We start from the raw sequence: 230,686 nt of genomic DNA, 5'->3' as shown, positions 1-230,686 counted from the left end.
GAAATGTAGGGGATAATCTGCATTCGAAATGCCTGCAGACTGAAGTATCCAAAAAATGCTGCAGCCCATACCATCGCAACAAATCGAAGTGGACTGGTACTGATGCTGCGACTGAGAATCTTCGAATTCATATAGAGCAGAATCATTGAATATAAAAACATCACGCCTCCGTTCATGGCGGCTGAAGTTTCTATCAGAAACAGAGGCTGTTTGAAATGTGGATTGACAGAACCGTAAAGCAGGATTGCAGAACCCAACAGAATCTCACCCCAGAGAAAGCAATAATACAACTTACTCAGTGACCAGCGTGCATTGTCTCTGAGATAATTGACTTTCAGGATATCAGCCGAAATACGGGCAGTCGCATCAAGTACACCCAGTTCGGTTGTCAGCAGAATGGCCGCTCCCATCAGCAGGAACATCAGCTTGAAGGTACCCCCGAGACGGCCTTCCAGCAAAATGGCCTGACCCCAGATGAAATTGAGACCAGTACCAAACTGCGATACGCCTTCTTTTAATTGTCCATCGGCTTGATAGAACAAAGAATAGGAGATCAAAGACAGTAAAACCAGGCATGCCAGACAGGTCAGAAAGAAACTGAAAAAGTGCTCAATATTAGCAGCGCGCCACCACTGTTGCCAGCGTTTCTGATTTTCAGCAGTATGCTTGAAATGATAGCCAACCTCACTGACTGCTTCTTCCTGGCCTGTTATTGGACTGGTAATGCGCCCGATATACTTGCCCATTCCATAGCCTTTGTCTTTGATGAAATTACTCTGTCCAAGATTCATCGTGCCGCCGGCTCCTGCAAAGGCCAGCGCACCAAGCAAGGCCATCGTTTTCAGACCGCTCGATTCATCGGGCATCTGACCGAAATTGACAGCACCTTTCATCATGGAAGAGATGGCATAGGGTTCGATCAGATATATCCCCAGTACCACAGCAATCACAAAGATCATGCCTACCAGGAAGATTTGAATTTTTTCTACGGTGTTGTAAACAACAGGTCCAGTGGTTAAGACAATGCCAACCAGTAACAGGCCTGCAATTCCGAGGAAGGTGCTGTATTTTGCTTCGTACTGCAAATCTTGCCTCTGATTGATCTTTTCAAATAAAACGGGTGCGTGGTTTTGAATCTGATTTTGAACAAAGACATTACTGAGTATATCGCGTTCTTCCATACTCATATCGCCGCGCCATTTAAGCAATCCCGTTTCCGTTGAGTACTCAATCTTTTCAGATGGTAGATTGTCTAGAGAGAGCGGAGAAGGAACTGGATCGATTTGAGCAGTGGCAATCGTCTCAGGTCCGAAAAAAGTCCAGCTGAGCATCGTACCTGCACCGGTGGCCCACCCCGGCCACGCCCAGGGAATGATATTTAAGAACAACATGATCCAGGCCCAGTGCTTATTCAGCCGACAGAAACCGGTGATGGCGCTTTCGCCTGTTGCCAGGGTCCAACGCTCAATTTCCATATTCATAAAAAACTGCGTGAGCACACCCAGCAGGCAGGCCCAGAAGAAGATGAAACCAGTTTTGTACGTGATATAAGGCCAGAGTACGAATTCGCCCGAACCCAGTGAGAGCCCTGCCAACATGATGCTGGGGCCAATCATTTTTCTCCAGGAAATAGCCGGGGGGAGGTCCCGATATTTCAGAGGTGGTAGTTTCTGATGTGGTATGACCTCATCGGGTACCAGTTCTTCATCGGGATCAGGTTGGATTTGGTCAGACATGAGGCGACTTTCTTGAATGGCGAGCAGACTTCAAAAGGGTTTTCATTCTAAGCAGATTGGAACAGGTTCGCCACTCAACTTCTATATCACTACAGAAATGAAGAGAAACGTTCAAAGGCGGAATCTGGTTGGAAATTCCATCTGGCCAGCCAATTTTGAAGAGGGAGATCAAGACTGTTTTCGAGGCATGCGTTTTGCGATGTCACCTAAACCAACCAGTTCAGCCCGGCCTCCTGACTGATTGACCAGTTTGCATATTAATTTGATTGTTTCGAATTGAGGATCTTCGATATACATGATGGAAGGATGGCATAAGAAATCGAAAACGCCTCCCTGCTCGATCGCCTGTTGAATACAGAGTTCGACGGACTTCAGAAAATATTTCAACTTCCATTGACTCGTGCGAAATGCTCCAACGTCGCTGATAGGGCTCATGGGAATTTCAACCAGACCAGAAGGATAGATATAAGGTTGAGCTTCTTTCTGTGCAGAGAGGATTGACTGATAGATTTCGGTGTCCGGTTCTGATTTGGGAAGGCTGTATTTATGACTGGGATATTTGGAACTGACCCAGGAGAAGCCTTCTGCCAATAGCATTTTTTGTAAGTCTTCGCGGTCATTCAGTGCTGTACTGGATCCCCCCGGGGTTCGGAATCCATCAGGCGAAATATTCAGACGCTGTTTCATTGCATCTGTTGTCAGGCGAATATTTTGACGAATAACCTGATCAGCTGACTTCCCTCCCAATAGCCAGGGAGAACGCTGGAAGCGAAATTGAGTTTTCTCAGGCGCGGTTGCCCAGATATTGACATGATCATAAGTATGATTGCCAATCGGGTGCCCCAGCCTGGAAATAGTTTTCAACCATTGGACATTTTCCTGTTCCAGAACTCGTCCCACACAAAAGTAATGAATAGTACCATTTAACCCGGATGCTATTTCAGCCGCCTTCAAAGAATAAGTTTTCGTTTCCGGGTTCAGATTGCCTTTTTGAAAGTCCCATTCCATCATTTCGCGTTTCGGATACTGGCGACTCATTTCCAGGTCGAAAGTAATTGCGATTTGTGCTTTCGGGATATGCTGGGATTCCGAGGCCGTTAAGTGAAATGTGGGAATTCCAAGAGTCGCGGCAATCGTTGAACTCAAGAAAGAGCGGCGTGAATGTGAGAAATTAGAATACGTTTTAAAACGATTTTGTGAGTCCATGGCGTGTCCTGGGCCGTTCAGAAATTTCGTGGTTGTCAGTATTACTTGCCGATTATATAAGAGGACTTCAATGTTTCATCCGGATTTTACAGGACGGATAGAATTGTAATTCCGAAAAGCAGGATAGAGCTATAAAACAAGCGTATTTTGATCAGAATTCATTTCTGTGGACTCAAGAAAAAAACAAGATGTATATTGCTTTGTTCAGGGGGCTCTGGTACAATCCTATTCGTTGTCTGGGAGTGGTTTAATCCACATTTCCATTTCTGCCTGGGGGCAGCCGCGGAGTGACCGCTGTAGGTGTCACTAAATATTTATCGCGTCATTCTTCCCAATCCAAGCGTCATTCCGGACTTGCCGGAAACCCTCTTTTACTCTTCTGAAATCGATCATTTACGTAAGAGGTACGCGCTGCTGAAGCTGGGAGAAGTCGAGATAAATCACTGGTAGGTTTTGATCTCATGATGGAATCAAGCACATACATTGAGTCTGATAGATTTGCATTCGAATTAGTTGCTAACCTTGCCAAGTCTCCAGGAGCATTTCCTCAAACAGGAAAATACAGTAGTAAAGTCTGGGCTCAACTTTTTGGAATGACAGAGAAGAACTTCAAGGAACTCTTAAAGGAAACTCGAATCCCCTACTTTAAATTTGGAAGCAACATCATTGTAGATGCACAAGACTTCTGGGCGGGCCAATCGCAGCGCGAAGTTTAAATCGAATTTGTTCACCGCAGGACCAATCTGTAGTTCTACATTGAGTCTGGACGCACTGGTCTTTCAGAGACTTCAAATTGTGCTGGAACAGTTCGTCAAAGAATTGTTTTGGTACATACGTGCATTGGCACTTGAGTATATTTCTGATTTATAAACAATCTGATTCAAAAAAAGTTTGAAAGACCGGACTTAATTGTCTGCTATTTTTCAGACACATTTGTGCGATTTAGTATCAATATAACGTTAATGAAGTTAGCGCTTTTCACTGATTACAGTGAGTGCAAAACGCAAATTGATAAACCCGGAAAAAGCAAAAATGAATAGCGACCAGTTTTATATTGAGGGATAAATCCTTAAATCGCATGCAGTTAAAAACCTTACAGTGCCGAACTTAAATACTGTTTATGTTTAAATAGAAATAAACAGAAGATGTTGAAAGCAGAATCTTGAGCAATACGCGAGCGCTATTGAGAGATGAAAGTGTACAGAGTTTTTCAGATCCATGGGTTTGTCTATGAAAGTATTAATCGTAGACGATATTGGATATTCATGTCATTATTATGCGCGACTCGTCGAAAAAATAGGCTTCATTGCAATTACAGCTTCTTCTGGATATGAAGCGATCAAGTTACTGCGTACCGATAATGAAATTAGTGTCGTACTGACCGACCTGATCATGAGTGGCATGGATGGTGTCGATTTATATCAACAGGCCCAACAGGTGGAACGATACTCGGACAGCGGTGCGGTTGCGGCACCCAAATTCATTTTGATGACAGCTGTCAGGCCCGACAAAAACCCCGAGGACAAAAATTTTCAAAGAATCAAACTGGCGAAAGAGTTGGGTTTTTCAAAAATCATGTTTAAGCCACTCGACCAGAGTGAATTAAAGCAGGAATTGAATGACATGTCCTTAAATGTGTTTCGCTCTACTCAGCGTGAAACACCTCTTGATCTCTATTCACCCACTCAAAAAGTCAGACAGTCAGTCAGAGAAATTGTCGAGGCTGATAACAAAGAGGCAGCTTCTGAATTTCTAAAAATCCTGCTGGAAGAAATTGCCAACTTGAAGAAATACCTGAAAACTTCCTGATCACACCTCACTAGTTCATTGCTCCCAGTTTAAAATAAACTGGTTGATAGACCGTTTCCATCAATGACAGATTAAAGATCTATATCCGGTAAATTGCTACCAGGGATTATTATGGCTAAATGTGATCAGGGCTATCTCTGTGTGATATGTGGTGAAGAAGTAGAACACATCGAAAACAGTGGACTGTATCTACGCTACATCATAGGTGAAGTCCATGCAGAGGAATTGCAGGGCCAGCCTGAGCACCATATTCGCTGCAATCCCGTTCTGGCTCAGTTCATTATCGACAATGAGTTCGAAGCAATTATTGTAGAAGGTCCTTTTGATAAACGGGAACTTGATCCCGAAGAAGTCAAAATAAGAGAATCTCTGGTCACCAGGGGCTGGAGAAGATTACAGGAAGTCAAAGAGAAACAACTTTCCATCAGTGAATTCCCACTGGCCCGATCAAATTAATTAACACCTGAGTATTAATTGAATTCGAATTGAGTTTCGGTGCATATTAAACACCTGCCGTTCTGAGCAACGGCAGGTGTTTTTTTTATGTTGATCCTGCTTGTGTCGCTCGCGCCCTTCAAGAGAATCATTCGTTCTGACAACAGTAACGGTATGTTTTCAAAGGATCATGATGACAGAGTCAAGACGAAAAGGAATTTTTATTCCCGCTTGGGTAATTGCTTGCATCTTTTCACCGATTGTCGCTGGTGGAGTAGGTTCGATCACCTGGACTGCAAAAACTTTGATCGAACACAGTCATCAACTTATTGAAATTGATGAAAAACTGGATGCGAATAAAGAACTGTTGATCGAAATGGTGAATTCACATGAGAGGCGGATCAGTCGCATCGAGGACCGCGTATTTGGAGAAAGGCCATGATCGAAATCAAAACAGCTGATCTGCCAGAAGCGCTTGTACTGCTGATGGAAGGTCCAGAGCCGCCTGATTACTTCATCTCCAACGGTTGCAGCTACTCACCAGACCAGTGGGGAGGCGTTGACATCCGGCCTGCCTGCCACTGGCACGATTATGCATACCAGCGGGGTGGATGTAAGAAGGACAGGGAACTGGCAGACGGGCAACTGTATCGGAATCTGAGACGCTGTGATCTGGGGAAGTTCATGGCAAACGTTTACTACCGTCGTGTGCGGTTATTTGGGGTGGCGGCTTTCAATTGGGCTGAGGGGAAGATTCCAACAAACCCCTGGCATTATTGGCTTTTGTTCTGGGATCGGTATATCAAGCTATGAAAGAGGACGATTCAGAGTTAAGCGAAAAAGAGAAGTACGCAGTCTATCTGGATGCTCACAGGAAAGCTCTTGAGTGTGAATACTCTGAGGCGGATAAAAGCGACCGGTACCAGTTTATTCTTTGTGTTTTCGCTATTAGTGTTTCGATAATCATTCTGTTTTGTGCTGGAGATAAAAGCGGATTTTGTAGCGGTTCGATCATCGCAGGCGCTCTATCACTAATGGTGAGTCAGTGGTCTTATAGCCTGTCTCAGCGAGGGCTTGAATTCTACCGGGACGACTTATTGCAAGTGGATTTAACTGTGGATCAGGATAAGCAGGTCAAGTACAGGAAGATGGCTGCACAAGTTGAATTGGCTAACACAGCTTCATTCGGATTATGTTCAGGTGCTTTATTTGGGCTTGTGATTCGCTGTCTGATTGAAGGGAATACTAATGCGAGCAATAACAATTCTATTTGTGCTGATGATAACTTCCGTTGTGCAGGCCGATGTCATGGCGGTGCTGACGAAAGAAAAGTCGTGCAACCAAAACAGTTGCACCCTGATCGATGGGCGGGCAACCTGCGTTTATGTCGGGACCCGTGAAGGGCGAGCCATCTACCTGACCGCGGCGCATGTGACCAGGAACACGTTATCGGTGTCAATCGCCTTCAATGGTAAATGGAACCGGGCCAGAGTGGTGTTGGAACACATCCCAGCGGGCAGCATGGAAGACGTTTCGGTGCTTGAGACCTCAGTGATTCCCAGCAGTAAACCATCGTGTATCGCAGAGTCTGTACCCAAAGTGGGAGAGCGGGCACGGGCCGTTGGTTATCCCCGCGGTTCAAGCCGGGCAGTTGTGCGAGACGGCAATATTATTGAGGTTGGTGGTGTTCGGCGTTTTAGCGCGACATCCATCGTAGGCGATTCAGGGGGGCCGGTATTTAACTCAGAAGGGCAACTGATCGGGATCGTCAAAGGCAACGACATGACACCCGGTATCGGTCAACCCAGCGTTTACACAGGTCTGCCAGTGATCGAAACATGCTTCAGGCGAGCTTACGGGTTCGTTCCTCGCTGTAGTATGCCTCGCAAGGTGGTTGTTAATCCGGTTCAGACGGAAACGGTTGTCGTTGAAAACAACACCGACCTGACAGCCTTGCAGGGGGAAGTATCCAAACTCAGGGCCGAGATAGACAAACTGAATAAGACACAGATTCCTGTCTGGATTGTAGGTTCAGACGGGGAACCAGTCGCAAAGCAAACGTACCCGCTTGGTGATCCTATCAAGCTTCGTTTTAAGGCCGTTAAACAAAGTGAGGCTGAGTAATGCCGGACGGCGATGATGTTTTAGATGTTGAAATTCCCATTGAGGGAGAAAGTGAGAAGGAGATGGCTGTGGATTTATCCGACAATGTTGCCAATCACATGCTGACGCAACTGATGCAGACCGGGACAGTCGCGCAAAACAACTTCGTGACCGTTCAGAAGGTGGTTGATTATGACTACCTGGAAAACAAACGCATGGTGACCCTGGACGAAGCCGTTGGTATTCGTGAAGTCGCTGCAAAAACTACTCCCGGTGGACCCGCTCAGGCAACCTAATGACTGACCCACTGGAAGAACTGATCAGGCAGAGTGTTGAATTCCACAATAAGCTGATCGAAGAAAACAACGAGCTTGACCGGGCGTTCCAATCTGGGACGTTCGGCGAGCTTGTTCAATCATGGAGCAAAGACGATGGCGGAGGATCTGAACTGGAAGGAGAAAATAGCCCAGACAGTCTGGAAGATCAAAACGGGGGAGAGGGCGGAGAACTTGAGACAGGCGGCAACGAGGTTCAATAACGTGAATTCCCTGACGATGGCAACCCGTGAAAAACTGATGGGTAAAGAGGTTACAGACAACAATCGTCCAGAGGGCGAAGACATGCACATTGGGGACGATAACAGTCAGATTCACCAGTATTTACCGGCACCGCAACAATCGAGCGGCGTGATCGGTTCACTGGCGAAACTGGCATTGGGAGCGGGATTGATCACAACAGGAATCGGAGTACCGGCGGGCGGTTATCTGATCTGGGATGCGTTGAAGAACCAGCCGGCACCAACAGCGCCAGCAGACCCAACGATTGATACAGACACACAATACGAGATTGGACTGGACCCATAGCTCATAGAGTGGTTTGTGGTGTGGTGTCGGTTCACGATGATCACTGCTACCTGAATGCACCCCAAGAAAAAATGAGATTACCTTTTAGAATATAAAAAGGATTATTTCGGGCTTTCCTTACTATCGAACTCTAAAAGGAGAAACAGATGACTCAATTTATAGTTTATCTTTCAAGAGGAAGAGGACAATGTTCTGTTAAACGGCTGGAACGAGAAGCACAGACACATGTTTTAGCAGCGAAAATGGTCGAGGCAGAATTTCCGGATCTGTTTGTGAGTTCTGTGTTAGAAAAACATGAGCCAATTTCAACTTGTGCCAGATGTGGCGGGCCTGTATTTAAAGGCGATTTCCATAAAGATCAGATTCGGCAGCGTAATGGAACCAATCGATGTCTGGACTGTTTGTAGAGCTCATCAATCAAAGGGGAAGAATTAATTGAAAGATCGAATCAGCAGTTTCAGACGAATCAAAGCATCTCTTCTGAAAAGAAATGCCGGGAACTGGCGCGAGCATACAGAATCACAAGAAACGGCGTTACGAGCCATTTTAAATGAAGTGGGTTTTGCTTCCGCATGTCTGGTACGTGACTGTAAGAACGGGACTTACGAACTCATTGATGGGCATTTAAGGGCTGATATCGCAGAAGATGAACGAGTCCCCTGCCTGATATTGAATGTCACAAAAAAAGAAGCTGATAAAATTCTGGCGACCTTTGATGTCGTCGGTACGATGGCGAAAACAGATCAGCTTGCACTGGATCGACTGATCGGAACTGTATCGACGGAATCTGAAGCTTTACGCAACTTACTGGATTCCATGAAGCGTGAAAAACTCGAAGTGCAGGAAATGTGTGAAGCTGACGATGAGGCACACTTGCTGGTTGATTCATACCGAATCCTGATTAATTGTGAAAATGAAGCTGAGCAGGTTGCATTACTCAAGCGATTCAAAAAAGAAGGGGTCACATGCCGCGCCTGGATCTCATAAAGAAAACACGGGTCATTCGCAGTCCGCGAGTGATTCAACTGGAAGGCATGTTTGATCTGCCAACTGAAAAGACCAGCAGGCAGCAGTGGGCAGTCGATATGCCAATCGAAGATGATGATTGGAATGTGGGGTTGATAGTCGGTCCTTCAGGTTGTGGAAAAACATCCATTGCCAGGGAATGTTTCAAGAATGAAATGGTCAGCGATTTTAACTGGTTCCAGCAGAAAAGCATTATCGACTCCTTTCCGGAAGAAATGGGGATCAAAGAGATCACTGCCCTGCTCTCTTCAGTCGGGTTTTCCTCGCCTCCCAACTGGTTAAGGCCCTTCCATGTGCTGTCAAACGGAGAGCAGTTTCGAGTCTCGATAGCGCGAGCGCTGGCTGAGCTGCCTGGGATAGTAGTCATTGACGAATTTACTTCCGTCGTTGATCGGACTGTCGCAAGAATTGGAAGTTTTGCTGTTGCCAGGACGGTTAGAAAACGGGAACAAAAATTCGTCGCCATCAGTTGTCATTTTGATATTATCGAATGGTTAGATCCAGACTGGATTTATTTTCCTGCGACCAATCAATTTCAATGGAGGTCTGAAAGGCAATCGCGACCTCCTGTTACACTCGAAATTATTAACGTGCATCGAAAAGCATGGGAATTGTTCCGCAAGCATCACTATTTAGATTCTACCATTCAGAAATCAGCAAATTGTTTTGTGGCATTAATGGATGGTCAGCCGGCAGCATTCACAGCGGTTATTCATTTTCCGCACCGTCAATCTCCTTCTTTTCGAGAACATCGTACTGTATGTCTTCCTGATTTTCAGGGAATAGGAATTGGCAACGCTCTTAGCGAATACATAGCCTCTCTCTATGCCTGCAGGAAAAAGTACACCAGTGTCACGGGGCATCCCGCCATGATTCAATATAGGGCAAAATCCAAAAATTGGAAAATGATTCGTAAACCTTCTGTTGTCTCTCGTCAGAAGGGGTTAGAAAAAAACGGAAAACGCTCTGTCGCATCCAGCCATGAGAGAATCACAGCAGGATTTCTATATTGTGGTCCCAGGCGTGAGCGGGAGGCACGGGAATTTGGGTTAATCTGACAGCCTCACCATGCTGCACAACGTTTCCATGCTGAATGTGTCTGAAAAGCTTCGGCCGCCTTCACTCCTGATTGCTGGCCGCGCGCATGGCATTGCTGAATCATCAGTTCTTGTAGTGGAGAGAAACTGGAATCCTTCCCACGTTGCAGCTGACTTTGATGACAGTTTAACATTGAAACTTTCGTTTCCACATAATCAGAAACATCGATATAAAAGTGGGGCTCAAATGAGGTCATGTTGATCGTATCCATCCACCAGAGTGCGGGTGGCTTTGCCAGGGCAGGTGAATTAGTTTTATTGCCGGCTGAGGCACTGAACCAGGTCGCAGCTTCCGTGATCACTGAGGAGGTCCGATGATCCACATGATAGTCCGACTGAGAGTGGCTTAAGACGAGTGTCGGCGAAAACTGCCGCATGATCTCAGTCAGTTTTCCACGCAAATCAAGATTGTCGAACAGACCACCATCGGGTTGCTCTCCTAAAAAGAGTTCTGCGTTAATTAATTTGGCTGCAGAATGCATTTCATGTTGTCTTACCTCCACCAGATTATCCCGCGGAGGATCGGGTTGCCCTTTGTCTCCCTGGCAGAGTACGCAGATTCCAATTTCAGCACCATCCTGTTGTGCTCGTGCCAGTGTCCCGGCACATAACAGTTCGGCATCATCTGGATGGGCCACCACGGCAAGTATTCGTTCCTGTTCGAAGTTCAGTTTCATCAGCATGGTACTCTTAGAGGTATGTTTCCAATTCGATTCAGCGAAGGCGGATATCGGGAGGATCCGCTACATATTCAGCGACGGTTAAAGAGGCGGCAGGGTGTGTTCGTAGAAGTGATGCGGGACAGACGCTGGTAACAGGGCCGTGCAGGACTCTGCGAACAACAGAGCTTTGCCAGATTCGATTGCAATAAAAATGTAGCTCTGCTGAGGACAATATTTCTTTCATGCCAATCGTCACAGCTCTCCAGGGAATGATTGAAATTTCGCCACCCACTGTTACCGAATTGATGGTACGGGTCTCACGGGTTAAATCTAGATTTCGCGTAGGCAGCTGAGCGAATTCTTCAACGCTGATTGCCAGATTGACTTCGGGAGGTTCATTGAATGCGATGTGACCATTAATTCCAATCCCGCCAAAGCAGGCATCTACTCCTCCTCGTTGATCGATTAAGTTTTGAATGGCTCCTGAATCGTTCGGATTCGGACATATCCGGTTTTCGGGTAAAGGAGCCAGTTCAGGGTTCAGCAAGTCGTAAAACTTTCGATTCATATAGCCTCGAAAACTAAGCGGATGTGTGAGCTCGACCCATTGATCATCATCCGTCAGATACTCGTCCATGTTAATGAGCATCACATCTTTAATTGAATAATGTTGCTGGTTAAGCATTTCTGCCAGAATGGGATATTGGTCGACGGGGCCTACTGGAACAATCAGTGTCGCCGGTTTTCCCTTCTCTTTTGCAGACTCAATAATTTTTAACATGGTCTTCGCCATATGCTGTGCGATATCCGGCATGTCTTTCAAAACGGAGAATTTGACGGAAGCTCCTCTAGCCAAATCATTGCGACTGATGTCCAGATAGTCCGGAAAATGGGGATTCATGATGATATCTACACTTTATTGAAGTAGAATGCTTTAATTTCAGTTCTTTTCAGTAATGGTGCCTGGATCGTTACCTGCCATATTTAAAAACGAAGCGATAGAATAACGGATACAGTAAAATATATAATAACCATTCGCGTTCCGGGAATCTCCCTTCGAACTGTTACTGTTACACTGCATTGATATTTAAAGCCATTTTATCCTGACAAGAGGAATACACAATGAAGTTGTTTCTGGATAGCGCTATTACAGATGAGATCAAACACAGCCTTGAATATTGGGATGTGGATGGCCTGACTACCAATCCCAAACATGTTAAAAATTCTGGTAAGCCATTTTTAAGAGTGATTGAAGAAATTGCAGAACTTTTTGCGGGAACAGATAAACCGGTTAGTGTGGAAATTGATCCTCATCTCACTGACTGGGAGCAGATGGTGGAACAGGGAGTGAAGCTTTCAAAAATATCTCCAAACTTTGTCGTAAAAGTCGGCGCCAGCGAGGGAGGATTTAAAGCGATTCGGGAACTGACTCAATTGGGCATCAGAACAAACGCCACATTAATATTTTCAGTTTCTCAAGCCTGGCATGCCGCGCGTGCAGGTGCGGCGTTCATCAGCCCGTTCATCGGCTGGAAGGAAGCCTATGGCGATTCGACCACGACTTTCATACTGGAAGTTGCTGAAATGCTGGAGCATCACGAGTATGATTCGCAGATTATCGCAGCCGCCATTCGCAACAGTCGCCAGATCGCTGATGTTGCATTGGCAGGAGCTCATTGTGTGACAGCTGGCATTGCCGTATACCAGGAGAGTATGCAGAACCCTTACACAGTTCATGGAGAAAAAATATTTCAGGATGCCTGGGATGCGACACCTTCTGAGGGGTAGACAATATCATGCTGCCAGAGTCGAAATCTACTAATGCCGTTATTACAAACTCAGGGTTAAGTATGAACAGGATCTTGGTAAATTATCGTTTTGCAGTTCTCCATCATTTCATTTTGCCTGGAATGTTCGTCTTCATCCACCTATTCATACCATTCTCCAATAGAGCATTGGGAGCAATCAGTTCTGAAAAGCCGAACGTGATAATAATTTTTACGGATGATCAGGGATCGGTCGACCTGAACTGCTATGGAGCAAAAGATCTGATAACTCCTCATATGGATTCGATTGCTCGCAGGGGAATTCGTTTCACCCAGTTTTATGCATCAGCTCCCGTGTGTTCTCCTTCCCGAGCAGGGATGCTCACAGGCAGGTTTCCAGCCAGAGCGGGAGTTCCAGGAAATGTGTCATCACATCACGGCAAGAGTGGCATGCCGACTGAGCAGATCACGATTGCAGAGATGATGCAACAGGCAGGGTATCAAACTGCGCACATCGGAAAATGGCATCTGGGTTATACGCCAGAAACTATGCCGCATGGACAAGGTTTTGAGACCTCATTCGGGCACATGGGTGGTTGCATCGACAATTACTCGCACTTCTTTTATTGGAATGGTCCCAATCGACATGACCTATGGGAAAATGGTAAGGAGGTCTGGCGTGATGGTGCCTTCTTTCCGGATCTCATGGTAGAGCAATGTCAGGATTATATCCGAAAGGCAGGCGATAAACCTTTTTTTCTGTATTGGGCCATCAATGTTCCACATTATCCATTACAGGGAAAAGAAAAATGGAGAAAAACCTACGCTCACTTGTCTTCACCTCGAGATAAATATGCGGCATTTGTTTCAACCATGGATGACTGTATTGGTGAAGTATTAGCAACTCTCGATGCTTGCCAGCTACGAGAAAAGACAATTATTATTTTCCAGTCCGACCATGGGCACTCACACGAAGAACGGACATTTGGAGGAGGTGGTAGTGCGGGCCCCTATCGGGGAGCTAAATTCAGCCTGTTTGAGGGAGGAATTCGCGTCCCAGCCATGATCTCATGGCCGGGTACTATTGCTGAAGGAGAGGTGCGAGATCAACTGGCAACCGGATGTGACTGGCTACCTACCATTTCTGCCTTAACAGGTGCCCCACTGCCAGCTCATCACTTGGATGGCAAAAACTTAAAAGCAGTGATTGAATCAAGTACTGCAAAGAGCCCACATGAAAATTTTTACTGGCAGATTGGTAAAAGCTGGGCGATTCGTGAAGGTGACTGGAAATTACTGGGAAACCCGCGTGACACAAGCCAGCAGACTCCATTGGGAAAAGAAAATCAGATATTCCTGGTCGATCTCTCTAAAGATATCGGGGAAAAGAAGAATCTTGCCACCCAATTTCCAGAAAAGGTGGATCACCTCAAGAAGATTTACATTCAGTACCAGAAATCATTGTCTGAATAAAGCTGACGTTAGCAGGAAATGGATACAACATGAGTCTATCGGAAGAGAAACAGAAAGTACTAAAGTCGCGGATGATACGTATTGGGTTGATCTTAGTCTTTGCTCTGGTGATCTACTCGACAAAGCAAAACCAGCAGACGCATCCTGAAAGAATCAGCAAGGAGACTGTAGAGGCACAAAAACAAAGTGCCGTCAGGGATTTCGAAAAAAAAACAGGAATAACATCTCCTTCCGTTTTTAAGCAGAGGTCTGCACAGGAAGAGAAAGCGGCTTCAGGCAAAACAGTAGACAACATGATCCTGAGAGAACAGGATCTGACTTCAAATTCCAAGAGCAAGACTACAGAACCAGAACCATCCGGACGGGGCTCAAAACAGACACCTGCTAAATCCAGCCGACCGCCACCCGGTGGGAAAGAACAGGATCCAAAATCTAAGTCAGAGTTAGGACAGCTTCGCGATTTAGGGGGTAAAGTCTGGGAGTCTGCTGCTGGACTCAAGTATGGTCCTGGCAGTCAGGAAAAACATCGTTTATTGCACGTGATGAAACATGCAAAAGATGAACCAGATCGTCCCGGAAAGCATGGCGTCTTTGCTGGTGAGGGTATCAGAAAAAATGTACTGGCTTTGATTGATGAGGCTTATCTCAAAGCCCTTGCAGGAGGTAGGAATGTCAACAGAAAGAACGAGGGTACACGCGTTGTTTACACAGTTGATATGGGGCGTCCGGTAGGTTACGTCGGAGGTCGTGTTGGAAATCAACAGGGAAAGCCTCAGGCATACAAGGTGCGGCTGGTTCTGGAAGGAACCAGTGTCATTACAGCATTTCCCTTATAAATAATATTCAGGATCTGGATCATGTACTACGCAGGGATTTGCTCGTTCTGCGAACAGGGCACACTGGGAATTCGAATTTGCAGCAGTGAAAAACACGCCCTGATTCTATGTGATGAGTGTGATGCAGTCTGGAAATCAACTGACCTCGAGCAGAAACCGACCTTCCCGAAACAACCCGACCTGCCCTGCCCTTTTTGTTCGGGAAATTTAATGCGCTCTCCCGCGCACTGGGCCAGTTTTAGAGAAATCTACCAAAGAGGCTGGGTCGCAATAGTAAAAGGTCAGACTAAAGATTGACTGCGAGGAATGACCGGATTTCAGAATACAATTTCCAGAGTCTGATTTTCTTTCAAAACTCTGGATCTGATTTTGATAGTATCACGAGTTGCGGGGATTTTAGATCCAGGAACTTTAACGATTAGTTGCGCGACTCGATTTTTAAGTGGTAGATAATCTCCTTTGTCAACCGGCCGGATATCCCCTAAAGCATTAGGTGTGAAAGTAGAATTCAGCCATCTTGAGTCCCAGGGAATGGCCTGGCGATGGTCATCAGTTCCCAGAACAAGCCCAGAGAGGTCTGAGGCACGATAACGGGTCGATTTATAACTGTCAGGAAGTTTAACCTGGATGATAATCAGGTAGTCTTCATTTAAATCCGGATCTTTAGGAACAGTCCAGGCGGTAAAGCTGCCTGCAGTGACTGCATTTCCCATCGGTTTTAATTTGAATTCTCCTCCTCCCTCACCAGATCCATCTCCTTCAGAATCGCCTGTTCCTTTGCCGATATGCGCAGAAAAATCCTCTTGAATTTCTTCGACGCTATTTTCATTCTCACCAGTCATAGTTTGGACTGGCTGCATGATATTAAATTCTGTGGTTTTACCACCTGCTTCTTTGATTCGGGTATCAAGAGGACCATTCAATGAAAAGCTTTGCTCATCTTCAAGACTGGCCAGCGTAGGGGTATTATCGTCTCCTTGCATCCCTCCCACAATCACGATGGCCATCAAAGTCAAGGCTGTCGAATGGAAGAGTAGGGAAACCAGATATCCCGTTGCAGAGAAACTGGCCAGCCAGATCACAGCTTTCTGTTTCAACGAGAGAGCCGTATCATCATCATCATTGTCAGGATGTAGTTCAGACTGGTTGGATTCCAGGCGTTCCTTCATCACAGGGACCCTGGTCGATGATGAGTCCGCACTAAAACGCGTAGCGGTCCTGGATTGGTTCGACATGGAAATCGTCGCTGACTGGGAACAACCGAGGTTGGTATCACCTGTATCATTGATACCAGTCGGCTCTCTTTGATTCAAATTCATAGGGCAATCCTTCAGCGCAAAATTACGTGAATCAGGATGGCCCAGCGGGTTATAACCCGTTACTTTCAATTACGTACAATTATATATCAGATCTACCAGAATTGAATGTTTTTTTCCTCAGAAGACCCGGTTCTCAGGTGAGGACTGGTTATCTCAACTCTGTAAGGTCTAGTGTACAGAGATGGTCTGCCACCAGTTCTCCGGACAGGAAAGGGTTTCAAATCATTGATTTGATGAAAGTGTCCGATCAAACAAGAACCCGGTGTAATTCCTGAACAGTCGTAATTCCATCAAGTACCTTGGCTTTCCCTGATTCTTCCATAGTAGTCATCCCAAGTTCAGAAGCCAGGGTTAGAATTTCTGATTGTGTCATTCCGCGGAGAATCGCTTCTCTCAACTCTCCCCGGATTCCCAATGTTTCAAAAATTCCCGTTCGGCCAAGATAGCCAGTTTGAAAGCAATGTTCACAACCAGTACCTCTGGCTATTTTTGAGTCAGTCAGTTGGTCGGCATTAATATTCAGGTATTCACAGGCACCGGCATCAGGTTGATAGGGAGTACGACATTTTTCACAGATGCATCTCACCAGACGTTGTGAGATGATGCCCTGCAGACTGTCAGTGATAAACATGGAAGGAATTCCAAATTCTCGGAAAACATCGATGGCAGCTACCGCATCATTAGAATGTAAAGTTGAAAGAACACGAATGCCGGTTAGCCCTGCCCTCACTGCAATGTGTGCCGTTTCAGAATCACGAATTTCTCCGACCATAATCACATTTGGGTCCTGACGGAGAACGCCTCGTAGTGCTTCCGCGAAACTGAAACCAATTTTAGGGTCGATCTGGATCTGGTTCACACCTTCAATTCGACGTTCCACAGGATCTTCGATGGTAGCCAGGCTCATCTCAGGCTGATTGAGATGATCCAGGCAACTGTAGATAGTCGTACTTTTACCTGAACCGACCGGGCCTACACTCAGAATCATCCCATAAGGAGCCTGGCAATATTTTGTGATCTCATTTGTCTGCCTTTCACTGAGTCCCAGTTCACTGAAATGAGTAAAGCGGTTATGGTCAGGCATCAGTCTCAGCACAAGTCGTTCACCATGAATTGTCGGGCCAGATCCCACACGAATATCACGGCGATTCTGTAATGTCTGGTTATTAATGTGACCATCTTGGGCCAGTCGTCGCTCGGTAATATCCATATTTGCAGCTAATTTGAGTCGGGAAATCACTGAAGCCGCTGCCTCTTTGGGTAACTGAATGATGTCATGAAGCATTCCATCAACGCGTAGCCTGAGACGTAAGCCATCTTGAAGTGGATCCATGTGGACATCGGTTGCCTGCAGCTGGAATGCTCTTTCCATCAATAAATCAACCAGGGGACCTGGACCTACAACATCAACCAGTTCTCTCAGTTCTGCCTGGAGTGCCTGCTGGCGTCCTTCGTTTTTATTTTCGGGTTTTGCTGACGAATCTGACATAGATCAACTCTTTCTGTACTGACATATTATGATCAATCGGATGCCTGGTGAGTCTCTATTATGACAATTCCGGGTTCAAATCAATTTGTATAAACCAAGTCCACCTACGATGAGACTGCAGATTAGAACGACTACACCTAATAGCCGTAAATATTTTCTGCGATCAGTTAGAGCCGTTGCTCCCAGAAGAACACCCGCGACTGAAAAAGATACGGTGGCTGCTAATGCCATCTTAGGATCAAGATTGAGTGAGTCACTCACATATAATGCAAAACAGGTAACAGCAGAAAGGACTGCTACTATGCCTAGGAGAATGGGCATTGAGAACGTCCGTCTACGGTCGATACGTTCCTGTTTCATGACTTGATTTAGGTGATTTATGGCTTCCGCTTCTGTGGGGACAATACACCAGACTTTTTTTAATCCAGAGATATTGAGCACTTCCTCAACCATTTCATTTTGATTGAGAATGGCGGTTTTCCCACCCTGTTCATCAACCAGTTTCCAGACTTGAATGACAACAGCGACCAGGGAACTGCTGATATAGCTCAACTTTGATAAGTCAATAATGACTGTTGGATTTTTCTCTTTCTTCAATATCGTCAGGAGGGAATCGCCCAGAGACTCCAGCTCGTTCCAGGCCGAATCATTTAAATCAGGCATTAACTGAACTTTGAGGTGCTCGTCAACTTTTGTGATATGATAGGGGACTTCTTGGGTAGCCATATTAACCAATCTCCAACGATTCTCGATACATGAAGTATCTGAGGGCCCAGCATCAGATTAATGTCTATTCAGTGAGTACGGGTTTGGTCGTACTCACTGAATTCGGCAATAATCATTACCTTTATTCGAAAATACCAATGCAGCTGGATTTTACCTATCTAAATTTGGACCAAAGTGCAGGATTTACTAAGTATTTTAATAGAAACGAGTTCGCTACATCACATATTAATAGAATCAAATAATCATCTTTATAGTTACTGGCCAGAAATGTGTACGCAGGTATATTTTATGTTTGCACCTGCCCAGCAATGAGGCCGCGAATTGAGACCATCCAGGTACTAAGGCTGAGTATTTCATAAGAAGTTGCTGTTGTGTCAAGTTTTCTGAACGTAGTGATTGTGTCTGCAGGCCATATTAGAAAGGTCAAACAGTTAAATACCAGACAGTTAGCTTAAATTCAGTTTGACTATGCTTTTTAGGCGTATTTATAATTAGGAAATAACCGATTTCACAAAATAGGTTGTTTTTGCGCACAACTTACCTGTAGTATTTTGATAATCATTTCGTCTCAGAAATTCTCTTTAGCTCGCATCTGTTTTCTGATTTATGACTCACATAAATCAGGCATGCTACACTGGATATTCCCTGAAATGACTCAATTGTTTCCAGCCTTATTCGGCAATAGTCATAAAGTGAATAGCTTAAGCTTAAAAGATAACACATAATAATTATAGAGAAATAAGTGAAGTTCAGCGTCTCTACCATGACACAGGAATGTATCAATGACCCTTATAAGTAAAATCCTGTTAGTACTGGTGCTTTTTGCCAGTATTGCATTTATGGGATTTGCGGCAGTCAGCGCTGTTGGAGGCCCCAACTGGTCCAAAGAAAAGGACGCCTTGACAGATTATGTATTTGAATATCAGTCGGGTGAGAACCCTACCTGGTCTGTGAAGACCAGGAGGGGACAAGAGCAACTTTCGTCTTCTCCCGTTTTGGCAAAAGTGATCGTTGTTGCACAAAAACACAAGCTGCAACAGCAGAATGAAAAGCTGGATCAGGTTTCCAAAACAATCGAACCCCTCAAAAAGACGATCCAAAACTGGGAGTTGATTAATAAAGTCGATAAAGCGGCTATGGATGATAGGGCAGCAGAGCTGGAGCAGAAAATAGTTCAATTGGATCAGCAGATTAACCAGCTTGCAAACGAGGGCATCAAAATCAGCCAGCAGATCCAGGAAGTCAATCAGGAAGCTTCCGAACGCAGAGCTGATGTATTTCGGCTACGCGATCAGATTGATGAAATTCGAAACGAAAGATTTCTGGCTGAACAACAACAGAAAACTCTTCGAGATTATATTGATCGCATTCAGGGAAAAGTACAACGACTGCAGAGACAGAAAGAGTCGTTGGAGAGAGTAGTGCTGGCCCCTGAAAATAATGCTGAACCGAAAAAAGAACTTTCTCAAAAATAAACTTACTCAGTTTCTGATCTCAGAAATTAAATACAAACTCGTCATTTCAAACAAATATCAGGAGCGATTAGATGTCGTTTGTCGGCAAAGTACTGGTCGTTGTTCAAGTTGTACTCAGTATCTGTTTCATGGGATTTGCAGGTGCTGTATTTACAGCTCAAAACAATTGGCGCAACGAGAGTCTAAAATATAAGGACAATGTGGCCAGTCTGCAGAAAAGCATGGATGAATTAGAGTCCGAGTTTAATAATAAACTGACTGAGAAGACTAAAGAGTTGAATAAAGCTCTGAGCGAAGCAGAGACTGCAAAAGCTGAAAACAAAGCATTACAGGCATCGCTAAAGAATGAAAAGGCAAAGCTTGCTACTGTTTCATCAGAACGCGACACTTCTGTTGCTCAAGCAGAAACAACAGGGGAAGAAGCAAAATTTCGACGACAGGAATCGGATCGCCAGCGCGTAGTGAATAAAACGCTTCACGATACCGTGAATGAATTGCGTGGAAAAATCAAAAGTCTTGAGGATACGATTTTCACACAATCGATTCGTGAGAAAAACCTGGTTGCTAAGCACACAAAAGTTGTGGATGAACTTAACTATTTGAATAAGATCGTAGCCAATCTGGGGATTGACCCGAAAGATCCTGCTATCGCCGGGATGCAGTCACCGCCTCCGGCTGTTGAAGGACTGATCATCAACACGAAAAAAGATAAACGAAATGGTACCCGGTTTGTCGAAGTTTCACTGGGTAGTGATGATGGACTCAGCAAAGGACATCAGCTGTTTGTGTATCGTTTCGGAAATGAAACTAATGGGAATCGGCCCAAGTATCTGGGTAAGATTGAACTGGTATATGTCGATCCTGATAAAGCTGTCGGGACAGTGATAGACGCCGCTAAAAATGGTGTGATTGAGAAAGGTGACCATGTCAACTCGAAACTCTAAAGCTAAAGGAAAAGCCGGTACAGGCGAAGCAGCCGGTCCTAATATTTATGTCGGATTGTTATTTGTCTCGCTGTCCGCATTGATTGCCGGAATTGTATTTCTCGTGCTTGAGCTTAAAGCTTACAACTGGGAACTGGGTGGTTAATCAATTGTAACCGGCCCACGAAATACACCTTGACGTGTATCGTATTCTGAATGTGTTTCAACCCCAGCATATTCAGGAGCGAATGCGATGCCCATATCCCAGCCAACACAACGTGCCGATCAGCGGCGGAACCCGGACCGCGAAGCGTTCTGGCGACAAACAATTTCAGACAGGCTGCAGTCCGGACTTTCGATCCGTGCCTTCTGTGAGCGTGAGGGATTGAGCGAACCAACTTACCACTACTGGCGGCGGGAGCTGAAAAAACGCGATGCCGAGAACACAGTTGCAACATCCTTCCTGCCCATCGAGGTCCCTCGCCAGCCGCTTCCCACACCGATTGAAATCGTGTTCTCACACGGCACCACCGTTCGCGTTGGAAACGGCTGTGATCAAACCACGCTCGAAACCGTGCTCGCCGCGCTGGAGCAGCGCGCATGCTGAATCTCCCGGCCCGAATTTATTTCTGCACGGTGCCCACTGATATGCGTAAAAGTTTTGACGGGCTGATGCGGATGACCGAAGCCTACCTACAGCAAAACGTACTCGACGGGGGACTGTTTGTATTTCTCAACAAAAAACAGGATCGAATCAAGCTGCTCTACTGGGACCACGATGGCCTGGCTATCTGGTACAAACGCCTGGAAGCGGGCACGTACCAGCGTCTCTCCGGCCCGGAAGGCACACACGGCCTATCTCTTAAATCTACCGATCTGGCGCTACTGCTGCAGGGCATCGACCTGACCAGCGTGCAGCGCAGAAAACGCTATCAGATTTCGCAAAAAGTATCGACTTAATAAAAAAACAGTTCCCGCCTGACAACGATTATGTTAAGACGTGGGACATGAACCAGAAACGATCTTCACTGCCGAGCGACGTCCAGTCCTGTCACGACATGATTCACCAGCTGGGTGAGACCGTGGGAGAGCAACAGCGGGAAGTCGAGCAGCTCAAACATTTCATTGAGCGGCTGCTGCGACAACGCTTTGGCGCTCGTTCCGAAAAGATCGCTCCCAATCAAATGAGCCTGTTTGACGAACCCGAGGCTGCCGAGGAAGCTACCGACCCCGAGGACGATGAACCTCCTCCCACGGCGGTTTCCGCACATCGCCGTCATGGTGGTGGCCGTAACAAGCTGCCCGATCATCTGCCCCGGGAACGGGTAGAACATGACCTGACCGAATCGGAAAAACTCTGTCCCTGCTGTAATCAGACGCGACAGCGGATCGGAGAAATCAGCCACGAACAGCTGGAATTCATACCTGCCAGCCTGAAAGTAATCGAGCACGTACGTTTCAAATACGCGTGCCGGGAGTGTGAAGAGCATGTGGCGCTGGCTCCAGTTCCTGCCCGGCCGATTGCCAAAAGCTTCGCCGGCCCCGGCTTGCTCTCGACGATCCTGGTGGGGAAATACTCAGATCATCTCCCCCTGTATCGTCATGAATCCATTCTCAGCCGGAATGGCGTACAGCTTTCGCGAAGCACGATGAGCCGCTGGGTACTGGAAACTGCGGAATTACTGCAACCGCTGACTGATCTGATGAAAAGTCGCGTTCTGCAATCCAGTGTCGTGCATACGGACGATACAACGATTCCCGTCCAGGACCAACGGCTTTCCCGCACGCGGACCGGCCGGTTCTGGGTTTACTGCGGCGATGCCGCGCACCCGTATTCGGTCTATGATTTCACCCCGAACCGGGAACGCGCCGGTCCCCAGGCGTTTTTAAAACACTTTCGCGGTTATCTGCAGGCTGACGCGTATGCCGGCTACGAAGAGCTGTACCGCTCGGGCAGAATTCATCAGGTTTTATGTTGGGCACATGCGCGACGCAAGTTTTACGATGCGCGGACCGTGCAGCCGGAAGCCGCACACCGGGCATTATTGTTTATCCAGCAGTTATACGCGATTGAACGGGAAGCCGGCGAATTGAAATTGGATCTGTCACAGCCGGCGGACTGTGAACGCTGGTGGCAACACCGCCGACAGTTGCGACAGGACAAGGCGTTACCGATTTTGGAAACGTTTTGCGACTGGTTGACGGAAACCGCGCGCAGTCTGTTACCGAAAAGTCCGGTGGCAGTCGCGATGCAATATCTGTTAAGCCGCTGGTCCGGGTTTACGCGGTATTGTGCAGAGGGCATTCTGTCGATTGACAACAATCTGGCCGAACGCACCTTGCGTCCCTGTGCTATCGGCCGGAAGAATTATCTGTTCGTCGGCAGTGACCGGGGCGGCCAAGCCGCCGCCGTGCACTACAGTCTGATGGCCAGTTGCAAAGCAAACGAGGTAGAACCGTTTGCCTATCTGCGCGATGTGTTGGCACGGATCACCGATCACGCCGCCGATCGTCTGGAAGAACTGCTGCCGGACCAATGGCTGAAGCATCACCCGGAAGCCCACCGTCCCCGACGACGCTGAACCGGCAGTGATTCAGTTCAGACCGTTGATAGACCGTGTATTTGCTGAAACGGTTACAATCAATTAGCCCTTTGCGAATTCGAAAAGAGCACTGTATGCCCACGGGTACAGTGCTCTTTTTCATTAATATCAGTAAATCGGAGTCATTCCGTTTCAATTTCATATTCAGCGGCTTTCCAGCCACTGAATCCACCATCCATTGAGATCACGTTATTGTATCCCATCGTTTGCAGATTGTCGGCTGCCAACGCTGAGCGAAAACCTCCACCGCAGTAGAGAATTAAAAGTGTGGATGTATCAGGAACCAGTTGTTCAATATCTCGTTCAATGATTCCCTTACCTAAATGAACCGCGCCAGGGATTCTACCTTTACTGAATTCATGGTCTTCCCGGACATCAATCAGAATAAAGTCTTCTCCTTTATCACTGCGTGATTTCACATCGTGGACCGTGCATTCCGGCACGCGTGACTTGGCAGAATTTACGATATCCAGAAAACGAGGTGAATGATTTTTAGCCATATCAGTTCCTTGTGAGGGTTAGAATGTATCCAGTTTTGCTGTAGCGTCTCCAAGACCATTTGGACCGAGTAAGATAGATTAAGAGACGCTATGATTAAATGTGACGCGCTCTAGTGTGCTGGGAGCAATCATAAAAACTTCATTCCAGATGAGTTCAGAAATTCGAGCTGGTAAGAAAGTGATCTATTTCCCGGTTCACTGCTTCTGGTGCTTCCATTGGAGCCATGTGGCCGACCTTCCCCACTTCGAAATATTTTGAACCAGGTACCTGCGAACTCATCCGAAGCATTATTTCAGGGGGAGTTAAACGATCGTCACTCCCTACGATGAATAGAGTCGGAATACGAATGTTTTCAATCTGGTTGGAATAATCGGAACGTGCTGCCATACCTTTCTGACTGGCAGCAATACCTTCACTGTCTGCAGCTTCTATCATCGCAATAAGGTTTTCAGAAATATGTGGCTGTTTTTGTTGACTGGATTCACTGATCAGGTTTGGAATCATGGCTGTGGAAATCGCCTCGGGACCGTGTCTGAGAACAAGGTCGGCCATCTTCAGCCGATTATTGACACCTTCTTCAGAGTCAGCATCCGCTCGAGTGTCACACAGAATTAATGCGTGTAATTGATCAGCAAAATGCTTCCAGAATTCCCAGGCAATATAGCCTCCCATAGAGAGTCCACAAAAAACAACAGGATCTTCAATATTTAATTCCTTCAATAGCGAGTTCAGGTCCCGGGCATGTTGTTCCATGGTTACAATCCCGGAAGAAATATCTGATTCGCCAAATCCACGTAAATCGGGAGCGATTACAGTGTGACGGGATTGAAAATACTCTATTTGAGGAAGCCACATCTTGTGGCTCAGAGGGAAGCCATGAACGAGAAGCAGGGGAGGTCCAGATCCTGCAATCAGTGCTCGCATTCGGATTCCATTTACATTTTGCTCCACCAGTTTCTGATGCATGTTTCTGTCTTTCGGTCCCATTATTCCAGAATCAATGGCAAGCATAATCGAATGAAGAAGCCACTTCTGATTATTTAATCTGATTCAAGGCCCGTTGTATACCATCCTCGAGAGACTCGGCTGATCTCGAATCTTCATTCCAGACAATTTTTCCATCCATGCCGATCACCCACACTTGGGGAATGAACTCTGCCTTGAATGCGTTCAGAGAATCATAGGCTCCATATCCATTAGGCCAGGTGATTCCTGTAGCAGATAACCATTCTTTAATCTCGGGAAGCTGCTCTTCGCTATCAGAAGTGAGGCCGATAAAAGCCACATTATCATCCTTGAATTTTTTATAGAGCTCAACCATATGTGGCGCAGCCCTACGGCATGGGCCACACCAGGTTGCCCATGCATCAACTACAATAACTTTTCCGTCAAGAAATTGATCCTGATGCGGATTGCCGTTAACCCAACCCTCTGCATTCAAAGGAGGAGCGGTTTCTCCTACGTTTAACAATGATAGATTTTGTGAGGGTCGCTGGTTTCCGATCAATCCGTAACCTAACCAGGCGGTGAATAGAATCATTCCAGCCAGGACCAGCACCAGTGCGATCGCAAAATCTTTTTTCATACTCTGATTGGTCATCAAGTTATTTTCCAGCACAATGGTATTGTCGATTACAGATTATAGAGTTCACTATATTTCTGTTTAAGTTGAGTCATTAGCGGCAAGTGAGAAAGCGTTTCTCCTGTGACAACTTCGACAAGTCGATTGGCACGATACCGCTTGCCGTGGCTATGGATATTTTGGTTCAGCCAGTTTTTGAGAGTCAAAAAATCGCCGGCTTCAATCAACTCGTTAAGGTCACCCAGTTCCTTATTTGCCGCCTGATAGAATTGAGCTGCATACATGTTTCCTAAAGCATAAGTAGGAAAATAGCCAATCAATCCAGCGCTCCAGTGAACATCCTGCAGGCATCCATGCGCGGGAGTATCCGGAGTGATATCAAAATATTCCTGGAACTTCTCATTCCAGGCTGACTCTAAATCAGCAGGCTTTAAATCACCCGAAATCAGAGATTTTTCTAATTCGAAACGTAACATAATATGCAGATTGTAAGTGACTTCATCCGCTTCGACGCGAATAAAGGAGGGGCGGACATCATTGATCGCGCGATAAAAATCGTCGATGGCTATATCTGATAATGCTCCAGGAAACATTTTCTGTGCCGGTTGATAGTACAGGTTCCAGAATGCTCGGCTCCGTCCGACCAGATTTTCCCACATCCGCGACTGTGATTCGTGAATTCCCAATGATGTTGAGTTTCCTGCGGGAGTGCCAAAAAATTCCTTTCGCAGGCCCTGCTCATAGATTCCATGCCCCGCTTCATGCAGGGTTCCGAAAAAGGCACCAGGAAAGTGATGTTCGTCATATCGAGTTGTCAGGCGACAGTCTCCAGGGCCGATTCCACTACAAAAGGGGTGTGCTGCAATATCCAGTCGTCCGGCTTTGAAATTAAATCCAATTTTTTCAGCAGCATCGAGACTGAACTCACGTTGTTTATCTATAGGATAGCTTCTGGTCAGAATTGAGATATCAGGTTTCACTCCGGAATTCTGAATCTCTGCAACCAGCTTGACAAGTTCGTTCTGTAGAGGCAGAAATGCCTGCTCAATCAATTCAGAAGACACACCTGGTTCGTATTCGTCAAGTAAGGCATCGTATGCCTGATTTCCTTCAAATCCGATTGCTGATGCCTGCTCACGCTTCAGGTAAATCATCTGTTCCAGCCAGGGTAAGAAGTCGTCGAATTTATTTTGTTTCCGTGCAGCAACCCACGCATGGTGAGAAAGTGTTCCAACCCTGGAAAGCTCTTCCACCAGGCGACGCGGTAGTTTTGTCATGCGGTCATACTCATGACGTGATTCTCTGATATTTGCCTGTTCGTACGAATCTTCATCCCAGGCTGAATTTGACTCCAGTTCTTCCAGGAGATCTCCTATTTCAGTATTCGTCGCCTGCTCATGAACCAGCCCAGCCATTAAAGCAAGTTGATTGGCACGGTGCTCAGCACCTTCGGGGGGCAGGCACGTCTGCTCATCCCACTCCAGTACTGCCGAACAGGACGCCAGTAAAGAAGCTTGTTTGAGTTTGAGAAGGAGTTGTTCATATGCTTTTGTAGAAGTAGTCATTGATGAATTCTGCTGATAAGATTTTCGTTTTGGTAATTACGTTTACTATGGTTAAGCGGATGCCAGTTCGTGAACACGGCTTAGAGAAAATGATCTGATTACTCAGTTAATATTTTACAACTCAGTCATGAGTGCCTTGATCATCATAACGCCCTCCCATCTGATAGAGTGGTAAAAATCGATAGTAGACTTCCAGGCAAAGTGTGCTTAATGTTGTTGAGTAGAGCCGTCCTCCATAGGGGCCCCAAGGGGGGCGGGGATCCCAGCTTCCCGCATTTTCGCCTTGTGTGATTTGTTCTGATATTAAGAGTTCTCTCAAGTCTTCATTCCATTCCCGCCATGGATTTCCACCATATTGATACATGGCCAGCGTACCATAGTACCAGTAGTAAAGATTGTGTTCCGAATGACGCGGTGGTCGATCAGAAATAAACTGCACGGCTTCACGACACGCAGGGTTATCGCGGCGGATTCCCAGCATTTGCTTGCAGAACAATGATTCTGCTGTCATTGCCGGAGTGGGCGGGGTAGCAGGTTCAACCTGGCGATAAGTGGCTAAGCCATCATTCTTACCCATGCTGCGATCTTTGAGAAATTTAACCATCAGTTGTTTAGTATCAGAGGGAATAGGAATACCGGCAATTTCAGCACTCTTCAAAGCCATCAGTTGCCAGCCAAACATACTCATATCACTTTTCTGGCCTTTAACATAACGCCAACCACCATCGTACTGGTTTTGATTTTCAACGATATAGGCAATTGCCCGTGCGACGCTTTCGCGCAACTGAGGATTTGATTTTGGATCGTTTAGTAAGCCATAGGCTTCTGCCAGCGCATAGGTCGCCATTGCATGCGAGTACATACGGGCATAATGAGTCGCTTCTCCACCCAGAAATCCATTGGAATTCTGCTGTTTGATCATCCACTGAATTGCTCGATTCAGATTGTCAGCATACAGACCTTCTTCCTGTGTATAGCCTGCACCCAGGAATGCTAATATTGAAAGAGCAGTCAGACCCGCATCTGCCTGTACTCCTGCATTACGTCGATCAATTCCCTGCTCATCAATTTTGACCTTGCCTGCGCCAAACCGGTCTGCATCCCAATAACCCGCCCGTTCCTGGTGATTGGCTAACCATTTCAAACTGGATTCAACCGCCCGCTCCGATTCTTCCGTGCCTCCAAACTTCTGGGCAATTTCTTTCCTCTTTGATAGATTTCTCAGCCTGTATGTTGCAGGTATATTCGCCTTTGTCCGATTGGAAACAGCATCAAAGTTAGGACGAAGCGCATTGGGCTGAGGTCCATTTTGACTCATGGTAAGAGGCAGCGTGCTTCTTTCTGCAAGTAAACGCTCAGAGTCAGGGTTGGCTTTTCCAGATGGTGTTTGAGGAGCAGAACGTTGAATCGTCCCATCAGAAACTGACCGCATTGTGCGAGATTTTCTTCTGGCAAAACGCGGTTCAGTCGGTGCAACGTTTGAACTTGTTTCACTGGATTCAGTTGTCTCCACACCAGTAGTATTCAATTTCAGATTAGATGGTGCAGGACCAGTCCTCTTTGAGAGCATAGAATCAGCTGCATTTCGTTCTAAAACTGACTGAGGATCGGTTTGGGCATTTAATGCCAGAGTTTTTTTCTGGGCACTGAACGAAGGCTGTATGCGATCTATGGCTCCTGGAGTCGACTGACGTTCCAGTTGCTGATCGAACTGTCCACTACGGATCATTTTGCTACGGGAATGAGATGTTGAAGGCACAGAGACTTCTGAGCGTGATTCAGCGGTTATATCTGTAATTTCCAGCGGTGCCTGAGACTGAATGCGTTTTTGACTGACATTTTCAATATTTACTTTCGATGGAGTGACCGGTAAGTCAGACTTCGAAACAACATCCGGCATAGGCATGTCTGAGATTTCCTGAGGTCGTTCTTTTTCTGGAGGGGCAGACAGGGGTGTGAACTCAGGTCGACTAAGATCAATACGAGACAATTCTGTTTTTTTGGGGGGAGGGAGTTTTTCCCAGACAGGTGAGTTGCCTGACTCCTTATTTTTGATCGTTTCCGTACTCTCTGTAAGATTGAGTGTGATATCATCTTTTTCCTGTACAGGCTCTGACTTGGCCAGTGATGTCGGTGCCTGTTCTGGCCAGAAGGTTACAACTCCGAGTGATAAAGACAAATGAACGATGATAGAGAACAATAACGCTTTCGATGATGCATTTCGATCACCCCAGCGCGTAACCAGCATCGAGAGTAGATGAATTGATGCAAAGACCGCAGCTAAAATTAAAAATCCCCATAAAATCTGATCGAAGGTAAGGTCTCGACCAGCCAGGATTTTTTCGATCAAATTATGAATGCGATTATTCATTTTATGAATCGTCTCTTAATCGATTTGCCAAAGAGACAGATCGAATTTTGACCCGATGGCAGATCTCCAGGATATTCATCACATTTTGATAAGGTCCAGTTGAGTCTCCCCGGATTACTACAGATTGTCCCGGGTAGTTTTGCGTCGCTGTTTTCAGGAGAGATTCCAGTTCCATCAGATCTTTTTTCTCACCATTTATCGAAATTTCACCATCCTGTTGCACATTTACAATGATGTCATCGGGCAGATTTGTTAAGGGCTTTGCATCAGTTACAGTCGGGAGTTTAATATCGTACTGGCGCTCCATCTCTGTAAACTGAGTACCAACCATAAAAAAAATGATCAGCAAGAAAACAATATCAATCATTGGGGTTAAATCGAGCTTTGGCTCTTCGACGGTTCCCGTTTTTAAGGGCATTCTTAATATCCTGAAACTGAATTCATATACCACAATTCCATAAATTAAATATTTCCGGAATTAGAGTGGGGGGATCGAGTCTCGAAGATACTTCGGACCGAATTTATATGTAATGGAAAGCGCGATGTTTTATAGAAAGCTATTGCTGCTTTTACGCTACACGAACAGATTATACTCTATTCGAAGATTTGTATCTGTTTCAAAATCAGATAATATTCCGGCTGCCGCTCGCGTTTGGTACATTTTATCACTATGGAGATCGCTCCCCGTTGGCTTTAATTGTATTATTACGAATCTTCTCCTGTGAGTAGTTGATAAATTATGAGGTGTACCTGAAGTCTCATATGGATCAAAATAATCAGAAGTTATTTTATTATCAGATGTTAAGTAAATTTATCCACAGATCTATCGAACATGTTTCGGCCGAGAGGTTTTCTTATTCGGGGGCAGTCTCTCACAGGTTTAGTCAAGTCTGCCAATTCTCAGGTAAAATTCTTTTACTCTTCAATTCACTAAGTCTGGACGCACCTTTCGTTGCTATTACCTGGCTATGGTGTTTCTCAGCATTGTACTCCACAAAAGTTGATTTCCAGCATTATTTTATCTTATTCAGTGTTACATGGTTAGCCTATTTAGGAGACCGGTTGCTGGATAGTTTCCGTATACCCGATGTTCCGGATAAAGCGCAGCGGCATCGATTTACTTCAGAATTCTTCCAGCCATTACTTGTCTGTTGGGTGGTGCTGGCATTCATCTCGACGGTCTGTTTATTTTGTTTCCTGACATCAACGGAACTGATTTGGGGTATTACCTTATTTATAGTTCTATCAATTTACTTCATGAGTTGTTTTTTTCTTCCCCGAATTGGCAGGGGTATTCTTCCCAGAGAACTCCTCGTAGGCATGTTTTTTTCGGTAGCCACTCATTTCTTCATATGGACACAGATCTATTCCTGGGATTATGGTTTTATCTGGACATTTTTGTGCTTTCTCGTTTTATGCACATTCAACTGTCTTTGTATTTCCCGTTGGGAATATCAGTCTGACAAAGAGGCTGGAGAAATATCGTTTTTTACAAGACATCCCGATCGAATAAATCAAGTCCCGTTTTTTCTGGCTGGCTTTCTTATTTTTCAGTTAATCATATGTAGTTGTTTGATTCCGATGAACCCTCTCCCAGTGTTTGAAGTATCGATGCTCTCCAGCAGTTTGATATTAATAATACTTGATCAGAGTTCGATAAATGATCGGCTTAAACCTGTACTAGCCGATTGCGCTTTGCTCACACCGTGCATCTTTATGAGCTTCGTGGTATGAATTTTAATCGCGTTGCTCCCTGGTTTGAGCGGTTGGAAAAAATGGTTTTCCGGGATCAGATGCAGATCTGTAGGACTGCGTTTCTTTCCGATCTACCGGCAATAAAAAAAGCCGCTCTAATTGGAGAGGGTAATGGGACTTTCCTGGTTCAATTTCTCGAGCATTGTAACTGTGAAGAAGTTCATTACATCGATTCCAGTAAAACAATGTTAGATCTTGCTCAAAAACGATTACAAAAGAGTGTAATTCCAGGATCGACGAGGATTGAATTTTATAGTCTTGATTTATCGCTCGATGCCATGCCGGATCAAAATTATGATTTAATAGTGACGAATTTCTTTCTGGACGTCTTTAGCGCTGCAATGTTGAAAAATGTTATAACGAAGATTACTTCCGCCTGTTCTCGAGATGCTCACTGGTTATATGCTGATTTTCAGATTACTGGAAATCGGTTTCAGCGGTGGCGGGCATTCGCATGGGTGAAAACGATGTATCTTTTCTTCAGATTCACTGCTGGCATTCAAACAACCAGCCTGGCTGATCCCTCAACACTGCTTGATCGCAATGGCTTCCAGGTAAAATGGTCAACCGAATTTGATAACGGATTGATGCGATCTGAATTAAGACAACGAAAATAATCACATACAGAGAGTAAGTTTATTCAGAGATATTTTTGAGAAATGAGAAATCGATACTACATATCAGTAGAAAAAGGATCTGAAACAACGAAGAGATGCCTTCTATGTGCACATCAGAAACCTCAACATGATAGTCTTCTAACTTTCGAATGATCCAGTAAATCAACAGTGCGGCTGTAAACAAAGCTGGTGCAAAACGTCCTGGAGAAAACCAGACTCCTGCCAGAAGAAGTGGAATCAAAATTAAGCTGGCATAACTGAGCTGTTTTATTGTTAGAGGATAGTTCGGATTTGCCCATCTCGCTGATTCATCATTTGCTTTCACAAAGCAGATAGAAAAGGGGATAAGCCAGATTCCCAATGTAATTGAGATGATAATCAAAATACAGGGAGTCAGGAGTGTAGCAGAACCTGCGAGCAGATGATAAAACAGGCCCATTCTCAGCAGCATCAGTGTAATAGTCAAAATAAAAATATTACTCGAGGAACCTGCCGAAGCCGAAGGTAGAATTAGCTCGCGACTTTGTGGAATTGCTTCAGGGGAAAATGTTCGCAAGCACAGTAACTCCAGAGAGCCGACGATGAGAATAGATATGTATAAAGGCCAAAAAAACTGGACGGAGATTAATAGAACGGTCAAAAGAATCGCTAAGGAGATACCGGCAACTGGAAGAAACACCGTACTTCGTTTTCTGATAACGTTTTGACGATCTGACTGGAAATTAACTATCGGTATGCGAATCAGACGCTGCAAGGCTTCGAAATAAGCGAAAAGATAATCGATCCAGTCAGTTTCATTCTGATTATTGGAATCTGAATGAGAGTCATTGAAGGGCGAATCTCCGGAAGAGTTGGTGGCGTTCATGCTTTAGACTGTATCCAGTAATACTGTAGCGTCCCCAGGGCCATTTAGACCGAGTCTATTAGATTGAGAGAGCTACGGTTAAATGTGATGCGTTCTATTGAGATTTCTCGAATGAGTATGTTCTGGCAGATGAGACGCTGATCCACTAAATTCAATACGATTTTAAAGAACAATCTCAAACTGTAAAGCACTGCGCATACACAAGGCCCTCCTGAAAAGGAAGGCCTTGTCAACTGATGCAGTTTAGTTGCTGTTATTTGGTTGCATAACGCAGGTCCATCAGCATCTGTGTAATACGAACCGCTGTTTCCTGAAGTTGGTATTTTTCACGAGTTTCGCAGCGGGAAATTTTTTCGTGTACCTGGAACCAGCTTTCAAACAATTCTGAACTTTTAGATCGAACTAGAGCAGTCGCTGCTGGCTGCATCAGGATGATCCGATGCAGTTCATGGGCGGTGTTAGAGAAATCTCGAATGGAATTCTGAGTTGATTGTCTGAAGGAAGGAGACTCTGTTGCCAGCCACTGCTCAGCAATGACAGAAAGCTGAGTACTTTGAGTTTCTAAAGAAACAACCAGCTTCGCCAGATCAATACTTTCTGAGGGCTGTTCAATCCTCAGGGAAACCCGCAATGCGTTGATGGAATTGTTAACCTTGTCCAGCAGTTGAAGAGCAGCCGGGCTTTCTACCGTGTGGAACATCGCTGAGAAATCTTTCCAGGATTGTTCAATATAAGAGAAAGAGGTAATCAGATTATTCGTGGATTCATTGTGATTGACCGTATCGATCAGGTTTTCAACGGTTCCATAGAATTCGTCGGAAGTCGCAATATAATTTGCTGGTGGCAGACTGATTAACAATCGCAGCGTAGCTCTACGATAAAATTCATCAACATCACGTTTCAGTGCTTCAGTCAGATGGGCGATTTCCTGCATATTCGCTCCGTCCTGAGGCAACCATAGTAATTCCTGAATGGAGCGATCCTGTTGTACGACTCGCTGAATTCCACGGCTTATAATTCGATTGTGATAGGGGCGTAGGCGAGTTGCAAACGAATTCCATGAGTCACGAAAAGCCAGGTACTCGCGTTTGATTGAATCATAGCTTTGGCGATCTATGATCAGGTTGGAAACCTGAACCATTCTTTGTTCGACCTCTTGTCCGGCTCTAACCAGCTCAAACCTCTGAGGCTCGCGCGAAAATTCGATCTCAATATCTTCTACCAGAATTCCCAATGCATTTGAAAGTGCAGACGTTTGAGTCAGTAATTCTGTTCGTTTCAGTTGAGGTCCTGTCTGAAGTAAATCACCCAGCTTACGTTCTGACTGATTCATTCTCGCAATCAGACTCTGAGTCTCACGGTCCAGACCACGTACGTTTTCCAGTTGCAGAGAGACGACTCTCCAAAGCTGATCAATTTCACCATATTCACTTGCAATTTGATTTAAATCACTGCTGCGATTCATTCGATCTGACAGGATTGAAGCACGTGCTCTAATTTTGAGAACATCGGCAATGTACTCTCTGACACCAGGAACCTGGTACATAATTCTATTCAAGCTGATAGCAAGAGCAGAGCTGTCTTTAGAGAATTCATTCAGAGTCTGGCGGACTTCGTTGATATTAATCCGAGATGCATTCAGTTGCGGAGTAGGGGGGAGGTCCAGACCAGAGGGTTTGTATTCCCGATCACGTGTCGCCAACTCAGATTTCTCTAACAGGCGAAGTAAATCATTGACTAATTTGCTGTTTCCATCATTGGGAAACTGTGCTTGCGCGTTCGTGTTTATGCAGGTTAGTGTGAGTCCAGATACCAGGAGTATAACCATAATCTGGGAGACAGAGGACTTGATGTCCTTCCGGAGCTTGTGATTACAAATAGTGTGGCGGAAGCGGGAATACATTCACACAATCCTTTCTCGTGAATTCTACGGCTTGACCAACAAGTGCCTTCCTTGACGATCGCTTAGTCGATGATGTGTAAAGACCGAGCATGAAATGACGCTCGAAACAATGGGCCCTATTAAAAATAGCACGCTTAAATTGATGTGTAACTTGATGCCGGGAAAAGACCATTTAGGAAAAAGAGAATCCAATCGCAATGTCCTGACATATCAGGCGGCGAAGTTTAATGGTTTTGGAAATTACGTCAAGACCATGCTCAGGTGTAATCTTCAGTGAGGCTGCGTGATTCTCAGTATCAAGTTCAAACGGAGAAAACCAGAGTCAGTAAGTATTATCTGGTGGTAGTTTCGGTGGGCAGCGCAAAGCTTGCGGCACACGCGGAGTTTTCGGATTATTCTGCGCAAAAAAGTACATTTAGTGTAATCATATAATGGACGGCAATTGGTTTGATCCATTGTAATTATGGGTGCGTTTAGTTCTATGTTGTCAATGTTACACTTTTGATATTGACTTCAGAAGACTGTCCGATAAATGGTATAAGGCCTAAGTGCATTAACCATAATGAGATGTAAGAATCTATGTTTGTGATTACATTATTTGGCACGATGAATGCTAATAGAACTAAACAGCCACTTTAACAATATCAAAATGACATCAATCTGATTCTGTCACAAGGTGACTTTTGATGCTCAGCAATAACAGGAGAAATTAAAATGTTAGTATTGACTCGAAAACGAGATGAAGTGATTCAAATTGGTGACAATATTGTTATCAAGATTTTGAAGACAGGAAAAGGAGCAATCAAAATAGGAGTAGATGCTCCTGGGGATATACGTGTTATTCGAGGGGAGCTACTTGAAACTGAAAAGCAAACAGAGGTTGTAGATTCTCCTGGCTCGGCTCAAAGCAAACAGGGATTGAATGCACAATGTGCATAGAACACTGAATTATTAGAACGGGACATATTATGTGAACCGTAAAATTTCTATCTAACAATTCCGTTAAGCCATCATAGAGGAAGTTGATAGGCCGGACTTAATAAACCGCATAGCGGTTGATATCGGAGGGGATCATGAACCGATCACAATTCAATAAAACACAGACTGAAACTGTCAATTCTGCACGACTTTTTGTCTGGAGTATGGTGATTTTACTGACTGCAGTTTTTCTGTCTGGATGCACAACACTTTCACATGCTGCTGAATATTACCCAAATCAGAATAGATTCAATCAGAATGATTCTGGGCAATCGTTCGAACGCGATCGGCTGAATTATAATCAAGATTCGCTGGTACCTTCTTCCTCAAACAGTCGGCGTCATCAACGGTTTCGTCCTGTTTCAGATGAAAATCGATTTGATGATTACGAATACAAACTGAAGCAGTTGTTGTCAGAAGAAGCTCAATCTTATGAACGTCCTCGCAATCGAAACAATTCGTTCTCCAGAGATCGAATTGATCCCAGCCAGAAACGCCAAAGTCGTGATTATTTCGATGATAATATCGATAGTCAGAAATTACGTGAACTGATTCGGGACCTGCAGCAGAGGAGTATGCCTCAATATGATCGAGATCGATATGAAACAGAATTTCCCACTCAGTATCCGGTTGACCCACATCAGGAACTTAGAAATAAAATATCACAAAGATACTCCAGTCCCTCTGTGATAGGAACTTTACAGAATCTGGATCCCCAAAGAGCGTACTCGTTTTACCTGGAAATAAATCGCATGATCGATTCGCGTCATGTGCAACCACCTTCTTACGATGTTAGAACGAGAAAATCACTTCAAAATCTGATACTCGCAGTGGAGAACCAGAATTTCATCAATGCCAATCGCGTTGCAGCATCACCCGAACAAATTCGGATGGCGCAGCAAAGTTGGCAGCAACTTATGAATCAGAATCCTGCTCAAAATGCACAGGACTCAGTGACAATAATGCGTCAGGCTGCTGACATTGCAGGAAGTCAGTTGAGAATGCAGGCAACAGGTGTGATTTGTGAATTTGCATATGGATCCCTGGAAGCTCTTGATAAACACTCCCGATTCGAATTTACACCCACTTCTTCAGGTCCACGTGTTGATGCGGGAGATAATAGTGTAGTAGGGGTGGGGGTTCAACTGAAGACGCATCGAGACGGAGCTGTGATTCTGAGAACATTAAATGGTGGAGCAGCACAACAGGCAGGACTCCAAAGAGGCGATGTTATCGTAGGAGTCAATCAGAGAAACTTAGCTGGTCTTTCTCTGGATGAGGTTGCAAATCTCATTACCGGTCCAGCTGGTTCCACAGTAGCCATTGATGTTCGTAGAGAAGATAAAAACGCCAGAGTAAATCTCAGTCGACAGGCAATACGTATTACAAATATCAGTGAAGTCAAAATGGTTGATACCCAACAGAAAATCGGACTCATCCGGCTTGAAAAATTTGGAGAGGGTGCCGTCCAGGAATTAGATCGAGCATTATGGAGCCTGCATCAACAGGGAATGAATTCTCTGGTATTTGATTTGAGAGGAAATCCAGGCGGATTGCTGACGGAAGCGATTTCGATTTCAAATCGATTTGTTCCCTCTGGGAAAATTGTTTCAACACGAGGACGGAATCAGAGTGATAATACGATTGAATCAGCGACGCATGATCAAACATGGAAAATGCCACTGGTCGTATTAGTCGATGGTGACAGTGCGAGTGCCAGTGAAATATTTGCCGCTGCTATTCAGGAAAACCGGCGTGGTCTGATTGTCGGTAGAAAAACTTATGGTAAGGGTACCGTACAGACTCATTTTCCACTGCAGTCCGTTTCCGGTACTTTCTGGTTAACAACAGCCAAGTTTTATTCTCCGACAGGTCGAGAAATGGCTGGCGTTGGAGTAAATCCGGATGTGACTGTTAATATGAGCGAACGTGAGCTGGAAGAAATTGGGCCCATCGACCGGGATCTGAAGGCTGGGGTCAGCGCTATTTTAAGTCATAAACCAGGTGAACTTGTAAATAATATGTCTGGGAGACAACAGGTCAGGCCAGCACAATTTCAGTTTTCGGGCTAATTTGAAGTCTTCGGTTTATCGAGTTTCAACTGGTTCCTGATAAAATAAAGACTCTCGTATTCTACTGGGTTCGATACAAAGCAATAATGCAATTCCGGTTGTTCCGGGTATCGAGACTTGTAAGGTGCGAGAGTTTTTTTATTAATACAGAGATTCCCAGAAGTCATTGTTCAAGTAACTACTTTGAGATATGTGATGAAGTGTGAAATTTCGCAGAATATCCAGGCAGCCGCTAACCTGATTCGGCTTGGAGAGCTGGTAGCTTTTGCTACAGAGACGGTATATGGACTTGGGGCCAATGCGCTTAACCCAGAAGCGGTTGCACAAATATTTGCTGTCAAACAACGGCCCCATTTTGACCCCTTGATAGTGCACATTGCGAGCACGGGTCAACTGGATGAACTCACTACGGAGTTTTCATCAACTGCTGAAAAGCTGGCGTCTACATTCTGGCCAGGACCATTGACATTGGTATTGCCGAAAAAAAAAGTCGTTCCTGACCTGGTAACGTCCGGACTGGATTCAGTTGCCATTCGTATCCCAGCTCACCCGGTGGCCAGAAAATTATTGGAAATAACTCAACTGCCAATTGCAGCTCCCAGCGCGAATAAATTTGGACGACTCAGCCCAACTCGGGCTGTCGATGTTGCTGAGCAACTCGGTGATGAAATCAAGCTGATTCTGGATGGTGGACCTTGTACTGTTGGAGTAGAATCAACAGTCATCCAGTGTTTGGGGGATCAACCTGTACTACTCAGGCCGGGGGGAATTTCTCTCGAAGAAATTCAAGCCTGTATTGGCGAAATTCGGTTGGCAGAATTAGAAGATTATGCTGAAGCAAATTCGCCTGTCAGTCCAGGAATGTTGCCCAAGCACTATGCTCCAAGTACTCGATTAATCATCGTGGATCATCCGGAACAACTTCCAGCAGCAGGTTCACTTGGTGTATTGAGTCTGTATCCTCTCAAGGATACAGAGTTCAGAGATTGCCAGTTCACAGTTCAACAGATATTATCTCCTACTGGAGACCTCAAAATGGCTGCTGCCAATTTTTTTGCAGCACTCAGGAAATTAGATGCAGCCGGAATAGATCAGATTGTAGCATTAAGATTACCAGAGACAGGACTGGGAAGAACAATCAATAATCGTCTTGAAAGAGCAGCTGCATCATAATTGGAAAGTTGTGGCGTCCTGTTTTCGATATCCCAGAATACACTGATTAAGTGTTGTAAATAATTGATCTCGTTGAATCGGTTTTGTTGCATAATTGTCACAGCCTGCTGCCAGACATTCTTCACGTGCGCCACTCATCGTGTGAGCTGTCAAGGCAATGATCGGATATGGATAACCCTGTGATCGGAGTTGTTTTGTCGCTGCATACCCATCCAGCTCCGGCATCTGCATGTCCATCAGTATTACGTCATATGGCGAACCTGCTTCCTCGGCCTCTTGGGCTTTTTTGATGGCAATCAAGCCATTTTCGGCTAAGGTGACGGTATTGCCTGATTTATTTAATAAGTAGCTGATCAGTTTCTGATTATCGATTCCATCTTCAGCCAGCAAGATATTGTAATTCATTTCAGCGAAGTTAGATTCAGGAGTATCGTTAATCGTATTTATGCATTCGGTATCAAACGTCCTTTGGTCGATAAATTCCAGTTCCTGACATCGTTTCGTTTTCACAGTTACTGAGAAAGTCGTCCCGTTACCATACTCGCTATTAACAGAGATTTCTCCGCCAAGAATATGAGTCAATCGCTTACAGATTGTCAAACCCAGACCTGTTCCGCCATATTGTCGTGTGGTTGACGAATCTGCCTGCATAAAAGGCTGGAACAAACGCGAAATTTGTTCGTCCGTCATTCCAATACCTGAATCTATCACATCAAATTGGATCACCGGTTCATTTGTGTCAATTGATGAGGCCGTAACGATCAGTTGCACGTGGCCTTGTCTGGTAAATTTTATTGCGTTGCTCAAAAGGTTAATCAGGATTTGGCGAAGTCTGACGGGGTCGCTCTGAATCCAACGGGGAATAGAACCATCAATTTTTACAGAAAGATCCAACCCCCGGTCGATTGCACGGATTTCCATTAATGTTTTTACGTCGTCCAGTAACTCAATTAAAGAGCAATGAATGGCTTCCACTTCAAGTTTGTCCGCTTCAATTTTAGAAACGTCAAGGATATCGTTAATCAATTCCAGCAGGTACTCACCGTTTTTCCTGATCGTGTCAATATGGCGACTCATTTCCGGGTCATCATTGCGCTGTTTCATAATTTCCGCAAATCCCAGGATCGCTGTCATTGGTGTTCGTATTTCGTGACTCATATTTGCCAGAAACGAACTCTTAATGTGGCTGGCTTTTTCGGCGTCCTGCTGCGCGATGACCAGGTCCTCGACCATGCGATTAAAGGTCTCAGCGAGTCTGCCAATTTCGTCTTGTGAATCAATAGAGATTCGGTGTTCCACGTTACCTGATGCGATAAGTTCTGCGCTCTGTGAGAGTTCCAAAATCGGAGAGACAATTCCCCGTGAGATCATCCAGGCGAGCAACAAGCCAGAAAATGTTCCCAAACATGCTAATATTCCGATTACTAACTTAGCAGATTGGATTGACGAATCCGCATGATGAGTCGTATCTACAGTTTTTAAATGTATCAGCGGATGAGCCTGATTCTGTAGTAAAGCATCGATCGAGTCCAAATTCTGTTCAAATGTGCTTAATAATTCATCAATTTCATCTGTGATATTGACGACTTGATTTCCGTAAGTCGTTGCTTTTTCAAACTTATCGTCGATGAGTTTGATCCTTTGAAACTCAATGTTATTCGAAATAACATCCAGATATTTGGCTTCAAACATCTTAAATTTTTCTTCCGCATCGAAGATACGTGATAGTAATGTTTGATTCCGTTTGGCTATGTATTCTTCTATCGAACCAAAAGCGATATTCAGGTACTTTTCCATGTTATAACTCGCTTCCGCTTTTTTGATTCCATCATCAGACTGGTCGTTATTTGATCTCAGCTGTTCTCGGTCAATCAACTGATTAATCAAGCTGACCTGATTTATAAAAACATTTAAAGCGGCATCTCGTCTATCAGCCAAGTCAATTATTTGTGAGGCCAGCAGATTATATTTTTCGTATAACGTCGAAATCCTTTCTTTCAAAAGCAGCTCAGTGTCCGATTTTGCAAGTGCCTGATAGCGGCGATAATTATCTTTGAAACCATCTCGAGAATGAATCAGTTTTGAGAGGTGTTTCTGGTTTCTGTCACGAACGTAATCTAGTACTGCGCGAGCAATTTCTCCTGCTTTGATTTCCATTTCGAGAATGGATTCTTCAAGAGGTTCGTCTACATTAACCAGTTGAGAAATGTCTTGATTTATGTGTGAAATCTGGAACCAGGTTATCATTCCACTTACAACCTGAATCAGTACCAGCAGGCCAAATGCAAATTTGAGACGATCTGAAATCGACCATTTTCGAAATTTGGAAGTTTTATTGAGAGATGGTTTAGCGGTATTCATTGGATTGCTGGAAAAACAGAGTGTATGACTCGATATAGAATAAAAATGAAGAGAGTTATTATTCAACCGGGCAGGTTTGGTATAGAAAGGCATTCGTTTCTTCATACCCGAATAGAGGCGAATCCCTCCTTATAACTGTATGCTGAAAAAAATTGCGATGATTTAGGAAATGACAATCATCACGAAATAATAGAATTTGATTTGGGAATGTATGATGCTTGCAGATTGAAGTGATCGTAACAGCCAACGGTACTATTAATTACGATGCGGAAAGGATGGATTATTTGTTGATTAGTTCTCTATGAAAATAAAAACGCCAGCACCGTTCAGAGGGGGGTGAACGATACTGGCGGTCAACAAAAATCTGGTTTTCTAATTGAAATACTGGATTGATCAGAATCCCGATAATAGATTCGGCAAAATAAAATACCGGAAACAGATCAGTTCGGCCTCAAATTCAACCAGATAGATTCAAAGTTGCTTGCTCTTGAGAGGTAACTTAATCGTGAATCTGATAATTCCAGCTAGCACTTCACTAGAGAGAGTCGTTATCAGGTCAGTATAAGTTATCGTGTTGTACTTGAGGTAATCACTACAAGAAAAAGAAAATCGACCTTTAGATCGATTGTCAATGATTCCCGGATCATGACAGGCTTGTTGATTGTGACGATAATCTGGAGGGGCCGATGTTAACAAAGTGAGTTATTTGTATTCAGGCTTTTACGAGACAATGAGATTTGATTTCTGCTGCTATTTCGCTGAGTGGCAGAACCTTATCGGCGAGCCCCGAGCCGACGACTGCTGCAGGCATTCCCCAGACGACACTTGATGCTTCGTCCTGAGCGATGATCGTACCTCCAGAATGGACGATATCGAAACTCCCTTCGATTCCATCCTCTCCCATTCCTGTTAACATAACAGCCAGTGTCGCATTTCCAAAATGTTCTGCAGCAGATCTGAATAACGGGTTTACAGAAGGCCTGCAAAAATGCTCAGGAGGGTCCTGGCTTATTATTGTAACCTTATGTCCATCCTTTTCGCCAATAAGAAGATGACTTCCACCTGGTGCTACATAAGTTTTGTGCGACTCTAGTACTTCGTTATGTTTGGCTTCAACAGTTGTTCGACCACTGTCTTTCTCAATATGCGCGGCCAGGATTTCTGTAAAGCCTGGTGGCATGTGTTGTACTATCAGAATTGGGATAGGTAAGTCGACTGGAATCTGCGGTAAAAGTTCGGCTAACGCTTTAGGGCCACCCGTACTGGTTCCTATGACGAGGACTTCCGGCTGTTTATAAAATTTAATATTCTTACTGAATAAAGTTTTTTTGCGTGTGTCAGACTTTTTTATTTTAGAAGGAGTTGTGACATGCTTTTCAGAAACGGGTATGGTTTTTGAAGGGGCTGTATTCTTTGATCCAACGGCTTTAATCATCATGACCAGTTCCTGGGAAAGCACACGAATACTTTCAGCGGCACTGGATGTTTGTGGCTTTGCTACACATCCGACAGCACCCAGGGAAAGTGCTTTAACAGTCGTCTCTGCACCCTTGGAAGTTAAGCCACTTGCCATTATGACAGGGATATCAGGAAATCGATTTTGAATTTCTTTCAGTGCTGTCAATCCATCCATCACAGGCATTTCAACATCTAGAATGACGACGTCAACCGGATGAGACTTCATCCAACTCAACGCGCATTCCCCATTCATTGCTGTACCGGAGACTAAAATAGCAGGATCTTGCTCAAGTGCTCTGGAAATCAAGCCACGAATGACTGCAGAATCGTCGACTACAAGAACGCGAATAGGATCAGATGACATGGTAACTTCCTTGTGTTTCACTAATTGAAATAGATTTAGTGCATTTTGGAGGGAGTTGAAATGCTGGATTTGTTTCAACCTGATTACTTTTAAAAGGATAGGTCAGATAATCCTCGATCGTGAAATTGTCATTCATTTTTTGAAAACTATTTAATGCCGGGTGCTGGAACAATTGTCTTGTTCGCTATAATCGGGTTGTCGAGAAGAGGTCTTTTTAAGCTACATTTTCATGTTCACTGGTTTGCTTAGCCAGCATACTTCAATTTAGGAATATCCATGCCGGTTCATCCACAAGTAGCCCAATACCTGGAAGAAATTTCAAAAGTAGACTTACCTCCATTTGAAGAAATGACTCCGGAATTCATACGGAGCACGCTTACTCCATCACCCGAGCCACATATACCATCCCAAAGTATTGAAAATCGATCAATCCCAGTGAATGGTACGAAAATACCAATTCGTATCTATACGCCACCTGAAGCGATAATGATAAATGCAGAAGAAATGCCAGCCCTTGTTTTCTTCCATGGCGGAGGCTGGGTGATGGGTACCTTGGATGCCTATGATGGCGTATGCCAGGATCTAGCCGGTACCTCAGGTTGTAAAGTTATTTCGGTAGATTATCGTATGGCACCGGAATTTCCCTACCCGATTCCTTTTGACGATTCTTATTCAGCCACGGAATGGATTTCAGTACACGCCCGTGAACTCGGCATTGATCGTCATCAGATTGCAGTCGGCGGTGATAGCGCGGGGGGAAACCTTGCTACTGCAGTTGCTCTCAAAGCAAGACATTCAGAATCTTTGAACCTGGTTTATCAGTTACTCGTTTACCCTGTGACAAATTATCAGTTTGATACAGAATCCTACCAGAGCTTTGGTACTAATTACTTCCTTACAAAACGGGCAATGGAATGGTTTTGGGATCAATATCTGCCTGATGAGTCTTCCGGCAGGGAAATCTATGCTTCACCACTCCGCTGTAAAGATCTGGCTGGAATGCCGGACACTCTCGTCATTACCGCCGGTTATGATCCACTATATTCTGAGGCAGTTCAGTATATCGAGATGCTCCGAAAATCTGATGTGATTGTAGAGCATTTAAACTATGAAGATATGATTCATGGGTTTTTCAGGCGATCCGATTTATACGATCGTGCTTATGAGGCAGTACAAGCTGCGGGACAAAAGATCAAACAGAGATATTCTCGCATGTAAAATTGTAGTGGAGTATTTATTCTTCTGCAGCAATTTGATGGAAACGCCCTGCTATCAGCATTTGCAGAATGAAGCAGCAAACCAGGCTTAAATAAAATGCAGGCAGCAGTACACCAGCTTCTCCGATAGTATCCTGGAACATGAAATAGAAAAGTTGTAAAAGTGGTGTGGCGCAAGATTCCACAAGAATAAATGTGCCAATTGCAAATGCCAGAGCCCCCCAACGTACCATCAGTGAGTAGTATGCTAATAAATGCAGAAAGATACAGAATTGGATGATCATCAGAGGAACCAGTGAGTATAAACCAGAGCTTGTAAGATAAGTGATACTTTCTGGCACGATCAAAATGACCAGAATAATGGTGAGACAAACTGGTATCAGTGACAGGATGATTCCCCCCACTTTCTCATAGGCGATGCGAAACATTGAACATGGGAGTATAGACAGGAGCGGAATCATTTTTTGAATACGCTCTTCTCGAAAAATTCTTGAGGCATAGATTGTGCATTCTACAATAAAGCTTACGAACAGTAAGAGAAGAGCTGCACTTACCAACTCCTTCCAGGTAAATGACTGAATAGAGCTGGAAGTGGTATATCGATCGAATAATATTCCACCACCTACTATGACGATAATCAATGTTGGGTACAGAATCAGCTTCAGTAGAGTTGCTTTTAGGCCCCCACCTGAGAACTGAAATTCTTTCCAGACAAAAGCATTTGTTCCGGGGCGGGAATTCATAAAGCGTTTATGAGATTGAAATTTTCTACTTCCAGATACATTGATAGTTGTTTTCTCAGTACAAAAATCAAATATGAACCAGGCTAGTGTAAAGAATAAAATTCCCAGTGAAACATTACTGATGACTTGTGAACTCAATATAGAGCCTGAATAACCCGTTGTCAGAATCTGCTTGATTTGTTCAACAACAGAGTGCTCCTGGCTGATAACAAATAAATACTTACTGCTACTGGAAATGGAATCAGTTAAGGTGAGGTAACCACGAGATTGAAGGTTGACAGTGAGATGATATTGAAGTGTGGGAAATAAGAAATAGAAAAAGAGTGCTGTAAGCATAAGGGCAATCGCTTCACCAGATCTTTTGGCATAGACCGAACAGAGTAAGGCAAAATTTGAGATCAGAATTATATAGCCAATCATGGCGATAAGTGTTGCATAGATTTGTAGTGGAGTGATTCCTCCTAATGAAACTGAAAGCAGTAAAAAAGGAAGTTGTCCCATCAAAAGCAAAATCATGCGTAATGCTCTTACGCTGGATTTTCCTGTTAACAGGGCAAACGTATTGATTCCTGCCAGCTTTAATAAAGGAAGGGTCTCTTCTTCTTTTTCCTCCGTGATAGACGTAGAGAAGAAACCAATTCCAGCTAATGTTACCAGCCAGAAATTTAGCCAGATAATTTTAGTAAAAAAATCCAGGCCAGGGGAACCAACGCGCGAACTGGTTATCCATGAAGAGAACAGAATACAAAACACGATTCCAATACACACAAAGCGAAGCAGGTGTGTTTTTTTATCCCTGGTATCTTTTTTCAGCGCAAAGCTGGCAAAAATGAATGACCCTCTCAAGCCTCACCTGTTTCCTCAAATTAATTAATAGTGCTTAGCCGCCGTGTTCAGACAATGGAATATCAAACGAATATAAAATCAGTCCCTCTTTTTTGAAGATGTTGGGCGTCTCTGGAAATAAAGACTCAGGAATTTTAGCGATAACGAGCAGTTTTCCCCGGTGATCTGGCCAGTTGATATTCTGATTTATCGAGTCTGGGGGCACTTTGAGTGATGTTCGTACAAGTATTGGGAAAAACTGTTCTAAAGTAAATTCCTGTTTTTTGTCTGTTGGTCTTACAAAAGGTAATAACCTGTTTGTTCTGATGTAACTGGTGTCGAAAAGTGGGTTTTCTGTCAGTAAAGGGTACAGCCTCCTGGATTTCCCACTATAGATCAATTGATTTCTTTCTATCTGCAGTTCATAGATTTTTGAACCAAATACAAAATGAACCTGTTCAACAGATCTGGGAAATTCTTTTCCCAGATCAAGTGAAAGCGCTTCCAGTCCTGTCTCATTGGCAAGGAATGATACTAAATTTACATCGAGCAATGATTTTGAGATTCTTGCACGATGGAAAAAAGTTCGAAAAGAATTTGGGGGAATATCGACCTGTAAATGGCCGTTTTTTCCACTGGTGCTGATTCCATTCACTTTGGAATAGGTCTGACATGTCGAATAGATATGTGATTCTCCAGTATGGGTAATTTGAAAATTTCCACCAGATACGATTCCCAGACTGGACCATTCTGAAATAATTGTTTTGTGATTCGGCAAAATATCAGCAACGATCAGTGAATGAATTTGAGAAGTTTGATTAGTGCTGTATCGTCCAACAAAGAGAAATATGAAACAGAACAGAAGTGTGCTCAGGCCATAGACAAGATAAAAGGTACGATAATGTTCGGAATATTTTGTGATCAGATAATAAACTGGCCCGACAATGATTAAGTAAATGAATGAAAGTAGAAATATTAGATACCAGATTTGTTGTGGCTTACTGATTTCCGTCAAGGTTGCCAGCAATTCTTCATCAGTGTTCTTATAAAAAATATTTTCGTACTTTGAAGGATATGCGACATCTGTCCCTGTTACTTGATTCTCTATTTCTCTTGTCGGAGTTACTGAATAATGTTTGTCTGTATTGATCACCTGTCTTAACTCTGCCGGCGAAAGATCCGTCAGCTTATGTTGATGAAAATAGATGACTCCCTTTCCATAAAATGCAGGAGACGTTTGTTGGTTTAACAGGCGGTATGAATCGGGAAATGATAGTGGGTCACCATTTGAATCAAAAAACAGATGCAGAATACCTCCCGAATAAATCCAATCCATAAAGGCTTCGCGTCGCGTTTTTTCCCACTTGGGAAGGTGATCTAAGATTATTTCCTGCAGAGCGTCTGTGGCACCTGTAACGGAAGGATAGAGATCCTCTGGGAACGATTTCACGCCTGAAGTCACGCTATTCAGACTGCCCGGTGTGACCAGCTGAATAATCGATTTTTCAGTCACAGGTCGAGGCGCAAGGAATGATTGAGAATGCCGTATGTCATTCTGATCCCAGCTTACGACCCAGTTGCCATTGAAGTCAGAAAAGTAGGGATAATACTGGACCCATTTTTTTTCGAATGGTGCAACATAAGTGCGTGTTGAAAGTGCAATATCTATCTGTTGGCCACGAAATGATTCCTGGTGAAATTGAATTTCGCCTTCAAATGGTTCGGAATCAGGATTTTCGATCAACAGAGTCACAGGATTAATGTGATAGGCAGTCGGGCGATCATTAAATCCCCATCGTATGTCATGAATTTCAATAGCCTCGGCCACCTTTTCGTTTGCAGCGACGAAAACCAATAGCACGAATAACCATTTCAAGTATGAGTTAGCTCGATCCATTATTTAAATTCTAATAGTCCCCGATCAGATTAGAGTCGTGCCGGTTGGCAAGGTTTTTGAGAATCGCATCGTCAGTCAACTGGCTGATATACCTAACAGACCCATCTCCAAGACAAAAGTGGGCTCCTTCAGAATGAGAGCTTGAAAATCCACCAACTTTGAGTAGGAATAAGCGCTCTTCCGGACTCAACCCCTTATTTTCATTAGATGATTTATTCGAGAATTCAGGTAAGGATCGTATTTCATATTCACCCATTCCATCTACATCGGAATTCTCTTCGAATGAATAACGACCTCTTCCTCCATAGTGAGATCGCGCACCAAAACTACTTGGTGTAGACATAGTGGAATTAATTTTGCTACCCATGTTTCTGAGTGTAGAAGAAGTCCCAGAGGTCCAACTCAATAAACCTGCATCGCTGGCTTCTCCGATAAAGATTGTGTGCGAGCGACCATCTTTTAAATCTTTTTCTCGTATACTGCTGTTTAAAAACAGGACGCCATTATTATTGGTATCGATAGGTGACTCTGAGTTATTATGACAGCCAACATAGTTCCAGGTATCATTGGGATTGGACGGACAATAAAACCCGGGTATAACGTGGTTGACGATTTTGCGATTTGCGAGATCATAAACTCCATATTGAAAATCATAACCAATGAAGGCTGATTTTTCTTCCAGTTGTGGCAATATCTGAATCAACCAGCCTACATGATATCCAACAGGCCGATTCAGAATCGGGCCTGTTGTGTTAACTGATCCAGATGGCAGAACTTGATGTGACATCTGGTAATTTTGCAGCGCCAGACCAATTTGCTGCAGATTATTTTTACAGGTCGTAGCCCGCGCTGCTTCTCGGGCCTGCTGTACTGCCGGCAATAAAAGTGTAATCAGAATCGCAATGACCAGAATGACCGTGAGCAATTCGATCAGGACGAAACCGAATTGACGTACCGGATTATCGCGGGATATTTTCATGGTTCGACAACTGTTATCACAAGTAATGAAATACGGGTAACTCTGTAAAGCTTTAAAAATCTGAAATGAGTTGCCCATCGTGTCGATTAGCCAGGGCTTCATAGACTGACTGATTTATATTTTGGCTCAAAAAGCGAACTGAGCCATCGCCGATACCAAAATGGCCACCTCCTGTGTGATAACTCGAAAAACCACCTACAAAAGATTTATTTGAATCGGGAGTCGTGTTGCCAGAAATTGTACTTTCCTCCTCTGATTGAAAGCGTTCTTCATACGCTGCCTGACCGGTAAATATTTTTCCATCGTCTGAATTAATAAAGGTACCGGCATTGCGCAGGGTAGAACGGGTTCCTGAAACCCATCCCAATTGATTCCCTTCTATAAATTCGCCAACGAACAAAGTTTTGGAACAACCATCCAGGATCTCGTCAAAACTGACACTACTGTTTAGAAAAAGAACTCCATTATTATCTACGTCGATCGGTGATTCGATATCATTTTGTACTCCTGCATAACAGTGACCCTGATTTGGATTTGACGGGCAATGCAAAACTGCAATACGATAATTGGCGACTTCTTTGTTAGCAGGATCATAAACACTTTTGTTAAAGTTGAATTTATTAAAGGCAGTTCGTTCATCAAGATAAGGTAAAATCTGCAAAATCCAACTGACATCATAACCCTTCGGTTGATTGATGATCGGGCCTGCGGAATCTATGGAACCTGGGGGAAGAACATTGTGAGCCATTTCATAATTATGCAATGCGACATTAAGCTGTAATAGATTGTTCTTACAGGATGATCTACGGGCTGCTTCCCGCGCCTGTTGAACGGCTGGTAGCAGGAGGGCAATTAAAATGGCAATAATTGCGATTACCACCAGTAATTCGATCAGTGTAAATCCCCAACAATTTTTCTGATCACAGTCTACTTCAGCAGGTGAAAAATGTTTCATAATGGTTCCTTCAGATCGGTTTGTCTTATTGAGAAGGAGAATTATTCTCAATTGCTGTATTTGAAAGCTGAACAGGCCATTCACGAATCACACGAACCCGTTCGATTGCCTTGGCCGGATAGCTTGCTTTCGTACGAATCAGGATCATGCTTTGATTCTGTATTAAATCTCTGTCTATCTCAATGACTACCTCCCCTGGATAAGGGCCACCTATTTCCTGGGATGATATCTGCCAGGTTTCACCGGAATATGTCAAATCTTCCGTAAGTCTGTTTACTGTGCGCTGTACCGCAGCCTCGGATAGCCAGATCGCCTGTAAATTGTGCTGTGATTTTTTTAATTGATTGAGCTCTATCGAAGTCTGTTTTAATAATTCTCCGATGATCGCCAATGTGAGAATCAGGCACACCAGGGGTATGATGACAACTGCGCCCTTTCGAAAGTGATTCCTGCGCTTGTCATTCTGGGGAAGCAAAGAGTTATGATCAATTGATTTCATATCTCACCTCGAGTTTATTCCTTGGCCTTTATAACGTAAGCGTATTTCTGGTTAATCGCTGCATCAAAGTCGAGCTTTCTGAAAGGCACTTTGATCGTATTATTTTCATGAGATCCATCAGGTGGAAACTTCAACCGCAGAGAAGCAATTTGGCGCTGGTTAATATTTTCAATGCTAAATTGAAACTGCGATTCTGAGATCAGATATTCATTTCGTGAGATTAACTGAGTAGAATTATTTTTTTCACGGACAATGAATTTTCCATTATCATTTTCACCAGCAGAGTAAACGATAAAAATATCGTCTTTCAGATCCAGCTTCAATTTTTGTAGCTTGGGATTCTCTTTTGATAATATTGAAGCCTTTCTGGCTGCTGCTACGTCCTCACGAAAATTCTTCGATAATCTCTGCAGGTTCATTGAACTCCGGATTCTGGCAGTCCCTTGCAATTCGACACGCATCAGAAACGCCAGCAGTGTTACTCCAACAGTAAAAATGACTGAGATCAACGAAATCATTACCAGCATTTCGATTAGAGAAACACCATGATAAGTTGTTGCTTTCAGATAAATATTATGCTGTTTACTCTGCAGCTTTTTCATTTGGTACTCTCCATCTGATAAAACCAGAGTGAAAGTAAGACAGGGTCCGCGAATTCACCGTATGGGTTTTGCCATGATAGCCGTATTTGTACTTGTTTTAGTGCAGCTGATTTTGGACTTTCTATTAAATCAATGGTCAGTTTTGAATTTTTTAGTGAAAGTTCTTTCGTCACCTGATTTCTATAGGTATCCAGTTTTTGTGGCGTAAGGCTGTTCCATGTTTCTGTGACAGACAATCGTTCTGCCAGATTAGCCAATGTATTAGTTGCCAGAACTCGCTCATTTATCGACTTTCTCTGAAGATTAACAACACGTAAAGTGGGAACTGCGATGGAAACAGCAGCGCTGACCAGAATCAGTGAGATGAAAGCTTCAAAGACGGTAAAGCCCGACCGCTTACTCCGCTTCGTAATATGATGATGATGGAATCTCATAGAGACAGAATTTCAACTGAAGTCAAAAATTAATTGGACGATGGGGATAAACAATGCAATCACAAACAGGCCCACGACTAATCCCAGGGTGCAGACGATAACTGGTTTTAAGAGATCTGCGAGCACTCTCAGTTTTCTGTTCCTGCGTTGCTCTATTGAGAGAGCCAGTGCTCTCAACACTTCAGGCAGGTTACCCACGCGCTCAGCAGTAACACAGAGGGCCGCCTCGGAACGGGAAATGATTTTAGCATGCTGCAGAGACGCCCAAAGGTTTTCACCCTGATTGACTCTGTTTTTGACTGATTCAGAACGAATTCTGACATCTGCCCACAGGTGATATTGGGAAGCGGAACTCAACGCGATCTGGGGCTGTTGTTGTGCGGAAATAGACTGGGCAATCTGTCTCAGGCAATCAGGTGTATTGAGTCGTGGGAACCAGGTTGTGAAGAGTGGGATCCGTAAATTAGACCAGCCGAAATAATTCCCCATGTGGATCAGAATTAATAGCGTGAATGGAATAGAAAAAATCGGTAAGAACAGGAAAAAATTAGCAATGATAAAATCACTAAGGTTTATCACAGTTAGAGTCATGGTTGGAAGATTTGCATCGAAATCCATAAAAATCTTTTTGAATTTGGGTATGATCCAATACATGATAAACCCCGCGATTGTAAACAGGATCGTTCCGACTACTGTTACATAAACGGCGAGATAGGTAGCGCTTGTCTCTCCCGACTCATTCTTTAAAGATTTCGATGTCTGTACGGCAGCATCTCGGAGCGCTAAGCCCAGTGTATTACTTACTTCTCCAATGCGAATTGATACGACTGTAGATTGAGGAACAAGGCCTGGAGTTTCAGACAGTGCTGTTGAAAGTGAAACACCTGAGTAGAGTCGACTGCTCAGTAATTCAAGTCTGGCTCGATATTTTCGTGGTTGTGTTTCTGCATAGGTATCAATTTCAGGGCCCAGTGGAATGTTTTTTTCTACACAGACGGTTAACAGCCAGAGTAATTCAGATTCATTAGCCCGTTTGGATAATGAAATAATATTGATGAGACAACTGAGGATGATGAATGCCAGTAGTAAAGGTAAAAATGAGATAAAGATTGGCAAGAAGACCAGTAATGGGAGCCCCAGTAAAATCCATCCGAAAATACGAATAGATTGAATTTTAATCTGCAGAGTCTCAGGCAATTCATATTCATCACCCTGATTAAGAGCGAAAGCTACCTGATAACAGCGAGATTCTTGATAGATGGTAAAAGAGTAAAGAATCAGACTGGGTATGATCAGAAGTAATGCACCCAGATGAGACTGCTGATTGAAAACTACCACCAGAATACTAAGGCCAATTAATACAATCCCACAGAACATCATGAAAAGCAGGAAGAGTATCCAGCAGACTCTGACGAAAGGGTTAACTCCCTGGTGGCCAAAGTCTATTATTCTCCGAGCCAGCAGAATCGAGGAAATTCCGGCAATCGGAAAATAGGCAAAAAATGCCAGGCAGAATATAAGTCCGAGTGATTCCACTGACGATGACTCTTTCTAGTAATGATGTCGTTATGAGAGATCATTGAGCAACTTGATGAGCGGTAAGTAAATTGCTCCAATCGGGAACGAGACAATAATTAATATCCCAGCTAATACGATTGGCTGAAGCATGAAAACCAGTGAGCTGGTTTTCATATTTGCTTTGGCCTGGAATATATTACTGCTGGCACGTAATGAATCGATGAATATGTCCGGGCGATCCTGCCATCGAAAAATATGGACAAAGCCTTTTGAAAACTGAGAAATTCCCGAGGATGCCTGTGAGAGACTCAAGCCCTCTTTCGCTCTACTTTTTAATAACTGACAACCTGCAATCAGATTTGGGTCTTTTGTTGTTTTTGCGGATAGTTCGATCGCATCGGGAAGATTTATTCTTGCCTCTGTCATTGTTGCCAGCATGCGGCAGAATTGAGCATTTGAAGTGTTGCAGAGTATTCCGCCGAAAACTGGGATCTTATTTATCACCCTTCTGCGTGTTGACTGTAATCTGAATAAGTCAAAACTGAACCAGATTCCTATCGAAATCAGCAGAAACCAACCCAGCATCTGCAGGCCATACTCTGAAAATACATCTGAGATGTGGAAAGCCAGAACAGTCAGACTGGGTAATTCGGTTCCAAAGCCTTCAAATATTGATTTAAAGTTTGCAACCACTTTAACCATCAAAAAATAGAACAGGAGAAAAGAAACAGCAATTAAAACTCCAGAATAAAATAGAGAGATGAGGATTTTATGTCGGGATTGTTTGAGGTACCTTTGGCATTCGATATAATCTTCGATGATCGATTCCAGGTGTTTCGTCTGTGCTCCCGCAAGGATCAGTGATTCCAGATGGTGTGGTATCGATTTCAAATGTCTGTCAAAACTGTGTTCAGGTATGACGCCTTGCTCCAGGTCATTGGCAATATTTTGGAAGATGCGAGATAACTGCCGGGAATTCGTCTCCTCAGCCAGTGTCAGCAGGCAGGCAGAGAGTGGGATACCATCAATTTCTGGTTGAGAAACTTTAGGTAAAGTGCTGACAAACTCTGATTCCTCACTCCAGGCAGCCTTGCCAAAGTCAGAAAGTTGTTCTTCTGCAAATTCTTCAATTTCCCAATGCTCTGAGTCCCTGGTATCGATATCGTTCTCCGATGATAATAGATCAACTCTCAGGATTTTTAAGCCTTGCTCCATCAGTTTGATTCGTGCAGACTCATCATTCTCTGCATCGATCACTCCTTGCAGTTTCTGTCCCTCTTTGTCCAGGCAGGTATATGAGTAACGATTCATTATAGTGAGGGACTCCCCAGCATTTTTAATAATTCAATGAAAGGCAGAAATACAATAATGGCGTAACAGGCTGTAATACCACCTGCAATTAAAACGAGTAAAGAGACTGGAATAATTCGCTTCGCCCAATCTATGCGATTTGATACTCGTGTTTTATAAACACGTGACATCTCAGAAAAAATTCTGACAAGATGATTTTGATGAACATTCTTTATCAGCATTTTTTTTATAAAGGATGGATAAAAGTCGCTGTTTCGTACTACATCTGGTAGTGAAGATCCATGTTTCAATTTTGCAGAAAGTAATTTTGATTCTGTAATCAGTTTTGAATTTCCGGTAGATTCAGCGGCTAGTACCAGAGATTCATGTAAAGGAACATGATATGAAAGCAGGATGCTGACCATTTTTGTAAAAGTTGAATAATTCATTTCCAGAATCAATTTCTGATACCCGGGAATCCAACCGTATGCAATAATCGAAAAGACACTCCTTGATAATGATGTATTTTGTTCTCTAGTACCAAGGAAAGTGAAGCGACTTGCTTTCCAACTGATAATTAAGATTAACAATAGTAAGGGTACAATTAGAAACCAGCTTTGGTAGAAGCTAAAGAATTTAGATACCAACTCCATTAACGGAGTATTTTGCAGATCGAACATCTGATGTATTACAAGCAGTTTCGGGAAAATGATGAAGCAGGCAAATAGCGAAAGAAAAAAAGCCATGACCAGAACTATGCCTGGATATAGTAAGGCCATTCCAATTTCCTGACGTAGTTCCATCCTCGATCTGGCAAATGAGGTATAGGCTGAAAGAGCTTCCGGCAGTTTTCCCATTCGTATGGCTGATTTCAGAAGAGATATATAAGAAGGGGGAAGTTTATCGGCACCCAATTGGATGGCTTCTTCAAGCGAAGAACCCTCTTCTATTTTAAGAGCCAGTTGTTCTATGAATTGTTTTGAATCTCTGTTTAAATGAGCGGCTGCATTTCGCAGACCCTGGTCAAGTGGTATCCCTGCTCGAATCATAGCAATCAGTTCATCGTTTAGATCCACCAGACTTGCAATCGATATTTTCGGCATTCTTGGTTTGTCGGATTTCAACATAGGGATTGGGTTCTTAACTTCTTGACCGGTATGTGGCCATGTGTTTAGTTGTTGCTTGCTGGCTGATTTTGCGATCAAATAATCTCAAAGTAATCCAATCAAGAATGACAGGTAATATTCGTCGATTGAGAGATCACCGATATTCAACTCTGCTTATAAGATCCAAACTGGAACAGCTTTTGTTCAAAAAGATTTATCATCTCCTTCAATCGGGTCAGAGTCAGTGTAAGCAAATGATCCAAATTCCCAGTTTCATGTCATGATCTCTTCAGGATTACAGTTTACAGAATCTAGGATGCAAATTAAAAAGGAAAGCATAGAGTAATGTGAGTGTAGAATATGCTTAAACTTCTGGTAAAAAATGTGTTAAACGATTTAAATTCAAACTTGGAAAGCGTTTCTTCAATGATTCGAACAAAAATAAAGTCGGCTCTGCATACTTCTCAACCGGGAGAAACAATCAAAGTTTGTGGCTGGGTTCGTACGAGACGAGATTCCAAAAGTGGATTTTCTTTTGTTGAATTGAATGACGGCAGTTGTATGGCCAATCTACAGATTGTACTTGATCAAAATGTACCGAACTATGAAAAATTGATAAAAGATCTCACCACGGGTAGCAGCCTCTCGGTGACAGGAAAGGTGATAGAGTCACCAGGCAAAAACCAGAGAATTGAAATACATGCAGAGGCTTTCGATCTATACGGTTCTGCAGATGCCGAAACGTATCCGCTACAGAAAAAGCGTCATAGTTTCGAATTTTTGAGAGAAATTGCTCATTTGCGTCCACGCACAAATACTTTTGGAGCAATTACTAGAGTCAGAAATGAGGCAGCAACCGCCATTCATCGTTTCTTTCAGTCGCGGGGTTTTATCTATATCCAGACTCCAATCATTACGACCAGTGATTGTGAAGGAGCAGGCGAAATGTTTCAGGTAACAACTCTTAATTTAGATCGACTGGCTCAAGTCCAGACAGAGATCGATTTTTCACAGGACTTTTTTGGAAAACGGGCATCTCTGACAGTCTCTGGACAATTGGAGGCAGAAATCTTTGCGACATCCATTGGAGACTGTTACACGTTTGGTCCTACTTTTCGCGCTGAGAACTCAAATACGACTCGACATCTCGCCGAATTCTGGATGATTGAGCCCGAAATGCCTTTCTATGATTTACAGGATAATATGGCGCTAGCAGAGAGTTTTGTGAGAGACGTTATCAGTGATGTTCTGGAGAATTGCGCCGAGGATATGGTATTCTTCAATCAAAGGATCGACAAAACAACTCTTGAGACCTTGCGAAATATTACCGAAAACGAATTTATTCGCATCTCGTATACAGAAGCGATTGAGATAGTAAAGTCCAGTGGGAAAAAATTTGATTTTCCTATTGAATGGGGCAGTGATATGCAGTCTGAGCATGAACGGTTCCTGACGGAAGAACACTTTAAGCAGCCTGTGATTGTATATAATTATCCTAAGACAATTAAACCATTTTATATGCGTTGCAACGATGATGGCAAAACAGTGTGTGCAATGGATGTGCTCGTACCGGGAGTTGGAGAAATCATCGGCGGTAGTCAGCGGGAAGAACGCTATGATATCCTGATAGACAGAATGAAAGAAGGTGGCCTGAATCCGGAAGATTACTGGTGGTACACAGATCTAAGAAAGTATGGAACCGTACCACATTCAGGATTTGGGTTGGGATTTGAGCGACTCATTCAACTGATTACTTCAATGACAAATATCAGAGATTGCATACCGTTTCCCAGAACTCCGAAAAATGCGGAGTTTTAAAAAAGTCCGTTGTTCATAATTGTTTAAGGGGTCAATAAATACTTCTTAAACCAATTCACAACTGCCTGGCGCGCACGATTTTGGTCTTCACCCTTAAAGCCGTGCGCGGCATCCTTAATCACGATAAGTTCTGCTGGAACTTTTTGTTCCTTGAACCGTTTCATGATATTATTACTGTGGCTGATGGGGACCAGCTCATCCTGGTCTCCATGTATGAGCAGTGTTGGAGCATCGTCTGGAGTCACATGAAGCAGTGGTGAAAAATCACCCGCCAGATCCGCTTCAAACTGCAGTGCTGGGTATCGATGATAATAGGTTGATTTTTCGTCCACAAATTCACGTATATCTGTCGGCGGATAATAAGCAGCGACTGCTGCTACCCGATCACTGTTTTTTAAAACCGGGTCTGTTGCATTAGGATCACCTTGATCAGAAGTTGTTCCGAGTATTAAAGAAAGATGCCCGCCCGCGCTTCCTCCCCAAACTCCGAGCTGGTTCTGATTAACTCCATATTTCTCTGCGTGCCGACGAATGAATCGGACACTGCGACGCACGTCTTCCACGACTTCCGGGATCTTAAACTTTGGGCTACTACCATGCCTGACACAGAAGACGGTAAAGCCCTCTTCCAATAGTGGGTTAAACCAACCCTGCATGTTTTGAGGTTCTGTCCAACGCGAGTACCAGCCGCCACTTACCATGAATAATACACCCGCTCCATTGGGATTTTGGGGTTGGAAAACATCAAAGGTCAGTGCCATGCCATATTTGTGACCATAAACAACATCAGGAATGATGTTAACTTTTTCATCCGCACAATTCGCGTCTCTGGGGAGCAGAATCAGACCCAGGAATATATAAGCCAGTATGTTTTTCATTAAAACTCTCCAGAAATTATTTTTTGGAATTGGCATTGATCAAGAGTTATTCAGAAGAACAATCTTTCAGTTCAACACTAGTGAATCAGACCTGAATGTTCATACGGAAGAAAAATATAATTCATAGATTATCTTGACCTCACCATGCCAATAGCAAGGATATGAATTCAAATTTAATTGAAACTAACTGAGAATGAATCGAAAGTCATTGAAAACAATTTTTAATAGACTCTATAAAATCCTGAAAATGAAGGATGACCTACGGAGTAGCTACCTCTGCGATCTTGTAATCCTAACGTGAATGACCTGGAATTCTCTCCAGTGGAAATACTGCTTGATCTTGAACAGACTCAACGTTTCCATGGACTACAGCAAGATGGTTCAGAGCTTGAAACCGCTATCCGTCAAGCTCGATCTGGACAGATCCGACCTTATGTCGAGTTACAATGGCCTGAAGCAGTACTTGATGACTGGCAGTGGGACATTCTCGAATCATTATTTGATCTCACGATTCGCCGAGTATTTGTAAAAGGAAATACAGGTTGTGGAAAAGGGGCCGCAGCAGGAATCGCCTGTTGCACCTACTTTCATATCTGGAATGATGCAAAAATCATCATTACACGAGATTCAGTCAGAACAGCTCAAAAAATTGCATTTGGTGAGGTAGATAAATGGTGGCGAAAAATGAGGTTCAAACCGCCGGGAAAGCTTTTAACTTCAGGCGTCTTTGATAACAATCAGCATTCTATTTCACTGGCGAACCCACAGCATATTGAAGGCTTTCGTGGTGCGCACTCACCACATGTATTTTTCTGGTTTGATGAAGCAACCGCACCCAATCTCGAAGATAAATATAAGCTGGCAAACACGCAGGCCAAAAAGTTTCTGGCGTTATCAAATCCGTCGACCCTGTCCGGCACATTCAGGGATTCTTTTCCTGTCGTGAACCCAGATAAAACACAGACAATTATCGATCAGTATGGCAATACACGTTGTATAACGGTCAGTGGCTGGGAATGCACGAATGTGAAAGAAAAATGTCTTGAGCAACCTGTCGCACCGATTGGTGGAATCAAAATATCTGATAATTATTACCCTCATGGAAGTCCCATAGCAGCAGATGATTTCGAAAAAGTTCAGCCTCGAATTCCCGGACAAACCTGTTACGACGAATTTATGGCACTCCTCAATGATGCAGATCCTCTCATACGAAATGTGTATGCCCTGGGCAAATTCCCCGATCAGGATCCTGATAAACAAGTAATTTTACCGGATTGGTTGATCGAGCCAGTTAAATTCTGGACTCGATGGAATCGCCTGTGTCTGAGAGCCCGGGAACAGTTTCACATATTAGCCTTGAAACTGTTAGAGCAGATATTACCTGTAGAGGGTTTTGGGCTGGATGTGGCAGCATCCCGGTTTGGAGATGCTTCGGTCCTAGCGGTGGGAGGGCGTTACGGAATTCGAGCGATTCATGAATGCCAGTTTTCTGATACACAGCAGACGATGAGTTGGGTATTGGAGACTGCGAATTCTCATGGAGTCGATTTAGAACAGGGTATTGTTCCGATTGCTATTGACTGGGGCGGGGGGTATGGGAATGCGGTGGGCGATCCTTTGAAAAAAAGAAATGTGAATGTTATCGAAATTCACGGAAATGCCAGCAGTAACCTGGATTCAAAAAAATATGCAAATAAGAGAGCTGAACTATATGGTGAGGCAGCAAGAAGGCTTGACCCTGCGGGGGACTTCCGCATGATGCCCTTTGCTCTGCCTGATAACCAAAGGCTAAAAGCGGAACTGGTGGCACCCGAAAAAATATATGCTGGCCATGATGGCGAAAAATATTATATCACTCCCAAAGGAAGACGAGGTTCAGACGCGAACTACAACGGAAAAACATTGCATGAAATCCTAGGGAGGTCACCAGATCGTGCTGATGCTGTCGTTTACTGTCTATGTGCATTAAGAAGCCAGCGACGTCGTCAGTTGATTGTTGCCTGAAATACATAATACAACCCATCAACAGTGTTCTTAAATTGGGGATAACTTCGTATGTGGAATCCTTTGAAACAGCTTACAGCACGCTTTAAATCAAATCAGTTTGCAGTTGCCTTACGTGCAGTTCTAGGGGCGGGGCAACCGGGAGCCTGGAGTAGTGATCATAGAAGGGAATCCGATCAATATACTGGATGGAATTTTGTGGCGATCCGTGCCATCTGTCTGCAAGCAATGCAGGCATCAGTATTAGTTTATGATGATTCAATTAATGGTTCCAAACAGAAAAGAATAAAAGACAAAGTTCACAATAAAAATCGATATACCCAACTCAAAAGTTTGTATGCCGGGGAGTTCGGTGTGGCAGAACCTCTCTCTAACGAACATCCGATATGTAAAATATTAAAACATCCCAACCCGACTCAATCTGGAGCCTCGTTTCGCTACGAAAGAGTATTACAGCTTCAACTGACAGGAACCAGCATTGTCTGGAATGTACCGAATCAGTTTGGAAAAACGGTTCAGAGATATGTTATTCCAACTGCGATCGCAACCCCAGTACCTCCCAGCCATGAATTTCCGGAAGGAGGCTATAAAATCCAGGCCCCCTCGCTCAGATATGTTAGTGAGCCGTATAGCAGTTCCTTTGCAGAAACGAGCATGTTTTATCAAGTTGTAGGAAATGTGATTCCAATTTCTCAACTCCAGATATCACGTTGGCCTCACCCGGTTTATAAAGATGATGGTCAGTCTCCAGTAAGTGCCGGGGCGAGATGGGTGGACTCGGCCAATCAGATTGATTCTGCTCGCTGGGCTCAAATGAATAATGGGGCAGATCCTTCGATAGTCGTAACCTGTGGCAAAGATATGAATCCGACTAGAGAAGAACTTGAAGCGGCGGCAGCGATGTTTGAGCAGAAGTATGGAGGAACAGAAAATACAGGGAAGGCCATTTTTACCACAGGAGAACAGGTCGTTTCTCTAACTGCGACTCCCAGGGAAATGGATTACAATTCTTCTTTCACACAATTCAGGGATGCAATACTTGCTCTGCATGGTGTCCCGGGAATTGCAGCCGGAATCTCGGACGGAGGTAGTTATGCTGCTTTTTATGCTAGCCTGAAACAGTTTATCTGTCTTACGGTTCAACCAATCCTGGACTTGTTAGCAGAGGATGATACCGAGCATCTGGCACCACAATTTGGAAAAAACCTGACTGTTGAAATTGAGGCATCTCACATTGATGACCCGGATTTGCTTGAAAAACGTCTGGCAACAGATATCCGCGCCAAAATAATCAAAGTCGATGAAATGCGTGCGATCAGGGGGCTGCCTCCTCTGGGACCAGAACGGGGAGGTGATAAACTGGTCAGTCAGAATGATTCAAAATTTCAGCCAACAGAGGAAGGTGACAAGCAGGATTTTGACGCAGGAACTCCCGGCCTTCAAAAAGTCAATCTTTCAAAGAATAATGGTAAAACCGGAGAGATTTTCTGAAAGAGTCAAGTTAATTACTGGCGAGTTTCTTCCTGTGTTGAAAACTGGCAATCAGATAACTGACCAGACACCCGCTGGCAATATTGACTGTGACAGCTGCTGGAGCAATCCATTGAAAACTGATGGGGTCAGGTTCGTTCGGTCCCATGAAGATTGGACCGGAGAATGCAATCAACACTGCGGTGGTTGTCCCCAGAATCGCACCAACGATGACTCCTGCTGGTCTGGAATAGGGGATGAATAATGCAAAGAAAAACAGGCAAAAGATTGGTGTCGTCAATAGATTCGCTGTTTTGTTCGTGACTGCTGTTATATTTCCCGGGATACTTCCCATCACTGAGCTGGATAAAACTACGATAGTACCAATTCCAAATGCCAGCAGGCGTGCAGTGAAAACGTGTCCCTTTTCTGTCCGTGGGGATTTGTCAAACCGATCCAGGAAGTCTGTCATAACAACTGCTGTAATAGAGTTTACTCCGGAATCAATACTGGACATGGCGGCGGCAAACATGGCTGAGACCACGCATCCAGATATGCCGACCGGAAGATGATAGGCAATATAGTGCGGGAAAAATTTGTCAGCATCTTTTTTAAGATCGATTCCTGCGGGAATTTCATTTGGAAATTCTTTGAAGTAACCCAGTAAAGCAAAGCCAACCATTGCTAAGGTTAATGAGACTATAACAGAAACGCTTAACTGAACTGCCAGAGATTTTCTGGCAGCACTCGCATCTTTGGTAGACATAAAACGTTGTACAGAAACCTGGTCGCCACATGCAGTCGCGACATACCAGACCATTATCGAAAGAAACGTTCCCACGTATGTCACGCGCGTCGCTGGATCGAAGCTGAAAAACGGCTGAGTGTCCCAGTGTTGATCCCATTGAGTTGGAAACCAGCTGAAACCACCCAGATGATATGTAATTGTCGCAATGACCAGTAATGCGCCTCCAAACAATAGAATCGTCTGAATTAAATCCGTTATCACGACTGCGCGCAATCCACCCAGTGAAGTATAAATGATTGCAACCAGACCGGTCCCCAAAACGATATACGGGATCCATTCTTCACCAACATTGAGCATGGTGGTAATCGCTTTCGCTGTCAGATAAACCAGCAACGACATCCAGATCAGTCGCAAACTGACAAACATAATTGCACCGAGCAGTCGAATTCCCAACCCCAGTTTTTCTTCAAGCAGTTCATAGGCACTGGTGACTCGCTGTCTCATATAGACTGGAATCATTACAAAACCTACGATGAGAAAAATGAAAGGCATCGCGAGATCTTTAATCAGATATACCGGCCCTTTTCCCAGGATCTCACCAGGAGTTGAGAGATAAGTGATTGTGCTGAGCAAAGTGGCAAATAATGAGACACCAATTAATATGGGATTCATCTGCCCGCTACCAACAAAATATTCTGACGTATCTTCCTGTCCTCGACTGAAGTACCATCCCAAAAAGATCGTTGAGATTGCATAGATGGCTATGATCACCCAGTCGAGGGGATGTAGTCCCGCATTCAAGGTAAGAGGTTCCGGGGACGTTTCAGCCGCAGAGAGAGGACTCTCAAACAAACAAAATACCAACAGGGGCAATATGAAATAAAGTGGTTTCAAAAGTCTGTTTCCTTCTGAGTGGATAGAGAATCAGGAGCTGCATCTGTCGATATTTATTTGACTTCAAGAAACATTATTATGAATTTTTTATCCAGTATGCTGATTGGGTCTTCTGATTTCAATTCTGATTGATTGAAGTTCGTAGTAAATCACCTTCTCCTCAATTATGCTAATCAGGTATGAGCTCATTCGGTTATTGAGTTTTAGCCGGACTTCGTATCCTCCAGTACTACAAGACGAACAATAATATGACTGACTCAAATGATATTCAGTTTAGCAGGAAAAGAACCTGGAGCCATGATTTACCGATCAGTTATCTGATGCAACAGGGAGTGGAAAATCCGGGAGTTCTTTCTCTGGCAGCTGGGTTAGTCGATCAGAACAGTTTGCCTGTCTCGATCACTCAGAGTGCATTTCAGTCTCTATTTTCTGATCCCGGTTCAGCCAGGGAAGCGCTTCAATACGGAACAACTGCAGGCTCATTATCATTTAGAAAATTGCTCCTGGCTCATTTGTCCCATCTGGAACAGAAGTCAGCGGAAGAATTGAGGATGACTGTAGACAATATCATAGTCACGACCGGTTCACAGCAATACTTGTCATTGCTAGGCGAAGTGTTGCTTGATCCAGGTGATATTTGCCTGGTTGCAGCTCCGACATATTTCGTTTTTTTAGGGGTTTTACAGGGATTAGGAGCACGAATCATTTCTGTTGATACAGATGAATCCGGGATGAAGATGGATTCTCTGGATACCACACTGGAAAGGCTGGAAGCTCAAAGCCAGTTAAACAGAGTGAAAATGATCTATCTGGTCAGCGATTATGAGAATCCATCAGGGGTATCACTTTCGATTGATCGAAGAAAGAAGGTCGTGGAAATTGCTCAGAAATGGTCGAAACAACATCGCATTCATATTTTAGAAGATCTGGCATATCGAGAACTTTGTTATGATGGTCCGGTTCTACCAAGTATCAGGAGTTTCGACCAGACGGGTGAAACTGTCATACTTACTCAAACGTTCTCAAAGAGCTTTGCTCCTGGATTGAGAGTAGGATTTGGAGTAGCATCGAAATCGGTCTGTGAGGCAATTTCAGATAAAAAAGGAAATGATGATTTTGGCTCTACTAACTTAAGTCAGCATATCCTGGCAAATGCACTTCGGGAAAATTTATATTATGACCACGTGGAATATTTGAGGTCAGTATATCGAGAAAAACGAGATTGTATGCTGGATGCTGCTGAGACATATTTCTCAAAACTGAAGAATATTCATTGGATTCATCCAGGAGGTGGACTGTATGTCTGGATGACTTTACCTGACTCGATTGAAACAGGGTTTAAAAGTACGCTTTTTCAAAAAGCGATCCATGAAGATAAGGTTATGTATGTACCAGGTGAGCTATTCTATGCATATGACCATGGTCTAGGCTGTAATGAGCAACCTGCGATACAAAAAAATCACATGCGACTTACATTTGGTGTGCAGAACTCTCAGGGAATCCAGGAAGGTATGAAGAGACTGTCAAACGCGGTCAAGTCATTCATATAGAATGAGTTACGATTACTGGGAATGTATCGGTCCTGGCAGATGTATTTCCTGAATTCTGGAATGGGTTCAAGCGACTTTGCCGGTTGTGACGATAAGTCAGGCAGGGTCGTGTGGTTTGATTCGAGATTGAGTGATCCCGATGTGAAACGTGTCCTGGGTGATAGATTCAAACCATTTCTCATTATCTCACGGAGTTCTGTCAGAATAAGAAGTCAAATGGGTATTTGTGATTCCTGCCATTCCGGATGTTGTCGCTCTTTTGCAGTTCCAATCTCTGGTGCAGATATTCATCAATTTACACAATATCAAAATAAGAACTTTTGGGACTTTGCTTGTCGATGGGAGGACTCTGAGGGACTGATTTCTCGAAATTTAGCCCCCCATTTCTTTTTTGAAGATGCTCCAGATGTACCATTTGTCATTTGCCTGAAGCATATTCCAAGTGTTTCATTTCCGGGAACTACGAAGTGTCGTTTTCTCATGGAGTGTCTGCCTGATGACGACCATCCTAAAGGTTTAGGTCGATGCAGTATCTATCATTCACGTCCTCATACCTGCCGCAGTTTTCCTGCAAAATTGAATGATGACAGTGAACTGGCCATTTTATATGAGATTCCCACAAATGGCAGGAACGGTGAACCGGCATACGACCTCTGTCCACGACAATGGACTCCTGCCGATTTAGATCCAAACGAAACGATTCAGAGCCTGGTTGTTGCAAAATATGAAATGACTTTTTTTAAGAAAATCGCGGTTATATGGAACCAGAATCCTGGTCCGTGGAACTCTTTCCCAGAGTTTATTAATATTATCTATGCAAACCGCATTTCTTCTGGTCAAGTCGGCAACTCAAGTCAGGATCAATCACCTGATGATTCCGAATCGCTATCTAATGCAGCATGAGTTCGTGAATATATTTTATTGAAAAATGATTCACTCAGTTATTCGTGCTTTAGATCTCTAGATGAAAGTCTGCATCGGATTTTAACAGAGTTTTCTGTGTCATAGAATGGTTTGTTCTCGATCAGATCAATCACCATCATTCCCGTAGAGCAGAAATCAGGCTCTACGAAATCACAAGAAAAAACGGGAAGCACCAACGCTCAATTTGATTACTGAATATTGAGTAGCGCTTCGTGCATCGAAAAAACAAAATTGTTTTTTTCGTGTCTTGACCCGTGAGTGCCGAATCTTAAAACACTGTCCTGTCGCAAACATTATATGTTTCTCAACGGGGCAAACAGTGAACACAAATCAGACTTCAAATTCTTTAGAGTCTATTCTCAAACATCGGCAGCAGGATTTTGGCTCTTTCTGCAAAATTGCTGGTAAAACTTCAGAACTCTCGTTGGCTTGTCAGACACAGCCTATGATCGATGAGAGGCTGATGTCTGCTCGAGCTGTCATCAACACACCTCGAGAGGACCGTGAGGGTGATGTTATTAAACCTGCCGGGGTCCAGCTTGAGAATTTCCGAAAAAATCCAGTAGTCCTTTGGGAACATGGTTTAGGTGAAATTACTCGTCCCATCGCAAAATGCCAGCACCCTGATGGTCGTCTGGCGATCGAAGTCGATAATGAAAAAATTTCTGCGACATCTTACTTCACTGCCAAATCAATGGAGTCGCTGCAGATATTTCACCTGATTACTGAAGGGTTAGTCAGAGCAACTTCAGTACGTGCTTTGCCAATTAAAACATCCACTAGGAAAACAGCAGATTCTGGAATCGGAATTGTATTAGAGCAATGGGAATTGATTGAATGGTCCTGGGGCGCATTAGGGGTTAATCCAGATGCCATCGCAAGAACCCTCGACCGCGGAACGATTGAAGGACACAAAATAGTAGAGCCTCTGTTAAAATCACTGCGAACGGTACTTCCCCAGAAAAGGCATCAAATCTCTGGTTGGACGTTCAAGGGTACTGATCAATCAGGAGAGAGAGAGTATGAAAATGACGAAAGACAAGCTCGAAAAAATGAGTCTGTAGGCAATCCATCAATCCTGCCCAAAATGTTTGACAATACCAGAGTACTTGGTACCGGTTCATGTGCGAATCGTAGTGATCAATCACGACAGGTATCAGATTCAAACACAGAGAGTAATTACAACCTGGAAATCTCCATTCCTCTAGGTGCTCAGATATTAAAATCGATTTCCAGTTGTTTCTTCGAATTGAAAAATCATCTAAGAACAACTTCAGCAGTGCTCGAAAATGAAACCATTAAGTCCTTTCTGGAAAAGCTGCTCCTGACATTAGAGAGTGAACTGAAAGAATTGGAAGAGACTTATGAAGATAACTATTCCCAGCTAAAACAGCATAGTAAAGATTTTGAGGAGTGGGATAAGTGTGCTAAATCAAATCTATTATTTCAATTGGTCAAATCTACGAAGGTGAGTGAGATTGATTATCGATTGAAACGCACCGGATCAAAAATAAATTCTGAAACAGCTTCACAGGTCCAGGAGTTTTCGGACCACCAATGTCAACAAATCGCAGACGTATTAAAACAAACGAACCTGTGGCTTCAACAGAATCTGCACAGCGATGAGAATCGGATGTTGAATACTGTCGAAGAGCTTACGCGCGTTGTAAGCGAGTTACAGCAGAAAGTATCTAATTTGCTACCTCAATTCTGAAGTGGTTGTAAAGGATATCAATTGGAAGTCGGTTCTATGAACCGTTGTAAAACACGTGATTAAAGAATCATATTCGCAGAAAGGACATTTTATGTCTGAAACACTCGAGGAAAAAGTAAAGTCTCTCTCATCTAATATTGAAAATCTTACTAAAAGCGTCGATCAGTTGAACGTGCCTGATATGAGCGGCATTCATCGTGATGATCAAGGAAGACTGGCAGGGTATTGGGAATCGGAAAATAGTCAAACCGACAATCAGGCATATAAAAAAACGTACTCAGGGCAGCGGGGACGAGTATTTCCCAGTGGCTATAAACCATTTTCAGAATTTCAATCGTTTGGAGAATTTATCCGCTGCGGATTCAAAGACCGAAGCGAAGTGATTGCCAAGACTAAGAAATCCTGGGGATTGTGCAAATCAATTCAGGGAATGTCTGAAATCGTAGGCGCTGATGGTGGTATCGCTGTTTTACCGGAGTTTCATCAGGAAATTTTGACACGAATCTATGCCAACGATATTTTCAGCCGCACAGACCATTATCGAGTAGCTGGGAATAATATGACGTTTCCTACAGACTCAGAAACAAGCCGAATGGACGGCTCTCGTTCAGGCGGACTACGTGCTTATTGGGTTGGCGAAGGCGACCCGTTAACAGGTTCATCACCGAAACTGGGGGAAACGACCCTGAAGCTGAATAAGTTAGCGGTCTTGGTTTATCTGACAGAGGAGCTGATTAACGATAATGGAATGGCTCTTGAGTCTTATGTAAACAAAAAAGTGACCGAGGAAATGGAATTTATGTTAGGTGATTCCATTTTCAATGGGAATGGCGTCGGGAAACCCCTGGGAGTGATGCAATCTTCCGCGAGAGTTACTGTTTCGAAAGAATCTGGTCAGGCAGCAAATACCATTTTAGCAGAAAATATTTTGCAGATGTGGAGTCGTCTGAAAGCATCTTCACGGATGAATTCCGCCTGGTTTATTAATCAGGATACGGAACCTCAACTGCATCAGATGAGTCTGGGAGTTTCGACTGCCGGCGGACAGTTGGTCTATATGCCTCCAGCCGGGCTTTCTGGAGCTTCATATGCGACTTTGATGGGACGTCCTGTGATTCCCACTGAGTTCAACGAAACACTGGGTACAGAGGGAGATATTCTTCTGGCCAGTCTTGATGACTACATCACCATCAGTAAAGGATGTATCGAGCAGGCAGAATCAATGCATGTTGAGTTTCTAACAGATCAACTGGCGCTGCGATTTATCATGCGGATTGATGGAAAGCCATGGGAGACTCAACCTTTAACTCCCTATAAGGGAACTGCTACTCAGTCAAGTTTTGTCACACTGGCGACTCGTGCGTAATTTTGAAATGGAAGAGAGCAGCAAGTTTTCTCTACAGATCTTTTTTAATGCAATCAGAATCAATAAGGAACTCAAATAATGTTCAACAAAGAATTTTTAGAAAGTCATGATATCATTCCTGCTTTCATGCCTGTCGACTTGTCGGCGGATGTGAATACAGGAGACAGGGTCAATCTTCAGAATTACGATCGTTGCCTCTTTGTTTTACTTGCATCGATTGGTACTGCAGGAGACGATCCGGTGATCACAGCACAACAGCACACTGCTGCAGCTTCTGGTTCATCCAAGCCGCTCAATTTCAGAAGGATTCGACATAAAGTTGGTGCTACCGATATTGATGCCACCGGTCAGTTTACACTAGTGGAGCAATCGGAGGCAGCCAGTTTTGATACGGATTCTATCGATGGAGCAGAGAATCAGGCATTAATCGCTATTGAAGTAATGTCCAATGACCTGGATTCAGATAATGGCTTCACTTTTGTTTCATTTAATGTGGCAGACGTAGGGTCCAATGCGCAACTGGGTGCTGGATTTTACATTCTCCAGGGGGCGGGTTATGTCAATGAAATTCAACAGTCATCAATTGCATAATCATTAAAGAAATACTTCTGACAGTTTACGGTTACGGAAAGAGATCCCAATAACACAATCTGTCAGAGCTGATTGGTGATGTAAATTAATGATTCGGAGTTATGAATTCCAATGTCGCTTACTACAAAAGTTATACTGAAAACGCTTCTGGGTATCAGTGATTCATCACTGGATGATGTCATCGACTTGCTCATTCTTCAGGCCGATTCAATGATCAAAGGTTATCTGCATCGCGAGATTGAGGAAAAGGTTTATACGGAGTACTACAGTGGTACTGGCTATCATGTACTACAGCTGAACCAAACTCCCGTCCAATCCATCACCTCAGTTCATGAAGACCGAAATGGTTATTATGGAGAAGGTGAGGACGCATTCCCCACCGCTTCAGCATTAGTTGCAGGGACCGATTTCGTGTTACGGAAAGATGATGCCACCAATACGGAAGTCTGTAAAAGCGGTATTCTCTATCGCATAGGGAAAGTGTGGCACCGACCTTATTCGCGCCTCAGCGGACAATTAGCAAGTTCTCCCGGCTTAGGGATGGGGAATATAAAAGTGGTCTACACAGCAGGATGGGCTGCTGTTCCCGCAGATATTCAGTTTGCAGCCAATAAACTGGTGACATCCATGCTTCAATCGAGAGAAATAGCGGGATGTTTAACTTCTGAATCGATCGAAGATTACTCCTATACACTTTCAGGAGCGGAAGATGAATCCAGAATGTTGGATTCTATTAAAGGCTCGCTCGCTCGTTACAAAAAGGTGGTGATCTGATGGTATCGACTCAACTGCTGGACTATCTCTATCTGAAGATGCCCGGTACCGAAGCGGTGACAATGACCATTAAGCGGGGCGTGAATAACGATACTACCACAACTACGTCCGTTTCTCATGCCTGGATGCGAGACATCTCTCGGGATGATATAGCTAAGGGGCTGGTAACCTCGGCCCATGAAGGCATTGTCTGGAATATTCCCAACGTCTTACTGGCTGGAGCTGAGATCGAAACAGGCGATACGATCACCGATTCGAGCAGTGTGGTCTGGACGGTCATGTCAGTATCGCGGTTGAGACTCCGCACTCATTGGCGATGTATTTGCCGGAGGCAAAAATGACAGCGATTCTGGAAGACATTCTGACAACAGTAAAAACTCAGATTGAAAGTCTTGAATTATCCGACATAGTTGAGGACTCTATCATTATTCAAAAAGTACCTTCAACACGGAACTTCCAGAGTTCAGATTTTCCTGCGATTCTGATCGCCCCTGGAGCACCAAAACTCAATCCCGCTAAGGGAACAAATATAAGAGACCAGATCGAATACCAGGTAGGTGTGTTTATCGTTGACACAGATCAACAGAATCAGACTTTAAATAGAGAGAAGTATCTCAACTGGTATGAGAGTATTGTCAAAAATTTTCGCACCCCTCGTTTGTCTGGAGTGTCATCGGTAGTTAACAGTTATGTCGCCCCTGGCGCGGTTGTCGATCCGAGTTGGTTTGAGGCAGGGGAATATCATGCAGGGATGACCCTGTGGTTTATCAGTTGGGAGTCGAGAACATGACACATGAAATCGAAGTCAAAGACGCAGAGTTTTTAAAAGTTTCTACTAATATATATGGTGGATTAAGGTTCAAGACTGATAAGGAAACAGATGCAGTCAAGATGTATGCTGACCAGATCAGTACCAGTCGTCAGACTTTTTCAGACAAAGAGGTTCGAGACATGCCGGGATTTAAACTAATTAAGGTAAAGGATGTTACAAGATGTCTAAAACCATCACAGCGAAAGAGCTCGGTGGATTTCTCTCTGGTATTGTCCGCAGATTAGAATCCCCACAAGCATCGAAGGTCCTCAGTGAGTGGAATGATGAGCTTGCCGGGGATCTGGCACAGGGATTCTTAAACAGTCACTCGCCCGACGGGGTACCGTGGGCACCATTAAAGAACCCACGACCTCCAGGACACAACCCCGGAACGAGGCCATTGATAGACTTTGGAGACCTGATGCGTAGCGTGGTTTCAAATGGTCAGGGGCACATCGAAATAATTACAGATGACTCCACAACCTTTGGCACCAGTATTTATTATGCCAGCGTACATCAGTACGGAAGAAAAGACGGATCCATTCCGGCCCGGCCGTTTCTCGGCATTCCGGGTGAATCATTGGATAAGGCGGTTGAAATGCTGTCTGGTCACTTAATTACAATTATTGACGCGATTTAAAAGGGTAGACTTATGACATTAGGAATCGGAACATTCACCCGCGTGGCGATCGATAGTGCATTGCCGTTTGACACCAGTTCAATTCCCATTGAGATTGTGGGCGCGGAGTCGCTCGTTGAATCGCAGACGATTGACGAAACTGGCGGCACAACTGGCACAATGGAGCATATCTCTGAGCGTACGAGGTTGGGGCAGAAACGTTGCTCAGGTTCCATTCGTGTACCTGCAAGTAAGCTGGCGTTAGACACACTGTTACCATTGATTCTGGGGTCAACAGAGAGTTCTGATGAATTTGCACTTGCGGATAGCATTCCTGAATTCGTCATGATGATCGACCGCGACGAAAAAGTTTACACTTACTCTGGTTGCCGGATTGCTAAAGCGACCTTCAACGGTTCTTCAGGGCAAATGGTGATGGTGGATCTCGATATTGAAGCAGAAACTGAAACCGAAGGTGCTGCTGGATCTTTTCCTGTATTGGCCACACCAACCGAAAGCCCGTATCGCTTCGAAGATGGCGTTCTCACTTTGCTGTCGGAAGAGCGTGAATTCAATGAGTTCAGTCTGGTCATCGAGAATCAGCTCGATACAGAGCGGTTTGAGAACTCGCTGACACGTGTAGATATCCCGTTACTCGATCGCATTGTCACTCTGGGTACAAATCACCCGTGGTCTACGGCGAACCTTGATCTGATTAAGCAGGACCTTGCAGGGGCAGGCGGTTCTCTGGTACTCACAAATGCAGAAACCGATGATACTTTGACGTTCACCTTCGGGGCGATCCAGTACCCGACTCGTACCCCGGGGACCACGAAAGCACAGGTCACCAGGCTTCCGCTGGAAGGTATGGTGCGCAAGGCCGGCAGCACAGCCAGCCTGGTGATAACAAACGCAGCAGGTGCGTAAGTTCATTTTACGAATAGTTTTATTGCAGTACAAAGGCAGCCAGACGCGGCTGTCTTTTTTTATTGTTTGCATATAACGATACAATATTGATATGGTGGACGCATGTGTTTTTTGGTGCTGGGTTTAGATGTGAGGGTCAACATGAAACGACTATTTGCTTTTTTAATTACGTTCTTCGTAATGACATCATTTCTGATTGCTGACTTTCCTTGGATGACTTACTCGATAGGATTCCGAACAGTAACAGTTCAGGACTACAAGAAGCACCTTAAAGAAACAGGGGAAGAGATCCCCATCTTTCCTCCCAGGACGGGGAATGCCGTAATAGCCGGAGGTGTCCAGAAAGGGTCTCGCGCTGATATCGCGGGGCTTGAGAATAACGACCTGATCCGAATTATTAACGGAAAGCTGCTTCGGACCCCAGATGAAGCAGATGAGATCTTGAAATCTGTAACATATAAAGACAAGCTGGAGTTGGGAGTCATTCGGAGAGGGAGAGATCAGTGGGAGCGTCTGGCGATAACGATAGAAGCGTTGAGTGAAGAGGAACACATCGAACGATCTATTGTGGGGTCGAACCCGGTTAAATACAAGGATCACTGGTATTCGACCAGGAGGCATAGAGAATCTCCTGAGAATTATGGTTCAGGAGATATTCATTTGAATATAGCTGTGGTTGACGATAAACCAGAGTTTCTATATCTGTGCATCGGAAGGTTAGATTCCGAAGATCTGTTTACAAGAAAATATACAGTAAAAACAGATGAAAACACATATGAGTTAATTGACTTGCCACCAAATGAAGTGAAAGACATTAACAGCAGGATAGATGCGCTTCTGATTGCAGAACAAGCCAAAGTGAAAGATATAATTGATCATATAAAAGCAGGTAAACCACTTCTTGAGGATCAGGTTCGATTGCTGGAAAAGGCTTGGATTGGCTCTGCCCGTACAAAGGAGTATCGTAAGTCTCAAGGCGGGTTAACTAAGTTGGTTGGATTTAAAAAAAGTGAAAGATCTGACACTAAGCGATATGAAAATGAGAGGTACTGGGAAACTTACAATAAAGAAGTTTCGAAATCACAGGAAAAGATGATCTTGGATATTGCTACCTCGAAAACAGTCACAATCAGATATTCAGGCACGAAGTTTTACCACGAATTAGAAATTCCCTCCGAGGTCAGATCAAGAATGGAACTAGTAATGAAGAGCTTTAAAAATTCAGGTGGAAAGCTCTTTGACTGAACTCCTCAAAACCCTTTATGACACCAACCAAACATTTGACTTCAGCAGATGTTATGATCCGCTGTACTCTGATTAAGGGTGCATTTCAGGTTTAATCAGGACCTCGTCTCTGAAGAAAATATTGAGAACTGCTGGATTGGGAAATTCAACGAAACAAGTAGTAATACTTGCTATGGGGGGCAATTACATTGACTCTGTTCAATTTCTGAAAACAGGTTGCCTGCCAGTTATGTATCCAGAGACAAGAATCCAGGCATGGTTCTTTCTTCACCTTTTCAAACGGACTTTGAAATTCACCGGAACTCCGATATTTCAGACTTGATGAGATTCCTCAGGAAACATTTCTCCTGAATAAGCTCAACACATATTTTCAAAATTATGCCATGAATTCTTTTTCTTTCCAGGAAGCGATCAATTGTCACTTTGAAGTCTTGATACTGGCACTATCTTGAATTTGCAGGTTTGTATTAGGAGATCGGGATATCCTGACAGTAGACGCTGGAAAGCGTACATCAGGTAAAGTCGATGCGCTGCGATTTTTAAATTGAGATGAACCTTAGAGTCACTACTCAGACACTCACTTACAACGCGAAATTCAATAAGAACCTCTCTTGATCCCCTTGTGACATTCCAGAAAATTCAGGGTACGAATTGACTGTTACCCTGTCTTTTAAGGAGTGTATCACATGTCTGGCAAAGCTTTCATTCCGGATGGCTATACCGAAGATTGCTGCATCAAAGCAATACCAAATCTGCACGAAGAAGTTCATTTCAAATTCCGTCCGGTTTTACCTGAAGCAGTCCGTGCGTTGATGCATAATTACTTCGAAAAAACGGCAAAGCAACAGGGCGAAATTGTTGAGCAGACTTTATTGCGACAGGTGATTGAATGGGATTTGTGCGATCATGAAGGAAAACCGGTCAAGCTTACAGTTGATAATTTACGGCGGATTAAAAAGCCACTCAAAGATCGCTTATTCAACATTGTAACCTGTTTCGAATCTGGTGATTCTGATTTGGAAACGAAGGCGGAAACAGACAATAGCAGCGATCTCGATTTCGACGATCTGCTCTCCGGTGAATCTGATGGGATCATCACTTCTAAAATCGACGGTGATTCAAAAAACTGATAGCGGGGGTAGAGTTGTTATTGCTTTATCCTCAATTCGCGAATCGTGATTGCCAACACTGCTTGAAGTATGAATACAACGAAGGGACCGGCGAACCCAGATTATTCAACGGCAAACCGCTATTGAGGCACTCTAAAAATCCCCCACTTTGTAAAACCAGGGATGGTTGCCCAAAAGGTACGCCAGAAAAACCTAATACCTTAACACCTAAAAACAGACAAGCCTATATTCATCACCTGGAATGTATGGCGGTCTATAGTTTTCCCGATGATCCGATCGTCAGGAGGAATGCCAGAATGATTCAATTTGTGGTGGATCGGTCAAATGAACAAAAAAGGGCTAAAGAATTGATAGCTCTCATGGGAGTTACAAAATGATCGCTGCAGCAGAAGCAGAACGAAAGGTCAGGATTACTCTGGAGCTTGTTGCCGGACAGCAAAATTCTGATGTTGCCCGGAAACTTAATTCTCAGGTTCAGGATATTCAAAAGAAAGCAAACCAGTTATCCGGTGGGGGGGCAAAGAAGCCAGTAAATCCTGGGATTGTTGAAGCTAAAAAATGGGAAAAAGCGATTAACGAAATGATCTCAGTTTTTAGAAAAGCGGAAGATCAGCGAACCAAAGATTTAAAGAAGGTTTGTAGTAAGACGATCAAGTTGATTGATAACATGAATAAACGCTTGAAAAAAATATGCGAAGACTCGGAGAAGAGTAGAACCAACTTCATTATCATTCAATTCAAAAAACGAAATAAAATTCGATCACAGGAAGAGAAAGCAGTAAAAAAACTTGAATCTGCAATACGTTTACAAGTCGATTCAAGACGCAAGGCAACCGAAGCCGGGGTTGGTGCGCTTCAAGGAACACTCGATTTGGTAGAAGGTATGGCAAGTTTAGGATTTGTCAGTGAAGAAAATTTCGAAAAATTCTCAAAAGGATTTGAAAAGATCCAGGCTGGTTTCAAAGCACTGAAAGGGCTCACTGAATTATACTGGAAAGGCCGAGAGGCAATCATCGCTCTCAACGAAGCCTCAAAGGCGAAGCTGACCGTCGATGCTCTGCTCGCGAACAACAACTTCCGGCTCGCTGCCTCGCAGGCGGCGGCGAACGCAGCTGGTGGCGTTGCCGGCGGAGTCGCCGGAGGAGCGGCAGGCCGTGGCGCAGGTGGCGCTGCCGGTGATCTCGCAGCGGAAGTCGGTGGTGATGTCGCCGGTGGTGCCCTCGGTGCAAAAATGGTCGGCGGAGGTGCGGGATCAGGTGTCGGTATGGGACTGCTCGCAAAAGCGGGCGGTGCTGCAGGCTGGCTGACTCTCGCCGCAGCGGGTGGCCTCGCCCTGTTTGAGTCTTTTCAGCTGGTACGCCGTGTAACACTCGGTGCAACCAAGTCTAACGAGAGCTTTATCGGCAGCGTCAAGGGCTGGAGAAACGCAGTTGACGAGGCAGCCGAGTCCACCAAGCGTCTCGAAAAGCAGCAGAAAGACTTTGAGAACAAGCAGAAATCAGCACAACAGCTGTCTAGCCATCTGGCCCGCGAAGGTGGGTATCGCGATACCCGCAGGGAATCTGAAGAACTGAGTCGCCGCGTCGAGTTCGAGACCGGTGGCGGTGCCGCAACCCCGATTGCAGCAGTAGAGCATGAACGGCTCGAGGCGATTCGTCGTGTTAAAGGTGCCGAAAAGGATCTCGCTGACTTCGAGCGGGCCAATGCTGAGCGAGTGGGTAAGGGGCATTTCGATCAGTCTGAGGAACGGCTGCGACTGGCCCAGCGTCTCGCCGATCAGAACAGGCAGCTCGTCGAGACCGATCTGCAGCGACTACAGGTTCTCAGGGATCAAAAGAAAGCCACTGAAGAGCAACTCAAGGCGAACCGGGATGCGCTGAAATCCGCTCAGGATGCACAGAAGTCGGTGCATCAACGATTCTCGGAGCTGAACCCCTACGAGCAGGGCGAGCTGAAAAGAATCACCGCCAAGGTTCAGAACGGGGAGGATCTCAACGACCGCGATATCCGCCAGCTGAAACGTACGCCCGGATTCGGCGACCGGCTCGTTCGTGATTATGAGGCGAAGAAAGGACTCGCTGCCGGTTCAGGTCAGGTTGCTTCTGTGCTGAACGATGATTTTTCATCCGCTCAAAAACAGGAGATTGAGCTTCGCAAAAAGATCGCAGCAGACGAGAAGAAGAAACGAGACATTGAGGCGCAGCAGCCGCAGGCTGTGAGGGACCTGCAGGCAGAAAACCGCCGGCGGGACGACGCAAATGCGCAGCAGGTTGAGGCGCAGCGTAAGGTGGACGACCGTCAGTTGTTGCGACAGGGTCGGCAGCAGGCTGTCGACGGTCCCGACAGTAGCCCCGAAAGCATTGGTGACGGGGCTGCGTTTTCGATTAAAAATGCGCTCAGACTCAATCCGATGACTGCATCAACTGTTTTTGCCTATGACTATCTGTTCGGAGGCAGCTCGGGAAGTCAGACACAGCAACCAGCCCCACAGCGTCAGCCCGCCCAGAAGGCTGTTGCGGACGCCACTGACCAGGTTACGCAGTCGGGCATCGGTGTCGAGAACGGCATCAAGTCACTGCTCGATGCGATGAACGATCGGGATAAAAGAATCTTGGACCTCATTAATAAAAACAAACTTATAGAAGACTATTACGCAAACGTATGATCTTTACTTATAACGGTTATAGTCACGACGAATATTCGGTGACGGTTGACATCAATATCAGGGGACTGGAGAACCCGACAGGCTATGTCTACGGAAACACGGTCACGCTGACTGTCACCGGCATCCTGCAGGCAGACTCACTGTCTGAGTTGCTCACGAAGCAGGTCGCGCTACAGAACGCCTACAAAGTACAAAATGGAAATGTCTCCTGGATGTCGGGCAGCACGACTGTCTACGCTATCACCAGTGACGACACGCTCTACGGCGTCCGTGTCGTCACTCCGCCGACATTCGCACAGGGAGCAGCACCGGGCGAGCTGGTCAATCGCAGGCGATACACCATCACGCTCGAAGCGGCTTACACTTACGCAGCTGCAACAGGGTCGGAAGAATCGCCGTATGTTCTCGACTACGAATCAAACCTCTCGTTCACTGGAACCGGCGGCCCGACGTTCGGACATCTGCCGACGATTACCGGAAAGTTCCAGAAACAGCAACTCACAGAAACGAGTGTCGTCACCTGCCAGCAGTCCGGCAGGCGCATCGGATTAAACTTCACGCCCTCGCCAGACCCGCCATTCGAGCATCTGGCGGACTTCGAAAAGCTGGATCGTCGGGTAATCCGCTACGGTGCACCGCGACGCATTAACAATACGGCGGTTGAGTACCCCGTGTTCTGGGATTACACATTCGAACGCAATCAGGCGTTCCCAATTTTGTAAAGGATTATGAATTATGGCAACTTCACATGAATGGAATGGCGGTGCCGCTACAAAGGCCCAGGTTTCGACGTTTACCATTCCCTCTGATATCGTCGCTGGCAATGTGATCACGGCGAGTATTGGGTTTAAAAAAGAGCCTTACACAGTACCTGTGGGAGGAACCAATATTACTGCCGCAGCTGGTTTTGTCGCAGTCTGGAACGCCTCGACGAATCCTGAGTTCGGAGAGATCACCGCATCAGTCGGTGTGGACAGTGACGGTGATGTAGACGGCTCGGTGGTTTTAACGGCAGATACCGCTGGAGTCCCGTTTGTAGTGACTGTAGTAATCGGCACCGGAACGAACGAAAAGCAGCTTGTGACGCTTACCGGGGCAACGGGTGGAACATTCACACTCACCTGGAACGGCCAGACTACAGATCCTATTGCATACAACGCATCCGCCGCGACCGTGCAGACAGAACTGGAAGCACTCAGTAATATCGATTCCGGGGACGTGACTGTCACGGGTTCCAACGGTGGACCTTACACGGTTGAATTTACCGGAGATCTTGCCGCGACTAACGTGACGTTGATCACGGCTAGTGGCACCAGCCTGACCGGATCAGCAAACGAGGAGCAGACCGTCACGATTATTAACTCACCTTCAGGCGGAGACTTCACGCTGACCTTCAACGGGCAGACTACAGACGTGATTGCTCACAACGCTTCTGCTGCGACAGTACAGTCTGAACTTGAAGGACTGGCAAATATTAAAGTGGGTGATGTTGATGTTACCGGTTCCGATGGTGGACCTTGGACTGTGGAATTCATCGGCGATCTGGCAAAAACAGATGTCAGTCTGCTTGTCGCTGCCAGCAGTTTGACCGGGGCACCTACAGCAGCCGCTGCGACTTCGCAGTCGGGGTCTGGTCTCAGTATTGCGGGCTTAAAAGCATACTGGAAACTTGACGAGACTAGCGGCGATAGGGCAGATCACGTCGGGGCGAATGACTTTGCGGAACTGGGGACGGTCGTGGCGACGACTGGTATTCTGGATAAATCGGCGACTTCGTTCTCAGATTCTAATTACTTGGAGGTGCCTCATCATACAGATCTGGCTCCGACAGGTGATTTCTCGATATCATTTTGGATAAGGCCATCAACTACATCAGCAGGTCCTCAATTTATTATTTGCAAAGGATTCACAAGTGGAGCAGCATCTGACGGCAGAAGCTATAATGTGTATCTTTACAATGATGGGATCGTTTTTAATTGTAAGGCAACTGATGGGACTACTGTCAGCAGCAGTCAAGCGTCGAGCATCATTAATACCGTTACTGCTAATTCTTGGAATCTGGTGGTTGTGGTGGCTGACTTCAATAATGAAATATTAAAGATCAGCGTTAACAATAATACTTTCGAGACAGCGGCTCTGTGGGACCCGGATCTCTATTTATCTGACTCAGGTCTACCGCTCAAGTTGGGAGTGGACGAAAACACTGAAGGCAATTTTCGCTTTCCGTTCATCGGACAAATCGACGAGGTCGCAATCTGGGATATGGCACTTTCACAAAGTGATGTGTCGACGCTTTATAATAGCGGAGCCGGGCTGGGCCCTCCGTTCACCGGAATAAACGAGATTCAAACACTCACCTTCACAGGCACACCAACTGCCGGAAGTGTGGGCGTTTCCTTCCGTGGGTCCAAAGCACTGATCCCTCACGACTCCACAGCAGCTGAAGCAGAGGCACTGCTCGAAGCACTAGACACCATCGGTACTGGTAATGTCAACGTAACGGGTGGAGACTGGCCGGGTACAGCCCTGTCGGTTGAGTTTATCAACGACCTGGCGCAGTCCGATCAGCCGCAGCTGGTGGTCGATAACACGGCAGTGCATGTCTCAATAGCCGAGTCGGTAAAGGGGGTTCCGCAGCCCACTGTAGGCATCGAGACGACAGACGGCCCGATTGACATTACTACCGTAACTGCCAATGAAGGACCTAATGACTGGAACACAGCGGCGAACTGGAATACTAACAAGGTACCGATCACGGGTGATACAGTCTATGTCAGCGAGACAAACGTAAACATTCTTTACGGTCTCGACCAGTCTGATGTCACACTGGCTGCCCTGATCATCGAACAGACCTTTACCGGCGATATCGGATTGCCGCGAACTAATGCTGCCGGGAGTTATCCGGAATACCGAGACCAGTACCTGAAGATCGGGGCAACTCTGCTCAACATCGGTGATAAACAGGGGGACGGTTCAGAGCGCATTAAAATCAATCTCGGCTCTGTGCAGTCAACGGTGCTGATTACGAATTCCGGTGACAGTCCGGACGGTAATACTCCCGCGATTTTATTACTGGGAACCCATGCCAGCAATGCGATCAATATCAACCGTGGATCGCTGGGAGTGGCTTACTACCCGACCGAAGTGGCGACGGTGGCGACTTTACGGCAGGCGTTCTTCGACAATGCCGCCGATGACACCAACGTTTATCTGGGCTCTGGTGTTTCCGTCACGGACATCGTCAAGAGCGGTGGCGTGCTGGATATCAACTCTGCTACCACCACTTTCAAGCAGACCGCCGGCACAACGACGATCCATGCCGGGGCGCATGCGGTGCTCAATATTCTGGCCGGTCTGGTTAATTACAATTCGACTGGCACACTCTCGGCGGTGAATCTCTCGGGTGACGGGGTGCTGGTGTTCGATCAGGATGCACGGCCCAAGGATGTTACGATCATCAATAAATTCACCGATGACTCCGAGATCTACGACGAGTCCGGGAGCATCACCAGCCCGGTGATCGACCTGGAGAAATGCGGCGATCTGAGCACACTCCATATGGGGCAGGACTTTAAACTCACCTTCGGGGCAACCACATGAGCAATTTTGACCAGGGCGTCGGCTCTGTCTTCTATCCCGGCATCAAGCAGATCGTCAGTGCAAACTATTCGCGCTCGCACGGGATTACGCCCGATGTGTGCCAGATCGAAATGGCACCGCAGACACTGGATGCGAGTGACCCGGATTACACGCCGATTGAACCTGACGGTTATCTGCTGTTCCAGTTCGACGAATACACGGCAGTCGCCAATGTTTCACCGACGCAATACAACCGCACGGGACGCACGCAGATCCTGCTGCAGGGATGCCGACCTGATAAAGCGAGTGTGAGACGGTCGGCAACATCGAACACATGGACGATTCCGGTTTACGACCGCCGCTGGAAGTGGAAGTTCGGCAGCTTCTCCGGTCACTGGAACGTGAAGAAAAACGGCGAGATCGAACCCCGGAAGAAGAAAACCCCGCGCGAACTGGCCGACATGTGCCTCGAAGCGATGGGTGAGAAGAATTACGATACCCGCGACCTGCTGGATCTCGAAAAAAAACAGTCTCTTCCCTATCGCAATCAGATCTTCCCTGAAGTCCACTGGGATCGCATTCCGCCGGCACAGGCCCTGAACTCACTGGTGACGCCGCTGGGTTACCGCGTCTGTCTTGGCTGGGATGATCGGGTGCGAATCCGCAAGTACGGTGAAGGGGCGTTGCTGCCGACTGAGGACCTCATGTCAGGCGGCTTTGAAGCGAACCTGCCGGAGACACCGGATTCGGTGACCGTGCTGGGCGGGATTACGATGCATGAAGCCATTTGGGATCTGGAAGCGGTTGGACTCGATATCGACGGCGAGTGGCGACCGATTGACCACCTGAGTTATGCGCCGATTGACGACAGAGGGAAACCCAACTGGACGCTGCCAGAGCCGGGCGTGTTCGATATGATCAAAGCTCCACTTGATGAAATCGAGTCCATGAAAACCAACGGCGTTCCAGTCGATAAAGACGAATACCAGAAGCGTCGAGATCAGTACAGCCTTGCCATGCAGACGGTGTATCGCTGCTACAGGCTTAAGTATCCGACAATCCAAACTGCATCAGGAGACGATCCAGGGTTGCGAAAGAAATACGATGACCTGGGTTATCAGATGGGGTTGATTGTGGATCTGGGCCACAGGTCTGGCGAAAAAGTCTATGACACATTACAGGAGAAATACACTGAGGCTCGCCGTAAGCTATTCGCAGCCTCCAAGGCTGTGCTGCCAGGACCGCAGCAGATAAACCCCCGCACCGGTAAGAAGGGTGATTATATCCTCGAAGAATTCGAGCAGGTGCTGCCGACGTTCACATCCCGTGCCGAATTGGGGATTGATTCCTATTCAGGAAAACTGATTCGCAAGCCGGTCGAAGTAACCGGAAATTACTTCGACGAGGTCAAAGAGGGGGATAACGGGACAATTGAAACTCGAATTGAAGGCGATAAGTTCGAAGTGGTTCCCGAACTGGGAATTATTCGATTCAGTGAGCCGATCTACCAGTATAAAAAAGAGTTTGTCGAAATAGACGGAAAGAAATCGGAAGAGAAACAAGACGTTCCTCACCCTGCCGATCTGTTCGCAAGGATTGCAACACCGCTGAAAAACACAGTCGGTGAGCCTGCCCGCTACGAGCACCGCGAAGAACTGAAGGCTAAATACCGTACCAAGCCAGCACCGCTGCCCAGTGGCCTGAAGGATAACCCGCGAAAGATACCCGGCGGAACCGACACTAAGGTCGTAATTAAAAATGAGATCGTGCTCGCGTATCAGGCGGTGTATGAACCGTCTCCCAGTTATTTTGGTGGCGAATACTTTGCCTTTAAAGAAGTTATCAGCAACGAAGAAAAAGAGCACCTGAAAGAACAGGCTCTCGCTGCGATCGACGTCGAGAACCTCCGAATTAATTCGGAGGATTCTGGGGCCGGTGTGTACGCCGGTCTCAAAAAAATCGAACTCGACGGGGCGATCCAGCAGGTTGCGATCTCCCGCACGACCTCGGGCGGCATGACCACTAACGTCTCTCGAAATTCCGAAGTCAATGTAATCGTGCCGGCATTCGATCAGCGACAGCGGGACCTCGCGTTGAAAGAGCTGATCAAGCAGCAGGAACAGACGGTTAATAAAACTCAGCAGCCGGAGGATAAATGAACTTCAACTCTGCGAAAAGCTCCCCCGGCGAATGGTTCACCTGTCTGAATGTCGGTGACGATAAGATCATTGATAAAGACAGTCGCCGCAAGGACAGTGATCTGTTAATTCCAGGTCACTCACTGATCGAGATCGTCGGGATTCGTACCCTGAATGCAGACACTCCGGTATTCGAGATTCGCCTGCCGGTCGGCGACACTGCCGCCGGGCAGACGGAAACTGCTGATGAAGACGGCAACTTTCCGAAATACGTCACCAATGGGATTAACTTCGCGTTCACCGGACCGAAGGTGATTCCCAAAGGTCATATGGGGCGAATTAAATACGCTCCGGCATTCGTGCGATACGAGGGCGATGCCAGCGATAATGAGAAGATCTTCGGCAGATATGTCAGGCCGGAGAACAGCAGGCTGTCAGACGCGACCCTCGACAACCTGGAACTGCTTTACGGCACAGGAACAGTGCAGCAGCTGATCGGAGATCCTGCAGGTCACCTGAAGCTCCCCAACGATCTGACCAAAGCCAGCAGATTCAAGATTCAGCACCAGCTGCTCGGCTGGAACGTTCACGGGATCTACAAACTCACGACGGGTGTGAAGAAAGAAGATAAGGACAGCACGAAGAATCTGCTCGCGTTCGTGGCTCCGGCGAATCAACTGGGACCGCTGACTCCGGTGCGGTTCATCACTCACGAACCGTATTCGACGTTCACTGTCCGATCATACGGATCAACATCTTACGACTATGATGCTGACAACCGGGCGGGACAGGAATACTACATGATGGTGGATGGAGAAGTCAAAATACCCTGCAGTCTGTTTTACTGGGATCCGGACGGTAACAGCAAGCAGATGATTGAAATCAAAGGCGATTCCATCAATGCTGAAATCAAGCTGGTGCTGGAGGGGTACGAAACAGAACCGTTCTCCCTGCTCAACCAATACCTGACAGAATCGTCTTTAACAACTCTGATTGAGAATCTGCCCAACGTGGGGAAAGGCAACGTCTCTGTATCGCTCTGGCCGGGGCACTGGCTGATTGAATTCATTGGAGACCTGGCAGGTGTCGAATTCGATCAGTTTGAGGTCGACAGACCGGAAGATGCAGAATTCGAGGGCTATGCCTACTACACCAACTGGGCAGACAGCAGGGTGGATGACGAAGTGCTGTTTCCGATTCCGCTGGCAGGGCAGTATGACGGTGATGACAACGTAATTAACGACGCGCTCGCTGCTGGCTCGATCGGCTGGGCGAACTACACGCCCGGCGTTGGATTGGTTGCACCGGCAGCACAGTGCCGGCAATACAATGGCGACGGTACTCCGAATCTATAGGGCGATGTGATGGGACAAAAAGACTGCGGATTATCTCTGATAAAGAAGCCATGTGTACGCAAGCGGTTTCCCTGTTCGCGCTGTGGTGCCAAGATTGTCAATGGTAATCTGGCCTGGGAAATATCGGTTCCCAAATACAAAAAATGGTATTACATGGAACCGGACACCCTGGTGGTGAACGGGGCCGCCACTGCTTCCCCGGCGGTGTTAACCATCAATCGCCGGTTGCCGTATTTTTCCAGCGAAACCCAGGAATCTGCCCCCTGTAAATTCGACGGTCCCGGATTTTCTGAGGGGGTGAATATTATTTCGGGAACCGGCCCTGGCGATTATGGGGATTTTGTGCAGGATTTCGAATGGTCTCGGTTTCTCCCATACGTCGATGGGTGGAATCATTTTGCCCGTACCCATACGGCCACTGTGGAATGGGCAGACGCCATAGTGGATTCAGACAGCGGGGAAGCCACCACGCCCGGCCACTGGCGTATCGGCCTGAAGATCGTGCAAAGCGTGATTTATCACTATGGGACCGCGGAAGGAAACCCCATTTTAAACCAGGTGGCCCTGGGGGAAAATCTCAGTCTGGGCCTTATCGGAAATGAGGATGTAACGACGCTTTACGCCACCGCTTCCACAACCAGAGTTTACACGCCTCCCGATGATTATGATTGTATTATACCCCCTGGTGAGTTCAGCAGGTGGACGCGGCCAGTACCGACCCTGCCGATTTTGTGGGGTGAATATACCAGTGAAACACTGCCGAGCGGTTACACCTGGCCGGCGGGGGAGGAGCCTGGAGAGGGTGTCCCTTTCACCGGTTTTGTTTACCCCATTGGATTTAGTATAGGCGATTATTACGCTCCTCCTTACATTGATGTGAGACACGTTCCCAAATGACTTTAACACCCGAGATAAAGCAGCAACTCTGCAACGCCTGCAAATTTAAGCGGAATTACTTCTGCCGGAAACACGGTGATGAGATCCGGCGACTGGTCAAGACACGTACAACCTGTGAGGGCTGGGGAAACGCTCCCAAACCGAAACCGCCTGCGAAAGCACCACAGCTGGAACCCGCTGCCGTGGATGAAATCCGCTGTGATGTGGTCATTCCCTACTGTCAGAAAAACCTGCAATGGCTGGCTGCTGCTGTGGATTCAATTTTGAACCAGGCAGGCGCAGAGTGCGTTGTGCATTTGATAGCCGATGGTTTTACAGTTCCCGACGATCCTGCCGAGCAGTACGCCAGCCATCCCCAGGTGAGACTGTATCGCAACGAAAAGACCATCGGACCGTATCGGACCATGAACCGGATTTTTGACCGACTGGAAACCGACTTCATTGCCGTTCAAGACTCCGATGATATTGCCATGCCGCACCGGATTGCTCACTCAATCGAGAAACTGAGAAACGGCGATGTTTATGGTGGCGCTATGCGTCAGTTTGTAAGCCACGAAAGCCGGGACGCAGAGTCCCTGAGACGACTGGCGGCGGTGCCGATTCACACTTCAGGCCATAATAAATGGAAACTCTGCCCCAACGGTAATATCCTCAATGGCACGCTGGTCATGCGGAAGGCAGCCTATCAGCGGTTGAACGGGTTCGCTGATCTGATGGGTTCGGGTGATCTGGAATTTGCTACCCGCTGCCACAGGTCAGGTGCAACAGTGGTAACTGATGATGAGATCGTAGGGCTCAGACGGTTACATTCTGAAAGCCTGTCACATGGTTCTATTCACGGAGACAAAACAGCATCACGCAACGCCGCACACGAAACGATTCAGCAGTATTATGAAGTGATGGTTCCCGGCTGCGATTTCCGACAGTTCGGAAGCCTCAGTAAAGAGCGATACGAACGACACAGGACAAAGCCGGTCGGCAACCTGATTGAGATGGAGAACCTCGAACTGCACGTTTCTCACGCCTGTAATCTGGCATGTCAGCAATGTACGCATTTTTCGAACTTCAATCACAAGGGTATGATCAGTCCGGAAGAATCTGACCGACAAATGAGCCTTTGGTCTGATCGGTTGCTGCCGCGCTACTTCAGTCTGCTGGGGGGAGAGCCTACACTCAATCCGCAACTCTGTGAGATCGTCAGACTCGCAAGAAAGCATTTTCCACACTCCAAGTTGCAACTGGTAACCAATGGTTTCAATCTGCAGAGACACCCGGAACTGCCTGCTGTGCTGGAAGAGACCGGATGTAATTTAGAAATCAGCATTCACCACGATTCCGCAGAGTATCAGGCGAAACTGGAGCCGGTAAAACAGCTGGTAGCCGATTGGGAAAACTCGCACGCATTACGGGTCAACTGGCGAACGTCCAGCAGTCGCTGGAAACGAGCCTATAAAGGGCATGGCGCAACGATGATGCCTTATGAAGACAATCAGCCAGAACAGAGCTGGGAGGCCTGCGGTTCAAAATGGTGTCCCCAGATCCACGACGGAAAGCTCTGGAAGTGTCCGCAGATGGCTTACCTGTCGATGCAGGCACAAAAGCACGGACTGAACGAAGCCTGGAATCCATATCTGAATTACACGCCGTTGGAACCGGCATGCACGACGGAAGAGTTACGTGAGTTTGTGAATCGCAAAACAGAAAGCTGCTGCGGAATGTGTCCAGCCAACCCGGAAACATTCGAACTGCCTTCACCACTAAGGGGAAAAAACGATGCCAGATCACCTTAAAAGATTATTCGACGAACTGACCGCGAAGTACAAAGGCGTAAAAGAACCATACGAAGACGGGACTGAGCGACAGCATTATTACAAGGTGGAACTTCAGTGTGACCGCGTGGACGTGATTACCTGCGATGATGGTGGGTGTGAAGTCGGACGAGAGAGCCACAGGTGATTTATGAGCTACTGGGGCGACCGACAACACCTCAACTATTACGCGACGGTCAAACAATGGCTGGAACCGTTCAGCGGCACCCTGCTCGATATCGGCTGCGCTGACACTCCGGTTGCTCAATGGGGAAACTTTGAAAAGCGGTATGCCGTCAATGATCTGCCCTTTCCTCCCCTGGATGGTGTGGAATGTCTTCAGGCGGACTGGCTGAAATGCGACCTGACAGCCGACGTGATTACCTGTCTGCAGGTGCTGGAACATTTCAAACCCAGTGTGTTGATTCCGTTTGTGGATAAGATCTTCAGCAGCTGCGAAACCGCGATCATCAGTGTTCCTTACATGTGGCCTGCCGGGCTTTGTCGTGGTCATGTTCAGGACCCGATTGACGTGCGGAAGTTCATCGACCTGGTGGGGCGCTGCCCGGCAAAGCTCGACATCGTTGAAGATAACAATTACTACCGGCTGATTGCCCTGTTCAAGAAAGATTTCACCTGATGACCGATGATTACTACAACAGAAAGTACGCAGAGGGCGATTTCGATTACAACCCGGAATACGAACTGGTATGGCTGCAGAAACACCTAATCGATCGGTTCGGATTACAACCCGGCAACAGGGTGCTGGACCTGGGCTGCGGTAAGGGGCTGCACGCTTCCCTGCTGGCTGGTTTCGATCTGCAGGTATTCGGAGTCGAAAAGACTGTCGAGGGCGTGAAGGGAGCAAAGGAACGCGGTTCAACGGCGGAATTCATCCAGGCCAGTGCTGGCGATCTGGCAACCTACTTCGACGAAGAATATTTCGACATGATATACTGTCGGGGGATGAGCTGGTTTCATCGGGAACTGCACGAAGTCTGCGAGGTGACCGGGGTGAATGTCTCGGAAAAGGTCCCTGGGTTCTTCCGCTTCATTAAGCCGGGTGGCCTGTTCGTCCTGCAGATCAGTACGGACTTCTCGGGAAGATGCCCAGAGAACGACGTTCACAACAACCGTCTGTCAGAATTCGTGCGACTGTTTGATCCACACGGGGAGATCGTCCACAAATCCAACTGGTCGGGCGTGGAAGTTACAGATGATGAGCAGGCAACAGCGGTGAAGGGCAATCTGGTGATTACTACAAAAAAGTAATATAGAAGGAGCTCAAATAGTTGAGATGACTTTGATTTCATAATTAATCAATTGTGTTATCGAGGAGTTACAAACTCACAATTACAACTTCCTGTTTCAGTGATCTAGCGCATTTCAAGTTTAAATGAAGATCTAACTCAAATATTAATTGCAGGAGCATAAAGTGATCTGACTGAGGATGCGCCTTTCGATCCTGATCTAAATCAACTAGCAGCAGTCTGGGAAGCGATAGGAAGAAGGGAGCATATCTACCGGGGATCCATTAGTACGAGGTAGAAATTTAATGTCAGTGAGCAGGAGTAGACGTTTCGGGAGATGGTCTTAATCAAATAAGGTTTGTCATGAATTGATTATATGTTCAATTTTATGATTCAGCGTCAAATGATTTATTTTGTAAATAATATAGATCACTTCGCATGATATATTTAATTTCCTCATCAGTTACAGCTAGACCAGAATGCCATAGGTCATGTGCAAAGAGTAAGCAGCGTCCTGATTGAGGTTGGACTTTGATCGCATTTTTGCGAAAAATTGTTTCGCCACCCTGCTTGATTGAATTCAAATAAATTAATACTGTGAATTGCGATTCGTAGTTCGAATATTTTTTAACTCCATCTTTATGAAAGTTAAATCTTTGATTTCCCTGATATCTATAAAATCTGATAAAGGGACTCAGTCCTGCGGGGTTTCCCAGCTCTGATGAAGGAAGAGGGTAATTTCGGAGTTCATTCCAGAGTTTATCTGCGAGTTCCTGAGATTCGATGTCTGCGCGTTCGTTTGTCCGAATTTGGTTCGACTGCTTGCGAACTCCGTAGAAATCTACATCAGCCAGTTCATAGCCAAGATATTCGCTGTAGTTAATGTAGCTTTCACATTCTTCGGGTGTGAGAAACTGATCAATCATTAAAATCTGAGGATCCAGCCAGTTAACGATTCCGTGCATTGAGAGGCCTAACTCAGTTCCCAGCCTTTGCGATACTCACGGCGGATATATTGATCGGATTCAGGAGCGTTCGTTGCCTTCATGGCCTGAGTGTCCCAGTGCAATTTTTTACCTGTTCGATAAGCGATGTTGCCCAAGTGATTCGCTTCGGTCAGTAATCCTGCATACTCGAAATTGCAGGTTGTCGGGGCGCCCGTTTTACAGGCATGGATCCATTCCGCATGATGACCCAGAGATTTCGGAATGTATGGTTCCGGGGGTTTGAAATCAGCGAATTCTTTTTCTGGTAACAAGACATGCTTACTGTAATCTGACAACAGCATGCCTTTCTCACCGACGAATAAAACGCCGTTTGCCCATTGTGGGATTTTGCCTTCTTCCCAGAGTTGAGGTTTGTTCGTCCCCTGGTACCAGCCCACTTTGACGGGGGGCATGTCGCCTCGTTGACCGTATTCATAAACGGCCTGCATTGATGCCGGTGCGATTTCTTTCTGGATCGGCGGTCCTTCCGCTTCAATTGTGAGCGGGTAATCCAGTTTCAATGCCCAGAATGGCAGATCGATCCAGTGGCTGCCCAGGTCAGACATGGTGCCATTACCAAAATCCCACCAGCGATACCATTTGGGACCCGGAAAATAGATATTATTGAAGGGACGTTCTGGAGCCGGTCCTAACCAGAGATCCCAGTCCAGTCCTTTCGGAATCTCATCGGAATGGCTTGGCCTTTTTTCCGAGTAAACAAGATCCTTTGCTGCGCGGGCCGCTTCTTCGGAAGGATGCCAGCCCCAGGCGCGAGATACCCAGACGTGGGCTTCCTGAACGGGGCCGATGGCGCCGGACTGAATCAGTTCAACGACCCTGCGGTAGTTATCTCCCGCATGAATCTGGGTACCCATTTGCGTGGCGACATTCGCCTTCCGAGCCGCTTCTCGAATGACGCGGGCCTCCCAGACACTGTGAGTCAGTGGCTTTTCACAGTATACATGTTTTTTCAGCTGCAGTGCGGGAAGGGTGGCGAAGGCATGTGTGTGTTCGCAAGTGCTGACAACGACGGCGTCGAACTGATCCGGGTGATCGTAGACTTTGCGAAAATCTTTAAACTGTTTTGCTTTGGGATGACTCTGTGCGGCGCGAAATAGATTCTGTTTATTCACATCGCATAGAACCGTAATATTTTCAGATGAGACCGATCGGAGATTACTGCCGCCTCGTCCTCCCGAGCCTATGATGGCGATATTTAGTTTTTCATTCAGATTGGTTCCCCGTACGATGGCGGGTGCCCCAAAGCCAATTGCGGCGGCCGCCGATGCAGAAGTTGCCAGAAATCGTCTGCGGCTTATAGAAGATTGACTCTGATCTGCTTTTTCGGGTTGATCTTGCACAGGAAGTCTCCGCCTCTGAATTGAATGGCCTGAAAGTCGAGATTCGCATTTATAAACTATCTTAAACTATGGCAGGAATCAGTGGACATGGCAAGACAAAAGGAGAGACTCGACGGAATTCTCTGCTGATTGAAAATTGCTCACAGGATATCAATCAGCTGAACACGGGGGACAACATCCTGAGAGGTCCAGATCTTCACTGAGCCAGTGCTGATGACAGTCACTGCAGAGGTCCAGTTGACCTGGAAATTCTTCCAGAAGATTCAGGTAGTCAATAATTTGTGATTGAATCTCTAAGTCGTTTCTGAGTTTTCTGCTGAGAAGCAGTGTTTCATTGATTAGCGCAGCCGTGTCAGTGGGATAGGTTGTTAGTACTCGTTCAAGTTGGCTGCTGCCACGTGTAATCTGACCTGCTTGTGAACTGCTTTCCACAGACCAGAAATGGCCTGCCCGCCATGTTCCTTCACTGGTCTGTTGCAGATAAACCTCAATCCGGTTAGTTTCCGGACCAGTAACGGGAATACGTATAATGCTGACTGGTTCGATTAACTCCGTAGAAGTATTGGGTTGTTCTCCCTGCTCCGATTTGGAGCCGCTTATTGTTTGCTTCTCCAGTTTTGGTGTTATTATTGTTTTCTCAGTGGAAACATATTGCTGATTGAGAAACCGGATCAGTTGTTTCCGGCTGGTATTTCGTAACTGCCTGGTCTGTTTGAGTTCGAGTCGAAGCTGTTTTAATGAAGCTTCTGCCTGATTAAAATCAGTAATCAATGTTTTCAGCTGCTGCGTCATTTTAAGTTCGGCCGATTCATTTCCTCTACAGGTTTCCTTTGAGATTTCTTCCTCCGGGAAATCCAGCGACTCACCGTGGTACCAGCGGCAAAAAGCTTTGCGCCACAGATGCCAGCCCGTTGTATCAAACAGATAAGGATTGTCCGTAATCAGCACTTCCGCCTCACAGGCATTGATCGCCTGCTCTATGATTTCTTCCTGAGAGCCGGTTGCCAGATCTCCTTTTATATCCAGCAATTCACTCTCCATGAATTCAGGCAGCGATGCAAACTCAGCCTGAAATGCTTCGTCTGCTTCCACGCCAGCATTGATCCAGGTCTGTAGCTGTTCGATTTGACCTGGCGCGAGCTGACCTACGCGTGCCTGGGAGAAATCAATACCCCATTCTGCAAGTTGACCGCTGATCATGCGGCAGGTGATTTCATTAATATCGGTTTCTGGAAACTGGCTTTCCATGGACGTACTTTCCCTGTGAAAAAGTTGATTGTGAATTAGAATGTGTCAGTTCGAGAGAATCAGAGACAACTCACTGCATATGTGGCTGTTCCCTGTTGACACTGTGTTAAAGCCAGACGTGCGGTTTCAGTTCGGATTGATACCGGCAGATTATCGCCCCGTATCTCAATCGTGATCTCATCTGGCAGCAGGCCTTCCTGCTTTGGAACGGTGGTTGAACCATAGGGGGTATGGATCACTTCCCATCTGGTCTCATTTTCCAGTTCGGTCAAAGCCTGCTGTTCCGCATGTTTCAGATCTTCCCATGTCTGTTCCGCCAGAGAAAATGGCTCGTGGCTGTGAATGGTTGACTGATGAAACGATTCAAATACCTGAATCATTTCCCGCCAGCCTGTGATCGCTGCTTCATAAGATTGTGCCATCGACTGACAGACTTCTGCTTCTTCCAGTTCACCCTTCAATCGTTCCCGCTTCGATTTTTCCTGATTTATTTTTCGAACCAGCTGCTGAATCTGTTGTTCCTGGTTCGCCAAAAGTTCATGACACTGCTGCACATCAGTTGAAGCTTCTGTTGAAGTCAGGCCTTCGTATTCATCTTCGATTGTCATTAGATTGGCGTAACTCTTTTTCAATTCCTCTGGGAATTCTGATGTGGACTCTGCCTTTCCAGATTCTGTAGTAGAGTCTCGATGAAATGGTAAGAGCTTGTCTTCCTCGATTGATTCCGAATTATGATCCATACGCGTAAACCCTCCAGAGATAAGATTAGTTTTGCCAGCCAGGCCTTGAGTTCTGATTTACCGGGAAAGCATTTTTCATGAGACCAGGTTCTCAAAGGTCTTTACGAATTTCTCCCATTGTGTCGGGGGCAATCAGTTCCAGCGTGACACTGCGATCTTTTACCCCGACACAGCCTACATAAATCTCACCAATGCAGACGGCTTCGCCTGGAGTGAGTGTGATCATCTGAGTGACCGGTTCAGCGACTAATGTGATTCCGCGTGAAAGATAGTGATCACGCTTAATCCAGCCTTTCCGTTCCAGAGCGCGGAGATGACACATCACTCCATTTGAGGATCGAATTCCGAATTGTTCTGCAATTTCCCGCACTGTAGGCGACAGACGTTGCTGGGTGATTTCCTGTTTGATAAACGAGTAGATTGACTCTTGCTTTTCTGTCAGTTTTTTTCGCGATGAAATTTCTGTTGTTTGCATTTGAAAATTCCCTTGTGTACTGGTGAAGTGCTGTGCGTTACGTGGGAATTATAGCCGGAAATAAGCAGTCAAATTATTTCACTTCAGGCATCAAAACCGCGAAAAGCCGGATGCCGCCAGTTCAAGACAAAAACCGAACATTGGCGAAAACTGCAGCCTGTTGATGCCAGAATAAGTTGTGATTTTTTTATTTTTTCAGCGCGCGAACATTTTGCGAAAACAGGACATGTGAAATCCCAAGCGTAGTACCAATGCTGAGAGGAGTGTTTTTTAGATTGGATGTTGATCAGGGGGGATTCTCATGAATTCTTGAGAATCCTGTTTGTGCCCATACTTTACTTTGTTTACAATATCAGGTCCTCCCTGAGAACTTACCCGGATATTGTCATTTATTGACTTCATTTCCTGCCTGATAAAAGGTGACTGCTGTGAAACTTTTTCCAAAGTACAAATCGATCCTGAATGGTTTTGTAGCTGTGTTTCTTGTTGCACTTTCTCCATTTGAGAAAATAGCAGCGGAAGACCTGCCTCGCGTTCCTGAAGGCTTCAGCATCGAACGAGTCACCAGTAGCGAACTGACTAAATATCCGATGATGGCAGGCTTTGATGATCGCGGGCGATTATTCATTGCTGAAAGTTCAGGAGAAAATACGCGTGCTCCTCAGTTGATTAAAGAGCCCAAAAGCATGATCCGTATGCTGGTTGACCGGGATGGAGACGGACGCTTTGATCAGAGTACGGTCTTCGCTGATAAATTAACTCTGCCGATGGGAGCGCTCTGGCATGAGGGGGCGCTCTATGTCGCCAGTCCTCCTAATATCTGGAAGCTGACAGACCACGATGATGACGGCGTGGCAGATGAGAGGAAAATTATCGTTGATTCGTTCGGCTTCTCTGGTAACGCGGCCAGTATTCACGGTTGTTTTCGCGGGCCGGAAGGCAGGCTTTATTGGTGTGATGGCAGACACGGTCACGAATTCAAAGACAAATCTGGAAAAGTCACCAGCAAAGGATTGGCAGCACGAATCTTTTCCTGTAATCCGGATGGCTCTGATATCGAAGTGCACTGTGGGGGCGGGATGGACAATCCGGTCGAGATCGATTTCACTCCTGAGGGAGAAATGATTGGTTCGGTAAACATTCTCATGACACGACCCCGCGTGGACTGTCTGGTGCACTGGATAGAAGGAGGCGTGTATCCTCACTTCGAAGACTGCGTCGCTGAATTCAAACGCACGGGGGAGTTGCTGGGGCCGATCACCCGCTTTGGTCACGTGGCGGTTTCAGGCATGTTACGTTATCGCGGTTCCCAGTTCGGGCCGGAATATCAGGGCAATATATTTACAACGATTTTTAATACACACAAGGTCATTCGCTCCCGATTGATTCGCAACGGTGCCACGTTTGAAACCAAAGAAGAAGACTTCCTGGTATCGGATGATCCCGATTTTCATCCGACAGATATCATCGAAGACGCCGATGGCAGCCTGTTGGTCATAGATACGGGTGGCTGGTTCCGCATTGGCTGCCCCCAGTCTCAGATTTCCAAGCCAGACATTCAAGGTGCCATCTATCGAATTCGTAAGACTGGTACACCGGAACTCAAAGATCCTTATGGCTTAACTCTGGACTGGAAATCACTCTCGCCTAATCGCAAGCTGCAGTTGTTGAATGACACGCGTCCGTTTGTGCAGCAAAAGGCCATCGAAGAGCTGGCCAGTGTTGGTGATCTGGCCGTACCTCAACTTGCAAAAGTGATCGATTCACCCAGTGGGTCTTTTTATAACGATACCAGTAAACGCAATGCAATCTGGACCTTATCTCGAATTGGAACAGGTAAGGCAGCAGCTGCAATTCAAGGTGGGCTGACCGCTTCCGAGAGTGTGCAGCTGACGGCTGCGAAAGCGCTAGGGACGTTACGAAGTTCGCAATCAACTGATGAGTTAGTAACGTTATTGAAACAAGATAAGCCAGCAGTTCAACGTACCGCTGCCACTGCCCTGGGACGCATCTGTGAAGCAGGTCGGCGTGACTCGGTCTCGGCTGAACAGTTGCAGTCGGTGATCGACGCTCTCTTTCATGTGATTAAATCCGGGTCTCCAGATCGAACACTGGAACATGCTCTCATTTACGCACTGATCCGGATCGACCAGCGTGATCTGGTTCTCGCAGGTTTGGATGACTCCAGTCCAGCTGTCCGCCGCGCGGCGTTGATTGCTTTGGACCAGATGAACTCAGGTAAGTTGACGCGGGAACTGGTGACTCCTCTGCTGGATACCGATGATCCAGCTTTGCAGAAAGAGACGCTGTCGATAATCAGCGAACATGAAGGCTGGGCCGGAGAAACTTTGATCTTATTGAAAACATGGTTGAGCGAGGCTGAACTGAGTCCCGAACGGGCTGCCGTTCTGCGGGGCTTCCTGGTAGCGCAATCTGCAGATCCCGAAGTGCAATCGCTCATAGCACACTCGCTGACCGCCGCGGAAACATCACAGCCTGCCAAGGCGATTCTGCTGGAAGTGATTCAGCGCTCTGCATTGAAAGAATTTCCTGTCAACTGGCGTTCTGCGCTGGAGCAGACTTTGAAGACAGCTGATCCTGAATTACAGATTCTCGTCGTCCGGATTGCGCAATCACATGATCTGCCTGATCTCAATGCACAATTGACATCTTTAGCCTTAGACGTGAAGCAGCCCGCTGCTTTGCGAATCGAAGCGTTATCCGCTGCTGGTGCCCATTTAAAAAGTATCGATCAGAGTACCTTCGACTTCCTCATGTCCCGCATGAATGAAGAGTATCCACCTCTGGATCGACTGGCGGCGGCGAGAGCATTAGCGGGTCTACCGCATTCTGGCGAACAGTTAATCCAGTTGTCGAAGCAACTGGATGCACCGGGGCCTCTGGCACTGCCGGTTCTGTTAAGAGCCTATGCGAAAAGTGTGGATGAAGCTGTAGGTCAGGCATTGATTACCGGACTGAATGGTTCTTCTGCTGCAACGAACCTGTCGGCGGATGAGTTGGCGAGTCTGTTGCAGAAGTATCCCGAATCGGTCCAGCAGGCAGCAGCACCGCTGTTGAAAAAACTGGGCGTTGATCTGGCACAGCAGAAGGCGCATCTGGAGTCACTCAAGCCTCTGCTTACTGAAGGACGGTTGGAGGAAGGACGCAAAATCTTCTTTGGTAAGAAAGCAGCCTGCTCTGGTTGTCATACTGTCGAAAATGACGGTGGTAAAGTGGGACCCGACCTGACAAAAATCGGCGCCATTCGTACCGGAACGGATCTGCTGGAGGCAATCGCACTTCCCAGTGCCAGTTTTGCGCGAGGCTATCGCTCATACCTGGTAGTGACCGATGCCGGTCGAATTTATACGGGAGTCATCAGTCGCGAATCGACAGATACGGTCTATCTCAGAACCGCTGATCTCTCTGAAGTACGGATTGCCCGTGATCAGATTGAAGTGATGAAAGAGTCGCCGACATCGATTATGCCGAAAGGCCTGGAGCAGCGTCTGACGCAACAGGAAATACGGGATTTGCTTGCGTACCTGCAAAACCGCAAGTAAAGTGGAATAAATCTCCTGATTCCTCTGACTCCAGCCGTTAAAGGTGCGCTATGTTTAATGGTTCTTTTGTATTTCGCTGCCTGTCCTGCTTTGCTTTGATAATTTTCCTCTGCATTGTTTCAAATACTCAGGCAGCGGAAGAGCAGAAGCGACCTAATATTCTGTTTGCGATTGCCGATGACTGGGGCTGGCCGCATGCAGGCTCTTATGGCGATCCAGTCGTGAAAACGCCTACCTTTGATCGGCTGGCCCGGGAAGGCGTGCTGTTTCAGAATGCATATGTTTCTTCCCCTTCCTGTACCCCTTCGCGAGGAGCGATTCTGACCGGTAAATATCACTGGCAGCTCGAAGCGGGCGCGAACCTGCACTGCATTTTTCCGGATCAGCTCGAAACGTATCCGGAAATACTCAAAGCACACGGTTACCAGGTCGGTTATACCGGGAAAGCCTGGGGGCCAGGGCGCACCGAAACCGCTGGTCGCGAACTGGCGGGAAAACGCTATAAGAGTTTTCAGGATTTTCTCCAGCATCAGAAACAGGGAGAACCCTTCTGCTTCTGGCTGGGCAGCAGTGATCCACATCGTCCTTATGAAGCGGGGACCGGGGTGCAGAGTGGGATGGATCTTTCCAAAATCAAGTTCCCCGCCTGCTTTCCGGATGCATCGGTCGTTCGCAGTGATGTCGCCGACTATTACTTTGAAGTTCAACGCTTCGACAAACTGGTAGGTGATGCGCTGAAGTCACTCGAAGAAAAAGGCGAACTCGATAATACCATCGTATTCATGACCGGCGATCATGGTATGCCGTTCCCGCGTGGGAAAAGTTGTCTGTATGACACAGGGACCCGTGTGCCGCTCGCTGCCCGCTGGCCCGAAAAAATAAAACCCGGTCGCTCGGTCACCGATTTTGTCAGCCTGATTGATCTGGCACCCACGTATTATGAAGCAGCGGGAGTGAAAATCCCGGCGGATGTGACCGGCCGCAGTCTGATGCCTGTTTTAACGAATGCAAAATCAGGTCGAATTGCTGATAACAGGGACGAGGTCATTTTCGGTAAGGAACGCCATGTCCCTTCACAGGAGGCACCTGACATGGGAGGTTATCCCTGTCGTGCCATTCGGACGGATGACTTTCTTTACATCCACAATTACCGCCCCGATCGCTGGCCGGCAGGCACACCCGATTATCAGCACGCGGCTATTCCCGGCACCTGGTATGGAGACTGTGACAACGGTCCGACCAAGACCTATATGGTCGAAAATAAAAACAAGGATGCAAATCATCGTCGACTGTATGATCTGGCATTTGGAAAGCTGCCGGCGGAAGAACTGTATGATCTGCGGAATGATCCGGATCAGTTGCAGAACGTTGCCGCCTCTCCGATGTACGAGAAGATCAAAGCGAAACTGGCAAATGAACTGCAACAGCAACTGGTAGCCACCCACGATCCCCGAGAGTTGGGGCAGGGGGATGAGCTTGAGAAACATCCCTACTTAGGCGGCGGTCCAAAGCATCCCAGCCTCGAAGTCAAACGGAAAAAACGGGGCAAGAAGCAGAGTAACTAATATCAAAGCTTCTAATCGTTTTCCGTTAATTGGTGTAGATGTTTTCGGTCAAAAAATTGATTACGCATTGCATGTTGCCGACTGTGACAATGTGATTCTCTGTAATTTGCACATCATATTGTTTGTTAGCGCTGTCGTAAAAAACGATAACGCCGTTTGCTAATTCGTAGACAACCCAATAGCGTGTCCGAATGAGTCTGGGGTTTTTAATTTGAGCTTTACGCAGCAGTTGTTTCATTGGTGAAAATCGACAGTCTCTTCGCTGTGATTGCACTTCCAGTAAAACTTGATACAGTCTAATTTGACTCTCGGTGGCGAAGCAACAGGAATGGAGAGAAATTGCTACTATAAAGAAATCTGAAGCCAGCTTTTCAATTCTGAATGAAACTTGCCTGTCTCTACTTCTAAAAAATCACTCTTCCAATGAATTGCAGTGCCACCAACTGCTTGAAACTCTCTGCAGTTTTTTTCCAAGTCATCCAGCAGCAGGGAATCGCTGAAATCAAGGGTATGTGATGAGAGCCAGTGTTCAAAGAAGCGTCGAGGATCTTCGCTTTTCAAGATACGTTGTGTGCTGGAGCAGAGTACATCGTCGAACAGTCTGGCTGTTGCGAAGAATGACGTTGTTTTCGTTTCTTTCAATCGCGGTGACTGCTGTCTTGCCCGTAGAATTGCATCATGAAAACAGTCCATGTTGTCGGTTGCCAGCACGATGGCTGTACCTGTCTGCTGTGCTGACTGTAACAGCAGGATCAATTGACTGTTGACCCGCATCAATTGGCAGTCATCCACTGATTTTCGCGCGAGATAATCAGGCGGGAACTCTGGATTCGCTTCAATCTGCAGACTGTCGACAATCTGGCTGGTGGTGATGTTTCCCCGCATCCAGTCTCGGACTAAGGAATCGTTTTCCGCAAAGAGATACCTGACTGCTTCCGAGAGCGATGAGTGGAGTGGATGCTCTTCATTGTGAATGATGGACATCCAGAAAGGATCGAGTGAGAGTACGCCATGCCAGTCAACGAAAATCACCTTGTTCCAGCGGACTTGACCTTGTTGATTCATACTGGAGTCCCCGCCTTCTCAATCGAGGTTTTTCGGTTTCTGGTTGGGTGGCTGATCGGAGTGAGCAGCCTGGTAGAGCCGATCAATGAATTCGTCTGTCATGCCGGTCTCCCTGCGTGCTTCCCTGTTGAAGGTATCACCCACGGAAAGAGCAGCACGAATGGGCCAGTGCAGATGTTGCTCGTAGGCTTCCCAGTCCGAGAGATGGTCGGGTTTTAACTGTCGCAGCCAGTGCAATCCAAAGGCAACGTGCTGAATTTCATCCCGATAGACGACCTTCATCAGAGCGGCACTGCGTTGATCACCGGCGTCCAGAAAGTACTGTTCGAATTCCCCTGTATGGTCCAGATTGCGTCCTTCAAAAGTCAGAGGCAGGCCGGCCAGGTAGTCGAGCAGACTTTCGTAGCTGAGGGCCTTCTTCCAGATATAACAGTTCACGGGCAGACTGCCGAACTCCAAGCCCAGAATGTAGGCTCGCTCTTTATGCATACGGGTGTGTCTTTGTTCGTCGCCCATGATTGCGCACATGCCCTGACGAAATTCAGCAGGCGCATCGGGAAAGGCGCACAGAATATAAGCCATCACTTCCAATGCCTGCAGTTCGTGGTTCGCCATGATGTGATGGGCGAGAGCCCGTTTTTCCTGCTCGAACAACGCAGCGGGTTTCGGCATGGCAGGCGCGGTGCGGGGGGCAGCGAACTGCAGACTGGCCGGGCGCGTCGGTTCTTTGATGCGCAGTGGTTCTCCCGGACTGTCATCAGTTAAAATCGGCGGGGCGGGCTTGAGTTTCTCTTCCAGTGAATCACTGAGGAGAACCCGTTCTGCAAACTCACGAATTTCCATGTTGGTCAATTTGTTGTTGAAGGAGTGTAGCGGGCACGAAAGAGGGCCACACAGCCAGTCACTTTCAGTTCCACGTCAGTATAACGACTCTGGAGCTGAGATAGTAACTCATCCCGACTGTCTGCAGAGTTAGTGAAGATCTTTTTCTCATTGTAGAAGTGCATTAACTTGCGGGCAGGTAGACTTCGAGGAATTCCTTCTGCCAGAATGGTCGAGCCCGAGATAATGGCTCCGGGGTTCAGCCACTGATTGAGATGATCGAAAAGAGTCGACTTCGAACTCAGATCGCCGGGCAGGCAATGCAGCAGATAATTCAGACTGACCGAATCGAAACCCTGTGGCTGGTCGGGCAGGGGTTGCAGAATATCCGCCTGATAAGTTTCTGGGGTATATCTGCTGGCCCGGCTGGCTGCTGCTGCGAGGCTGTTCGGATTCAGGTCGAGCAAACCCAGCCTGACATTCGAATCCGGAAACGCACAATGGTCCAGATGGTAACCGGTACCGACTCCCACATCCAGATGATTGGCGGTCAGACTCTGGTTCATCCAGTTCAATATGGTTTTCGTTCGGCATTTCCAGATCAGGGAGTTGGAGATCCCCAGCACCCAGATGTCATAAATCGATAAAATGCGTTTGGAATAGACGGCCTGGCCGGCGGCGCTTGCTTCACTTGGAGAATTCATGCTGTGATGTTAATAAGAATTGCAGCTCTTGGGAATCGTAATCATCCCATGGCGCGGACCAGATACCCTCCGGGCAGGCGTTTCACTACTTTACGCATTTCCAGAATCGTGAGAGTGGAAAGAATCCGGGAGGAATCGAGATTGCTCGACTGGACGATTTCGTTGAGGTGCTGTGGTTCCAGTGTGACCAGATTGAGAATATCACGTTCAAATTCACTCAACGAGAGTTCTCGTGGCGTATGGACTTCCCGGTTTTTTGCTGTCATGACAGGTGTCTTCGCCGGGCCGAGTCCTTCCAGGATGTCTTCCACATCTCGGACGAGCATGGCACCGTCGCGAATCAGGTCATGACAGCCGGCACTGGCGGGATGATCAATGCGACCGGGGACAGCGAAGACTTCGCGACCCTGTTCGTAAGCGTGTCTTGCGGTGTGTAATGCTCCACTTTTGCGACCTGCTTCGATCAGCACCACGCCCATAGAAAACCCACTGATAATGCGATTTCGTTGCGGGAATAAACCAGCGACCGGTGCCTGATCAAGAGGGAATTCTGTAACGATGGCGCCCTGCAGGGCGACTGCTTCCGAAAGCTCCCGGTGTTCGGGAGGGTAAATGTGTGCCAGTCCGGTTGCCATGACGGCGATCGTTCGTCCCCCCGCTTTGAGTGCGCCGGTGTGAGCCGCCTGGTCAATTCCTCGGGCAAGACCACTGACAACGGTGATCCCGGCGCGTGCCAGCGCTGCGGCGATCTTTTCTGCCTGCTGTAATCCGTAATGCGTGCATTTCCGTGAGCCGACGATGGCGACCGCCAGTTCGTCTTGCGGCAACAGGCTCCCTTTACAGTAAAGTAACGAAGGGGGATCGGGCATTTCTCGCAGGAGTGAAGGATACTCGGCTGACTCTTCAAACAAGATCTGGTAACCGGATGCGCGACAGCGCCGGAGTTCGTCTTCCGCAGTCGATTTTGCCTCGCGATAGATAATCGCATCTGCCAGTTTGGTCCCGATACCCTGGACGTTGAGTAATTCCTGGCGGGGGGCATTGAGAATTTGAGCCGGGCTCCCAAACTGGTCCAGTAACGTTCGACGGATCCGCGGGCCGACACCCCGAATCAGATTTAGCTGGATCAGTTCGAGGAGTGACTGATCGGATTCCTGTATTGGCTCGCCCATTTTTGCAGGACCTTCTTTTCAGACGGACTGTGTGATTCACGAACGTACATGCTCCCAGAAAAGGTATGAAAAAACAACTAAGATCGGCTCTCATTCCCGGGGAAGCGGCTGTTCACACTTGACAGCAGCCGCCTGCAGCCTCTAAACACGAAGCACACCATTCTGAACTCCGTTAAGGTCAAGTACATGCTGGACAAGATTTTCTTTATCATTGCCTGCATCATCATTCCCGTTTTATGGGGCGTGATTGTGAACTGGATCTTCAACCAATGGCAGGATCGCTCGAACGACAACTCAGACGACGACTATATTTTCCCTGATTATCAGATCTGAGGCGGCGGCGTTATGGGTTTCGGATGGTTCGATTTTTTTCTGATTTCCACCACTGGAGGGCTGATCGGCTTTCTGGCGGGCATGTTCGGAGTCGGCGGCGGGTTTCTGCTGGTTCCCATTTTGAATATAGTGCTGGGAATTCCCATGGAACTGGCTGTCGGCGCGAGCGCCTGTCAGGTTCTGGGACCTGCAACAACATCGCTACTCGCGCGGAAAATCAAAGTTCGAGATCTGTTTTTTCCGCTGGTGATTACGGGGGGACTGTTATTAGGTGTCATTGCCGGGACGGGGATTCTGGAACACGCGAAATCATCTGCTGCTGTCATGATTAATGGAAGAAACATTATTGTCGCAGATCTGGTGGTGCTGATTGCCTATTTCCTGATGTTGACCGGGCTGGGAGTGCTTTCATTACGAAGTGCCCGTCGCGATGATTCAGAATTAAGCGCAACGCTGTTTACAGATCGATTCCAGATACCACCAGTAGTTCGATTTCCCGGTTTGGTTGAAGCGCCGCTTTCGATTCCAGTCATTGCGTGGTTTGGTCTGGGGCTGGGGCTCGTCTCCGGTCTTCTGGGGATCAGTGGAGGCATCCTGTTATTTCCGATACTGATTTTTGGTCTGGGAATTCCCACCCATCGGGCAATCACCTGCAGTCTGGTGATCGTCTGGGTCGTGGCATTCCAGTCAACGATCGCGCACGCCTGGCATGGCAATATCAGTATCATGATAGTAATCGCACTCCTGTTCGGGGGAACGGTGGGCGCCCGGCTGGGATCGGACCTGAATGCCCGACTCAAAGGGCTGCAACTGAGACGGCAGTTTGGCTGGTTATTAATCTCCGTGGCTCTTATGATTGGGATGCGGCTGGTGTTTCTGCTGGCAGGATAAAACATCGTAAGTGGAGATGAAATAATGGCAAATAAATCCATCCTGTTTTTAACAGGTGATTATGTTGAGGACTATGAAATCATGGTCCCATTCCAGGCATTAACGATGGTGGGATACCAGGTCGATGTGGTCTGTCCGGATAAAAAAGCGGGCGAGATCATCCGCACTTCGATTCACGATTTTGAAGGCGATCAGACTTACTCGGAAAAACGGGGACACAACTTTACGTTGAATGCCACCTTTGCTGATGTGAATGCAGACGACTATACAGCTTTGCTGATTCCCGGCGGACGGGCACCGGAATACATTCGCCTGAATGAACGTGTGCTTGAAATCACACGTCAGTTTGCGATCGCAGGCAAGCCGATTGCCGCCATCTGTCATGGACTTCAGCTGCTGGCTGCCGCTGGTGTATTGAAAGACAAAAGCTGTACGGCTTACCCGGCGTGTGCGCCCGAGGTGACTCTCGCCGGAGGCACGTTTGTGGAAACACCCATTGATGGCGTCCACGTGGATGGAAACCTGGTTTCCGCACCTGCCTGGCCGGCTCATCCGCAGTGGCTGGCGGCGTTTCTGAAAGTGTTGGGAACCAAAATCGAGTTGTAATATTCGTGACACTGAAGTATCGGTATCACTTTTAATCGGGGAGAGACGTGGATGTCGTGTTGTTCTATTAACTGGTCAACCATAGGTGCAGCATTGGGTGGACTGGCTGTCATCATCGGTGCCTTCGGTGCCCATGGCGTCGATGGATATTTTGCTGAGAAATATGCCGGGCAGGTAAAAACGGTTTCGGGGGTAGAAGTACCCGCGGCTGAGAAATATCTGAACGATTTCAAGACCGGCGCGCAATACCAGATGTACCACTCCATTGCTTTGTTGCTGGTCGGATTTGCCGGATTGACTTCGCAGAAGAAAAAGCTGTTGAATATAGCCGGCTGGTGTTTCCTGCTGGGAATCATTTTTTTCTCCGGAAGTCTTTACGTTTTGACGCTCAGTGGTCAGACTTTCTGGGGAGCCATTGCGCCAATTGGAGGAACTCTGCTCATTGTCGGCTGGTTTTCTTTTGCTGCGGGAATCTGTTCCTGTGGCGGAAATTCCACTGATGTGTCAGGTCCCGAAACTCCTGCCTCTACCTGATACCTGATTTGCAGAACCATCATAATATACAATGATCGAATGAGATCATTCCCACCTTCTTTTCAGAATAGAGAAACTTATGCTGATTTTTGATGCACACCTTGATATGGCCTGGAATGCCTGCGAATGGAACCGGGATCTGGAATTACCTGTCAGTGACATTCGCAAGTTTGAACGTCAGTTTGAAAATATAATTCCCGGCGAAGCAACGGTTTCCTGGCATGCCCTGCGTCAGGGGGGCGTGGGAATGACGATCTCCACGCTACTGCCTCGACTGCATCGCAAAGACGCGGCGTTGACGCATTATCAATCGAGAGAAGCCGCCTATGGTGTGGCCATGGGGCAGTTGGCTTATTACCGGGCGATGGTAGCGAAAGGCGTCTTAAGAGAGATTCCCGACAGCAGCACACTCGCCAGTCATATCGCTGAATGGGAAGCCAATGAAACAGCTGCCCGCGCGGAAGGAAGTACGATTCCCATTGGTTTCATCCTGAGTATGGAAGGGGCACCGCCGATTCTGTCTCCCGAACAGATTGGTGACTGGTTTGATGCCGGTCTGCGAATCTTAGGACCCGCCCATTATGGTCCCGGTCCCTACTGTTTTGGAACAGGCAGTGAAGGGGGGCTCAAAGAGCAGGGGCCCGCGCTGCTGAAAGAGATGGATCGGGTGGGTATGCTGCTGGATGTGACACACCTCGCCGATCAGTCATTCTGGGAGTCGCTGGAAATCTTCCAGGGACCAGTGCTTGCCAGCCACCACAACTGCCGGTCTCTGGTGAATGCCGACCGTCAACTGACGGATGAGCAGATCAAAGCGTTGATCGAACGCGGTGCCGTAATCGGTTGTGCCTTTGATAACTGGATGATCAAACCGGGCTGGACGATTGGGGTTTCTGATCCCAAAACCACTTCAGTGGAAGATATTGCCAATCATACCGATCACATCTGCCAGTTGGCAGGAAATGCAAAGCATTGCGGCCTGGGAACGGACCTGGACGGCGGATTCGGGAAAGAACAGACGCCCCATGACTTGGATACGATCGCCGATCTGGGGATGTTCGCCGGGATTCTGGAAAAACGGGGATACAGTTCTGAAGACATTAAAGGCATCATGTCGCAGAACTTTGTGGATTTCTTCCTGAAGGCATTACCAGAGAGCTGAGAATATCAGATATTCTAGATGTTTTGTTCGCTGTATCCTGTTGTTTATCAATGGGATACGGCGTTTTTTTGTTTTTCCGGCAAACTTTGTGAAAAACTTTCAAGAACTTGAAATGAGCGGCGAATAATTCCCTGTGACGTGGCCGATCGGTTTGGCCTACTGTTCCGAATCGAACAATTGTTGTTGTATTGAGGGAGTCTGGACAATGATATTCATGTGTAAGAAATTTGTGATAGGTGCTGCAGTGCTGGCCACGCTGGGAACCTTCGTCTTTGGCCGCGATGTGGTGAGTTATGTGAAAACTGCCGGCAATTCTGTCAGACAGGCGGTCAAGTCAGAAGTTCCCGTGGATTTCGAAGTCGACCGGGCTCGTAAAATGGTGGAGGATCTGGTGCCGGACATTCGTCGTTGTATGCATGTGATTGCAGAGCAACAGGTAGATGTCGAAACATTGCAGAGCGAGATTCATGATACAGAACTCGCCATGAAACAACAGAAAGATGCGATGTTCACCCTGCGATCAGACCTGGAGTCGAACGAGACCGAATTTGTGTATGCAAGTCGGACCTACAGTAAAGACGATATCCGCAGCGATCTGGCACAGCGGTTTGATCGTTATAAAGTCGCGACCGACACGCTGAAGCGAAACGAACAGATTTTGAAAGCTCGTCAAAAGGCTCTGGATGCCAATCGTGAGAAGTTGGAAAATATGCTGTCTGCCAAGATGGACATGGAAGTACAGATCGAGCAGCTGGAAGCACGTCTGAAATCGGTTCAGGCAGCAGAAACCGTCAGTAATCTGGAGATCGATAATTCTCAACTGACCCGTGCCAAGAGCCTGATTAAAGACTTGAACAAGCAACTGGATGTCAAAGAAAAGATGCTGGATGCAGAAGGAAAATTCACTGGCCTGATTCCCGTCGATACCAAAGTGGAAGAAAAACGGGATGTCGTCAAGCAGATGGATGAATACTTCAGAACTAAATCAGGCGATCGTGTCGCCATTCAGTAAAAACGACTGAAAAATAAACAAATTGGCGCGAGTGGTGGCAGGTGGTTCTTGTTTTCGAGTAGAGCTGCCTGCCCCTTGCCAGTTTGATGTCCCGATGAAAATCTGAGTGATCCCTGACGAAAATAGCATCCTAAGCGATCACTTGTTGAACTCATTCGTTAAAATAAAGTGTGAACTGTTTTAGCAATTGTGCCTCTCACTTCCTGATTCCGGAGAATTACCTTGGGCTTCTTCACTTCATCATCCAGACAGGATCAGGCAGCGAAATCTTCCGCTGGCGTGAGCTATCTGCTGTGGATTGATGGGGTCGGAACGTATCTGGTCTACTTACCCGAGACCCTGAAAATTGGTGGTCCGGGGGAAACAGGCGTGACAGGCGGCCTGGCCTCGGAATGGGCTGATTTATCAATACTGGCCAATCTTTCGCGACACCATGCGTCGATCACCCGCTCAGGAGAGAATTATTTTCTGGAAGCGATGGCTCCCGTTTTCTGTAATCAGCGTGCGATCAATGATCGTGTCTTGCTCACGGATCAGGCGGCGCTTAGACTGAATACAGATACAGTCCTCACATTCCGACAGCCGACGGCCCTGAGTGCATCCGCCTGTCTCGAATTCACGAGTCATCATCAGCCACAACAGCGACTGGATGGTGTCGTACTAATGGCGGAAACCTGTCTGCTGGGAGCGAACAGCGAAAATCATGTCGTCTGCCCACACTGGCCAGGAACTGTCATATTGTATCGACAGGGGAATCAGGTCTTGTGTCGCTCCCGGCTGGCAATCGATGTAAATGGGATGTCAGTTTCTCAGGGAACCGTTTTGACCCCGGGTTCTCTAGTCACTGGCCCTGAGCTGCGTTTCCGCTGGGAGGTTGTCGCTTAAATCGAACAGGGGTTTTACTCGCGCTAATGAATACGTGCCATGATGGAAATTGGAATAATGATGTCACTCCTTGGTTTACTGTTTGCTTTGATTTCAATGGCTTTGAGCCTGCTCTTATTTGTACTCTGGATCTGGATGTTAATTGACTGTATCAAATACGAACCTTCCACTGGTAATGATAAAATTATCTGGGTGTTGGTAATCGTTTTATTGAATGGGATTGGGGCACTGCTTTACTACTTCATTCGTCGACCGGAACGGATAAAACTGACGGGGCAGTAATCTCAGAAAAAAAATGATCCAGGGACACTTTGACAACGTTATTAAGATAGTTGAGAAATGAATCGTAAACCGTACAACTGCCATGTTGTTTAACGGATGGAACGAAAAATGAAATTCACCTTTGCACCAGAATCGAAACCTTTAGAAGGATTTACGATCAAGCGCGCCATTGACCGGGGCGGATTTGGTGAGGTGTACTACGCACTGAGTGATTCCGGTAAGGAGGTCGCATTAAAGCTGCTGCAGCAGAATATGGATATTGAGTTGCGGGGAGTGACGCAGTGCCTGAATCTGAAGCATCCCAACCTGGTGACCATTTTCGATGTCAAAACGGACCGGGACGGCGATCACTGGGTGGTCATGGAATATGTATCCGGTCAGGGCCTGGATAAGGCGCTTCATCAGTATCCGCAGGGTATGCCGATGGAGCAGGTTCGCTACTGGCTGTCGGGCATTTCAGAAGGATTGTCTTACCTGCACAGCCGCGGCCTGGTACACCGGGATCTGAAACCGTCCAATGTTTTCCGCGATGGGGAGACCATCAAAATTGGCGATGTCGGATTATCCAAGTTCATCACTCACAGCCGGCGGAGTGCGAATACTCAAAGTGTAGGAACTGTGTATTACATGGCTCCCGAAGTCGCACGCGGCCGCTACGGTAAAGAAGTAGACGTGTATGCGGTAGGGGTGATGGTATATGAAATGATCACCGGTGTGGTTCCCTTCGATGGGGAATCGACGGCGGAAATTCTGATGAAGCATCTGTCAGAAAAGCCGGACCTGAGCCGTTTACCAGTACATTTGCAGGCGGTGATGGGACGTGCTCTGGAAAAAGATCCTCAAAAGCGAATCGGCGATATCAAAACATTCAAACAGGAATTTGAGCGCGCTCTGTTTCAACGCGAGACGGTGACGGAAATTCCCGATACTGCATTTGAAACCTTTGCGAGTGTTGCTGCCCCGATGCAACATTCGGACGGGGTGAGGCAGAACTCGCGCGTTTCGAACTATCAGAGTTCCTGGGAGTATAAGACGCTATTAGGACCTGCAATCATTTTGATGTTTCTACTTATCGGGTTGATGGGAGCCACGATGGCCAGCCTGGGGGCCGGTTTTGCACCTTTTATTCTTTGCCTCCCTTTCGTGATGCTTTTCAGTGGAGCCGTTGTCATGGCGTGTGTGTTCGGGCGACGGTTTTTTACCAAGGGAATATCGGCGATTGTGAAGGGGCCGCCTCCCATCAGCAATTTATGGGATAAAAAACAAAAGAGACATGAGACCCAGACCGCTGATCGCGAAACCAATCTCGAGCAGACGCGCATCCTCCGGGAAGAAGAACGAAAAAAGGCAGACGCACAGCGTCATCAGACTTATAGCCAGAAACAACAGAAGCCGTATTATCCCCGTGCCTTAACACCGCGCACTCCCCGCGCGATTTCGCACCGGACGCGGTTGTACAACCTCTCGGTCTCAATGATCAAGGCGGTATTCTGCACGCTGGTGATCGTCGTGGGGCTGGTCTGTTTTACCGATGGATCTTTTTTTCAGGGAGCCATGGGCGATATGTCTCGAGGTGTCATGGGAGGATATAACTACGCACCGTTCTGCCTGCTAATCTGCGGGACGCTTGTTGCTGCCTGGAGTGTCTTAGCAGTCGCGAAGCTGACTGAAGGTAAAACCTATGATCAGAGCACACGCCGTATCATCTGGCTGACGACTGGAGCTGCTGTCGGAGCGATCATCTACCTGCTGCAGACAGAAGTCCTGATGACCACCATTGGTTCGGCACGCGAGGATTACCTGGGGTTGAGACCACTGTTTGATGCCGTCGGCCCGAATTCGCTGGTACTGGTGAATGGTCAACCCAGCCTGTTCAGCTACGTGATCTTTTTCGGAGTTCTGTTTTGTTTCCGTCGCTGGTGGTGGCACGCCGATTCATTCCGCCCCCGAAAATTCCGGGTTTTATCTGTGCTGATCACAGTCTTTACCGCTTATATCATTACTGCCATCTGGGCGTTTCCGATGATCCCGGCAATGTGCTGGGCAGCTATTATCTCAAGCGTCGTGCAGCTCTCAGCCAGCTGGATTCCACCCGAGCAACGCTATATTGAAATGAAATGGGGCGCACGATGATGATCGGAATACTGGAACTGTTAATTTTAGTGGTCGTGGTCCCCGTTGTCATTCTGATGGCAGCAGCCGTTGTACGCTATCTCTCGCAGCAGAACGTTTCGCGGCTGTTAATCTTCGGCGGTCTGGCTGTACTGGGGTTCCTTTTTCTGGCAGGTCCCGGTCTCTTTATTGTCAGGAAGATGTCCTCGTCATCGATTCAAAATGTTCAGGAAGCAACCGCAATCTCGCCGCAGGACGTTGAGTATCCCGTCCGTCTTGATCCGAAAATGAAAGGCATTCAAGCCGAGATCCCTCAGGCTGCGGAGCAGGAGAAAATTAACGATAATCAGCCCCTGGTGGCATCCAAGCCCTTTAAGTTTCAAAAAACCGTTAAGAACATTCCCTCACAACAGAAGGATGCTGAATTGCCGGACTGGGTGGTCGAGGGAGTTCATTCAGCGGTGCTTGAGGAAAACAATCTGATTAATAACAGCCGCCCGGTGTTTCAGTCCGGTTTATTTGCGACCCGAGAGGAAGCGCTTCAGGATGCGTTGGCGAAAGCAAGACAGCAGATGCAGACCAATCTGATGATGCGAGAGCCCTGGTTGAAAAACAATGTGTGGCAACTGGACCCGGAACTGTTCAGACAGACTGCCTACCGCCGCCCTCACTTCCAGACGGTTGAGCATGATTTTGGTGATGTGTTGAAATCAGGAAAGTCATTCAAGCAGGATATGTTCAGGGCATATGTGGAAATTGAAAACACGCCTGTAGTGAGACAGCAGTTACTCACCCGCTGGAAGCAGAACATTGGCAATGAACGCAGTCTGTGGGTGGGCGGTGTTTTTGGTCTGATGACATTGATGTGTATCGGAGCTGCCGTTTATTTGAGAACCGACTCGGATCAGGCTACAATCCATTCGTCTCATTAATTTCTCTTCTAATCAGTCTGTGATGGACTTATGCCGATCGACGAAGCCGACCAGCTGCTGGTCTCACAAATCAAAGCCGGAGATGCGGAAGCCTGGTCCGAATTGATTGCCCGATATGAAGGTCGGTTGCTGGCATTTGTGAACAGCCGTCTGCGCAATCAGTCGAGCAGTGAAGATGTCGTTCAGGAAACGTTCCTGGGTTTTCTGATCAGCCTGCCCAATTACGATCCTGGCACTCCTTTAGAATCGTTTCTGTTTGCCATCGCCTCTCATAAACTGACAGATTTACTGCGCAAACAGGGACGGCGACCGACAATTCCCCTGTTTCCAGAGGAAAGTGGCGCGCGGGAAAATCATCGTGAACCAGCCGGACATACGCGGGTGGCCTCCAGCCTGGCACGCAGTAAGGAACGCAAATCAAAAGAAGAGCAGATCATCTGTGTGAGTCTGCAGACGCTGATTGATGCCTGGATCAAAAATGGTGAGTTCGAGCGACTGCAGTGTATCGAACAGCTGTTTGTTTCAGGAAAAGCAAATAAAGAGGTGGCGCAGCAACTGCAGATCACAGAGCAGGCGGTCGCGAACCACAAGCACTTTGTGGTAGGCAAACTGAAAGACGCGATTAAAACCGCGCAGATTCAGGATGCCGATCTTGACGGGCTGGGGCTGAATTAGTCAACAACGAACCGCGCAGCAAAAAACCTCGCCTGATCATCACAGGACGAGGTTTTAATCTTCTCAGGTCAGCTGTTACACCAGATTAGAACTTGATGTGCTTGCGTTTTGCCTTGCGTGCTTTGGCACTGGCAGGACGGCGACCGTGATTTGCTTTTTTCAGTTTGCGTTGTGTTTTAGCCATGACGTTATCCCTTAATGGTCTTCAGATATTACTTATCGAGACCACATGTTGACTGATGAGGCCTTTAGAAAGTATCGGTATCGGGCCAAGTATTCTAGTCGAAGCCTCTCCTGAAAAAAAGCCAATCAGTCAAAAAACACCACGACTCAGACGATTTCTTCCACTTTTGTTCAGATTTTTGAGTCCAAATTCGTTTTGGAGGGCCTCGGGTATGTGGACTGTTGTTCCAAGTCGGGTTAGCATGGTTGAGATCAGCCGGATACTGGACAAATAAGACGTCGGTTTAACTGAAGAAGATCATCATGCTGGCCAAGCTATATACCTACTCCCTGTTTGGTATTGATGCCAAACCCGTGGAAGTGGAAGTCGATATCTCTCCCGGGGCGATGCCTAAGACGATTCTGGTGGGCCTGGCGGAAGCAGCCGTCAAAGAGAGCACGCATCGGATTGAGCGGGCGCTGGTTAACAGTGGCTACAATCGCCCCATTGATCGCATCGTTATCAACCTGTCTCCCGCTGATCTTCCCAAGGATGCTGCATCGTTCGATCTGCCTATTGCATTGGGCCTGTTGACTGCCAGCGGGCAGTTGGCTTCAGATCGCTTTCAGGATTACGCCGTGGTGGGGGAACTGGCACTGGATGGCACGATTCGTCCGGTTCGCGGTGCGCTTTCGATGGCACTTGCGGCTCGCGAGCAGGGGAAACAGGGTTTACTGGTTCCCGTTCAGAATGCCGAAGAAGCAGCCGTTGTGGATGGGCTGGATGTCTTCGCAGTTGGTACGCTGGCAGAAGCCGTCGGCTTTTATACAGGCTCTTTACCCATCGAAGCGGTTGAGTTCTGTTGGGAAAATGCACTGGAAGAGCATGGGCATTACGATATCGACTACAGTGATGTGAAAGGACAGGAATACGCGAAGCGGGCAATCACAGTCGCTGCTGCCGGCATGCATCATCTCCTGATGATTGGATCTCCTGGGACCGGGAAGACCCTGCTGGCATCGCGGATCAGTACCATTCTGCCGCGTCTCTCTCAGGAAGAGAGCCTGGAAACAACACGTATCTACAGTGCGATGGGGCGGCTGCCCAGTGATCAGTCGCTGGTGATGCTCCGCCAGTTTCGCACGCCCCATCATACCATCAGCGAGGCAGGGCTGGTGGGCGGAGGCTCTACGCCCGCACCAGGAGAAATCAGCCTGGCGCATAACGGGTTACTGTTTCTGGATGAGCTGCCTGAATTCAATCGGCGGACATTGGAAGTCTTGCGACAACCATTAGAAGGGGGTGAAGTGACGATCTCACGGGCGATCGGCAGTGTGACTTTTCCTGCAAATGTGATGTTGATTTCCGCAATGAATCCCTGTCCCTGTGGCTACCTGTCTGATCCGCGGCGGAAGTGTTCGTGTAATCCGATGCAGATTGAACGTTATCTGTCCAAGATCAGCGGGCCCCTGCTGGATCGGATTGATATTCATATTGAAGTGCCCCCGGTTCCCTTCCGCGAACTTTCCAATCAGACAACGGGAACCAACAGCGCGGCGATGCGCGAACAGGTACTGGATGCCCGCGAGATTCAGGCACGACGGTTCGCGAATGAGTCCACCTCACACAATGGCCGCATGACGCCAAGACAGTTAAGGAAACACAGTCAACTGGCTTCAGATGCAGAAAGCCTTCTGAAATCGGCTATGGAAGAAATGGGACTGTCTGCCCGCGCACATGACAAAATATTACGTATCAGCCGGACCATTGCAGACCTGGATCATTCTAATCAGATCACCGCGGCGCACATCAGTGAAGCCATCAATTACCGCACATTGGATCGCCAGTTCTGGTCCTGATGGCGGTTTCACTGCCAGATATTTCCGCTTATGAAGACGGTCCGGTCGATTCTACAGTGGCAGAGAGACGGGCGATGGTTTCCAGTAATTTCCGTCTGTCAACCGGCTTGGTGGCATAGGCGTCACACCCGGCAGTCAGGCATTTCTCCATATCATTTTTCATCGCGTGAGCCGTGAGGGCGATAATCGGTCGCGTATATCCGGCTTCTCTCAGCTTGCTGGTAGCGGTATATCCATCCATGACAGGCATCTGCATATCCATCAGAACAAAATCATAGGGTTCTCCAGCCAGGTCTGCAGCCATGATTTGATCGTAACCCAGTTGCCCGTTATCTGCCAGATCAACGTGCATCCCTTCCTTTTTCAGCAGAAATGAAATCAGTCGTTGATTATCCAGACCATCTTCGACGACCAGAACCCGGCTGGACGAAATTGTTTTGCCAATGTGGTCCGATAGTTCCTGGCTGCATTCCGTCGCGGTACTATTGACGGAATTCTGATCCACTTGCTGGAGTCGCACTCCCTCAAGAGATCCCGTGTTGACGGAGATAGTGAAGGTGCTTCCCGATCCGATCGTACTGGTGACATGAATACGCCCTCCCAGCATTTCCGAAAGGCGTTTTGAAATGGCCAGACCCAGACCTGTCCCTCCATATTTTCGGGTTGTCGAGCTATCTGCCTGAGTAAATGGTTGATAAATCTGTGCGAGTGCCGTTTCGGAAATTCCGATCCCGGTGTCAATCACATCAAATTGTAGCTGGGCAAAGCCATCTTCCAGATGGATGGTTCTGGTTCGTAGTTCAACATAACCGGAATCGGTGAACTTAATGGCATTTCCCAGGAGATTGATCAGAATCTGTCTCAGACGGGTCGGGTCTGTCACAATTGTTTCTGGAATCGGATTATCAAAAGAGACAACTAATTCAAGTTCTTTCAGGTCGGCTTTAATCTGCATCAAAGCGACGATGTCACGGATCAATTCAATCGTATTGACGCGCACCTGTTCCAGTTCAAGTTTACGTGCTTCGATTTTAGACAGGTCCAGAATATCGTTGATGACGCCAATCAGGTATTCACCATTACGTTTCACGATGTTTGCTGATTCAATATCTTCCTTTTTCCGCAGGTTGTTCAACAGGATATCCGTGAATCCCAGAATTGCCGTCATGGGTGTGCGGATTTCGTGGCTCATATTGGCCAGAAATTCACTTTTCGCTTCACTCGCTGCTTCGGCTCGTTTACGTGCTTCATTTAATGATCGTTCGTAATCTTTGCGCTCACTGATATCCTGGATAATGCCGGTGAAAATTTCCCGGTCTGCCAGGAGTACAGAGCTGACAGCCAGTTCTGCTGGAAAAGTAGATCCATCGTTGCGCTGGGCCACGATTTCCTGTCGCGAGCCAATAGCGCGTACCAGTTGCGGATTCAACTCGCCACTCGAATACTTATGTTGAATTTTCTGATGCAGCGGAGGAATGAGGAGGTCGATACTTTTCCCGATCGCTTCGTGATTGTAGTAGCCAAACAGATATTCGGCTCCCCGATTGAATTCTTCAATCTTCCCCTCCAGATCAATTGTGATAATCGCATCCATGACATTATCCATGATTGATCGGTAACGCACTTCACGGTCTTTTACATCTGACAGAAGAATTTCCTGTGCATCCAGTACCCGGTTGTATTGATAGCCGACAATCCCTGCTTCGGTGAAATTGTCGACATCTGCACGGGACTGTTTGTTTCCCTTTTCATGGGAGATCATGGTTTCCAGCAGGCTGTGCAGTTCGGTTGAAGCGCCGTGTTCGGCAACATTCAGTCCGATTTTTTCATCCGACACACTGACACGGATCGGCATAAAGTGATTTACCAGTTTCATGATGATCCAGATGCTGCCGAAACTCCAGACAAAACAGACCCCTGCTCCCAGTGACTGAATTCCCAACTGGGAAATGCGTGAAGCGCCACTTGGGAACAGACTGGTATCAGCAAATAACGCGACGGCGAGTGTCCCCCATGCGCCGGCAAAACCGTGCACAGGAATCGCTCCAACCACATCATCGATTTTGAAACGCTCTTCCAGAAGCCAAAGTGAACCCAGCATCACACTGCCAGCAATAAAGCCAATGAGAAGGGCACTGGGGTAACTGACGGCATTGCAGGATGCTGTGATGGCAACCAGACCAGCCAGTGAGCCGTTAAAGATTTTTTCGACGGAGATTTGATTTGAGACAATTAATTCCCAGAGTAAAACGCATATCCCCCCCGAGATTCCGGCAAGGATAGTATTGAGAATAATCGAAGGCACCTGTCCGTTTAAGGCGAGCGTGCTGCCTCCGTTAAAACCGAACCAGCCAAACCAGAGAATTAAAAATCCCAGAGCCGCCATCGGCAGGTTGCTGGATGAAAAACGATGTTTGTTATTATCGTCGGTGAAACGACCTGTTCGTGGACCCAGTATCAAGACAGCTGCCAGGGCAGACCAGGCACCAACAGAATGTACTACGCTTGAGCCGGCAAAGTCGAGAAACCCCAGTTTTCCGAGCCAGCCCGCAGGAGCCCCTGTGGCATCCCGGGCCCAGGCCCAGTGACCAAACAGCGGATAGGCGAATGCACCGATTCCAACGGCCAGCAGCAGGTAGGCACGAAACCGCATTCGTTCTGCCACTGCACCCGAAGAAATCGTCATCGCCGTACTGCAGAAAACCAGCTGAAACAGAAACACAACGGTAGGCCAATGCGCGTTACTGGTGTCTTCAAAAGCGAACTGAGTTGTCCCCACCCAGCCGCCATAGGACTGACCGAACATTAAGCCAAAGCCGAACAGCCAGAAAATTATGACTCCGATGAAGAAGTCCACAATGTTCTTGGTGGCGACATTGATACTGTTTTTGGATCGAGAGAGGCCGGATTCCAGGCAACAGAAGCCAGCCTGCATTAGAAAAACCAGGCTGGTACAAGTCAGTACCCAGATTGTATTTGTGGTTAACTCATGAGACATGAGACGAAGAGCCTGTCGGGATCGATATCCAGCCGTGAAACGCGAATAGCGGCTGGTTGACTATTTGAAACATACGCTTCCCAACTTTAGGTTGTGAAAGGCAGCAGTCAAAAAAAAAGATGAGTGAAAACACTCTATTCGCGGATGTTCAAAAGATCGACTCAGATGTGCAGGCGAGTGATCGGAATAACTGTTAGAGTCGGCCTGACTGGCCCGTGGAATTTAAGGCATTTCGTTCAAACAGCAGGCGTTTCCAGGGAGAGTGGATTGGGTTTTTCGACCGGCGGGAAACGCCCGGGGGCATTTTCCGTATACCACTGATCGAGTACCTTTAACCAGTCAGCAGCTGTTTTGACAGCAATAAATGCTTTCTTGACCTCAGCGTATTGAGGGTGCAGTTCCGAATAGAAAATGCCGAACTTCCGCATCGTGTTGCAGACTTTTTTATCGCCGTAAAACTCCCGTGCCAGTTCAAAATGTGCGGAAATGACTTCGCGCTGCTCTGTGACATCGGGAGGAGAGATCGATTTGCCGCGCAGCAGATCGGCCGTCTGTTGAAAAATCCAGGGGTTGCCAATCGCACCGCGGGCAATCGAAACACCATCCACACCCGTCACACGTAACATATCCAGACAGGACTGCGGCGAAAACAGGTCACCACTCCCAATCACGGTTTTCTCACCCGCGTGTTGTTTGACCTGTTTCAGAAACTCCCAGTTACTCGGGCCAACATACTTCTGATCCACGGTGCGCCCATGTACGGTAATAGCAGACAATCCGCGTGCGTATGCTCCATCAAAGATCATAAAGAAATTGTCTGCTGATTCACTGCTGTCATCGATACCCCGTCGCATTTTCAGGGTGACCGGTATCTCTGCAGGCACGGTATCCCGCACGCGAGAGATAATATCCAGCGCCACTTCCGGCTGACTTAAATGATAGCCGCCACGACAGCGACTCATCACCTTTTTCACTGGACAACCAAAGTTGATATCGATCACATGGAAACCGGCTTCAACCAGCCTCCGGGCAGCCGGTCCGAATTCTTCCGGCTCGGATCCCATCAACTGACCACCTACGGGAAACTCATCCTGATGGCAGTACATCATCGAATGCTGTTTCCCCTGTTTGGTCTGAATGATCATACGATCGATCATCACTTCACAAAGCGTATAAGCAGCGCCGAGTCGCGCGGCAATCACGCGCATGGGATAATCGCTGTATCCGCTCAAGGCTGCCTGGTACAGGGGAGACTCCAGTTGATAGGGGCCCAGGGAAACAGGTTGTAAAGTATTAACGGTCATAGAGCGTGTCGGGTTTTCTATTGATCCAGTAAGTTCAGTTCGAGAGCTGTTCCAGTAATTCCCGGGTGATTTGCCCCGGATGCTCATGGCTGCAGATGACACCACTCACTGCGACTCGGGTGGCACCTGCCTCCAGTACCTGTTGCAGGTTGTCGGCCTGGATGCCTCCGATGGCAAACCACGGCAGGGTGATTTCGGCGGCAACCTGGTTGACGAAATCCAGGCCCGCGTATTCATGTTCGGCAAAATTCTTGGTTGAAGTGGGAAACGTGGGGCCGACACCAATATAGTCAGCGCCATCCAGCACCGCCTGGCGAGCCTGTTCTATATTATGAGTAGAGACGCCAATCAATCGTCTGGGGCCCACAATCTGTCGCACTTCACGCACGGGCAGTTCGTCCTGACCAACGTGCACGCCGTCTGCATCAATGGCGATCGCCAGGTCCGGGCGGTCATTCATGATGAGAATTGCACCAGCGTCGCGGGTCCATTTCCGCACGCGATTTCCATGCGCCAGCAACTGGCGGTCCGTCATTGATTTTTCACGTATCTGAACCAGATTGACTCCTGCAGCCAGCGATTCCCGTATCGCCGGTCCAGCACCATGATGACACAGGCTTTCCGAAACCAGCAGATAGAGCCGACTGTTTTCCAGTCTGCGTTGGCTGGCGATGCAGGTTAAGATCGTTTTCTCCAGAGTATAGCTGGCATAACGCATCTGTTTGAAAATGGCTGCCGCTTCGGGCGAAATCAGTTTACTGAATTCTTCCAGGGTCCGCGCTGCTTCCTGCACCCGTTTCAGATTGGCCTGCAGCAGATGTTCCAGCGAAGAACGGTCGATTTCGCTGGTGGTGCTGATCGAAGTGCCGACATCGTTGAGTGTATCACGGCTCGAAATCAGTGTCTCATTGCCGATAAACCTGAGAGCGTCTGTCAGCCGATGCCGCGTTGATTTCAGCAGACTCATTAAATGGGCATCATCCAGCGAAAAGCGGAGGAAGTCCTCAATGACCCGTAAACCTTCCCGCAGCCGATTGGCGGCGGCATCGATGGTTCGCAGTGTATTTGTCTGATCGTCGGCTGTGGCTGCAACCGTCCGCAGAGCGAAATCGACATCAAGCGGTTCTACTGTCTGTCGAAAAATTACATTGATCGAGTCATCCAGCTTCTCTGCGGAAAGAGATCCTGTACTTTGAAGCCACTCAGATTCTTTTCCCGCGGTAGCCAGCAGCCCCCATAGCAGATGCTCGCTCCCGATTTCCGTGGGGACGTCCGCGCGACTCGCCTGCTGCATCGCGTGATTTAACACCTCTCTAAAAGCAGGATATTGTTGCAGTGCCTGAGACATTTCCAGCGGTTGAACTGGAGAATCAAGAAGCGAGGTGGCGGGATCCTGAGACAGCGGTAACTGGAATTCCTGCAAGATCTGGGCCAGGTCAATCTGATGCGTCCGCATGATTTCGGCGGCCCGCGATTCTTCCAGAGCAAGGGCAGCCAGCAGCGGCGCAAGTGTCGGTTCTGATTCGGCTGAGCCGCTGGCAATCCGTTCTGCCTGAATTAAGGCCCTTTGCGCGCCGGCTGTCAGTATATGATGCATGGGAATGGTAAGGTTTCTGGACTGCTAAATGCCGGAAGAAATTGATCGGTGCCGACCGGTGACGCTCCAGTCTTCATTTAAATAGAGTAACCGATCAAAGGCTTATCTTGCTACATTAGGGGTTGGGGACTAGAATTAAAAATGCTGGCCTTGTGGATTGTGTCGATTTTAAGGCTTTGGCAGGGTGGTGATTTTCGCTGTTTTCCATTATGAATCAAACTTCCTGTCCCGGTTTCGTTCAGGCCAGTGAAATTATGAATGTTAAAATGGGTATAATATTTTAGTAAGTTGTGATGTTTCAGTCACTTCCTCAATTGTTCTTGCAGTAGTTTTGGGAAATTCCTCGACGTTTTTTGGTGAGTAACGTATTATTCCTACGAACCTATCTTTTTCAAAGTGCTGTAGCGAATCAATTGAGAATGCCGTAACTGAATGTACACATGCAGTTGCGACGATTTAAAACTTCAGCAGACAATAAACGACAATTCAAATTTCATAAACAGGTTGGGAGAAAGTGATTCCTGAATTGAAACCGCCGGTTTCAGCTCGGATTCACAGTGTTCATCCATAAGAGCCCGGGATGTACGGGCCAGAGGAGAAACAAGTTATGTACGAGCGGTTTACAGATCGAGCTCGAAAAGTGATGCAGCTGGCCAATCAGGAGGCCCAGCGGTTCAATCACGAATATATCGGGACCGAACATATCCTTCTGGGATTAGTCAAAGAGGGTTCAGGTGTCGCAGCCAATGTGCTGAAAAATCTGGACGTGGATTTGAGAAAAATCCGTCTGGAAGTCGAAAAGATTGTGCAGTCCGGGCCGGACATGGTCACGATGGGCAAGCTGCCTCAAACGCCGCGTGCGAAAAAAGTCATCGAATACGCCATGGAAGAAGCACGTAATCTGAACCACAACTATGTGGGAACAGAACATCTGCTGCTGGGTCTGCTCCGTGAGCAGGATGGCGTTGCCGCTCAGGTTCTGATGAATCTGGGTCTGAAACTCGAGGAAGTGCGCGAAGAAGTCCTCAATCTTCTGGGTCATGGCCTGGAAGGTGGCGAAGCTGGCGAACGGACTCCTGGAACCGGCAGTCAGAAAGCCGGTAAAAGTAAAACACCCGCGCTGGATAGTTTTGGTCGCGATCTGACCGAACTCGCCAAGCAGAAAAAACTGGATCCGGTTATCGGCCGCTCCAAAGAAATTGAACGCGTCATTCAGATTCTCTGCCGTCGTCAGAAAAACAATCCGGTTCTCTTAGGGGAAGCCGGCGTTGGTAAAACGGCGATCGTCGAAGGCTTTGCCCAGATGGTCGTCAACGGCGAAGTTCCTGACTTGCTCCGCGATCGTCGCATCGTGGTACTCGACCTGGCGATGATGGTTGCCGGTACGAAATATCGTGGTCAGTTCGAAGAACGAATCAAAGCTGTCATGAATGAAGTGCGTCGTGCCAAAAATACGATTCTGTTCATCGACGAATTACACACCCTCGTCGGGGCTGGCGGTGCGGAAGGTGCAATTGACGCATCCAACGTCTTAAAGCCAGCTCTGAGCCGTGGCGAACTGCAGTGTATCGGTGCAACGACTCTCGACGAGTATCGTAAATATATTGAAAAAGACAGCGCCCTGGAACGACGTTTCCAGAATGTCATGGTGGAACCACCGACCGACTCACAGACAGTCGAAATTCTGCGTGGCCTCCGCGAACGCTACGAAGAGCACCACAAGGTTCAGATCACCGACGATGCTCTGGAAAAAGCGGTCGAACTCTCTTCCCGGTACATTACCGGTCGTTGTCTGCCAGACAAAGCCATCGATGTCATCGACGAAGCAGGGGCTCGTATCCGTCTGAAATCCATGGTGCGTCCTCCCGATCTCAAAGAACTGGAAGAAGAATCAGAACGTCTGAATCAATCCAAAGAAGAAGCGGTTGCCAACCAGGACTTTGAACTGGCTGCCAACCTGCGGGATCAGGCTGATAAACTGAAAAAACGGAAAGAATCGTTGACTCAGGAATGGCGTGAAAAATCCAAAGAAGTCGATGGCGTAGTCGATGCGGAAGTGGTTGCAGAAGTCGTCGCGAAAATTACCGGCGTACCTCTGACCCGTCTCTCCAGCGAAGACACTGTCCGTCTGCTGAATATGGAAGATGAACTGCATCAGCGCGTCATCAGCCAGGACGAAGCCATCAAGCAGGTTTCCAAAGCCGTTCGTCGCAGCCGCAGTGGATTGAAAGATCCCAAGCGTCCGATGGGGGCCTTCCTGTTCTCTGGTCCCACCGGTGTCGGTAAAACATTGCTGGCCAAAACACTGGCCGAGTTTATGTTCGGCGATGAAACTGCTCTGATTCAGATCGACATGAGTGAATACATGGAGAAGCACAACGTCAGTCGTCTGATCGGTGCTCCTCCAGGATACGTTGGCTTTGAAGAAGGTGGTCAGCTGACCGAGAAAATTCGTCGTCGTCCTTATGCCGTCGTGCTGCTGGACGAAATCGAAAAAGCACACCCCGATGTCTTCAACATGTTGCTGCAGATTATGGAAGAAGGCCACCTGACTGACAGCTTCGGTCGCAAGGTCGACTTCAAGAATGTCGTGCTCATCATGACCACCAACGCCGGTGCTCAGGGAATGGCTCACGGGGATGCCTTCGGGTTCCGTAAAGCCGACGATGACACCAGCTATGATGCCATGAAACGAAATCTGATGCACGATCTGCAGAAAGAGTTCAAACCGGAGTTTCTGGGACGTCTCGATGAAGTCGTTGTGTTCCGTAAACTGACCCGCGAAGAACTGAAGCAGATTGTGGATATCGAACTGGGTAAAGTCCGCAGCCGTCTGAAAGAACAGGGAGTGATCCTCGAACTGACCGACGAAACTCGCGAATTTATCATCGACAAAGGTTCCGAAGGTGGCGAACTCGACTACGGGGCACGTCCGCTGCGTCGCTCTGTTGAACGCTACATCGAAGACCCCCTCGCAGAAGAACTGCTGCGGGGTGCCTTTGAAGGTAAGAACAAAGTGCTCGTCAAGGTCACCGAAGTCGCTGACAAGAAACAGCTTGAATTCGATGGTTCTTACGAAGCAGAAACAGAAGAGCTGGCAACTGTTGGCTCAGTAGAAGGTGACGGCGGTTCTTCCGAAGGGGAGTAAACATCGACCGTCATCATACACGATGATCAATCGTAAAGAGTCCTCTCTCTCAATGGGTGAGGACTCTTTTTTTATGATTCGTGTTGAAATCGTTCAGTTTGACTGCAGGGGAGAAACGATGATTCCACGACAATTCGAACCCGAAGTCATGGATACCCGTGAAGAAGCCATTGACTATGACGCCATGGATCATAGTGAAGTGAACCGGCAGTTTGCTGCGTCCGTGCTGCCTGTCATCACTATTCGCCAGCAGCAACAGGCCAGCGCGGGTGATTCGCAGCCGCTTCAAATTCTCGATCTGGGAACCGGAACCGCTCTGATTCCCATCGAGATCTGTCAGCGTGTTTCGCAATTGCAGATCATCGCCACCGATCTCGCCGCCGAAATGCTTAAAGTAGCACAGCAGAATATTCAGCGCGCTGGTTTAGACAAATCGATTCTGCTGGAGCACGCCGATGCCAAACTGCTCCCCTGTAAAGATCAGAGTTTTGATGGCGTGATCTCCAACAGTCTGATCCACCACATTCCCGAACCACAGTCTGTCTTCACTGAAATCAGGCGTGTCATCAAGCCGGGAGGGTTTCTCTTCGTGCGCGATCTGCTTCGACCCGATTCGTTAGCAGAACTGGATCGGCTGGTCTCTCTTTATGCGGCTGATGCGAATCCGCATCAGCGCCAGATGTTCCGCGATTCCCTGCACGCTGCCCTGACACTGGATGAAGTCAAAGCCTTACTTCACCGCTGTCACTGGCCTGCAGCTGCGGTGCAACAGACGTCCGATCGCCACTGGACGATTTCACTCAACCTGTAAAAGCGAATTTCTTTCCCGCAAACTAAAAAACAAAGGGAGGCCGACATCAATATCGACCTCCCTTCGCGACTCATTCAATTACTCTTTAATTGTACTTTCACCAGTCACTGCTATCCCCAACAGTGGAATGTCTCTCAGGCAAAGAAATCATTCGCTGGCATTTTTTGATGGCGACTTTGCTGAAGGTCGGTGCGTTTCCGCTTCTTTCATCGCGTTTTCTCGTTGAATCGCATCGTATACTTCTTGACGGTGCACTGGAATTTCTGTTGGTGCCTGAATTCCTAACCGTACTTTATCACCCCGGATATCGACAATAGTAATGACAATATTGTCACCGATGATGATGCTCTCGTCGCGTTGTCTCGACAATACAAGCATCGTGAATACTCCTTCCGTAGATCTTAGTTCTGGGCCAATGAGGTGATATCTGAAGAGGCGACAAACCTCTTATTGATTTGAATTAAAGTTTGTCACCCGCTGTATATTCATATGGAAATAAAACAAATCAGACCGGCTTCAAGAATTCGATCCCTGACTGTTCCGATTCCTCAGACTGACCAGAGACCGGCTGCGTTTTCAGGCATGATTCTCTCTTACCGGCAATGACCCACATCCCTGCATCATTTAATGAGTTCCTCGTGGGTACTAACTACATCGACGCACTCTCGCAGATTATTCCTGCTAAGATGGGATAAATAACGTCGTTATCAAAAGATGGGTGCCGCTTTGCCGGTTCTGCAAGACTTGCCGGTTATGCCGAATTTGCCGGCAACCTGTTCGCAGGCATGTGTGTAAATGTATATTGTAAGGCGCGCTGCAGTTGCCAACTCGACTGACTGATTTGCGATTCCAGAGGCAGATCGATAATCTGTAGTAAGCGCTCTGATTTAAGACTCCCTGCTGCCAGGCAGTCCACCTTCAGTGCAAAATCAGACACGAAATTCACGTCCGCATCGACTTCAAGCCGGTTCGGCGCTCTGAAACAGTCTATCAGTACAGCTGATTTTTCGAGAAATGCTGGAGTAAAACACGAATGGCCACATTGCTGATCGCCGCGGGAGCTTTTGTAGGTTACATCATTGCCTACCACACTTATGGAAAGTGGCTGTCCCAGAAAATCTTTAACGTCGATGGAGACGCGGAAGTTCCCAGCAAACAGTTGCGGGACGATATCGATTTTGTCCCCACCAAAAAAGAAGTCATCTTCGGTCATCATTTTACCAGTATCGCCGGTACCGGCCCCATCGTCGGCCCTGCGATCGCTGTCTTCTGGGGCTGGCTGCCCGCACTCGTCTGGGTTCTGGTCGGTTCGATCTTCATTGGCGCCGTTCACGATTTCGGTGCCCTGGTCGTCTCGTTGCGGAATCGCGGACAGACCGTTGGTGAAGTCGCCGGTCGACTCATTGCACCTCGCACACGCATCCTGTTTCTGCTGATTCTGCTGCTGGCTTTGACAGTTGTCCTGGCGATTTTCGGACTGGTCATCGCCATCATATTTTCCATTTATCCGGAAACCGTGATCCCCGTCTGGATCACCATGCCCATCGCCATTGTCATCGGCCTGATGGTTTATAAACAGAATGCAAGTCTGCTCGTCCCCTCGCTGGTCGCGTTGGCGATTGTCTATGCCTCGGTTTATCTGGGAGCCTACTACTGGCCCGTGGATCTCTCGGCCATATTTCCTGATCTTAAACTCATGGGACCATTCCCCAATGCCGTCATTCTCTGGACCTTCGTGCTGCTCGCCTATTGTGCGATCGCCTCGGTACTCCCGGTCTGGCTGCTGCTGCAACCCCGAGACTTTATTAACAGTCACCAGCTGGTCCTCGCTCTGGGACTGCTGCTCATCGGAGCCATCGTTGCCGGCGCCACTGGCCAGGCAGATCTGGTCGGCAGTGCCCCCGCCATCGCAGAAAACATTCCTGCGGACGCCCCCCCGATCTGGCCGTTCCTGTTCATCACCATTGCCTGCGGCGCCTGTAGTGGCTTCCACTGTCTCGTCAGCAGTGGTACCAGCAGCAAACAGGTCGAATCCGAACTCGATGCCCAGTACGTCGGCTACGGTGCCATGCTCCTCGAAGGAGGCCTGGCGGTCATCGTGATTCTCGCCTGTTGTGCCGGCGTCGGTATGGGAGATTTCTCCCGCATTGGTGAAGGAGCCGCCTACAACTATGAACCCACGATTGATGCAGCCACGGGAACTCAACTCACCGGTGTCGCTGCCTGGGAAACCCGCTATAACGCGAAAGACGAAAATGGCTGGGCTGCGTTTGCATTGAAAGACAAAATCGGCGCTTTCATTCTGGGCGGTGCGAACTTCCTGGGAGCGATTGGCATTCCGATGAAACTGGGCATCAGCATCATCGCCGTCCTCGTCGCCAGTTTTGCTGCTACCACGCTCGATACCGCGACACGACTGCAGCGTTACGTCATCCAGGAACTGGCGGCTACCATTCATATCAAACCGCTCACTAACAAATATGCCGCCACCGGTCTGGCTGTTTTCCTCGGAGGCATGGTCGCCATGTTGCCGAAAAGTGCTGCCGCTGGTCCCGGGAGTGGCGGCCTGATTCTCTGGCCTCTCTTCGGTGCCACCAACCAGCTGCTGGCCGGACTCGCATTTATGGTCATCGTCTTTTATCTCCGTCGTCGTAATAAACCCATCATCTTTGCCCTGGTTCCTATGATCGTCATGCTCATCATGCCTGCCTGGGCCATGCTCTGGAATATGTTCAACAGCAAATCGGGCTGGGCCTACAGTGCCGATGATTGGCATCTGTTCCTGTTCGGTCTGGTTGTGATTGCACTCCAGATCTGGATGATGGTCGAAGGTCTGCTCGTCTGGTCGAAATCCAAAGGGCATCTCGAACAGCAGCTCCCCGAATTGCCCCGCACGCGACCTGCGGTCGCTGCTGCATCGACAGGCGGTTCGAATTAATTTTGCTTGTGTCAATTCCCAAAGCCCGGCTGATTTCGTAACAGCAGCCGGGCTTTGATTTTGCGCGACTGAAAAAAATGAACTTGACCCCGTCGCGCCAACAGCGATAAGCGTTGTTTTGGGTCGCGCGCGTGTCGAGTTTACAGTGCACTGGAACACGGGCCACTTGTTCGCAGTCATCACTATAAAACAGCCGGTTTTTTCCAGATAAGCAGTTCGCAGAACAGCACCTGTTCGTGATGTATGCCTGCGGGTCGCCGCACTTCGCAGCCTTTCATCCCGGAACCGCCACTGCTCACACCAGCATCGGTCCAGTATCAACAAACATCGCCACCCGATTCTGATCAGCCCCTCTTGACGCCCCCGCGCCTCTATAGAAAATAATCCACCATGCAACGGTATCACAGTCACCAGCCACTCCAGATAGAAAAGCAGATTGAACATCAAAACAACGTACATTACTCAACGCCCTCTCATGCAGGTGGCACAGTTCGCTTGCCTGACGGTGCCCGAAAAACCTGTTCCCGCTCCTGAAGCAGGGGTAAGCCCGAAACGTAATTCGGGCCGAGCGGAGCGAGCAGGAAGTCGCAGCTACCACGTACAATCCAGAACCGGGATTCCTATATCCATTCGGTACGGCCGGACAAGCCGGGCTGTGACACGGAAACCTCAAAATTAATTGCAATGTGTCTTACAAAACCAGACATGCGTGTGGCACAGTTGGCTTGCCCCGACAGTGATTACGTAAACAGCATCACTACCTGGTTCACATCAAATTATAAAGATCGTCTCCCATACCCCACAGATGAAAATCCCGAACCACTGAATGCTAAAAAAAATGAATAGAAAGGTGCCTGTGCCATTCGCCGTAGGCTGGTTCCCAATTAGCCATTAAGCGTTAGCTCCGGTTGTCTCCCGATCTGCAGAAACCGCGGCTAACGCTGAACGGCTCATGCAAAAGAAAGGGTGACCCCGGATGCAATCCGGGGTTGTCGCAGACAACAGGAAACTGTCAGGGCAACCGCAGATTAAAATTTCAAGTCACCAACCTGTCATGCAACAGGGGCGGTACACACCAGTTTCACACCGCAATGGAAACCGGTGAAACGTTCGAACTGGAAATTTCTACCACCAAAAACACGAAATGACACGAAAGCAAGACAGTGGGTAAGCCCGGATGCAATCCGGGCCGAGCGGAGCGAGCAGGAGGTCGCAGCTGCCGCGTACCATTACAGAGTCGGGTTTCCCATACTATCTCGGCACGGCCGGATGAGCCGGTCCGTGGCACATGGTAACCTGCATAGAAAATTCAATGTGCCCACCAGATCAGACGCCCGTGTGCCACCGCTCGGCTTGACCGACGGTGCTGATGCAACATCAGAGAAAGACACCCCATCACTCGAAAAGGAGTTCGGGTGCCCCCGGATGCAATCCGGGGTTGTCGCAGACAACAGAAAACTGTCAGGGCAACCGCAGATTAAAATTTCAAGTCACCAACCTGTCATGCAACAGGGGCGGTACACACCAGTTTCACCCCGCAATGGAAACCGGTGAAACGTTCGAACTGGAAATTTCTACCACGAAAAACACGAAATGACACGAAAGCAAGACAGTGGGTGAGCCCGGATGCAATCCGGGCCGAGCGCAGCGAGCAGGAGGTCGCAGCTGCTGCGTACCATTACAGAGTCGGGTTTCCCATACTATCTCGGCACGGCCGGATGAGCCGGTCCGTGGCACATGGTAACCTGCATAGAAAATTCAATGTGCCCTGATAGATCAGACGCTCGTGTGCCACCGCTCGGCTTGACCGACGGTGCTGATGCAACACCAGAGAAAGACTCCCCATCACTCAAAAAGTAGATCGGGTAGCCCCGGATGTAATCCGGGGTTGTCGCAGACAACAGGAAACTGTCAGAACAATCGCACAACCAGATTTCATGTAACCGACCTGCCCAGCCGTAAGGGCCACACCCAACCTGTCTGCCCGCCTGGCGAGGTACAAACCAGTTTCACCACACAATGGGAACCGATGAAACGTTCGAATTGAATTTTCTACCACGAAAAGGCACGAAACCACACGAAAGAAAAAATGGGTGGGCCCGAATATAATTCGGGCCGAGCGCAGCGAGCAGGAGGTCGCAGCTTTCACAGACAATTGTGAAGAGAGGTTCCAATTTTCTTCAGTCGAAATACTCGGAAATTTCCACTCACCCTGCATACAGATTTCAAAGGTCGCATACACATTAACAATTCTTGTGAGAACCCAAACAGGCATTGAGGTAAATAAAGACTGCAATAATAGAATGATTATGATGAACATATTTTGATTTCTCTTTTACATTCGGTAGACTAACGTGTTCACAAGGGGCCGTTTGTTTATCTGTATGTGAGAAGTCCAGCTTATGTCATTAAATCTTCAGAGCCAGAATGTAATCAATAAGCTGTTAGATGGAAGTAACATCACTTCAGGAAAGGTTTCGTTAGGTCCTCTCTCCCCCTCTGAAAAGTTAATACTGCGAATCATAATAGAAGATAAAGATGCTATTTCAAATAAGACTGGGGAATCTTTAGCTTCTGATGTTCGCAGCAGTTATCTGATTGCAAAAGAAGCGGTCGAAAAGAGTGATGAAAATAGGATAAAAGATGAATTGCAGCCACTGGCTGAAGTTGACTTAGAAATTCCTGCAAAGCGGTCGTATTTATTAGCAGATCTTACATGCAAATCTTTCAGAGGAATCGCTCCTGCTGGTGAAAAAGTCCACTTTTCTTTTGATACCAAGTCAAATCTTATTTATGGTCCCAATGGAAGTGGTAAAACAAGCTTGCTTGGAGCCGTTATTTGGGTTTTAACTGGATCAGCTATAAGCGATGCTAATGACACGAGTGAAACAGCTCCAGTTCATGCAATTTCTAACTCGGGTAGTAAAGGCAGTAAAATCACTGACTGGCCAGTTGTTGCGACTCTCCCCGAAGGGAACATAACAAAAACCACGGAGCAAGAGTGTTTTGCTCAGGTCAAGTTAATATCTCAAGATAGACAGCATGAATTACATTTACGCCGATCAATTTCGAATGGTCTCGAACATAGCTCAGACGAAACAGACTGGAAAAACTGCTCTAACCTAGAACAGTTTGGAATTCATTCTCTTGATTTACAATTGTCGTTATTAGCTCCAACTGTATTCGGTCGTTTTTCTGTCGAAGATGCACCAGATACAAAAAGCTTACTCAGTCTCATGCTTGGATATGATGACCTAATAATTTTAGGTGACTTAGCAAGTAAGATTGCCAGAAACCGTACATCATTGGTAACTAAAGAAACAAATAGTATTGACAAAGAATGGAGTGAGTTAACGGAAAAACTACAAGCGATTTCAGAAAAACCCCTCGTATCAGAGAATATATTAGAAATCATCAAACCTTTAAGGATCAAATCAGAAGCTACTTTAGATCAGATTGACACTGTGGGAAAGCAGTTATCTAATCTCGTAAAGGATTCACAAAGCTATTTAGCTAACCTGCTTGGGCTGTCCCATGAAGAAGAATCAGAAAATAAAATTGATTATGCTGAGATTCTCACAGGAGCTATTAACTTATTGGAACAGAATGTGTGGACCATTTTTCCTGGTTTAGGCGCACTTAGGATCGATGAATTATTTCCCTCTTCAGATGATTGCTCCAGTCTTGAGAGTTTTCAAGCCATCTGCAAGCAATTCAATGAATTCCTCCATCCAGTTATAGAGAGAATTATAAACAGATGGAAATGGTGGCAATCTGAAGTACGACCTGCAAGTAATGCAACTCTGTTATTAATTGCAGCAGGCTACTATGACCCAAATTCAGAAATTTGTCCTGTTTGTGAGCAGTCTATCAGTTCTTCCCCAGTGAAAGATGAATTGGAAAGGCTTAAATCACACGATGCGGAACTCAAAAAAGAAATTAAGAGTTTTTTTAGAGAACTATGCGATGAGCTAGACGCAATCATTCCGACATCGGTAAGCAACCTTGCCAAAAGTTCTCCAGTAGAGCGGTTAAATAATGATTGGCAAAAACTCGCCGAGAGTAGTTTGCCTAGTGCTTTTTCTCCACTAGTACAAAAATTTAATCCACATATTGAAGGGATGGCAAGTCAACTTCAAATTGAGAAAAACGAACCAATACAAATATTACCCGATGGAGTTGAACCTGAGTTTGCTGAATACGCATCTGCTTTTATTCAAAAGATTGAAGATATAAGAACATCAATCGCATATTTAGATTGGAGTTCAATAAATCTTGAGGGAACGAAAACCAGTATCCAATCTTTAATCACCTCTAGTTCAGAAGAACATACAGAGTCTCTACTAAATAATATTTCGGTTGGGAAAAAAACTGCTAGAGAAATAAAGCCTCTTAAAGATATTCTCAACATACTTCGATGTGCATATAAAAAACGCGTTGAAATCTCAGAAAAAGAAAATGCATTAAAACTTTTAGAGGAATTAAAATCCCCTCTTGACACTTTGAAAAATATAAAAAAATTCGCAGAAAACGAGGTTGAGATTACTTTTGGTGAAATTCAGTCTAAAACCATTGATATTTGGAAAATCATGTACCCCGAATCATCTAGCGGCCTCACTCCTGCCAAGCTCACAGTTGGAAAAGGTCATGCTAAAAGTGTAACGGCATTCCTAACGAAGAATGAAGCTTATGAAGTTCCAGGACAGTTTTTCGGAAATGCAGGGCTTCAACGCTCTGTTGCATTGGCGTTTTATTTTGCACTCTTAGACAATCATCCTAAAGGAATCGGTTTTTCGATCATGGATGATCCTATTCTTTCACTTGATGATAGTCACCGAGAGAGGTGGTCCAGAGATATTCTGAAACCCAAAATGAAACTCTTTCAATTCATAATTGCCACTCACCAAAAACACTATCTAAATAGCTGTAGATCTGATTTTGTTGATGGCAATGTCTATCAATTAAATGATAGATCTTGGCCTCGCCAAATAAGTAGGCGTCCGGGTGAAAGGCTAAAACGGGCAATCGAAGAAATGGAAAATTCTCCTGATAATGTCCCAAACCAGCTACGAATGTATTGTGAAGAATTATTAAGGACAATCGAAACATATGCACCAAATTCATTTTATAGACAAAATAGCTTTTCAAATTCAGTAGATTCGTACAAATCCATTTCTAATAGCGGCCATCTCGCCAGCAAATGGAATAAATCCATTATACAAAGGCTACAAGACACCAGAGTTACCAACGTATTAAACCCTGGATCGCATCATGAAACGCAGCCCAATGTCACAAACGAAATGATAAGAGATTGTCTTGATCAATTGATTGAATGCGACAAAGAATTTAAAGAAGAACTGAAGAGACTTGAAAAAGAATATGAACATCGTCGCAAAAAAGCTGTTATTAACACTTCCTTGAGTAATTTTGCTGGCTTACCAGAAACGTCTTTTTGGAGCCAGCCTATAAGAATAAAATGTTATGGGCAAGCTGCTGCTAAAGGAGAACACTGGGAAGTAGATTTCAGCGAGAATCCCATTGATATGTTTATTCCAATTGGATCTGCAGTACTCGTGTCCTCAAATTCTTTAGATCCAGTCGCTCGTCTTGGCCAGTGGGTTTTATTAGCTGAAGAAGACATATCTTGTGATGATGGTGATCTAGTGGCAGCAACTACTACAACTGGCGACAGATTGCTCAGAAGGATTTGGTCTAATGGTGATATCTGGTCCCTTCAGTCAATAAATTCAGTTGATCCCACAGTTAATATCCAAGAGTTAAAAACTGAATCCACTCCACGAAAAATAATTGGGGTACTTTATGAACCAAATACTAAGCCGAAATCACCACAAAATGACCGGTTAAGTGAATGGCAGCCTCATGGAATCTTCAAAGGTGATTGGTTTAAAAAACTTGCAAGTGTATCCGTATCTGGAAATAGCCTTGATCCAATTGCCCGTGCAGGTCAAAAAGTATTAATCGAAAAAGACCATGTGGCAAGTTTTAGTGAGATACGAAATGGTGACCTAGCTGTTATTGATACATCCGTGAATGGTGTCGGTCGTGTGATTAAAAGGGTCTTTCATCAGGCATCTCAATGTATCCTGATTAGCCCCAACCCTATCGATCCGCATCCTCCACTTATCTTAAATAAATATGAGCTATTCGAGGCAAAATTCTGGCCCGTTTGCGGTGTGCTGTTTGAATCTAATGATGAATTGGTTAGCTTGAGTTAATTAAAAGGGATTTTAGAATTAATAGAACTTTATAAGATTATCTTCCCCTAAGACTCAGTCCCAACAAGCATGGCCGATCTTAAAAGCAAACGTCTGATCTATCTCAAGGGCTTTCTGTTTCTGGTGATCCTGCTGTTTGCTGCAGGGCTGATCATTGCCCAGACGCGTTCGTGGCAGATCACATTGTTACTGCTGCTCGTGATCTGGTCCGCCGCCCGCCTGTATTACTTTATGTTTTACGTCATCGAAAAATATGTCGACCCCGAATATAAATTCGCCGGCATTACTTCCTTTCTGCAGTACCTGTTGAGAAAGAAACAGAAGTGAATCAACCGACGGGAAAACCGACACTGGAACCGCGCCCTTTTCATTACACCGACCGCACAGGCACCATCGTCGGCACCATGACCAACGATGGTTCAGACATCCGTGTTGATCTGGATGGCTGGGAATTTGTGGGAAAAATGTTCGACGACATGGAACCGGTGCAATCAGTTGGCCTGCCGGATCGTTTTCTAATTCATCAGGACAGTCTGGTTGACTGTGATTTTGAGTTCATAATTCCTGTATTAGTCAATGATCGAAATCAACTGATCAAAGTTGATCTTTCAGTTCATTTTGAATTGGGTAAGCCAAACGACCGTGGGGGAATTGATAAAGAGGGATTTCAGATTGCTCTGGAATACAAAGCTATTAAATATGTCTCTTCCGGAAGGTTGGAGGATATGGAAGATAAATTGCTGAAGATCCAGAAGCAATTGCCGGATGGACTCTTTATCCAGGCTTGTATCAACTGTCTTTATTCCGACTATAGCCCCTACGGAAATGGTGTGTTTGGTTGTATGATGTGCTTCCGGAATCTGAAACAGGAATATCTGCAGGTGAAGTCGAAAGAGGAGTTCTTTCACATTCACGATCATTTCGAACGTCAGGTACAGGAAACCTGGTTGTGCGACGAATTTGAACGTCGGGTTCCGGGTACGGGATATCGTGGTTAGTGATTTTGATTAATGAGACAGGCAAGCTAATGTTCCAACCATCCATCTACCCCATCCAGACGATCGGCGCCGGCTCGCTGTCGGTGATGGCCAGGCCGGTTCCCGGGGAATGGATTGAAGACGAATTCGCCGGGATCGCGCGGCTGGGAATTTCACATATTGTCTCGTTACTGGAACACGAGGAAAGCATCGAAGTCGGCCTGGAAGAGGAACCTCAACTCGCAGTACAGCACGGCATGTTGTTTACATCGTATCCCATCGCAGACCGTTGTCTGCCTGCGTCCATCGAAGAGTTTGCGGACTTCACCCGGACCCTGTATCAGGGTATTCTGACAGGAAGTCATACTGTCGTACATTGCCGCGCGGGCATCGGGCGGGCCGGGATGACGGCGGCGGGCATATTGCTGCAGCACGGCCTGACGACATCAGAGGCATTCGAGTTAATCTCAAAACAGCGACGCGTCACGGTGCCGGATACTCCCGAGCAGTATAATTGGGTCATGAAGCATGAAAAACAGCTGACAGGGAAAGAGCAGCAGTCCTGAAAGTTTGCTTTGTTGCTGATCGTCTGAACCAGGCCTTTGCCCGCATGCAAAAACGGGGGCTCATTACATGGGAGAACGCCGGCAATACACAAACTGACGAACATGAGACCTTCCAGGTCTAACTCTGGAAGAACATCCCCATCCGTAAACGGTGATTGGCTACTGTTTCTTATATCATCATGGTCTGGCAACGACGCTATAGTGAAATGTGATGCGCTCTGGAACGCGGCAGCTGGGACCTCTTGCTCGCTGCGCTCGGCGCGGATTGCATCCGTGCTCACCCGCTGTTTTGTTTTCGTGTCATTTCGTGTTTTTCGTGGTAGAAAATTCCGTTCGAGCGTTTCATCGGTTTGCATTGCCGGGTGAAACTGGTGTGTACCGCCCCTGTTGCATGACAGGTGGGTGACCTGAAACTTCATTGTACAATTTCACTGACAGTTTCCTGTTGTCTGCGACAACCCCGGATTGTATCCGGGGCTACCCGCTCTACTTTTTGAGTGAAGGGGAGTCTTTCTCTGGTGTTGCATCAGCACCGTCGGTCAAGCCGAGCGGTGGCACACGGGCGTCTGATCTATCAGGGCACATTGAAATTTCTATGCAGGTTACCGTGTGCCACGGACCGGCTCGCCCGGCCGTGCCGAGCTCGTATGGGAAACCCGATTCTGTATTAGGCTGTGTCCCGTTTTACTGTAGTGTCTCGAGTGCCATTTGGACCGAGTATAATAGATTGAGAGACGCTATGGTTAAATGCGATGTACTCTGGCTGTAAGACGCGTGAGGTATGACAGTCAACGCGGTGCAAGCGTCAAGGCAGGTCGAAGATGAAAGATGCCTGGAGCCGATGTGCGTCTCCCATGGCACCGTTGACGTTCGTTCGCGTCCCATACAGATATTCCACACCGACCTTAACACGTTCCAGCGGGCTCCAGATTAAATTGGCAGACAGATAGGTCGTCTGGTCAACGTCGTTGGGGTTTTGAAATGCGGTGGTACCGAGATCGTTTTGTGCATACGTAAAGTTGGAACTGAGCGATTCATTCCAGTTATGAGTCGCACCGATCATCCAGCCAAACATAGGCAGTAATCCGCCCTGGTCGACTGCGGTCGGCGCCGCATCCGGAAGATCACGATAGCTGCCGATTCCTTCGCCAAACAGGATTTGTGAATAAACCTTGGTCGTCTCAGTGACGAGGTAAACTCCGGTGAAGTTCAGCCCCCAGGCAGATCTCGTAATCACGGGCTGTCCCGTTGGCTGAAAGCCGACAACACGAAACAGGCTGGCGACTTGAATTTGAGCTCGTTCCCGGTCCAGCCGTAAGTGTCCTACGAAGTCAGGTGACGGGCTCCGCGATTCGCCCGTAATGCCAGTAGGAGTATCGATGATAAATCGTGTATCCTCAACAGCGAGCGCCAGCTTCAGGTCCTCGTGAAAGATCATTTGCGTCCAGCGGGCTTGCGCCTGTCGTCGATTGACGTTCGATACCGACCCTTCAAAATCGAGTGTGGCGGGCGCCGCAGCAACGTCAGTGAATGTCGTCCAGGTGCGTCCGACCAGCAGGGATCCGACTTCACCGAAGGCTTGTCGGAGCCGAAACTGGTCATCCTCGCTGAAGAAGTCGCCTTCCACATAAATTCGGATCACTCTGTCATCTGATAACCAGCGCGTGTCAAAACTCAGCCGCGATTGACGGGCGTGAAACCGTGAATTGGTACGCGGCGGAGCGTCGACGGGTATGCTGGTGGTCACAAAAGAATCCGTCGAGTCAATCGGATTAAAATCATAAATGAAATCGGCTTTCACAAAACCACCAATCTTCATGGCAACATTCGGGCCGAATACGATCAGTCCGCCTGCAAATGGCGGGGCCGAGTAGAGGTTCAGCCCGATATCAAATTGGCTCGAATCGGTAGAAAACGGGCTGGCGAAACGCGCTTCTTCACTGCTCGACAGGTCTGTGTATTCCGGTAGTGGCTGAACGATGGGATCGAGTGACGCCGTACCAGGTTCGGGAGGGACAAATGGGCCCGTAGCCTCATCAATGGTGGCGTAGCGCGTATCTGATGCTGTTTCTGGTTGAGAATCGCCAAAGTAAGTCTGTGTTTCCTGGGGATCACTCACTCTGATACGCGCAGCGGTGGCCGCATTGGCCAGGGGCAAGTGGTCTTGCGTCCATCCCAGGGTGGGTGCCAACATGAAGATCAGGAACGTAAAAAGTCCTGGATTCGACTGCATGGAATTATTCGGCGACAAGGATTCAGATGAGATAAGAGAGGGATGCGAAGTCTAACAGACTCTGTTGATGCGAAAAACCTCAGTTTACAGGGATTATTCGGGTTAAGATCCCTCAACCACGATATGAGAAATTTCGCGTATCTATGACTGGAAAAAAGGGAGGAAAGTCTTTACTATACCTGCTTCCCTGTGGCAGGCTCTGATTTCGATGCAATAAAATCGACGTAAAAGCTTGTTTTAAAAAGGGATACGAAAAACAACCAGGCCCAAGTGGCGGAATTGGCAGACGCGCTAGATTCAGGTTCTAGTATCTGTAATGGATGTGGAGGTTCGAATCCTCTCTTGGGCATTGAATAAAAAAGACTCCGAGCAAATCAGCTCGGAGTCTTTTTTTATGCGCTATCAGATTCAGAGAGCTACTTGATCGTACGCCTGGAAAACAGAAACGGACCCGCAACCAGATTGGCGCGGGTCCGTTTTGCATGCATGATTTATTAAAAACCCCTGGCCGGGCAGAACCCGACCAGAGAGGGATGGTTTACCTTTTTCATTTCGACCTAGCGATTGTGACGCCAGTTGTTTTTATAGTCGTAACGATCGTGGTCATGTCGGTCGTGGCGATCATTGTCAAAACGATCGTGACGATCATTGTTGTACTTGTAGTTGGTTTTGTAGTTACTGTACTTGTTGTTGTAGTAAGACGAGGTGTAATTCGACACAGGACGGTATGTGTTGAACAGCCCGGTGTAAGTACTGTTGTAACGATTCACAGCAGGATTGTAGGGAGTGAACAACGGCCGGCTATTCAGGTAGCTGCTGTTGTAGCTTGAATAGGAGTTGTTATTCCAGTTTCGGCTGGCTGTGGAATTGTAACGTGTGTCATATTTTGAGTTGTAGTAGCTGCTGGTGCCGCAGAACGGAGTGGCAGCAAATGAAGTGCTGCTGATCAAAGTAACGGCTGCCATAGCTGCGATTGCGAGTGTGAAGTTTTTCATCATTATCTCCTTTAATGGTTTCGAATTTTTTAAAGTGGCTTTTTTGTTTTCAAGTGATTCACTTGTTGTTGATGAAAGAGTACTATTGCAGCTACCGTGCCATAAAAATGCGGAAAGGCCCTAAGTCTATATCCAGTATAGACATAAAAAATATCATTGTGTCGTGGTAATGATCTGGCGTGTTGTCAAAAGTGCAATATTGTAGAATTTATTACAATCAATATGACTACATGTGGTCGACGGGCGTGTTGTCGAAGTGATGTTGCGGGTGAGCGTTGCAGGGAAAATCAATAAGCGGGAGCAAGCCTGTAAGCCGGGTTATGTCGAGAGTGGCCATTTATCTGGGACCGCAGTTGCCTGCAGCCTCGCGCGACCGACCCGGAAGTCGTAACGGATCGGGCCGATCCGTGTTCTGGCGAACCAGAACTGCTCCCTGCTTGGTCTTGCACCCGGTGGGGTTTACCTAGCCAGACCGGTCACCCGGTCTGCTGGTGCGCTCTTACCGCACCGTTTCACCCTTACCTGGCCAGCGAACTGGCCCGGCGGTTTACTTTCTGTTGCACTTTCCCTGTCCTCGCGGACGGTGGGCGTTACCCACCACCGTGCCCTGTGGAGCCCGGACTTTCCTCCACGGATTCCGAAGAATCCGCAGCGACCACTCAGCCGACTCCCGCTATTGAATCTTCCAGTATAGAGCAAGTTGTCCCCCTGAACTATCCCCAAAATCTGACTTTTCTGAAGAGAAAGACTTTATAATGTGTGACCAGCAGTATAGATTAAAGTCATGCGGGCAATTCATGATCTTTTGGTAAACAATACATTATAGAGGCACCAGGAAGTCAGAATGTTAGGTGAACTGAACCCGTGTGGAGGCGGCGACCCGATTCCGCTGCTGTCTGAAGTGTTATTGATTGGCCGCCGCAGTAAATGCGATATCACGCTGCAGTTTCCCAATATCTCATCGCATCACTGCCAGCTGGAATTCCTTAATGGCTACTGGCGCGTCCGTGATATGAACAGTCGCAACGGGATCAAAGTGAACGGCGACCGCTGTGATATGAAGTGGCTGCTGCCAGGAGATAAGCTCTCGATTGCCAAACACGATTATGAAATCAACTATACACCCCAGTCCGATGAACCGCCGCCGGAAGAAGAGAACCCGTTCGAAATGAGCCTGATGGAAAAAGCGGGACTTGTCAAACGGGAAAAACGTCCGGAACGCCCGCTGGCACCATCGGCAAAGAAGCCTGCCAAGATCGAGCTTCCGGAAGACGAATCTCAGATGACCGATGATGAACTCGGTTTGAAGTTTCTCATTGATGGGGATGATGAGCAGGACGATTCCGCATGAATTATGATCAGCAGGCGATGGAACCAGAACTGTAGTGGCTAAGAAAAAAGGGAAAAAAATCCGGGTTGCGTTCAAAAAGAACCGGCAGAAAAAGGTTCGGAAGAATAAACTCGCCAGCCACCAGATGGACGAGCAGGTCGATTCACAGTACAGGGATACCAGCGAGCGACTGACGGGTAAAGGAGATCTCACCCGCCATCGCACCGTCATGGGGGTCGAGCATGAGACCGAAGATGGCACCGAGATCGTCATCGACATTGATGAGCAGAACTGCATTCCAGGCCGGGTGATTCGTTCGCAGGGCTTGAACTCGGTCGTACAGGTGGAAGATGGCAGCCGCTACGAATGTACCATCCGGCGGCTCGTCAGAACCATGTCCCGCGATGACCGTAATGCTGTCGTCGCGGGCGATCATGTGCTGATTCGCCCTGAAGGGGATGAGCACCAGGCAGTGATTGAACGCGTCGAACCCCGCCGCTCCTACCTTTCGCGAGGCAGTAAACGCCGTGAACACATCCTCGTCAGCAACATCGACCAGGCGGTAATTGTGGTCTCAGCCGACGATCCACCGCTCAAGCCCTCGCTGATCGACCGCTTCCTGATCAGTTCGGAAAAAGGTAACATTCACTCCATCATCTGTATTAACAAAATTGATCTGGTTGACCCGGTCGCCTTTCAGCCTTTGATCGGCGTGTATGCACAGATGGGATATGATATCGTGTTGACCAGCGTCGTGGATGGAACCGGCATTCCGCGACTGCGGTCCCTGCTCAAAGGCAAACAGAGTGTCTTTTCCGGGCAGAGTGGCGTGGGAAAGTCATCGCTGCTGAATCAGGTCGACGAACGGCTTTCGCTGGAGACGGCGGAGATCAGCCAGGAAAACCGCAAGGGGCGGCACACAACCCGTTCTGCATTGCTGCTCGAAATCGCCTCCGGTGGCTGGGTGGTCGACACTCCGGGAATTCGTCAGCTGGAGCTGTGGGATGTGATCCCTGAGGAAGTCGAAGGCTTTTTCCGCGACTTCATCCCGTTTGTGACCCAGTGCCGTTTTCCGGATTGCTCGCACACGCATGAAGCCGATTGCGGCGTGAAACGCGCCGTCGCCCATGATTTTATTTCCCGTCAGCGTTACCAGAGCTATTTGAAAATCATCGCCGGCGATGAACCGCGGCCCGTGTATCATCAGTAAGCTGCTGCCTGCGTTGCCCGGAAGACCTGCTGCGTTTCACTGGCATGTCAGTTGAACCTGACAGCGCTGTTACGTAGACTCATTTATAAGCTTCCTTAAATTATCGGGCCGTCCGCATTGTCGGCGATCTCCTGCCAGAAAAACCTGCATTGAAAGTTGATGCCATGAAACTGAAAACGCTCATCCCGCTCGGTGTGATCACACTCGTATTAACGGGGCTGTTCTTGAATCATCACGAAGCATCTCAGCCATTGGTGAAACTGCCGAAGAAAATTAAATATGTAAGATATGCACAAAATGTCAAGATATCAGATTTTGGCGTCGTCGGAGATGGCAAAACTGATGACACGGCTGCCATTCAGAAACTGGTTGATGAATCGGTCGGGGTACTTCGGTTTCCGACGGGCCAATATCGTTTCACGAAGCCGGTCGTGATTGATTTAGCCAAAGTCGGCCCGACTTCGATTTCCGGTGATGGAACAGCGACGATTCTGATGGAAGGCGAGGGGCCCGCGTTTCGATTTATCGGTACCCATAACGGAACCGCGAGCCCTAAAACGTTTCAGCCAGCAGTATGGGACAAGGAGCGGACGCCGATGGTGGACGGCATTGAAATTGTCGGTAAACACCCCAAGGCCATCGGCGTGGAGGCGATCAAAACGATGCAGCTGACGATCACGCGGCTCGTGGTGCGGAAGGCCCTGCATGGGATTCGCCTGCATGAGCGGAATCGCAACGTGTCCATCGATGACTGTCACCTTTACGAGAACGAGGGAGTCGGCATTTATCTCGATCAGCTGAACCTGCATCAGATCAACATTTCCGACTCGCATATCAGCTACAACAAGCAGGGCGGAATTGTGGTTCGCGAGAGTGAGATCCGCAATATTCAGATCGGCAACTGTGACATTGAAGGTAACATGGGAGAGGAAACAGAGCCCACGGCCAACATTCTGTTTGATATCTCGAAAGGCTCACTCCGTGAAGGAGCGATCTTTGGTTGTACCATTCAACACACGAATAACGCACCCGATTCCGCGAACGTGCGGTTTATCGGAAACGGTCCCGAAGACCCCCGCAAGGTAGGAAATTTCGCAATTGCCGACAATTCGATGAGTGATGTCGCCGTCAATATTCACCTCAAACATGCGCGGGGCGTCACAATCACCGGCAATACCCTCTGGCAGGCGTACGAACACAATCTGCTGGTGGAAGATTCGTCTCACATTGTGCTCGGCTCCAATCTGCTGGATCGCAACCCGGATTACCGGGCGAAAACCAAAGACGCGAACGTCTTCAAAGACTGCACCGACTGCACGCTTAATGCGCTGAATATCCTGGCGACCCGGAATGTTCCCGCCGGTCTGATCCTGGAGAACTGTGCGCGAATGAACATCACAAACTGTTCGATTCGCCAGTGTCAGAACGGCGGCATTCTGCTGTCAAACGTCAAGCAGTCCCGCATCTCCGACTGCCTGATCACCGAAGGCGAGAAAAACTTCGCAATCCGCGTCACTGGTGGCCAGCAGATTCAAATCACCGACAACCTGGTTTCCGGCGACATCGACGTCGGTCCGGGAACGGAAGTCTCTAATACCATGACCGTATATTAAGCGGCCGCCCCGGGTGAGTTTCTTTGATGTTGCATCAGTACCGTCGGTCAAGCCGAGCGGTGGCACACGGACGTCTGATATGCTTGGGATTACAACCACATGACAGAGGTTTCCAGTGTGCCACGGTCCGGCTCGTCCGGCCGTGCCGGGAAAGTATAGGACGTCTGCTTCTGGAACGAACCGGGTAGCTGCCACCTCCTGCTCGCTGCGCTCGGCACGGTTACGTATCTTAGTTCGGTACGCTCTCCATGTTGCTGATCGCTTTCTCACGGACTCTGTCCCTCAGAGCTGGCGATATCTTTTCGTTTTACTTGGATTTTGCCAGAGGCGACCCGAGTTGCAACCGCCTCACGTTCTTTCTTGTGGATCCAAACTGCAAACTCTTTAGTGCCTTCTTCGCCAAGGTAATCGTCCATCATTCCAAAATAGTCGATGGGAATGAGGGAATTACTGACAAACTCATGTTTTGTACCGTCAGCGGTCTTAATTAAAAATGATTCTGTAGTCTTCACTAGCTCGAAAATTCTATCATCCAGATATTCCCGTGAGTATGAACGTAAGAAACGAAAACCAATCAGTTTTCTCATTTCCGTTTCACTTAGCACCTCAAGATTGTCAACGGCGTTTTTAACCGCATCTTCATAAGCCTGTATGAGTTCACTGTTCGATTCATCATAAAGATAGGCTTCGTCTTGAACCCATTCACCACAATCTGCACAGGCCCATATTGCACACCCTTTAATTATTTCAAAACATCCTATAAGGGCAATTTTATCTTGTAATTTGAGGGTATAAATTTCGTTATCCGATGGAGACCCATTAACTCCGGGGATAATCCGAGTTGAATCGCAATATTTACATTTATCTGGTTTGCCTTGTTTCGTTCTCATTGCTACTCACTCTTCCCTAAGAAGCAAGCCGCACCTACTTCAGGGCAGATTGGAAACTTGAAACCTGGTTGTGCGATTACTCTGACAGTTTCCTGTTGTCTGTGACAACCCCGGATTACATCCGGGGCTTACCCTTTATTTTGCATGAGCTGTACGGTCTTAGACGCAGTTACTGCAGATTGGGAGACAACCGGAGCTAACGCTCTGCGGCTAATCAATCCATTCTACGGTTAATAACACACCCACCACCCTTTTTGCTTTCGTGTGGTTTCATGTTTTTCGTGGTAGAACAAATGTGAGCAGGCATCACCTTCCTCACGCCACGGTTGTCGATCCACCGGGCAGGATGCCGGCCAGCAGGTTGCCAGCAGTCCGTCCAGATTCAAATCGCATCAGGACAATCCGGATTGCCGCGGTGATGGGAACGGCCAGAATTGCACCGATGGGACCCCACAGCAGAGTCCAGAAGGACAATGCCAGCAGGACGGTCACCGGGTGCAACTGCAGGCCTTCGCCCATCAGTTTCGGTTCAATGCCGTTCCCGATGGCCATTTGAATCCCGCCGGGAATCAGGATCACGCCGGCAATCGTCCACGGGCTGTCTGAGAACTGGGCAAACGCAACCGGAATCGGGAGCAAGGTTGCGATCACCGAACCGACAGATGGAATGAAATTCAGCAGAAAGGTCAGGATGGCAAATACCAGAGCGAGTTCCAGCCCAAACAGTTTCAACGTCACGCCGACCAGGGTACCTGTGATCAATGACAAGACGAGCTTGGTCGAAATGTAGCTGCGAATCTTCTGCTCGATTTCAAAGTAGATTTCATTTTTGACAACGGCATTCGGGTCGCGTCCTGCCAGCAGAAAGATCACGAAGATGGCCACGAAAAAGGAGGTCGTGGTGAAGTTCAATGCTGACTGCATGGTGCTGACGGCAATCGATTTTAAAGAGTTTCGCATGTAGTCCATTGTCGCTTTTTTGAGCGTATCCAGGTCAATGCCCATTTTCTGGAACCAGCCGATTTCCGGCTTTTCGGCAGCCACTGCTTCCCCGTCATCAACGATTACTGTGGGCGGCGCTTCGGGGGGGGCCTCTTTCTGATCGGGGGTCTCAGGCTGCGGTTCCTTTGTGTCTTCTTCCAGTTTGCGTACGGGCAGATCATCGGCTTCTTTGGCGGCTTCGAATACCGAATTGATAAAGATGCCGAACTTTTCGCTGTATTGGTTTTCCGCTTTGTAGATCACCTGCTGTGTCGAATAGATCAGGGTCATGCAGATCAAAAAGCCAAACGATAAGACCAGCAGCAGCGTCAGGGAAATTGCGATGATTTGAGGCATTTTCCATTTCAGAACCAGCAGGTCGACGAGCGGCGTCACGATGGTCGCAATGAAAATGGCGATCACAAACGGGACCAGAACTGCCTGGGTTACATAAAAGACACCTGCCAGTGCAATGATGGACAGCAGCAACAGGCAGCCTGTGATGACCTTGGCTTGCTCATCCGATGGTTGCAGGGGAGTTGACATGAAAGATGCCCTTTGCGGATTGATACTTATTCTGTTCGTGACGTTCGGCCGGCGCGCCTGAGAACGTCGCTGACATCAAACGGAGTATGCGCACGATACTGGGAAACAGAGAAACTGCAAAGAGAAAAATCACATTTAGCGGCTGATTTGTCGCATGTATCTGATAAATTGCTGATCGAGCTGGTTCAGGTCCTCCCCAAAGACCGACTGAAAGTCTTTGATGCGTTCTGCGGGAGTGGACCAGATTAAAGGCTGCCGGGCCGCGATCAGCCGCAGATACTCTTCATACTGCCGACGTCTGGTTTTGACCAGGAAGTAAGAGAAGGCCCACGCTTCCGCATAGGTATCGAGGATGGTCTCGGCATCCTGAAACCGCTGGTCCGAGGAAATCAGCGTCTGCAGCGAGTCGGCGGGTCTGCGGGAACGCGCGTAATCCTGAAACTGCCTCAGTCGCCAGGGATTCGGTTTGCCGACGGTGCGCCAGCCGGTCTTGCTTTTGAGATCGGGGGTTTCAAAAAACGTCGCCATGCCTTCGGTCAGCCAGAGCGGGTTGTCGGCGAAGCGGGTGTGCAGACCCACATTAAAGGCGATCTGGTGTGTGCATTCATGGATGACGGTGGCGACATTGAACGGCGACTTTCGCAGTTTGAACAGAATGTCGGCGTCGGTGTAGGCTGGGCGCTCATTCGGGGCCGCGGTCAGATCGTAGAGTACCATCCGGTTGGATTGAATTGAATAAAAGCCGTGCGTGGCAGCCGCACCGTCACCCAGGATCTGGCTCGCGTACTGTTCGAAGTTCGCGCGATCCTTGAAGATGACCGCGATTAAAGGCACTTCCGGCTCATGCAGTGGATGTGCTTTGTCATCCCAGTAATTATGCAGGACCATATAAAGACGTTCGAACAGATAGCCGCACCACTGCGAATAACGTTTGCCCGCCTGGCTGCAGATCGTAAAATGTTTGGTCTGCGTGACGGTGAAATCATCGCCGAATTCTTCCTTGAGCTGCTTTTCCAGTTCACCGGTTTCCAGGGGGGTGAACTCGCGGTCCAGAGAGCGTTTACTTTTGAGTTGTTCGGGCGTCGCCGTCAACAGTCGGCCGTCGCGGGTCAACATCACCACACCCCCATCCTGCGCCTGCAGAATCTGGGCAGCTTCGATCGTCTGTTCCCGTTTCTGATCGTCAGTAAACGTGAATTCATACAGAGGCGGGGCTGTTTTTTCTGTTTGGCCGGGTTTCTGGGCAGAAACCAGGTTGCCATCAGAAAGGCAGCTTAGACTAAGGCAGAAGATCATCGTGCGCAGGAGAAATCTTCGACTTAACTGTGAATCGGGAATGTTTAAATCTCTCCAGGCCATCTCGGTCTTTCTGCGCAGGAAGGAACTTATAACTTCCAGAATAGGGGAGAGTGGAGTTGAAGTCGATCCCTATTTTTTCGCCAGCTTGTCTTTCCCGTCCTCATCGGTGATCGTCAGATAAATCACATTCGATGCGTAATTGGTGGTAATCGAGAAAGTGATTCCCACCCGTGCCATCGCAGCGAACGGGAAGCGTTTGACAGGTGTTGCTTTTTTAGAGGCTTCGATAATCAAAGTCCCTTCCAGTGTCTCGCCTGCCAGACGGGTTTTGCTTTTCTTGGAAAGTGTGACGCCGGGCGGTAACTGCTGCCCGAATTTCGAACTGAAATACTCGAAGGCGGTCGCCAGTACTATGGGATCTTTATAAGCTTCGCTGCGTTTAACCTTCACTTTAATCTCAGCAGATTCACCCGGTTTCAACACGATTTCGCTGGGAGTCGCGGTGACTTCCAGGATATCCAGCGGCTTCGTGACTCCCACAATCGACGTGTTGATCGGCCAGCGTGCCTGTCCGCCACCACGCGACTGAATTTCACAGGTGATGCGACCTGCGCGGACGATTTCCTGCTCTTTGCCATCAGGGCCTTTTACTTTGGCTTTGCCGGAGATGGTCACCAGCGAAGCGTTGATGGGCGCATCTTTCGCTGCTTTCAAAATCAGTCCACAGTCATTCACTCCAGACGGCAGTGTAACCGGTTCAAAGGTGACGCCCTTGGGCAGGCCTTCAATATTCAATTCAATCGGACCGTTAAAACCATTCAGTCGTTTGACGCGGGCGAACCACATCATGTTGGTCCCTGGTGCAATTTGTGCATAATAGAATTCGCCTCCGACCTGAAAATCAGGGCCGCTCAGTTCAGCCGTCAGATGATAGGCAAAACGATCGCCGCCCCGGTCGTGTAGATCACGGAGTGTGACGAAGTATTCGCCGTCGGCAGGCGCCAGAAAGTGAAAGTCGACGTCTTTCATCTGCAGTCCATCGTCGGCTTCAACATTCGCACCGCCGTTCACAAAGACCCGATTAGCTTTGCCTTTGGCGTCGAGAACTTCCATCACGCAGTCCAGAGGCAGATCAATGCGGTTCGACATCAACTGGAAAGAATAGTATTGCCCTTTTTTCGCTTTGAAGGAGAAGAACTGAGTCTGTTCGTCTTCCGTGATCTGACCACTGACTCCCATGGGGAACTTCAGCGGAAAGGCGGTTTTCATCGAAGTATTCGTATCAGCGGCAACCGCCTGGGGATGCTCACTGATCAGCGTCCAGACGGCGTTGGTCTTGCCGGCCGGTGTTTCAAAAGTTCGTTTGGCCCAGCCCGTCTCTTTGGCCTCTTTCGCAGAGAAGCTGGCTTTGTTATGTCCCTGCAAGGCGTAACCTTCGAGAGCGACTTCCGCTGCTTTTCCCTTCTGAACCGCCAGCGGCATCGTATGTGTTACGTAAGGACTGTCGCTGACTTCCACGCAGTAGGCATATTTACCGGTTCCCACATAGCGGGTATCGCGGATTTCAAAGACGTATTCACCATCGGCTGGCAATTTGAAAGAAATCAGCGAATCCGATTTGATGAAGTTATCGTTCTGGGCAATAATCTGTTTCTGTGGACCATACAATGTCAGGATCGAATCCATCAGGTACACATTGGAAGTCTGCATGGTGTGAATGGCTTCCGTCACGCGCTGGGCATACACTTCCAGCGTAATCTGCTGCCCCTTTTTCCCTTTGAACTTAAAGCAGTCCATGTCTTCAGTCCTCTCAACGATACCACAGACGGTTGAGGGAACCGTGATTTCCTGCGCAGTATCAAACGTGTTGTTGTCTTTCTTTTCCTCTTCTTCGATGACAGGGTAGGGTGTGACCAGCAGATGCGTGACACTCGAGACCGCCTGATCGGTTGCCACGCGGCATTCATAGACGCGTGCGGCTTGATCTTTCGGGACTTCGATATCAAACGCGAAGGGAGTTCCCACCGACCCGCGACCACGCCTTGGTGCCGCTTTGGGCTTCGTCTCGGCAAAGGTCATCTTGATACCAGGCTGATCAAAGAAGACGGAATGGGTATTATCCAGTGTGTAGCTGGAGTGCAGTTGAATCTTGCGCTTGTCTCCCTGCTGGACGGCCGCGGGTTTGAAGGTCACCAGCTGCCGAAAACCGATCTTCGCCGGCGGCGGTGTCTTCTTATCATCGGCGGCTTTGAGCCGCGCGGGAGTGATAACGAACAGGCTTATGGTCAGCAGTGAGTAAAGTATGCAGCGCATCGAACAGTCCTGGTTAGATCAAAAAGTGTGCCTGAAAAACAGTAACGCCCCTTGGACTCATACGTTCCCAGGGGCCGTCACTGTTGGTTTTCGGGTGAGTGAAGCCGCTGGGAATTAACCCATCAGCTCAGGAATCGGTTGTCCGTCGCAGACGATCAGGGGACGACCATCTTCCGGTGAAACAAAGTAATGATCCAGGTTGACACCCAGTTTGGTGTAAATCGTCGCGGCGACGTCGGCGGGGTAATATTCTTTGCCCACCGGACGTGAACCGGTTTCATCGGTGGCACCGACGATCTGACCGGCGGGAGTGCCCGCACCGATCATCATCATGGTGGAAGCGGTCGACCAGTGGTCGCGACCAGCGGCCGAGTTGATGACTGGAGTCCGGCCAAAGTCGGTCAGCCAGACGACCAGCGTATTGTTTAACATACCTCGCTGCTTGAGGTCCAGAACCAGTGAGGTCAGAGCCCGGTCAAACGGAGGCAGCGAACCACGCAGCGATTTGAAGTTGTTGGTGTGGGTATCCCAGCCACCACTGCTGACGGTCACAAACCGCGAACCCGATTCAATCAGACGACGGGCCAGCAGACAGCTTTGTCCCAGGTAGTGACGGCCGTAATCATCGCGTGTCTTGTCTGATTCCTGGCTCAGGTCAAACGCTTTCTGTGTATCAGCCGAAGTAATCATGCTGAATGCATTTTTATAATGCGCGTCAGATGCTTCAAACGAATTCTGATTATGCTCTGCCTGACGCTGCAGCGTATCAATCGCCTGCAACGCCTGTTGACGACGTTTCATGCGGTCGATGGTAATCCCTGATGGCGGAGAGATATCACGCACGGTAAAGTTTTTCGCGTTCGGATCGCCGGGAATTTCAAACGGATTGTACTGCAGACCCAGGTAACCGCCCAGGCCGCCGTTAAAGCGACGGTCGACATGGTTACCAATCTGAATGTGAGGCGGAATGTTGGTTTTGAATCCTTTGGTCTTGGCAATGACCGCACCGTAGCAGGGGTATGTGACCGAAGGATTGAATTTGTGCCCGGACAGCATGAAGGCGTCCGCTGTCGAGTGCGAACCGTTCTGCGGATTCAGATTCCGCATGATGGAAAACTCATTCGCATGTTTCGCGAACAGTGGCAACTGATCGGTAAACTGATAACCGGGCAAAGCCGTACTGATGGCGGAAAAATCGCCACGTACGTCAGCCGATGCGTTCGGTTTGGGATCAAAGGTATCGTGGTGGCTGGTTCCGCCACGAGTCCAGATCAGAATACAGTTCGTATCATTGGAAGGATCTGTCAGCGCTGCAGACTCGCTTTCAGAAGCTTGAGCCTGACCACGCAGCAGGGAATCCAGGGTAATTCCAAACGCACTGAGCGCACCAACTTCCAACAGAAATTGACGTCGGCTTCCAGTTTCGCAGTTCGAAACCTTTTGCGGGAATAGTTTCAGCATCGGAAACTCCTTTAGTGTGGCAGGGTCCTGATATTGCAGGAATTAATGAGGGAGGGATGTTTTGTCAGGGTTGTTGGTTTCTTAAGTAACTATCATAATTGTAACCGTTTATGTAAGGTAGGCAAACATTAAATCGGCTTTCCGACAGGAAATTAATAAGATGGAATTCGCCAATCAAAAAAATCACTCCTTGATCGCTTCAAAATTGAACGATAAAATGAAGTAAGCGGACGACTTCTCCGTACAGTAGTGTAAGCATGGTAGTTATTGTTTGCGTCCGTGCCTGCCTGAAAAAATGATGAAAACAGCGAGTTTTTTTTGCTTTCGCGTCATTTTATTAGTATATTTAAGTATAAATGGCGTTTTATGTTAAGCCATTAACTTCCCACCTGAAACCACACTCAACCTGCCACCCTGCCTGTAAAAGGTTTTCTGCGACTTCGTATTTTGTGCTGTGAGTCCGGTTCACTGCCTAAGGAATCTTCTCTGATGAAATGCGACCCGCTCAAGAAAGTTGATCTCATGTTCGACTGCAAACCATTTAAGAAAAGAAATCTGATGTCTCATCGAATCCTGCTGATCACAGCGTTTCTTGCTACGGTTCTGCTGCAGAATGTCGCTCCTGCTGCAGAGACAAAACTGCAGGTTGCGCCGCAACAGATCGTGCTCAACGGGCTGCTGGATTATTTTCAGATCCAGGTTCCCGTCGAAGAGAAGGGTAAGATCATTGGCGATCTGACGCATCAGTCTACTTTTACCAGCCTCACTCCCGATCTGCTGGAAGTGAATGCCGAAGGACTCGTACGTCCGCTGGCGTTTGGTAAGGGGAAGGTTCAGGTCGCTCATGCCGGGCAGAAATCAGAAATCAGCGTGGAAGTCAAACCCCGCGCGAATGGCAAGAATGCCAGCTTCGTCAAAGACGTGGTCCCCGTGTTGAACAAAGGGGGCTGCAGCCTGGGAGGCTGTCACGCCAGTCAGTTCGGTAAAGGGGGCTTCAAGCTCTCCCTGTTTGGTTATGCTCCCGAACAGGATTATCCGGAAATGGCCCGCGATGACCGGCAGCGCCGCGTTTCCATTCTGCAACCGGAAAACAGTCTGATTCTGCAGAAAGCCTCCATGCAAATTGCGCATGGCGGCGGTCGACGTTTTGCCAAAGACTCTTATGAATATCGTATTCTGGAAACCTGGATTTCCGAAGCGGTCACTGAAATCGATGACAAAGAACCAACGGTGGTCGGCATGCAGCTGACCCCCATGTCGCGGCGATATCAGCAGGGAGACATCCAGCAGCTCCGCGTCATCGCCGAATACAGTGATGGCACGAAACAGGATGTGACCGCACGGGCACAGTATGACAGCCTGATTGAAAATATCGCGACGGTCACGCCGCGGGGAAAAGTCGAAATTGTCGGAGCTGGCCAGACTGCTGTCATGGTACGTTACATGGGACAGGCAAAAATTTCGACCGTCATTTCACCTTATAAAAACGAAGTCGATCTGGCGGAATTCCAGCCGAATAATTTCATCGATGAACAGGTGAAGCAACGATTCAACGAACTGGGACTGGAACCGTCGCCGCTGTGCAGCGACGAAGTCTTCATCCGTCGTGCCTTTATCGATACGATTGGAACGCTGCCCAAACCGGAAAAAGTCAAAGCATTTCTGGCTTCAAAAGCCCCCGATAAACGCAGTCAGCTGATTGATGAATTACTCGGCCTGACCGGGGATCCGGCTCGTGACATTTATGTGGAACCCTGGAGTGCCTACTGGGGCATGAAGTGGGGCGACCTGCTGCGAAATAACCGCAATAAAGTGGGTGATGGCGGGATGTGGGCTTTCTCCAACTGGATTCGCCAGTCGCTGCGGGAAAATAAACCGGTCAACGAATTCGTCAACGAAATCATCACCGCGCAGGGTTCTATTTATGAGAACGGTCCGGCCAACTATTTTAAAATCGCATCCAAACCGGAAGACCTGGCAGAAGCCACGTCTCAGATTTTCCTGGGGGTCCGTCTGCAGTGTGCCAAGTGCCATCACCACCCCTTCGAGGTCTACAGCCAGAAAGACTATTACAGCCTGGCTGCTTTCTTCACGCGGGTCGGTAATAAAGGGAGCGTCGATTTCGGGGCCCTGGGAGCGGATACGGTTGTCAAAGTGAAAAGCAGCGGATCGATCCGGCATCCACGCACGAAAAAAACAATGGAGCCCACACCGTTGATGGGTGAGCCCATCGATACCACTTCCTATCGGGATTTCCGACGTCCTCTGGCGCGCTGGATTACTTCTCCCGAAAATCGCCTGTTCTCCAAGAACATGGTCAACCGTTTCTGGTCTTATTACATGGGCACCGGCTTTATTGAACCCATTGATGACATGCGGGAAACCAACCCGGCTTCCAACCCGGAACTGCTGAATGCATTAGCCGATCATTTTGTCGATTCAGGCTATAACCTGAAAGAACTGATGCGGGTCATCATGAATTCCCGCACCTACCAGCTTTCGTCTGAACCGTTGCCGCAGAATGTGGCGAATACCCGTTTTTATACACACTACAACGTCAAGCGATTGCCGGCGGAAGTCATGCTGGATGCGCTGGATGATCTGACCGGAGCGCAGGAACGCTTCCGCGGTGTTCCCCAGGGAACCCGGGCGATTGAATTGCCGGACCCGAATTACAGTTCGTACTTCCTGGATACGCTGGGTCGTCCCAAGCGTGTGATTACCTGTGAATGCGAGCGCGCCAGTCAGCCGAACCTGGCACAGGTGCTGCAGGTGGCTAACGGCACGTTAATTAACACCAAACTGGCGACGAAAAACGGACGGATCGAATCGCTGTTAAAAGCCAAGGCGCCCGATCATGAAGTCTTTACTGAAATGTATCTGGCCGCCTTCAGCCGTTATCCGACGAAACAGGAACTGGCCAACTGCGATCAGATCGTGAAGACCTCCAAAGATAAACGCGAAGGTTACCAGGATGTGATGTGGGCCATCAGCAACAGCCGCGAATTCCTGTTCAACCATTAACACAGGTTTCTGAAACAGACAACAGCCCGTTTCTATAAACTGGAAACGGGCTGTTTTTTTATCCGGTATCAGAACAGTCTCAATTGTGATCAAGGCTGCTTCTGCTTTTTCTGTTTCTCTGCCTCTTCCTGTTTTCGGTAATATTCGGAGAGGATTTTCCCTTCGTAGCGGGCGAACTCCCAGGCAGGCCAGCGCGGGGCTTCCGCCTGAACTTCATCAAAAATCGCCTGCATCTGCTGCTTCATCTTTTTCAGGATTTCCTGCTCGCTTTCCGCACGGTCGGTGGTCTCGGCGATATCGCTCTGGATGTGATACAGTTCGAATCCTTCCAGCTTTGCATTTTTGACGGCGTCAATTTCTTCGGTTGTGATTCCGCCCGACGGTTTGGGACTGGGCACATTCAACTTCGCCAGCAGTTTCCACTCGCCATCGCGGAGCGCGACTTTGGCATCGTTTTTGGCACGATTGAACTGCCAGTATAACGGCTTTTTCCGCAGGATTGGCTTTCCTTCCAGGAGCGGTAGTATATTCGTGCCATCCAGCACGCGATCGGTCGGGGCAGGAATGTCAGCGACTGCACACAGCGTCGGCAGGATATCCACGCCACATACGGGAACATCGCTGGTGGTTCCCGGCTGGACATGCTCGGGCCATTGCACAATACCCGGTACACGAATCCCCCCTTCATATGTCGCGCCTTTTTTATCGCGCAGTGGTCCGGAAGAACCGTGCGGGTGACGCCGGGTGATGGCCGGCCCGTTGTCGCTGGTGAAGATGATCAGTGTATTCTCCCGCAGTTTCTGGTCATCCAGTGTTTTCAGGATGCGGCCAAAAGCGTCGTCCATCTGCGTGACGTTCCCGTGATGCGCGGGCAGTGTGGAACCTTCGGGCGCGGTATAAAGTTTGCGAAAACGTTCGGCACTGGCGATGGGTTCGTGGGGCTCATGAAAACAGACAAACATGAAAAACGGTTTTTCTTTATCGCGCAGCTGTGTCAGCCATTCTTCTGCTTCATCTGCCACCAGCTGCGACGCGAAACCCTGCAGCGGACCGACCGGTCTGGCGTTTCGTACGAAGTTAAACGGGTTCTCGTGAGTGGGCAGGGCATTGTTCTGCGTGGAGAACCAGTGATCAAATCCGTGATCGGAAGGTTGTGGCTGTCCCACCATGTTGAACATCCCATTGAGATGCCATTTGCCGACATGGCAGGTCGCGTAACCGGCCTGTCGCAGTAACGTCGCGATGGTGATTTCACGTTTGCGGACATGCATCGGAGAGAGCATGGGAATCCAGTTGTAGATGCCGACGCGAAAGGGGGTGCGGCCCGTCATCAGGCCGGCTCGCGAAGGGGAACAGTTGGGATGTGCTGCATAACAACTCGTCAGCTTCAGTCCTTCTTTGGCAAAGCGATCGATATTCGGACTTTGAATCACCGGATGACCATAACAGGCCAGATCGCCGTAGCCCAGGTCATCACAGAGCACCACCATGATATTAGGTCGCGCGGGAGACTTTACAGAAGCCGTTGGTTCTGCTGCGAGCGATTCGTTCGTGAACAAGATACTGATAACAATGATCAGCGCGAGGAAGAGGTTTCGCATTATGATTGCCTTTCTGAATCTGCCGTCTGCCACCATTGTCAGTGTAGCAGCATCGCAGCGGTTGAGATTGCTCGTCATTAATACTTAAAAGCAAAGTCATTCGAAATGCAATACAAGGCCTGTAAATACATGAAAACAGCCCCTTGCACAAAATGCATGCAAGGGGCTGAATCAGGTTTACACTTTTTAATTCAAACGCTCAGCCGGATGTTGAGGCCAGGCTGAGGCGAACGATTATAATGTGTCCAGGTCTCTGCCATCAGCGGCAGTTCCGGCGTTGTTACCTTTGATTTCGCCTGTGGCAGGATTATAAATCCAGCCTACAGTTTCGGTTCCATCTTTGGCTGCTTCATCAGGTGCCGTACCGGCAACATCGGTGACGATCATGACTCCACGACCACCAGTGAACGGGTTGGGAGGAAGACTGCCAATCAGGTAGGGACCCAGTGGTTTCGTTCCGACGGCACCGGTGGTTCCATCTTTATCACTGGAAAGCAGCAATGAATTACGGAAATCATCTGGATCGGTCGAACCGTCGCCAGGATATTTTCCATCATGCTGGAACTTGTAGACCTGAATCTGGCTTCGCAGAGTCTGCAGGTCCTGAACGAGTACTGATTCTTTGGCATCATCGTTAGTTGAAATAAACTGCGGTAAAACGGTTGCAGCCAGAATTCCAAGAATTACGACCACGATCATAACTTCAACGAGCGTAAAACCAGCCCGTCGATTCTGCTGTAGTGTTGCTTTAGTCATTGTCCTTCTCCGAGATTTACGAATGTGCGATTCACTTCGTGTTGATTTAAATGATTCGAGGTGTTCCTCATTGAGTTCGCGCTGGAACAGGTAACCTCAGTTTGTTACAGGATCAGATTTGTGCTGGAATAAAAACTAACTAACCTATCAGATCCTCTGTCATTGGCCCGATCAGAGGAGACACCGACTGAGTGGCCACCCAAAACTTATGTTTTTTATCAAGCGAGTCAATTGAATTTCAGAAGAATAAACGCCTGGCGGCGTGCTTTGTGAGGGTTGCAGCGGTTGTGTTGATTTGCGGGCAAAACCTTGTCCAAAATGCAGTGAAATCACTGATCAAGAGTGGATCATTCCTGACGGATACGTCGAAGGAGAGCGACGACTGATCAGTCGTTTGGAATCGATCGTGCGGGAAAGAAAGGTTGTGTGGCCATGGAATTGATGTCAAACCTGTTCCGGATATTAGTGGTAGCTGTGCTTTTTCAACAGGTACTGCGAGCCGAGTTACCCGCGTTATGCGATCGAACAAACACATTTCAAGTTTCCTTGCCGGAGGGTTCTATCACAGGCGAATCCAGCCTGCGCGAACATACCATTGTCTGGCATCCTGAAAAGAAAAAATATTACCTGCTGGCAGACGTGATTCCGCTGGCCAGTGATGATCACCCCAATACCTATAATACGGAAATCCATTTGTTTTCGAGTCTGGATTTAGCTGACTGGCGCTACCATGGTGTGGCGATCAGAAAAGGAACTGCAGCAGACGACTTCGATCGCTATGGTGTGGCCAGTCCCGTTGCAGCGACTCTGGTCGATGGCGTGATCTACTGCCCTTATAGTGCGCGTAAAACCAGACAGTATACCGGGCGGAGTGCAGGCCTGGCCTGGTCGGGCGCTGATCCGGAACAGATTCCCTGGAACAAATCCGGTCAACCAGTTTCAGATCTGCCCGGCGAAGACGATGATGTCGCCCTCATATCGAGAGCCGGGGATGACCGCTTTCATCTGTATCACCGTACGACGGGAGCCGATGGGTATCAGATCGTATACCGTGCTTCAAAAAATCCGCGAGACAAAGCATCCTGGTCCCAGGCCATTCCCGTGGCGGCACCGCCTGAGATGGTCCGTGCCCAGGAACTGACAGGAGCGGTCTTTGTCGATGGGCTCTTTCACCTGTTTATCATTGAGCATTTTCATAAAGGAAGTGCTCAGATTGCCCATGTCGTATCACAGCAGCCCGCTGGTCCATTTCGGGCGTTTCATAAAAATCAGCGATATCTCGAACCTGAAGATCAGCCACGCAACATCATCTACAGTGGGCATATTACACCTGTGGTCAGGCAGGGGAAATGGGACGCCTTTTTCTGGACGACCAGCCAGCAGGGAAAACGTTATGGTTTGACCGGGCATCCAGTACGACACAATCCATAGCAGGTCTCTCCTGGAAGAACTGTTGCCTGATATGAATACGAAAACAGGCCGCCCGAGAGAACTCAGGCGGCCTGTTTCATTACTTCGGATTTCGCATTTAATGTACGCGTTGACCGGGGACTGCCCCTTCGTCCGGCGAGAGTAGAAAGACGTCTTTCCCACCCGGTCCAGAGGCCAGCACCATACCTTCGCTCGTACCAAACCGCATTTTGCGGGGCTTGAGGTTGGCACAGCAGATCACCAGCCGACCGACCAGTTCTTCCGGGTTATACGCACTCTTGATGCCGGCAAACACATTGCGGCGTTCATCGCCTCCCAGGCTGAGCGTCAGCTGCAGCAGCTTATTGGCTTCGGGAACCGAGTTTGCTTCCACAATCCGGGCGACGCGCAGATCAACTTTGACGAAATCATCAATCGTGCATTCTTCCGACATCGGCTCCTGCTCAAGGGCCTCTCCGCTGTCGTTCCATTGTGAGGCTGCTGCTTCACTTTCAGCAGCGGCAACATCTTCTCTTGCTTCTTCAGTCATGGCTTGTACCTGTTTTTCTTCTATTCGTTTAAACATATGCTGGAATTTATTGACGGCCGTTCCTGCCAATGGAGTCTGTGCCTGATCCCAGTTTACAATCGGATCATTCAACAGTGCGCCGGTCTGCTCGGAGAGCTGCGGCAGAACCGGGGTCAGATAGATCACAATCTGCTGATAGAGATTGAGCGATATAGTACAAATATCTTGAAGCTCTGCCTGACGACTTCCATCTTTTTTTACTTCCCAGGGTTTTTTGTCGTCCCAGAATTTATTGGCGCGATCCGCCAGCGCGAGAATTTCTCTCATTGCGCCATTGTAATCACAGGCTTCATAAGCGGCGGCAATCGCATCGCTGCGGCTGGCGGCGTGCGCGAACAGACCGCCGTCCTCTGGATAGGCAGCAGACAGGCCCGTCTTCGCCACGAACTTTGCCGAGCGACTCGCCAGGTTGACCACCTTGCCGACCAGATCGGAATTCACTTTCTGAATGAATTCATCCAGGTTCAGATCCAGGTCATCCAGTCTCGGTCCCAGTTTGGAAGCGTAATAGTAACGCAGGCAAGCGGGATCGAGGTGATTCAGATACGTCGCCGCTTTGACGAAGGTCCCTTTGGATTTGGACATTTTTTCGCCATCCACGGTCAGGAATCCGTGAATGTGGACTTTCTCAGGCAGATTGAAACCAGCTGTTTTCAGCATGGCGGGCCAGAACAGCGTATGAAAATAAGTAATGTCTTTGCCGATGAAGTGATGCACTTCGGTTTCGGGGTTCTTCCACCACTGGTCGAAGTCTTCGCCGTGCTTTTCACACCATTCGAGGGTGGAGGCGATGTAACCGATGGGCGCGTCGAACCAGACGTACCAGTAATTACCGGGGCTGTCCGGAATTTCAAATCCGAAGTAAGGCGCAGGGCGGGAGATATCCCAGTCACGCAGTGGGTCACCCAGGAAGTGCCCTTTCAGATAGTTGGCGACTTCGGACTGCAGATGTTCGCCTGACTGCGTCCATTCAACCAGGAAGCCGTGCAGGTCTTCAATGCGGACAAACAGATGGCTGGCGGTACGCAGTTCGGGCGTGGTATTCGACAGCGTACTGATCGGATCAGCCAGGTCGGCGGGTGTGTAGGTGCTGCCGCATTTATCGCAGTTGTCGCCATACTGATCGGGGGCTTTACATTTGGGACAGGTCCCTTTGACAAAGCGATCGGCCAGAAATGTATTTTCCTGTACGTCGAACAGCTGAGTCACTTCTTTCTCAACGACCAGGTCAGCGGTGCGTAATGCTTCCCAGATTTCGTAACACAGCTTGCGATTCTGTTCGCTGTTGGTGCTGCCGTAATTATCGAATTCGATGTTGAAACCGGCGAAGTCAGTAATGTGTTTCTGCTGAACATCAGCGATCAGCGCTTCTTCCGATCGGCCTTCCTGGCGGGCGCGGATCATAATCGCTGTTCCATGCGTATCGTCAGCACAGAAGAAGCGGCAGGCGTGGCCGCGCAGTTTCTGGAACCGCACCCAGATGTCTGTCTGGATGTATTCCACAAGGTGGCCGATGTGAATATCACCGTTGGCGTATGGCAGAGCCGCGGTGACTAAGATGCGACGTTGGGTCATAATAATTCCGAAAATGGTTAATTCTGGTCAGGCGTCTGAACGAACGTGTTCTAATCAGACACGGAAAACGAGGCAGGGTTCTCCCGAATGGCCTGCAGATCAATGCTCGCAGATACGAATTTCGTGTCCGGTTGAGCTTTGATTGTTCAATGGGCGTTGATTGTACGCCCCACAGCCTGATCCCGCAATCCAGCCGAAAAACAGCGAAAATCAGCCGCTTAAAGGTTCGCGCGGGTCATCATCAGCGGGCTGTCGGAAGAACACAGGGCTTTCACCAGATCCAGCTGGCTCACGATGCCCACCTGTTTGTCATTTTCGAAAATGGCTCCGTAAGCGGAAGAAGAGTTTCTCAAAATATAAAGAGACTCCAGCATACTGAAATCAGACTGCAGACGTGGCATGTTATAGACGGCGGGAATAATGGGTGACGGCGAGGTGATCAGATCGACCAGCTTCAGGTAAGATGTCCATTCACTGGAATTGCCTCGGGCACGAATGGGGATGAATGAGAGCTGATTCCGTTGTGCCAGTTGAATAATGTCTCCCGCGTCTGTGGTACGCGTGACTCCCGTAATCTGATTCTGTGGGATCATCAGCTTCTTCACAGACTGGGCCGCCGTATTGAACATGCCCCGCACCAGCTGCTTCTGGGAATTACTCAACAGGCCTTCCAGGTGTCCTTCTTCCAGCACTTTCACCAGGCGTTGTCGTCCCAGGACCAGCTGTGCCGGCTTATTGCGATCGGGCGAAAAGCGTTCCAGGTAACGTGTGATGGCGACCAGCGGGGTGCTGATCAGCCAGAACGCCCGATAAAAGAAATCGAACCAGCGACTGTAACGTTTCAATAACATGGAAGGCGAGCGGTAGTACAGATTTTTGGGTACCATTTCACCAAAGATAAAGATGATCGGCGTGAAGAGAATCGTGGTCACGATTTCTGCAGAGCCTCCTGATTGCTGAAAGACTTCGGCGATACCGATTGAAATGGCGATGGTCGTCAGATCATTGGCCAGGTTATTTCCGATCAAAGTGGTCGCGACAAAATAGCTCGGGTTTTGTGCATACCAGCAGAGCCGCTTGGCGATCGGATCTCCCTCGTTCGCATCGATATTCAACCGCAGAAAGCTGACGCGATAGAAGCCGGTTTCTGATCCACTGAACAGGGCCGATAGCCGCATGCCAATGGCAAACAAGGCCACTGCACCAAGAAGAGGAAGCCAGTTCAACGTAGAATACAACCTTCAGCAGGAATAGAAACACGAACACTTTTCGGACGGAGCACTCTCCGACTGTCGTGAATTCTCTTGAAACCACGCGCAACTTGCAAGAGGTGCTTTATGAACCGTCCTGAAAATCAGTTACTATTTTCCCGCTCACAGAATGCAGGGACTACCATTTTTGTGATTGATGACCTATGTTTTAGTAACAATACGGTTGCCCAGACTTCGCATTTTGACATGAGTGCCGCCAGAACGACTGCCGCTCCGCCTCTGGCTCGATCAGGAAGTCACGCAGCTGTAAATATACTGCCCTAAGTTGCTATTCAGTAAAGATTTAACCCGACTCTGTTCAAATAAGTGGATATTTATGAAAGTTCAACAGTTTCTGGAGCATCACGGAATTAAAGAGAATCCGTTCGGGCAGGAAGACGCGCAAAGCGATCACGTTTTCAAGGAATTCTGTCTCAACGGCACGCATCATCCGGTCTGGGACAAAATATTTTCCAATCCGACCAACCCGTCCACGTCGGTGGTGTTCGGCGAAAAAGGAGCCGGTAAAACCGCCATCCGCATGCAGATGATTGAGCAACTGCAAAAGCATAATACAAGCCATCCCGAAAATCGTGTACTGGTGATTGAATACGACGACTTCAATCCCTTTCTGGACTGTTTCCGCGAACGCTATTCAGGACGCAATCGCCGTCCAGAGCGACTGCTCTCTCACTGGCGGTTATGGGATCACATGGATGCCATTCTCTCACTCGGCGTGACACAATTGATCGGTGAGATGATTGAGCCAGACGAATCTGCTGATAACAACATCAAATCCGTTTCCAAAGCGCAGGTGTCGAATCTGACGCACCTGGAAAAACGCGATCTGCTGCTGCTGGCGGCGTTTTATGACAACAGCCTCGATATGCCAGCCGTTCAACGCTGGAATCGACTGCGGAAAAAATTGAAATTCTCCTGCTGGAAAACGGAATGGGAACGGGCCCTGGGTTTTCTGGTGACGGTTGTCACGGTCGGCCTGGTGTTTTACCTGGGGAACTGGAAAGATTTCAGCAAGTGGTGGATCTGGCTGATCATGTTTGCCGGCTGGGCACCCTGGTTGTGGCGACAGACAACACTGCTCTGGAAAGCCTGGCGGGTGACGCGCGAAGTCCGCGTCTTTGATCATCTGCCTAACGCGCTGCGAAAAATTCTTTCGCGCATCGAACGGCGGGAACTTGCCGGACAGCCAATCCCCTATCGGGACCGCAGCGATGACCGGTACGAACTGCTCACCAAATTTCAAACCATCCTCAAAAAAATGGGATTCACGAATATCGTGATTCTGGTAGACCGGGTCGATGAACCGCATCTGGTCAATGGCTCGGCGGAACGCATGCGGGATCTGCTCTGGCCCATGTTCGATAATAAACTGCTCAAACATCCGGGCATCGCGTTCAAGCTGCTGCTCCCCTCTGATGTGGTCTACTATCTGCAGCGCGAAGAAAAAGAATTCTACGAACGTTCGCGGCTGGATAAGCAGAACCTGGTGACATCACTGGACTGGACCGGTGAGTCATTGTATGACGTCGCCTGCGATCGAGTGCGGGCCTGTGCCATAGAACCCGGCTCCAATCTGTCCATTAAAGATCTGTTCGATGATTCAATCTCGGAACAGGAACTGATCGGTCAGTTTGCCCAACTGCGGGTGCCCCGACATTTATTCAAGTTTCTGTATCGGCTGATTGTGGATCACTGTAATCGTTATACCGTGGATAATCCCAACTGGAAAATCAACCGGGAAACGCAGCAGAAAGTGCTCAGCCTGTTTCAGCGGGACCTGGAAGCCTTTGACCGGGGCATGGGAACAGGTTGAAAATGGTCTGCGCATCCGGTAGCTTTAATGGATAACCAACCCTTTAAACAGCCCACCGGAATCAACTGAATGCAAACCAATCTCAATCGACGTGAAATGCTGGCGGCCGCCGGCGGTCTCCTGGCAGCAGGGATCGCTGCACCTGCAACCGCGACCGCGGGTACGAACCGCACGCGCACCGCTGCAGAACCATTTGGTTATTGTTTCAACACCAGCACCATCCGTGGTCAGAAACTGGGGATCGTCGAGCAGATCGATCTGACGTCCCAGGCCGGCTACGATTCGATTGAACCCTGGCTGCGCGACATCGACGAATATGTAAAAGCCGGCGGCTCGCTGTCAGACCTCAAGAAACGCATCGACGATGCCGGACTGACGGTTGAAAGTGCGATTGGCTTTGCCCAGTGGATTGTCGACGATGACGCTGCACGAAAAGAGGGGCTGGAAGTTGCGAAGCGGGATATGGACACGCTCCGTCAGATTGGCGGCATCCGCATTGCGGCCCCTCCGACCGGCGCAACAAAACAGACCGATCTCAATCTGTTCAACGCTGCAAAACGGTATCGCGCGTTGCTGGAACTGGGCGACCAGATGGACGTGATTCCCCAGGTCGAAGTCTGGGGCTTCTCCAGTTCATTGTCGCGACTGGGAGAATCGATGTTCGTCGCCATTGAGAGCGGGCATCCCAAAGCGTGTCTGCTGCCTGACGTTTATCACATCTACAAAGGGGGGTCTGACTTCGCCGGGCTCGGTCTGCTCAGTCGTTCTGCCATCCAGGTCTTTCATGTAAATGACTATCCCGCCAATCCACCACGTGAGACCATCAACGATTCCCACCGCGTCTATCCCGGCGATGGAGTGGCCCCTTTGACTGAGATTTTCCGGATGATTCATCAGGCCGGCTTCCGCGGAACGTTATCGCTGGAACTGTTCAATCGCGATTACTGGCAGCAGGATCCGCTGGAAGTCGCGAAGACAGGACTGCAAAAAACGAAGGCAGCCGTCCTGTCGGCGAAACTCGATCAACCGGTCAAAGCGGACTGATTCGTGAAACGTATTGCCCTCCTGTTTGAGTTCGGCTCTTTGAACGGAGGCGAACATTCGATGCTGGCAGTACTCTCACGGGTGCATGGAAAGTCGTTCGAGTTTACGGCCTTTTGTCCTCCTGAAAGTCTGTTGCAGTCTGCGCTGGAACAGATCGGCATTGAGTGTCATCCCGTTTTGTTTCACGATGCACACGGGCAGCGCCTGTCGCGGGAAGCGATTGGGAATCAACTCATTCCCGTTCTGAAGTCTGGGGCCTTTGATCTGCTGCATGCGAACAGTCTCTCAATGTCGCGACTGACAGGGGCACTCGCCGCCCAGATACCGGTTCCCTGCTCCGGGCATCTGCGGGATATCATCAAACTGAGTCGTGCCGCAATTCACGATCTGAACCAGAATCAGCGGCTGGCGGCGGTGTCAGCAGCAACCCGTGACTTTCATATCAGTCGAGGCCTTGACCCTGACCGGGTCACCGTCTGCTATAACGGCGTCGATATCGAGCGTTTTCAACCACGACCGGCGACTGGTGCTTTGAAACAGGAACTGGGACTCGCTCCAGAGACTCAACTCTGTCTGACCATCGGTCAAATTGGTTTACGCAAAGGCCAGGATGTGCTGGCGAATGCGGCCCGCTTGCTGGCAGAGCAGGGGGATCGGCACACGCATTTTCTACTGGTGGGAGAGCGTCATTCGCAGAAACAGGAGAGCATCGACTTTGACCAGGCACTCGACGCCGCGTTTGAGCTACCTGGTTTAAAAGGTCGGCTGCACCGACTTGGATATCGCGAAGACATCAACTTCCTCATGAACGAAGCCGACCTGCTCGTGCATCCTGCGAAACAGGAACCCCTGGGGCGGGTACTGCTGGAAGCGATTGCCAGTGGCTTGCCGATTGTTGCGACCGAAGTGGGGGGGACACAGGAAATCGTGACGCACGACGTTTCTGCCTTGCTGGTTCCCCCGGGCAATGCTGAGTTACTGGCAGACGCGATGAATCGGATGTTAAATGATCCTGGTCTCAGCCAGTCACTGGCACAGTCAGCGCGGTTGCAGTCTCTGGAACTATTCACGAGCGAACAGGCGGGTGAGCGTTTGAAAGCGTTCTGGGATGGTTTGACTGGTTGAGTCTGAGCGACCGATCTCAGGGGCGATCGTTAGGGTGGAATTCTTCCCAGCGTTTCCAGGCGTAAGCCCATTCCATCCACAGTCGCAGCACGGACCAGAGGATCCGCATTTTGCTGAGTTGATCGGGGGGCAGCTTGCCCTGCGATTCGACAGCATTCTGGGTGGCTGATGCCAGACCCCAGTGACTGGCCAGTTCCCGACAGAGATTGTCGGCTGTCAGATCAATTTCCGCTTCTTCTGAGACAAAGCCGGCAGCGTCCGCCATCACGAACAGTTCAAACAGTTGGCTGCGATAGGGATCCAGCTCCAGTGGTTTGGTTTCTGCTTCTGCTTCGCTGACTAACCTGGCCACTCGCTGGATGATATCATTGGCTAATTCACGGGAGGCAGAAGAGACATTGTTTGCGGAGTCACGAGACATAGGACTGAAAATCACTCTCAAAATAGCAGGATGGATGAAACAGATAACAAAAACACACCCTGATCCAGGGGATCAAGGTGTGTTTAGAGAATATCGAATTTGTCACTGTTCAGCAACTACCACTTAGCTGCGAATCCCCTTGTGGGATTTATGGGAGCAGGAAGATCAGACCGGTTGCTGTAAGTCCTTCAGTAACTGCTGCTTTGGTATTCCAGGGGATTCCATTGATGCGTTTCGGAATATTAGGTTCACCCGGACGATAAAATCCCAGAGGATACATTTTTTTCCTCACGGGGTCGATGCTCATCTGGTAAGGCAATGCGAGTAACTGACCGGTGAACCGGCCGACGGAGACAAATGGCTGTACCAGATCGCGGCGTGAGTAACCATAGCGTTCCAGGTTGGGATCTTCAAAATAGAGTGGGTTATAATTGATGTCAGAAGCTTCCCAGGTATAAATGCTTTCGGTGAAGTTACGACCCGAGTAAGGTTCATGGCTCAATTGGAATTCGCGAGGGCAGGCCAGGATGTGTTCCCCCTGTTCATCGGAAGTTTTACAGGGTTTCCCGTCCGGTCGCGGGCACAGGTTGCGACAGGGCTCGTTTTTGGCAATTTCAGGATCAGGCTCGTAGTTGAAGAACGGGTTGATGCCGGCAATCTTCTTCAACATATGAGGCGTTTCGTCTTCCAGAAAATCTGGAGAATTGGGGTCCAGGCCAGGTACAGGATCGGCCGGTTCATATGTGTTTTGAGTATTGATGTAAGTCGAACCTGCAGTCTGAGTATCCGGGAAGACCGGTACAATCTGCTGTGGCTGACTGACAGGAGCCGGTCCTTTGAATTCCAGATTTTTTGCTGTTGTCGTCGGTCCAGACGGATTCTGTTCCAGGCCGATCGTTTTATAAGATTCTGCTCCGGGTGCAACAGGCGTGCTCACCGGTGTGCTGAAGCTGGTTGCTGCCGGGGCTTTGTTAAGTGCACCGGTGGCAGCCGGTGTTTGCGGCATGTCATCGGGAATCTGGCGGAACTCGGGAACGAATTCCAGTTCATCACTGTTGCGGCTGATTTTACGCTGCTCGCGACGATCTTTGCGTTCCTGTTTTTTCAGTTCGCGTTTGTTCTCTTTCGCCAGCGATTCCCAGCGTTGTTCGGGAGAACGGGTTTTGAGTTCTTCCCAGGTTTGCGCTGTCGAACTGGACTGGGACAGAAACGGATCGGTGGATGTCGCAGGCTCACCAGCAAATGAGTAAGGGCATGATCCCAGCGCGATCGTCACGGTCAACAGCCACCGCAGGCGGCGACTATTCCATGGGCGAATGCTCGGCTGTGTAATTTGGTGCTTCTTGAGTAACTGCAATATCATGCGGATGGTTCTCCCTGACCGTTGCTGCTGAAACCTGAATAAATCGAGCTTCGGTACGCATTTCCGCGATAGACTGGACACCCAGGTAACCCATGCCGGCCCGTAGTCCTCCTACAAGCTGATAGAGCAGATTCTGCAGCGGGCCTTTGTAGGGCACGCGACCTTCTACTCCTTCCGGAACGAGTTTTTTAGCTGTGTCCTTTCCATCTTGATTAATAGAACTTTGACGGTAACGTTCGCTACTGCCTTTAACCATCGCTCCCATTGACCCCATACCACGATAACGCTTGAAACTGCGTCCCTGGTAAAGAATCAATTCGCCCGGACTCTCATCCAGACCTGCGAGCAAACCTCCCAACATCACCGTATGGGCACCCGCTGCCAGTGCCTTGGCAATATCTCCACTGTATCGAATCCCTCCATCGGCGATGACCGGAATTCCCGACCCCTCCAATGCCTTGGCGGCATTGGAAATGGCCGTTAACTGCGGTACACCGACACCGGAAATAATTCGTGTCGTACAGATTGAACCAGGACCAATGCCGACCTTGACGGCATCTGCACCCGCATCTGCCAGGTCACGGGCACCCTGTTCTGTCGCCACATTACCGGCAACGACATCGATGTCCCATTGCTTTTTGATTTCTCTGACGGTCTCGATCACATTGCCTGAATGGCCGTGTGCACTGTCAACAACCAGGAGATCAACCCCTTTTTCAATCAGTAAAGCGGCTCGTTCATAATCGCGTACACCAACGGCAGCTCCCACTCGCAGCCGACCTCGTGAATCTTTAGAGGCCAGAGGGAACTGCATCGTCTTGTCGATGTCTTTAATTGTTATAAGCCCCTTCAGTTGATAATTTTCGTCAACCAGCAGAAGTTTCTCGACCTTATTTTCTAATAATATCCGCTGAGCCGCTTCAAGCGTTGTATCTTCTTTAGCCGTTACAAGCTTGTCTTTCGTCATAACCTCGGAAATAGACTTGTCTGGCGTGTCTAAAAATCGCAGGTCCCTACTCGTTAAAATTCCTACAAGCTTCCCATTTTTCGTGACGGGGACACCGCCGATATTCCTGCGTTTCATGATTTCGGCAGCTTCAGCGACCGTGGCTTCCGGCGGCAGGGTGACAGGATCGACGATAACCCCATGTTCACTCCGCTTGACCACGTCAACGAGCATCGCCTGCTGTTCGGCTGTCATATTCTTGTGAATGATGCCAATGCCCCCCTCCTGGGCCATCCCGATCGCCATGTCACTTTCGGTCACTGTATCCATGGGACTGCTGATGATCGGAACATTCAGAGGGATATTTCTGGTAAGCTGTGTGGCAACACTGACTTCCGATGGCATTATTTCACTGTATGCAGGTTGCAGTAAGACGTCATCAAATGTAATTCCCTGACAGATAATGCGATCTTCCATTGTTCCTCTCCTTAACACGACGCTTGAATATTTTTGCTGTTTATATGTAATTTAATTCAAAGTTATTTTTGATGAACGCATTTTAGGCACTGCCTGGAAGGCAGGCAATTTTTTTACCGTTTTGCCTGTTGTGCGATCTGTTCCTGAAACGAGTTAGCCAGTTCAATCAGTTCGGGAACATTCAGTTCTTCGGCCCGTGTTTTTTCTTTATCAATCCCATGGGATAACAGGATTGCGTCGACGTCCGCTTTGGGTAGCTGTTTGCTGTACATCCCCACGAGGGTACTCCGCATCAGTTTACGGCGATGCTGAAACACTCTGCGGAGAAAGTCCTGAAAGAAGACCCGGTCGACAATCTTCTGTTTGAGTGGCGGATTGGGTGTGAGCTGAACGATGGCCGAATCGACTCCGGGACGCGGCCAGAAGACCGTTGGCCCCAGTTTCTTCAGCAGCTTCACAAAACACTGTGACTGCAACCAGACCGACAGGGCACCGTAATTGGACGAGGTTGGCTTACAGGCCATCTTCAACCCGAGTTCGTACTGAATCGTCACAACCATGCGATTCCAGGGCAGATCGGAGGCCACGATATTCGAGATGATCGGCGTTGCCACATTGTAAGGCAGGTTTGCCACCAGCTTGAGCTGACTGCCCGGATGCGCTTCCAGTTGAGCGGCAATTTCATCGAGCACGATCGGGGACATATGGTTTTTATTTTTTAACGCATCACAGTTCAGCAGCGTGATGTTGTCGTATTTCTGTGTCGCTTCCTGTGCCAGGGTGTGCATGTTGCGGTCGTATTCCACCGTGATCACATGCGCTGCCTGTTGCGCCATGAAGGTGGTCATGCCTCCCGTGCCGGTTCCGACTTCAAGCACAATATCGTTGGGCTGGATATGGCCGTGTTCAACAACGTACTCGATGATATTCAGATCGATCAGAAAGTTCTGGCCCAGATCAGAGCGCGGGTTAAAGCCATGCCGCTCAAAGAGCTGCATTAAATAAGATCGAGTCTGCCTTTCATCTTCTTTCATTGAAACCATCTGATGTTATGGGAATCAGTTTCTGTACATACTTCCCGAGGATGTCCGTTTCGATATTCACGACGCTGCCCACCTGTTTCTGGCCCAGGGTGGTCACTTCCAGCGTATGCGGTATCAAAGCGATACTGAAGGCTGCCGGCTGGCATTCCACAACTGTCAGGCTGATCCCGTCAATCGTGACCGAACCTTTCGCAACCATCTGCAGTGCTAATGCTTCCGGTATATTGAACCACATCGTGATCCACTCCCCATCCCTGTCGATCGATTTGATCGTACCGACGCCATCCACGTGGCCCTGGACAAAATGCCCGCCGAGTCTGCCGTTGGCTGCCAGGGGACGCTCCAGGTTGACTTCATCGCCCGGTGCCAGCAAACCCAGGTTGGTTTTGGCAAGGGTTTCCGCGCCCGCCTGAAATTTCAGGAAGCCGACTGCGATTTCAACGACCGTCAGGCAGCATCCGTTGATGGCCACACTGTCTCCCATGTGGGCATCATTCGTTATCCATTCCGGAATCGCAAGCGTTAAATCGATGGCGGAGCCGTCCTTCTCCAGAAGATGAACGGTACCTCGACCCTCGACCAGTCCCGTAAACATCGGCGACAGTACCTTCAAGGTTCGATTAAAGGGGGAGTTAAACGTGCCAGTTTCTCAAATTTGTTTCGATTTGTATAGTCGTCCAGAGACAACTTCTTCCCAAAAAGCACGAATTGGAGACGAAAACGCGAAATAACAGAACAGAACCGGGATGGCCAGCTCCTGAACCAGAAACACCAGCGCCATCGAAAAGACCAGTTGCAGCACATGGCGACGGCTGCGCTGACCTCTGAACAGTTGATTAAAAACATGCGAATAACGAATCCGCGAGACCATCAACGCCGCGACCGCCAGTGTGATCCAGGGGAGCGACCAGGCGACCGCGGGGATCAACCAGTCGGCAATCGACTTGGCCAGGGTATCGTGTTCCGTCTCCGCCAGTTTGTAGATTCCCCGCATCGCGATGAGAAAGGAAGCCACAACTCCTGCAGCGGCTGGTGAAGGAAGACCGCTGAACCCTTCATGCGTATCTTCCTCTTCTGTTTCCACATTGAATCGCGCCAGCCTCAGGATCGTACAGACGGCAAACAGCAGCGCAATGACCCATAACAGCCGGGGATGATAATCCGTGCGAAACTGGACCATCTGCAGCATCAGAAATGCCGGCGCCACTCCGAAACTGATGGCATCACACAGGCTGTCGAGCTGGGCACCAAATTCACTGGTCTGGTTGGCCCAGCGGGCGGCGCTCCCATCCAGCGCATCAAACAGCATCGCCACGAAAATCAAAACCGCGGCGATAAACAGGTGCTGATTTTCAAATGAATTATACAGGCCCGGTGAAGTTCCCAGCATGCGGGTCAGGCCACCACCATTGGCTGCCTGTCCCAGATATTCCGGACCGACCTTCGCCGCATAGGTAATCGCACCAAATCCGCAGGCCGCATTTCCCAGTGTCAGCAGCGTCGGGAGCACGGCGATCAGTTTACGCTTCTTTGTCATCATTGGATGCCTTCCCCATTGGTGTCACACTCTCTGCAGCATCCGTGTACTTTGCCAGAATCGTCGATCCTGCCAGCAGCTTATCACCTGGTTTGGTGAGGATTTCCAGGCCTGGTTCCCTGGGAAACACGATTACCGTCCTTGAGCCCAGTTTAATCATGCCAAACTGCTGGCCCTTTTCTAATTCATCGCCTGGTTTGATGCGGCAGACAATGCGGCGGGCAATCGCGCCGGTAATCTGCTGCACCAGCATCGGCCGGTTCGTGGGTGCCGGCATCTGCAGGTAAACTTCCAGACGCTCATTCTCGCGCGTGGATTCCGGTCGCAGTGCGTTCAGACATTTACCCGGTTTATAAGCGAGTTTGATAATTCTGCCGGCGACCGGCATGCGGTTGATGTGCACATTGAAGATCGACAGGAAAATGCCGATCTCAATCGCCGGGCCGCCTATGAATTCATGATGTTCGATTTCTTCGATCGTATCAAACGTGCCATCGGCGGGAGAAACGATGACGCCTTCGCCCGCCGGAATCGTGCGATTCGGATTGCGAAAGAACCAGACAATTTCCAGACCGAACAGAAGCAGAGTGAACGCCAGCAGCCAGCCGAAAATCGCGACCAGACCCGATGCCTGAAAGGACAGCAGCAGTCCTGCCGTCAACGCTGCACCGCCGAAGAACAGGGTGGAGAGCACGATCAGTTCTGCCAGTCCTTCCCGCGCAAACGGGAGCCGACTGCGATAGGCAAACGGATCGTCAGCTGCTTCCCAGTAATACCCCCCCTGATTTTCATGGTACTTCAGATCGCGCGGATCGAGTACTTCATGCGGGCAGGGATTGAAATCCCCCTTGCGACTGCTCTGCATCTTCTGCACGTAGCCGCGCCGAAATGTCTTCAGCCAGAACCGCCGCCAGCGTCCCCAGAGCATCTCCAGATTGATAATGATCCCGCCGCCCGGCTGAATCGTGGTCAACTGGGGGTCCATGGCTTCCACGTTCAGGAGGGGATAGGACGTGCCAGAAGTCTCTGGGTGATTGTGTTGTGAAGTTGAACTCATCGGAAAACGGTTTCGAACAAGACAGATGGTAAAGGCGTTTTAAATGAAGGTGGCAGACTGCATTTCAGCCTGAGACCGGAACAGGACAGTCTAACAAGTCTCAGAGTGCCTGACGAGATTCGGGATTCCACCCTGCAGTGAATTATCTGTAATCCTCGATCCCAAATCCCCGAATCGAAAAAAACAGTCCATTCTGACAGCATTATCGCGGGATGGTGTTCAGTCGGAAAGCCATTCCATTCAAGGGTTTTCGTCATTCAGAGAGCCTTCCTGACCTGTGCGCGAACTCTCTGGACCTTGCAGCAGCGTAACCGCCCGGGTGCCTGAAAGATTCATACAATCTAAACCCAGTCATTTGAGCTGACACCCTGTTTCTGCTAAAAAGATGCTTCTCTGAGAGTCTTTGTATCGAACAATGTTGATGTGTCACACAATCAGCTGCTCGAGTTCATTTCATAGAAGTAATTGAGGAAACACAAACGATGAGTATTGCCATTAGTTCCGTTCATGCCCGTGAAATTCTAGACAGCCGCGGGAACCCCACTGTGGAAGTGGATATTGAACTGGAAGACGGAACTGTCGGACGCGCCGCTGTACCCAGTGGTGCCAGCACGGGGATGCATGAAGCCTGTGAACTGCGTGATGCAGACAAAAAAGATCGCTTTCTGGGCAAAGGGGTTCAGCAGGCTGTCGAAAATGTGAATACAGAAATCGCGGACGTTCTGGTCGATCTGGATGTCTGTGATCAATTACTGATTGACCGGGTCATGCTGGATCTGGATGGAACCGAAAACAAATCGCGCCTGGGTGCCAATGCGATCCTGGCCTGCTCGCTGGCAGCTGCCCATGCAGCAGCTCACGCTTCTGATCTGCCTCTGTTCCGTTACCTGGGGGGCGTCGGTGCCAACCGTCTGCCCGCTCCGATGATGAACATCATCAACGGTGGTGAGCACGCCAGCAACGGCATCGACCTGCAGGAATTCATGGTCATGCCTCTGGGCTTCGACAACTTCAGTGATTCTCTGCGTTGCGGTACCGAAATCTTCCATTCGCTGAAGAAAGTACTTTCTTCCAAAGGTTTGAGCACTGCCGTTGGTGACGAAGGGGGTTTTGCTCCCGATCTGCCCAACAGTGAAGACGCCATCGATGTGATTCTGACGGCGATTGAAAACGCAGGCTACAAAGCCGGCGATCAGGTGAAAATTGCATTGGATGCCGCTTCGACTGAGTTCTATAACTCGGAAACCGGTATCTACACCGTCGAAGGACGCGAGTTCGATTCCGCCGGCATGGTCGACTTCCTGGCTGCCTGGGTTGATAAATATCCCATCTGCTCCATTGAAGATGGTCTGGCAGAAGATGACTGGGAAGGCTGGAAACTGCTGACCGACCGCGTCGGTGATAAAGTGCAGCTGGTGGGTGACGACCTGTTTGTAACCAATCCCAAACGTCTGCAGCGTGGGATCGATGAAGGTATTGCCAACAGCATCCTGGTGAAAGTGAACCAGATTGGTACGCTTTCTGAAACCATCGAAGCCGTTCAACTGGCTGGCCGCAACGGTTACACCGCCGTCATGAGCCATCGTTCCGGTGAAACCGAAGATACCACCATCGCTGACCTGGCTGTCGCGTTGTGCACCGGTCAGATCAAAACCGGTTCCGCCAGTCGAACTGACCGGATCTGCAAATACAATCAGCTGCTCCGGATCGAAGAAATCCTCGGTACCGAAGCTACCTTCGGTGGCACAATTTCCTGATCGCTGCTTCAAGGTCGAATGAAAATCACTCCTCTCTGATTCAGTTCAGAGGGGAGTTTTTTTACGTCCGTATTCTTGAACCCGATTAACCAGTCGTCAGATTGGTAACAGGCTGGATAACCCGTACTGTTTCACAGCGTATGAAGAAGGCTGCCTGTCGTGGTCGATTTTGATTAAAGAGAATACTGGTGTCGTTTCCCGCTGTTTTCCACCTGTTCAAATCGGGCGTGTTTATTGTGTCAGTCAGTCAGAATCAGAATGAAGAATCCCGCATCGGCTGGATGATTTCGCTCACATTCTGGATCCTGTTATTTATTGCCGCCAGCCTGTTTGCGGCGGTAGTGCTGGCGCCCCGTTACCTGTCCTATCTGAATTTGCGTAATGAGTATCTGACCAACCAGGTTCAGCTGGTTTCGCTGGAAAATCAGGTGGAATACCTGAAAGAGATTGCCCATTCCCTGGAGAACGATCCGGAGTTCCGTTCCGAAGTCGCCCGCGTTGACTTTGATGCCACCAGTCCCGGGGAAGAACGCATTGCCGTCGAGCCGGACCATGCTTTGGATGTTCCCCAGTGGAATCCAAATCAGAAAGCTTCTGTCACCAGTCGTGCCTGGTATATTCCCATGCTGGGGGTGCTCAGCGAAAATCAGAATGTGCGGTCTTCTATCCTGTTGACGGCGGCGGTGATCATCGTATTAGCGTTTACATTTCTGCATGAGTCCCAGACGCCTCAACTGGAAACGGTCACCAGATCAACGCGAAATCTGTTCGCCGTGCTGCTTTCACGTTATCGAGTCAGTGAAGAAGACCCGGAATCAGAGTGCTGATCGTATCGGTTTTAACCATTGGTGCGGGTTGTGTTGCTCCGTTCGATTGTGCCAGGTAGTCTTTTATTTGTGGTCCTGAGTATTCTGCTCAACAACCTTGTTCTTCGGGTTGTGTCTGCAATAGCTGCCTGCAGTTGGGAATCTCACTCAAAGCTTCAGCTCGAAAACAAAATCATTCTGGCTGATGTAAGCTTCCAGACGATCTGATTAATAGTCACATTAGAGCCTGTGTTCAGGGCAGGTTTGAGGCAGCGTCTTCAGGTTCCTCGAGCTCAAAACTGTTCAAGACAAGACGCGACTGTGAAATGGGACCTGCTTAGGAAGATTCATCAAAGAGGATAGCGCGGTATGAGCAAGGAGTTGAATAGTACGATCTCAATGGTGAGAGAGTTGAGATTAAGAAGCTGGGCACGAACACATTATGTCACAGCTGATCAGCGAAAAGAAACTTGGAATCCTGTCGTATTAGATGAAATGAACATAAAGGATCAGGAAATGTCCGAATCAGAAGAGAACAGCGTGAACGTCCGTGTTTCGTCGATGTTCGTACCCCTGGCTCCCGCTGTCAGCAGACGCCTGGATGAAGCACACGTGGAAGCATCCGCGCCGCATATCATCAAAATGCATGATGTGGCCGCCCGTCGTCGTGATCATCTGGTTGAAGATCTGATGGCTGAATAATTTAATCATCAGTCATACCAGGCTTGGTATGACCTGTTACTTTCTGGGGCCGACATAGTCGCTCACAAAGGCATCCAGAAGTAATACATCCAGGCGGTCCATCTGCTCTGACTGTTCATCGCCAGTCTGCAGAGGCGGTTCAGAGTCAGCCGCAGCGGTGATGCGAATTCGTTTCGGCTCGATCCCTTTCTGTATCAGATACAGCATCACGGCCCGTCCCCGCTGGTAGGTCAGAATCAGCTTGTCGTGAATCGGTGAGTCGGCTGGCAGCGGTTTGACAGATGTGTGGGACCGGAGTTCGATTTTGTTTGGTTTCCCGGCCAGTTCTGGAATCATCAGGTCCAGTTTTTCCCGGCGTCTGGCATCCAGGTCGATATCGGTCTGGTTGTAATACAGGGTTCGCCCCACTGGTACGGGCACCCCTTCGCGCGTCCGGTAGACCCGCACGTCCTTGCCTTCCAGGGAACGAGTTTTGATCCCCCCGCGACCACGGTCGGGGCTGTCTGTGTAGGCACCCAGCATGCTCATCTGGTCGACCAGCGAGTTCATGGGGAAATATTTTCCCGGCGGCGAGATCGGACCGGTCCGATACCCCGTGTATGACTGAATGGATTCCAGGATCGCCCGGTATTTTTCATCATTCACGATTTCACTCAAAGAAACCAGCATGATGAAGAAGGTGAGAAGCAGTGACATCATGTCACCATAGGTCACCACCCACTCCGGGACTCCTGGTGGGGCGTCGTCTTCCATGACAAGCTGCTCCTGGAGCGTTTTATAAAGTAGGTTAACAATCGGCAGATTCTGCCGCTCGGTTTTGAACAACAGGTTCTCCTGTTTACAGAATCGACAGAGAAGCCGGCGAAACTTACCCGGTTTTTCCCAAACCAGTTGACTTCAACCGGTTTTTTAACCCTGTTGAGAGTAAAGCCGGGACGACTGACTATCATTGTCACAGGCACAAAAAGTGCCTGAGTTCATTGACGAATACAATAAATATCTACAACATTAGGGTTTAAGCAGGAACGAGCAAGTCAGCGCAATCATGTCAGACGAAGTTCTGAGCTTCGGGTCAAAGAAAAGGAAGTGGTCAAAGGATGTCGAGCCCCCTCATCGTGCAGCAGTCCGAGTTTATCGCGTTATGTGATCAAATCCGGGACGCGGGCATCGTTGCATTCGATACCGAATTTGTGTCAGAGTTCACGTATCGGCCGGAACTCTCGCTGCTGCAGTTTGCCGTCAATGGCCAGGCTGTCGCCGTCGATCCTTATGAAATGGATGATTTATCCCCCTGGTGGGATATCATGACGGATGATGACACGGTCATTGTCGTACATGGCGGTCGTGAAGAAGTTCGTTTCTGTCGACATTTTTCCGGGAAGAAGCCCCGGAAACTGGTCGATTTGCAGATCGCCGAAGGCCTGCGTTCGCGGAGTTTTCCCATTTCGTATACCGCACTGGTCGCACGTGTGCTGAATGAAAAAGCGGGGAGTAAAGAAACTCGTACCGACTGGCGTCGCCGACCACTGACCCAGCAGCAGATCAAATATGCACTCGATGATGTCAAGTTCGTGCTCAAGATCTGGAAAATACAGGAAAAGGAGTTGATCGACCTGGGAAGACTCGACTGGGCCGAAGCCGAGTTTCAACGGATGATTGATGAAGTGGATTCCGAATTTCATCGGGAAAACTGGCGACGTGTATCCGGATTGCATAAATTGAAACCGCGCGAGCTGGCGATTGTACGTGAGCTGTTTGACTGGCGCGATGAGGTGGCTCAGGAAAAGAATCAGCCGGCACGCAGAATCCTCCGTGATGATCTATTAATTGAACTTGCCCGCCGCAAACCAGCCACGCCTCAGGACCTGACGGCGACCCGGGATCTGAACCGTAAGAATATGTTCAAGCTGGCGCCCGAAGTCGTGCAGCGAATCGCGAAAGCACAACAGACACCCAACGATCAGCTGCCGCAGTTGATGGAAAATCCGAATACCCAACAAAACCAGGACGAACAGGTCATCGGTAAGCTGTTGGGAATTGCACTGGCGAATCGTTGTGCCGAGATGAATGTCTCACAAACGCTCGTGGGGACTTCAGCCGATTTGAGACACCTCGTTCGATACCATGTCTACAAAGAAATTTCTGACGAACGACCACGACTGATGGCAGGCTGGCGCGCAGAGGTCTGTGGCGATCTGTTAACGGATGTCCTTGATGGGAAAATTTCAATGCGGGTGGCTGATCCGGAATCCGATCATCCCCTGCATTTCGAACGACTCAGCTGAAAGCAAAAAATGCTCTCGGTGCAAGACAGGGAGGTTTTCGATGAAGTCTGTTGCAGGGTTGGCAGTATTACTGGTTTGGGCAGCAGTGTGTACGGCGGCAGAGCCGGCTCCTGAGGAAGACTATGAACTCATCTCCGGGATCTGGGTTCGCAATGATCACGACGCCAAAGGATCGCCGCTGCGTGTCGAACAGGAGTTGACCCGCGATCTCTCAAAAGTCTCCGTTTACGACAGACTGGGACGACGCGTGCATCACCATCAGGCAAAGTACCGTCTGCAGCGCATGGACGATGCCAGTCTCTTTATCTATTACGATCTGGAAGTTCTGGAAGGCCCGAACAAAGGCAGGAAATCACCGGCACCGCAGTCTTTTATTTATCGCGTCAAGGACGACCGGTTTATCCAGGTCGAAGGCATCCTCGATGGTGACAAATTATCCCCAAAGTTGATGATCTGGTGGAAGAACAAGCCAGTCAATCCGCCGCGCGAAAGCTGAGGGAGTAACAAATCGTTACTCTAAACCTGCGATGATTTTGCCGGCCAGCGTTTTTCGGTCTTCCGGCTTTGATGCGGTCATCAGGGATTCATAATCCTTTTGGACAGCGGATGCTTTCTCAGGTGCCTGCTTCTGCAGTTCTTCAAAGTCGGCACGCAGCACATCCAGCCCGCTTCCGCCTTCGCCGGTATCAACGACGACCTGCAGATTCGATTTGAAGGAAGCAATGATGGCTGCGGATGAGGGAACCTCTGGTTCTGCCTCGCCGGAACAGCCTGTCATCACAGGGAACATCAGCGCCAGACCCGTCAGGAGCGCAAAGAGCAATTTCATGTATCTTGCTTTCAATTATCAGGTAAGGGATCAGCCTTGTGTGGCAAAACAGCATGAGAGTCGAAACTCCCATGCTGCTCGTTGAATCTTAAATCACTTTCAGGCAGTGCGATTAAAACTCGCCCAGAACGTTTCCGTCCTGAATCGCACCTAGATTCTGCCAGGTTGTGTTATCAATGTTGGCACTGATGAACCGGGTGGCACCATCGCCCATCAGGACATGCACACCACCGACGTGACGACTGCGGGCAGGGAACAGGCCAGGGGCGTCATTCGTTCCACAACTGGAACAGGTCACACAGTTCGGATATTCAGAGTTCGGGTTGAGCAGTGTGTTGAAAACAGTCAGACCGCCGTTACCGTAAACCCAGTTGGAACCGGTATCGCCTCGAGGTGCGGGTGATGCGGGAGGCGAATTCTTTTTCGCCAGGCAGGAGGCACCCCAGTTTTTGACATCGTTGTAACTTGGGAAGGAACTGGCAGTGCTTCCTCTTGAACCACCGCGGATGGTATCACCTTCACCGATCAGGGAAGCATCGTTGTTACCGTCACCCTTCATCAGTTCGCCGGCTGCAATGATATTGGAACTGCCGTCCGTGAGATCACGGATGCGAATCGCTTTACGGTAGTTAAACATCCCCACCTGGTGCTGCAGGTTTGTGGGGCTCGTATTGGTTGAGGGAGCAAAGCCAAACCAGAAGATCGAGGGACCGGCACAGACGGCATAGTTGTTGCCTGGACCTAATCCATATCCGCCACCATTTTGAATGCTACTCAGATCAGAAGGACACAGAAAAGCAGGAATGACAGCACGTTTGACTGTATCATTGGGCGCCTGGTTAGGGGCCAGTGAGAAGTTGAACTGGTTGTAAACGTTTGCCTGGTCCAGGAAGGGGAGCAGCATGGTCTGGGCTGAGAACGAGAAGTACGAATAGTTTCCATATCCGTAAGTAGAGTCGTTCTGTTTTTCAAAGTTTGCACGTGGGAAAATACCATGGGTTTCATGATAGTTGTGCATCGCCAGCCCGAGCTGTTTCAGGTTGTTTTTACACGCACTGCGACGGGCAGCTTCACGGGCCTGCTGGACAGCAGGTAATAACAGGGCGATTAAAATTGCGATAATGGCAATCACAACCAGCAGTTCAATCAGGGTAAAACCCCGACGGCGACGAGACGTAATCTGAGGGTTCATGACAGGCTCTCTCCAGTTTGCAGGATAACTTGCAGGAAAATTTCGGGTCTTGTGAGCGGTCAAAACCCGGCAGGAAAAGTTAATAAAATAGGTTAATAAGTTCAGGGGGGATCCAGGTAGGAATCAGTTATACTGTTGCTCAACAAGTAATCTTAGCATCCGCATAGACCTGAGAACAGCAGTCAATTTCGAAATATGCTGACCCGCATGGGGAACAGATTCTAGCAATTTCCGGGATTGCGAGAAATGAAATAATTAGGGTAGTTTATTAATGAGGGTCTCTGCCTCTTTCAGGCACCGTTCAAACTTTTGCTGTTCTCTGCTTTTCTCGACTCGTGCATTATCCAGCATGGGATACAGGTAGTCACGCGTGGCCCAGAGCAATAGTTGTTGCACCGGGAAATCTGAACAGGCAGTGGCTTCCAGTTTTTTGATGACGGGATCGATTCTGGTGTGGACACTCTGCTTAAACGCCTCCCATTCCGCATTACTGGCTTTCTGTTGCTTAAGTGCCAGAAACTCCTGATGAACGGCTTTCACCTTTTTGTATTCCAGATTTCGTCCTGCATTCACCAGCAGCACATAAGCAGTAACCAGGGCCAGCACTGACAGCACAATCCCGAACGGAAATCGTTTCTTGCGGGCAGGGAGGGGAGATTCGGTATTCATAATCTGAACCGCGAAAAAAACTTAAGGGAGTGGGCTTCTTATGACATCCAGTCAAGGCAGTCCCGAACAGCGGAAGCTCGTATTAACCTTACTTTTTATTGATCAGTCGTTGCGCTTCCTGCAGGCAATTTTCAAATTTTTCCTGATCTCGGGCTGATTCCGGCCCTGGATTATCCAGCATCTTGGGGAGATAATCCCGCCCGGCCCAGAGCAGTTGCTGCAAAGCAGGATAGTCTGAACCGGCAGTGCTTTCCAGATCTTTGATGACCGGATCCAGTTCGGTATTGGCTTTCTTTTTCAGGGCAGCGTATTCAGCGGGTCCTGCCTGCTTTGACTGTAAGGCCTTGTATTCCTGGTAGAAGGCCTGGAACTTGGCGAATTCCTCTTTTCCACTGGGGGAGAACAGATCACCCAGAGGGACAAAATACAGTATCGCCACTAAAGCAATGACGCCCCCCACTCCGCCTAAAATTTTAGGATCCATCAATGGTCCCAGCGCTTCCAGGGGATTGGAACGCTGCACTTGAATTTTCGGTTTTGCCCGCGCCACGGGTGGAACTGCAGCGGCTACAGGAGCTGCAGGCATTGGTGCCAACGCCGCAGCAGGAGCGGCAGCAACAGGTGCACCCGTTGTATTTGATTCGGTCTCAGTAGCCGCAGTATCTGCTTTTACTTCTGGTTCTGCTTGTTTCGGGTTCGGCTTTTTGAGCTGCAAGGCTTCGATCTGCCAGGCTTCAAACCACTCCCCTTTGCGGCCCAGCTTCAGCAGGTCTGTCGGTTCGACTCGATCCTGTTCGGCCCACATCTTGATCTTGTGCGCTTCAATCGGGCCGTAACCCATGCCACCCAGTTTGCAGTACCACTTTTGTTTGGAACGGACCTTCAGAATCGGTGGTGGAGGAGGCTCTGCCGGTTTCTCTGCTTCAACCACATTTTCTTCGGTTGTCGCAGTCTGTTCTGAAGCAGATTCACCCGACGTCGGAACCAGCTCTTCGACCGAATCCTCTTCCGAATCGATGACGTCCAGATCACTGCCGGAAGAACTCAAAAACACAACAGTACGCGCGGGCACCCACTCCGGCTCTGCTGAAGATTTTACTTCATCATTGGGCGCCAGCTCACCATCAAACAGCATCTTCATCAGGTCGTCAGCCGACATCGGCCCCAGTTCATGATTCAGTACGCGACAGTACCATTGAATCTTCTGGTACTTGCTCCGCACGGCTTCCAGCGTAGCAAACCGGGGGAGCTGAGATTCCAGTTCGCTCGAGAGTTTGTCTTCTTCTTCGACAATGGAAAAACCATCCAGGTTAGGCATGTCGGGTTCTGACTCGATTCCAAATGAGGAATCCACAATGGAAAAATCATCCAGCGATGGCAGTTCACCACTGGAAGAGGAATCGAACAGGCCTCCCATGTCCTCGGCAGCAAACCAGTTTCCGGATTCACCACTGCGGATTTCCATTTGAGGAGTCAATTCGCCCTGTTGTGCCATGGCAAATAATTCTTCAAATGAAATGGGACCTTCGGTTTCAGTTGAACGCTTAAAGTACCAGCTGTCGCGTGCCATTTTAATTTAACAATCTTCGTCCGCTTGAAATGAGAGGGTGTATTCAAATACAGGTAGGGATACGCGTTGACGGACGCGCCCTGCCTCTTATTTTAGCGGTCAGGGTAGGGCGCTTATCTATCGTTTTCCACCGTATTTTTCTAAAAACCGGCAAATACCAGCCAGAACCATGCGGATTGGTCTATTCAGACCGGGAAGCACCCTGATTCACCGGCCCTGGATTGCAGATTGCGTGCAAATGTCGTCTTCCGAGGCAACGAACGATCATATCGGCCCCCGTGAGATCAACGTTGAACCAGGCCTACGATTTCATTTCAGCCGCGTTTCGTTTCCAGGAAAGTGCGGACATGAAGAACAGAAACAGGACACAGAAACAACAGACGCCTGCAAACCAGTCACCGAACCGGGTGTAAAGACTGCTGCGATGATCCAAGGGAACCGAATCGACGATCACGGCATTCAATGATTTGTTCCAGCGTCCTGTTTTCGGATTCACCAGTGTGGTCCGTTTCTGGTTATCCCAGTCGAGGAATAAATCCGGCTCGCGAATCATGCCGTCACCATCGATGACTGCCGAGATCCCCGTGTTCACGGCGCGGACCATGGGAGTCCGGTTCTCCACACAACGGAACGCAGATGTAATCAGGTGCTGATCCAGTTCGCTTGAACCATGAAACCACCCATCGTTGGTCAGATTGACCAGGCAGTCGATGGGTCTGGCTGTTGCATCCGGAGTAGCCCCTGGTTTCAGCATGAAGCGAACCAGGTGCGGCACCGTATCCTCAAAACAGATCAGCGGTGCGAAGTTCCAGTCCTTGTATGCAAAGTTGGCAGCATGTTTGCCTGGTTCGATTCCAAACGAGGCACCATAGGGCGAGAAGATCTGCAGGAAAGGGAGTGTTTCTTTCAGAGGCATGTATTCACCAAACGGCACACGGTGAATTTTATTATAACGACCGTGGATGCCATAATCAGGTCGGACAAAAACCGCAGAGTTGTATTGCTCTATTTTTTCATCACCGGCGGCGATGACATCCATCCCGATCACCAGTGCCGCATTCGCTTCCTGGCTCATGTTTGCCAGGACCTTGCGAACCGAGGGATCTTTCCATTTCTCAAGTGGAACTTCCGGCGCGACCTCACCCAGTTCTTCAGCCGTTTTCCCATTGCTCTCCAGCAACGGCCAGCGGAACATTGTTTCCGGCCAGACAACCAGGTCTGGCTGATCACGAACGGCGGCGCCCATCAACTCGATATGTTTCAGGTAGATGGCACGCCATTCGTTCGGGTTATGTTTAACGGTAGATGGAAAATTCGCCTGAATTAAAGCGGTTCGCGGCCCATCCTGAAATTCGGCCTGCGAACGTCGGACATAACCATAGCCGAGGACCGCAAAGAACAGGCCCAGGCATAAGGCTGTCTGCAGGATCTGCTTTCCGCCGATCTCATTCAGTTTCTGATCTTCTTCCGTCAGCTTCATCGGAAACAGTTTCAGGCGGATCAGCAGTGAATTGGGTAACAGGCAGGCAAAGCAGGCAGCCATCATGACCACGATAAAGCTGACGCCATAAGCGCCGGTGAGATCACTGATCTGAATCATTTCGATCCAGCGATATTGTGTGTGGCCGATATAGTACCAGGAGAACCCCGTCAGCAGATAAGCCCGGATGTATTCCAGTCCGACCCACACAACCGGCGCTGCGGCAGGCAGGGGAATGCGAAACTGATGGACGGCGATGCGCGACAGCATGACAAACAATGGGAAGTAACACGCCACATAAATCGCCAGCGCGATCCAGGCGACATACATCGTCGGGTGACCCAGTCGCATCCATTGAAAGGCTGCGACGGTAAACAGCAGACCGCCGGAATAAATGGCCGTGTACATCAAACGCGTTCTTCTCGGAATGCGCACCAGCAGCAGCAACGGGATCAGACAGACCCAGCCCAGCGGACCAAAGTCGACCGGAGTGAAACTGGCCCACATCAGAACGGCTGACAGGAATGAAACAAAAAACGCGCCCCGCGCCGGAGCCGGAGAAGTTCGCGCGGTGTTGATGATATTTTGTACGTCCTCACCCAGGGGCTGATTGTTTTGCTCTTTCGGTTGTGAGGGGAGTGGCTCAGACACAGGATGCGGTTCCAGCACAGGTTCATCAGAGGAAGATTGTTCGAAGGTTGAAGTCGTTAAACTCATGATTTCCATCCTTGGAATTCGGTGACTGCCAACGGGAGATTTCGAAATCCCCCGGCCAGGGAAACATCCTGTTCCCGCGAAACCGTTCCGGTTTTTTTAGTTCATACTACGTGACTTACTACGTTTATTTCCTGATCCTGATGGGAGGCAATGACGTTAAATACCCAACGGATCGGTCTGATTGGCGTGGTTTTTAATGAAATCAGCGATTTAAGAGTAGAGCAATCAGGGCGGAAAGTCTCGCTGCTACCATAAAAAGACGTCAACTTTCAATCCTGCCTGATAATGTTGATTTCCCGTGGGGAACAACGCCACCGCATTGGCTTTCACAGTGGAGTTTAAATCAGCAGAACCCATTGTTATCAAAGGGGATACAGTAGATTCTCCGGCTTCCCATTCCAGTCGCGCCGGCTGATAGGTGGGCCGGTTGCCGCTGGTGTGATAGTCGTTCTTGAGTCGCGCCTGCTGCACTTGAGGTCTGGGTGAAGGGAATCCCATAAATTGACGGATCGCGGTTCGGACGAATAATTCGAAGCAAACCATGCTGCTGACAGGGTTTCCGGGCAATCCAAAGATGTAACAGGGATCTCCGTCGGACCGTTCCAGAATACCAAACCAGAGTGGTTTTCCTGGTTTCAGGTTCACCATATGAAATACCTGTTTCACTCCCGCCTGCTCCAGTTCGGATGGAACCAGGTCCCGTTCGCCCGCGGAAACTCCTCCGGACAGTAGCAGAAAATCACTTTTCAAGCCTTCCTGTATTTTAGAACGCAGATGGTTCCGTTCATCGCGGGCAATGCCCAGTGGCTGCGGTTTTGCATCCGTCTGCAGTATCTGTGCGTGCAACATGACCTCATTGGAATTGCGGATCTGTCCCGGCTCTGGACTCTCTTCAGGAGCCACCAGTTCATCTCCTGTCGCCAGGATCGCGACTGTGGGGGCACGTCTTACCTTCACTGTCGGACTACCGGTCTCCGCCAGCGCACCGATCTCCTGCGGTCGCAGTAAAGTGCCAGCGGCAAGGACAGGCGCACCCGCTTCGAGTACCGACGATTGGGGGAGCATGTTTTTGCCCGGCGAAACCGGTCCCGTGTCGATCTTCACTGAGCGGGCTGCATCATCAATCTGGCAATGCTCAATCTGCACAACGGCATCTGCGCCTTCGGGCAGAGGCGCGCCCGTCATGATCTGCGATGTCTGACCCGACTGCAGCGAAATGGTGGGAACCGAACCGGCGTAAATGATTTCCTGGATCTGCAGAGTGGCTTTCCCATTCTGACAATCACTGCTTTTCACGGCAAATCCGTCCATCAGCGCTTTATCAAACGGCGGGATGTTCAGATCGCTGACCGTGCCCTCCGCCAGTACACAATGCCAGGCTTCGAATAATGTACGCTGTTCGGGAGACGCCGGTTTCACGGTTTCCAGAATCAGTTGAAATGCTTCTTGAACTGACAGCATGCGGGGGTGTTCCCTCTCCTGTTTTAAGTGGTACTGAGTTGTTCTGCCGGTAGCTGCAGGAAGTTTTTCAGTAAGGTCAGCCCTTCCAGAGTCAAAAAGCTTTCGGGATGAAACTGGACGCCATGTACTGAAAAATCGCGATGCCTCAGCCCCATGACCTCTTTGGGATGACCTTCTTCCTCCACCCAGGCACAGATTTCCAGTTCCTCCGGACAGGATTCTTCCGGAACAATCAGACTGTGGTAGCGGGTTGCCTGGAAGGGAGAGGGAAGATTCTGAAAAACCCCCGTTCCATTGTGGTGGACCAGAGAGACTTTTCCATGCATCAGACGCGGAGCGCGAACCACCTGGGCTCCGAAGACCTCCGCAATACACTGGTGCCCCAGGCAGACACCCAGAATCGGGATCTTACCTGCGAAATACTTAATGACCTCTTTGGAAAGCCCGGCTTCGCCCGGTGTGCAGGGACCCGGGGAAATGATGATTTTTTCCGGAGCAGCCGCTTCGATTTCGGCGATTGTGGTCTGATCGTTCCGTGCCACCTCCATCTTCAGGCTGGGATCGATTTCGCCGAACCGTTGTACCAGATTATAGGTAAATGAATCGTAGTTATCGAGAACGAATATCACGTTACACCTTATTAGTAAAGTATTTACAGTATCGTCGCAGCCGTGCCCCGCTTCATCGGGGTGAACTGGGTTTTCTGTCGGAAACAGGATTCAGAGAACTCCCCGGCGGTAAATCGGCTCGACTCGCACTTATCATAATCAACTGTCTGGGGAAAAGCGAATTGAGTCCGAGGTTTCATCTGAGCCTGCAGTTAGGGCATCTCTGTCGTTAATGTAGACAAGCGGGTAACTGCTTTGTTCTTAAGAATTTTGATGTTGACGAAAAATGGCGAAAATTGTTATGACCCCACTCCTTATGTGATCAAATTAACTCAGATCGTGGTTTTATGTATATTGTTTCTGGCTGTGTTCATGCGTAGTCAGAAGGGGATTCTTTGGGGGTTAACGTTGAACTCCATACCGAAATTGAAATGGCTGCGGAATTATTCCGTCACGCGACGCCAGCTCTTTTGGATGGTGGTATTTTTGCCAATTTTTTGCGCGATCTACTACCTGGCTTTCTGGCTGCGCTTCGAAGGCTCACTCAACACCGACGGTGTGCTGGGCGAAAATGGATTTCGCATGTTTCGTTCCACGGTCCTGTGGGCGGTCGGGTTGAAAACTTTTACCTTCTGGAGCACGGGCGTTTATAAAATCCGCAGCCGTTATATCACGACGCGGGACGTCTTCAATCTGGCACGTGCGGCGACCATCAGTTCCGCGGCTTTGGTCATAGTTGACTATCTTGTCTTTCCTCAATTTATGCTGCCCCGTTCCGTATTTCTGATCGACTGGGGTTCCACCATCCTGGTGGTCTGTGGCTTCTGCGCAGTCATTCGCATGGTGCAGGACAGTGGCCGCATCCTGCGACAGCAGGAAAACTGTAAGCCAACCTTTATCATCGGGGCCAATGAATCCGGGGCCGCTTTGCTCCGCATGATTGAACGCAATAAAAATTCCTGTCTGCGGGTTGTGGGTTTTCTGGATGATCATGCCAGTCGTATAGGCACACGGATTAATAACGTTCCTGTCCTCGGGTCACTTCAGGAAATGTGTGCCCTGGCGGAAAAATATGAAGTATCAGAGATCCTGTTGCCGGCGGATGAATTCCCGGGCAAAACGATTCGAAGTCTGGTCGAGGCGGGAAACTCTGCCGAGATCAAAGTACAGGTTCTACCCAGTTACCAGCAACTGCTTTCGGGCAAAGTCGAGATGAAGCCGCGGCCCGTCTGTATTGAAGACCTGCTGGGCAGAGAACCGGTTGAACTTGATATGCCCAGCATCCGCAACTGGATGGACGACAGAGTTTTAATGGTGACCGGCAGTGCAGGAAGTATTGGCTCAGAAATCTGTCGTCAACTCCTGCAGTTTTCTCCACGAAAACTGATTCTGGTCGACCGTTCCGAAAACAGTCAGTTTTATCTGGAACGCGAATTACACAAGCTGGGATATGCCGGTCGTTTTGATGTGGTGATCGCTGATATCAATGATTCCAGGCGAATTCGATCTGTCATGCAGGAGTTCCAACCCGATATTCTATTCCATGCAGCCGCCTACAAACATGTCCCGTTGATGGAAAGTAATCCGGGCGAAGCTGTTAAAAATATAGCCCTGGCAACCAAGCATCTGGCAGATCTGGCTGAAGAATTCGAAGTCGATTCGTTTGTGATGATTTCTTCTGACAAAGCCGTTAACCCGACCAATGTCATGGGGGCCAACAAACGGATTGCCGAACTGTATGTGCAATCGCTGGCCGCACGTTCGAAATGCCACTTCGTCACAGTTCGCTTTGGAAACGTGCTGGGCTCAGCTGGCAGCGTCGTGCCGATCTTCACTCAGCAGATTCAGAATGGCGGCCCGATTACGGTTACCGACGAACGCATGCAGCGTTTCTTCATGACCATTCCGGAAGCCTCGCAACTGGTGATTCAGGCAGGTGCCATGGGCCGCGGCGGTGAGATCTTTGTTCTCGACATGGGTGAACCGGTCAGGATTACCGACCTGGCAACTGACCTGGTACATCTCTCCGGCCTCAAACTGGGCGAAGATATTGAGATCGAATTCACGGGGCTCAGACCAGGAGAAAAACTCTACGAAGAACTGCATGTCGACGGCGAAAAGCATCTGCCCACATGCCATCCCAAAATTATGGTTGCTGAAAAAGTCAGTTTCAGCGAACAGTTTATTCTGGAAGCCTACGAGAGGCTTTCCCGTCTTACGGAACAACCTTCACCTCTGATCCTGGCCGAGATTCAACGCATTCTGCCTGAGTTTCAGCCTTCTTCACTCAAGCCGGTTCCGGATACGCTCAAACGCGCCGCCTGACAGCATCCTGCGTCTTGTACGGATGCAGTACATTGCCTGTTTTGCCGCCTGCGCTTTTCATCGCCGAGGGAATTTGTTAGTTATAAGATGATGAGAAGTGATCGTTTTATGGAGAAATTTCAGTCTTCCACGGAAACGAAGGTTGGTTATGAACAGTGCGCTACGGTTTCTTATCCCGCTTACCCTGCTCGCAATCGGCAGCATCGGTTGCAGTAACGGTTCCGATTCCCATTCACCGCAGTCGGATTCTACAGCAGACTCAGGCAGGCTGTTCGGTGCCTCCTTTCAGACCATGAACAATCCGTTCTTTGTCGATCTGGGCGAAGGTTTGAAAAAAGAACTCGAGGCGAACGGCGATCGCCTGGTCATCCTGGATGCACAGTTCAATTCTCTCAAACAGAAGAACGATCTCTCCGATCTGATTCTGCAAAATGTCGCCGGCATTTTTGTGAACCCGGTCAACTGGGAAGGCCTGAAGGGATCGTTGCTCGAAGCCAACCGAAAAAAAGTGCCCATCATCATCGTTGATGCGCCCGTGAAAAAAGCGGATGAAGAACTGATTGTCTGCACGGTCGCATCCGATAATGTTCGCGCTGGCGAACTGGCGGCACAGGCACTTGCCAAAGTGAATCCCAAAGCCAGGCTTGTCGTATTGCACCTGTCGGTCAACAAAGCCTGTATTGATCGCGTTGCAGGGTTCAAAACGGAACTGGAAAAACATCCGGAGATGAAAATTCTCGATGTCCAGGAAGCCCAGGGAACGACAGAAGGTGCCCGCCCTGTGATGCGCGACCTGATCGGCCGCTATCCCGATCTGGATGCCGTCTTTGCGATTAATGATCCCAATGCACTCGGCGTGATTTCTGCGCTCGACTCGGCCAACAAACTGGATCAGGTGACGATCGTAACCGTCGATGGTTCTCAGGCCGGGATCAAGGCCATCCAGGCGGGAAAACTGCATTCGACTTCGGCGCAGTTTCCCCGGGAGATCGGCAAGATCGCTGCAGAAAAAATGCTGGCACATCTCAAAGGGGAACCGGTAGAAAAAGATGTAAAAGTACGTGTGGAACTGATCACAGCAGAAAATGCGGAGCAATATCTGGAGCCCCAGTAAATCATGTCCGTCGCCAGCGCCGCGCCTCTCCTTCGACTCCAGGGAATTACCAGACGCTTCGGAAACGTAACGGCTCTGGATGATGTCAGCTTTGCTGTAGAAGCTGGTGAGATACATACCCTGCTGGGAGAAAACGGTGCCGGGAAAAGCACGCTGATCAAAATTCTGGGAGGCATCTATCAACCTGATGCCGGTGAAATCTGGTCGGGTGAAAAACAGGTTCAACTCCGCCAGGTCACCGATGCCGACCAGCTCAAGATCCGGTTGATTCATCAGGAACTCTCGCTGGCCCCCAATCTCACGGTTGCCGAAAATATATTCCTCGGTCGCGAACCCGTCCGATGCGGCTTACTGCAGCGCAGGGAAATGAACCGACAGGCTGAAGCATTACTGACGCGACTCGGGCTCACCGAAATCAGCGATGTGACAGCCGTCGTATCACAACTCAGCACCGCACAACAGCAGTTAGTCGAAATTGCCCGGGCACTCTCCCAGGAGGCGCGGGTTTTGATTCTGGATGAACCAACTTCGTCACTGTCGGAAACGGAAGTCGAAGCACTCTTCACCACGCTGCAACAACTGAAAACGCAGGGTGTCGGCATCATTTATATTTCGCATCGTATGGAAGAAGTCACGCGCCTCTCAGATCGGATCACAGTGCTGCGTGATGGCAAAACCGCAGGCACTGCGAAAACCGGAGAGATCGAACCGGCGACCCTGATTGAGTGGATGGTGGGACGCGACATCAAAGAGCATTTTCCCCGCCCCCCATACGAGCCGGGTGAGATCGCATTGAAAGTGGAGGGGCTCTGTTCGGCTTACGTGCAGAATGTCTCGTTCGAAGTCCGTTATGGGGAAGTGCTGGGGCTGTCTGGCCTCGTGGGGGCAGGTCGCACCGAGTTGGCCCGCGCTCTGTTTGGCGTGGATCGCGTTCTGGCGGGGACTGTTTCCATTAATGGAAAAACGGTGCAGATCAACAACCCCCGCGATGCCTTAAGGCAGGGGCTGGTCCTGGTTCCCGAAGACCGTAAACATCAGGGACTCATCACAGAACAGTCAGTGGCGTTTAATATCACACTCCCCTGGCTGAAGAAATGGATTCACGGTTTTCGCTTTGATAATCAGAGTCGCAGTGAAATCGTGGCCCGCACGATTGAGGGTTTTGGCGTGCGTCTGTCTGACCCTCAACAGCCCATCCGCGATCTTTCCGGCGGCAATCAGCAGAAGGTGCTCGTCGGTCGCTGGATGGAAGAACCGCCGGAAATTCTGATACTCGATGAACCCACGCGAGGCATTGATGTTGGTGCCCGCGAAGACCTGTACCGCCTGATTGGTGAACTGGTCAGGCAGGGCATGGCGCTGATTCTGATTTCGTCTGACCTGGATGAGGTTCTGAATATTTCGCATCAGGTCGGCACCTTTCAGGGGGGACGACTGACGGGCATTTATCCGGCTGAGAAAGTCACCGCAGCACAGATCATGCAGAAGCTGACAGGAGAAGAAGCGTGAAAGTAGTCAGACAAATGGTGCCTCTGCTGGCGGCAATTATTATTTTGCTGCTGCTGTTCCGCATCTGGGTTCCCACATTTTTATCGCCGGAAAATATGCTGGACCTGACGCAGCAGATTTCCGTTAATACAATCCTTGCGCTGGGCATGACGCTGGTCATTCTGATCGGCGGGATCGATCTCTCCGTCGGTGCGATGGTGGCGCTGGTGGGAACCACTACCGTGTACTGCCTCTCGGCTATTTCCGGGGATACACAAAATGCAGGCTATCTCCTGCTTTCCATCCTGGCCGGTCTGGGGGTGGCATCGCTCTTTGGAATCTTTCATGGCATTGCGGCTGCGAAAACTGCAATGCCTCCTTTTATTATTACCCTGGCTTCCATGCTGATTGCCCGCGGCTGCGCACTGCGTTTTAACAGCGGCCTGCCGATATCGATTGGAGATCAGCAGACCTTTTTACTGGCAATTGGCAATGGGCGACTTTTTGACGTAGTGCCCGTTCCTGTGGTCATCATGCTTACGCTGTTTGTGCTGATGGCGCTGCTTCTGCATCGCACCCGCTTTGGTCAGCATGTCTATGCGCTGGGAGGCAATCGTGAAGCTGCCCTCTATACAGGTATTCCAGTAGTCCGTGTAGAGGTAATGGTTTACCTGATCTGTTCGGTTCTGGCGGGGATCGCGGGCATGATTCACACTTCCCAACTGTACTCTGCAGAGCCCGGCTCAGGAGAAATGTTCGAGTTGACTGCGATTGCGGCGGTCGTTGTGGGGGGAACCAGCTTTACGGGAGGACGCGGAACCATATTTGGCACCTTGATTGGCGCTGTTATTATCGGTATACTTGATAAAGGTCTTAATCAGGCTGGCATTCATTACTCACTGCAATACATAGTAAAAGGGGCAGTGATTCTTATTGCCGTTTATATTGATGTGCGACGCAATCGATCGACGGTTTGAATTGAGAATCATTTCTTTGTGTGGGTTGTAGTGGTTATGTAGACGAAGAAGTCTGCAAAAAGGTTGTCATTTTTTATGACGAGTGCAAAGTCGTGAGCTAGACTTGCTGTGTACGAATGGGCTGGGATGCCCTTGAGTACCTGTGATCGTGTTTTGCCCCTTACACAAAGATCGTCGCCATGACAGCTTCAAAACCGCACTATATCCGTCGTTACCTCGTAACGGTTGTCTTACTCGTTCTCATTACGCCATTTCTGATTTATGGTGCCCACAAAAGCGTGGAAAGCATGTCGATTGCCCCGGAAAAGTGGGCTCCCGACTTCATGCAGTCCAGGCAGAATTACGATCGGTTCTCCAAAGATTTTGAGAGTAACGATCTGATTCTCATCAGCTGGCCCGGTTGTACCGTTGATGATCCGCGATTAATCGAATTTGAAAAACAGATTAACGCATCGCGGACGACCGAGTTCGGCGAAACCCATGAAACGCTCTTCGACCGCATCGTCAGTGGTGCCGGGACACTCAATTCGCTGACGGCGCCTCCTCTCAAACTGCCGCGCGAAGAAGCGCTGGAGCGGTTGCAGGGTGTACTCGTCGGGAAAAATCTCAAAGACAGTTGTGCCGTCATTATTTTAACTTATCGGGGGAACGAATTACGGGCCCAGTCGATTAATCATGTTCTGGATGTGGCGGAAGAAGTCTGCCAGATCCCCCGAGAAGAATTTCATATTACCGGACCTCCTGTGGACGGGGTCGCCATTGATCAGGCAAGTATCCATAGCGTCAACCTGTTTGGCGCCTTATCAGCAGTATTGGCCACGGTACTTTGCTGGTTCTGTATTCGTTCGTGGATGTTGACAGGCACGATTCTGCTGGCCGGTCTCTTCGGTCAGGGTCTGGTACTGGCGATGGTCTATTACATGGGGTATTCATTGGATGCCGTGCTGATCATTACGCCTTCACTGGTCTTTGTGCTCACCATTTCTGCCGGCGTGCACCTGGTGAATTACTACTATGACGAATTATTCTCCACGAACGCCAAATCAAAAGAGGAAGCAGAAGCTGCCGTCCGCAATGGATTTTCCAAAGGCTGGTATCCGTGCCTGCTGGCAGCAGTAACGACCGCAGTGGGTCTGGGATCCCTGATGGTCAGCCAGATCAGTCCGATCGCACTGTTTGGTCTGATCGCCTCCGTCGGATTACTGATCACGCTGGGAGTTCTGTTACTGTTGCTCCCGGGAGCCATGCAGCTCTGGCCGCCACAACAGATCTTGAAAATGAATCGCGAAGGACAGACCGGCCACACTCCCCGCTACTTTACTCGTATCTCAGCCTGGCTGGAAAACATTCCTCGCCTGTTAGAACAATATTCCGCCCCGGTCTTTCTCTCACTGGTGCTGTTGATGGCAGTTTCAGCATATGGACTGCTGTCGATTCGCTCCTCAGTCGATGTCCCCTCCCTGTTTCCACCCGGCAGCCAGGTGCTCAGCGATTATAAGTTTAACGAAGAACGCATGGGACCGCTGATTCCGGTCGAAGTGATCATTGAGTTTGATAAAGACTGCAAAAAAACATTTCTGCAGCGTTTGCGGATCATTGATGAGATTGAACAGACCATTGATAATATCGACGGTTATACCGGTACCATGTCGGCAGCGACATTTGGACCCAATCCGGTTGAGCATAACGGCTTCGAATCGATCTTTCGAAAAGTGGTGACAAATAAAAAATTAAAGGAAAATCGCGAAGCGGTAATCAGTTCCGTCTATCTGTCTGATAACGGCGGACGAGAATCATGGCGCATCAGCGCGCGTGTTCCCGCATTGGGAAAAATTGATTACGGGGCCGCCCTGGCGCAACTCAAATCAACATTACAGCCTGCATTGCAGGAGTATGAAGCGGATGGCGTGCACCTGACTGCGTACTACACGGGAATCATGCCGCTGATCCACACCGTACAACAGTTGATCTTACAGGATCTTACCTGGAGCTTTCTGACTGCGTTTGTGCTGGTGGCACTGATGATTATCATTGTCCAGCGCAGTATCGTGACCGGCCTGCTCAGCATGCTGCCTAACATTTTCCCGATCGTGGTTGTGTTCGGAATCATGGGCTGGATGGATATTCCCCTCGATATTGGTGCCGTCATGACAGCCAGTGTCGCGCTGGGAATTGCCATCGACGACACACTGCATTTCCTCTCATGGTTCCGTCGTGAAAAAGGACTGAATCAAAGCAGCGAACAGGCTGTTCGCTCAGCGATGAAGCACTGCGGACGCGCGATGATTCATACCACTTTTATCTGTGGACTGGGTCTACTGGTGTTTGCCTTCAGCGATTTCATTCCGACTCAACGCTTTGCCTGGATGATGCTGGCTCTGCTCACGACGGCATTGATTGGTGATTTGCTCTTCCTGCCGGCCATGCTGGTGCAGCCATTTGTGAAACACCTGCAGTTTGCCAGAGAGCGATTTCCCAAAGGAATGGAAATCAGAGCGACCACTTATTCCACAGAGTGAACTCGGAGTTCATTCTTAAAGTGCATCCAGGTTCGCATGCTGCCCCATTTTATGCAGCATCTCGCGGCGTTCCTGGATTCGTTTGACCAGTTCAATTCGCTGCTGTTCATGGCGTTTTTCAATACGTCGCTGTGCCTGGTAAAATGCACGCAGTAAGGATTTCTGATCCAGATTGCCAGCTTTGTACTTTGCAACAAATTCTGAGAAATCTTCTGGTATCAGACCGTTCTTCAGAATGTCATCTTCCAGTGAAAGAAAAACCCGTGCACTGCCCGGATCTCCCTGGCGTGCGGCCCGGCCCGTTAGCTGCCGGTCAATTCGCGCCGATTCATGGAACTCGGAACAGATGACATGCAGCCCACCGCGTTCGGAAACACCTTCACCCAGCAGGATATCCGTCCCGCGTCCCGCCATGTTGGTCGCAACAGTGATCCGGCCCGGCTGGCCTGCCTCTTTGATAATAGCCGCCTCATTCTCATGATTTAAGGCATGGAGTACTTCATGCTCCAGTCCGGCCTGCAGCAGCAGTGCAGAAAGCTCATTCGACAGATTCACCGAGCGTGTTCCAATCAGGACGGGTCTGCCCTGGCGATGCATGTCTGTCGTTTCCTGTACGATGGCGTTCCACTTTTCTTCCGCGGTCAGAAAAATCTGTTCCGGGTACAGTTCACGGCGGGAGGGGCGATTGGTGGGAATGCTGATGACGGGAGTCGAGAAGACTTTTTTCAGTTCGCTGGCTGCGGATTCGGCAGTACCCGTCATACCTGCCATCCGAGGATAGCGGGCAAACAGTTCCTGCACGGTCGTTTGGGCGCCGACCTTGGTGGGAGTGGTAATTTCCAGCCCTTCTTTGGCTTCAATTGCCTGGTGGATCCCGTTCTGCCACATCCGTCCTTCCGCGATACGCCCGGTGAATTCATCGACGATTGACACCTTTCCATCCCGGACGACATATTCGCGTCCATTATGGAAATAGTTCTGCACGCGCAGTGCCCGTTCAGAAGCAAGATAGGCGGTACCCGTGTCCAACGACGAGGGGGCAGCCTCCTGCATCAGCATTTCCCGGACGAGACGTCGACCTGCTTCTGTCAGTTCCATTCCCTTTTGTGGTCCATGGTCGGTGTAGTGTTCGTTTTCCGTCAATCGCGATGCATGCGCAGCCCCCCATTGACAGACGCTCTTCATCTGTCGTTCTTCCCGACTGTCCTGCTGACCGATAATCAGAGGCGTTCGCGCTTCATCAATCAGAATACTGTCGGCTTCGTCGATGATGACCATATAGGGTGCACGCGGATTGACCAGCAGCTTCGCTGTTTTGTCGTTCTGTCGCCCGAATAACTGCTGGCGGCGTGTGTTGATCGACATTTTCTGGCCGGGAATACTCAATAGATCGCGCAGGTAATCAAACCCGAATTCCCGCGCGGTGCCATAAGTGATGTCACAATCGTAAGCATCACGACGTTCGACAGAAGATGAGTTGGAAGTGATCACTCCCACGGTCATCCCCAGCGAGTGATATACGGGGCTCAGCCAGGCTGCATCGCGTTCTGCCAGATAATCATTGGCCGTCGCGATATGGATGCCTGCTTCGGGTAAGGCATTCAGGCAGAGTGTCAGCGCCGCCGTCAGAGTTTTACCTTCCCCGGTCTGCATCTCAGCGATGGCACCATCGTGCATCGCGAAAGCACCAAGATATTGTACTGGATAAGGTGTAAGCCCCAGGTGCCGCTGCATCTGTTCGCTGACAATGGCAAATGCTTCCGGTAGAAGATTCGTCAGTGATTCTCCACTTTGAACACGGTAACGCAGGGAATGCCATTCATCAAACAGCTGGGAATCAGTCTGCGAATGGTATGCGTCCCGCAGGCTCTGGATCTGGTCGATCATGTCCCACCAGAGAGCTGGTACTTCATTTTCGCCCGTCAGCAGAAAACCACGAATTCGATTTGTCAGTGAGGTGATAAAGTTTGCCACGATGACTGTTACAATCCTGACAATGAAAAAGAGAGTATGGATCTGATTATTTTAACTGAATTGCACTACTGATTCGATCCTTTTTATCCCACCAGCGAAATGAAGGTCCAAAAACCGGCTCGCTGTTTCTTTTTTGCAACGGTTGCATCGAACCAATGTGGTGTTCAGGAAACAATTTAGGGATTTGAAGTGCGAATTCAGTTCAATTCGAGTGAATTACATAAAAACGCATCTTTCATGCCGCGGGACAGGCAGAAAAGCGAAGAGCCGACTCCGAGAGAGGGATGCAGGGGGGACGACCCCGTTGGCAGAAACAATAGCGAAAAGCCAATCAGACAGGAAAGAGTCCGATGGAGTATCCGCCCTGGGATGAGTCTTATTTGCGGGGAGAGGCCTGTTTGGATGTGGATGATTTCTGCTGACGGTCTTTCAGACGTCTTCCATTTTTCGTCGTCGGTGCACTGACCAGGGGGTTTTCTGTGCCGTCCAGAGGCTGACCGGGCTTGATCTCAGCCAGTCGCTGCTGCGCCCGCGCACCATACTCTTCGGAAAGTTCGAAGCCCACAAACTGTCGCTCCAGTTTCTTCGCAACCGCCAGCGTAGTGCCACTCCCCGAAAAGGGATCGAGTACAACTTCTTCAGGATGAGAACAGGCACGAATAATTCGTCCCAGCAGTTGCTCGGGCATCTGGCAACCATGCCAGCCCTGTCGCTCTTTAAACGTCCCGTTGATCCGGGGGAAGTACCACGTATCTTCCTCCGACTGGAAACTCTCGGGGATGTCTTGTGGCCTTAAGATCCAGGTGTCGTCGGGCAGGCGGCCTTTCGGATTGGCACGTTTATCGCCGTAGACCAACTGTCGCGCAGAGGGAATACGAATTGCCGGATCGTCTGCATTGAAAGTAAACTGCTTTGGATCTTTTACCATATAAAACAGGTGTGCATGTGAGCGGCTGAATTTGTTTTTGCAGTTCACACCAAAGGTATAATACCAGATCACCCAGCTGCGACAGGTCAGTCCCAGTTCACGCTGCATCATGACTTTCAGCTCAGCGGCGTACTCATCCCCAATCGCCAGCCAGAATGTGCCGTCCGGCTTCAACAGCCTTACTACTTCTTTCAGCCAGAGATTGCACCAGTCCAGATACTGTTCACTCTCCAGCCGATCTTCGTACTGATCGTATTCGTAACCGATGTTGAACGGAGGATCCGCAAATGCCAGATCGATCGACTCCGCTTCCAGTTCCTGCATGCCTGCGATGCAGTCCTGAATGTGTATCTGATTGATTTTTGTCATAGGGAAACTGTTATCGAGGTCGGGAGAGAATGGGAATTCATTTTTTTCTGCGAATGCGTTTGTAACGAACATTACAGCCGATCGCAATGGTTTCCGACGTTTTCGGCTGTTTCCCGTTTAGCGCTGCTGCAATGGCCTCTGAAACGTAGTCCTGTTTGACTTTACTGGCATCGGTGGAATCATCCATGGCGCCCATGTAGATCACCTTGCGCTCTTTGTTTAATACGAAAAACTCCGGTGTCCGTGTGGCGCCGAATTCCTGCCCGATTTTCTGACTTTCATCAAACAGATAGGGAAACACGAATTTCTTTTCCGCCGCCTGTTCTTTCATTTTTTCCAGGCTGTCCGCGGGAACCAGATTCACATTCACGGCGATCACAGCCACGGGAGAATCTTTGGCAGAATACTTTTGTGCCAACTGGTTGAGACGACCTTCATAATCCACTGCATAAGGGCAGCTGTTACAGGTGAAGGCGATGACCAGTACCTCTTTATCCTGAAAAGAAGCACTCGAGTACGATTTGCCATCCGTCGCCGGCAGCTTGTCCCAGGTCGGCGCTTTATCACCTGCGTCCAGTACGGGATTATATTTTCCCGCATGGAGCGGAGACGCCATTGTCAACAAACAGCAGGCAGAGAGAGCCAGCAGTAAATAGATCTGTCGTGAAGCAGACATCAGTTCAACCTCAAATTAGTCTGGGAAAAATGTCAATCGCCGTTTTACCAGGGGACGTCGAAACGAACTCGCTCTGCCAGCTCCTTCAGCAGATTTGCATGGTCGCGGTGTACCAGCAGTCCTTCACTTAAGGAACGCTGAGTCTGTTCCCATTCCAGTTCTCCCGGCAGACGGACCGGCTCATTTTCGTTGACCGTACTCAGCTGATGAATCGCTTTAATCGCGGAATCCAGCTCAGCATGGAAATGCTCTTCCTCAACAAATTGTTTCAGGTCGATCACATAGAAGAAATGTTCTGAGCCTTCGATTTCCGGCGGTTTGGTTTTATTGATCGGCAGTTTCCCGCCGGCCAGTGCGCCTGTCAGAATTGAACTGACCATCGCCAGACCATAACCGCGTGGACCGGCTGCGGGCAGCAGGGTTTTGACAGTCGAAGAGTCGGTCGTTTCTTTACCTTCGTTGTCCAGGGCATAGCCGGGGGGGACCGGCAGACCATACATGGCCTGCGTTTCCAGTTTACCCCAGGATGTTTTTGCGCAGGCCATATCCAGGACAAATGGTGCGCCTTCACGTGTCGGCACGCCCCAGGCAATCGCATTGTTGGCGGTGGCGCCCTGCGTACTCCCGTGGGCGGCCACAGTGGCTCTGCCTGTGTTGGTAGTGCAGTATCCGATCATGCCTGCTTTCACTGCCATTAGAACATACACGGCGGCAGCTCCAAAATGATGGCTGTTTTTAACAACAACCGTTCCCGTGCCGACTTCCCCCGCTTTTTTAATCGCCAGTTCCATCGCCCGAGTCGCTGCGACGTGTCCCATCGACTTGCTGCCGTCCAGGACTGCGATGGCCGGCGTTTCTTTCAGGGTCAGAATCTGGGCCCGGGGGTCGATGTCACCCATGTCCATCGAATCCAGATAGCGTTCGGCTGTACGACTGCCGTGCGAATGAATGCCGCGCAGGTCGGCTTCAATCAACCGGTCGGCAGCGATTTCCGCTTCGACCTCAAACATCCCCATGCGAACAAACAGCTTGACTAGCAGTTCTTTCAGGGGGCCCAGGGGAATCTGAACTTCCTGGGATCGATCCTGAGGCGGTGCAAAATGATCCGACGACATAATAGTGGTTCTTTAAGTTAGAGGCAGAACCCGCGCACAGCTATGTGAGCGCGGGAAGGGATTTATTCCTCATCATATAATAACCACTCACCAATTCCAGCCTGATTCGCCACCGCCGCCGTTTGCCCGCAAGATTTTTAATTTCTGGAATGATCTTACTGAGTTTTCCCGGAAGTCCCAGGTGTTCGGCATCAATCAGGATTTACTGTACTGGTGAATCTAGATTGCGTATCATCAAGCATCGCGTCTCCTGATCTGTGATTCTCGGTACAAATGGTCCAGGAGCCGCTACAGTAAAAATGGGAATAGCCTAATTCGTCATATTTACGTCAAACGAGTTATCTCCTTCACTGATATCGACGGTTAATTCGCTTTTTTTCGGATCACGATATTTCAGTGGAATGTTTTTATACTCTTTTTTGGTTGAGACCGGGATGGCATCCTGGGGAGGGGCTTCGGGAGGCGGGAGGATTGTTACAGCGTAGGTTCCCGTTTTTAATGAATCCGTAATAGAGTAAAGTCCTTCCTCTGTGAGATCTGCCGAAGCGCCGACGCCCAATTCGGAGGAATAAAAAGAGATGACTCCCTCCGTGACAGGCGCACCATCATAGCTCACAGTGCCTTGGACCTGACCCGTGGGAATTTCTGGCTCCCCCCCGCATCCTGCAACCAATAACACAAATCCCAAGAGAACGCAGCAATATTTTAAACTCGACTTCATGATGAATACCTTAGCCAACTGTACCTGGTGTTATTACACATCGTTCATCGCTCTCTGATGCGTGCTGGCGGCAGAGAAGTGATGAGTGTGCTGATGAATGGTGTTTCAAACTGACGCCTCGATCATAACAGCGTCCCTGGTCTGCAGGAGCATATTCTGTCAGCCAGGGAGACGCTATGGTTAAATGCGACGCGTTCTAGAATTCTCCGATGACCTGTCCATCATCACGGACACAAAGTTGTCGCAGCGTCAGAAAGTCAAGATTCTCGGAGACAAAGCGGACACCTCCATCTGCCAGCAGTACATGAATTCCGCCGGTGTGATAGGAGTTGAGAATCGTATTTCCGGAGTAGGCACTGTTTGAGCGGGGGACTGTACTGCCGCCGGCCTGGCCTGATTTCGCGTTGATGGAAAAGGCAACCGTGGTCACACCTGCCACGTGATGCGCACCGGTTCGGGTTACAACATCGCCTGAAGAAGACCAGCCGCGCCAGCCGCCATGATAGTTGGTACGCCAGTCATTTCCGGAAACGCTTCCGGATTGTTCTGCAACGATGATCGTGTTCGATGTGCCGTCTGTTACATCGCGAAAACGATAGTTCTTGCCGGGGACCAGTAATCCGTTATTGCAATACACGCCATAATCAGCAGCGGTAGAACAGACATTGGAGCGACCGGCGGGGTCAGGGGTTGCCCCGCTGATGCCGACATAATCATGGCACTGCAGTCGATCGTAATTGCACATGCTGCCTGAGGGATTGTTCGGGTCCAGTGGACTGGAAGGACACTGAAAGACAGGAATTTTCATTCCGACAATAATCAGATTCGTATTGCTGGCCTGTTGGCCGTATGAGCTCGAGGAATTACAGCCGGAAGCCCAGTGACCGGAAACATTCAACTGATTGAAAAGAGGGGCCTGATCCATACTGGGGAGTAAGCCATAGCGCCAGTTGGGACGGTTACCATGAAGAGCGCCAACGGGAAATGCACTGTAAGTTTCGTGATAATTATGTAATGCGAGTCCGATCTGCTTCATGTTATTTTTACAGGTGCTCCGCCTTGCCGCTTCCCGGGCCTGTTGCACTGCAGGAAGTAACAGCGCGATCAGAATGGCGATAATAGCGATAACGACCAGCAGCTCAATTAAGGTAAATCCTCGTTTTGATTTGTTTGGCGAGTTCATAGGATGCCTCTTCATTAAAGGAGTGGTTGCAAGGAAGGAAATAAAATCATTATCACATGCTGGAGAGTCCAGTGGATTTCCCTGTCATGTCTGGTGTCTTGGGAAGGTATGCAGTGGGGAGCCTGGAGCCCGGTGGTGGATCGTGGGGGGAAAGTAATTAATAATTCTTAATAAGTAATACTAAGAATATAAACCACGGCTTATGTTCTGGCAACAACAAATCAGAGCAGCAGAGCCGTTTTTGGGGAATCTTTTCGAGAAAGAAAAGTGCTAAACGGAATCACACAAATGAGATACATACCGATGATTTGTAACCGGCCCACGAAATACACCTTGACGTGTATCGTATTCTGAATGTGTTTCAACCCCAGCATATTCAGGAGCGAATGCGATGCCCATATCCCAGCCAACACAACGTGCCGATCAGCGGCGGAACCCGGACCGCGAAGCGTTCTGGCGACAAACAATTTCAGACAGGCTGCAGTCCGGACTTTCGATCCGTGCCTTCTGTGAGCGTGAGGGATTGAGCGAACCAACTTACCACTACTGGCGGCGGGAGCTGAAAAAACGCGATGCCGAGAACACAGTTGCAACATCCTTCCTGCCCATCGAGGTCCCTCGCCAGCCGCTTCCCACACCGATTGAAATCGTGTTCTCACACGGCACCACCGTTCGCGTTGGAAACGGCTGTGATCAAACCACGCTCGAAACCGTGCTCGCCGCGCTGGAGCAGCGCGCATGCTGAATCTCCCGGCCCGAATTTATTTCTGCACGGTGCCCACTGATATGCGTAAAAGTTTTGACGGGCTGATGCGGATGACCGAAGCCTACCTACAGCAAAACGTACTCGACGGGGGACTGTTTGTATTTCTCAACAAAAAACAGGATCGAATCAAGCTGCTCTACTGGGACCACGATGGCCTGGCTATCTGGTACAAACGCCTGGAAGCGGGCACGTACCAGCGTCTCTCCGGCCCGGAAGGCACACACGGCCTATCTCTTAAATCTACCGATCTGGCGCTACTGCTGCAGGGCATCGACCTGACCAGCGTGCAGCGCAGAAAACGCTATCAGATTTCGCAAAAAGTATCGACTTAATAAAAAAACAGTTCCCGCCTGACAACGATTATGTTAAGACGTGGGACATGAACCAGAAACGATCTTCACTGCCGAGCGACGTCCAGTCCTGTCACGACATGATTCACCAGCTGGGTGAGACCGTGGGAGAGCAACAGCGGGAAGTCGAGCAGCTCAAACATTTCATTGAGCGGCTGCTGCGACAACGCTTTGGCGCTCGTTCCGAAAAGATCGCTCCCAATCAAATGAGCCTGTTTGACGAACCCGAGGCTGCCGAGGAAGCTACCGACCCCGAGGACGATGAACCTCCTCCCACGGCGGTTTCCGCACATCGCCGTCATGGTGGTGGCCGTAACAAGCTGCCCGATCATCTGCCCCGGGAACGGGTAGAACATGACCTGACCGAATCGGAAAAACTCTGTCCCTGCTGTAATCAGACGCGACAGCGGATCGGAGAAATCAGCCACGAACAGCTGGAATTCATACCTGCCAGCCTGAAAGTAATCGAGCACGTACGTTTCAAATACGCGTGCCGGGAGTGTGAAGAGCATGTGGCGCTGGCTCCAGTTCCTGCCCGGCCGATTGCCAAAAGCTTCGCCGGCCCCGGCTTGCTCTCGACGATCCTGGTGGGGAAATACTCAGATCATCTCCCCCTGTATCGTCATGAATCCATTCTCAGCCGGAATGGCGTACAGCTTTCGCGAAGCACGATGAGCCGCTGGGTACTGGAAACTGCGGAATTACTGCAACCGCTGACTGATCTGATGAAAAGTCGCGTTCTGCAATCCAGTGTCGTGCATACGGACGATACAACGATTCCCGTCCAGGACCAACGGCTTTCCCGCACGCGGACCGGCCGGTTCTGGGTTTACTGCGGCGATGCCGCGCACCCGTATTCGGTCTATGATTTCACCCCGAACCGGGAACGCGCCGGTCCCCAGGCGTTTTTAAAACACTTTCGCGGTTATCTGCAGGCTGACGCGTATGCCGGCTACGAAGAGCTGTACCGCTCGGGCAGAATTCATCAGGTTTTATGTTGGGCACATGCGCGACGCAAGTTTTACGATGCGCGGACCGTGCAGCCGGAAGCCGCACACCGGGCATTATTGTTTATCCAGCAGTTATACGCGATTGAACGGGAAGCCGGCGAATTGAAATTGGATCTGTCACAGCCGGCGGACTGTGAACGCTGGTGGCAACACCGCCGACAGTTGCGACAGGACAAGGCGTTACCGATTTTGGAAACGTTTTGCGACTGGTTGACGGAAACCGCGCGCAGTCTGTTACCGAAAAGTCCGGTGGCAGTCGCGATGCAATATCTGTTAAGCCGCTGGTCCGGGTTTACGCGGTATTGTGCAGAGGGCATTCTGTCGATTGACAACAATCTGGCCGAACGCACCTTGCGTCCCTGTGCTATCGGCCGGAAGAATTATCTGTTCGTCGGCAGTGACCGGGGCGGCCAAGCCGCCGCCGTGCACTACAGTCTGATGGCCAGTTGCAAAGCAAACGAGGTAGAACCGTTTGCCTATCTGCGCGATGTGTTGGCACGGATCACCGATCACGCCGCCGATCGTCTGGAAGAACTGCTGCCGGACCAATGGCTGAAGCATCACCCGGAAGCCCACCGTCCCCGACGACGCTGAACCGGCAGTGATTCAGTTCAGACCGTTGATAGACCGTGTATTTGCTGAAACGGTTACGATGATTTCAGGGAAACCGGCGGGGTATCAGCGGATTTTCCAGAATACAGCTCAGAGAGAGGACCAGCACGAATTCTGCTGAATGATACAAAAGTGTCTATTATTTCGCAGACAAATCGACGCGAATGATTTCTTTGTCGTTGCGGGCGAATACACTTTTCATTGCGAACGCAGGATGTGACCAGATCGTCATTCGCCGCTGGACCCGCCGCGTCGGTTCGATCAGTCTGGCCCGGCTCAGTTCTTCGTAACCCGCGGGAGTCAGATTCGCGATGATCAGATCCCCCTGTTCGTTGTGCAGAAAGTAACGGTCTTCATGGGGAATGATAAATGCATTCCACCAGCGGCCTTTGCCTGTGGCCTGTTCAGTTTCCCACAGTCGTTTTCCATTACTCGCATCCAGGCCTCTTAACTGTCCGTAACTGTCGACGCCATAAATGTTCTTTCCGTTGAAGACCGGCGTCATCATCATTGGATGCAGCCCATCGGTATTGATTTCGCTGTCACTTTTGCCTGCCCAGATGATTTTTGCCTGACTGCCATCCGGCGAAACTTCGATCATTCGCGGACCATTATAAAAGCTGGCCACAAACAACCGGTTTCCTGCCTTGCGCGGTGTGGCAATGCTCAGTCCATAGCGCACGCCATACGGGACTTCCCAGATCAGTTTCCCATTCTCGGGATTGATCGCCGAAACCGCCGTCGGATGCCAGACGATCAATTCCCGCCGGCCGCCAAATTCAAAGATGACGGGAGGCGCGTATCCCACGGCTGCATCTTCCAGCGAACGCCACAGCTCTTTTCCGGTCTTCCTGTCAAAACTGACAATCAGCGAATTCTGCTGGCCTCCGACCAGGGTGATGAGTTGCTCTCCCTCGACCAGCGGCGAAGCGACCATGCCCCAGGTCGGGAGTCGTGTTCCAAATTCGGCAACAAAATTCTTACTCCAGAGAATGTTACCGTTTTGCGCATCCAGGCAGAGCAGATGTCCCTGCGCTCCAACAGTATAGACGCGACCATCGTTAATAACGGGTGTTGAACGGGGACCCGCCGGATAGCTGACGGAGTACTCGACCGGATACTCATATTTCCAGATGATTTTTCCGGACTCTGCATCAAGACATAAAACGCGTTCAAAGCTGACCCGTTGTTTGAAAATGCGATCGGTTACAAACACGCACCAGCGGGAATTCACTTCAGCGACCGCCGGTCCCGCGTAACCTTCACCGATGGGCGTGGACCAGACGCGGGGCAGTACACCGGACGTGGGTAGAGTTTTGACGATTCCGGTTTCGCGCCAGACCAGATCGTGCCCTGGTCCTCCCCATTGCGGCCAGTCATCACCGAAGCCCTGCTGCGATATGAAACTGAAACTGAGTACGAGCGCAAGCAGACTGCGTGAGATATTCATGATGGCCTCAAGGTTTGAACAGATCAAATTATTTCACTTCATGGACCAAAAGCATGTCGTGTCCCTGTGAGGTCCAGTCGGTTCCGGAGATCAGGACAATCTGGCTCCCCGTTGTCAGAAAACCATGTTTTTTGCCGTAACTGGCGATAAACGCCAGGATTTTGGACGGCGACTTTTCGACGACATCGGTCAAAAGTGAAGTCACACCCCAGTATAAAGTCATCCGCCGCGCCGTTGCCGGTCGATCAGTCAGTGCGACCGTCGGGACGGTTCGTCTCTGTTTCGATAACGCCATTGCCGTTTTACCTTCATGGGTGCAGGTCACCATCAGATCGGCGTCGAGTTTTTCCGCAGTGATTCCGGCGCCCATCGTCACGGCTTCCGTCACTTCGCGGGCATACAGTCGACGGTTACTGGTGGCTTCTTCGGAATGCAGATTGGAAGACAGAATGCGGGCCGCCTCGCGGACGATGCGGCTCATCATTTCTACCGCTGCCAGTGGACTCACACCCACGGCCGTTTCACCCGAAAGCATCACGGCATCGCTGCCGTCCAGCACCGCATTGGCTACATCGCTGGCTTCTGCCCGGGTCGGGAATGTGTTGAACTGCATGCTGTCCAGCATCTGCGTGGCAGTAATCACAGGGACGCGATATTGATTGCAGAGATGAATGATCCGTTTCTGGATGATGGGCACACGTTCGATATCGACTTCCACACCCAGATCGCCACGTGCCACCATGACGGCATCGGTCAACTTGAGTATCTGTTCGATATCACTGACCGCTTCGATTTTTTCAATCTTGGCGACGACATGCGGCGCGTCTTCCGGATTCAGCTTCTCAATCTCTTCTTTCAGCTGTCTGATATCGTCGGCGGAACGCACAAAACTGAGGCCGATGTAATCCAGGCCGTGTTCGACAGCCCAAGCCAGATCGCTCAGATCCTTCTCTGTCAGGCAGGGGGTACTCAACTGCACGCCGGGCAGATTTACTCCCTGCTTACTGCGGATAATCCCTTCCCGTTCCACCACGCACTCAACAAATTCATCATCGGCTGATTTCTCAACCACCCGCATGGCGACCATTCCGTCTGCCAGCAGAACGGGATCACCCACGCGCAGGTCGCCGATGAGCGATTCGTAAGTGCACGTCAATTCCTGTGGATTATCGCTATCCAATCCCTGTATAAAGCGGAAGCGCATGTCCTGTCGACACGTGATTTCATCACCCGGGAGTACACCCAGGCGAATCTTAGGGCCGGACAGATCGCCTAAAATTCCAATCGGCTTTTCCATTTCAGCCGAGATCTCGTGGATGTTTTTCACAATCTCCGACAGCCATTCATGTTTGCCGTGGGCAAAGTTCAGACGAAACAGATCCACGCCGGCAATAATCAGTTTCTGCAGCATTTCCCGCGAATCGGAAGCGGGTCCGACCGTGGCAATAATTTTTGTTTTTACCAGCGGATGTTCGGCGTAGTGTTTTTCGTTCATCATGAACCTTAAAAAAAGATATTCCATTAACAAGTCGTTGTGTGCGCACTGACTTGCTGTTTAGCCTGTGTCCCGTCTTACTAAAACGTCTCCAGGTCTATAATAGTTTGAAGTCGCTACTGTTAAATGTTATCTGCTCTGGAAGCTACGATCAGTTATTTTAGTTTGTCTGAAACCATTTCTGATTTACCTGTTTGACCGGCTCTCCCGGTTTGGCAATCTGAAAGCTGCCTTTGAGACTGACAGTAGTCGGTCGAATACAGGTTTTATCATTACAGGCCTGGTACTTCACATTCAGTTCCAGCTGTTCTGCCTTACCTGCTGCTGCAGCGGGAATCGTCAAGGTGCCGCGGATGATAGCCTGTTTTTCATAAACCTGCAGCGGTTCATCGAACCCCTCCACAGTAAATGCGTGGCCGGCCGGATATTTGACTTGAGACAGTGTGACCTGCTGATTCGACTTCACCGTAAAAGTTGTGGGTACCATGAAATCGGGTTTCGCAGGATTTGCATTGATGTGCCAGCCATCTTCGATGGTGAGCACAATCGCTACCCGGCAGGTTTTTCCTGCGGGCAGTTTATCAACAGAAAGATAAGCCTTGGCAGCAACCAGGTTTTTCTTCGGGGTCACCTGGCCCAGCCCGGCTACCGCCAGCAGTTCCAGTCCCGGTGTGACGCTGGCCAGTTGCTCTGAGTTCGCTGCGAACTGTTCCAGTGATCCAAGTGCAAAGCCTGCATCTGAAGTGGGGGCAAGCAACGCAGATTGCTTCTGAGCTGGCGGCGTTGTCAGGAACTCTCCCACCGCCTGTACCAGTTGGGCACAGCGATTCGGATAGCGTTTGATGACACGTCCAAACAGCTGCAGCGTCTGATCTGCATGCTGTCGATATTTGGGATCGCCTGTGAGTTGCGTTAGCTGAATCAGGTTCCGGGTACTGATGCTGTTGCCAGAAGGAATTGCGGCGTCGTATGCATTTTTGGTACGTGCAATCAATTGTTCGTGATCGTGTGTGGTGAAGAAAAAACCGTGTTCTTTCTGATCCCAGAACAGTTTGATCTGCAGGTCGGTCAATGCCTGCGCCTGATCCAGCCACTGCTGTTTGCCGGTCGCTTCATACAGGGCGAGCAATCCCTGCACCAGGAAGGCATAGTCATCCAGGTACGCGTTCAGCCGCGCCTGATCGGCGCGATAGCTGCGATACAGGTGCCCCTGCTTGTCCCGCATCTGATCCAGAATAAACTGGGCCGCTTTTTCGGCGGCAGCTGTATAGTCGGGACGTTTGAGGATCCGACCGGCATTTGCCATGCCTGTGATCATCAGCCCGTTCCAGCTGGTCAGAATTTTATCGTCTTTCAAGAGTGGCTGTCGCTGATTGCGGACTGTATGCAGTTTCTTGCGCATTGCCGCCAGTTGCGATTCCAGCGCTTCCGGTGTCGTCTTCTGTTTTTCGGCCAGTGCTTTGAGTGTCGTCACACGATGCAGTACGTATCCGTGTTCAAAGCGAACCGGTTCGTTCAATCCATAAAATTCAGCGAACAGGGGATAGCCTTCATCCAGGATCTCTTTCAGTTCTTCCTGGGACCAGGCATAATGTTCGCCTTCCACGCCATCGGTTTCGGCATCCAGTGCAGAATAAAATCCTCCCTGGGTGTCGGTCAGCTCTCGCAGAACAAAATCGATGATGCCTGCGGCGACCTGTTTGTATTGTTCGTTGCCTGTCTGTCCGTAGGCTTTCGCATACAGCGATGCCAGCTGACCGTTGTCATACAGCATTTTTTCAAAGTGGGGAACATGCCAGTAGCGGTCGGTGCTGTAACGGTGAAAGCCGCCTCCCAGATGATCATAGATGCCGCCGTTGGCCATGGCATCGAGTGTCTGATACAGCACTTTCGCCGATTCCGCCGACGTACTCTCCGCATCCATTGATTCGATGTCGTACTGCAGTAATACCAGCTTGGATGACGTGGGGAACTTGGGTCCGTTCGGACTGACTTCTGAAAAATCGATTCCGCCATATTCCGAATCAAAACTGGCATTGATCGAACGCACGCCTGCTTTAACCAGCCTGTCTTCAATTGGAATGGCTTCTGTCGCTCCCTCTTCTTTCTGCAGCCGGGCGACTTCTTTCGCGATGATCGTGGCGCTCTGTTGGACCTTCGCTTTATCGCCGCTCCACAATTCATTCACTTTCTGTAACACGCGGGGAAAGCTCATCTGCCCACCCTGATCGGTCGGCGGGAAATAGGTGCCACCAGCGAAAGGTTCACGATCGGGGGTTAAAAACATCGAAAGCGGCCAACCGCCGTTGTCAGGTGCACCGATCAGATGAAAGTAGACGCTTAAGGATGTCATATAGATATCATCGATGTCGGGCCGTTCTTCCCGATCGACTTTGATATTCACAAAGTTTTCGTTCATGTACTTCGCGATTTCGGGGTTCTCGAAAACCAGCCGTTCCATTACGTGGCACCAGTAACAGCTGCTGTAGCCCACCGACAGAAAAATGATTTTGTTTTCCTGCTTCGCTTTCTCAAATGCTGCCGGTCCCCAGGGATACCAGTCGACCGGGTTGTGCTGATGCAATAACAGGTACGGGCTGGTCTCTTTGGAAAGACGGTTGGTAAACATGGCTTTGTGTTTCGTCTTTTCGGATTCGGTTGCTTTGGTTTCCGAATCTTCACTGGCAGATTTCTCACTGGCAGACAGGTTCGCTGGTTGCCAGTTGGAAACAAAGAATAAGATGGTCAGCAGGAGAACAATCCACCATTTCATATTTTTATGCAAATCCATTTTATAATTCCTTCGGGGGGCGGGCAGAATAATCAATGCCCGTTTTACTTTACATTTCAGACTGCGCCGGTCAACCGGTCTGCAGCTGGTCCAGCCGTGGGTACCAATATCTTATCCGATACCTGTCCAGTCGACTATATAATAACAGAAGAAAAGAGATTCAGCACATTACTGCGACAATGTCTGAAACCAGATTATCATTTTCAGGCAGGCACCGTGATCTGTTGAAGAATCTGGCGAATAATCTCCGTGGCGCGGTTCCGCTGGCTTTCACGCACCAGAGAACGGGTAATCACGCGGTGTGCTAACACCGGTACTGCCAACTGTTTGATGTCGTCGGGAATGACATAATCTCGCCCTTCGGTGAATGCTTTCCCCTGCACGGCATGCGAAAACGTAATCGCACCGCGTGTGCTCACGCCCAGTGTCAGCTCGGGGTGATTGCGGGTCACATCCACAATTTCCAATATATAGTCGGTCAGGGAATCATCGACCCGGACATTTCGAACCGCCTGCTGCATCTCGCGCAGTTGTTTCACCGACAGGACGGATTGCAGAGTATCGACGGGCTCACCATTGCGATGCTGAATCAGAACTTCACGTTCGATGGCCCGATCAGGATAACCGATATCGATACACATCATGAAGCGGTCGAGCTGGTTTTCCGGCAGGGGATAGGTGCCTTCAAATTCGTAAGGGTTTTGTGTAGCCAGTACGAAGAAGGGGGGTTGCAGGGTGATCGTCTGGCCTTCCACACTGACCTGACCTTCATTCATCGCTTCCAGCAGTGCGCTTTGAGTACGGGGGGGCGTGCGGTTGATTTCATCTGCCAGCAGTATATTGGAGAAGATCGGGCCTTTACGGAATTCGAACTCACCGAGACTCGGCAGGAAGACGTTCGAGCCCAGGATATCAGAAGGGAGCATATCCGGGGTGAACTGCACTCGTGTGTAGTTACAGTCGAGACTCTTGGCAATTGCTTTCGCGAGTGACGTTTTACCGACGCCGGGGGCATCTTCAATCAGAACATGCCCTTCCGCCAGCAAAGTGACAATCGCCAGCTGGACCACATCCGGTTTGCCAATGAGGACGCTGGAAATGTTGTCATGCAGTGTCTTAACCAGGCTGGCGGTTTCTTGCTGGGAGCTGACTTCCATTAAAGATCCATTTTTCTGTTGAGCATTGATGTTGATACAACGGAGAGCACAGTCGGAGTATCAACGTTCAGAAATACAGGATTCCCACATTGATTTCAACTGACAGTCTAACTGGTTTCGAGGGGATATGGAATTATATAAAAACAGAGAAAATAATTCTGTACAATTGTCTGACAGACTTCCATTATAGAGAAGCCAATTGTAAAGAAAACCAAATTTTGATAACAATCGCTACTCGTAGCAATCATTTACGAAATCCAGGTGCATTATCTGAGTGTTCTGACCTTGTTTACTGACTATGAACACGCACGCTCCTGCATTTCAACGTCATCATAAAATTTCGATTCATCAGGATTATACTATATGTCGGGCTCAAATCAGTCGGTCGACCAGTTCGCCTCTCTCACACGACGGTCTTTTCTACAGTCAGGAGGGATGAGCCTGGCTGGCCTGAGTCTGTTAGATCACCTGGTACTCCAGGAACTGGTAGCGGCGCCTGCTTCTTCCGATCAAAAGGTAGAAACCTTAAACCGCTTCCCGCGGATGGTGCAGGAATACTTTGTCGAACGGGTCAGGGAACAGGAAGCCAAAACCATTCAGCGACTCGATGCGTTAAAAACCAAAGCAGACGCTGAAGATTATGTGGCCTCTGTGCAGAAACGCATCCGTGAATCTTTCGGCCCGGAACCCGAACGCACTCCGCTCAATGCGCGGATTACCAAAACGACAGACCGCGATACCTATACGATTGAAAATGTCATCTTCGAGAGCCGTCCCGGATTTCTGGTTACGGCAAACCTGTATGTTCCCAAAGGCATTACCAGACCCGCGCCGGGTGTTGTGGGAACCTGCGGACATTCGCATAACGGGAAAGCGGAGACCGCATATCAGTCATTCTCACAAGGGCTCGCCCGCAAAGGCTACGTTGTTTTAATCTTCGATCCCATTGGCCAGGGGGAACGGGTCCAATACAGCGGCACTGATCTCAAATCCACGGTAGGTGTCGGCGTCCGCGAGCATCTGCAGGGCGGCAATCAGCAGTTTCTGGTCGGTGAAAATCTGGCAATGTGGCGCGCCTGGGACGGAATCCGCGCTCTTGATTATCTGCAGACGCGTAAAGAAGTTGATCCAAATCAGGTCGGCGTCACCGGGAATTCGGGAGGCGGGACCATGACCACCTGGCTGTGTGGTGTGGAGCCTCGCTGGACGATGGCGGCTCCCAGTTGTTTCGTCACCACCTTCCGTCGCAACATGGAGAACGAACTCCCCGCCGATACCGAACAGTGTCCGCCCAAAGTTCTGGCGCTGGAACTGGATCACGCCGACTTCCTGGCGGCGCAGGCACCAAAACCGGTTCGCATCCTCAGTAAGGAACGCGACTTTTTCGATGTGCGGGGGGCGCGGGAAGCGTATCTGCGGCTGAAGCGACTCTACAAACTGCTGGGCCACGAAGACAATATCTCGCTGTTCGTAGGGCCTACCTATCATGGCTATTCGCAGGAGAATCGAGAAGCCATGTATGAATGGTTTAACCAGGCGACCGGCATTTCCAGTGAATCACAAGAGCCAAAACTGGTCATCGAAAAAGATGAAACACTCTGGTGTACCCCAAAAGGTTCAGTCGCAGACATCGGTTCTAAACCACTACATGTTTTTACAGCAGAGCAATCGAAAGCACTGGCGGCGGAGCGAAAACCAAAGTCGGGCGCTGCCCTGCAGTCAGCGGTCGCGGAAACATTGCGCTTGAAAAACATCGAAGGAACACCCGATTATCGCATCCTCAGAAACCGGGGTGGCAAAAACTATCCGCTCAAAAATACCATCGCTTATGCCGTGGAAACAGAACCCGGCATTCAGGCTATCGTGTACCGGGTGTCTGACGAGAAACTTTATTCCCGACCCCCTCAGGACGCCGGCAAACAGGCGACTCTGTATATTTCCCATGTCTCTGCCGATGCAGAATTGCGGGAAGAGCCTCTATTGAAAACTGCCGGTAAGGATAAAAAACGCATTTTATACACCTGTGACGTGCGCGGAGTAGGGGAATCGATGCCCGACACGACCAATGCGAATTCCTTCTTCACTCCGTATGGCAGTGATTATTTTTATGCGGCCCACGCGGTCATGCTGGATGACCCGTATGTCGGCCAGAAGACATTCGACGTGCTGAGGGTCCTCGACTGGATGGCCGCCAACGGACATACCGATATCCATCTGATCGGTCGCGGCTGGGGTGCCCTGCCGGCGACGTTTGCCGCCCTGTTCTCGCCGCATGTGAAACAGGTGACTCTGAAAAATGCACTGACTTCCTTCAGCGATATCGCTGAAACCGAGCATTACGAGTGGCCGCTTTCCACACTGGTTCCGAACGTATTGACCGTCTTTGATATGCCAGACTGTTATGCTGAACTGAAATCGAGTAAAGGGCTTACGCAAATTGCTCCCTGGGGGGCAAAAGGCGCTGACAGCTGAGAACTCCTGCCAACAGCCTTGCATCTACCCGGGTACGCCCGTCACAATAGGATAGTTAACACCGGCGGGCTTCACTCTTTTCTCTGAACAAGAAACTGGCATCATTGTGAGCAGCGATCCTAAGATGGAAACTTCCGATCTGGAATCCGTTGAAAAACTACACCAGGCATATCAGCGGCTTCTGCAGGAAGTGAACCGTGTGATTATCGGCCAGCAGCAGGTGGTGGAAGAATTATTGATTTCCCTGCTCGCAGGCGGACACAGCCTGCTGGTCGGCGTTCCCGGGCTGGCGAAAACACTGATCGTGCACACGCTGGCAGATACGCTCAATCTTTCCTTTAACCGCGTTCAATTCACACCCGATCTCATGCCGGCTGATATTACCGGGACCGACGTGATTCAGGAAGATAAGAGTACCGGCAGCCGCGATTTCAAGTTTCTTCCCGGCCCTGTATTTTCGAATGTTGTACTGGCAGATGAAATCAACCGTACGCCTCCCAAAACACAGGCCGCGCTCCTGGAGGCAATGCAGGAACACCAGGTGACGGCCGGTGGTCGAAAACACAAACTCCCGGTTCCATTTTTTGTACTGGCGACTCAAAATCCGATTGAGCAGGAAGGCACCTATCCCCTGCCGGAAGCGCAGCTCGACCGATTCATGTTCGAAATCAAAGTCGAGTATCCCAGCGAAGAAGAAGAATTTGCGATTGTGAGACAGACGACGTCTGATGACTCGTATTCGGTGAAGAAGGTATTGGATCTGGATGAGCTGTTGTCTTTTCAGTCACTCGTGCGCAAAGTTCCCGTCGCCGACCATGTGATTCGATATGCGATGCAGTTTGCCCGCATGACGCGCATCATCCCAGGCAGTGACACGCAGGCGGAGGAAGTCCCGGACTTTATTCGTGAGTTTGTCAGTTGGGGTGCCGGCCCGCGTGCCAGCCAGAATCTGGTACTGGGTGCAAAAGCCCGCGCGATTCTGCATGGGCGGATGTATGTGAGTACTGATGATATTCGGGCCGTCGCACATCCCGTGCTCAGGCATCGTATTATTACTAACTTCAATGCGGAAGCCGAGGGGATGACTCCCGATAAAATCGTGGATCGACTGATTCAACTCATCTCGGTCGACTCCTCTCAGGAAAAACTTGATGGACGATTACCGCAAGTATTTAGATCCGCAGACGCTCGCTAAGGTTCAAAATCTGGATCTGGCGGCGCGACAGATTGTGGAAGGCTATGTTTCCGGGGCACACAAAAGCCCTTTTCATGGTTTTTCCGCCGAGTTTGCGCAGCATCGGGAATACGCGACCGGCGATGACCTGCGCTACGTCGACTGGAAGGTCTACGCCAAATCGGATCGATATTATCTGAAACAGTATGAAGCCGAGACCAATTTTACCTGCTACCTGCTGCTTGACTGCAGTGAATCCATGCGGTATCGCTCTGAAGGGACCGCGCTTTCCAAGTGGGAATACGCGCGGCTGGTGGCCGCTGCCCTGGCGTATGTGGTTCTCAAACAACAGGATGCCGCCGGGCTGTGTACGGTCAACGATCACGTGGTCGATTTTCTCAGACCGGCCAGTCAGCCAACCCATCTGAAACAGATATATTATACCCTGGAACACACGGAAGCAGCAGGCGAATCGGGACTGGGAAAAGTCTTTCACGAACTGGCAGAACGCATTAACCGTCGCAGCCTGATCATTATCATCAGCGATCTGTTTGATGATCTCGATTCGGTCATGCTGGGATTAAAACATTTTCGCCATCGCAAACATGATGTCAGCCTGCTGCAGGTGATTGATCCCGCGGAACAGGACTTCCCTTTCCAGGAGCCGGTTCTCTTTCGCGGACTGGAAAACCTGCCGGAACAGATGGCGGAACCACGCTCACTCAAAAAAGCATACCAGGCCGAGTTTGAAAAATTTCTCAAAGCAGCGCAGCGCGGCTGTCGCGATCTGAATATGGACTATGGATTTGTTCGTACCGATCAGTCTCTGGATATGGCACTCTCAACATTCCTCTCACACCGTCAGTCACGAGTCGGTTCTTAAGTTGTATTGATTCAAATTTTCATGAACGCTTTTTCCTTTCAGCCTCTGTTTGCTTTTGGTTTTGCCAGTCCCTGGCTGCTGATGGGACTGCTGGCGGCTGGAATTCCCATCCTGATCCATCTGCTGCATAAGCGAAAATTCATCGAAACCGAATGGGCGGCCATGAAGTTTCTGCTGGCGGCGACCCGGAAATATTCCCGGCGGGTGCGGTTTGAGCAACTGTTGATCCTGCTGGTCAGGTGTCTGATTCTGCTGCTGCTGGCAGTCGCATTTTCGCGTCCTTACTGGTCTCTGCAAGGCGCCTTTTTTGAAAGCGCCGCGCCCGTACATCGGATTCTGGTCGTGGATACTTCCTTCAGTATGCGCTGGCAGGGAGAGGAAGAGACCCTGTTTGAAGAGGCCAGAGAAATCGCGCGGTCGATTGTCTCATCGTCCCGACAGGGAGACGCGTTTCAACTGATTCAGATTTCCAGCGCTTCGCCACAAAAAGTGATTTCCCGCCCTTCTCGACAACAGACCTATGTGCTCGATGAAATTTCAAAACTGCAACCGACACAGGAGTTCGGTAATGCTGGGCAGGCGCTGCAGGCGGCGCTGGAATTTCTCGGACAGGCTCAGGAACTGGCGCAGAAAGAAGTGATTATCATCAGCGATTTCCAGGCGGAGAGTTGGGCTCCCCAGCAGGCCGAACAGGGAAATTCACGCATCCTGTCATTAATGGATGCATTATCAAAAAAAGCGACGCTGATTCTTAAAGATGTCGGAGTAACGGAGGAATCGAATCTTGCCATCGTCGATTTCAACAGCAGGTCCGTATTTGCCACGTTAAATCAGCCGGTGCGTTTGAGTGTCACTCTGCATAATTTTGGCCTTCTGAACCAGGATGCGGTCAACCTGCAGTTGTACGTCGATCAACAGCTGGTCAATCAGAAGCAGGTGGACCTGCCGGCGAATACTGACACTCAAGCGGAGTTTACCCATCAGTTTACCCGGGTGGGCGATCATCGACTGGAAGTTCGACTCGCCGACGATCGACTGCCGCTGGATAATCATCGCTGGAAGGTCATGCCCGTCAAAAAAGAAATCAACGTGCTGCTGGTCAATGGCAGACGCTCGACGGAAGCGATGGGCCGCGCCACAGACTTTCTGGAACTGGCACTCTCGCCTTCATTGCAGGAACAACCCTGGCAGGGAATTATCAAGCCGCATGTGATCAATGAAGGCGAACTGGCGACCACCGAGCTGAGCCTCTACGATGCGGTTGTCATCTGTGATGTTGCTCTGTTTACAGATCACGAACGCGATCTGTTAAAACATTATGTCAGTCGCGGAGGCGGGCTGATCTTCAGCCTCGGCGAGCAGGTGAATGTCAAGAATTATAACCAGACGATCTTTCAACCAGGGCAGGGGCTGTTATCCTTGAAATTGCTGGACCGTCGAGGCGACGCCCGCAGGCATACCACACTGTTTGAATTTGATCCCCTCCAGTACCAGCATCCCGTTATTGAAATCTTTAAGGGAAATCCTGACGCCGGCCTGGAGACCACGCATATCTACGAATACTTTCAAACAGAGCTTCCCGCCGATCCGAATACGCGACTGATTTTGAATTATGATACGAATGATCCGGCAATCATCGAGGGGTCACTCGGACGGGGAAAAGTGGTCCTGATTACCACATCACTTGATCGGCTCTGGGGGACATGGGCGATCTGGCCCAGCTTTCCGCCGATGGTGAATGAACTCGTGTTGTATATTGCGACGGGTAAATGGGGCAGTCGCGAAGCCCGGGTGGGACAGCCTCTGGAAATCATGACCCGGGAAAACCAGCTGACACTTTCTCCCCAGATGATCGCGCCCGATCAGGAGAAGTATCCGCTCAGAAGCGTTCTCGACAGTGAGGATGAGTCCCGCACAATTACCTTCCCGCAGACTTTGCTCTCTGGGATCTACGAACTGGACTGGGGATCGGCGGCCATGGAAAATACACTCTATGCCGTGAATGTTTCGTCACAGGAAAGTAATTTGAATCATATTGGTCCCCAGGTGATTCCACCACAGTATTTTCGTCGACCCGAGGGAGCTCAAAGTCAACTGGCAGAAGTGCCGGAAGAACGCAGTACACAGGCAGGACTGGCGGAAAACCTGTTGCTGACCGTACTGGCTCTGATCGTGGTTGAACAGTTGCTGCTCTGGCGATTTTCCGCTGGTGCATTGACGTTTCTGGCAGTGATGCTGATCTCCGGACTGAGCCTGTTTTTCCTGCGTTGACCGTCAGGGAGTCTGTGATTTTCTCAACGCCTGTGATATACTGACCCGTCCGAAAAGTTGATTCGTATCCAGAATATGAGGAAATGCAATTCGTAATGAGCCTGAATAAAAAACAGAAAAAACAGATTGACGTGGCCCGTCAGAAAATTCAAAAGCTGCGACAGCGACTGACCGGCGCCAAAGAGCAGATGGATGACCCCCAGGAAGTCAAATACCTTGAACAGGAAATCGCCGTACAGGAAGACCTGATCAAGAAAGTCCAGGAAGCTTCCTGAACAGTGTCCTGCAGATATCAGATCCATTCACCAGGTTCGACTGAAATTGAATGGAACGCACTTAAACTTAAAGACTGAAGCAGTGCCAGGCTCGCATCCTCCCACAGTGATTGTGGTACATCCCAAAGAACGCAAAAGTAAATGCACCGTGCAGCCTTTGCGCACCAGCGAAGACTTTGTCTTCTGGAAGTTCCCCCGTAAGGAAGCCGACCGCATACAGGGATATGTGCGTCTGGGACTGGATGGCCCCCTCATCAGTCCGGCGGATGCAGACTCGGGCCTGCTGGTCCTGGACGGAACCTGGCGTCTGGCGGAGAAAATGGAACCCGATTATCGGGAACTTCCCGTTCGCAGCCTGCCTGACTGGAAGACCGCATACCCGCGTGTCTCTAAACAGTTTGCAGATCCTTCAGCCGGGCTTGCCACCATTGAGGCCATCTACATTGCTTATCACCTGATGGGACTGGATACAACCGGCCTGCTGGAAGGTTATTACTGGGCAGATCAGTTTCTGGAACTGAATCGCGATCAACTGACGTAATTCTGAATCATTGTGAGATGAATGTTTACGTGACCGGCTCTGCCTGTGCACGCGATCGATATTTCAGAATGATGTTGCGGAGCTTCTCCCGGTTGACCGGTTTGGTTGCATAATCCGAGCAACCGGCGTCGATACATTTCTGCCGATCCCCGGTCATGGCATGCGCGGTCAAGGCGATGATGGGAGTCTCGATTCCCAGTTCACGCAGTTTTCTGGTGGCGCCATATCCATCCAGGACCGGCATCGACATATCCATCAGAATGACATCAAACGGTTTGCCTTGTTGTTCGGCATTCAGTGCCCGCCTGACTGCGATGTCGCCGTTTTCAGCCAGTACCACATGCGCTTTCTCTTTTTTCAGCAACATGGAAATCAGACGCTGGTTATCAACACCATCTTCTGCCAGCAGGACAGTACAGGGGCCCAGATTCATTGTTTCTGAATCACCTGCAGGCAATTCCGGATCTTGCTGGATCACTGGTATCTGTCTGAATTTGTCCTGTGGATTTTCATGAAACTTCAGTGTTTCCGGGTTGCCAATGCCAATGGTCAGCGTGAAGACGGTACCTTCACCAGGCACACTTTCACACGTCAGATCGCCACCCAGCATCTCGGCCAGTCGCTTGCTGATAGCCAGTCCCAGGCCGGTTCCACCAAACTTACGCGTGGTGGAAGAGTCCGCCTGGACAAACGGTTGATAGAGCATGGCAATCTGCTCGGCTGTCATGCCGATACCCGTGTCACTGATTTTAAATTCCAGCAGGGGATTATCAGCAGAAGAATTTAAAAACGATGTTTCCACTGAAACTTTTCCCCCATCGGGTGAGAATTTGATCGCGTTCCCAATCAGGTTGATCAGAATCTGTTTGAGTCGTGTCGGATCACTCTGAATCTCAACCGGGAGGGTACCCTCAAATGACAGCTTAAAGTGCAATCCCCGGAGTTCCGCCCTGACTTTCATCAGTGACTGGATTTCTTTCATTTTTTCCAGCAGGGAAAATTGAATGGTTTCGATCGTCAGATTTCCCGATTCAATTTTGGAGAGGTCGAGAATGTCATTGATCAGTTCCAGGAGGTAATGCCCGTTACGTTTAATCACGTCCAGTAACTGAATGCTGCCCGGGCGGCCCCAGCTTTCTTCAATCAGCAAATCGGTGTATCCCAGGACGGCAGTCATCGGCGTCCGGATTTCATGACTCATATTCGCCAGAAATTCACTCTTCGCCCGCGAGGCAGCCTCCGCATCGGTATTGGCCTGTTTCAGTCGTTCGGCTTTTTCTTCCAGTTCACGACGGGTTAATTCCAGATTTTCCGTCCGGTCTTTCAGTTCATTTAAAGCCAGATCCCGTACTTGTGAAACCCTGTTGTATTGTTTTGCAATCAGGCTGACATCGCTGTATTCGTCCATGTCATCTCCCAGCTCGGTATCTCCCTGGATATGCAGTTCCATCAGATTCAACAAGTCATACATTTCTGAAGTGGCACCATGCTCTGCCATATTCAGACCCAGCTTTTCTTCATCTTTGGTTGCACGCAGTCGAACAAAATGACTGATGATCCGTAAAGTGACCCAGCAGAAAGAAAAACACCAGATGAAGCAGACGCCACATCCCAGTAACTGGATCAGAAACTGTTCCCATCGGGAATGTGACAGGAGCTCGGCGGGAATAAACAATGCGACCGCCAGAGTACCCCAGACACCCGCAAAACCGTGCACGGGAATCACGCCGATCGTATCGTCGAGCTGGAAACGCTCCAGAACCCAGACACCCGCTTCCATGACGATCGCTGCGATAATTCCAATCACCACAGCAGCTGCAGGCGAGACCGCATCACAACTGGCGCTGCTGGCGACTAGGCCTGCCAGCAGACCATTCAGTATGTTTTCGATTTCGATCTGTTTCTTCTGATAGAATTGCCACACCAGCATTGTGATGGCACCACAGGCAGACGCCAGAAAAGTATTAATAAAGATTTGCGGTACATGCGATGTAAAACCAAACTCACTTCCGCCGTTAAATCCAAACCAGCCCATCCAGAGGATAAAGACACCCGTTGTCGCGAGGGTCAGATTGTGCCCCTTCAATTTTTTTGAACCGGATTGTTTATCGAATTTTCCAATTCGAGGTCCGATAATCATGATCGATGCCAGCGCTGCCCATGCTCCCAGTGAATGGACGACTGTCGAACCACTGAAATCCCGGAATCCCAAAGACTCCAGCCAGCCGGGCGCTTTTCCGGTGAAATGACTGGTCCAGGCCCAGTGTCCAAACACGGGATAGATGATCCCGCCCAGCACGATTGAGAGAATCAGATAAGCGGTAAAGCGCATCCGTTCGGCTGAGGCGCCGGAAGCGATGGTGGCGGCAGTCACACACAGCATCAGTTGAAACAGGAAAAACGCGGATAGAAATATATCGGAACCGGAATTCGTGAACGGGAAATGAGTGGTGCCGATTAACCCACCCGTTGTCGTACCAAACATCAGGCCAAATCCGAATATCCAATACAGGATCCCCACAATACTGACGTCGACGACATTTTTTATGGCGACGTGAATACTGTTTTTAGAGCGGGAAAGACCAGATTCCAGACAACAGAAACCAGCCTGCATAAACAGGACAAATAGACTGCAGACCAAAATCCAGAGAATGTCAATTTGTTGATGAAGTTCCATGATTTCGACTCATGTATCTGGCGAAGTAGTTAATCACAAGCTTCCCGAAATTCCAGACGTGCTCTCATACACTGTCTCAAGGAAGTGTTTCAGTTTTCAGAAATAAAACAGATCGCTGTTTCATTCACAAAAAGCTTATGTTTTTTTTTGTCAACATGTGCCTTAGATCAACATTATTGCAGTACCTGTTCATTCTGCGGTCTGATTTGCGTGAAATCCCTTAATACATAAGGAGGGGAACGTTTTAACCTGTATAGATGAACGAAATTGAGGAATTAAATACCTCCTTAAGTAAAAGCGTTTTCTATATAGCCACTTAGAGAAATTCAAAGCGTTTATTTCAGTCTGTTATTAACGGCTTAAAACATCAATTCGGTTTAATTGTTCTGACAGGAACCACTCAAAGGAAAAAAAACCGCAGCTCACTGCACTGGATGCTAAATGTAATTCGGGCCCGAAATACTTACCGTACAAAAGTGTCTGATTTGGAGTTGATGGCTTGAAAGTCATCCGGATGTTTCCGTAAAGCATGGTAGATATCGGAGTGGTTCCCGTTCTCTGACGTTTCAAAGCCGGTTCTGGTACTTTCTGGTCTGCCTTGCTTGATTATTTTGCTGTGCTTGTTAACGTTGGGAAGATTTGCGCAGATAAAGGTCTCCGAGCCAGAGTATAGTGTACATTAGCTGTGAAAGTGATCCGAGAAAGTGCCCAGACGAGACGACATTCGTAAGATTTTAATCATTGGCTCCGGTCCGATTGTGATCGGTCAGGCGTGTGAATTTGACTATTCTGGAACCCAGGCCTGTAAGGCACTGCGGGAAGATGGTTATGAAGTCGTGCTGGTAAACTCCAATCCGGCTACGATTATGACCGATCCGGAAACAGCACATCGAACTTATATCGAACCGATCACCTGGCAGTATATTCAGAAAGTCATCGAGATCGAAAAACCCGATGCCCTGCTGCCGACGCTCGGCGGTCAGACCGGCTTGAACGCTGCGATGGATCTTGCCCGTCGCGGCATCCTTGACCAGCTGGGCGTGGAACTCATCGGTGCCAAAGAAGCGGTCATCGCCAAAGCAGAAAGCCGTGACCAGTTTAAAGAAGCGATGACCAAAATCGGGCTCGACTGTCCCCGCAGTGCTGTCGTACACAACATGGAGGAAGCCAATGCGGCAGTGAAGGACATCGGACTGCCGATCATTATTCGTGCCAGCTATACCCTCGGGGGAACTGGTGGCGGCGTGGCTTACAACCGCGAAGAGTTTGTAGAGAAAGTCCGCAGCGGTCTGGCCCTCTCTCCCGTCAATGAAGTCCTGCTGGAAGAATCTATTCTCGGCTGGAAAGAATACGAGATGGAAGTCATGCGCGATCAGGCCGATAACGTGGTCATCATCTGCGCTATCGAAAACTTCGATCCGATGGGCGTACACACCGGTGATTCCATCACCGTCGCGCCGGCACAGACACTCACCGATAAAGAATACCAGCGGATGCGCGATGCCACTATCGCCTGTATGCGTGAGATCGGCGTCGAAACCGGTGGCTCTAACGTTCAGTTCGCCGTCAATCCCGATACGGGCCGCATGACGATCATCGAAATGAATCCCCGCGTCAGTCGCTCCAGTGCCCTGGCTTCCAAAGCGACCGGATTCCCGATTGCAAAAATCGCCGCGAAGCTGGCCGTCGGTTATCGACTCGATGAAATCCGAAACGACATCACCCGCGAAACGTTTGCCTGTTTTGAACCAACTATCGACTACGTCGTCACCAAAATTCCCCGCTGGACATTCGAAAAATTCCCAGATGCCGACCCGGTTCTGACCGTGCAGATGAAATCCGTCGGCGAAACCATGTCTATCGGCCGTACTTTCAAAGAGTCTCTGCAGAAAGCGCTGCGAGGCCTGGAAATTGGTCACTTCGGACTGGGTGGCGGTAAGAAGGATCTCTGGGGAACTGCCAAACAGCCTTCCAAGGATACGATCCAGTCCAAACTTTCGGTTCCCAATGAAGAGCGGATTTTCTACGTTCGCTATGCATTCAAGCAGGGAATGACAACGGAGCAGATTCACGAACTGAGTGATATTGATCCCTGGTTCCTCAATCACATCAGACAACTGGTTGAACTGGAAGATCAGATCCGCTCACGTTCCCGCCTGGAAGATATGGACTACACCGCCATGAAACAGGCCAAGCAGTCCGGCTACTCCGATAAACAGCTGGCTTTCTGGCTCGACTCGACCGAAATGGATGTCCGCCAGTATCGCAAAGGGCTCGGCATTGAGGCGACGTTCAAACAGGTCGATACCTGTGCCGCCGAATTCGAAGCCTTTACACCATACTTCTATTCGACCTACGAACAGGAAGACGAAACGCCGGGCAATCCCGATCACAAACGCCGCATCATGATTCTGGGCGGCGGACCGAACCGCATCGGGCAGGGGATTGAATTCGATTACTGTTGCTGTCAGGCTTCCTTCGCGCTGCAGGAACTGGGCATCGAAAGCATCATGGTCAACTCGAATCCCGAAACCGTTTCGACTGACTATGACACTTCGGACCATCTGTTCTTCGAACCATTGACCACCGAAGACGTCCTCAATATCTGCGACCGCATGAAACCCGATGGCGTGATCGTGCAATTTGGCGGACAGACGCCGCTCAACCTGGCGCGTGGTCTGGAAGCCGCCGGCGTCAACATTATCGGTACCAGTCCTGAAATGATCGACGCGGCCGAAGACCGGGAACGCTTTCAGGCGATTCTCGAAAAGCTCGAACTGCATCAGCCTCCGAACGGCATCGCCACGGATACCGAAAGCGCACGCAACGTCGCCAGCAAAATCGGTTATCCCATCCTCGTACGTCCCAGCTACGTGCTCGGCGGACGCGCGATGGAAATCTGCTACGATGAAGAATCCCTAGTACGCTACATGAACGAAGCCGTCAATGCGTCTCCCGATCATCCGGTACTCGTCGATCGCTTCCTGGAAGATGCCATCGAAGTTGACGTCGACGCCATCTCAGACGGGATTACGACGCTGGTCGGTGGCGTAATGGAACACATCGAAGAGGCCGGCGTTCATTCTGGTGACTCTGCCTGTGTGCTTCCGCCGCACTCGCTCCCCGAGTCGGTCATCAATGAAATCAAACGCGCGACACACGCCCTGGCACGCGAACTCAAAGTCAAAGGGCTGATGAATATCCAGTTCGCCGTCAAGCAGACTGACGATGAGTACAAAGTCTACATCCTGGAAGTGAATCCCCGTGCCAGCCGAACTTCTCCCTTTGTTTCCAAAGCGACAGGAATTTCCCTGCCCCGCATCGCCGCTAAAGTGATGGCAGGCGTCTCGCTGCTCGAACAGGAAATCACACGCGAGCCTGAACCGAAACATACGTCCGTCAAAGAAAGTGTATTCCCGTTCTCCCGCTTTCTTGGCGTTGATATTATCCTCGGCCCTGAAATGCGTTCGACGGGCGAAGTCATGGGCATCTCAGACGGCTTCGCGATGGCATTTGCCAAAAGTCAGCTCGCTGCCAGTACCAGCCTGCCTTCCGAGGGCACCGTCTTCATCAGTATGGCTGATGTCTACAAAGACATGATCATCGAACCGGCAAGACGGTTGATCGAACTGGGATTCAAAATTGTTTCGACCTCCGGGACCGCACGTGTCCTCAAAGAAGCAGGCCTCGAAGTGGCCACCATCAAGAAGCTGAAAGAAGGACGTCCCAACCTGCTGGACATGATGGCGAACCAGGAAGTCCAGTTCATCTTCAATACGCCCAGCGGTAAAGGTTCTCGAACCGACGAAGGTAAAATCCGTTCGGCTTCGGTCTCGTACGGCGTGACCTGTGTGACCACCATCCCCGGCTGTCTCGCGGTTGTCAAAGCGCTCGAAGCACTCGCCGAAGATGCAACTCCCCAGGTTCGTGCCCTGCAGGACTGGATGGCAGACATGTGATTCACGAGGTTCAGGGAATGTCCTTCTCAGGATGTTCCCTGAATTTCCACCAGATGAGGGCAGACCCGATTTACCGGTTCCGTCGTTTCCGTGCTGCATAACTGTCGCGACGTTTCTCGGCATGAAACACAAAGTAACCGTCAATCTCGTGCACTTCGGTTCCGCCGAAAATGCTGGTCAGTTTCTTCTGGTACCACAGCCGTCGACGAGTCACCATCACCAGCTTTCCGCCGATCTTCAGACGATTGAAGCCCTTCATGATGAAATTCTTGGCGACGGAAAAATCCTCATGGTAAGGCGGGTTGGACAGAATCCACTCGAAGTCGGTCTCCTGATGGTCGCGAAAACCATCGCTCTGTAAAACGGTCACTCCCGCAGCCGCATTACGTTCCGCATTTTTTTTTGAGATGCGAACTGCGTCTGCATCAACGTCGGTCATCACAACATTTTCAGCACCAACGATCTTCGCTGCCAAAATTCCCACCACGCCACATCCACAGCCCAGGTCCAGCACTCGCTCGCCCGGCGCAAACGTCACCGTCGAGAGCATCGCTTCCGTACCCCGATCCAGGCCTCTGGGGGAGAACAGTTCGGGCGTTGTTTCAAAGCTGAACTGCTGATTATGAGAGGTAATGGAAAAGCTCATGTAGATTCGATAAGTCTGGTGATTGACAGGGTTTTCTGTTAAGAATCCAGATTCGCAGGGATTCGATGATTGTCTGGACTCACTGTGAAGATTACGTTATGACCTGTATCTTCAAGGGAACCATACACTTCCGGCAAGAGATTATCCACGGCAAGAATCAGTTTTCCTGTCAGACAGGTTTAATTTCACCCGCTGATATCTGAGTGCTCAAGGATCTGGCGAATGGGAAAAGTCAAGCAGTCACATTTTAAGCCCGGCTTAACCACCTGGATTCTGACGAGTCTGGTGCTGGGGATAATGTGTGGACTCTTTTTTGGTGACTTATGTTCGCCACTCAAAGCGGTCGGCGATGTCTTTATCGGTCTGCTGCAGATGACGGTTTTGCCTTACATCACGCTTTCACTGATTTTAAATCTGGGCCGCATCTCAATCCGACAGACTCGCAACATGGCGTTGACTGTCATCGTGCTGCTGCTGATTCTCTGGTGTATCGGCTTGTTTAGTGTCTGCCTGATGTCGCTTTCCTTTCCCTTCTGGCAGAAAGGCGCATTCTTCAGTACCAGTATCATTGATGGGCCGAAGACCGAAAGCCTCTACGACCTGTTCATCCCCTCGAATCCCTTTTTCTCACTCGCCAATAACGCGGTCCCTGCGGTCGTACTGTTTTCCATCGGCATGGGCATCGCCATCAGTGGCATTCCCAAACGCGAACGCCTGCTGGAACCGTTGTCCGTCGCCGTCAACGCCTTGATGCGGCTCAATCGTATGATCGTCCACGTTTCGCCCATCGGAATATTTGCCATCGTCTCCTATGCCATGGGCACGCTCCCCTTTGAAAAATTTGGACTGCTCCAGGCGTATCTGATTACCTTCTCCGCTGCCACACTCCTGCTGGCGATCGGCATTCTTCCGATGCTGATTTCTGTCTGCACCCCGGTCCGTTACTGGGATGCCCTCAAAGTTTCGCAGACCGCGGTTATTGCATCGTTTGTACTGGGCAGTACCTTCGCCGTTCTGCCTCTCATTGTTGAAGCGGCCCGTGAAATTCTGGATCGCTATCACCTGGAGAAAAAAGATACCGGCGGTTCACCCGATGTCCTGATTCCGCTTGTCTTTCCCTTCCCCGATCTCGGACGCATCGTCGGGTTGATCTTCATTCCTTTTTCTGCCTGGTTTTATGGTACCAGTATGTTGCCCGAAGAATATCCCCGCTTCCTTTCGCTGGGCATGGCCGGTTCCTTTGCGAAACCAGCGGTCACCATTCCCTGGCTGCTTGACCTGATGCACATCCCGCACGATATCTTTCAGCTTTATCTGGCGGTCGGCATTTACACCACTCGTCTGGGGGATGCCCTGCGTTCAGTTTACCTGTTTTCCTTCGCGATCCTCGCCGCTGCTTCGCTTTCCGGCACGCTTAAAATTCAGTGGAAACGTTTCATCTCCTGGTCGCTGTTTTCATTGTGTGTCGCGGGTGTCGTCATTGCCAGCATTCATGCGGTACTCAACTACACTTTCAAGGATGTCTACCAGTCCAAAGCACTGATCGCCGATCGTCAACTGCTCTTTCCCGGCGTTAAAGAGATCGTACTGGAAGAATCCGCTTCCAACCCCGATCCTATTCAGTCCGGCGAAACCCGCATCGATCGCATCCGCCGTCGCGGGACCATTCGGCTGGGCTTCGACGCCAAGCGGCTTCCCTTTTCCTACTTCAATGATCGCGGACAACTGGTCGGCCTCGACATCGATATGGCCCATCGACTGGCACTCGACCTGGGAGTTGATATCGAATTCGTTCCCTTTACCCCGCAAACACTGGTCAGTCAGCTGAATCAGGATCATTTCGATCTGGCCATGTCCGGTCTGGAAGGCACCATCGAACGGGCCACCGCGTTCCCCGTTGCCGATTCTTACATGGATGTGACGCTGGCACTGGTCCTGCCTGACTTCCGCAAAGTCGATTTCCTGGAGTTCGACAAATTACGCCATTCCGCCGATCTGAAAATCGCGGTCGTCGCCAACAGTTTCTACGACGAAAAAGCCCACGAGTTCTTTCCCAATGCGAGCTTTGTTTCCATCAACTCGGAAGAAGATTTCTTTGAAGGCAATGCCTCTCACGCCGATCTGCTGGTGACCAGTGCTGAAACAGGTGCCGCCTGGACGCTGCTGTATCCGAAATTTTCGGTGATCAATCCCTTCAAGAAAAATATTCGCGTCCCCATGTATTACCTGGGCGCTCACGACATCGAATTTGAAGAATTCATGGAAGTCTGGCTCGAACTCAAAAAGAAAGAAGGCGTCTTCGACACGCTCTACAAATACTGGATTCTCGGCGAAACCATCAACCCCGCCCCCCCACGCTGGTCCATCATCCGCAACGTCCTGCACTGGGTGGATTAACGAGAAATGAAATAGAGCCGTTCACAGCGGCGAACGCAAACAGATGGGTAGGCCCGAATGCAATTCGGGCCGAGCGCAGCGAGCAGGAAACTGTCAGAGAAAACGTGGTAAAAGTGTAACCCTGCGAATTTTAATCTCCGCTTCGTCTTGTTCGAGTCATTTCGTGTTTTTCGTGGTAGAAAAATTTGTCACGACGGTTCAATTTCTGCTACACTGCATCGACGAATGTATCTGTTTCTTTCTCATGAAAAAATTCAGCGCGGAGTGAAATATGGCCGATCGTCTGTCATTCACAATACTACTGCTGTTACTCAGTCTCTGTTTACGGTCACCAGTTCCTGCAGCAGAACCGGTTGACGATCAACGGCGTCAACTGAACCCGGAAGAAATCCAACAGACACTCGTTTTCCTGGCGAAGCAGCTCACCTCAAATCTTGATGCCATTCATACCTGGCAGGGAACTTATACGTACGTCAGAGATATGCAAATCAAACGGAACACCATAGGCCAGGTCGGTGTTCGCTGGGAGAGCACTTATCGACTGCTCCCTTTCTGGCTGGACCAACGGCAGGATAAACTGCGTGTCAATTATTATCTGACAGAAAAACCCGATGAGCTCGATCAGTTGCAACCGGTACCAGCCAAAATCGAAAGTACTTTAAATGCACAATGGATTGTCGTCAAAGGGGAAGAGTGCCTCGAATTGAGCGAGGAACGCTTCGGTTCCGTCTTTGGTTTTCCCGATGGTGTTCAGAAACAGATCGGCGGAGGCAGAATTCTGTACCGAAAATGGAAATTTGAATTAGAGCGGGACGGGCGGTTCTTTGATCCCAGAACAGAAGTGTTGGGGAATAGCTCGGGCAGCTTTGCCCGTACCCTTGAATTATACGCAAATGTACTCAGTGGCGCAGAGGGAAAAGAAAAGCAGGAGAAGTTTTCCCCGCGAGTTACCATCGCGGAAAGAAAACTGGAACACGGGCAGAAGCAGTTGATCGTCACGATCGAGTACAATCCCTGGAAGCCCAATGGCGTTCCCAGATTTAGTCAAGTGACTTACGATTCCCGATTTAGATTTAATCCAGTGAGATCTGAGCATTTACGCGGTACTGTCGCGGATCAGATCCAGACATTCTCTTATAAAAACGTCGATGGCATTTCTCTGCCTGAGAAAGTTGTTACTGAGTACTTCCAGTTTAGACCAGCCGGTAAGCGTGAGCTGACCTCACGCCGCACTTATACGTTACTCGATTCAAAACTGAATCAACCCATTAACCCGGACCAGTTCCAGATCAAATCATTCAATCTGCAGTATGGCGAACGCATGCTGGACAGAACCAAAAACAAAGCCTTCATCCAGGACCACGACGGCCTCGTCCCCGCCGAAGAATTTGAATTCAACAAAGAATCACAAAGTAAGAATTGAATTCAGCGACCTGTAAACAGCTGCTATTGGAAGTCAGCCATAAAAAATATTTCGTGTTTTTCGTGGTAGCAAAAATCGTATTCCATTTTTACTTCGGATACACGCCCACGCGTTTTGCCCAGACTTCCCACTTCTGAACCAGATCATCTACGATGGCCCGCCTGCGCTCCGCCAGGTTATTCAGTTCCGTGCGGTCGAGCTGCACATCGTAGAGTTCCCATTTCTGTGGCTGATAGCCTTTTGCCGGCGAGACGCCGCGCCCCACCAGTTTCCAGTTACCGGCTCTGACGAAGGCATTACTTTCATGCTCGATGAAAATCGGCTCGGTCCGGTTCAGCGGATCTCCCTGCATTATCGGTCGCAGTGAAATACCATCCAGCGCCGGGATTGGATTCCCATTAAATGTCTCGGGATACTTTGTTTCCGCCACATCAATCAGCGTTGGCATAATATCAATCAGCTGGGCCGGTTCCGTGATCCAGCGTTTCTCCGGTATGATCCCCGCCGGCCAATGCATGATGAACGGTGTCGACGTACCCCCTTCATGTGCGAAATGTTTATACAGTCGAAACGGCGTATTCGATGCATTCGCCCACGCTTTGCCGTAACTGTTGCTGTGGTCGAGATTGCGTTTTTCCACATCGTAGAATTCGCCGCGTCCCAGCACGCCCCCCTCGGCACAGCCCCCATTGTCTGAAAGAAACAGAATCAACGTATTCTCATACTGCCCGCTCGCCTTCAGGGAACTGACCAGTTTGCCGATGTTCTGATCCACGCGATCTACCATCGCCGCATAGATGGCCATTTTAAGGTCCATCTCGTCCTGCTTTTTCTCACTCAGAGTTTCCCAGGGGGGTACCTCACTGTCGCGGGGTGAAAGCTGTGTATCTTCCGGCAGCAGTCCCAGTTCTTTCTGTTTCGCGAGACGCTGTTTGCGGAGTTCGTCCCAGCCGATCTTGTACTTGCCGCGATACTTCCTGATTTCCTCTTCATGTGCCTGTAAAGGCCAATGCGGCGCGGTGTAAGCGAGGTACAGAAAGAAGGGTTTGTCCTGCGTCTCTTTTGCCTGTTGATGTTCGTTGAGAAAACGAATCGCATAGTCTGTGTACGCGTCGGTAGTATAGAAGCGGCGGTCTGTGGTACTCGCAGGGGTTTCGATGTCTTCATTCCCGAATGTCATACCCCGCGGTACGACGGGATGAAAGAACCGGGTCGCTCCCGAGACACAGCCGAAAAATTTATCGAACCCGCGCTGCAACGGCCAGCGATCCTGCGCGTTAAAGCCCAGATGCCATTTGCCCGTCATCAACGTCGCATAACCAGCCGGCTTTAAGACTTCCGCCAGCGTGACGCACTTGCGATTCAGGTAACCCTGGTACGCCGGTGGTTTGGAATAACCGCGAGTATCGCCGGGCGGGTTGGTCATCCAGCCAATTCCCGTCTGCTGTGGATGCAGGCCCGTCATCAAAGTCGCCCGCGTGGGACAGCAGCGACCCGAATTATAAAACTGGGAAAAACGCACACCACCCGCGGCCAGTGCATCGATATTCGGCGTTTCAATTTCGCCGCCATAACAGCCGATGTCAGAGAAGCCCATGTCATCGACCATGATCAGAATGATATTGGGTCGGTCAGCGGCCTGTGCGGTGAAAGCGACGAGGCAGACGACCAGGCAGGTGAGAGAAGCTAAGATTTTCCGAATCATAAACAAGCGCTCCCTCCTTCTCAGAAAATTATCAGGTCCACGGAGCGGGGGGCCGAGAATGCAATTCGCGGTTGTCATCGACAGCAGGAATCTATCATAACACGATTGCAAACGGGAAAGACGTTATCGACCTCTGTTAAATTCTGGGTTGCTATTTCCTTTGACAATTCGAAGATCTCACTGTCAGTTCCCTGCTCGCTGCGCTTGGCCCGATTTTTATTCAGGCCCATCCCAACGTGTATCATAATCAACACCATCTTAAACGGAATGGCGCCAGCCACCGGTATTTTTTACAGGCCCGCAGCAAATACCGACAGCTGGCACCGTACCGTTTTATAGTACGATGATCTCAAATTAATTACGACCACAGCGAGCGGAAATACTTCGCATCGACGGCGGTCTGATCCAGGCATTCCTGGGTCGACAGTTCCTTCCAGCTGTGACGTCCTTTGTATTCACTGTGTAAAGAGAACGTCCCTTCATAGCCCAGCTTCCGCAGTGCGGCGACATAGTCGGGAATGGGAGAAATTCCATCAGCGACGGGAACCGTTTTAACTTCCCATTTCTGGTGACCGTGCTTGTCACGTCCTTCGCCCCGTTCCCATGAGAAATTCTTGACGGCGCACAACGCGATCCAGGGGGCCAGCAGATCGAGTCCCTGCCGCCAGCCGTCGCCACTCCCCTCTTTGACCATGTGCAGCATATCCACGTACGCACCGACTTCCTGAGGCGAGTAATCCTGAATCAACTGATACAGTTGTGTGCCATGCGAAGGCAGAAACGCATTCGAGTGCACATGCACGCAGGGCAGGATCTCATATTTCTGACACAGCTTCGCAACCTTGCCGATCTTTTTTGTGGTCTCTTTCAACTGCTGCGCCAGTGTGCCAAACGTTTTATAGCGGTAATAACCGATTTTGACGCGGTCGATGCCCTGTTCCCGGGCGGTCGCCAGAATACGTTCGGCGTTTTTGTCGGGCTCGTCGATCATGGTCGTCAGAAACAGGATTTTCACGCCCGCCTCTTTCGCTGCCGCACATGCCTGCGGCAGTTCCTGCTCCGCGTTTTCGGGCAGAATGTGACCTTTGGGTCGTACGGTCAGATCGAGTCCATCCAGGCCGATGGACTGGAACGCCCGGCAGACATCAGGGATCGGCATGTCCTGGAAGCTCTTGGTGAAGGCACCCAGC

Annotated in this window: 184 protein-coding genes, 1 tRNA gene and 1 other RNA gene (2 of these 186 running past the window's edge); 102 read left to right on the top strand and 84 right to left on the bottom strand. The window is 49.0% G+C overall.

All coding sequences use genetic code 11. From position 1 onward, the window contains the following. Positions 1-1,736 carry the 5' portion of an Nramp family divalent metal transporter gene (locus GmarT_RS28575; RefSeq protein WP_002645096.1) on the bottom strand. Its footprint begins 31 nt before the window's first position, so only the first 1,736 of its 1,767 coding nucleotides appear in the window; the start codon lies at positions 1,734-1,736; its stop codon lies beyond the left edge, outside the window. A 168-nt stretch (positions 1,737-1,904) separates the two neighbouring features. Further along, positions 1,905-2,942: a polysaccharide deacetylase family protein gene (locus tag GmarT_RS28570; protein ID WP_002645097.1), complete on the bottom strand. Its 1,038-nt coding sequence runs from the start codon at positions 2,940-2,942 to the stop codon at positions 1,905-1,907. A 461-nt stretch (positions 2,943-3,403) separates the two neighbouring features. Here GmarT_RS28570 and GmarT_RS28565 point away from each other — a divergent pair, with 461 nt between their 5' ends. From GmarT_RS28565 to GmarT_RS28515, 11 genes are all read left to right on the top strand, one after another. Then, the gene (locus GmarT_RS28565) at positions 3,404-3,658 is read left to right on the top strand and encodes a hypothetical protein (protein WP_002645098.1); all 255 of its coding nucleotides are present in this window, start codon (positions 3,404-3,406) and stop codon (positions 3,656-3,658) included. A 514-nt stretch (positions 3,659-4,172) separates the two neighbouring features. Next, on the top strand, positions 4,173-4,751 hold the full coding sequence (locus GmarT_RS28560) for a response regulator (protein ID WP_002645099.1): 579 nt from the start codon (positions 4,173-4,175) through the stop codon (positions 4,749-4,751). A 111-nt stretch (positions 4,752-4,862) separates the two neighbouring features. After that, entirely contained in the window at positions 4,863-5,207 is a 345-nt protein-coding gene (locus GmarT_RS28555) for a hypothetical protein (protein WP_002645100.1), read from the top strand. A 417-nt stretch (positions 5,208-5,624) separates the two neighbouring features. Next, complete coding sequence (locus tag GmarT_RS28550) at positions 5,625-5,999, top strand: phospholipase A2 family protein (protein WP_002645102.1); 375 nt, start codon at positions 5,625-5,627, stop codon at positions 5,997-5,999. 435 nt (positions 6,000-6,434) lie between these two features. After that, a complete protein-coding gene (locus GmarT_RS28545; protein WP_081459414.1) occupies positions 6,435-7,310 on the top strand; it encodes a S1 family peptidase in 876 nt (291 codons plus the stop codon). After that, positions 7,310-7,585, top strand: a complete 276-nt coding sequence (locus tag GmarT_RS28540) for a hypothetical protein (protein ID WP_002645105.1) — start codon at positions 7,310-7,312, stop codon at positions 7,583-7,585. The genes GmarT_RS28545 and GmarT_RS28540 overlap by 1 nt, the downstream gene beginning before the upstream one ends. Next, the gene (locus GmarT_RS28535) at positions 7,585-7,827 is read left to right on the top strand and encodes a hypothetical protein (RefSeq protein WP_002645106.1); all 243 of its coding nucleotides are present in this window, start codon (positions 7,585-7,587) and stop codon (positions 7,825-7,827) included. The genes GmarT_RS28540 and GmarT_RS28535 overlap by 1 nt, the downstream gene beginning before the upstream one ends. Before the next feature lies 1 nt (position 7,828). Further along, complete coding sequence (locus GmarT_RS28530) at positions 7,829-8,152, top strand: hypothetical protein (protein WP_044236850.1); 324 nt, start codon at positions 7,829-7,831, stop codon at positions 8,150-8,152. 146 nt (positions 8,153-8,298) lie between these two features. Next, on the top strand, positions 8,299-8,559 hold the full coding sequence (locus GmarT_RS28525) for a hypothetical protein (RefSeq protein ID WP_149303543.1): 261 nt from the start codon (positions 8,299-8,301) through the stop codon (positions 8,557-8,559). Between the two features lie 28 nt (positions 8,560-8,587). Further along, positions 8,588-9,139: a ParB N-terminal domain-containing protein gene (locus tag GmarT_RS28520; RefSeq protein WP_002645109.1), complete on the top strand. Its 552-nt coding sequence runs from the start codon at positions 8,588-8,590 to the stop codon at positions 9,137-9,139. Further along, on the top strand, positions 9,118-10,236 hold the full coding sequence (locus GmarT_RS28515; RefSeq protein WP_002645110.1) for an AAA family ATPase: 1,119 nt from the start codon (positions 9,118-9,120) through the stop codon (positions 10,234-10,236). Before GmarT_RS28520 ends, GmarT_RS28515 begins: the two co-directional genes overlap by 22 nt. Positions 10,237-10,241: 5 nt before the next feature. Here the strand turns inward: GmarT_RS28515 and GmarT_RS28510 are convergent, their stop codons facing one another. Both GmarT_RS28510 and GmarT_RS28505 read right to left on the bottom strand, forming a co-directional pair. After that, positions 10,242-10,952 (bottom strand): PIG-L deacetylase family protein, encoded by a 711-nt coding sequence (locus GmarT_RS28510; protein ID WP_149303541.1) that lies wholly within the window; start codon positions 10,950-10,952, stop codon positions 10,242-10,244. A 37-nt stretch (positions 10,953-10,989) separates the two neighbouring features. Continuing rightward, positions 10,990-11,838 (bottom strand): sugar phosphate isomerase family, encoded by an 849-nt coding sequence (locus tag GmarT_RS28505; protein WP_002645112.1) that lies wholly within the window; start codon positions 11,836-11,838, stop codon positions 10,990-10,992. 221 nt (positions 11,839-12,059) lie between these two features. Between GmarT_RS28505 and GmarT_RS28500 the strand changes: the two genes are divergently transcribed. Genes GmarT_RS28500 through GmarT_RS28490 form a run of 3 tightly spaced genes read left to right on the top strand, consistent with a single transcriptional unit; the run spans position 12,060 to position 15,012 of the window. After that, positions 12,060-12,725, top strand: a complete 666-nt coding sequence (locus GmarT_RS28500; protein ID WP_002645113.1) for a transaldolase family protein — start codon at positions 12,060-12,062, stop codon at positions 12,723-12,725. 8 nt (positions 12,726-12,733) lie between these two features. After that, positions 12,734-14,176, top strand: coding sequence for a sulfatase-like hydrolase/transferase (locus GmarT_RS28495; protein WP_230682397.1), 1,443 nt, complete (start codon positions 12,734-12,736; stop codon positions 14,174-14,176). A 29-nt stretch (positions 14,177-14,205) separates the two neighbouring features. Further along, positions 14,206-15,012, top strand: coding sequence for a hypothetical protein (locus GmarT_RS28490; protein ID WP_149303538.1), 807 nt, complete (start codon positions 14,206-14,208; stop codon positions 15,010-15,012). 317 nt (positions 15,013-15,329) lie between these two features. Here GmarT_RS28490 and GmarT_RS28485 read toward each other — a convergent pair whose 3' ends face one another. The 3 genes from GmarT_RS28485 to GmarT_RS28475 all read right to left on the bottom strand — a co-directional run bounded on the left by GmarT_RS28485 (position 15,330) and on the right by GmarT_RS28475 (position 18,546). Beyond that, positions 15,330-16,109, bottom strand: coding sequence for a hypothetical protein (locus tag GmarT_RS28485; RefSeq protein ID WP_149303536.1), 780 nt, complete (start codon positions 16,107-16,109; stop codon positions 15,330-15,332). A gap of 469 nt (positions 16,110-16,578) precedes the next feature. Further along, entirely contained in the window at positions 16,579-17,820 is a 1,242-nt protein-coding gene (locus tag GmarT_RS28480) for a GspE/PulE family protein (protein WP_002645292.1), read from the bottom strand. Positions 17,821-17,895: 75 nt separating this feature from the next. Then, on the bottom strand, positions 17,896-18,546 hold the full coding sequence (locus GmarT_RS28475; RefSeq protein WP_002645293.1) for an STAS domain-containing protein: 651 nt from the start codon (positions 18,544-18,546) through the stop codon (positions 17,896-17,898). A gap of 782 nt (positions 18,547-19,328) precedes the next feature. Here GmarT_RS28475 and GmarT_RS28470 point away from each other — a divergent pair. The 6 genes from GmarT_RS28470 (at position 19,329) to tnpC (GmarT_RS28450) (ending at position 23,526) form a co-directional block, all read left to right on the top strand. Next, the gene (locus GmarT_RS28470; RefSeq protein WP_002645294.1) at positions 19,329-20,021 is read left to right on the top strand and encodes a hypothetical protein; all 693 of its coding nucleotides are present in this window, start codon (positions 19,329-19,331) and stop codon (positions 20,019-20,021) included. Between the two features lie 71 nt (positions 20,022-20,092). Beyond that, complete coding sequence (locus tag GmarT_RS28465) at positions 20,093-20,965, top strand: hypothetical protein (RefSeq protein ID WP_002645295.1); 873 nt, start codon at positions 20,093-20,095, stop codon at positions 20,963-20,965. Beyond that, positions 20,946-21,110, top strand: a complete 165-nt coding sequence (locus tag GmarT_RS29660) for a hypothetical protein (RefSeq protein WP_002645296.1) — start codon at positions 20,946-20,948, stop codon at positions 21,108-21,110. The genes GmarT_RS28465 and GmarT_RS29660 overlap by 20 nt, the downstream gene beginning before the upstream one ends. 87 nt (positions 21,111-21,197) lie before the next feature. After that, the gene (gene tnpA / locus GmarT_RS28460) at positions 21,198-21,551 is read left to right on the top strand and encodes an IS66 family insertion sequence element accessory protein TnpA (RefSeq protein WP_002645297.1); all 354 of its coding nucleotides are present in this window, start codon (positions 21,198-21,200) and stop codon (positions 21,549-21,551) included. After that, a complete protein-coding gene (gene tnpB, locus GmarT_RS28455; RefSeq protein ID WP_002645298.1) occupies positions 21,545-21,904 on the top strand; it encodes an IS66 family insertion sequence element accessory protein TnpB in 360 nt (119 codons plus the stop codon). The genes tnpA (GmarT_RS28460) and tnpB (GmarT_RS28455) overlap by 7 nt, the downstream gene beginning before the upstream one ends. Before the next feature lie 47 nt (positions 21,905-21,951). Continuing rightward, positions 21,952-23,526, top strand: coding sequence for an IS66 family transposase (gene tnpC / locus GmarT_RS28450; protein WP_044237008.1), 1,575 nt, complete (start codon positions 21,952-21,954; stop codon positions 23,524-23,526). 143 nt (positions 23,527-23,669) lie between these two features. Here tnpC (GmarT_RS28450) and GmarT_RS28445 read toward each other — a convergent pair whose 3' ends face one another. The 6 genes from GmarT_RS28445 to GmarT_RS28420 all read right to left on the bottom strand — a co-directional run bounded on the left by GmarT_RS28445 (position 23,670) and on the right by GmarT_RS28420 (position 30,017). After that, a complete protein-coding gene (locus tag GmarT_RS28445; protein WP_002645300.1) occupies positions 23,670-24,047 on the bottom strand; it encodes a rhodanese-like domain-containing protein in 378 nt (125 codons plus the stop codon). A gap of 154 nt (positions 24,048-24,201) precedes the next feature. Further along, entirely contained in the window at positions 24,202-24,972 is a 771-nt protein-coding gene (locus tag GmarT_RS28440) for an alpha/beta fold hydrolase (RefSeq protein WP_157158923.1), read from the bottom strand. A 112-nt stretch (positions 24,973-25,084) separates the two neighbouring features. After that, positions 25,085-25,648, bottom strand: coding sequence for a TlpA family protein disulfide reductase (locus tag GmarT_RS28435; protein WP_149303534.1), 564 nt, complete (start codon positions 25,646-25,648; stop codon positions 25,085-25,087). A gap of 32 nt (positions 25,649-25,680) precedes the next feature. Further along, a complete protein-coding gene (locus GmarT_RS28430; protein ID WP_002645303.1) occupies positions 25,681-27,195 on the bottom strand; it encodes a carboxypeptidase M32 in 1,515 nt (504 codons plus the stop codon). A 121-nt stretch (positions 27,196-27,316) separates the two neighbouring features. Then, positions 27,317-29,566: a prenyltransferase/squalene oxidase repeat-containing protein gene (locus GmarT_RS28425; RefSeq protein ID WP_002645304.1), complete on the bottom strand. Its 2,250-nt coding sequence runs from the start codon at positions 29,564-29,566 to the stop codon at positions 27,317-27,319. 1 nt (position 29,567) lies between these two features. Then, a complete protein-coding gene (locus tag GmarT_RS28420; RefSeq protein ID WP_230682398.1) occupies positions 29,568-30,017 on the bottom strand; it encodes an ExbD/TolR family protein in 450 nt (149 codons plus the stop codon). A gap of 1,279 nt (positions 30,018-31,296) precedes the next feature. On the opposite strand from GmarT_RS28420, the gene GmarT_RS28415 reads away from it, so the two are divergent. Continuing rightward, positions 31,297-31,938: a class I SAM-dependent methyltransferase gene (locus tag GmarT_RS28415; protein ID WP_002645307.1), complete on the top strand. Its 642-nt coding sequence runs from the start codon at positions 31,297-31,299 to the stop codon at positions 31,936-31,938. A gap of 19 nt (positions 31,939-31,957) precedes the next feature. Here the strand turns inward: GmarT_RS28415 and GmarT_RS28410 are convergent, their stop codons facing one another. Further along, positions 31,958-32,803 carry a hypothetical protein gene (locus GmarT_RS28410; protein ID WP_002645308.1) on the bottom strand — a complete coding sequence of 282 codons (846 nt, stop codon included), beginning with the start codon at positions 32,801-32,803 and terminating at the stop codon, positions 31,958-31,960. Between the two features lie 253 nt (positions 32,804-33,056). Further along, a complete protein-coding gene (locus GmarT_RS28405) occupies positions 33,057-34,505 on the bottom strand; it encodes a hypothetical protein (protein ID WP_149303530.1) in 1,449 nt (482 codons plus the stop codon). A gap of 915 nt (positions 34,506-35,420) precedes the next feature. Between GmarT_RS28405 and GmarT_RS28400 the strand changes: the two genes are divergently transcribed. The 3 genes from GmarT_RS28400 to GmarT_RS28390 all read left to right on the top strand — a co-directional run bounded on the left by GmarT_RS28400 (position 35,421) and on the right by GmarT_RS28390 (position 38,929). Next, complete coding sequence (locus tag GmarT_RS28400) at positions 35,421-35,645, top strand: carbon storage regulator (RefSeq protein WP_002645310.1); 225 nt, start codon at positions 35,421-35,423, stop codon at positions 35,643-35,645. A 791-nt stretch (positions 35,646-36,436) separates the two neighbouring features. Then, positions 36,437-37,756 carry a S41 family peptidase gene (locus GmarT_RS28395; protein WP_157158924.1) on the top strand — a complete coding sequence of 440 codons (1,320 nt, stop codon included), beginning with the start codon at positions 36,437-36,439 and terminating at the stop codon, positions 37,754-37,756. Positions 37,757-37,951: 195 nt separating this feature from the next. Beyond that, a complete protein-coding gene (locus GmarT_RS28390; protein WP_002645312.1) occupies positions 37,952-38,929 on the top strand; it encodes an L-threonylcarbamoyladenylate synthase in 978 nt (325 codons plus the stop codon). Here GmarT_RS28390 and GmarT_RS28385 read toward each other — a convergent pair. After that, complete coding sequence (locus GmarT_RS28385; protein ID WP_052301234.1) at positions 38,924-41,383, bottom strand: ATP-binding protein; 2,460 nt, start codon at positions 41,381-41,383, stop codon at positions 38,924-38,926. The genes GmarT_RS28390 and GmarT_RS28385 overlap by 6 nt on opposite strands. A gap of 619 nt (positions 41,384-42,002) precedes the next feature. Then, complete coding sequence (locus GmarT_RS28380; RefSeq protein ID WP_002645314.1) at positions 42,003-43,112, bottom strand: protein-glutamate methylesterase/protein-glutamine glutaminase; 1,110 nt, start codon at positions 43,110-43,112, stop codon at positions 42,003-42,005. 276 nt (positions 43,113-43,388) lie between these two features. Here GmarT_RS28380 and lipP1 point away from each other — a divergent pair, with 276 nt between their 5' ends. Beyond that, positions 43,389-44,330, top strand: coding sequence for a LipP1 family hormone-sensitive lipase (lipP1, locus tag GmarT_RS28375; protein ID WP_044237009.1), 942 nt, complete (start codon positions 43,389-43,391; stop codon positions 44,328-44,330). A gap of 16 nt (positions 44,331-44,346) precedes the next feature. On the opposite strand, the gene GmarT_RS28370 is transcribed toward lipP1, so the two are convergent. From GmarT_RS28370 to GmarT_RS28325, 10 genes are all read right to left on the bottom strand, one after another. Then, positions 44,347-45,918 (bottom strand): hypothetical protein, encoded by a 1,572-nt coding sequence (locus tag GmarT_RS28370; protein ID WP_002645316.1) that lies wholly within the window; start codon positions 45,916-45,918, stop codon positions 44,347-44,349. Positions 45,919-45,952: 34 nt separating this feature from the next. Further along, complete coding sequence (locus GmarT_RS28365) at positions 45,953-47,794, bottom strand: hypothetical protein (protein WP_149303528.1); 1,842 nt, start codon at positions 47,792-47,794, stop codon at positions 45,953-45,955. Positions 47,795-47,804: 10 nt separating this feature from the next. After that, complete coding sequence (locus GmarT_RS28360) at positions 47,805-48,773, bottom strand: DUF1559 family PulG-like putative transporter (protein WP_002645318.1); 969 nt, start codon at positions 48,771-48,773, stop codon at positions 47,805-47,807. 52 nt (positions 48,774-48,825) lie between these two features. Beyond that, positions 48,826-49,728 carry a DUF1559 domain-containing protein gene (locus GmarT_RS28355; RefSeq protein WP_002645319.1) on the bottom strand — a complete coding sequence of 301 codons (903 nt, stop codon included), beginning with the start codon at positions 49,726-49,728 and terminating at the stop codon, positions 48,826-48,828. A gap of 25 nt (positions 49,729-49,753) precedes the next feature. Further along, positions 49,754-50,227 carry a hypothetical protein gene (locus tag GmarT_RS28350; RefSeq protein ID WP_002645320.1) on the bottom strand — a complete coding sequence of 158 codons (474 nt, stop codon included), beginning with the start codon at positions 50,225-50,227 and terminating at the stop codon, positions 49,754-49,756. Positions 50,228-50,241: 14 nt separating this feature from the next. Then, entirely contained in the window at positions 50,242-50,829 is a 588-nt protein-coding gene (locus GmarT_RS28345) for a pilus assembly FimT family protein (protein WP_002645321.1), read from the bottom strand. Continuing rightward, positions 50,826-51,263 carry a hypothetical protein gene (locus tag GmarT_RS28340; RefSeq protein ID WP_002645322.1) on the bottom strand — a complete coding sequence of 146 codons (438 nt, stop codon included), beginning with the start codon at positions 51,261-51,263 and terminating at the stop codon, positions 50,826-50,828. Before GmarT_RS28340 ends, GmarT_RS28345 begins: the two co-directional genes overlap by 4 nt. Positions 51,264-51,275: 12 nt before the next feature. Next, a complete protein-coding gene (locus GmarT_RS28335; protein ID WP_187782326.1) occupies positions 51,276-52,460 on the bottom strand; it encodes a type II secretion system F family protein in 1,185 nt (394 codons plus the stop codon). 369 nt (positions 52,461-52,829) lie between these two features. Continuing rightward, a complete protein-coding gene (locus GmarT_RS28330; protein ID WP_002645324.1) occupies positions 52,830-54,092 on the bottom strand; it encodes a type II secretion system F family protein in 1,263 nt (420 codons plus the stop codon). Next, the gene (locus GmarT_RS28325; RefSeq protein ID WP_002645325.1) at positions 54,092-55,198 is read right to left on the bottom strand and encodes a type II secretion system F family protein; all 1,107 of its coding nucleotides are present in this window, start codon (positions 55,196-55,198) and stop codon (positions 54,092-54,094) included. The genes GmarT_RS28330 and GmarT_RS28325 overlap by 1 nt, the downstream gene beginning before the upstream one ends. Positions 55,199-55,603: 405 nt before the next feature. Between GmarT_RS28325 and asnS the strand changes: the two genes are divergently transcribed. After that, on the top strand, positions 55,604-56,995 hold the full coding sequence (gene asnS, locus GmarT_RS28320; protein WP_002645326.1) for an asparagine--tRNA ligase: 1,392 nt from the start codon (positions 55,604-55,606) through the stop codon (positions 56,993-56,995). A 23-nt stretch (positions 56,996-57,018) separates the two neighbouring features. On the opposite strand, the gene GmarT_RS28315 is transcribed toward asnS, so the two are convergent. Further along, the gene (locus GmarT_RS28315) at positions 57,019-57,873 is read right to left on the bottom strand and encodes an alpha/beta hydrolase family protein (RefSeq protein ID WP_002645327.1); all 855 of its coding nucleotides are present in this window, start codon (positions 57,871-57,873) and stop codon (positions 57,019-57,021) included. Positions 57,874-58,194: 321 nt separating this feature from the next. Here GmarT_RS28315 and GmarT_RS28310 point away from each other — a divergent pair, with 321 nt between their 5' ends. Beyond that, entirely contained in the window at positions 58,195-59,877 is a 1,683-nt protein-coding gene (locus GmarT_RS28310) for a hypothetical protein (RefSeq protein WP_044237012.1), read from the top strand. Between the two features lie 51 nt (positions 59,878-59,928). Continuing rightward, the gene (locus GmarT_RS28305) at positions 59,929-61,368 is read left to right on the top strand and encodes a phage portal protein (RefSeq protein ID WP_081459429.1); all 1,440 of its coding nucleotides are present in this window, start codon (positions 59,929-59,931) and stop codon (positions 61,366-61,368) included. A 10-nt stretch (positions 61,369-61,378) separates the two neighbouring features. Here the strand turns inward: GmarT_RS28305 and GmarT_RS28300 are convergent, their stop codons facing one another. Beyond that, entirely contained in the window at positions 61,379-62,896 is a 1,518-nt protein-coding gene (locus GmarT_RS28300; RefSeq protein ID WP_044237013.1) for a sodium:solute symporter family transporter, read from the bottom strand. 341 nt (positions 62,897-63,237) lie between these two features. Here GmarT_RS28300 and GmarT_RS28295 point away from each other — a divergent pair, with 341 nt between their 5' ends. The 22 genes from GmarT_RS28295 to GmarT_RS28190 all read left to right on the top strand — a co-directional run bounded on the left by GmarT_RS28295 (position 63,238) and on the right by GmarT_RS28190 (position 88,354). Then, positions 63,238-64,539, top strand: coding sequence for an aminotransferase-like domain-containing protein (locus tag GmarT_RS28295; protein ID WP_002645331.1), 1,302 nt, complete (start codon positions 63,238-63,240; stop codon positions 64,537-64,539). Positions 64,540-64,599: 60 nt separating this feature from the next. Then, positions 64,600-65,442, top strand: a complete 843-nt coding sequence (locus GmarT_RS28290; protein WP_157158925.1) for a YkgJ family cysteine cluster protein — start codon at positions 64,600-64,602, stop codon at positions 65,440-65,442. Positions 65,443-65,782: 340 nt separating this feature from the next. Continuing rightward, the gene (locus tag GmarT_RS28285; protein WP_149303524.1) at positions 65,783-67,177 is read left to right on the top strand and encodes a hypothetical protein; all 1,395 of its coding nucleotides are present in this window, start codon (positions 65,783-65,785) and stop codon (positions 67,175-67,177) included. A gap of 91 nt (positions 67,178-67,268) precedes the next feature. Beyond that, the gene (locus tag GmarT_RS28280) at positions 67,269-68,543 is read left to right on the top strand and encodes a phage major capsid protein (protein WP_002645334.1); all 1,275 of its coding nucleotides are present in this window, start codon (positions 67,269-67,271) and stop codon (positions 68,541-68,543) included. Between the two features lie 78 nt (positions 68,544-68,621). Next, positions 68,622-69,134: a hypothetical protein gene (locus GmarT_RS28275; RefSeq protein WP_002645335.1), complete on the top strand. Its 513-nt coding sequence runs from the start codon at positions 68,622-68,624 to the stop codon at positions 69,132-69,134. A gap of 111 nt (positions 69,135-69,245) precedes the next feature. Then, the gene (locus GmarT_RS28270; protein ID WP_002645336.1) at positions 69,246-69,908 is read left to right on the top strand and encodes a phage head-tail connector protein; all 663 of its coding nucleotides are present in this window, start codon (positions 69,246-69,248) and stop codon (positions 69,906-69,908) included. Then, on the top strand, positions 69,908-70,249 hold the full coding sequence (locus GmarT_RS28265) for a hypothetical protein (RefSeq protein ID WP_002645337.1): 342 nt from the start codon (positions 69,908-69,910) through the stop codon (positions 70,247-70,249). Before GmarT_RS28270 ends, GmarT_RS28265 begins: the two co-directional genes overlap by 1 nt. After that, the gene (locus GmarT_RS28260) at positions 70,246-70,698 is read left to right on the top strand and encodes a hypothetical protein (protein WP_002645338.1); all 453 of its coding nucleotides are present in this window, start codon (positions 70,246-70,248) and stop codon (positions 70,696-70,698) included. Before GmarT_RS28265 ends, GmarT_RS28260 begins: the two co-directional genes overlap by 4 nt. 202 nt (positions 70,699-70,900) lie before the next feature. Next, positions 70,901-71,359: a phage virion morphogenesis family protein gene (locus GmarT_RS28255; RefSeq protein ID WP_081459431.1), complete on the top strand. Its 459-nt coding sequence runs from the start codon at positions 70,901-70,903 to the stop codon at positions 71,357-71,359. Between the two features lie 12 nt (positions 71,360-71,371). Further along, entirely contained in the window at positions 71,372-72,265 is an 894-nt protein-coding gene (locus tag GmarT_RS28250; protein WP_002645341.1) for a phage tail tube protein, read from the top strand. 141 nt (positions 72,266-72,406) lie between these two features. Next, positions 72,407-73,510 carry a PDZ domain-containing protein gene (locus GmarT_RS28245; RefSeq protein WP_149303522.1) on the top strand — a complete coding sequence of 368 codons (1,104 nt, stop codon included), beginning with the start codon at positions 72,407-72,409 and terminating at the stop codon, positions 73,508-73,510. Between the two features lie 686 nt (positions 73,511-74,196). After that, the gene (locus tag GmarT_RS28240; protein WP_002645343.1) at positions 74,197-74,640 is read left to right on the top strand and encodes a hypothetical protein; all 444 of its coding nucleotides are present in this window, start codon (positions 74,197-74,199) and stop codon (positions 74,638-74,640) included. Between the two features lie 373 nt (positions 74,641-75,013). Further along, entirely contained in the window at positions 75,014-77,305 is a 2,292-nt protein-coding gene (locus tag GmarT_RS28235; protein ID WP_002645345.1) for a coiled-coil domain-containing protein, read from the top strand. Then, positions 77,302-78,027, top strand: coding sequence for a hypothetical protein (locus GmarT_RS28230; RefSeq protein ID WP_002645346.1), 726 nt, complete (start codon positions 77,302-77,304; stop codon positions 78,025-78,027). The genes GmarT_RS28235 and GmarT_RS28230 overlap by 4 nt, the downstream gene beginning before the upstream one ends. A gap of 13 nt (positions 78,028-78,040) precedes the next feature. After that, entirely contained in the window at positions 78,041-80,905 is a 2,865-nt protein-coding gene (locus tag GmarT_RS28225) for a LamG domain-containing protein (protein WP_002645347.1), read from the top strand. Further along, positions 80,902-83,043, top strand: a complete 2,142-nt coding sequence (locus GmarT_RS28220; RefSeq protein WP_002645348.1) for a hypothetical protein — start codon at positions 80,902-80,904, stop codon at positions 83,041-83,043. Before GmarT_RS28225 ends, GmarT_RS28220 begins: the two co-directional genes overlap by 4 nt. Then, a complete protein-coding gene (locus GmarT_RS28215; protein ID WP_002645349.1) occupies positions 83,040-84,377 on the top strand; it encodes a hypothetical protein in 1,338 nt (445 codons plus the stop codon). The genes GmarT_RS28220 and GmarT_RS28215 overlap by 4 nt, the downstream gene beginning before the upstream one ends. Positions 84,378-84,386: 9 nt before the next feature. Further along, positions 84,387-85,274, top strand: a complete 888-nt coding sequence (locus GmarT_RS28210) for a hypothetical protein (RefSeq protein WP_002645350.1) — start codon at positions 84,387-84,389, stop codon at positions 85,272-85,274. Further along, positions 85,271-87,064, top strand: coding sequence for a glycosyltransferase (locus tag GmarT_RS28205; RefSeq protein ID WP_002645351.1), 1,794 nt, complete (start codon positions 85,271-85,273; stop codon positions 87,062-87,064). Before GmarT_RS28210 ends, GmarT_RS28205 begins: the two co-directional genes overlap by 4 nt. Continuing rightward, complete coding sequence (locus tag GmarT_RS28200; protein WP_002645352.1) at positions 87,048-87,230, top strand: hypothetical protein; 183 nt, start codon at positions 87,048-87,050, stop codon at positions 87,228-87,230. The genes GmarT_RS28205 and GmarT_RS28200 overlap by 17 nt, the downstream gene beginning before the upstream one ends. A gap of 3 nt (positions 87,231-87,233) precedes the next feature. Then, the gene (locus tag GmarT_RS28195; RefSeq protein WP_002645353.1) at positions 87,234-87,722 is read left to right on the top strand and encodes a hypothetical protein; all 489 of its coding nucleotides are present in this window, start codon (positions 87,234-87,236) and stop codon (positions 87,720-87,722) included. Next, positions 87,722-88,354: a class I SAM-dependent methyltransferase gene (locus tag GmarT_RS28190; RefSeq protein ID WP_002645354.1), complete on the top strand. Its 633-nt coding sequence runs from the start codon at positions 87,722-87,724 to the stop codon at positions 88,352-88,354. The genes GmarT_RS28195 and GmarT_RS28190 overlap by 1 nt, the downstream gene beginning before the upstream one ends. Before the next feature lie 364 nt (positions 88,355-88,718). Here GmarT_RS28190 and GmarT_RS28185 read toward each other — a convergent pair whose 3' ends face one another. The 5 genes from GmarT_RS28185 to GmarT_RS28165 all read right to left on the bottom strand — a co-directional run bounded on the left by GmarT_RS28185 (position 88,719) and on the right by GmarT_RS28165 (position 93,142). Continuing rightward, positions 88,719-89,258 (bottom strand): 2OG-Fe(II) oxygenase, encoded by a 540-nt coding sequence (locus tag GmarT_RS28185; RefSeq protein ID WP_157158926.1) that lies wholly within the window; start codon positions 89,256-89,258, stop codon positions 88,719-88,721. 47 nt (positions 89,259-89,305) lie between these two features. Beyond that, a complete protein-coding gene (locus GmarT_RS28180; RefSeq protein ID WP_002645356.1) occupies positions 89,306-90,679 on the bottom strand; it encodes a Gfo/Idh/MocA family protein in 1,374 nt (457 codons plus the stop codon). A gap of 150 nt (positions 90,680-90,829) precedes the next feature. Beyond that, positions 90,830-91,927, bottom strand: a complete 1,098-nt coding sequence (locus tag GmarT_RS28175; RefSeq protein WP_002645357.1) for a hypothetical protein — start codon at positions 91,925-91,927, stop codon at positions 90,830-90,832. Between the two features lie 59 nt (positions 91,928-91,986). Next, a complete protein-coding gene (locus GmarT_RS28170) occupies positions 91,987-92,667 on the bottom strand; it encodes a hypothetical protein (protein ID WP_002645358.1) in 681 nt (226 codons plus the stop codon). Between the two features lie 91 nt (positions 92,668-92,758). Beyond that, positions 92,759-93,142 carry a LexA family protein gene (locus tag GmarT_RS28165; protein ID WP_002645359.1) on the bottom strand — a complete coding sequence of 128 codons (384 nt, stop codon included), beginning with the start codon at positions 93,140-93,142 and terminating at the stop codon, positions 92,759-92,761. A 428-nt stretch (positions 93,143-93,570) separates the two neighbouring features. Here GmarT_RS28165 and GmarT_RS28160 point away from each other — a divergent pair, with 428 nt between their 5' ends. Both GmarT_RS28160 and GmarT_RS28155 read left to right on the top strand, forming a co-directional pair. Next, on the top strand, positions 93,571-96,705 hold the full coding sequence (locus tag GmarT_RS28160; RefSeq protein ID WP_187782324.1) for a PVC-type heme-binding CxxCH protein: 3,135 nt from the start codon (positions 93,571-93,573) through the stop codon (positions 96,703-96,705). A gap of 50 nt (positions 96,706-96,755) precedes the next feature. After that, on the top strand, positions 96,756-98,270 hold the full coding sequence (locus tag GmarT_RS28155; RefSeq protein WP_002645361.1) for a sulfatase family protein: 1,515 nt from the start codon (positions 96,756-96,758) through the stop codon (positions 98,268-98,270). A 345-nt stretch (positions 98,271-98,615) separates the two neighbouring features. Here the strand turns inward: GmarT_RS28155 and GmarT_RS28150 are convergent, their stop codons facing one another. The 4 genes from GmarT_RS28150 to dprA are packed head-to-tail and all read right to left on the bottom strand — an operon-like array spanning position 98,616 to position 102,033. Next, positions 98,616-99,335 carry an HAD family hydrolase gene (locus GmarT_RS28150; protein ID WP_002645363.1) on the bottom strand — a complete coding sequence of 240 codons (720 nt, stop codon included), beginning with the start codon at positions 99,333-99,335 and terminating at the stop codon, positions 98,616-98,618. An 18-nt stretch (positions 99,336-99,353) separates the two neighbouring features. Next, positions 99,354-100,178, bottom strand: a complete 825-nt coding sequence (locus tag GmarT_RS28145) for a ferritin-like domain-containing protein (protein ID WP_002645364.1) — start codon at positions 100,176-100,178, stop codon at positions 99,354-99,356. Positions 100,179-100,183: 5 nt separating this feature from the next. Next, positions 100,184-100,861, bottom strand: coding sequence for a class I SAM-dependent methyltransferase (locus GmarT_RS28140; RefSeq protein ID WP_002645365.1), 678 nt, complete (start codon positions 100,859-100,861; stop codon positions 100,184-100,186). Between the two features lie 41 nt (positions 100,862-100,902). After that, complete coding sequence (gene dprA, locus GmarT_RS28135; protein WP_002645366.1) at positions 100,903-102,033, bottom strand: DNA-processing protein DprA; 1,131 nt, start codon at positions 102,031-102,033, stop codon at positions 100,903-100,905. 186 nt (positions 102,034-102,219) lie between these two features. On the opposite strand from dprA, the gene GmarT_RS29655 reads away from it, so the two are divergent. The 11 genes from GmarT_RS29655 (at position 102,220) to GmarT_RS28085 (ending at position 111,457) form a co-directional block, all read left to right on the top strand. After that, the gene (locus GmarT_RS29655; RefSeq protein WP_002645367.1) at positions 102,220-102,366 is read left to right on the top strand and encodes a hypothetical protein; all 147 of its coding nucleotides are present in this window, start codon (positions 102,220-102,222) and stop codon (positions 102,364-102,366) included. A 12-nt stretch (positions 102,367-102,378) separates the two neighbouring features. Then, complete coding sequence (locus GmarT_RS28130; RefSeq protein WP_002645368.1) at positions 102,379-103,257, top strand: sulfite exporter TauE/SafE family protein; 879 nt, start codon at positions 102,379-102,381, stop codon at positions 103,255-103,257. Between the two features lie 24 nt (positions 103,258-103,281). Beyond that, positions 103,282-103,863: a DJ-1/PfpI family protein gene (locus GmarT_RS28125; protein ID WP_002645369.1), complete on the top strand. Its 582-nt coding sequence runs from the start codon at positions 103,282-103,284 to the stop codon at positions 103,861-103,863. Between the two features lie 51 nt (positions 103,864-103,914). Then, complete coding sequence (locus GmarT_RS28120; protein ID WP_044237017.1) at positions 103,915-104,397, top strand: DUF423 domain-containing protein; 483 nt, start codon at positions 103,915-103,917, stop codon at positions 104,395-104,397. 79 nt (positions 104,398-104,476) lie between these two features. Further along, positions 104,477-105,559, top strand: coding sequence for a dipeptidase (locus GmarT_RS28115; protein WP_002645371.1), 1,083 nt, complete (start codon positions 104,477-104,479; stop codon positions 105,557-105,559). A 214-nt stretch (positions 105,560-105,773) separates the two neighbouring features. Continuing rightward, complete coding sequence (locus GmarT_RS28110) at positions 105,774-106,571, top strand: hypothetical protein (RefSeq protein WP_002645372.1); 798 nt, start codon at positions 105,774-105,776, stop codon at positions 106,569-106,571. Between the two features lie 222 nt (positions 106,572-106,793). Beyond that, the gene (locus tag GmarT_RS28105; protein WP_002645373.1) at positions 106,794-107,456 is read left to right on the top strand and encodes an FHA domain-containing protein; all 663 of its coding nucleotides are present in this window, start codon (positions 106,794-106,796) and stop codon (positions 107,454-107,456) included. 57 nt (positions 107,457-107,513) lie between these two features. Beyond that, positions 107,514-107,738 (top strand): PLDc N-terminal domain-containing protein, encoded by a 225-nt coding sequence (locus GmarT_RS28100; RefSeq protein WP_002645374.1) that lies wholly within the window; start codon positions 107,514-107,516, stop codon positions 107,736-107,738. Positions 107,739-107,846: 108 nt separating this feature from the next. Next, positions 107,847-109,871 (top strand): serine/threonine protein kinase, encoded by a 2,025-nt coding sequence (locus GmarT_RS28095; RefSeq protein ID WP_052301236.1) that lies wholly within the window; start codon positions 107,847-107,849, stop codon positions 109,869-109,871. After that, a complete protein-coding gene (locus tag GmarT_RS28090) occupies positions 109,868-110,782 on the top strand; it encodes a hypothetical protein (RefSeq protein WP_002645376.1) in 915 nt (304 codons plus the stop codon). The genes GmarT_RS28095 and GmarT_RS28090 overlap by 4 nt, the downstream gene beginning before the upstream one ends. 30 nt (positions 110,783-110,812) lie before the next feature. Next, positions 110,813-111,457 (top strand): RNA polymerase sigma factor, encoded by a 645-nt coding sequence (locus tag GmarT_RS28085; RefSeq protein WP_002645377.1) that lies wholly within the window; start codon positions 110,813-110,815, stop codon positions 111,455-111,457. 85 nt (positions 111,458-111,542) lie between these two features. On the opposite strand, the gene GmarT_RS30510 is transcribed toward GmarT_RS28085, so the two are convergent. Beyond that, complete coding sequence (locus tag GmarT_RS30510; RefSeq protein WP_002645378.1) at positions 111,543-111,641, bottom strand: 50S ribosomal protein bL37; 99 nt, start codon at positions 111,639-111,641, stop codon at positions 111,543-111,545. A gap of 302 nt (positions 111,642-111,943) precedes the next feature. Here GmarT_RS30510 and GmarT_RS28080 point away from each other — a divergent pair, with 302 nt between their 5' ends. Further along, on the top strand, positions 111,944-113,479 hold the full coding sequence (locus GmarT_RS28080; RefSeq protein WP_002645379.1) for a YifB family Mg chelatase-like AAA ATPase: 1,536 nt from the start codon (positions 111,944-111,946) through the stop codon (positions 113,477-113,479). Between the two features lie 28 nt (positions 113,480-113,507). On the opposite strand, the gene amt (GmarT_RS28075) is transcribed toward GmarT_RS28080, so the two are convergent. The 3 genes from amt (GmarT_RS28075) to GmarT_RS28065 form a co-directional block, all read right to left on the bottom strand. Then, positions 113,508-116,477: an ammonium transporter gene (gene amt, locus GmarT_RS28075; RefSeq protein WP_002645380.1), complete on the bottom strand. Its 2,970-nt coding sequence runs from the start codon at positions 116,475-116,477 to the stop codon at positions 113,508-113,510. A gap of 236 nt (positions 116,478-116,713) precedes the next feature. Further along, positions 116,714-117,781 carry a tRNA dihydrouridine synthase gene (locus GmarT_RS28070; protein WP_002645381.1) on the bottom strand — a complete coding sequence of 356 codons (1,068 nt, stop codon included), beginning with the start codon at positions 117,779-117,781 and terminating at the stop codon, positions 116,714-116,716. Positions 117,782-117,815: 34 nt separating this feature from the next. After that, positions 117,816-119,378: a thiamine phosphate synthase gene (locus GmarT_RS28065; RefSeq protein ID WP_002645382.1), complete on the bottom strand. Its 1,563-nt coding sequence runs from the start codon at positions 119,376-119,378 to the stop codon at positions 117,816-117,818. Between the two features lie 607 nt (positions 119,379-119,985). Here GmarT_RS28065 and GmarT_RS28060 point away from each other — a divergent pair. Beyond that, complete coding sequence (locus tag GmarT_RS28060; RefSeq protein WP_002645384.1) at positions 119,986-122,526, top strand: ATP-dependent Clp protease ATP-binding subunit; 2,541 nt, start codon at positions 119,986-119,988, stop codon at positions 122,524-122,526. A gap of 118 nt (positions 122,527-122,644) precedes the next feature. Beyond that, positions 122,645-123,337, top strand: coding sequence for a class I SAM-dependent methyltransferase (locus GmarT_RS28055; RefSeq protein ID WP_149303520.1), 693 nt, complete (start codon positions 122,645-122,647; stop codon positions 123,335-123,337). A 147-nt stretch (positions 123,338-123,484) separates the two neighbouring features. Here the strand turns inward: GmarT_RS28055 and csrA are convergent, their stop codons facing one another. Continuing rightward, a complete protein-coding gene (csrA, locus tag GmarT_RS28050; protein ID WP_002645386.1) occupies positions 123,485-123,715 on the bottom strand; it encodes a carbon storage regulator CsrA in 231 nt (76 codons plus the stop codon). Positions 123,716-124,370: 655 nt separating this feature from the next. Between csrA and GmarT_RS28045 the strand changes: the two genes are divergently transcribed. The 5 genes from GmarT_RS28045 (at position 124,371) to GmarT_RS28025 (ending at position 134,054) form a co-directional block, all read left to right on the top strand. Further along, a complete protein-coding gene (locus tag GmarT_RS28045) occupies positions 124,371-126,275 on the top strand; it encodes a carbon starvation CstA family protein (RefSeq protein ID WP_002645388.1) in 1,905 nt (634 codons plus the stop codon). 2,402 nt (positions 126,276-128,677) lie between these two features. Further along, on the top strand, positions 128,678-132,511 hold the full coding sequence (locus GmarT_RS28040) for an AAA family ATPase (RefSeq protein ID WP_002645394.1): 3,834 nt from the start codon (positions 128,678-128,680) through the stop codon (positions 132,509-132,511). A 69-nt stretch (positions 132,512-132,580) separates the two neighbouring features. Next, complete coding sequence (locus GmarT_RS28035) at positions 132,581-132,838, top strand: hypothetical protein (protein ID WP_002645395.1); 258 nt, start codon at positions 132,581-132,583, stop codon at positions 132,836-132,838. Continuing rightward, positions 132,835-133,509: a DUF6304 family protein gene (locus GmarT_RS28030; RefSeq protein WP_002645396.1), complete on the top strand. Its 675-nt coding sequence runs from the start codon at positions 132,835-132,837 to the stop codon at positions 133,507-133,509. The genes GmarT_RS28035 and GmarT_RS28030 overlap by 4 nt, the downstream gene beginning before the upstream one ends. A 29-nt stretch (positions 133,510-133,538) precedes the next feature. Further along, positions 133,539-134,054 carry a protein-tyrosine phosphatase family protein gene (locus GmarT_RS28025; protein ID WP_002645397.1) on the top strand — a complete coding sequence of 172 codons (516 nt, stop codon included), beginning with the start codon at positions 133,539-133,541 and terminating at the stop codon, positions 134,052-134,054. 805 nt (positions 134,055-134,859) lie between these two features. Here the strand turns inward: GmarT_RS28025 and GmarT_RS28020 are convergent. Next, entirely contained in the window at positions 134,860-136,287 is a 1,428-nt protein-coding gene (locus GmarT_RS28020; RefSeq protein ID WP_002645398.1) for a DcaP family trimeric outer membrane transporter, read from the bottom strand. 264 nt (positions 136,288-136,551) lie between these two features. Between GmarT_RS28020 and GmarT_RS28015 the strand changes: the two genes are divergently transcribed. Beyond that, a tRNA-Leu gene (locus GmarT_RS28015) sits at positions 136,552-136,636 on the top strand. A 208-nt stretch (positions 136,637-136,844) separates the two neighbouring features. Here GmarT_RS28015 and GmarT_RS28010 read toward each other — a convergent pair. Next, the gene (locus GmarT_RS28010) at positions 136,845-137,282 is read right to left on the bottom strand and encodes a hypothetical protein (RefSeq protein ID WP_002645399.1); all 438 of its coding nucleotides are present in this window, start codon (positions 137,280-137,282) and stop codon (positions 136,845-136,847) included. A 293-nt stretch (positions 137,283-137,575) separates the two neighbouring features. Further along, an RNA gene (gene rnpB, locus GmarT_RS28005) (RNase P RNA component class A) lies at positions 137,576-137,953 on the bottom strand. A gap of 173 nt (positions 137,954-138,126) precedes the next feature. Between rnpB and GmarT_RS28000 the strand changes: the two genes are divergently transcribed. From GmarT_RS28000 to GmarT_RS27990, 3 genes are all read left to right on the top strand, one after another. After that, positions 138,127-138,633, top strand: coding sequence for an FHA domain-containing protein (locus GmarT_RS28000; RefSeq protein WP_002645401.1), 507 nt, complete (start codon positions 138,127-138,129; stop codon positions 138,631-138,633). Positions 138,634-138,667: 34 nt separating this feature from the next. Next, positions 138,668-139,822: a ribosome small subunit-dependent GTPase A gene (gene rsgA, locus GmarT_RS27995; RefSeq protein ID WP_002645402.1), complete on the top strand. Its 1,155-nt coding sequence runs from the start codon at positions 138,668-138,670 to the stop codon at positions 139,820-139,822. A 164-nt stretch (positions 139,823-139,986) separates the two neighbouring features. After that, positions 139,987-141,435, top strand: a complete 1,449-nt coding sequence (locus GmarT_RS27990) for a right-handed parallel beta-helix repeat-containing protein (RefSeq protein ID WP_149303516.1) — start codon at positions 139,987-139,989, stop codon at positions 141,433-141,435. A 266-nt stretch (positions 141,436-141,701) separates the two neighbouring features. On the opposite strand, the gene GmarT_RS27985 is transcribed toward GmarT_RS27990, so the two are convergent. From GmarT_RS27985 to GmarT_RS27965, 5 genes are all read right to left on the bottom strand, one after another. Beyond that, positions 141,702-142,325 (bottom strand): hypothetical protein, encoded by a 624-nt coding sequence (locus GmarT_RS27985; RefSeq protein WP_002645404.1) that lies wholly within the window; start codon positions 142,323-142,325, stop codon positions 141,702-141,704. A gap of 315 nt (positions 142,326-142,640) precedes the next feature. Next, positions 142,641-143,852 (bottom strand): AI-2E family transporter, encoded by a 1,212-nt coding sequence (locus GmarT_RS27980; RefSeq protein WP_002645405.1) that lies wholly within the window; start codon positions 143,850-143,852, stop codon positions 142,641-142,643. Positions 143,853-143,987: 135 nt separating this feature from the next. Next, positions 143,988-145,211, bottom strand: coding sequence for a DUF1570 domain-containing protein (locus GmarT_RS27975; RefSeq protein WP_002645406.1), 1,224 nt, complete (start codon positions 145,209-145,211; stop codon positions 143,988-143,990). A gap of 69 nt (positions 145,212-145,280) precedes the next feature. After that, a complete protein-coding gene (locus GmarT_RS27970) occupies positions 145,281-147,464 on the bottom strand; it encodes a hypothetical protein (RefSeq protein ID WP_002645407.1) in 2,184 nt (727 codons plus the stop codon). Positions 147,465-147,578: 114 nt separating this feature from the next. Continuing rightward, positions 147,579-148,925, bottom strand: a complete 1,347-nt coding sequence (locus GmarT_RS27965) for a DUF1501 domain-containing protein (RefSeq protein ID WP_002645408.1) — start codon at positions 148,923-148,925, stop codon at positions 147,579-147,581. A gap of 558 nt (positions 148,926-149,483) precedes the next feature. Between GmarT_RS27965 and GmarT_RS27960 the strand changes: the two genes are divergently transcribed. Further along, positions 149,484-151,949 carry a DUF1549 domain-containing protein gene (locus tag GmarT_RS27960; protein WP_187782323.1) on the top strand — a complete coding sequence of 822 codons (2,466 nt, stop codon included), beginning with the start codon at positions 149,484-149,486 and terminating at the stop codon, positions 151,947-151,949. 89 nt (positions 151,950-152,038) lie between these two features. Here GmarT_RS27960 and GmarT_RS27955 read toward each other — a convergent pair whose 3' ends face one another. Then, positions 152,039-153,550, bottom strand: a complete 1,512-nt coding sequence (locus GmarT_RS27955; RefSeq protein ID WP_002645411.1) for a sulfatase-like hydrolase/transferase — start codon at positions 153,548-153,550, stop codon at positions 152,039-152,041. Positions 153,551-153,784: 234 nt separating this feature from the next. Beyond that, entirely contained in the window at positions 153,785-154,306 is a 522-nt protein-coding gene (locus GmarT_RS27950; RefSeq protein ID WP_002645412.1) for a type II secretion system protein, read from the bottom strand. Positions 154,307-154,738: 432 nt separating this feature from the next. On the opposite strand from GmarT_RS27950, the gene GmarT_RS27945 reads away from it, so the two are divergent. Beyond that, on the top strand, positions 154,739-155,737 hold the full coding sequence (locus tag GmarT_RS27945; protein ID WP_002645413.1) for a glycoside hydrolase family protein: 999 nt from the start codon (positions 154,739-154,741) through the stop codon (positions 155,735-155,737). Positions 155,738-155,834: 97 nt separating this feature from the next. On the opposite strand, the gene metG is transcribed toward GmarT_RS27945, so the two are convergent. Continuing rightward, the gene (gene metG / locus GmarT_RS27940; RefSeq protein WP_002645414.1) at positions 155,835-157,880 is read right to left on the bottom strand and encodes a methionine--tRNA ligase; all 2,046 of its coding nucleotides are present in this window, start codon (positions 157,878-157,880) and stop codon (positions 155,835-155,837) included. Positions 157,881-158,098: 218 nt separating this feature from the next. Continuing rightward, entirely contained in the window at positions 158,099-159,106 is a 1,008-nt protein-coding gene (locus tag GmarT_RS27935; RefSeq protein WP_044237020.1) for a CNNM domain-containing protein, read from the bottom strand. Positions 159,107-159,467: 361 nt separating this feature from the next. On the opposite strand from GmarT_RS27935, the gene GmarT_RS27930 reads away from it, so the two are divergent. From GmarT_RS27930 to GmarT_RS27920, 3 genes are all read left to right on the top strand, one after another. Next, positions 159,468-160,964, top strand: coding sequence for a hypothetical protein (locus GmarT_RS27930; protein WP_002645416.1), 1,497 nt, complete (start codon positions 159,468-159,470; stop codon positions 160,962-160,964). A gap of 69 nt (positions 160,965-161,033) precedes the next feature. Beyond that, entirely contained in the window at positions 161,034-162,008 is a 975-nt protein-coding gene (locus tag GmarT_RS27925) for a sugar phosphate isomerase/epimerase family protein (RefSeq protein ID WP_002645417.1), read from the top strand. Between the two features lie 3 nt (positions 162,009-162,011). After that, entirely contained in the window at positions 162,012-163,133 is a 1,122-nt protein-coding gene (locus GmarT_RS27920; RefSeq protein WP_002645418.1) for a glycosyltransferase family 4 protein, read from the top strand. A gap of 16 nt (positions 163,134-163,149) precedes the next feature. Here GmarT_RS27920 and GmarT_RS27915 read toward each other — a convergent pair whose 3' ends face one another. From GmarT_RS27915 to GmarT_RS27885, 7 genes are all read right to left on the bottom strand, one after another. Then, positions 163,150-163,554: a hypothetical protein gene (locus tag GmarT_RS27915; protein WP_002645419.1), complete on the bottom strand. Its 405-nt coding sequence runs from the start codon at positions 163,552-163,554 to the stop codon at positions 163,150-163,152. A 148-nt stretch (positions 163,555-163,702) separates the two neighbouring features. Beyond that, positions 163,703-164,917 carry a hypothetical protein gene (locus GmarT_RS27910; RefSeq protein WP_149303514.1) on the bottom strand — a complete coding sequence of 405 codons (1,215 nt, stop codon included), beginning with the start codon at positions 164,915-164,917 and terminating at the stop codon, positions 163,703-163,705. Then, entirely contained in the window at positions 164,856-166,340 is a 1,485-nt protein-coding gene (gene guaB, locus GmarT_RS27905) for an IMP dehydrogenase (RefSeq protein WP_002645421.1), read from the bottom strand. Before guaB ends, GmarT_RS27910 begins: the two co-directional genes overlap by 62 nt. Positions 166,341-166,453: 113 nt before the next feature. After that, positions 166,454-167,374, bottom strand: coding sequence for a 16S rRNA (adenine(1518)-N(6)/adenine(1519)-N(6))-dimethyltransferase RsmA (rsmA, locus tag GmarT_RS27900; RefSeq protein ID WP_002645422.1), 921 nt, complete (start codon positions 167,372-167,374; stop codon positions 166,454-166,456). Continuing rightward, positions 167,361-167,978: a riboflavin synthase gene (locus GmarT_RS27895; RefSeq protein WP_002645423.1), complete on the bottom strand. Its 618-nt coding sequence runs from the start codon at positions 167,976-167,978 to the stop codon at positions 167,361-167,363. Before GmarT_RS27895 ends, rsmA begins: the two co-directional genes overlap by 14 nt. A gap of 54 nt (positions 167,979-168,032) precedes the next feature. Further along, on the bottom strand, positions 168,033-168,923 hold the full coding sequence (gene pssA / locus GmarT_RS27890) for a CDP-diacylglycerol--serine O-phosphatidyltransferase (protein WP_002645424.1): 891 nt from the start codon (positions 168,921-168,923) through the stop codon (positions 168,033-168,035). After that, the gene (locus GmarT_RS27885) at positions 168,904-169,977 is read right to left on the bottom strand and encodes a phosphatidylserine decarboxylase (RefSeq protein ID WP_198139401.1); all 1,074 of its coding nucleotides are present in this window, start codon (positions 169,975-169,977) and stop codon (positions 168,904-168,906) included. The genes pssA and GmarT_RS27885 overlap by 20 nt, the downstream gene beginning before the upstream one ends. Positions 169,978-170,459: 482 nt before the next feature. Here GmarT_RS27885 and eno point away from each other — a divergent pair, with 482 nt between their 5' ends. The 3 genes from eno to GmarT_RS29650 all read left to right on the top strand — a co-directional run bounded on the left by eno (position 170,460) and on the right by GmarT_RS29650 (position 173,242). Next, complete coding sequence (eno, locus tag GmarT_RS27880) at positions 170,460-171,734, top strand: phosphopyruvate hydratase (protein WP_002645427.1); 1,275 nt, start codon at positions 170,460-170,462, stop codon at positions 171,732-171,734. Between the two features lie 188 nt (positions 171,735-171,922). Then, positions 171,923-172,561, top strand: coding sequence for an FtsB/FtsL family cell division protein (locus GmarT_RS27875; protein ID WP_002645428.1), 639 nt, complete (start codon positions 171,923-171,925; stop codon positions 172,559-172,561). A 495-nt stretch (positions 172,562-173,056) separates the two neighbouring features. Then, complete coding sequence (locus tag GmarT_RS29650) at positions 173,057-173,242, top strand: hypothetical protein (protein WP_155367777.1); 186 nt, start codon at positions 173,057-173,059, stop codon at positions 173,240-173,242. Between the two features lie 36 nt (positions 173,243-173,278). Here the strand turns inward: GmarT_RS29650 and GmarT_RS27865 are convergent, their stop codons facing one another. After that, positions 173,279-173,995 (bottom strand): OmpA/MotB family protein, encoded by a 717-nt coding sequence (locus tag GmarT_RS27865; protein WP_044237076.1) that lies wholly within the window; start codon positions 173,993-173,995, stop codon positions 173,279-173,281. A 344-nt stretch (positions 173,996-174,339) separates the two neighbouring features. Between GmarT_RS27865 and GmarT_RS27860 the strand changes: the two genes are divergently transcribed. Then, complete coding sequence (locus GmarT_RS27860; protein WP_002645431.1) at positions 174,340-175,527, top strand: ribonuclease D; 1,188 nt, start codon at positions 174,340-174,342, stop codon at positions 175,525-175,527. A gap of 40 nt (positions 175,528-175,567) precedes the next feature. Further along, complete coding sequence (locus GmarT_RS27855) at positions 175,568-176,023, top strand: hypothetical protein (RefSeq protein ID WP_002645432.1); 456 nt, start codon at positions 175,568-175,570, stop codon at positions 176,021-176,023. A 15-nt stretch (positions 176,024-176,038) separates the two neighbouring features. On the opposite strand, the gene GmarT_RS27850 is transcribed toward GmarT_RS27855, so the two are convergent. From GmarT_RS27850 to GmarT_RS27820, 7 genes are all read right to left on the bottom strand, one after another. Continuing rightward, positions 176,039-176,356 carry a hypothetical protein gene (locus GmarT_RS27850; RefSeq protein WP_002645433.1) on the bottom strand — a complete coding sequence of 106 codons (318 nt, stop codon included), beginning with the start codon at positions 176,354-176,356 and terminating at the stop codon, positions 176,039-176,041. Between the two features lie 112 nt (positions 176,357-176,468). Then, entirely contained in the window at positions 176,469-177,548 is a 1,080-nt protein-coding gene (locus tag GmarT_RS27845; RefSeq protein ID WP_002645434.1) for a DUF1559 domain-containing protein, read from the bottom strand. A gap of 255 nt (positions 177,549-177,803) precedes the next feature. Beyond that, complete coding sequence (locus GmarT_RS27840) at positions 177,804-178,217, bottom strand: hypothetical protein (protein WP_002645435.1); 414 nt, start codon at positions 178,215-178,217, stop codon at positions 177,804-177,806. Between the two features lie 88 nt (positions 178,218-178,305). Continuing rightward, positions 178,306-179,787, bottom strand: coding sequence for a DUF4339 domain-containing protein (locus GmarT_RS27835; RefSeq protein WP_002645436.1), 1,482 nt, complete (start codon positions 179,785-179,787; stop codon positions 178,306-178,308). Positions 179,788-180,088: 301 nt separating this feature from the next. After that, the gene (lnt, locus tag GmarT_RS27830) at positions 180,089-181,984 is read right to left on the bottom strand and encodes an apolipoprotein N-acyltransferase (RefSeq protein WP_002645437.1); all 1,896 of its coding nucleotides are present in this window, start codon (positions 181,982-181,984) and stop codon (positions 180,089-180,091) included. A gap of 246 nt (positions 181,985-182,230) precedes the next feature. After that, positions 182,231-183,445 (bottom strand): molybdopterin molybdotransferase MoeA, encoded by a 1,215-nt coding sequence (locus GmarT_RS27825; protein WP_002645438.1) that lies wholly within the window; start codon positions 183,443-183,445, stop codon positions 182,231-182,233. 23 nt (positions 183,446-183,468) lie between these two features. Continuing rightward, complete coding sequence (locus GmarT_RS27820; protein WP_002645439.1) at positions 183,469-184,074, bottom strand: anthranilate synthase component II; 606 nt, start codon at positions 184,072-184,074, stop codon at positions 183,469-183,471. A gap of 465 nt (positions 184,075-184,539) precedes the next feature. Between GmarT_RS27820 and GmarT_RS27815 the strand changes: the two genes are divergently transcribed. The 5 genes from GmarT_RS27815 (at position 184,540) to GmarT_RS27795 (ending at position 192,476) form a co-directional block, all read left to right on the top strand. Continuing rightward, complete coding sequence (locus GmarT_RS27815) at positions 184,540-186,378, top strand: polysaccharide biosynthesis protein (protein WP_187782322.1); 1,839 nt, start codon at positions 184,540-184,542, stop codon at positions 186,376-186,378. Between the two features lie 148 nt (positions 186,379-186,526). Beyond that, entirely contained in the window at positions 186,527-187,492 is a 966-nt protein-coding gene (locus GmarT_RS27810) for a sugar ABC transporter substrate-binding protein (protein WP_002645441.1), read from the top strand. A 3-nt stretch (positions 187,493-187,495) separates the two neighbouring features. After that, positions 187,496-189,001: a sugar ABC transporter ATP-binding protein gene (locus GmarT_RS27805; protein WP_002645442.1), complete on the top strand. Its 1,506-nt coding sequence runs from the start codon at positions 187,496-187,498 to the stop codon at positions 188,999-189,001. After that, the gene (locus tag GmarT_RS27800; protein WP_149303510.1) at positions 188,998-189,957 is read left to right on the top strand and encodes an ABC transporter permease; all 960 of its coding nucleotides are present in this window, start codon (positions 188,998-189,000) and stop codon (positions 189,955-189,957) included. Before GmarT_RS27805 ends, GmarT_RS27800 begins: the two co-directional genes overlap by 4 nt. Before the next feature lie 179 nt (positions 189,958-190,136). Continuing rightward, positions 190,137-192,476 carry an efflux RND transporter permease subunit gene (locus GmarT_RS27795; protein ID WP_002645444.1) on the top strand — a complete coding sequence of 780 codons (2,340 nt, stop codon included), beginning with the start codon at positions 190,137-190,139 and terminating at the stop codon, positions 192,474-192,476. Between the two features lie 15 nt (positions 192,477-192,491). On the opposite strand, the gene GmarT_RS27790 is transcribed toward GmarT_RS27795, so the two are convergent. The 6 genes from GmarT_RS27790 to GmarT_RS27765 all read right to left on the bottom strand — a co-directional run bounded on the left by GmarT_RS27790 (position 192,492) and on the right by GmarT_RS27765 (position 199,442). After that, on the bottom strand, positions 192,492-194,450 hold the full coding sequence (locus GmarT_RS27790; protein ID WP_002645445.1) for a preprotein translocase subunit SecA: 1,959 nt from the start codon (positions 194,448-194,450) through the stop codon (positions 192,492-192,494). A gap of 376 nt (positions 194,451-194,826) precedes the next feature. Beyond that, positions 194,827-195,747 (bottom strand): DNA-methyltransferase, encoded by a 921-nt coding sequence (locus tag GmarT_RS27785; protein WP_002645446.1) that lies wholly within the window; start codon positions 195,745-195,747, stop codon positions 194,827-194,829. A 37-nt stretch (positions 195,748-195,784) separates the two neighbouring features. Continuing rightward, positions 195,785-196,423 (bottom strand): thioredoxin family protein, encoded by a 639-nt coding sequence (locus GmarT_RS27780; RefSeq protein WP_002645447.1) that lies wholly within the window; start codon positions 196,421-196,423, stop codon positions 195,785-195,787. 44 nt (positions 196,424-196,467) lie between these two features. Further along, positions 196,468-197,538: an Ldh family oxidoreductase gene (locus tag GmarT_RS27775; RefSeq protein ID WP_002645448.1), complete on the bottom strand. Its 1,071-nt coding sequence runs from the start codon at positions 197,536-197,538 to the stop codon at positions 196,468-196,470. Between the two features lie 310 nt (positions 197,539-197,848). Continuing rightward, positions 197,849-198,259 carry a hypothetical protein gene (locus GmarT_RS27770; protein ID WP_197994266.1) on the bottom strand — a complete coding sequence of 137 codons (411 nt, stop codon included), beginning with the start codon at positions 198,257-198,259 and terminating at the stop codon, positions 197,849-197,851. A 196-nt stretch (positions 198,260-198,455) separates the two neighbouring features. Continuing rightward, positions 198,456-199,442 (bottom strand): DUF1559 domain-containing protein, encoded by a 987-nt coding sequence (locus tag GmarT_RS27765; protein ID WP_002645450.1) that lies wholly within the window; start codon positions 199,440-199,442, stop codon positions 198,456-198,458. Positions 199,443-199,833: 391 nt separating this feature from the next. On the opposite strand from GmarT_RS27765, the gene tnpA (GmarT_RS27760) reads away from it, so the two are divergent. Genes tnpA (GmarT_RS27760) through tnpC (GmarT_RS27750) form a run of 3 tightly spaced genes read left to right on the top strand, consistent with a single transcriptional unit; the run spans position 199,834 to position 202,162 of the window. After that, positions 199,834-200,187 carry an IS66 family insertion sequence element accessory protein TnpA gene (gene tnpA / locus GmarT_RS27760; protein ID WP_002645297.1) on the top strand — a complete coding sequence of 118 codons (354 nt, stop codon included), beginning with the start codon at positions 199,834-199,836 and terminating at the stop codon, positions 200,185-200,187. Further along, positions 200,181-200,540 (top strand): IS66 family insertion sequence element accessory protein TnpB, encoded by a 360-nt coding sequence (gene tnpB, locus GmarT_RS27755; protein WP_002645298.1) that lies wholly within the window; start codon positions 200,181-200,183, stop codon positions 200,538-200,540. Before tnpA (GmarT_RS27760) ends, tnpB (GmarT_RS27755) begins: the two co-directional genes overlap by 7 nt. Positions 200,541-200,587: 47 nt before the next feature. Beyond that, complete coding sequence (gene tnpC, locus GmarT_RS27750; RefSeq protein WP_044237008.1) at positions 200,588-202,162, top strand: IS66 family transposase; 1,575 nt, start codon at positions 200,588-200,590, stop codon at positions 202,160-202,162. Between the two features lie 157 nt (positions 202,163-202,319). Here tnpC (GmarT_RS27750) and GmarT_RS27745 read toward each other — a convergent pair whose 3' ends face one another. From GmarT_RS27745 to GmarT_RS27730, 4 genes are all read right to left on the bottom strand, one after another. Next, the gene (locus GmarT_RS27745) at positions 202,320-203,630 is read right to left on the bottom strand and encodes a PQQ-binding-like beta-propeller repeat protein (RefSeq protein WP_002645451.1); all 1,311 of its coding nucleotides are present in this window, start codon (positions 203,628-203,630) and stop codon (positions 202,320-202,322) included. A 28-nt stretch (positions 203,631-203,658) separates the two neighbouring features. After that, positions 203,659-205,125 (bottom strand): pyruvate kinase, encoded by a 1,467-nt coding sequence (gene pyk, locus GmarT_RS27740; RefSeq protein ID WP_149303907.1) that lies wholly within the window; start codon positions 205,123-205,125, stop codon positions 203,659-203,661. A 160-nt stretch (positions 205,126-205,285) separates the two neighbouring features. Next, the gene (locus GmarT_RS27735; protein ID WP_002645453.1) at positions 205,286-207,916 is read right to left on the bottom strand and encodes a DUF255 domain-containing protein; all 2,631 of its coding nucleotides are present in this window, start codon (positions 207,914-207,916) and stop codon (positions 205,286-205,288) included. Between the two features lie 203 nt (positions 207,917-208,119). Beyond that, positions 208,120-209,073: an AAA family ATPase gene (locus tag GmarT_RS27730; RefSeq protein ID WP_002645454.1), complete on the bottom strand. Its 954-nt coding sequence runs from the start codon at positions 209,071-209,073 to the stop codon at positions 208,120-208,122. A gap of 363 nt (positions 209,074-209,436) precedes the next feature. Here GmarT_RS27730 and GmarT_RS27725 point away from each other — a divergent pair, with 363 nt between their 5' ends. The 6 genes from GmarT_RS27725 to GmarT_RS27700 all read left to right on the top strand — a co-directional run bounded on the left by GmarT_RS27725 (position 209,437) and on the right by GmarT_RS27700 (position 216,689). Next, complete coding sequence (locus tag GmarT_RS27725; RefSeq protein WP_002645455.1) at positions 209,437-211,545, top strand: alpha/beta hydrolase family protein; 2,109 nt, start codon at positions 209,437-209,439, stop codon at positions 211,543-211,545. A 124-nt stretch (positions 211,546-211,669) separates the two neighbouring features. Next, on the top strand, positions 211,670-212,740 hold the full coding sequence (locus tag GmarT_RS27720) for an AAA family ATPase (RefSeq protein WP_002645456.1): 1,071 nt from the start codon (positions 211,670-211,672) through the stop codon (positions 212,738-212,740). Then, the gene (locus tag GmarT_RS27715; protein WP_002645457.1) at positions 212,697-213,602 is read left to right on the top strand and encodes a DUF58 domain-containing protein; all 906 of its coding nucleotides are present in this window, start codon (positions 212,697-212,699) and stop codon (positions 213,600-213,602) included. Before GmarT_RS27720 ends, GmarT_RS27715 begins: the two co-directional genes overlap by 44 nt. 21 nt (positions 213,603-213,623) lie before the next feature. Then, a complete protein-coding gene (locus GmarT_RS27710) occupies positions 213,624-215,873 on the top strand; it encodes a BatA domain-containing protein (RefSeq protein WP_002645458.1) in 2,250 nt (749 codons plus the stop codon). Positions 215,874-215,956: 83 nt separating this feature from the next. Continuing rightward, complete coding sequence (locus GmarT_RS27705) at positions 215,957-216,148, top strand: hypothetical protein (protein ID WP_230682401.1); 192 nt, start codon at positions 215,957-215,959, stop codon at positions 216,146-216,148. An 82-nt stretch (positions 216,149-216,230) separates the two neighbouring features. Continuing rightward, on the top strand, positions 216,231-216,689 hold the full coding sequence (locus GmarT_RS27700) for a DTW domain-containing protein (RefSeq protein WP_002645460.1): 459 nt from the start codon (positions 216,231-216,233) through the stop codon (positions 216,687-216,689). Positions 216,690-216,714: 25 nt separating this feature from the next. Here GmarT_RS27700 and amt (GmarT_RS27695) read toward each other — a convergent pair whose 3' ends face one another. Next, positions 216,715-219,366, bottom strand: a complete 2,652-nt coding sequence (gene amt / locus GmarT_RS27695; RefSeq protein ID WP_002645461.1) for an ammonium transporter — start codon at positions 219,364-219,366, stop codon at positions 216,715-216,717. A gap of 704 nt (positions 219,367-220,070) precedes the next feature. Here amt (GmarT_RS27695) and carB point away from each other — a divergent pair. Continuing rightward, a complete protein-coding gene (gene carB / locus GmarT_RS27690) occupies positions 220,071-223,325 on the top strand; it encodes a carbamoyl-phosphate synthase large subunit (protein ID WP_002645462.1) in 3,255 nt (1,084 codons plus the stop codon). 70 nt (positions 223,326-223,395) lie between these two features. On the opposite strand, the gene GmarT_RS27685 is transcribed toward carB, so the two are convergent. Further along, positions 223,396-223,971, bottom strand: a complete 576-nt coding sequence (locus GmarT_RS27685; protein ID WP_002645463.1) for a class I SAM-dependent methyltransferase — start codon at positions 223,969-223,971, stop codon at positions 223,396-223,398. 222 nt (positions 223,972-224,193) lie between these two features. Here GmarT_RS27685 and GmarT_RS27680 point away from each other — a divergent pair, with 222 nt between their 5' ends. Both GmarT_RS27680 and GmarT_RS27675 read left to right on the top strand, forming a co-directional pair. Next, positions 224,194-226,368: a cation:dicarboxylate symporter family transporter gene (locus GmarT_RS27680; RefSeq protein WP_002645465.1), complete on the top strand. Its 2,175-nt coding sequence runs from the start codon at positions 224,194-224,196 to the stop codon at positions 226,366-226,368. 271 nt (positions 226,369-226,639) lie between these two features. Continuing rightward, positions 226,640-227,791 (top strand): hypothetical protein, encoded by a 1,152-nt coding sequence (locus GmarT_RS27675; protein ID WP_149303508.1) that lies wholly within the window; start codon positions 226,640-226,642, stop codon positions 227,789-227,791. 88 nt (positions 227,792-227,879) lie between these two features. Here the strand turns inward: GmarT_RS27675 and GmarT_RS27670 are convergent, their stop codons facing one another. Together GmarT_RS27670 and GmarT_RS27665 are read right to left on the bottom strand one after the other, a co-directional pair. Continuing rightward, entirely contained in the window at positions 227,880-229,496 is a 1,617-nt protein-coding gene (locus tag GmarT_RS27670) for an arylsulfatase (RefSeq protein ID WP_149303505.1), read from the bottom strand. Positions 229,497-229,854: 358 nt separating this feature from the next. Then, a protein-coding gene (locus GmarT_RS27665) for a sugar phosphate isomerase/epimerase family protein (protein ID WP_002649611.1) crosses the window boundary here: on the bottom strand, positions 229,855-230,686 show its 3' portion. 170 nt of this gene lie beyond the right edge of the window; only the last 832 of its 1,002 coding nucleotides appear in the window; its start codon lies beyond the right edge, outside the window — the gene reads right to left on this strand; it ends in the stop codon at positions 229,855-229,857.

Source organism: Gimesia maris, from assembly GCF_008298035.1.
Lineage (GTDB): Bacteria > Planctomycetota > Planctomycetia > Planctomycetales > Planctomycetaceae > Gimesia > Gimesia maris.
Note: the sequence above shows the minus strand (reverse complement) of the source record. Positions and strands in the feature narration are given on the sequence as shown.

Excerpts from the sequence above, each read along its gene's own strand:
- GmarT_RS28210 (WP_002645350.1), top strand. The coding sequence starts at position 84,387 with ATGGGACAAAAAGACTGCGGATTATCTCTGATAAAGAAGCCATGTGTA.
- GmarT_RS28395 (WP_157158924.1), top strand. The coding sequence starts at position 36,437 with ATGATCGATTCGCGTCATGTGCAACCACCTTCTTACGATGTTAGAACG.
- GmarT_RS28025 (WP_002645397.1), top strand. The coding sequence starts at position 133,539 with ATGTTCCAACCATCCATCTACCCCATCCAGACGATCGGCGCCGGCTCG.
- GmarT_RS28270 (WP_002645336.1), top strand. The coding sequence starts at position 69,246 with ATGTCGCTTACTACAAAAGTTATACTGAAAACGCTTCTGGGTATCAGT.
- GmarT_RS28265 (WP_002645337.1), top strand. The coding sequence starts at position 69,908 with ATGGTATCGACTCAACTGCTGGACTATCTCTATCTGAAGATGCCCGGT.
- GmarT_RS29650 (WP_155367777.1), top strand. The coding sequence starts at position 173,057 with ATGTCCGAATCAGAAGAGAACAGCGTGAACGTCCGTGTTTCGTCGATG.
- GmarT_RS27960 (WP_187782323.1), top strand. The coding sequence starts at position 149,484 with ATGTCTCATCGAATCCTGCTGATCACAGCGTTTCTTGCTACGGTTCTG.
- GmarT_RS27670 (WP_149303505.1), bottom strand. The coding sequence starts at position 229,496 with ATGATTCGGAAAATCTTAGCTTCTCTCACCTGCCTGGTCGTCTGCCTC.
- GmarT_RS28445 (WP_002645300.1), bottom strand. The coding sequence starts at position 24,047 with ATGGCTAAAAATCATTCACCTCGTTTTCTGGATATCGTAAATTCTGCC.
- GmarT_RS28245 (WP_149303522.1), top strand. The coding sequence starts at position 72,407 with ATGAAACGACTATTTGCTTTTTTAATTACGTTCTTCGTAATGACATCA.
- GmarT_RS28175 (WP_002645357.1), bottom strand. The coding sequence starts at position 91,927 with ATGGAAAGCCAGTTTCCAGAAACCGATATTAATGAAATCACCTGCCGC.
- GmarT_RS27835 (WP_002645436.1), bottom strand. The coding sequence starts at position 179,787 with ATGGCACGCGACAGCTGGTACTTTAAGCGTTCAACTGAAACCGAAGGT.
- GmarT_RS27915 (WP_002645419.1), bottom strand. The coding sequence starts at position 163,554 with ATGTCTCGTGACTCCGCAAACAATGTCTCTTCTGCCTCCCGTGAATTA.
- lipP1 (WP_044237009.1), top strand. The coding sequence starts at position 43,389 with ATGCCGGTTCATCCACAAGTAGCCCAATACCTGGAAGAAATTTCAAAA.
- pyk (WP_149303907.1), bottom strand. The coding sequence starts at position 205,125 with ATGAACGAAAAACACTACGCCGAACATCCGCTGGTAAAAACAAAAATT.
- GmarT_RS28225 (WP_002645347.1), top strand. The coding sequence starts at position 78,041 with ATGGCAACTTCACATGAATGGAATGGCGGTGCCGCTACAAAGGCCCAG.
- GmarT_RS28240 (WP_002645343.1), top strand. The coding sequence starts at position 74,197 with ATGTCTGGCAAAGCTTTCATTCCGGATGGCTATACCGAAGATTGCTGC.
- GmarT_RS28280 (WP_002645334.1), top strand. The coding sequence starts at position 67,269 with ATGTCTGAAACACTCGAGGAAAAAGTAAAGTCTCTCTCATCTAATATT.
- GmarT_RS28555 (WP_002645100.1), top strand. The coding sequence starts at position 4,863 with ATGGCTAAATGTGATCAGGGCTATCTCTGTGTGATATGTGGTGAAGAA.
- GmarT_RS27945 (WP_002645413.1), top strand. The coding sequence starts at position 154,739 with ATGGAATTGATGTCAAACCTGTTCCGGATATTAGTGGTAGCTGTGCTT.
- GmarT_RS27795 (WP_002645444.1), top strand. The coding sequence starts at position 190,137 with ATGACAGCTTCAAAACCGCACTATATCCGTCGTTACCTCGTAACGGTT.
- GmarT_RS27850 (WP_002645433.1), bottom strand. The coding sequence starts at position 176,356 with ATGAAATTGCTCTTTGCGCTCCTGACGGGTCTGGCGCTGATGTTCCCT.
- GmarT_RS28085 (WP_002645377.1), top strand. The coding sequence starts at position 110,813 with ATGCCGATCGACGAAGCCGACCAGCTGCTGGTCTCACAAATCAAAGCC.
- GmarT_RS28510 (WP_149303541.1), bottom strand. The coding sequence starts at position 10,952 with ATGAAACTGAACTTCGAACAGGAACGAATACTTGCCGTGGTGGCCCAT.
- GmarT_RS28150 (WP_002645363.1), bottom strand. The coding sequence starts at position 99,335 with ATGAATCAACAAGGTCAAGTCCGCTGGAACAAGGTGATTTTCGTTGAC.
- csrA (WP_002645386.1), bottom strand. The coding sequence starts at position 123,715 with ATGCTTGTATTGTCGAGACAACGCGACGAGAGCATCATCATCGGTGAC.
- GmarT_RS28045 (WP_002645388.1), top strand. The coding sequence starts at position 124,371 with ATGGCCACATTGCTGATCGCCGCGGGAGCTTTTGTAGGTTACATCATT.
- GmarT_RS28155 (WP_002645361.1), top strand. The coding sequence starts at position 96,756 with ATGTTTAATGGTTCTTTTGTATTTCGCTGCCTGTCCTGCTTTGCTTTG.
- dprA (WP_002645366.1), bottom strand. The coding sequence starts at position 102,033 with ATGGGCGAGCCAATACAGGAATCCGATCAGTCACTCCTCGAACTGATC.
- GmarT_RS28110 (WP_002645372.1), top strand. The coding sequence starts at position 105,774 with ATGTGTAAGAAATTTGTGATAGGTGCTGCAGTGCTGGCCACGCTGGGA.
- GmarT_RS28020 (WP_002645398.1), bottom strand. The coding sequence starts at position 136,287 with ATGCAGTCGAATCCAGGACTTTTTACGTTCCTGATCTTCATGTTGGCA.
- GmarT_RS27730 (WP_002645454.1), bottom strand. The coding sequence starts at position 209,073 with ATGGAAGTCAGCTCCCAGCAAGAAACCGCCAGCCTGGTTAAGACACTG.
- GmarT_RS28410 (WP_002645308.1), bottom strand. The coding sequence starts at position 32,803 with ATGAACGCCACCAACTCTTCCGGAGATTCGCCCTTCAATGACTCTCAT.
- GmarT_RS28185 (WP_157158926.1), bottom strand. The coding sequence starts at position 89,258 with ATGATTGATCAGTTTCTCACACCCGAAGAATGTGAAAGCTACATTAAC.
- GmarT_RS28095 (WP_052301236.1), top strand. The coding sequence starts at position 107,847 with ATGAAATTCACCTTTGCACCAGAATCGAAACCTTTAGAAGGATTTACG.
- GmarT_RS28490 (WP_149303538.1), top strand. The coding sequence starts at position 14,206 with ATGAGTCTATCGGAAGAGAAACAGAAAGTACTAAAGTCGCGGATGATA.
- GmarT_RS28080 (WP_002645379.1), top strand. The coding sequence starts at position 111,944 with ATGCTGGCCAAGCTATATACCTACTCCCTGTTTGGTATTGATGCCAAA.
- GmarT_RS27770 (WP_197994266.1), bottom strand. The coding sequence starts at position 198,259 with ATGAAGTCGAGTTTAAAATATTGCTGCGTTCTCTTGGGATTTGTGTTA.
- GmarT_RS28305 (WP_081459429.1), top strand. The coding sequence starts at position 59,929 with ATGTGGAATCCTTTGAAACAGCTTACAGCACGCTTTAAATCAAATCAG.
- GmarT_RS27925 (WP_002645417.1), top strand. The coding sequence starts at position 161,034 with ATGCAAACCAATCTCAATCGACGTGAAATGCTGGCGGCCGCCGGCGGT.
- GmarT_RS27675 (WP_149303508.1), top strand. The coding sequence starts at position 226,640 with ATGGCCGATCGTCTGTCATTCACAATACTACTGCTGTTACTCAGTCTC.
- GmarT_RS28115 (WP_002645371.1), top strand. The coding sequence starts at position 104,477 with ATGCTGATTTTTGATGCACACCTTGATATGGCCTGGAATGCCTGCGAA.
- GmarT_RS27715 (WP_002645457.1), top strand. The coding sequence starts at position 212,697 with ATGGACGATTACCGCAAGTATTTAGATCCGCAGACGCTCGCTAAGGTT.
- GmarT_RS27725 (WP_002645455.1), top strand. The coding sequence starts at position 209,437 with ATGTCGGGCTCAAATCAGTCGGTCGACCAGTTCGCCTCTCTCACACGA.
- GmarT_RS27990 (WP_149303516.1), top strand. The coding sequence starts at position 139,987 with ATGAAACTGAAAACGCTCATCCCGCTCGGTGTGATCACACTCGTATTA.
- GmarT_RS28475 (WP_002645293.1), bottom strand. The coding sequence starts at position 18,546 with ATGGCTACCCAAGAAGTCCCCTATCATATCACAAAAGTTGACGAGCAC.
- tnpA (WP_002645297.1), top strand. The coding sequence starts at position 21,198 with ATGCCCATATCCCAGCCAACACAACGTGCCGATCAGCGGCGGAACCCG.
- GmarT_RS28170 (WP_002645358.1), bottom strand. The coding sequence starts at position 92,667 with ATGGATCATAATTCGGAATCAATCGAGGAAGACAAGCTCTTACCATTT.
- tnpB (WP_002645298.1), top strand. The coding sequence starts at position 200,181 with ATGCTGAATCTCCCGGCCCGAATTTATTTCTGCACGGTGCCCACTGAT.
- GmarT_RS28275 (WP_002645335.1), top strand. The coding sequence starts at position 68,622 with ATGTTCAACAAAGAATTTTTAGAAAGTCATGATATCATTCCTGCTTTC.
- GmarT_RS28330 (WP_002645324.1), bottom strand. The coding sequence starts at position 54,092 with ATGAATCGTTACTCATATACCTGCCTGGACAAAGAGGGACAGAAACTG.
- GmarT_RS28360 (WP_002645318.1), bottom strand. The coding sequence starts at position 48,773 with ATGAAAATATCCCGCGATAATCCGGTACGTCAATTCGGTTTCGTCCTG.
- GmarT_RS27895 (WP_002645423.1), bottom strand. The coding sequence starts at position 167,978 with ATGTTTACGGGACTGGTCGAGGGTCGAGGTACCGTTCATCTTCTGGAG.
- GmarT_RS28415 (WP_002645307.1), top strand. The coding sequence starts at position 31,297 with ATGAATTTTAATCGCGTTGCTCCCTGGTTTGAGCGGTTGGAAAAAATG.
- GmarT_RS27885 (WP_198139401.1), bottom strand. The coding sequence starts at position 169,977 with ATGAGTTCAACTTCACAACACAATCACCCAGAGACTTCTGGCACGTCC.
- GmarT_RS28260 (WP_002645338.1), top strand. The coding sequence starts at position 70,246 with ATGACAGCGATTCTGGAAGACATTCTGACAACAGTAAAAACTCAGATT.
- GmarT_RS27805 (WP_002645442.1), top strand. The coding sequence starts at position 187,496 with ATGTCCGTCGCCAGCGCCGCGCCTCTCCTTCGACTCCAGGGAATTACC.
- GmarT_RS27930 (WP_002645416.1), top strand. The coding sequence starts at position 159,468 with ATGAAAGTTCAACAGTTTCTGGAGCATCACGGAATTAAAGAGAATCCG.
- GmarT_RS28425 (WP_002645304.1), bottom strand. The coding sequence starts at position 29,566 with ATGAATAATCGCATTCATAATTTGATCGAAAAAATCCTGGCTGGTCGA.
- GmarT_RS28090 (WP_002645376.1), top strand. The coding sequence starts at position 109,868 with ATGATGATCGGAATACTGGAACTGTTAATTTTAGTGGTCGTGGTCCCC.
- GmarT_RS27865 (WP_044237076.1), bottom strand. The coding sequence starts at position 173,995 with ATGGAAGACGACGCCCCACCAGGAGTCCCGGAGTGGGTGGTGACCTAT.
- GmarT_RS27680 (WP_002645465.1), top strand. The coding sequence starts at position 224,194 with ATGGGAAAAGTCAAGCAGTCACATTTTAAGCCCGGCTTAACCACCTGG.
- GmarT_RS28440 (WP_157158923.1), bottom strand. The coding sequence starts at position 24,972 with ATGCGAGCACTGATTGCAGGATCTGGACCTCCCCTGCTTCTCGTTCAT.
- lnt (WP_002645437.1), bottom strand. The coding sequence starts at position 181,984 with ATGAGTTTAACGACTTCAACCTTCGAACAATCTTCCTCTGATGAACCT.
- GmarT_RS28145 (WP_002645364.1), bottom strand. The coding sequence starts at position 100,178 with ATGGAAATTCGTGAGTTTGCAGAACGGGTTCTCCTCAGTGATTCACTG.
- eno (WP_002645427.1), top strand. The coding sequence starts at position 170,460 with ATGAGTATTGCCATTAGTTCCGTTCATGCCCGTGAAATTCTAGACAGC.
- GmarT_RS28385 (WP_052301234.1), bottom strand. The coding sequence starts at position 41,383 with ATGCCTTTCTATACCAAACCTGCCCGGTTGAATAATAACTCTCTTCAT.
- GmarT_RS28570 (WP_002645097.1), bottom strand. The coding sequence starts at position 2,942 with ATGGACTCACAAAATCGTTTTAAAACGTATTCTAATTTCTCACATTCA.
- GmarT_RS28365 (WP_149303528.1), bottom strand. The coding sequence starts at position 47,794 with ATGGATCGAGCTAACTCATACTTGAAATGGTTATTCGTGCTATTGGTT.
- GmarT_RS28350 (WP_002645320.1), bottom strand. The coding sequence starts at position 50,227 with ATGAAATCAATTGATCATAACTCTTTGCTTCCCCAGAATGACAAGCGC.
- GmarT_RS30510 (WP_002645378.1), bottom strand. The coding sequence starts at position 111,641 with ATGGCTAAAACACAACGCAAACTGAAAAAAGCAAATCACGGTCGCCGT.
- tnpB (WP_002645298.1), top strand. The coding sequence starts at position 21,545 with ATGCTGAATCTCCCGGCCCGAATTTATTTCTGCACGGTGCCCACTGAT.
- GmarT_RS27845 (WP_002645434.1), bottom strand. The coding sequence starts at position 177,548 with ATGAACCCTCAGATTACGTCTCGTCGCCGTCGGGGTTTTACCCTGATT.
- GmarT_RS28525 (WP_149303543.1), top strand. The coding sequence starts at position 8,299 with ATGACTCAATTTATAGTTTATCTTTCAAGAGGAAGAGGACAATGTTCT.
- GmarT_RS27710 (WP_002645458.1), top strand. The coding sequence starts at position 213,624 with ATGAACGCTTTTTCCTTTCAGCCTCTGTTTGCTTTTGGTTTTGCCAGT.
- GmarT_RS27735 (WP_002645453.1), bottom strand. The coding sequence starts at position 207,916 with ATGGATTTGCATAAAAATATGAAATGGTGGATTGTTCTCCTGCTGACC.
- GmarT_RS28215 (WP_002645349.1), top strand. The coding sequence starts at position 83,040 with ATGAACTTCAACTCTGCGAAAAGCTCCCCCGGCGAATGGTTCACCTGT.
- GmarT_RS28035 (WP_002645395.1), top strand. The coding sequence starts at position 132,581 with ATGGCCGATCTTAAAAGCAAACGTCTGATCTATCTCAAGGGCTTTCTG.
- GmarT_RS27970 (WP_002645407.1), bottom strand. The coding sequence starts at position 147,464 with ATGCGCTGCATACTTTACTCACTGCTGACCATAAGCCTGTTCGTTATC.
- GmarT_RS27720 (WP_002645456.1), top strand. The coding sequence starts at position 211,670 with ATGGAAACTTCCGATCTGGAATCCGTTGAAAAACTACACCAGGCATAT.
- guaB (WP_002645421.1), bottom strand. The coding sequence starts at position 166,340 with ATGGAAGATCGCATTATCTGTCAGGGAATTACATTTGATGACGTCTTA.
- GmarT_RS28495 (WP_230682397.1), top strand. The coding sequence starts at position 12,734 with ATGCTGCCAGAGTCGAAATCTACTAATGCCGTTATTACAAACTCAGGG.
- GmarT_RS27955 (WP_002645411.1), bottom strand. The coding sequence starts at position 153,550 with ATGCGAAACCTCTTCCTCGCGCTGATCATTGTTATCAGTATCTTGTTC.
- GmarT_RS27765 (WP_002645450.1), bottom strand. The coding sequence starts at position 199,442 with ATGAACTCGCCAAACAAATCAAAACGAGGATTTACCTTAATTGAGCTG.
- GmarT_RS29660 (WP_002645296.1), top strand. The coding sequence starts at position 20,946 with ATGTCAACTCGAAACTCTAAAGCTAAAGGAAAAGCCGGTACAGGCGAA.
- GmarT_RS28230 (WP_002645346.1), top strand. The coding sequence starts at position 77,302 with ATGATCTTTACTTATAACGGTTATAGTCACGACGAATATTCGGTGACG.
- GmarT_RS27860 (WP_002645431.1), top strand. The coding sequence starts at position 174,340 with ATGTCGAGCCCCCTCATCGTGCAGCAGTCCGAGTTTATCGCGTTATGT.
- GmarT_RS28540 (WP_002645105.1), top strand. The coding sequence starts at position 7,310 with ATGCCGGACGGCGATGATGTTTTAGATGTTGAAATTCCCATTGAGGGA.
- GmarT_RS28290 (WP_157158925.1), top strand. The coding sequence starts at position 64,600 with ATGGGTTCAAGCGACTTTGCCGGTTGTGACGATAAGTCAGGCAGGGTC.
- GmarT_RS27825 (WP_002645438.1), bottom strand. The coding sequence starts at position 183,445 with ATGCTGTCAGTTCAAGAAGCATTTCAACTGATTCTGGAAACCGTGAAA.
- GmarT_RS28435 (WP_149303534.1), bottom strand. The coding sequence starts at position 25,648 with ATGACCAATCAGAGTATGAAAAAAGATTTTGCGATCGCACTGGTGCTG.
- GmarT_RS27855 (WP_002645432.1), top strand. The coding sequence starts at position 175,568 with ATGAAGTCTGTTGCAGGGTTGGCAGTATTACTGGTTTGGGCAGCAGTG.
- GmarT_RS29655 (WP_002645367.1), top strand. The coding sequence starts at position 102,220 with ATGCTGGACAAGATTTTCTTTATCATTGCCTGCATCATCATTCCCGTT.
- GmarT_RS28100 (WP_002645374.1), top strand. The coding sequence starts at position 107,514 with ATGATGTCACTCCTTGGTTTACTGTTTGCTTTGATTTCAATGGCTTTG.
- GmarT_RS28325 (WP_002645325.1), bottom strand. The coding sequence starts at position 55,198 with ATGTTGAAATCCGACAAACCAAGAATGCCGAAAATATCGATTGCAAGT.
- GmarT_RS27985 (WP_002645404.1), bottom strand. The coding sequence starts at position 142,325 with ATGAGAACGAAACAAGGCAAACCAGATAAATGTAAATATTGCGATTCA.
- GmarT_RS28515 (WP_002645110.1), top strand. The coding sequence starts at position 9,118 with ATGCCGCGCCTGGATCTCATAAAGAAAACACGGGTCATTCGCAGTCCG.
- tnpC (WP_044237008.1), top strand. The coding sequence starts at position 200,588 with ATGAACCAGAAACGATCTTCACTGCCGAGCGACGTCCAGTCCTGTCAC.
- GmarT_RS28345 (WP_002645321.1), bottom strand. The coding sequence starts at position 50,829 with ATGAAAAAGCTGCAGAGTAAACAGCATAATATTTATCTGAAAGCAACA.
- tnpC (WP_044237008.1), top strand. The coding sequence starts at position 21,952 with ATGAACCAGAAACGATCTTCACTGCCGAGCGACGTCCAGTCCTGTCAC.
- GmarT_RS27780 (WP_002645447.1), bottom strand. The coding sequence starts at position 196,423 with ATGTCTGCTTCACGACAGATCTATTTACTGCTGGCTCTCTCTGCCTGC.
- GmarT_RS27705 (WP_230682401.1), top strand. The coding sequence starts at position 215,957 with ATGCAATTCGTAATGAGCCTGAATAAAAAACAGAAAAAACAGATTGAC.
- GmarT_RS28205 (WP_002645351.1), top strand. The coding sequence starts at position 85,271 with ATGACTTTAACACCCGAGATAAAGCAGCAACTCTGCAACGCCTGCAAA.
- GmarT_RS27745 (WP_002645451.1), bottom strand. The coding sequence starts at position 203,630 with ATGAATATCTCACGCAGTCTGCTTGCGCTCGTACTCAGTTTCAGTTTC.
- GmarT_RS27810 (WP_002645441.1), top strand. The coding sequence starts at position 186,527 with ATGAACAGTGCGCTACGGTTTCTTATCCCGCTTACCCTGCTCGCAATC.
- GmarT_RS27685 (WP_002645463.1), bottom strand. The coding sequence starts at position 223,971 with ATGAGCTTTTCCATTACCTCTCATAATCAGCAGTTCAGCTTTGAAACA.
- GmarT_RS28190 (WP_002645354.1), top strand. The coding sequence starts at position 87,722 with ATGACCGATGATTACTACAACAGAAAGTACGCAGAGGGCGATTTCGAT.
- GmarT_RS28400 (WP_002645310.1), top strand. The coding sequence starts at position 35,421 with ATGTTAGTATTGACTCGAAAACGAGATGAAGTGATTCAAATTGGTGAC.
- GmarT_RS28070 (WP_002645381.1), bottom strand. The coding sequence starts at position 117,781 with ATGACCGTTAATACTTTACAACCTGTTTCCCTGGGCCCCTATCAACTG.
- GmarT_RS27965 (WP_002645408.1), bottom strand. The coding sequence starts at position 148,925 with ATGCTGAAACTATTCCCGCAAAAGGTTTCGAACTGCGAAACTGGAAGC.
- GmarT_RS28250 (WP_002645341.1), top strand. The coding sequence starts at position 71,372 with ATGACATTAGGAATCGGAACATTCACCCGCGTGGCGATCGATAGTGCA.
- GmarT_RS28220 (WP_002645348.1), top strand. The coding sequence starts at position 80,902 with ATGAGCAATTTTGACCAGGGCGTCGGCTCTGTCTTCTATCCCGGCATC.
- GmarT_RS28550 (WP_002645102.1), top strand. The coding sequence starts at position 5,625 with ATGATCGAAATCAAAACAGCTGATCTGCCAGAAGCGCTTGTACTGCTG.
- GmarT_RS28120 (WP_044237017.1), top strand. The coding sequence starts at position 103,915 with ATGTCGTGTTGTTCTATTAACTGGTCAACCATAGGTGCAGCATTGGGT.
- amt (WP_002645380.1), bottom strand. The coding sequence starts at position 116,477 with ATGTCTCATGAGTTAACCACAAATACAATCTGGGTACTGACTTGTACC.
- GmarT_RS28195 (WP_002645353.1), top strand. The coding sequence starts at position 87,234 with ATGAGCTACTGGGGCGACCGACAACACCTCAACTATTACGCGACGGTC.
- GmarT_RS28165 (WP_002645359.1), bottom strand. The coding sequence starts at position 93,142 with ATGCAAACAACAGAAATTTCATCGCGAAAAAAACTGACAGAAAAGCAA.
- pssA (WP_002645424.1), bottom strand. The coding sequence starts at position 168,923 with ATGATGACAAAGAAGCGTAAACTGATCGCCGTGCTCCCGACGCTGCTG.
- GmarT_RS28535 (WP_002645106.1), top strand. The coding sequence starts at position 7,585 with ATGACTGACCCACTGGAAGAACTGATCAGGCAGAGTGTTGAATTCCAC.
- GmarT_RS28255 (WP_081459431.1), top strand. The coding sequence starts at position 70,901 with ATGTCTAAAACCATCACAGCGAAAGAGCTCGGTGGATTTCTCTCTGGT.
- GmarT_RS28465 (WP_002645295.1), top strand. The coding sequence starts at position 20,093 with ATGTCGTTTGTCGGCAAAGTACTGGTCGTTGTTCAAGTTGTACTCAGT.
- GmarT_RS28040 (WP_002645394.1), top strand. The coding sequence starts at position 128,678 with ATGTCATTAAATCTTCAGAGCCAGAATGTAATCAATAAGCTGTTAGAT.
- GmarT_RS28125 (WP_002645369.1), top strand. The coding sequence starts at position 103,282 with ATGGCAAATAAATCCATCCTGTTTTTAACAGGTGATTATGTTGAGGAC.
- GmarT_RS28235 (WP_002645345.1), top strand. The coding sequence starts at position 75,014 with ATGATCGCTGCAGCAGAAGCAGAACGAAAGGTCAGGATTACTCTGGAG.
- GmarT_RS28010 (WP_002645399.1), bottom strand. The coding sequence starts at position 137,282 with ATGAAAAACTTCACACTCGCAATCGCAGCTATGGCAGCCGTTACTTTG.
- GmarT_RS28430 (WP_002645303.1), bottom strand. The coding sequence starts at position 27,195 with ATGACTACTTCTACAAAAGCATATGAACAACTCCTTCTCAAACTCAAA.
- GmarT_RS27950 (WP_002645412.1), bottom strand. The coding sequence starts at position 154,306 with ATGACTAAAGCAACACTACAGCAGAATCGACGGGCTGGTTTTACGCTC.
- GmarT_RS28140 (WP_002645365.1), bottom strand. The coding sequence starts at position 100,861 with ATGAATTCTCCAAGTGAAGCAAGCGCCGCCGGCCAGGCCGTCTATTCC.
- GmarT_RS28380 (WP_002645314.1), bottom strand. The coding sequence starts at position 43,112 with ATGTCATCTGATCCTATTCGCGTTCTTGTAGTCGACGATTCTGCAGTC.
- GmarT_RS27775 (WP_002645448.1), bottom strand. The coding sequence starts at position 197,538 with ATGTCGTCGGATCATTTTGCACCGCCTCAGGATCGATCCCAGGAAGTT.
- asnS (WP_002645326.1), top strand. The coding sequence starts at position 55,604 with ATGATTCGAACAAAAATAAAGTCGGCTCTGCATACTTCTCAACCGGGA.
- GmarT_RS28505 (WP_002645112.1), bottom strand. The coding sequence starts at position 11,838 with ATGAATCCCCATTTTCCGGACTATCTGGACATCAGTCGCAATGATTTG.
- GmarT_RS28340 (WP_002645322.1), bottom strand. The coding sequence starts at position 51,263 with ATGAGATTCCATCATCATCATATTACGAAGCGGAGTAAGCGGTCGGGC.
- tnpA (WP_002645297.1), top strand. The coding sequence starts at position 199,834 with ATGCCCATATCCCAGCCAACACAACGTGCCGATCAGCGGCGGAACCCG.
- GmarT_RS28295 (WP_002645331.1), top strand. The coding sequence starts at position 63,238 with ATGACTGACTCAAATGATATTCAGTTTAGCAGGAAAAGAACCTGGAGC.
- metG (WP_002645414.1), bottom strand. The coding sequence starts at position 157,880 with ATGACCCAACGTCGCATCTTAGTCACCGCGGCTCTGCCATACGCCAAC.
- GmarT_RS27910 (WP_149303514.1), bottom strand. The coding sequence starts at position 164,917 with ATGATATTGCAGTTACTCAAGAAGCACCAAATTACACAGCCGAGCATT.
- GmarT_RS28565 (WP_002645098.1), top strand. The coding sequence starts at position 3,404 with ATGATGGAATCAAGCACATACATTGAGTCTGATAGATTTGCATTCGAA.
- GmarT_RS28560 (WP_002645099.1), top strand. The coding sequence starts at position 4,173 with ATGAAAGTATTAATCGTAGACGATATTGGATATTCATGTCATTATTAT.
- GmarT_RS27980 (WP_002645405.1), bottom strand. The coding sequence starts at position 143,852 with ATGTCAACTCCCCTGCAACCATCGGATGAGCAAGCCAAGGTCATCACA.
- GmarT_RS28390 (WP_002645312.1), top strand. The coding sequence starts at position 37,952 with ATGAAGTGTGAAATTTCGCAGAATATCCAGGCAGCCGCTAACCTGATT.
- GmarT_RS27785 (WP_002645446.1), bottom strand. The coding sequence starts at position 195,747 with ATGACAAAAATCAATCAGATACACATTCAGGACTGCATCGCAGGCATG.
- GmarT_RS28060 (WP_002645384.1), top strand. The coding sequence starts at position 119,986 with ATGTACGAGCGGTTTACAGATCGAGCTCGAAAAGTGATGCAGCTGGCC.
- amt (WP_002645461.1), bottom strand. The coding sequence starts at position 219,366 with ATGGAACTTCATCAACAAATTGACATTCTCTGGATTTTGGTCTGCAGT.
- GmarT_RS28200 (WP_002645352.1), top strand. The coding sequence starts at position 87,048 with ATGCCAGATCACCTTAAAAGATTATTCGACGAACTGACCGCGAAGTAC.
- GmarT_RS28470 (WP_002645294.1), top strand. The coding sequence starts at position 19,329 with ATGACCCTTATAAGTAAAATCCTGTTAGTACTGGTGCTTTTTGCCAGT.
- GmarT_RS28355 (WP_002645319.1), bottom strand. The coding sequence starts at position 49,728 with ATGAAACATTTTTCACCTGCTGAAGTAGACTGTGATCAGAAAAATTGT.
- GmarT_RS28315 (WP_002645327.1), bottom strand. The coding sequence starts at position 57,873 with ATGAAAAACATACTGGCTTATATATTCCTGGGTCTGATTCTGCTCCCC.
- GmarT_RS28130 (WP_002645368.1), top strand. The coding sequence starts at position 102,379 with ATGGGTTTCGGATGGTTCGATTTTTTTCTGATTTCCACCACTGGAGGG.
- rsmA (WP_002645422.1), bottom strand. The coding sequence starts at position 167,374 with ATGAAAGAAGATGAAAGGCAGACTCGATCTTATTTAATGCAGCTCTTT.
- GmarT_RS27840 (WP_002645435.1), bottom strand. The coding sequence starts at position 178,217 with ATGAATACCGAATCTCCCCTCCCTGCCCGCAAGAAACGATTTCCGTTC.
- GmarT_RS28000 (WP_002645401.1), top strand. The coding sequence starts at position 138,127 with ATGTTAGGTGAACTGAACCCGTGTGGAGGCGGCGACCCGATTCCGCTG.
- GmarT_RS28055 (WP_149303520.1), top strand. The coding sequence starts at position 122,645 with ATGATTCCACGACAATTCGAACCCGAAGTCATGGATACCCGTGAAGAA.
- GmarT_RS28545 (WP_081459414.1), top strand. The coding sequence starts at position 6,435 with ATGCGAGCAATAACAATTCTATTTGTGCTGATGATAACTTCCGTTGTG.
- GmarT_RS28480 (WP_002645292.1), bottom strand. The coding sequence starts at position 17,820 with ATGTCAGATTCGTCAGCAAAACCCGAAAATAAAAACGAAGGACGCCAG.
- GmarT_RS27975 (WP_002645406.1), bottom strand. The coding sequence starts at position 145,211 with ATGGCCTGGAGAGATTTAAACATTCCCGATTCACAGTTAAGTCGAAGA.
- GmarT_RS28500 (WP_002645113.1), top strand. The coding sequence starts at position 12,060 with ATGAAGTTGTTTCTGGATAGCGCTATTACAGATGAGATCAAACACAGC.
- GmarT_RS28065 (WP_002645382.1), bottom strand. The coding sequence starts at position 119,378 with ATGCATCATATACTGACAGCCGGCGCGCAAAGGGCCTTAATTCAGGCA.